Origin of the sequence: Segatella copri (assembly GCF_019249765.2) — a bacterium.
In the GTDB taxonomy this organism is placed as follows: Bacteria; Bacteroidota; Bacteroidia; order Bacteroidales; family Bacteroidaceae; genus Prevotella; species Prevotella copri_K.
The window spans coordinates 1,550,001-1,780,686 of record NZ_CP152484.1 but is presented as its reverse complement, the minus strand read 5'-3'; the positions used below and the strand labels follow the sequence as shown (position 1 = coordinate 1,780,686).

179 protein-coding genes, 2 tRNA genes, 2 rRNA genes, 1 other RNA gene and 3 pseudogenes (2 of these 187 only partly in view) are annotated in these 230,686 nt (G+C 46.4%); 121 read left to right on the top strand and 66 right to left on the bottom strand.

Annotated features, from left to right (window positions below):
* Positions 1-1,282: the 3' portion of a C10 family peptidase gene (locus KUA46_RS07960; protein ID WP_217745685.1), read on the top strand. The gene continues 1,172 nt to the left of window position 1, outside the view; only the last 1,282 of its 2,454 coding nucleotides appear in the window; its start codon lies off the left edge, out of view; its stop codon occupies positions 1,280-1,282.
* A 122-nt stretch (positions 1,283-1,404) separates the two neighbouring features.
* Here KUA46_RS07960 and KUA46_RS07955 read toward each other — a convergent pair whose 3' ends face one another.
* The 3 genes from KUA46_RS07955 to KUA46_RS07945 all read right to left on the bottom strand — a co-directional run bounded on the left by KUA46_RS07955 (position 1,405) and on the right by KUA46_RS07945 (position 4,429).
* The gene (locus tag KUA46_RS07955; protein ID WP_218487388.1) at positions 1,405-2,313 is read right to left on the bottom strand and encodes an AEC family transporter; all 909 of its coding nucleotides are present in this window, start codon (positions 2,311-2,313) and stop codon (positions 1,405-1,407) included.
* Positions 2,314-2,391: 78 nt separating this feature from the next.
* On the bottom strand, positions 2,392-3,267 hold the full coding sequence (locus KUA46_RS07950; RefSeq protein ID WP_217745683.1) for a carbon-nitrogen hydrolase: 876 nt from the start codon (positions 3,265-3,267) through the stop codon (positions 2,392-2,394).
* Between the two features lie 37 nt (positions 3,268-3,304).
* The gene (locus KUA46_RS07945) at positions 3,305-4,429 is read right to left on the bottom strand and encodes an agmatine deiminase family protein (protein ID WP_118065247.1); all 1,125 of its coding nucleotides are present in this window, start codon (positions 4,427-4,429) and stop codon (positions 3,305-3,307) included.
* Between the two features lie 276 nt (positions 4,430-4,705).
* On the opposite strand from KUA46_RS07945, the gene KUA46_RS07940 reads away from it, so the two are divergent.
* Positions 4,706-5,497, top strand: coding sequence for a Nif3-like dinuclear metal center hexameric protein (locus tag KUA46_RS07940; RefSeq protein WP_006847350.1), 792 nt, complete (start codon positions 4,706-4,708; stop codon positions 5,495-5,497).
* A gap of 66 nt (positions 5,498-5,563) precedes the next feature.
* Positions 5,564-6,391: a zinc ribbon domain-containing protein gene (locus KUA46_RS07935; RefSeq protein WP_118152094.1), complete on the top strand. Its 828-nt coding sequence runs from the start codon at positions 5,564-5,566 to the stop codon at positions 6,389-6,391.
* A 180-nt stretch (positions 6,392-6,571) separates the two neighbouring features.
* On the opposite strand, the gene KUA46_RS07930 is transcribed toward KUA46_RS07935, so the two are convergent.
* The 4 genes from KUA46_RS07930 to KUA46_RS07915 form a co-directional block, all read right to left on the bottom strand.
* Positions 6,572-7,423, bottom strand: a complete 852-nt coding sequence (locus tag KUA46_RS07930) for a TerB family tellurite resistance protein (RefSeq protein WP_218487387.1) — start codon at positions 7,421-7,423, stop codon at positions 6,572-6,574.
* Positions 7,424-7,426: 3 nt separating this feature from the next.
* On the bottom strand, positions 7,427-7,894 hold the full coding sequence (locus tag KUA46_RS07925; RefSeq protein ID WP_006847353.1) for a MaoC family dehydratase: 468 nt from the start codon (positions 7,892-7,894) through the stop codon (positions 7,427-7,429).
* Positions 7,895-7,990: 96 nt separating this feature from the next.
* Positions 7,991-9,244, bottom strand: a complete 1,254-nt coding sequence (locus KUA46_RS07920) for a nucleotide sugar dehydrogenase (RefSeq protein WP_256625062.1) — start codon at positions 9,242-9,244, stop codon at positions 7,991-7,993.
* 286 nt (positions 9,245-9,530) lie between these two features.
* Positions 9,531-9,989: a type I restriction enzyme HsdR N-terminal domain-containing protein gene (locus KUA46_RS07915; protein ID WP_022120899.1), complete on the bottom strand. Its 459-nt coding sequence runs from the start codon at positions 9,987-9,989 to the stop codon at positions 9,531-9,533.
* A gap of 257 nt (positions 9,990-10,246) precedes the next feature.
* Between KUA46_RS07915 and holA the strand changes: the two genes are divergently transcribed.
* The 20 genes from holA (at position 10,247) to ilvC (ending at position 35,933) form a co-directional block, all read left to right on the top strand.
* The gene (holA, locus tag KUA46_RS07910) at positions 10,247-11,275 is read left to right on the top strand and encodes a DNA polymerase III subunit delta (protein ID WP_022120898.1); all 1,029 of its coding nucleotides are present in this window, start codon (positions 10,247-10,249) and stop codon (positions 11,273-11,275) included.
* Positions 11,276-12,296: 1,021 nt separating this feature from the next.
* Positions 12,297-12,842 carry a helix-turn-helix transcriptional regulator gene (locus KUA46_RS07905; RefSeq protein ID WP_022120896.1) on the top strand — a complete coding sequence of 182 codons (546 nt, stop codon included), beginning with the start codon at positions 12,297-12,299 and terminating at the stop codon, positions 12,840-12,842.
* Between the two features lie 197 nt (positions 12,843-13,039).
* Positions 13,040-13,816 (top strand): dihydroorotate dehydrogenase electron transfer subunit, encoded by a 777-nt coding sequence (locus tag KUA46_RS07900; RefSeq protein ID WP_006847362.1) that lies wholly within the window; start codon positions 13,040-13,042, stop codon positions 13,814-13,816.
* A gap of 142 nt (positions 13,817-13,958) precedes the next feature.
* Positions 13,959-14,867, top strand: a complete 909-nt coding sequence (locus KUA46_RS07895) for a dihydroorotate dehydrogenase (RefSeq protein WP_117692223.1) — start codon at positions 13,959-13,961, stop codon at positions 14,865-14,867.
* A gap of 113 nt (positions 14,868-14,980) precedes the next feature.
* Positions 14,981-15,262 carry a hypothetical protein gene (locus tag KUA46_RS07890; protein ID WP_022120894.1) on the top strand — a complete coding sequence of 94 codons (282 nt, stop codon included), beginning with the start codon at positions 14,981-14,983 and terminating at the stop codon, positions 15,260-15,262.
* 492 nt (positions 15,263-15,754) lie between these two features.
* Positions 15,755-16,588: a prephenate dehydratase gene (locus KUA46_RS07885; protein ID WP_006847366.1), complete on the top strand. Its 834-nt coding sequence runs from the start codon at positions 15,755-15,757 to the stop codon at positions 16,586-16,588.
* 36 nt (positions 16,589-16,624) lie between these two features.
* A complete protein-coding gene (locus KUA46_RS07880) occupies positions 16,625-17,794 on the top strand; it encodes a pyridoxal phosphate-dependent aminotransferase (RefSeq protein WP_022120892.1) in 1,170 nt (389 codons plus the stop codon).
* A 27-nt stretch (positions 17,795-17,821) separates the two neighbouring features.
* Positions 17,822-18,889, top strand: coding sequence for a bifunctional 3-deoxy-7-phosphoheptulonate synthase/chorismate mutase type II (locus KUA46_RS07875; RefSeq protein ID WP_117728074.1), 1,068 nt, complete (start codon positions 17,822-17,824; stop codon positions 18,887-18,889).
* Positions 18,890-18,901: 12 nt separating this feature from the next.
* Positions 18,902-19,699 carry a prephenate dehydrogenase/arogenate dehydrogenase family protein gene (locus tag KUA46_RS07870; RefSeq protein WP_022120890.1) on the top strand — a complete coding sequence of 266 codons (798 nt, stop codon included), beginning with the start codon at positions 18,902-18,904 and terminating at the stop codon, positions 19,697-19,699.
* 306 nt (positions 19,700-20,005) lie between these two features.
* Positions 20,006-21,376 (top strand): FAD-dependent oxidoreductase, encoded by a 1,371-nt coding sequence (locus KUA46_RS07865; RefSeq protein ID WP_153081255.1) that lies wholly within the window; start codon positions 20,006-20,008, stop codon positions 21,374-21,376.
* A gap of 448 nt (positions 21,377-21,824) precedes the next feature.
* Positions 21,825-22,484: a hypothetical protein gene (locus tag KUA46_RS07860; RefSeq protein ID WP_151201998.1), complete on the top strand. Its 660-nt coding sequence runs from the start codon at positions 21,825-21,827 to the stop codon at positions 22,482-22,484.
* Between the two features lie 142 nt (positions 22,485-22,626).
* Positions 22,627-23,979 (top strand): signal recognition particle protein, encoded by a 1,353-nt coding sequence (gene ffh, locus KUA46_RS07855; protein WP_006847372.1) that lies wholly within the window; start codon positions 22,627-22,629, stop codon positions 23,977-23,979.
* Positions 23,980-24,103: 124 nt separating this feature from the next.
* Positions 24,104-24,982 (top strand): bifunctional methylenetetrahydrofolate dehydrogenase/methenyltetrahydrofolate cyclohydrolase FolD, encoded by an 879-nt coding sequence (folD, locus tag KUA46_RS07850; protein ID WP_022121927.1) that lies wholly within the window; start codon positions 24,104-24,106, stop codon positions 24,980-24,982.
* Positions 24,983-25,151: 169 nt separating this feature from the next.
* The gene (locus tag KUA46_RS07845) at positions 25,152-27,752 is read left to right on the top strand and encodes an alpha-L-arabinofuranosidase C-terminal domain-containing protein (protein ID WP_153138553.1); all 2,601 of its coding nucleotides are present in this window, start codon (positions 25,152-25,154) and stop codon (positions 27,750-27,752) included.
* 238 nt (positions 27,753-27,990) lie between these two features.
* Positions 27,991-29,136 (top strand): OmpA family protein, encoded by a 1,146-nt coding sequence (locus KUA46_RS07840; protein WP_117587126.1) that lies wholly within the window; start codon positions 27,991-27,993, stop codon positions 29,134-29,136.
* 383 nt (positions 29,137-29,519) lie between these two features.
* Complete coding sequence (gene ilvD / locus KUA46_RS07835) at positions 29,520-31,322, top strand: dihydroxy-acid dehydratase (RefSeq protein WP_040552905.1); 1,803 nt, start codon at positions 29,520-29,522, stop codon at positions 31,320-31,322.
* Positions 31,323-31,405: 83 nt separating this feature from the next.
* A complete protein-coding gene (ilvB, locus tag KUA46_RS07830; protein ID WP_118152122.1) occupies positions 31,406-33,121 on the top strand; it encodes a biosynthetic-type acetolactate synthase large subunit in 1,716 nt (571 codons plus the stop codon).
* Positions 33,122-33,227: 106 nt separating this feature from the next.
* Entirely contained in the window at positions 33,228-33,773 is a 546-nt protein-coding gene (gene ilvN / locus KUA46_RS07825) for an acetolactate synthase small subunit (protein ID WP_117692246.1), read from the top strand.
* 116 nt (positions 33,774-33,889) lie between these two features.
* Entirely contained in the window at positions 33,890-34,693 is an 804-nt protein-coding gene (locus tag KUA46_RS07820) for an acyl-[acyl-carrier-protein] thioesterase (RefSeq protein WP_218487386.1), read from the top strand.
* 196 nt (positions 34,694-34,889) lie between these two features.
* Complete coding sequence (gene ilvC / locus KUA46_RS07815) at positions 34,890-35,933, top strand: ketol-acid reductoisomerase (RefSeq protein WP_089543564.1); 1,044 nt, start codon at positions 34,890-34,892, stop codon at positions 35,931-35,933.
* Between the two features lie 210 nt (positions 35,934-36,143).
* On the opposite strand, the gene KUA46_RS07810 is transcribed toward ilvC, so the two are convergent.
* From KUA46_RS07810 to KUA46_RS07795, 4 genes are all read right to left on the bottom strand, one after another.
* On the bottom strand, positions 36,144-38,057 hold the full coding sequence (locus KUA46_RS07810; protein WP_117727886.1) for a RecQ family ATP-dependent DNA helicase: 1,914 nt from the start codon (positions 38,055-38,057) through the stop codon (positions 36,144-36,146).
* Between the two features lie 115 nt (positions 38,058-38,172).
* Positions 38,173-39,894 (bottom strand): single-stranded-DNA-specific exonuclease RecJ, encoded by a 1,722-nt coding sequence (recJ, locus tag KUA46_RS07805; protein WP_006847382.1) that lies wholly within the window; start codon positions 39,892-39,894, stop codon positions 38,173-38,175.
* Between the two features lie 266 nt (positions 39,895-40,160).
* Entirely contained in the window at positions 40,161-41,372 is a 1,212-nt protein-coding gene (locus tag KUA46_RS07800) for an aminopeptidase C (protein WP_022121917.1), read from the bottom strand.
* An 84-nt stretch (positions 41,373-41,456) separates the two neighbouring features.
* Complete coding sequence (locus KUA46_RS07795) at positions 41,457-42,863, bottom strand: aminopeptidase P family protein (protein WP_118065211.1); 1,407 nt, start codon at positions 42,861-42,863, stop codon at positions 41,457-41,459.
* 208 nt (positions 42,864-43,071) lie between these two features.
* On the opposite strand from KUA46_RS07795, the gene KUA46_RS07790 reads away from it, so the two are divergent.
* Positions 43,072-43,923, top strand: coding sequence for a patatin-like phospholipase family protein (locus KUA46_RS07790; protein ID WP_117727884.1), 852 nt, complete (start codon positions 43,072-43,074; stop codon positions 43,921-43,923).
* A gap of 145 nt (positions 43,924-44,068) precedes the next feature.
* Here KUA46_RS07790 and trmD read toward each other — a convergent pair whose 3' ends face one another.
* Positions 44,069-44,743, bottom strand: a complete 675-nt coding sequence (gene trmD / locus KUA46_RS07785; RefSeq protein ID WP_006847387.1) for a tRNA (guanosine(37)-N1)-methyltransferase TrmD — start codon at positions 44,741-44,743, stop codon at positions 44,069-44,071.
* Between the two features lie 331 nt (positions 44,744-45,074).
* Here trmD and KUA46_RS07780 point away from each other — a divergent pair, with 331 nt between their 5' ends.
* The 3 genes from KUA46_RS07780 (at position 45,075) to KUA46_RS07770 (ending at position 49,348) form a co-directional block, all read left to right on the top strand.
* Positions 45,075-47,333, top strand: a complete 2,259-nt coding sequence (locus KUA46_RS07780) for an aconitate hydratase (RefSeq protein WP_119237764.1) — start codon at positions 45,075-45,077, stop codon at positions 47,331-47,333.
* 34 nt (positions 47,334-47,367) lie between these two features.
* Positions 47,368-48,714 (top strand): citrate/2-methylcitrate synthase, encoded by a 1,347-nt coding sequence (locus KUA46_RS07775; protein WP_117727882.1) that lies wholly within the window; start codon positions 47,368-47,370, stop codon positions 48,712-48,714.
* Positions 48,715-48,985: 271 nt separating this feature from the next.
* On the top strand, positions 48,986-49,348 hold the full coding sequence (locus KUA46_RS07770) for a hypothetical protein (RefSeq protein WP_147330125.1): 363 nt from the start codon (positions 48,986-48,988) through the stop codon (positions 49,346-49,348).
* A 30-nt stretch (positions 49,349-49,378) separates the two neighbouring features.
* Here the strand turns inward: KUA46_RS07770 and hemW are convergent, their stop codons facing one another.
* Complete coding sequence (gene hemW / locus KUA46_RS07765) at positions 49,379-50,515, bottom strand: radical SAM family heme chaperone HemW (RefSeq protein WP_218487385.1); 1,137 nt, start codon at positions 50,513-50,515, stop codon at positions 49,379-49,381.
* 228 nt (positions 50,516-50,743) lie between these two features.
* Here hemW and KUA46_RS07760 point away from each other — a divergent pair, with 228 nt between their 5' ends.
* From KUA46_RS07760 to KUA46_RS07750, 3 genes are all read left to right on the top strand, one after another.
* Positions 50,744-52,906, top strand: coding sequence for an elongation factor G (locus tag KUA46_RS07760; protein WP_118254846.1), 2,163 nt, complete (start codon positions 50,744-50,746; stop codon positions 52,904-52,906).
* A gap of 237 nt (positions 52,907-53,143) precedes the next feature.
* The gene (locus KUA46_RS07755) at positions 53,144-54,637 is read left to right on the top strand and encodes a sensor histidine kinase (protein ID WP_006847395.1); all 1,494 of its coding nucleotides are present in this window, start codon (positions 53,144-53,146) and stop codon (positions 54,635-54,637) included.
* A 59-nt stretch (positions 54,638-54,696) separates the two neighbouring features.
* The gene (locus KUA46_RS07750; protein WP_006847396.1) at positions 54,697-55,395 is read left to right on the top strand and encodes a response regulator transcription factor; all 699 of its coding nucleotides are present in this window, start codon (positions 54,697-54,699) and stop codon (positions 55,393-55,395) included.
* Positions 55,396-55,455: 60 nt separating this feature from the next.
* Here the strand turns inward: KUA46_RS07750 and KUA46_RS07745 are convergent, their stop codons facing one another.
* A complete protein-coding gene (locus KUA46_RS07745; RefSeq protein WP_218487384.1) occupies positions 55,456-55,653 on the bottom strand; it encodes a hypothetical protein in 198 nt (65 codons plus the stop codon).
* Positions 55,654-55,842: 189 nt separating this feature from the next.
* On the opposite strand from KUA46_RS07745, the gene rpsF reads away from it, so the two are divergent.
* The 5 genes from rpsF (at position 55,843) to KUA46_RS07720 (ending at position 60,464) form a co-directional block, all read left to right on the top strand.
* Positions 55,843-56,187 carry a 30S ribosomal protein S6 gene (rpsF, locus tag KUA46_RS07740; protein ID WP_006847398.1) on the top strand — a complete coding sequence of 115 codons (345 nt, stop codon included), beginning with the start codon at positions 55,843-55,845 and terminating at the stop codon, positions 56,185-56,187.
* 2 nt (positions 56,188-56,189) lie between these two features.
* On the top strand, positions 56,190-56,459 hold the full coding sequence (gene rpsR, locus KUA46_RS07735; protein WP_006847399.1) for a 30S ribosomal protein S18: 270 nt from the start codon (positions 56,190-56,192) through the stop codon (positions 56,457-56,459).
* A 20-nt stretch (positions 56,460-56,479) separates the two neighbouring features.
* Positions 56,480-57,010, top strand: a complete 531-nt coding sequence (gene rplI / locus KUA46_RS07730) for a 50S ribosomal protein L9 (protein WP_218487383.1) — start codon at positions 56,480-56,482, stop codon at positions 57,008-57,010.
* 283 nt (positions 57,011-57,293) lie between these two features.
* Complete coding sequence (gene fabD / locus KUA46_RS07725) at positions 57,294-58,181, top strand: ACP S-malonyltransferase (RefSeq protein WP_218487382.1); 888 nt, start codon at positions 57,294-57,296, stop codon at positions 58,179-58,181.
* 90 nt (positions 58,182-58,271) lie between these two features.
* Complete coding sequence (locus tag KUA46_RS07720) at positions 58,272-60,464, top strand: alpha-amylase family glycosyl hydrolase (RefSeq protein ID WP_218487381.1); 2,193 nt, start codon at positions 58,272-58,274, stop codon at positions 60,462-60,464.
* A gap of 304 nt (positions 60,465-60,768) precedes the next feature.
* Here the strand turns inward: KUA46_RS07720 and tnpC (KUA46_RS07715) are convergent, their stop codons facing one another.
* From tnpC (KUA46_RS07715) to KUA46_RS07705, 3 genes are all read right to left on the bottom strand, one after another.
* Positions 60,769-62,328, bottom strand: a complete 1,560-nt coding sequence (gene tnpC, locus KUA46_RS07715; RefSeq protein ID WP_218487973.1) for an IS66 family transposase — start codon at positions 62,326-62,328, stop codon at positions 60,769-60,771.
* A 101-nt stretch (positions 62,329-62,429) separates the two neighbouring features.
* Complete coding sequence (tnpB, locus tag KUA46_RS07710) at positions 62,430-62,777, bottom strand: IS66 family insertion sequence element accessory protein TnpB (protein ID WP_118189835.1); 348 nt, start codon at positions 62,775-62,777, stop codon at positions 62,430-62,432.
* Complete coding sequence (locus tag KUA46_RS07705; protein ID WP_119237662.1) at positions 62,765-63,175, bottom strand: hypothetical protein; 411 nt, start codon at positions 63,173-63,175, stop codon at positions 62,765-62,767. Before KUA46_RS07705 ends, tnpB begins: the two co-directional genes overlap by 13 nt.
* 741 nt (positions 63,176-63,916) lie before the next feature.
* On the opposite strand from KUA46_RS07705, the pseudogene KUA46_RS07700 reads away from it, so the two are divergent.
* The 3 genes and pseudogenes from KUA46_RS07700 to KUA46_RS07690 all read left to right on the top strand — a co-directional run.
* Positions 63,917-64,141: pseudogene (locus KUA46_RS07700) on the top strand (helix-turn-helix domain-containing protein); the annotation flags it as partial.
* A 585-nt stretch (positions 64,142-64,726) separates the two neighbouring features.
* Positions 64,727-66,958 (top strand): RagB/SusD family nutrient uptake outer membrane protein, encoded by a 2,232-nt coding sequence (locus tag KUA46_RS07695; RefSeq protein WP_218487673.1) that lies wholly within the window; start codon positions 64,727-64,729, stop codon positions 66,956-66,958.
* A 340-nt stretch (positions 66,959-67,298) separates the two neighbouring features.
* Positions 67,299-68,861 (top strand): ATP-binding protein, encoded by a 1,563-nt coding sequence (locus KUA46_RS07690; RefSeq protein WP_022121470.1) that lies wholly within the window; start codon positions 67,299-67,301, stop codon positions 68,859-68,861.
* Between the two features lie 152 nt (positions 68,862-69,013).
* On the opposite strand, the gene KUA46_RS07685 is transcribed toward KUA46_RS07690, so the two are convergent.
* Complete coding sequence (locus KUA46_RS07685) at positions 69,014-69,331, bottom strand: heavy metal-binding domain-containing protein (protein WP_006847412.1); 318 nt, start codon at positions 69,329-69,331, stop codon at positions 69,014-69,016.
* Positions 69,332-69,465: 134 nt separating this feature from the next.
* Here KUA46_RS07685 and KUA46_RS07680 point away from each other — a divergent pair, with 134 nt between their 5' ends.
* Positions 69,466-71,553 carry a S9 family peptidase gene (locus KUA46_RS07680; protein WP_218487674.1) on the top strand — a complete coding sequence of 696 codons (2,088 nt, stop codon included), beginning with the start codon at positions 69,466-69,468 and terminating at the stop codon, positions 71,551-71,553.
* 94 nt (positions 71,554-71,647) lie between these two features.
* Here KUA46_RS07680 and KUA46_RS07675 read toward each other — a convergent pair whose 3' ends face one another.
* Together KUA46_RS07675 and KUA46_RS07670 are read right to left on the bottom strand one after the other, a co-directional pair.
* Positions 71,648-73,219, bottom strand: coding sequence for an Rne/Rng family ribonuclease (locus tag KUA46_RS07675; protein ID WP_117692278.1), 1,572 nt, complete (start codon positions 73,217-73,219; stop codon positions 71,648-71,650).
* A gap of 280 nt (positions 73,220-73,499) precedes the next feature.
* Positions 73,500-73,796, bottom strand: a pseudogene (locus tag KUA46_RS07670) (HU family DNA-binding protein); the annotation flags it as partial.
* A 155-nt stretch (positions 73,797-73,951) separates the two neighbouring features.
* Between KUA46_RS07670 and KUA46_RS07665 the strand changes: the two are divergent.
* The 17 genes and pseudogenes from KUA46_RS07665 (at position 73,952) to KUA46_RS07585 (ending at position 101,923) form a co-directional block, all read left to right on the top strand.
* Positions 73,952-74,776: a TPM domain-containing protein gene (locus KUA46_RS07665; protein ID WP_117587378.1), complete on the top strand. Its 825-nt coding sequence runs from the start codon at positions 73,952-73,954 to the stop codon at positions 74,774-74,776.
* A gap of 67 nt (positions 74,777-74,843) precedes the next feature.
* Positions 74,844-75,467 (top strand): LemA family protein, encoded by a 624-nt coding sequence (locus KUA46_RS07660; protein WP_256625088.1) that lies wholly within the window; start codon positions 74,844-74,846, stop codon positions 75,465-75,467.
* Positions 75,468-75,725: 258 nt separating this feature from the next.
* The gene (gene pyk / locus KUA46_RS07655) at positions 75,726-77,180 is read left to right on the top strand and encodes a pyruvate kinase (RefSeq protein ID WP_006847420.1); all 1,455 of its coding nucleotides are present in this window, start codon (positions 75,726-75,728) and stop codon (positions 77,178-77,180) included.
* Between the two features lie 118 nt (positions 77,181-77,298).
* A complete protein-coding gene (locus KUA46_RS07650; RefSeq protein WP_022121476.1) occupies positions 77,299-78,099 on the top strand; it encodes a polysaccharide biosynthesis/export family protein in 801 nt (266 codons plus the stop codon).
* 52 nt (positions 78,100-78,151) lie between these two features.
* A complete protein-coding gene (gene glmS, locus KUA46_RS07645) occupies positions 78,152-80,056 on the top strand; it encodes a glutamine--fructose-6-phosphate transaminase (isomerizing) (protein ID WP_006847422.1) in 1,905 nt (634 codons plus the stop codon).
* Between the two features lie 105 nt (positions 80,057-80,161).
* Positions 80,162-82,045, top strand: coding sequence for an amidophosphoribosyltransferase (locus KUA46_RS07640; protein WP_006847423.1), 1,884 nt, complete (start codon positions 80,162-80,164; stop codon positions 82,043-82,045).
* A gap of 75 nt (positions 82,046-82,120) precedes the next feature.
* Positions 82,121-83,197, top strand: a complete 1,077-nt coding sequence (gene carA, locus KUA46_RS07635; protein WP_040553026.1) for a glutamine-hydrolyzing carbamoyl-phosphate synthase small subunit — start codon at positions 82,121-82,123, stop codon at positions 83,195-83,197.
* Positions 83,198-83,208: 11 nt separating this feature from the next.
* Positions 83,209-86,442 carry a carbamoyl-phosphate synthase (glutamine-hydrolyzing) large subunit gene (carB, locus tag KUA46_RS07630; protein WP_218434669.1) on the top strand — a complete coding sequence of 1,078 codons (3,234 nt, stop codon included), beginning with the start codon at positions 83,209-83,211 and terminating at the stop codon, positions 86,440-86,442.
* Between the two features lie 138 nt (positions 86,443-86,580).
* Positions 86,581-86,889: a hypothetical protein gene (locus KUA46_RS07625; protein WP_194253582.1), complete on the top strand. Its 309-nt coding sequence runs from the start codon at positions 86,581-86,583 to the stop codon at positions 86,887-86,889.
* Positions 86,877-87,905, top strand: coding sequence for a PDDEXK nuclease domain-containing protein (locus tag KUA46_RS07620; RefSeq protein ID WP_218487675.1), 1,029 nt, complete (start codon positions 86,877-86,879; stop codon positions 87,903-87,905). The genes KUA46_RS07625 and KUA46_RS07620 overlap by 13 nt, the downstream gene beginning before the upstream one ends.
* A complete protein-coding gene (locus KUA46_RS07615) occupies positions 87,871-88,116 on the top strand; it encodes a hypothetical protein (RefSeq protein ID WP_434725813.1) in 246 nt (81 codons plus the stop codon). The genes KUA46_RS07620 and KUA46_RS07615 overlap by 35 nt, the downstream gene beginning before the upstream one ends.
* Positions 88,117-88,196: 80 nt before the next feature.
* Positions 88,197-91,415 carry a hypothetical protein gene (locus tag KUA46_RS07610; RefSeq protein ID WP_218487677.1) on the top strand — a complete coding sequence of 1,073 codons (3,219 nt, stop codon included), beginning with the start codon at positions 88,197-88,199 and terminating at the stop codon, positions 91,413-91,415.
* A 3-nt stretch (positions 91,416-91,418) separates the two neighbouring features.
* Positions 91,419-97,514 carry a DEAD/DEAH box helicase gene (locus tag KUA46_RS07605; RefSeq protein WP_218487678.1) on the top strand — a complete coding sequence of 2,032 codons (6,096 nt, stop codon included), beginning with the start codon at positions 91,419-91,421 and terminating at the stop codon, positions 97,512-97,514.
* Between the two features lie 659 nt (positions 97,515-98,173).
* Entirely contained in the window at positions 98,174-99,649 is a 1,476-nt protein-coding gene (gene tnpC / locus KUA46_RS07600; protein WP_434725783.1) for an IS66 family transposase, read from the top strand.
* A gap of 239 nt (positions 99,650-99,888) precedes the next feature.
* Positions 99,889-100,175 (top strand): annotated as a pseudogene (locus KUA46_RS07595) (AAA family ATPase); the annotation flags it as partial.
* Between the two features lie 437 nt (positions 100,176-100,612).
* Positions 100,613-100,957, top strand: a complete 345-nt coding sequence (locus KUA46_RS07590; protein ID WP_218486934.1) for a HigA family addiction module antitoxin — start codon at positions 100,613-100,615, stop codon at positions 100,955-100,957.
* A gap of 303 nt (positions 100,958-101,260) precedes the next feature.
* Complete coding sequence (locus tag KUA46_RS07585; protein ID WP_117727869.1) at positions 101,261-101,923, top strand: hypothetical protein; 663 nt, start codon at positions 101,261-101,263, stop codon at positions 101,921-101,923.
* A 503-nt stretch (positions 101,924-102,426) separates the two neighbouring features.
* On the opposite strand, the gene KUA46_RS07580 is transcribed toward KUA46_RS07585, so the two are convergent.
* Positions 102,427-103,179 carry a YaaA family protein gene (locus KUA46_RS07580; protein ID WP_153139588.1) on the bottom strand — a complete coding sequence of 251 codons (753 nt, stop codon included), beginning with the start codon at positions 103,177-103,179 and terminating at the stop codon, positions 102,427-102,429.
* Between the two features lie 160 nt (positions 103,180-103,339).
* Between KUA46_RS07580 and KUA46_RS07575 the strand changes: the two genes are divergently transcribed.
* Both KUA46_RS07575 and KUA46_RS07570 read left to right on the top strand, forming a co-directional pair.
* Positions 103,340-104,062 carry a phosphatase gene (locus KUA46_RS07575; RefSeq protein ID WP_153139586.1) on the top strand — a complete coding sequence of 241 codons (723 nt, stop codon included), beginning with the start codon at positions 103,340-103,342 and terminating at the stop codon, positions 104,060-104,062.
* Between the two features lie 37 nt (positions 104,063-104,099).
* Entirely contained in the window at positions 104,100-104,642 is a 543-nt protein-coding gene (locus KUA46_RS07570; RefSeq protein WP_117587733.1) for a beta-class carbonic anhydrase, read from the top strand.
* Positions 104,643-104,735: 93 nt separating this feature from the next.
* Here the strand turns inward: KUA46_RS07570 and KUA46_RS07565 are convergent, their stop codons facing one another.
* The 4 genes from KUA46_RS07565 to KUA46_RS07550 are packed head-to-tail and all read right to left on the bottom strand — an operon-like array spanning position 104,736 to position 106,584.
* A complete protein-coding gene (locus KUA46_RS07565) occupies positions 104,736-105,245 on the bottom strand; it encodes an HD domain-containing protein (RefSeq protein ID WP_254364729.1) in 510 nt (169 codons plus the stop codon).
* A 27-nt stretch (positions 105,246-105,272) separates the two neighbouring features.
* On the bottom strand, positions 105,273-105,536 hold the full coding sequence (locus KUA46_RS07560; RefSeq protein ID WP_006847444.1) for a GlsB/YeaQ/YmgE family stress response membrane protein: 264 nt from the start codon (positions 105,534-105,536) through the stop codon (positions 105,273-105,275).
* A gap of 25 nt (positions 105,537-105,561) precedes the next feature.
* On the bottom strand, positions 105,562-106,113 hold the full coding sequence (locus KUA46_RS07555) for a sugar O-acetyltransferase (protein WP_218486935.1): 552 nt from the start codon (positions 106,111-106,113) through the stop codon (positions 105,562-105,564).
* 9 nt (positions 106,114-106,122) lie between these two features.
* Positions 106,123-106,584, bottom strand: coding sequence for a peroxiredoxin (locus KUA46_RS07550; protein ID WP_217326839.1), 462 nt, complete (start codon positions 106,582-106,584; stop codon positions 106,123-106,125).
* Positions 106,585-106,850: 266 nt separating this feature from the next.
* Between KUA46_RS07550 and KUA46_RS07545 the strand changes: the two genes are divergently transcribed.
* Entirely contained in the window at positions 106,851-107,690 is an 840-nt protein-coding gene (locus KUA46_RS07545) for a phospholipase/carboxylesterase (protein ID WP_022120867.1), read from the top strand.
* A 4-nt stretch (positions 107,691-107,694) separates the two neighbouring features.
* Here the strand turns inward: KUA46_RS07545 and KUA46_RS07540 are convergent, their stop codons facing one another.
* Positions 107,695-108,165, bottom strand: a complete 471-nt coding sequence (locus tag KUA46_RS07540) for a GAF domain-containing protein (RefSeq protein WP_218486936.1) — start codon at positions 108,163-108,165, stop codon at positions 107,695-107,697.
* Positions 108,166-108,421: 256 nt separating this feature from the next.
* Between KUA46_RS07540 and KUA46_RS07535 the strand changes: the two genes are divergently transcribed.
* The 3 genes from KUA46_RS07535 (at position 108,422) to KUA46_RS07525 (ending at position 110,885) form a co-directional block, all read left to right on the top strand.
* Entirely contained in the window at positions 108,422-109,855 is a 1,434-nt protein-coding gene (locus KUA46_RS07535) for a glycoside hydrolase family 28 protein (RefSeq protein ID WP_228114973.1), read from the top strand.
* An 84-nt stretch (positions 109,856-109,939) separates the two neighbouring features.
* Positions 109,940-110,488: an NUDIX hydrolase gene (locus KUA46_RS07530; RefSeq protein ID WP_153092099.1), complete on the top strand. Its 549-nt coding sequence runs from the start codon at positions 109,940-109,942 to the stop codon at positions 110,486-110,488.
* A 64-nt stretch (positions 110,489-110,552) separates the two neighbouring features.
* Complete coding sequence (locus tag KUA46_RS07525; protein ID WP_006847452.1) at positions 110,553-110,885, top strand: cupin domain-containing protein; 333 nt, start codon at positions 110,553-110,555, stop codon at positions 110,883-110,885.
* A gap of 178 nt (positions 110,886-111,063) precedes the next feature.
* Here KUA46_RS07525 and KUA46_RS07520 read toward each other — a convergent pair whose 3' ends face one another.
* The 5 genes from KUA46_RS07520 to KUA46_RS07500 all read right to left on the bottom strand — a co-directional run bounded on the left by KUA46_RS07520 (position 111,064) and on the right by KUA46_RS07500 (position 115,969).
* Positions 111,064-111,453, bottom strand: a complete 390-nt coding sequence (locus KUA46_RS07520) for a VOC family protein (protein WP_153090545.1) — start codon at positions 111,451-111,453, stop codon at positions 111,064-111,066.
* Positions 111,454-111,510: 57 nt separating this feature from the next.
* Positions 111,511-112,245, bottom strand: coding sequence for a hypothetical protein (locus tag KUA46_RS07515; protein WP_218486937.1), 735 nt, complete (start codon positions 112,243-112,245; stop codon positions 111,511-111,513).
* A gap of 123 nt (positions 112,246-112,368) precedes the next feature.
* The gene (locus tag KUA46_RS07510; RefSeq protein ID WP_218486938.1) at positions 112,369-113,253 is read right to left on the bottom strand and encodes a carbohydrate kinase family protein; all 885 of its coding nucleotides are present in this window, start codon (positions 113,251-113,253) and stop codon (positions 112,369-112,371) included.
* 169 nt (positions 113,254-113,422) lie between these two features.
* The gene (locus KUA46_RS07505) at positions 113,423-114,472 is read right to left on the bottom strand and encodes a zinc-dependent alcohol dehydrogenase (protein ID WP_117692312.1); all 1,050 of its coding nucleotides are present in this window, start codon (positions 114,470-114,472) and stop codon (positions 113,423-113,425) included.
* A gap of 102 nt (positions 114,473-114,574) precedes the next feature.
* On the bottom strand, positions 114,575-115,969 hold the full coding sequence (locus KUA46_RS07500) for an MFS transporter (protein ID WP_217326842.1): 1,395 nt from the start codon (positions 115,967-115,969) through the stop codon (positions 114,575-114,577).
* A 279-nt stretch (positions 115,970-116,248) separates the two neighbouring features.
* Here KUA46_RS07500 and KUA46_RS07495 point away from each other — a divergent pair, with 279 nt between their 5' ends.
* The gene (locus KUA46_RS07495) at positions 116,249-117,256 is read left to right on the top strand and encodes a LacI family DNA-binding transcriptional regulator (RefSeq protein WP_117692317.1); all 1,008 of its coding nucleotides are present in this window, start codon (positions 116,249-116,251) and stop codon (positions 117,254-117,256) included.
* A 149-nt stretch (positions 117,257-117,405) separates the two neighbouring features.
* Here the strand turns inward: KUA46_RS07495 and KUA46_RS07490 are convergent, their stop codons facing one another.
* Complete coding sequence (locus KUA46_RS07490; protein ID WP_218486939.1) at positions 117,406-118,779, bottom strand: NAD(P)/FAD-dependent oxidoreductase; 1,374 nt, start codon at positions 118,777-118,779, stop codon at positions 117,406-117,408.
* A gap of 326 nt (positions 118,780-119,105) precedes the next feature.
* On the opposite strand from KUA46_RS07490, the gene KUA46_RS07485 reads away from it, so the two are divergent.
* The 3 genes from KUA46_RS07485 to KUA46_RS07475 all read left to right on the top strand — a co-directional run bounded on the left by KUA46_RS07485 (position 119,106) and on the right by KUA46_RS07475 (position 123,283).
* Complete coding sequence (locus tag KUA46_RS07485; protein ID WP_022122046.1) at positions 119,106-120,110, top strand: LacI family DNA-binding transcriptional regulator; 1,005 nt, start codon at positions 119,106-119,108, stop codon at positions 120,108-120,110.
* A 260-nt stretch (positions 120,111-120,370) separates the two neighbouring features.
* Positions 120,371-121,867 carry a mannitol dehydrogenase family protein gene (locus tag KUA46_RS07480; protein ID WP_218486940.1) on the top strand — a complete coding sequence of 499 codons (1,497 nt, stop codon included), beginning with the start codon at positions 120,371-120,373 and terminating at the stop codon, positions 121,865-121,867.
* Positions 121,868-121,975: 108 nt separating this feature from the next.
* A complete protein-coding gene (locus KUA46_RS07475) occupies positions 121,976-123,283 on the top strand; it encodes an MFS transporter (RefSeq protein WP_256625024.1) in 1,308 nt (435 codons plus the stop codon).
* A 109-nt stretch (positions 123,284-123,392) separates the two neighbouring features.
* Here KUA46_RS07475 and KUA46_RS07470 read toward each other — a convergent pair whose 3' ends face one another.
* Together KUA46_RS07470 and KUA46_RS07465 are read right to left on the bottom strand one after the other, a co-directional pair.
* Positions 123,393-123,851, bottom strand: coding sequence for a LexA family protein (locus KUA46_RS07470; protein WP_022122043.1), 459 nt, complete (start codon positions 123,849-123,851; stop codon positions 123,393-123,395).
* Positions 123,848-125,233: a Y-family DNA polymerase gene (locus KUA46_RS07465; protein ID WP_218486941.1), complete on the bottom strand. Its 1,386-nt coding sequence runs from the start codon at positions 125,231-125,233 to the stop codon at positions 123,848-123,850. Before KUA46_RS07465 ends, KUA46_RS07470 begins: the two co-directional genes overlap by 4 nt.
* 170 nt (positions 125,234-125,403) lie before the next feature.
* Here KUA46_RS07465 and KUA46_RS07460 point away from each other — a divergent pair, with 170 nt between their 5' ends.
* The gene (locus tag KUA46_RS07460) at positions 125,404-125,925 is read left to right on the top strand and encodes a nitroreductase family protein (protein ID WP_153119284.1); all 522 of its coding nucleotides are present in this window, start codon (positions 125,404-125,406) and stop codon (positions 125,923-125,925) included.
* A gap of 57 nt (positions 125,926-125,982) precedes the next feature.
* Positions 125,983-128,169: a helix-turn-helix domain-containing protein gene (locus tag KUA46_RS07455; protein ID WP_218486942.1), complete on the top strand. Its 2,187-nt coding sequence runs from the start codon at positions 125,983-125,985 to the stop codon at positions 128,167-128,169.
* A gap of 75 nt (positions 128,170-128,244) precedes the next feature.
* Here the strand turns inward: KUA46_RS07455 and KUA46_RS07450 are convergent, their stop codons facing one another.
* Positions 128,245-129,417, bottom strand: a complete 1,173-nt coding sequence (locus KUA46_RS07450; protein ID WP_022122039.1) for a MalY/PatB family protein — start codon at positions 129,415-129,417, stop codon at positions 128,245-128,247.
* A gap of 81 nt (positions 129,418-129,498) precedes the next feature.
* On the bottom strand, positions 129,499-130,683 hold the full coding sequence (locus KUA46_RS07445; protein WP_022122038.1) for a trans-sulfuration enzyme family protein: 1,185 nt from the start codon (positions 130,681-130,683) through the stop codon (positions 129,499-129,501).
* Between the two features lie 281 nt (positions 130,684-130,964).
* Here KUA46_RS07445 and KUA46_RS07440 point away from each other — a divergent pair, with 281 nt between their 5' ends.
* Positions 130,965-133,514 (top strand): S9 family peptidase, encoded by a 2,550-nt coding sequence (locus tag KUA46_RS07440; RefSeq protein WP_218486943.1) that lies wholly within the window; start codon positions 130,965-130,967, stop codon positions 133,512-133,514.
* Between the two features lie 101 nt (positions 133,515-133,615).
* Here KUA46_RS07440 and KUA46_RS07435 read toward each other — a convergent pair whose 3' ends face one another.
* Positions 133,616-134,788, bottom strand: a complete 1,173-nt coding sequence (locus KUA46_RS07435) for an MFS transporter (RefSeq protein WP_119229485.1) — start codon at positions 134,786-134,788, stop codon at positions 133,616-133,618.
* Positions 134,789-135,190: 402 nt separating this feature from the next.
* On the opposite strand from KUA46_RS07435, the gene KUA46_RS07430 reads away from it, so the two are divergent.
* The 7 genes from KUA46_RS07430 to KUA46_RS07400 all read left to right on the top strand — a co-directional run bounded on the left by KUA46_RS07430 (position 135,191) and on the right by KUA46_RS07400 (position 143,454).
* Complete coding sequence (locus KUA46_RS07430) at positions 135,191-135,361, top strand: PG1828 family lipoprotein (protein ID WP_218486944.1); 171 nt, start codon at positions 135,191-135,193, stop codon at positions 135,359-135,361.
* A gap of 217 nt (positions 135,362-135,578) precedes the next feature.
* Positions 135,579-136,985 (top strand): tRNA (N(6)-L-threonylcarbamoyladenosine(37)-C(2))-methylthiotransferase MtaB, encoded by a 1,407-nt coding sequence (mtaB, locus tag KUA46_RS07425; RefSeq protein WP_218486945.1) that lies wholly within the window; start codon positions 135,579-135,581, stop codon positions 136,983-136,985.
* 53 nt (positions 136,986-137,038) lie between these two features.
* The gene (locus KUA46_RS07420; RefSeq protein WP_022122033.1) at positions 137,039-137,923 is read left to right on the top strand and encodes a TIGR01212 family radical SAM protein; all 885 of its coding nucleotides are present in this window, start codon (positions 137,039-137,041) and stop codon (positions 137,921-137,923) included.
* 2 nt (positions 137,924-137,925) lie between these two features.
* Positions 137,926-138,942 carry a glycosyltransferase family 2 protein gene (locus KUA46_RS07415; RefSeq protein WP_218486946.1) on the top strand — a complete coding sequence of 339 codons (1,017 nt, stop codon included), beginning with the start codon at positions 137,926-137,928 and terminating at the stop codon, positions 138,940-138,942.
* Between the two features lie 32 nt (positions 138,943-138,974).
* Entirely contained in the window at positions 138,975-140,222 is a 1,248-nt protein-coding gene (locus KUA46_RS07410) for a DUF4861 domain-containing protein (protein WP_118152878.1), read from the top strand.
* A 259-nt stretch (positions 140,223-140,481) separates the two neighbouring features.
* Positions 140,482-141,261, top strand: a complete 780-nt coding sequence (locus tag KUA46_RS07405) for a gliding motility protein GldB (protein WP_288719024.1) — start codon at positions 140,482-140,484, stop codon at positions 141,259-141,261.
* 3 nt (positions 141,262-141,264) lie between these two features.
* The gene (locus KUA46_RS07400) at positions 141,265-143,454 is read left to right on the top strand and encodes a S9 family peptidase (RefSeq protein ID WP_218486947.1); all 2,190 of its coding nucleotides are present in this window, start codon (positions 141,265-141,267) and stop codon (positions 143,452-143,454) included.
* A 108-nt stretch (positions 143,455-143,562) separates the two neighbouring features.
* Here KUA46_RS07400 and KUA46_RS07395 read toward each other — a convergent pair whose 3' ends face one another.
* The 3 genes from KUA46_RS07395 to KUA46_RS07385 all read right to left on the bottom strand — a co-directional run bounded on the left by KUA46_RS07395 (position 143,563) and on the right by KUA46_RS07385 (position 146,675).
* On the bottom strand, positions 143,563-144,096 hold the full coding sequence (locus KUA46_RS07395) for a hypothetical protein (RefSeq protein WP_147347167.1): 534 nt from the start codon (positions 144,094-144,096) through the stop codon (positions 143,563-143,565).
* Between the two features lie 61 nt (positions 144,097-144,157).
* Positions 144,158-145,021 carry a sigma-70 family RNA polymerase sigma factor gene (locus KUA46_RS07390; protein WP_022122021.1) on the bottom strand — a complete coding sequence of 288 codons (864 nt, stop codon included), beginning with the start codon at positions 145,019-145,021 and terminating at the stop codon, positions 144,158-144,160.
* 184 nt (positions 145,022-145,205) lie between these two features.
* The gene (locus KUA46_RS07385; protein ID WP_217326852.1) at positions 145,206-146,675 is read right to left on the bottom strand and encodes a Do family serine endopeptidase; all 1,470 of its coding nucleotides are present in this window, start codon (positions 146,673-146,675) and stop codon (positions 145,206-145,208) included.
* 425 nt (positions 146,676-147,100) lie between these two features.
* On the opposite strand from KUA46_RS07385, the gene rnpB reads away from it, so the two are divergent.
* The 3 genes from rnpB (at position 147,101) to KUA46_RS07370 (ending at position 148,500) form a co-directional block, all read left to right on the top strand.
* An RNA gene (gene rnpB, locus KUA46_RS07380) (RNase P RNA component class A) lies at positions 147,101-147,531 on the top strand.
* 84 nt (positions 147,532-147,615) lie between these two features.
* Positions 147,616-148,053: a hypothetical protein gene (locus tag KUA46_RS07375; RefSeq protein ID WP_218434647.1), complete on the top strand. Its 438-nt coding sequence runs from the start codon at positions 147,616-147,618 to the stop codon at positions 148,051-148,053.
* 39 nt (positions 148,054-148,092) lie between these two features.
* On the top strand, positions 148,093-148,500 hold the full coding sequence (locus KUA46_RS07370) for a YkvA family protein (protein WP_118080795.1): 408 nt from the start codon (positions 148,093-148,095) through the stop codon (positions 148,498-148,500).
* Positions 148,501-148,894: 394 nt separating this feature from the next.
* Here KUA46_RS07370 and KUA46_RS07365 read toward each other — a convergent pair whose 3' ends face one another.
* Complete coding sequence (locus tag KUA46_RS07365; RefSeq protein WP_153072405.1) at positions 148,895-148,990, bottom strand: smalltalk protein; 96 nt, start codon at positions 148,988-148,990, stop codon at positions 148,895-148,897.
* 97 nt (positions 148,991-149,087) lie between these two features.
* Entirely contained in the window at positions 149,088-149,762 is a 675-nt protein-coding gene (locus KUA46_RS07360) for an HU family DNA-binding protein (RefSeq protein ID WP_218486948.1), read from the bottom strand.
* A 1,046-nt stretch (positions 149,763-150,808) separates the two neighbouring features.
* Between KUA46_RS07360 and KUA46_RS07355 the strand changes: the two genes are divergently transcribed.
* The 8 genes from KUA46_RS07355 to KUA46_RS07320 all read left to right on the top strand — a co-directional run bounded on the left by KUA46_RS07355 (position 150,809) and on the right by KUA46_RS07320 (position 163,056).
* Positions 150,809-151,219, top strand: coding sequence for a hypothetical protein (locus KUA46_RS07355; RefSeq protein WP_218486949.1), 411 nt, complete (start codon positions 150,809-150,811; stop codon positions 151,217-151,219).
* A 7-nt stretch (positions 151,220-151,226) separates the two neighbouring features.
* The gene (locus KUA46_RS07350) at positions 151,227-152,735 is read left to right on the top strand and encodes a type I restriction-modification system subunit M (RefSeq protein WP_218486950.1); all 1,509 of its coding nucleotides are present in this window, start codon (positions 151,227-151,229) and stop codon (positions 152,733-152,735) included.
* 3 nt (positions 152,736-152,738) lie between these two features.
* Positions 152,739-153,863 (top strand): restriction endonuclease subunit S, encoded by a 1,125-nt coding sequence (locus KUA46_RS07345; protein ID WP_218486951.1) that lies wholly within the window; start codon positions 152,739-152,741, stop codon positions 153,861-153,863.
* A gap of 51 nt (positions 153,864-153,914) precedes the next feature.
* On the top strand, positions 153,915-156,959 hold the full coding sequence (locus KUA46_RS07340) for a type I restriction endonuclease subunit R (RefSeq protein ID WP_218486952.1): 3,045 nt from the start codon (positions 153,915-153,917) through the stop codon (positions 156,957-156,959).
* A 275-nt stretch (positions 156,960-157,234) separates the two neighbouring features.
* Positions 157,235-158,599, top strand: a complete 1,365-nt coding sequence (locus KUA46_RS07335) for a hypothetical protein (RefSeq protein ID WP_218486953.1) — start codon at positions 157,235-157,237, stop codon at positions 158,597-158,599.
* Between the two features lie 175 nt (positions 158,600-158,774).
* Complete coding sequence (locus KUA46_RS07330) at positions 158,775-159,356, top strand: type IV toxin-antitoxin system AbiEi family antitoxin domain-containing protein (protein ID WP_218486954.1); 582 nt, start codon at positions 158,775-158,777, stop codon at positions 159,354-159,356.
* Between the two features lie 42 nt (positions 159,357-159,398).
* Positions 159,399-159,788, top strand: a complete 390-nt coding sequence (locus KUA46_RS07325; RefSeq protein WP_434725812.1) for a nucleotidyl transferase AbiEii/AbiGii toxin family protein — start codon at positions 159,399-159,401, stop codon at positions 159,786-159,788.
* Between the two features lie 253 nt (positions 159,789-160,041).
* Complete coding sequence (locus KUA46_RS07320) at positions 160,042-163,056, top strand: leucine-rich repeat domain-containing protein (RefSeq protein ID WP_218486955.1); 3,015 nt, start codon at positions 160,042-160,044, stop codon at positions 163,054-163,056.
* Positions 163,057-163,246: 190 nt separating this feature from the next.
* Here KUA46_RS07320 and KUA46_RS07315 read toward each other — a convergent pair whose 3' ends face one another.
* On the bottom strand, positions 163,247-163,417 hold the full coding sequence (locus KUA46_RS07315; protein ID WP_218486956.1) for a hypothetical protein: 171 nt from the start codon (positions 163,415-163,417) through the stop codon (positions 163,247-163,249).
* 202 nt (positions 163,418-163,619) lie between these two features.
* On the opposite strand from KUA46_RS07315, the gene KUA46_RS07310 reads away from it, so the two are divergent.
* The 5 genes from KUA46_RS07310 to KUA46_RS07290 all read left to right on the top strand — a co-directional run bounded on the left by KUA46_RS07310 (position 163,620) and on the right by KUA46_RS07290 (position 168,150).
* Positions 163,620-163,898: a DUF3127 domain-containing protein gene (locus KUA46_RS07310; RefSeq protein WP_117695255.1), complete on the top strand. Its 279-nt coding sequence runs from the start codon at positions 163,620-163,622 to the stop codon at positions 163,896-163,898.
* 161 nt (positions 163,899-164,059) lie between these two features.
* On the top strand, positions 164,060-164,479 hold the full coding sequence (locus KUA46_RS07305; RefSeq protein ID WP_153113415.1) for a hypothetical protein: 420 nt from the start codon (positions 164,060-164,062) through the stop codon (positions 164,477-164,479).
* A gap of 43 nt (positions 164,480-164,522) precedes the next feature.
* Complete coding sequence (locus tag KUA46_RS07300; protein ID WP_218486957.1) at positions 164,523-167,099, top strand: DUF3987 domain-containing protein; 2,577 nt, start codon at positions 164,523-164,525, stop codon at positions 167,097-167,099.
* A gap of 118 nt (positions 167,100-167,217) precedes the next feature.
* Positions 167,218-167,727 (top strand): DUF5675 family protein, encoded by a 510-nt coding sequence (locus KUA46_RS07295; RefSeq protein WP_153139320.1) that lies wholly within the window; start codon positions 167,218-167,220, stop codon positions 167,725-167,727.
* Positions 167,728-167,742: 15 nt separating this feature from the next.
* Complete coding sequence (locus KUA46_RS07290) at positions 167,743-168,150, top strand: N-acetylmuramoyl-L-alanine amidase (RefSeq protein WP_153092939.1); 408 nt, start codon at positions 167,743-167,745, stop codon at positions 168,148-168,150.
* A 94-nt stretch (positions 168,151-168,244) separates the two neighbouring features.
* Here the strand turns inward: KUA46_RS07290 and KUA46_RS07285 are convergent, their stop codons facing one another.
* The 6 genes from KUA46_RS07285 to lon all read right to left on the bottom strand — a co-directional run bounded on the left by KUA46_RS07285 (position 168,245) and on the right by lon (position 177,716).
* Entirely contained in the window at positions 168,245-169,579 is a 1,335-nt protein-coding gene (locus tag KUA46_RS07285; protein WP_006847509.1) for an NADP-specific glutamate dehydrogenase, read from the bottom strand.
* 220 nt (positions 169,580-169,799) lie between these two features.
* Positions 169,800-171,101: a ComEC/Rec2 family competence protein gene (locus KUA46_RS07280; RefSeq protein WP_218486958.1), complete on the bottom strand. Its 1,302-nt coding sequence runs from the start codon at positions 171,099-171,101 to the stop codon at positions 169,800-169,802.
* Positions 171,102-171,134: 33 nt separating this feature from the next.
* On the bottom strand, positions 171,135-172,817 hold the full coding sequence (locus tag KUA46_RS07275; RefSeq protein ID WP_218486959.1) for a DEAD/DEAH box helicase: 1,683 nt from the start codon (positions 172,815-172,817) through the stop codon (positions 171,135-171,137).
* 48 nt (positions 172,818-172,865) lie between these two features.
* On the bottom strand, positions 172,866-174,107 hold the full coding sequence (locus KUA46_RS07270) for an LptF/LptG family permease (RefSeq protein WP_218486960.1): 1,242 nt from the start codon (positions 174,105-174,107) through the stop codon (positions 172,866-172,868).
* 13 nt (positions 174,108-174,120) lie between these two features.
* Entirely contained in the window at positions 174,121-175,248 is a 1,128-nt protein-coding gene (gene tgt, locus KUA46_RS07265; RefSeq protein ID WP_022121351.1) for a tRNA guanosine(34) transglycosylase Tgt, read from the bottom strand.
* A gap of 2 nt (positions 175,249-175,250) precedes the next feature.
* Positions 175,251-177,716, bottom strand: coding sequence for an endopeptidase La (gene lon / locus KUA46_RS07260; protein WP_218486961.1), 2,466 nt, complete (start codon positions 177,714-177,716; stop codon positions 175,251-175,253).
* Between the two features lie 223 nt (positions 177,717-177,939).
* Between lon and KUA46_RS07255 the strand changes: the two genes are divergently transcribed.
* Positions 177,940-178,683, top strand: a complete 744-nt coding sequence (locus KUA46_RS07255; RefSeq protein WP_218486962.1) for a tRNA1(Val) (adenine(37)-N6)-methyltransferase — start codon at positions 177,940-177,942, stop codon at positions 178,681-178,683.
* Positions 178,684-178,856: 173 nt separating this feature from the next.
* Here the strand turns inward: KUA46_RS07255 and KUA46_RS07250 are convergent, their stop codons facing one another.
* Positions 178,857-179,897 (bottom strand): diacylglycerol/lipid kinase family protein, encoded by a 1,041-nt coding sequence (locus tag KUA46_RS07250; RefSeq protein WP_218486963.1) that lies wholly within the window; start codon positions 179,895-179,897, stop codon positions 178,857-178,859.
* Between the two features lie 195 nt (positions 179,898-180,092).
* Here KUA46_RS07250 and spt point away from each other — a divergent pair, with 195 nt between their 5' ends.
* From spt to KUA46_RS07215, 7 genes are all read left to right on the top strand, one after another.
* Entirely contained in the window at positions 180,093-181,283 is a 1,191-nt protein-coding gene (gene spt, locus KUA46_RS07245) for a serine palmitoyltransferase (protein ID WP_006849118.1), read from the top strand.
* 304 nt (positions 181,284-181,587) lie between these two features.
* Positions 181,588-181,661: transfer RNA gene (locus KUA46_RS07240), tRNA-Pro, on the top strand.
* 37 nt (positions 181,662-181,698) lie between these two features.
* A tRNA-Pro gene (locus KUA46_RS07235) sits at positions 181,699-181,772 on the top strand.
* 126 nt (positions 181,773-181,898) lie between these two features.
* The gene (locus KUA46_RS07230) at positions 181,899-182,465 is read left to right on the top strand and encodes a cytidylate kinase family protein (RefSeq protein WP_153113424.1); all 567 of its coding nucleotides are present in this window, start codon (positions 181,899-181,901) and stop codon (positions 182,463-182,465) included.
* 71 nt (positions 182,466-182,536) lie between these two features.
* On the top strand, positions 182,537-182,842 hold the full coding sequence (locus tag KUA46_RS07225) for a CidA/LrgA family protein (RefSeq protein WP_229775070.1): 306 nt from the start codon (positions 182,537-182,539) through the stop codon (positions 182,840-182,842).
* Positions 182,839-183,531, top strand: a complete 693-nt coding sequence (locus KUA46_RS07220; protein ID WP_153092949.1) for an LrgB family protein — start codon at positions 182,839-182,841, stop codon at positions 183,529-183,531. Before KUA46_RS07225 ends, KUA46_RS07220 begins: the two co-directional genes overlap by 4 nt.
* A 42-nt stretch (positions 183,532-183,573) precedes the next feature.
* Positions 183,574-185,016 (top strand): right-handed parallel beta-helix repeat-containing protein, encoded by a 1,443-nt coding sequence (locus tag KUA46_RS07215; RefSeq protein ID WP_218486964.1) that lies wholly within the window; start codon positions 183,574-183,576, stop codon positions 185,014-185,016.
* Between the two features lie 304 nt (positions 185,017-185,320).
* Here KUA46_RS07215 and KUA46_RS07210 read toward each other — a convergent pair whose 3' ends face one another.
* From KUA46_RS07210 to KUA46_RS07200, 3 genes are all read right to left on the bottom strand, one after another.
* A complete protein-coding gene (locus KUA46_RS07210; RefSeq protein ID WP_153138430.1) occupies positions 185,321-185,803 on the bottom strand; it encodes a cytidine deaminase in 483 nt (160 codons plus the stop codon).
* 24 nt (positions 185,804-185,827) lie between these two features.
* Positions 185,828-187,117, bottom strand: coding sequence for a M64 family metallopeptidase (locus KUA46_RS07205; RefSeq protein WP_218486965.1), 1,290 nt, complete (start codon positions 187,115-187,117; stop codon positions 185,828-185,830).
* A gap of 85 nt (positions 187,118-187,202) precedes the next feature.
* Positions 187,203-188,126 (bottom strand): glucosaminidase domain-containing protein, encoded by a 924-nt coding sequence (locus tag KUA46_RS07200; RefSeq protein ID WP_022121340.1) that lies wholly within the window; start codon positions 188,124-188,126, stop codon positions 187,203-187,205.
* A gap of 147 nt (positions 188,127-188,273) precedes the next feature.
* Here KUA46_RS07200 and KUA46_RS07195 point away from each other — a divergent pair, with 147 nt between their 5' ends.
* Positions 188,274-188,690 (top strand): 2-amino-4-hydroxy-6-hydroxymethyldihydropteridine diphosphokinase, encoded by a 417-nt coding sequence (locus KUA46_RS07195; RefSeq protein ID WP_153083548.1) that lies wholly within the window; start codon positions 188,274-188,276, stop codon positions 188,688-188,690.
* 61 nt (positions 188,691-188,751) lie between these two features.
* Here KUA46_RS07195 and nrdG read toward each other — a convergent pair whose 3' ends face one another.
* The 4 genes from nrdG to KUA46_RS07175 form a co-directional block, all read right to left on the bottom strand.
* Positions 188,752-189,267, bottom strand: coding sequence for an anaerobic ribonucleoside-triphosphate reductase activating protein (nrdG, locus tag KUA46_RS07190; RefSeq protein ID WP_022121338.1), 516 nt, complete (start codon positions 189,265-189,267; stop codon positions 188,752-188,754).
* A gap of 1 nt (position 189,268) precedes the next feature.
* Positions 189,269-191,488: an anaerobic ribonucleoside triphosphate reductase gene (locus KUA46_RS07185; protein ID WP_218486966.1), complete on the bottom strand. Its 2,220-nt coding sequence runs from the start codon at positions 191,486-191,488 to the stop codon at positions 189,269-189,271.
* Between the two features lie 368 nt (positions 191,489-191,856).
* Positions 191,857-192,690: a type II pantothenate kinase gene (coaW, locus tag KUA46_RS07180; RefSeq protein WP_022121336.1), complete on the bottom strand. Its 834-nt coding sequence runs from the start codon at positions 192,688-192,690 to the stop codon at positions 191,857-191,859.
* A gap of 45 nt (positions 192,691-192,735) precedes the next feature.
* Entirely contained in the window at positions 192,736-194,202 is a 1,467-nt protein-coding gene (locus KUA46_RS07175) for an SLC13 family permease (RefSeq protein ID WP_218486967.1), read from the bottom strand.
* Between the two features lie 237 nt (positions 194,203-194,439).
* On the opposite strand from KUA46_RS07175, the gene KUA46_RS07170 reads away from it, so the two are divergent.
* A complete protein-coding gene (locus tag KUA46_RS07170; protein WP_118254120.1) occupies positions 194,440-194,727 on the top strand; it encodes a hypothetical protein in 288 nt (95 codons plus the stop codon).
* Between the two features lie 260 nt (positions 194,728-194,987).
* Here KUA46_RS07170 and KUA46_RS07165 read toward each other — a convergent pair whose 3' ends face one another.
* Positions 194,988-195,548, bottom strand: a complete 561-nt coding sequence (locus tag KUA46_RS07165; RefSeq protein WP_218486968.1) for a DNA-binding protein — start codon at positions 195,546-195,548, stop codon at positions 194,988-194,990.
* Between the two features lie 38 nt (positions 195,549-195,586).
* On the bottom strand, positions 195,587-195,679 hold the full coding sequence (locus tag KUA46_RS07160) for a smalltalk protein (protein WP_022121332.1): 93 nt from the start codon (positions 195,677-195,679) through the stop codon (positions 195,587-195,589).
* Between the two features lie 1,018 nt (positions 195,680-196,697).
* On the opposite strand from KUA46_RS07160, the gene KUA46_RS07155 reads away from it, so the two are divergent.
* The 9 genes from KUA46_RS07155 to KUA46_RS07115 all read left to right on the top strand — a co-directional run bounded on the left by KUA46_RS07155 (position 196,698) and on the right by KUA46_RS07115 (position 207,759).
* Positions 196,698-197,705: a hypothetical protein gene (locus KUA46_RS07155; protein WP_218486969.1), complete on the top strand. Its 1,008-nt coding sequence runs from the start codon at positions 196,698-196,700 to the stop codon at positions 197,703-197,705.
* Positions 197,692-198,714: a hypothetical protein gene (locus KUA46_RS07150; protein WP_218486970.1), complete on the top strand. Its 1,023-nt coding sequence runs from the start codon at positions 197,692-197,694 to the stop codon at positions 198,712-198,714. The genes KUA46_RS07155 and KUA46_RS07150 overlap by 14 nt, the downstream gene beginning before the upstream one ends.
* Before the next feature lie 131 nt (positions 198,715-198,845).
* Positions 198,846-199,454: a hypothetical protein gene (locus tag KUA46_RS07145; protein ID WP_218486971.1), complete on the top strand. Its 609-nt coding sequence runs from the start codon at positions 198,846-198,848 to the stop codon at positions 199,452-199,454.
* A gap of 320 nt (positions 199,455-199,774) precedes the next feature.
* The gene (locus KUA46_RS07140) at positions 199,775-200,539 is read left to right on the top strand and encodes a type IV toxin-antitoxin system AbiEi family antitoxin domain-containing protein (RefSeq protein ID WP_218486972.1); all 765 of its coding nucleotides are present in this window, start codon (positions 199,775-199,777) and stop codon (positions 200,537-200,539) included.
* Complete coding sequence (locus KUA46_RS07135; RefSeq protein ID WP_106812674.1) at positions 200,526-201,488, top strand: nucleotidyl transferase AbiEii/AbiGii toxin family protein; 963 nt, start codon at positions 200,526-200,528, stop codon at positions 201,486-201,488. The genes KUA46_RS07140 and KUA46_RS07135 overlap by 14 nt, the downstream gene beginning before the upstream one ends.
* A 102-nt stretch (positions 201,489-201,590) precedes the next feature.
* Positions 201,591-204,143, top strand: a complete 2,553-nt coding sequence (locus KUA46_RS07130; protein ID WP_218486973.1) for an outer membrane beta-barrel protein — start codon at positions 201,591-201,593, stop codon at positions 204,141-204,143.
* 500 nt (positions 204,144-204,643) lie between these two features.
* A complete protein-coding gene (locus KUA46_RS07125; RefSeq protein ID WP_218486974.1) occupies positions 204,644-206,176 on the top strand; it encodes a hypothetical protein in 1,533 nt (510 codons plus the stop codon).
* Positions 206,177-206,179: 3 nt separating this feature from the next.
* A complete protein-coding gene (locus KUA46_RS07120) occupies positions 206,180-207,193 on the top strand; it encodes a CHC2 zinc finger domain-containing protein (RefSeq protein ID WP_218486975.1) in 1,014 nt (337 codons plus the stop codon).
* 56 nt (positions 207,194-207,249) lie between these two features.
* Positions 207,250-207,759, top strand: coding sequence for a hypothetical protein (locus KUA46_RS07115; RefSeq protein ID WP_218486976.1), 510 nt, complete (start codon positions 207,250-207,252; stop codon positions 207,757-207,759).
* Between the two features lie 341 nt (positions 207,760-208,100).
* Here KUA46_RS07115 and KUA46_RS07110 read toward each other — a convergent pair whose 3' ends face one another.
* Positions 208,101-208,826, bottom strand: coding sequence for a hypothetical protein (locus tag KUA46_RS07110; protein ID WP_218486977.1), 726 nt, complete (start codon positions 208,824-208,826; stop codon positions 208,101-208,103).
* Between the two features lie 17 nt (positions 208,827-208,843).
* A complete protein-coding gene (locus KUA46_RS07105) occupies positions 208,844-209,518 on the bottom strand; it encodes a YhcH/YjgK/YiaL family protein (protein WP_218486978.1) in 675 nt (224 codons plus the stop codon).
* Positions 209,519-209,637: 119 nt separating this feature from the next.
* Here KUA46_RS07105 and KUA46_RS07100 point away from each other — a divergent pair, with 119 nt between their 5' ends.
* The 3 genes from KUA46_RS07100 (at position 209,638) to KUA46_RS07090 (ending at position 213,473) form a co-directional block, all read left to right on the top strand.
* Positions 209,638-210,861, top strand: coding sequence for an ABC transporter substrate-binding protein (locus KUA46_RS07100; RefSeq protein WP_218486979.1), 1,224 nt, complete (start codon positions 209,638-209,640; stop codon positions 210,859-210,861).
* Positions 210,861-211,943 (top strand): iron chelate uptake ABC transporter family permease subunit, encoded by a 1,083-nt coding sequence (locus tag KUA46_RS07095; protein WP_218486980.1) that lies wholly within the window; start codon positions 210,861-210,863, stop codon positions 211,941-211,943. Before KUA46_RS07100 ends, KUA46_RS07095 begins: the two co-directional genes overlap by 1 nt.
* Positions 211,944-212,279: 336 nt before the next feature.
* A complete protein-coding gene (locus KUA46_RS07090) occupies positions 212,280-213,473 on the top strand; it encodes an ATP-binding protein (RefSeq protein ID WP_256625026.1) in 1,194 nt (397 codons plus the stop codon).
* Positions 213,474-213,676: 203 nt separating this feature from the next.
* Here KUA46_RS07090 and KUA46_RS07085 read toward each other — a convergent pair whose 3' ends face one another.
* The 4 genes from KUA46_RS07085 to thrA form a co-directional block, all read right to left on the bottom strand.
* Positions 213,677-214,633, bottom strand: a complete 957-nt coding sequence (locus tag KUA46_RS07085; RefSeq protein WP_117729195.1) for a D-2-hydroxyacid dehydrogenase — start codon at positions 214,631-214,633, stop codon at positions 213,677-213,679.
* A 128-nt stretch (positions 214,634-214,761) separates the two neighbouring features.
* On the bottom strand, positions 214,762-216,063 hold the full coding sequence (gene thrC, locus KUA46_RS07080; RefSeq protein WP_006848737.1) for a threonine synthase: 1,302 nt from the start codon (positions 216,061-216,063) through the stop codon (positions 214,762-214,764).
* A 75-nt stretch (positions 216,064-216,138) separates the two neighbouring features.
* Positions 216,139-217,389, bottom strand: a complete 1,251-nt coding sequence (locus tag KUA46_RS07075; protein ID WP_006848736.1) for a cofactor-independent phosphoglycerate mutase — start codon at positions 217,387-217,389, stop codon at positions 216,139-216,141.
* Between the two features lie 21 nt (positions 217,390-217,410).
* Positions 217,411-219,852, bottom strand: coding sequence for a bifunctional aspartate kinase/homoserine dehydrogenase I (gene thrA / locus KUA46_RS07070; RefSeq protein ID WP_022120317.1), 2,442 nt, complete (start codon positions 219,850-219,852; stop codon positions 217,411-217,413).
* A 272-nt stretch (positions 219,853-220,124) separates the two neighbouring features.
* Between thrA and KUA46_RS07065 the strand changes: the two genes are divergently transcribed.
* The 5 genes from KUA46_RS07065 to KUA46_RS07045 all read left to right on the top strand — a co-directional run bounded on the left by KUA46_RS07065 (position 220,125) and on the right by KUA46_RS07045 (position 225,190).
* Complete coding sequence (locus tag KUA46_RS07065) at positions 220,125-220,379, top strand: hypothetical protein (RefSeq protein WP_006848733.1); 255 nt, start codon at positions 220,125-220,127, stop codon at positions 220,377-220,379.
* Positions 220,380-220,510: 131 nt separating this feature from the next.
* Positions 220,511-221,056, top strand: coding sequence for a phosphodiesterase (gene yfcE / locus KUA46_RS07060; protein ID WP_006848732.1), 546 nt, complete (start codon positions 220,511-220,513; stop codon positions 221,054-221,056).
* A gap of 109 nt (positions 221,057-221,165) precedes the next feature.
* Positions 221,166-222,845 (top strand): NAD(P)/FAD-dependent oxidoreductase, encoded by a 1,680-nt coding sequence (locus tag KUA46_RS07055; protein WP_154483335.1) that lies wholly within the window; start codon positions 221,166-221,168, stop codon positions 222,843-222,845.
* 13 nt (positions 222,846-222,858) lie between these two features.
* Positions 222,859-224,418 (top strand): ABC transporter substrate-binding protein/permease, encoded by a 1,560-nt coding sequence (locus KUA46_RS07050; protein WP_256625027.1) that lies wholly within the window; start codon positions 222,859-222,861, stop codon positions 224,416-224,418.
* A 40-nt stretch (positions 224,419-224,458) separates the two neighbouring features.
* Complete coding sequence (locus tag KUA46_RS07045) at positions 224,459-225,190, top strand: amino acid ABC transporter ATP-binding protein (RefSeq protein ID WP_254364781.1); 732 nt, start codon at positions 224,459-224,461, stop codon at positions 225,188-225,190.
* A 170-nt stretch (positions 225,191-225,360) separates the two neighbouring features.
* Here the strand turns inward: KUA46_RS07045 and KUA46_RS07040 are convergent, their stop codons facing one another.
* Positions 225,361-227,058, bottom strand: coding sequence for a SulP family inorganic anion transporter (locus KUA46_RS07040; protein ID WP_218486982.1), 1,698 nt, complete (start codon positions 227,056-227,058; stop codon positions 225,361-225,363).
* Positions 227,059-227,722: 664 nt separating this feature from the next.
* On the opposite strand from KUA46_RS07040, the gene KUA46_RS07035 reads away from it, so the two are divergent.
* Both KUA46_RS07035 and KUA46_RS07030 read left to right on the top strand, forming a co-directional pair.
* Positions 227,723-229,254 (top strand): 16S ribosomal RNA (locus tag KUA46_RS07035).
* Between the two features lie 396 nt (positions 229,255-229,650).
* Positions 229,651-230,686 (top strand): 23S ribosomal RNA (locus tag KUA46_RS07030) (it continues 1,862 nt past the right edge of the window).
* The 16S and 23S rRNA genes sit together here, the layout of an rRNA operon.

Genomic DNA, 230,686 nt, shown 5'->3' with positions numbered 1-230,686 from the left:
AGGTACCATCTTTTCTGCGCCAATCGGCAATACGGGAGACCACAACTTTAACGGAGAGATTGCGGTAGCTCTGATGAATGCGAAGGGCGAGATACGGGAAACCGTGACACGTCAGCCTTTTAAACTTACAGATTTTGCCCCTGGTTATTATTATACTTCTTTGTCTTTTAGTATTGAGAGTACTGTAGATGCAGAACCGGGTGATTATCTGGCTATGGTGGCAAAGGAAGGCTCAGAAGAGTATATAGAGCTGTATGATCCGGACTTTGAGAGAAAGCGTCTGCCGGCAACCGGATATAAGCCTCTTACATACGAGATCAGAACGAAAGTGGGAGAAGGTGCAACTATTAAGCAAGCAGAAACGTGGTATAATCCTTCCACCAATTTCTATAATGGCAAACCTGTTATCGGTGCCAATTACTGTTATTATCTGACGTTAGATGCAGGCATTGCGAACTGTTGCGTTGAATTGAATGGCAAACTGGTTAATGATATCAATTTGGGTACTGAGAGCCCAAATTCTTTCAGAGGTATTGAACCGGTTTATACCCTTGAGGTTAAGACTTATCGCAACTATCAGGAAAAGGATATCACGATCAACCTGACGGGGGCTGGAACGCTGAAGCAAGCACTTGCCAAAGAAAATCCTGACTATTTTGTATACCGAAATATCAAAGTGAACGGTGAGATTGACAAGCGCGATTTTGATGAGCTGGCGAGTCATTATTTCAAGAGCATCGACCTGAGCGGAGCAAAGGTGGTGGCTTATGACGGCTACAAGGCTGATATGGTTCCTGACTATGCATTCGAAGCCAATGAATATCTGGAGAGTTTCAAAATGCCTGCCTGTGTCAAGGAGTTGGGCTTCAATGCTTTCAGAGCAACCATGTTGAAGGAGATTGATTTGCCTGAGACGATAGAGGAATTCGGCCGCAATACATTCAATGCCTGCTTCTATCTGACGGATGTATATATGCGTCATAAGGAGCCTCCTTACTGGATCAGCTGGTGTGTATTCGCGAGCAAGTTCGATGATTTGTACCGTACGCTGCATCTCTATCCTGGCAGCAAGGCGAAGTATAATGCTCATCGATACACCAAGAACTGGATTAAGTACTTCGATAATGTGGTAGAGGATCTGGAGCCTACCGGCATCCATTCTGTAACATTGGATAAGAAGCCAGGCAATGCTGCCATTTACGACCTGAACGGCCGCCGCATAACAGAGGCTATGAAGAAGGGCGTATACATCAAGAATGGCAAGAAAATAAGCGTTAGGTAATGTTGAATGTTGAGTGTTGATTATTACAATTAAAAGATAAGAATCCCCTGGTGCTCTCTGTAGCATCAGGGGATTTTTGCAGTAAGATACGCAAGTACGCCAGGCATTTCACCCTTCCTGCATTACGAAAAGAGGAGGGTGGTGAGCGGGATGGTGATGATGCTGCCAACCGTGGTGATGAACGTCATCTCGGTGATGAGCGAAGGATTGCGGCCGTATTTCAGACAGAACATCGTGCCGAAACTCGCTACGGGCATCGCAATGACAACCGTATTGATGTCGTTGACCTGATTGCTTACACCACATACCTTGAACAGGAAATAAATGCTCAGAGGTACTACCACAAGACGCAAGAACGAGGAGAGGTATACCTTAGGACTGCCGATAATCTCCTTCACCGGCAACTTAGCCATCGAGGAACCTATAATCATCAGGGCTGCCGGAACCGTAATGTTGCCCACCATCGTTACCGGACGCGCAATGATATCAGGCGTATGAACCCCGAAAGCTACCAGAAGGGCGGCAACAAAGGCACCCAAAAGAGCCGGAGAAAACAGCACCTTAGGATTGAACTGCTTGATGCTGTACTCGCCCTTGATGAGCATTACACCTGCCGTAAAAATAAAAAAGGTGTTCGGCATGTTGAGCAGCGCGGCATAAAAAATGGCCTTCGGACCGAATATGCTTGAAACAATAGGGTAGCCGATGAAACCTACGTTGGCAAACATCAGCGCAAAACCTATCATGCCCTGGTCATCATGATTGCGAGTGATGAGACGCGGCACCCAGAAACCGAATACCAGCAAAAGGATGTAGGTAAGAAAACCTACGCCCAGGAGGGGAAGAATGAGCGTGCGGTCGGGCAGCTCATCGCCCATTACTGACGAGAGCACCAGTAGGGGACAGGTGATATCTACCACCATGCTGGATAACTTCTTGTCAAACTTGTCGCCCATATATCCTAACTTGCAGGCGACGTAACCTAAAATCACGATGATGAAAAGTATCACCATCACTTCCAAATTCTCCATTTATCCTGAAAATCTATACCTTATATATATGTATGCCGGAATCCCGATATTCTCTCGGAATTTCCGGCAAAAAATGGGTTAATCGATAAATCGCTTGGTAATATCTCCGTAGTTCTCGATGCGGCGGTCGCGGAGGAATGGCCACCAGCGGCGCACATTCTCGCTGTGCTTCAGGTCGATATCTACTACCAGGCTCTCTTCTTCCTGATCGCTGGCACGGTAGTAGAGCTCTCCCTGAGGACCGGCTACGAAACTGCTGCCCCAGAACTGGATGCCCTCGGTCTGACCGCTTGGATCAGGCTCGAAACCTACGCGGTTTACGGCGATGACCGGCAATCCGTTGGCTACGGCATGGCCTCGCATCACGGTAGTCCACGCCTCGCGCTGGCGCTGCTGCTCCTCCTCGGTATCATAGGTGGCATAGCCGATGGCGGTAGGATAGATGAGCATTTCGGCTCCCTGCAGCGCCATCAGACGGGCTGCTTCGGGATACCACTGGTCCCAGCAAACCAGCACGCCGAGCTTGCCTATGGAAGTCTGGATAGGGTGAAAACCGAGGTCGCCCGGAGTGAAATAGAACTTCTCGTAGTAGGCAGGATCGTCGGGGATGTGCATCTTGCGGTATTTTCCGGCTATGCTTCCATCCTTCTCCATCACTACCGCCGTATTGTGGTAGAGCCCCGGAGCGCGGCGCTCGAAGAGGGAGGTGACGATGACAACGCCGAGATCCTTGGCAAGCTTGCCGTAGAAATCGGTCGAAGGGCCCGGTATAGGCTCTGCCAGGTCGAAGAGGTCAACATCCTCTACCTGACAGAAATAGAGGGAGTTATGAAGCTCCTGAAGCACGATGAGCTCTGCGCCGCGATGGGCGAGGTCGATGATGCCTTCTGCCAGGCGCTGCTTGTTGTTGGCGATATCTGCCGTATTATGAAGTTGTAATAAACCGACGTTCATAGTTTAATGTTGAGTGTTGAATGTTGAGTGTTGAATGTTAAATGTGAAATGTTGAGTCTCTGAGGGCTCCCTCGGGCAGCTGCATGGTGATGCAGTGGATGCTGCCATGCTGGCGGATGATGGTCTGCGAATCTACACCGATGATTTCGCGGTCGGGGAAGGCGAGCTGAATCTGCTTGCGTGCCTCCTCGTCCTTTTCTGGCTGATTGTAGGTGGGATAAATCACCGCCTTGTTCAGTATCAGGAAGTTGGCATAGGTGGCAGGCAGGCGGTCGCCCTCGCTCTCCGGGTTGGTGGTGAGGCAGTCGCCCTCATCATAGATAGGGTCGGGCATCGGCAGTTTGAGCAAGCGGTAAGGGTATCCCTCCCAGGTGAAGAGGCCCTTGAGCTGCTTCTCCAGCGCTTGGAAGTCTTCATACTGCTCATCTTCCGGATTATCGCAGCCTACATATAATAAGGTGTCGTGTGGAGCCACTCTCACGATGGTGTCGATGTGGCCGTCGGTATCATCGCCTATCAGATTGCCGTGATCCAGCCAGACGACTCTCTTGAGCTGGAAGAAAGTCTGCAGCAGATGGTCGATGCTGTCGTGGTCGAGCGGCTGGTTGCGGTGAGGCGCCAGCAGGCACTGTGAGGTGGTGAAGAGTGTACCCTTTCCGTCACTCTCGATGCTGCCTCCTTCGAGCACGAAGCCCTGGTGGTTCTCTATATCGGCATTGAAGGCTGCCTGATAGTATAGTTGCAGGGTGATGGCATTATCCTTCTCCCATCTGAACTTTTCGCCCCAGCCGTTGAACTTGAAGTCGAGTATGCGGTAAGGCACCATCCAGGTGTTCTGCTTTTTGCGCAGCACCATGGTGAGGGGTCCGTGGTCGCGCACCCAGGTATCATTGCTTTCTACCTCGTAGAGCAGCACGCGGCTCATCTGTTCGGCAGAGAGCTTTTTCTTGAGCTGGTATCGGGTGGCAGGCACATCGGGTGTAGCCACAAGCAGCTGCTCGTAGCGCGTGATGATATCTGCCAGTTCGAGATAAGTATCTGTAATTTCAGGCAGATACGGCTTCCAGTCGGTGCCGGCATGTGGCCAGGTGAGCATGATGGCGCTCTGTGGCTCCCATTCGGCAGGGAGTGCGAAATCGCAGGGTAATGTAGATTGATGCATAAGCTATACTATTTTTATGATACGATGTTCTAAACCAATTTATTATACTCTGTTCTTCAGCGGGAACCTTTCCTTGGGGGACGGGCTCCGTTCTGCTTTTATGAAGTATGCTTGCAAAATTAATAAAAAATCTACAACTATCGGCTGTTTTTGTGAAATATTTTGCGCAAAAGCGAAACTTTGTATTAAAAAAGTTTAAACGGAGGGCTGTATGGAGATAAAATCGGGGAAAAATGAGTAACTTTGCAGTCTAAAAATAAAATATTGAATAGGAGCGTGAAAATAAAACAGGTAGTTGATGCCCTTGAACATTACGCGCCTCTGCCCTTGCAGGAAGGATATGATAATGCCGGCCTGCAAGTTGGATTGACAGAGGCGGTAGAAATGTCAGGGGCATTGTTGTGTCTTGACGTTACTGAAGCCGTGGTAGACGAGGCCATCCGGAAGGGATGTAACCTCATCGTGAGCCATCATCCGCTGATATTCCGCAAACTGGCGAGAATCTCGGACGAGAACTACGTGCAGCGTACCGTGCGCAAGGCGATTAAGAATGATATTACCATCGTGGCGATGCATACCAACATGGATGCGGCTGCGGGCGGCGTGAACTTCAAGATTGCCGAGAAACTGGGGCTGCGAAACGTGCAGTTCTTTGCTGGCGAGAAGGAAGTGGACGGCGTGAAGGGCGGCGAGGGCGTCATCGGAGAGGTGGCTGAGGACCTGGCAGCCGACGACTTGGTGCTGATGCTCAAGGAACGGTTTGGCGTGGAGTGCGTGCAGTGCAACCAGTTGCTTCGACGTCCTATCAGGAAGGTGGCACTCTGCGGTGGAGCAGGTGCTTTCTTGCTCGACGCAGCCATCAAGGCAGGTGCCGATGCCTTCATCACGGGCGAGATGAGCTATCACGAGTATTTCGGCCACGAACAGGAGATTCAGATCTGCGTCATCGGCCACTATCAGAGTGAGCAGTTTACGGGCGAAATCTTCCGCAGCATCATCCAGGAGAATTTCCCTGATGCCAAATGCTGCATCTCGGAGATAAATACGAATCCGATATTGTATTTATAGGTTGGAAGGGCGCAAGCCTCATTCAACATTCAACATTTAACATTCAACATTAAAAAAAATAAAGTTATGGCAAAGAAAGATCCTACAGATTTGACAGTGGAAGAGAAGTTGAAGGCTCTCTATCAGCTTCAGACCACCTTGTCTGCAATTGATGAAAAGCGTGCGTTGAGAGGTGAGTTGCCTCTCGAAGTTCAGGATTTGGAAGACGATATTGCTGGTCTTACCACTCGTATCGAGAAAATCCAGACCGATATTGAGCAGTTTGACCGCGCCATCGATCAGAAGCAGCACGAGATTGAGGAGGCTCAGGCTAGCGTGGAGCGTTATAAGAAGCAGCTCGAAATGGTTAGCAACAACCGCGAGTATGATACTTTGAGCAAGGAAATCGAGTTCCAGGAGCTGGAAATCGAACTTTGCAGCAAGAAGATCCGCGAGGCGCAGCAGACAATCAACGAGCGCCTGTACGACCTTCACAAGGCTGAGGACCAGAAGGCAGACCGCGAGAAGGGCTTGGTAATGAAGCGTTCTGAGCTCGAGTCAATCATGGCTGAAACCCGTGAGGAAGAGGAGAATTTGAAGGAGAAGGCATTCGAGCTCGAGAAGAAGATTGAACCACGTTTGCTCCAGAGCTTCAAGCGCATCCGTAATGGTGCCCGCAACGGTTTGGGTATCGTTTACGTGCAGCGTGATGCATGTGGCGGTTGCTTCAACAAGATTCCACCTCAGCGCCAGCTCGATATCAAGATGCACAAGAAGATTATCCCTTGTGAGTATTGCGGCCGTATCCTCATCGACCCAGAATTGGCTGGTGTTAAGATTGAGGCTCCTAAGACAGAGGAGAAGCCAAAGCGCAAGCGCGCTATCCGCAGAAGAAAGACTGAGGATGAGGATTAATCTTACTCCTCTCTCCGCTCTTTTCGGATGATAATCTTCTGATAAAGATACGATAAGATACAATGAAGGCTCGCCAAAATTGCTTGGCGAGCCTTTATTTTTTTTCGTTTTCAGGCAGCTAGGACAATCTGTCTTAATTCCTTTAATCCTAATCTGGAACTTTTAATCCTAATCTGGAACCTAGAGTCCTCTAGCCTTGTAAATGCGGTCTTTGGCGTCGTTGATTTCCTGGAATTTCTTCTCGGCTGCACGGCGCACATCTTCGCCCAGTGCTGCTACCTTGTCAGGATGATGCTTGAGCGCCATCTTGCGGTATGCGGCCTTCACCTCATCGTTTGAGGCGTCAGGACTGATACCCAGAACACGATAGGCATCATCCAGACTGCCTGCTGAAGAAGCCCCGCTCTCCAGGTTCAGCATCTGGTCTACATCCTCGGCAGAAAGACCCATGTGGATGGCCATCTCCTTGAGTGCCTGAATCTCCTGAGAATTCACAACTCCATCGGCCTGGGCTATCATGACGAGGAAATTGAGCAACTGCAGGCGCTGCTCATACATCATGTTGGCACGTATCTGATGACAGCTGTCCTGTATCACCGAACGGTACTGCTGCATGCCCATCTGCTTCTGCTGTTCGAAGAGTTTGAGGAGGATTTCCTCGCCCTGCTGCTTGGCTGCCTCGCCGAAATTCTGACGCAGGAAGCGGCGCACCAGCTCCATCTCGGAATGCATGATCTTGCCATCTGCATTGATGATGTAGGAGCTGAGCACCAGCAGCGAAAACATGAAGGAGTTTCGCTCTCCTTCATAGCTCTGCTGGCGGCTGTAGCCCTGGTTGCCGAAGCCCTGGCGGCCGCTGTGCTGCTGGCCGCTGTAGGCATCGTAGGCGTTGTTGTAATGGTGGTCGCCGTCGCGGTTTACCGCATCCAGTCCGTGCTCAAAGAGGGAACCGAGGGCATAGCCTGCCAGGGCTCCCAGCGGACCGGCTGTGATGAAACCTAGCACACCACCAATCCATTTACCTGCTGCCATCTTTTAGTTGTTGAAATAGTAGAGGAAAGAAGCGATGCCTGAGAGGGCTGGCTTGCGCTGACCTTCTATTTCGATGTCAAACTTGATGCTGGTCTTGCAGATGCCACGGATGTTCTGGATGTCGTGGAGAGTGGCTACCAGACGCACGCGTGAACCGGTGATGACTGGCTGACCGAACTTCATCTTGTCCATGCCGTAGTTTACGAGCATCTTGAGGTTGTTTACCTCGATAATCTGCTGCCAGAGGTATGGGAGTACTGAGAGGGTGAGATAACCGTGAGCGATGGTGCTGTGGTAAGGGCTCTCTACCTTGGCGCGCTCTACGTCTACGTGGATCCACTGTGGGTCGAGTGTAGCGTCTGCGAACTTGTTGATACGGTCCTGGTCAATCTGCAACCAGTCTGATTCTCCTAACTTCTCACCGAGGTGAGATGCAAATTCCTCGTAGGAATTGATTACTAATTTTGCCATTTCTTATTTTTCTCTTTATTATAAATATTATTGTTTTCCTATATTCCGTCTTCAGCTTTCAACTGTTAACTATTAACTATTAACTTTCAGTTCAGATCAGTCTCTTCTGAAAATATCGCGGGTGTAAACCTTTTCTTCCACATCATCCAGACACTTGTCATACCGGTTGGCGATGATGGCCTGGCTCTGCTGCTTGAAGGCATCCAGGTTGTTTACGATGCGGCTTCCGAAGAAGGTGGTTCCGTCTTTCAGCGTAGGTTCGTAAATGATAACCTGCGCGCCCTTTGCCTTGATGCGCTTCATCACGCCCTGTATGCTGCTCTGGCGGAAGTTGTCGCTGTTGCTCTTCATTGTGAGGCGGTATACGCCGATGGTGCAAGGCTTCTCTTCCTCCTCGCTGAAGTTGTTCTGGTTGGCATAATCGTAGTAGCCAGCCATGTTCAGCACGCGGTCGGCGATGAAATCCTTGCGGGTGCGGTTGCTCTCCACAATCGCCTGAATCAGGTTCTCAGGCACATCGGCATAGTTGGCGAGCAGCTGCTTGGTATCTTTCGGCAGACAGTAGCCGCCGTATCCGAAGGAAGGATTGTTGTAGAAGGTGCCGATGCGAGGGTCCAGACCCACTCCGTCGATAATCGCCTTGGTGTCGAGGCCCTTCATTTCGGCGTAGGTATCCAGCTCGTTGAAGTAGCTCACGCGCAGGGCGAGGTAGGTATTGGCGAAGAGTTTCACTGCCTCTGCCTCGGTAAGTCCCATGAATAGGGTTTCTATGTCTTGCTTGATGGCTCCCTCTTTCAGCAGTTCTGCAAAGGTGTGGGCTGCCTGCTCCAGTCGCTCGTCACCATTCGGTCTGCCCACGATGATGCGGCTCGGGTAGAGGTTGTCGTAGAGTGCCTTGCTCTCGCGCAGGAATTCAGGAGCGAAGATGATGTTCTTGCTGCCCGTCTTCTGGCGGATGCTTTCAGTGTAGCCTACCGGAATGGTGCTCTTGATGACCATGATGGCATCGGGATTCACCTGCATCACCAGACGGATGACTTCTTCTACGTGCGAGGTGTCGAAGTAGTTTTTCACCGGATCATAGTTGGTTGGTGTGGCAATCACTACGAAGTCGGCATCCTTATAGGCTTCTTCTCCATCGGTTGTGGCTTTGAGGTTGAGTTCCTTTTCAGCCAGATATTTCTCTATGTATTCGTCCTGGATAGGCGAGCGGCGCGAGTTGATGAGCTCCACCTTTTCGGGTATCACGTCTACTGCCACCACCTCATTATGCTGGCTCAGCAGGGTAGCGATGCTCAGGCCTACATATCCTGTTCCGGCTACGGCGATTTTTATCTTTTTATTCTCCATTTCTTTCTGTTCTTTTAGGCAGTCTATACCTTAATATATATATTAGTTGCAAAGATAATGCAAAAGGAGGAGACTACAAAATGAAAATGGGTTTTTTATTAAAAAATAACGCGAGAAAGGGGATGGGGAGAGGAAAAGGAGGCAGAAAAAGGGAGAGGAAAAGAAGGCAGAAAAAGGCCTCCAAAATTCGCGAATTCTAAAACGGATGGCCGGTTGGGCGGAAATTCGCAAATTTTGAAGGCTGGGGAAACTCTGTTTAAAAACTTCCGGACTGGCCCCGATACTCTCATAATGTCAATAAATCGGAATAATCGGGAATGGTCTCTAAAAATACATATTTTTTACTTTCATAATCCATCTTGCAGATGTAATGCTCCAGCCCGTTACTCACCACCAGAAAGTCGACATGGAGCAGAAGATTGTAGACTGAAATCTGGTCGAACACTTTCTGCGTGATGGGGATGTGAGGGGCTTTGTACTCGATGATCATGCGGGGCTGAAGCTCACGGGAGTAGAGCACACTGTCGGCGCGCAGCACCTTGTCGCCACATTTCAGCTGGATTTCGTTGGCGAGCAGAGAGGCAGGATACCCCTTGTGCTCGATGAGAAAATGAACGAAATGCTGGCGCACCCACTCTTCGGGAGTGAGCGTGATGAACTTCCGGCGCAGCACATCCAGTATCTGGGGATGCTGTTTTGAGCCCGAAACCTTGATGTCGAAAGATGGCAAATTTAAGCGAATCATTTTTTCTATACCTTATTATATATAGGGGTTATATTTCTTTCTTTTCTGTTTTCGATATGGTTTCTTTTCTTCTTTTAACCATACCTCATTTTCAAAAACTACCTCTTTTATATAGGCAGTTCAATTTATTTTTTGTAACTTTGCAGTCGAAGTGCAGCTGAAAACTGCACCTCAGAAAACTGCGAACCTGGAGGCGGAGCAAATGCTTGTCCGCACCCCCGGAGTTTGCTGGGTGCAAAGTTACAAAAAATAATCCAATGGTAGAAAAGAAAAGTGCAATAAGTTACGAGTCAATCATGAAAGATTTGAAGGCTCGGAAGTATTCTCCCGTCTATGTTCTGATGGGCGAGGAACCTTTTTATATAGATAAGATCTGCGACTACATTTCGGAAAATGTGCTCCAGCCCGAGGAGCGTGACTTCAATCAGACGGTGGTTTTCGGAGCTGATGTTACGGGTGCGCAAGTGGCAGATTTGTGCAAGGGTTACCCGATGATGGCGGAGTATAGAGTGGTGGTTGTGAAAGAGGCTCAGAATTTGCGGAATTTGGAAGCGCTCGAGAAGTACCTCGAAAATCCGGTAAAAACAACCATCCTTGTTTTCTGTCATAAAAACGGCAAGCTCGACAGTCGTAAAAAGTTTTCTGCCCTCGCTGCCAAGGCGGGTGTGGTTTTTGAAAGCAAGAAGCTCTACGACCGAAATCTGCCGGGCTTCATCGAGACTTATCTCAAGACCCGTAAGGCAACCATTGAACCCAAGGCTACCCAGATGGTGGCAGATCATGTGGGGGCAGATTTGCACCGACTCACTTCCGAGCTCGACAAACTGCTCATTTCTCTTCCTGAGAACGACCGGCGTGTTACTCCGGAGATTGTGGAGCGAGAAATAGGGGTGAGCAAAGACTTCAATGCCTTCGAGCTGAGAAGTGCCATCGTCAACCGCGATGTGTTCAAGGCAAATCAGATAATAAATTATTTTGACAGCAATCCGAAGAGTGGTTCTCTCTTCACGCTTCTCCCGATGCTCTTTACTTATTTCCAAAACCTGATGATTGCTTATTATGCACCCAACAGGCAGAACGAAAATGAGCTCGCAAAATTCCTGGATTTGCGCGGAGCTTGGGCGGCGCGCGAATATATTACAGGAATGAGGAACTATACGGGCGTGAAAGTGATGGCGATTATTGAGAAGTTTAAGGAGGTGGATGCGAAGATAAAGGGACTGGATAATCCATCCACTCCGGTGGGTGAACTGATGAAAGAACTCATCTTTTTTATCCTTCACTGATGCTGAAGAGCGAGGTGGGGGAGAGTAGGCGAGCTCCTGCTGAGAGTTTTCTCTTGGCAGGAGCTCGTTTCCGTTTTCGGCCTTCTTTGCCGCCTGTTTCCAGAAAGCAGCCAACTAGCGTTTAGCATTATAAATTTGCCCAAAATAGGGGATTTTCAGCTCTTTTTGGAGCGTTTATCTGGGCTCATTTTGGGCGATTTTTGGGCAAAAATGGGGGATTTAAGCGATTTTTCGAGCTAGATGCCCATTTTTCGTTTTCGCCTGAAAATAGACTTAACTTTATTGGTTATCAGTAACTTACATAAATTAACCCTCTTCATTACTCGCGAATTTGCCCGTTTCCTTTCCGATGGGCTGGAATACGCTAGAAATGGAAAAATTTGCCATTTCCCATTGTCTGAAATCGGTCGTTTGCATTTGTTAAGGTTTACGTTTCCTAAGTTTATGTTTTTAAATTTATAAATCAAAACGGGTAGTTTTGATTTATAAACATAAATGCAAGAAAACTAAATACACGAATTTATGTTTTGTATTTATAAAAATAAAGATAAAACAGGGTGTTTATGGTTATGAATGAATAAATATTCATGCTATATTTTAAATTTATAAGTAGCGGAAACTCAGTTAGTTATGTATTTTAGTTGTTTTATAAACCATAGATTTTTACATAGGTGTGGTGAAAATATTGCATAAACCGCTCTATATGCCTTTATTTAGGTGGTTTATGGTATGAATAACCAGTGATTTAGCCAAAATTTATAAAGAAAAGGTTCGTCATATATTTTGATTGATAGGTTTATATTTATAAAGCTAAACCTAAAAACCGAACACTGGAGCAAGTAGAATTTAAATTTATAAACAGAAATATAAAGTTTAAAAATCTAAATTTATTCAGAAATGTTTGGTTATTCTAAATTTTTGCTTTATCTTTGTAAAATCAACCGAAAAAGGGCCCAAAAGTGGCTTGTTCGGAAATAAAACATCGTATCAGTAGAAAAATGAACGCTAAAATTTTTAGAGCATGAAAGATAGAATCAGACAGCTGATGGAGGACCAGCACCTCACTCAGCAAAACTTCGCTCAGATGATCGGAATCTCGACCGCTACGCTGAGCAATATTTTCAACGGGAAGACCAATCCATCGCTCAGTATTGTGGATGGCATCCATAAGAGTTTTCCTCAGGTAAACGTTTATTGGGTACTCTACGGTACTCCTCCTATGTATCAGAACCAGGCTTCCCAGGGTGGCAGCGAAGAGGGTGCTGCTGACATGTATCAGAGCATTACGGATGGAGCAGCCGGTGGTGCTGAGGGGATGAAGCAGGGTAGTCTGCCTTCTGGAGCCGCCTCTGCCGAGCCTATGCTCGATTTTGGAGCCGAAGGAGCCACAGCCTCCCCTACTTCTCCCTCGCTCTTTGACCAGCCTCAAATGCAGGGTGTAAATCGTACACCTAAAAATATCGCCCAAACGGCGGTAAAATATGTAGACAAACCGCAAAGAAAAATTACCGAAATCCGTATTTTCTACGATGATCAGACCTGGGAAACCTTCGTTCCTAAGAAATAAAGTAGGGATTGGAGAACCCTAAAACAAACACATAGGAGCGGCGATAAAGAAAAAATATCTCTTTTCTTTTCGTAAATTCGGATTTTTGATGTACCTTTGCATCGTAGAAACGTAGGTGGGCGTAACCGGAAGCTACGCGTACCTATTTTATAATATACGTACATTATATAATAAGCATATTAAAAATTAGCAATAAGATGAAAAAATATGTTCTCGACCTGAAGGTGGTTTCTGTAGAGGCGCTTAGCGATAAGCACGTTTTGATTAAGCTTACCGATGAGAAACCTTTGCCTGAAATCTTGCCTGGCCAATTCGTTGAAGTAAGAGTAGACCATTCGCCTACTACCATGCTTCGTCGTCCTATCTCCATCAATTTCGTGGATCGTGAAAATAATCAGCTCTGGTTGCTCGTAGCAATGGTGGGCGACGGTACCCGTCAGCTCGGACAGCTCAAGGAGGGCGACGTGCTTAACTGTATGCTGCCTCTCGGCAACGGCTTCACCATGCCTACCGGGAAGAGCCAGAAATATCTGCTCGTAGGTGGTGGCGTAGGTGTGGCTCCGCTCCTCTATTTCGGAAAACTCATTAAGGATTTCGGGGCTGAAGTTACCTTCCTGCTGGGTGCACGCAAGGCTACAGATCTGCTCGAACTGGATGAGTTTGCCAAGATTGGTAAGGTATGCATCACTACCGAGGATGGCTCGGCTGGCGAGGTAGGTTTCGTTACCAACCACTCTGTTTTGGAGAATGAGAAGTTTGATATGATTTCTACCTGCGGTCCTAAGCCGATGATGGTGAGCGTGGCTCGCTTTGCCAAGAAGGCTGGCGTGGAGTGTGAGGTTTCTCTCGAGAACAAGATGGCGTGCGGCGTGGGGGCCTGCCTCTGCTGCGTAGAGAAAACTACCGAGGGTAACCAGTGCGTCTGCAAGGATGGACCTGTCATCAACATCAAGAAACTTACTTGGGAAATTTAAGTGAAGAGTGAAGAACGAAGAGTGAAGAATTCGTTTGGAAGCGAAGAGTGAAGAATTCGTTGGAAACGAAGAACGAAGAGTGAAGAACGAAGAATTCTTTTGCCTTTGTTTGTAAAAACATTTTTAAGTAAAACAGAAGATTATGGCTGATTTAAGTGTAAAGATAAAGGATTTGGAGTTGAAGAACCCTGTGATGACTGCATCGGGTACTTTCGGCTACGGATTAGAATTTGCCGATTTCGTTCCTCTGGAGGAGATTGGCGGTATTATCGTGAAGGGCACTACCCTGGAACCGCGCGAGGGAAACGACTATCCGCGTATGGCTGAAACGCCTCAGGGCATGCTCAACTGCGTAGGTTTGCAGAACAAGGGTGTGGAGTATTTCTGCTCTCATATTTATCCTCAGATCAAGGACATTGATACCAATATGATTGTCAACGTGAGCGGACATTCGCCTGAGAGCTATGCTGAGTGTGCGGCGCGCATCAACGAGCTGGATAAGATTCCGGCTATAGAGCTGAATATCTCCTGTCCTAACGTGAAGGATGGCGGCATGGCCTTCGGTGTAACCTGCGAGGGTGCAGCCAGCGTGGTGAAGGCGGTGAGAAAGGTTTATAAGAAGACCCTCATCGTGAAGCTTTCGCCTAATGTTACCAGCATTGCCGACATCGCCCGTGCCGTGGAAGCTGAGGGTGCCGATTCTGTTTCTCTCATCAACACGCTGATGGGTATGGCGGTGGATATTGAGAAGCGCCAGCCTCTCTTGAGCATCCGTACGGGTGGTTTGAGCGGTCCTTGCGTTAAGCCTGTTGCCCTGCGCATGGTTTGGGATGTGGCTCATGCCGTAAACATTCCGGTTGTTGGTCTGGGCGGCATTTCTTCTGCCAAGGATGCCATTGAGTTCCTGATGTGCGGTGCTACGGCCATTGAGATTGGTACAGCCAACTTCATAGATCCTGCGGTTACGAAGAAGGTGAAGGATGGAATCAACGAGTGGCTTGATGCTCACGGATGCAAGAGTGTGACTGAGATTATCGGGGCCATCAAGTAAATTCACCTTATTATAATAAGGAGTGGCTCATACCTTGACACCCTGTTTTAGGGTGTCAAGTGGGTTAACTCATTGATATACAATAGAATAACTTTTCGTAAAAATATAAGGTTATGGATTTGAACCAGATAAACCCTGTTCTGTTGCTTGCTACGCTGACGCAGCAGATTGTAGAGCAGGAGAAAGAATTGGCAGAACAGAAGGATTCTGCGGAACACTCGTCTGTAAAAGCCTCTCTGAGCGAGAACCTCCTGAAGCGCGGCAATCTGCTGATGCAGATGGGCGACAAGGATGGTGCCGGAAAGGACATGAAGCGCTACCTGGAGCTGAACCCGGAGAAAGTAGGGGAGCTGACAGGAGAATTCAAGGCTGAAGGCAGAGAACATTGCAGATAAAGGAAGGGGCTTGCCTCACGGAATCCGGCGTTGCGTCTCTCCCTAGCGCCTGGCTTTTGAGTACATTTTTCTGCATTTTCCGTATTCTGATGATAAAAATCGGGCGAAAATATGTTTTTTAGCATAAAATATAAGGAAAATGAAGAAAAATATATCAAATTGTTTGGCAATATCAAAGAAAAATGTTACTTTTGCAGTCGAGTTGAGATTTTTGCAAGTCGAGACTCGAAATCTGAGCACTACCTGCTCCTTATATAATAAAGGAGAAACGGGCTCGGAAAGAACAAAAGTGAGTAACATATAAAATGTAAAGACAATGAAGAAGTTTAACGCATTCTTTTTTAGCTATTACTTTTACTTTGCAAATAATTGTAAAGCGGGAAGTTGCGTGTAAATTTCAACTTAGGATATTAGATTCTTGAAATCATCGAAACGGTCCCGCTCTTATTGAGTAGGACCGTTTTTCGTAACATTAGACAAGATAAAAGAAACATGAAGAGAATAGCAATTCAAGGAGAGCTGGGATCTTTCCACGACATTACCGCCCACCAGTATTTCGAGGGCGAACAGATTGAAATCATCTGTTGTGCTACCTTTGAAGAGGTGTTCGAAAACATCAAGCGCGACCCTACTGTAGTAGGCATCTGCGCCATTGAAAACACCATTGCGGGCAGCCTGCTCCACAATTACGAACTGCTCCGGCAGAGCGGAACCACCGTGGTAGGCGAACACAAGCTCCATATAGAGCACAGCATCTGCTGTCTGCCAGAAGACGACTGGAGCACCCTGCAGGAGGTTCACTCCCATCCGGTAGCCCTCATGCAGTGCGGCAAGTTCCTAGCCAACCATCCCGACCTCAAGGCGGTGGAGGCAGAAGATACCGCAGGCTCGGCAGCCTACATCGCCCAGCACAAGGTAAGGGGATGGGCAGCCATCTGCTCTTCTTACGCCGCCCACATGTACGGCATGAAGGTGCTGCAGGAAGACATCCACGACAATCCGCACAACTACACCCGGTTTCTCGTGGTCTGCAATCCCCAGAAGGCAGCCCTGCTCCGTCCCATCGAAAAGGCCAACAAGGCGAGCATCGTCTTCAGTCTGGCTCACGATAAGGGATCGCTCTCCAAGGTGCTCACCATCCTGAGTTTCTACGACATCAATCTCACCAAGATCCAGTCGCTGCCAAACATCGGACATGAGTGGGAATACCTCTTCTACGTAGACCTCACCTTCGACAACCTGACCCGATACCGTCAGAGCATCGACGCCATTACGCCGCTCGTGAAGAAAATAAAGGTGTTGGGAGAATATGAGGAGAAGGAATAGTTGATAGTTAACAGTTAATAGTTAAAAATAAGAATTATGATACAACCAGCCAATAGAGTAACGGAAATACAGGAATACTACTTCAGCCGCAAGCTGAAGGAAGTGGCTAAGCTTAATGCCGAGGGCAAAGACATCATCAGTCTGGCCATCGGAAGTCCAGACATGCCGCCTTCTAAGCAGACCATTGACAAGCTCTGCGAGGTAGCCAACAATCCAAACGCACACGGATATCAGCCTACGGTGGGCATACCAGAGTTGCGCAAAGCAATGGCTGGTTTCTATAAGCGCTGGTACGATGTAGACCTCGACTGGGCTACAGAAATCCAGCCCCTCATAGGTAGCAAGGAAGGCATTCTGCACGTAACGCTCGCCTTCTGCAACCCTGGCGATGAGGTGCTTATCCCGAACCCGGGATACCCTACCTATACCGCCATCAACAAGATTCTGGGTACCAAGATTACCTACTACGATCTGAGAGAGGATAACGGATGGCAGCCCGATTTCGACGCCCTGGAGAAGATGGACCTGAGTCACGTAAAACTGATGTGGACCAACTATCCTAACATGCCGACAGGTGGTGTGGCAAAGCGCGAAACCTACGAAAAACTGGTGGCATTCGCCCAGAAGCACAACATCGTGGTGGTGAACGACAACCCATATTCGCTCATCCTCAACGAGCACCCAATGAGCATCATGCAGGTGCCGGGAGCTAAGGACTGCTGCATCGAGTTCAATTCTCTGAGCAAGAGCCACAACATGCCAGGCTGGCGTGTGGCGATGATTTCGAGCAACAAGACTTTCATCTCATGGATTCTGAAGGTGAAGAGCAACATCGACAACGGAAGCTTCCGAGGCATACAGCTGGCAGCTGCCGAAGCGATGCTTAACAACACGGATGAATGGCACCGCGAGAACAACATCCAGAACTACCGCCGCCGCCGCGACATTGCTGAGGAGATCATGAAGGTGCTCGACTGCCAGTTTGACCCTAACCAGGTAGGCATGTTCCTCTGGGGCAAGATACCTGAGAAATATGCTGATGTAGAAGACCTGACAGAGAAGATTCTGCATGAGGCTCGCGTCTTTATCACCCCTGGCTTCATCTTCGGAACCAACGGTAAGCGTTACATCCGTATCAGCCTCTGTGCCAAGGATGAGAAGATGAAAGAGGCCCTGGAGAGAATCAAGAAGGTTTTTGAAAAGTAAAAAAGTAAAAAATAAAAATATACGACTATGGAATTAGAATTAGAACCATTGAATTTTCCTAGTGATCAGGAACGCCCTTGCGTCATTGCCGGCCCTTGCTCGGCAGAGACAGAAGAGCAGGTTATGACTACCGCTAAGCAGTTGGCTGCCAAAGGTTGCCACATGTTCCGCGCAGGTGTGTGGAAACCACGCACCAAACCGGGAGGCTTCGAGGGTAATGGTGAAACAGCCTTGCCTTGGATGAAGCAGGTGAAGGAAGAAACAGGCATGCTGACAGCTACTGAGGTGGCTACCCCAGAGCATGTAGAGCTCGCACTGAAATATGGAATCGACATTCTGTGGGTAGGCGCACGTACATCTGCCAACCCATTCGCCATGCAGGCACTTGCCGACAGTCTTCAGGGCGTAGACGTGCCTGTGCTCGTTAAGAACCCAGTAAACCCAGACCTCGAGCTTTGGATCGGTGCCCTGCAGCGCATCAACCAGGCAGGCATCAAGAAACTCGGTGCCATCCACCGCGGATTCTCCAGCTTCGACAAGAAGATTTACCGCAACCTTCCTATGTGGCAGATTCCTATCGAGTTGCACCGCCGCATACCACAGTTGCCAATCATCTGCGACCCTAGCCACATCGGCGGCCGACGCGACCTCATCGCCCCTCTCTGCCAGCAGGCAATGGACTTAGGTTTCGACGGCCTCATCGTTGAGAGCCACTGCAGCCCAGACGATGCATGGAGCGATGCCAAGCAGCAGGTTACCCCAGAGGTGCTGGATTACATCCTCAGCCTCCTCGTAGTGCGCGATGAGCATTATTCTACAGAGGGTCTGCACCAGCTGCGCGGTCAGATTGACGAGTGCGACAACCAGCTGATGGATCTCCTGGCTAAGCGTATGCGCGTTTGCCGCGAGATTGGTACCTACAAGAAGGAGCACAACATGACCATCGTTCAGACCAGCCGTTACAACGAGATTCTCGACAAGCGTGGAGCCCAGGCAGCCCTCTGCGGCATGAGCCCTGAGTTTGCCGCTCAGATTTTCGAGCACATCCATGAGGAGAGTGTCCGCCAGCAGTTGGAAATCCTGAACCAGAAGTAAAGGATACTGGCGATGAGAATATTAATTATGGGAGCAGGTAAGATGGGAAGTTTCTTCATCGACCTGCTCAGTTTCGACCACGAGGTGGCGGTTTACGAGAAGGATGCCAAGCGACTGCGCTTCACCTACAACTGTTACCGCTTCACCAAGATGGAAGAGATAGAGATGTTCCGCCCCGAACTGGTTATCAATGCGGTGACGGTAAAATATACGCTGCCAGCCTTCGAAGAGGTGTTGCCACATCTCTCTCACGACTGCATCATCAGCGATATTGCTTCGGTAAAGACCGGGCTGCAGGAGTTTTACGAGAAGAGCGGTTTCCGCTTCGTGAGCACGCACCCTATGTTCGGCCCGACCTTTGCCAATCTGAACCAGCTTTCAGAGGAGAATGCAGTCATCATCAAGGAGGGTGACTACATGGGCAAGATATTCTTCAAGGACCTCTACCAGAAGTTGGGGTTGAGTCTGCATGAGTATACATTTGATGAGCACGACCAGACGGTGGCCTACTCGCTGAGTATTCCTTTCGTGAGCACCTTTGCCTTTGCGGCAGTGATGAAGCACCAGGATGCTCCGGGCACCACCTTCAAGCGCCACATGCAGATAGCCAAGGGCGTGCTCAACGAAGATGATTACCTGTTGCAGGAAATCCTCTTCAACCCATACACATCGGGTCAGGTGGCACAGATCAGAGAGGAGCTTGCTGAGCTCATCGACATCATTGACCACAAGGATGCGAAGCGTATGAAACTCTTCCTTACCAAGATACGGAATCATGTGAAGGAAGATATTGAGATTAAAGAAAAATAATTAATATGTTTTTAGAGGGGGGAGCACTTATATGATTTCCCCCCATCCGTAAATTTGCAGGTTTTGCATGTGAATGTAGAACTTTCGAGAATTATATTAACACTCAAAAAGCCTTGCATGTGAATGTAGGGCTTTATTTTTGTAGATAATAAGGAAAAAAACGGGAAAAATGAAAATATGTAAGGAGGATGGGCGATTTATGAAATATTATTTGTACCTTTGCACCCACAAATCAAAGGATAGATTGTAGAATCAATAAAACAGGAGAGCAGTTCTATTATGAGTGAACAGAAAGAAATGAAAAATATGAAGAATGATGCAGCTGAACAGCAGACAGATGCTGCTGCCTTCCAGGTAGTGAACGAGGGTTTTTCAACCCACGAAGCCATTGAAGAGGCAAAACGCTGCCTCCACTGCAAGATTCCGCAGTGCAAGAAGGGATGCCCGATAGGCAACGATATACCTGATTTCGTACACGAACTCTCTATGGGTAACATGGGTGCGGCGATGAGCATCATCAATGCCAAGAGCAACCTGCCGGCCATCTGCGGCCGTGTATGCCCTCATGAGAAACAGTGTCAGGGCAACTGCGTGCTCGGAAAGAAAGGCAAACCGGTACAGATCGGCAAACTGGAGCAGTTTATTGCCGATTTTGATACCAAAATGAACCTTTCGCGCGAGATGTTGCCACAGAAAACACGTGGCCGTGTGGCAGTCATCGGTTCGGGTCCAGCGGGCTTGACCGTAGCCGGCGATCTGGCGCGTCAGGGCTTCAACGTCACCATTTTCGAGGGCCAGGCTGAGCCGGGAGGCGTGTTGATGTATGGTATTCCTGAGTATCGCTTGCCTAAGTCGGTAGTGCGCGATGAGGTGGCTAAGATTGCTGCCCTCGGCGTGCAGTTTATCACCAACTGCATGGTGGGCGAGAACAATGTAACCATCGACAGTCTGTTCCGTGCAGGCTACGACGCCATCTTTATGGGCACAGGTACCAGCGTGCCTCAGAACATGGACTCTACACCGGGTTCAAAGCTCCACGGTGTGAGCCAGAGTACATACTTTCTGCATAACGTGAATGCCTATAACGAAGGCGCTTTGACCCGCGACATGGTTCCGCTGCGCGACGGCGAGAAGGTGGGTGTCATTGGCGGCGGAAACGTGGCCATGGATGCTGCCCGTACTGCTATCCGACTGGGTGCCGATGTTACCGTGCTGTATCGTAAGACCCAGGAAGAGATGCCTGCCATCCGGAGCGAATATGAAGATGCTGTGAAGGAAGGCGTGAAATTTGAGTGGAAAACTACCGTCGAGGCCTTTCTGAAGGGCAAAAACGGCCGTCTGGGAAGCTGTGTTCTGAACACTCCTGAGGGTGAAAGGGTAGAAAAATTCGACAGAATCTATCTCGCCATCGGTTCAAGACCAGCCAACCGTATCGTTTCTACCACTGCCGGAATCGAGGTGGATGAGAAGGGATATGTAAAAGTTGTTGAACGTCCGTTCGGTATGACCACCCGTCGCGGTGTGTTTGCCGGAGGTGATGTGGTACACCGTCCGCAGACTGTAGTCCTGGCAATGAAGGCTGCCAAGGAGGTGGCTCAGGGCATCGCTCAGTATGTAGATGCCATCAAGCTTCTTGAAGAGGCTAAGAGAATCGAGCAACGTGGAATAGTCGAATAATCAAATGAATTCAATAGAATTAAGTGAATTATTTCTGCAGTAACGGTACTGCTTTTACTGGGATTTGTCACTAGGCTCGGCAGATGTGCTGACTGCAGTCGGCAGACCTGCTGACTAGGCTCGGCAGAGCTGCTGAGCCTAGTGGTAATATCTAGGAAGCTATGTGTTTTGACTAAAAAGACTATATGCAAGAACTCTAAAAACTATATGCTTTTACTTATAAAAATATTTCTTAGTGTTGAAAACACCATATCTTTCCTTTGAATGATACTATATAAATAGACCAACTGTTATAGACGCTTAATTTTTTTACATTACTCTTTAAATGAACTTAAACTTCTTGGGGAATTTAATGAAATATCAGATTTAATCATTACTTTTGTATCAGATTCATATTAAGAAGAAGTAATTTGTCTGGTACAAAGAAAAGATATAAAAGAGAAAAAGCATGAAGCGTATCATATTGATTTTAACAGTATTGCTTGCCATGTTAGGGCAGGTTGCCTATGCGCAGAAAACGTGTGTCATCGCATCGGCAGAAAATCATGTGCCTATTCGTGAAGCACTTATTCATACCAATAACAATCATTGGGCAAGAACAGATTATCGGGGCTATTGGACGATGCGCTATCAGTTTGATTCAGCAACCGTATCGAAACCTGGTTTTATGAAGGCAACTATCCGGTACAAGGAACTGCCGGATACTCTGTTTCTCTTGCCGGATGCCAAACAATTAGGCGAAGTGACAGTTTGGGGCAAGAATCAGGAAGGCATCAAAAACATGGAAGAGGATATTCAGGAGAAGATAAACTCTTTGCCAACTTCATCTGCTGGCATCGGGTTTGATGCTTTCGGCTGGATGGATAAACAGGGAAAACGTGATAAGAAGCATCTACAACAGGCTAAAAAGGTATTTGAAAAAATGGAACATAAGGATCCTGTGGTAGCTGCTTATGAAAAAGCAACGGGGAAAAAGTATGAATTGACTAATCCGTATGATGTCTCGGCTTTTAAGAAAGATCCTCCTTCTGAAATGGCTACAGAAGAGAAAAAAGCAACTTCTGATGCTGAATCAAAATCGAAAAAGAAGGAGAATCCTGAAAAATAAGCACAAGAGTAAACTGAAGAAATGAACTCGGGAAAGGCAGAGCGACAGCTATTTTAGCCGACGGGATAAAAAAAAGCATAAACAAGTTGGCTTTCTCGAAAAAAAGTCGTATCTTTGTAGCCAAAAAAATAAAGAAAGAAAAATGTTTGAAAATTTAAGTGATAGATTGGAACGCTCGTTCAAAATCTTGAAGGGCGAGGGAAAAATTACAGAAATTAACGTGGCGGAAACCATGAAGGATGTGCGCCGTGCACTCCTCGACGCCGACGTAAACTATAAAGTGGCTAAGGAATTCACCAACAAGGTGAAGGAGAAAGCACTCGGCATGAATGTACTTACTGCCGTAAAGCCGGGACAGTTGATGATCAAGTTGGTGCACGATGAACTGGAAGAACTCATGGGCGGCGAAGAAGCCCCATTGAAGCTCGAAAGCCATCCGGCCGTCATCCTCATGAGCGGTCTGCAGGGTTCGGGTAAGACTACCTTCAGCGGAAAGCTTGCCAATATGCTCAAGACCAAGAAAGGCAAGAAGCCATTGCTCGTGGCCTGCGACGTTTACCGTCCGGCAGCTATCCAGCAGCTCCATGTAGTGGGTGAGCAGGTGGGTGTTCCGGTATACAGCGAGCCAGAGAACAAGGATGTGCTCAGTATCGCCGACCATGCTATCCAGCAGGCCAAGACTAACGGCAACGATGTGGTAATCGTCGATACAGCCGGACGTCTTGCCATTGATGAGCAGATGATGAACGAGATCAGCAATCTCAAGAATCATCTCCGTCCAGACGAAACCCTCTTCGTGGTTGACTCCATGACCGGTCAGGATGCCGTAAACACAGCCAAGGAATTCAACGACCGCCTCGACTTTAACGGCGTTGTTCTCACCAAGCTCGACGGTGATACCCGTGGTGGTGCTGCCCTCAGTATCCGTACCGTGGTAACCAAGCCAATCAAGTTCATAGGTACCGGCGAGAAGATGGACGCCATTGACGTGTTCCACCCAGCTCGTATGGCAGACCGAATCCTCGGCATGGGTGACGTGGTATCCCTCGTAGAGCGCGCACAGGAGCAGTTCGACCTGGAAGAGGCCAAGAAACTGGAGAAGAAGATCAGAAAGAACCAGTTCGACTTCAACGATTTCTACAACCAGATCCAGCAGATCAAGAAGATGGGTAACATCAAGGATCTGGCAGCGATGATTCCGGGTGTTGGCAAGGCCATCCGCGACGTAGATATCCCAGAGGATGCATTCAAGGGCGTAGAGGCCATCATCCAGAGTATGACTCCTAAGGAGCGCACCAATCCAGCCATCCTCAACACATCACGCCGCCAGCGCATCGCCAAGGGTTCGGGCACCAACATCCAGGAGGTGAACAAACTCATCAAGCAGTTTGACCAGACCCGCAAGATGATGCAGATGATGACCGGCAACAAAATGGCGCAGATGATGAGCCGCATGAAGGGTATGCCAGGCATGCCTAAGATGCCGGGAATGTAAATCAGTTGATAGTTAATAGTTTATAGCGGCTTTGCCGTATAGCAAACTTGCGATAGGCAAAAATGCCCTATAAAGCAAGAATGCCCTATAAACTATAAATTATAAATTATAAACTAAAGAAAGAATGACGTTAATCGACGGAAAGGCGACGGCAGCCGCCATCAAGGAACAGATAGCCCAGGAGGTGGCACAGATTGTAGCCGCCGGTGGCAAGCAGCCACACTTGGCAGCCGTGCTCGTAGGGCACGACGGAGGCAGTGAAACCTATGTGAAGAACAAGGTGCTGGCCTGCGAGAAGTGTGGATTCAAGTCGACCCTCATCCGTTATGAGGAGGATGTTACCGAAGAAGAGCTTCTGCAGTGTGTAGACAAGCTGAACCAGGATGATGATGTTGACGGATTCATCGTTCAGCTTCCTCTGCCTAAGCACATCGATGAGCAGAAGGTGACTATGGCAATAGATTACCGCAAGGATGTAGACGGATTCCACCCAGTAAACGTGGGCAGAATGTCGCTCGGCATGCCTTGTTTCATCTCTGCCACTCCGCTCGGTATCCTCACCCTGCTGCAGCATTACAATATTGAGACCAGTGGCAAGAAATGCGTCATTCTGGGCAGAAGCAACATCGTAGGCAAGCCAATGGCTCAGCTGATGATGCAGAAGCAGTATGGCGATGCTACTGTCACCGTATGCCACTCCCATTCCAAGAATTTGAAGAAAGAGTGTCAGGAGGCAGATATCATCATCGCAGCCATAGGCCGTCCTGATTTCGTGACAGCCGATATGGTGAAGCCGGGAGCCGTAGTCATTGATGTGGGTACCACCCGCGTGCCTGATGCTACGAAGAAAAGTGGTTTCCGCCTGAACGGTGATGTGAAATTCGACGAGGTGGCAGAGAAGTGCTCCTTCATCACTCCTGTTCCGGGAGGCGTTGGTCCGATGACCATCTGTTCGCTGATGAAGAATACGCTGGCTGCCGGCAAGAAGGAATATTACAGCTAAAAAGAAGATAATTATTTCAGAAAGAAGCAGTGCTTAAGTCACTGCATACTTGATTTTTTATAACTCTCTAATTTGTGGGGCAGGGTGCAGTGATGCACTCTGCCTTTTTATCAAGCCGAGAGAAAGAGTGTAAAATGAACAAACAATATTAATCTAAAAATATAGAAACATGATAATACTAAAGTACATATTTACATCAGCGCTGCTCGTGGCAGCTGCAAGTGCCAGTCAGGCTTTCAGCAGGCAGCAGATGCAGAAGCAAACAGACAAGGATGCCCCTGCATACACCATACAGGGCAAGGACTCCATCTGCCAGATATTCATCTATTCGCCAGCACCCAACCAGGGCTTGCATCTGGCTTATTTCACCGACGATGAGCGTTGGGTGGATGTAGGACAGCTTTGCGCCAGCGACTACGGTCCGTGGGGAGCTGAAAAGAAGATGTATAACCCCTTCGTGGTAAAAGCCAACGACGGCACATGGCGCGCACTCTGGAGCGTGAACCAGCATGCACCGCAGTTTGCCGTAGCCTATTCAGAAGACCTCATCACCTGGCGCCCGCAGGATTATCCCATCATCCGCGAAAAGGGCGTGAAGGATGTGGCTGCCTATCAGATGGATGACGGCAACTTCGACATCTATCTCAAGACATCCAAGGGCAAGCGATACGTACAGGCAAGCAACGATTTCCGTACCTTTAAGGAAGATACGCTGGAGGCTTCAGCTGATGAGATACTCTGGCAGCGCGACACTGCAACCATAGGCGGAAAACTTTTCCAGGGCTGCGATTTCGAGGTGCCGGCCGTACATCTCAACTACATTCGCTCCTGGTTCCACGCCCTTTCTGAAGAGGCAAAACTCAACGCCCAGCCGATACCGAAGACCGATTCCGACCTCGCAGCTTATGCCAAGGACAACCACATCGACCTGCCGATAGATTCGGAAATCCCTGCCAACCTCAGCATCAATCCACAGAAATCCCACCGCATCTCCAACAAACTGATGGGTATCTTCTTCGAAGACATCAGCCGCGCTGCCGACGGAGGACTCTCTGCAGAAATGTTGCAGAACGGCGACTTTGAGTATAACAAGGAAGACCACCGCCACCAGTGGAATGCCACCACGGCATGGGTGGGGGTAGAGAAAGAGAGCATCGCCACCGAAAACGGGGTGAGCCAGAACAATGCCCATTATGCCGTTCTGGGCGCTACACCTATTTATAATATAGGTTGGGACGGCATCGCCATACGTCGCGGAGCTGCCGTTGAGGGCAAGGAGGGTAAGCATCAGCCGGCCATCTACGAGGTGAGCCTGCACGCCCGCTGCATCGATGCCAAGAAGAAAGACCTCACCCTGGCGCTCGTAAACCAGGAGGGATTGCCGGTATGCCAGACCAAGATCAAGGTGCAGGGCGCAGACTGGAAGGAATATAAGGCGCAGCTCATCGTGACCGATAAATATGAGGGCGAACTCGCCAGCGAAGCCACCACCAAGGAGGGCAAACTGGGTAAGAACATCCGGTTCGCCATCCTGCCTAAGGGCGAGCAGAAAGTGGCGGTAGACTTGGTAAGTCTCAAACCACAAGATACTTACAAGGGTCATGGACTGCGTAAAGACCTTGCCGAAGCCATTGCCGACCTGAAGCCTCGCTTCGTGCGCTTCCCGGGCGGCTGCATGCTCCACGGTCAGGGGATCAAGAACATTTACCACTGGAAGGAGAGCGTGGGTCCGCAGAAAGATCGCAAGCCAGCCTACAACATCTGGGGATACCATCAGACCCGCCAGCTGGGTTTCTATGAGTATTTCCAGTGGTGCGAGGATATGGGAGCCGAGCCGCTGCCTGTATTGGCGGCAGGTGTTCCCTGTCAGAACTCTGTGGCAGATGAGCGCGGAGTGGCTGGTCAGCAGGGCGGAATCCCGATGAGCGAGATGCCGCAGTATATTCAGGACGTGCTAGACCTGGTAGAATGGGCGAATGGCGACCCTGCCACCTCTAAGTGGGCTAAGATGAGAGCCGATGCGGGTCATCCGGCTCCGTTCAACCTCAAGATGATAGGTATCGGCAACGAAGACCTCATCTCTACCGATTTCGAGCAGCGCTACCTGATGATCTGCAAGGCAGTGAAGAAGAAGTATCCTCAGATAGAGGTGGTGGGTACCGTAGGTCCGTTCCACTTCCCGTCTTCCGATTATATTGAGGGTTGGAAGATTGCCCGCGAAAACAAGCGCTGGATTGATGCCGTAGACGAGCATTATTACGAGCAGCCGGGCTGGTTCCTGAACCATCAGGATTATTACGACCATTACGACCGCAAGGCTCCTAAGGTTTATCTGGGCGAATATGCATCTCGCGGCGCCAATGCGGTAGACAATGCGCTGGCTGAGGGCATATACCTCTGCAATGTGGAGCGCAACGGCGATGTGGTTGAAATGACATCCTATGCTCCTCTCTTGTGTAAGGACGGATACAGCAACTGGCAGCCGGACATGATTTACTTTGATAATAATAATGTACGCGCGAGCGAGAGCTACAAGATGCAGAAGATGTTCGGGCAGCATGCCGGTGACCTCTACATCTCATCCGTGCTCAGCCTGCCGGATGCGCTGAAGAAATATGTGGGCACCAGTGTGGTGAAGGATTCTAAATCGGGCAAAACCTGGCTTAAAGTGGTGAATGCCTTGCCTCGCACGCTGAAACTCTCGGTTTCTGGCTTGGGCAACAAGCAGGTAACCATCACAGGCAGAAGCGCTCAGGTTTTCGAACTTTAGCTTTCTTCAGAAGATGTTTTCTGATAGAAACGGATAGAACCAATAATGGTTCAGATTATTCATTTTGAGTAAAATAGAATGGAGAAATAGGATATTAAAATGTTCTTTTTCTCCATTTTTTATGTTTTACAGCATAAAATATGGCTAAAAATTTGGTAGTTAATAATTTTTTTTATTATTTTGCACCCTGAAAATGAAGTTTTAAGTAATTTATATAAAATCAAATTTTAGAGAGAAAATGAAAAAGTTAGTATTAATGTTTGCTGCTGCCGTAATGGCAGTATCTGCATCTGCTCAGACTACACAGGAGAGCAAGTTCTTTGACAATTGGTATCTTGGTGTAAACGTTGGAGCTGCTACAAAGACTACTCACAATGCATGGTTCAAGAACGTAAATCCTTCAGTAGGTGTACGTCTCGGAAAGTGGTTTACTCCAGTTTGGGGTGCTGCTGTAGAGGCTGACCTCTATGCTCGTAACCGCAACCTGCCTTTTACACATAAGACTTTGGTTCGTGGTGCAAGCGGTAAGTTCATCGGTACTATCAATGCAACAAACCTCTTCTTGGGTTACAAGGGTGAGCCACGTAAATTCGAAATCATCCCATTGGCAGGCATCGGCGCTTACCACTCTTTCAACCTTCATAATGGCAACCTCAATGCCCTCACAGCTAACGCAGGTGTTGACTTCGCATTCAACCTTGGCGCAAACAAGGCTTGGCAGGTATATGTAGAGCCATCTATGAATTGGTTCCTTCACGACAACAAGAGTGCTTGCAATGGTTGCCAGTTTGATGTTAACAAGTCTGCTTTCCAGGTTAAGGTGGGTGTTAACTACAAGTTCAAGGGTTCTAACAACTCTCACAACTTCACTATCGTAACTCCACGCGACCAGAACGAGATTGATGGTTTGAATGGTCAGATCAACAACCTCCGCAACGACTTGAATAGCAAGGATTCTGAACTCGCAGCTAAGGACAAGCAGATCAAGGATCTCCAGAATGCGCTCAATGAGTGCCAGAAGGCTCCTAAGTATGTAAAGCCAGCTACTGCTACCAATTTGCAGCCAACAGTATTGTTTACTGTAGGTAAGTCAAAAGTAGAGCGTAGCCAGATGCCAAACATCGAGATGATTGCTCAGTATATGAAGAATCATCCAAATGCTAAGGTTGAAATTAAGGGTTATGCATCTCCAGAGGGTTCTAAGGAACTTAACCAGAAACTTTCTGAGGCTCGTGCCAATGCTGTAAAGAACATTCTCGTTAAGACTTACAAGATTAGCGCAAATCGTCTTCAGGCTAAGGGTATGGGTGCTACTGACAAGCTCTTCAAGCAGGTTGAGTTCAACCGTGTTGCTACATTCAATGATAACAATGCAGCTGAATAAAGAAATAAGTAGTTTCAGATATTTGGTCTTGTGACCAGGTCCTCCTAAACTTCGGTTTAGGAGGATTTTTTTTTCTTCTTACCTTTCTTACATGTCTGGCCGCCTCGCTTTATACTTTTTCGTCAGGTAATCTTAATAAGATAAGAGTTCAGTGTGGTTAATAAGCTCTTTCTTGTTTTTTTGCACAAAATCAGCAGAAATGAGTATCTATCGTGATAAATTGTAAGCATTTTATTTATTTTTCTAACAAAAAAACGAAGTTTTCTGAAATTTTATACGAAATTAGTTGGCTATTACATAAATTCTCTGTATCTTTGCAGGCAAATTATAACAAATGGGCTCGAGAGAGCCCTTTTAAGCAAGGAAATAAAAGAAAAAAAGATATGAAACATCCATTAAGAAGTAGCGTCTGCACTGAAGGCAGAAGAATGGCAGGTGCCCGAGCACTCTGGGTAGCTGCAGGTATGAAACACGAGCAGTTTGGTAAACCAATCATTGCTATCGTGAACAGCTTTACTCAGTTTGTGCCAGGTCATACCCATCTTCATGAAATCGGTCAGATCGTCAAGAAGGAAATCGAAGCTATGGGGTGCTACGCAGCCGAATTCAATACTATTGCCGTTGACGACGGTATCGCAATGGGACACGACGGAATGCTCTATTCCCTCCCAAGCCGTGACATCATTGCCGACTCTGTAGAATACATGGTCAATGCTCACAAGGCCGACGCCATGATCTGTATCTCAAACTGCGACAAGGTAACCCCAGGTATGCTCATGGCATCTATGCGACTGAACATTCCTACCGTGTTCTGCTCAGGTGGACCTATGGAAGCCGGACGCTGGAAGGGTGAGAACGCCGACTTGATTACAGCTATGATTAAGGGTGCTGATACAAGCGTTTCTGACGAGGAGATGACGCAGATTGAGCAGTGCGCCTGCCCAGGTTGCGGTAGCTGCTCAGGTATGTTTACCGCCAACTCTATGAACTCTCTCACCGAGGCCATCGGTCTGAGCTTGCCAGGTAACGGAACCATTCTTGCTACCCACAAAAACCGCATCCAACTTTTTAAAGATGCAGCACGCCAGATAGTTAAGAACGCTTATGCATATTATGAGGACGGCGACGAGAGCGTATTGCCACGCAATATAGCTACCCGAGACGCATTCCTCAACGCCATGACCCTGGACATCGCCATGGGCGGAAGCACCAACACTGTGCTCCACTTGCTGGCAGTAGCTCAGGAAGCTGGCGCAGACTTCAAGATGGAAGACATCGACCAATTGAGTCGCAAGGTGCCTTGCCTCTGCAAGTTGAGCCCTAACACCCAGAAATACAGTGTACAGGAGTGCAACCGCGCAGGTGGTATCCTCGGTATCCTGAACGAGCTGAATAAGGGCGGTCTGATCAACGGCGCCGTAAAGCGTGTTGACGGCAAGACACTCGATGAGCAGATGAAGAAATACGATATTACCGGCACAGAGATTGATGCCGAGGCTGACAGAATCTACCATTCAGCACCAGGCAGAAAGTTCTCTACCCAGATGGGTAGTCAGGACGCTCAGTGGGAGAGTCTCGACACCGACCGCGCCGAGGGTTGTATCCGCGACCTCGAGCATGCCTACACCAAGGATGGCGGACTGGCAGTGCTCTTCGGTAACATCGCCCAGAATGGTTGCGTAGTGAAGACAGCTGGAGTAGACCCAGTGCTCTGGCATTTTGAGGGTCCAGCCGTATGCTTTGATTCTCAGGAAGATGCATGCGAAGGCATCCTTGGCGGCAAGGTTAACTCAGGCGACTGCGTAGTCATCACCCACGAGGGTCCGAAGGGTGGCCCTGGCATGCAGGAGATGCTCTACCCAACCTCTTACATCAAGAGCCGTCACCTGGGCAAGGAATGTGCCCTCATCACCGATGGCCGCTTCTCAGGCGGTACATCAGGCTTGAGCATCGGTCACATCAGTCCAGAGGCTGCAGCAGGTGGTAACATCGGCAAGATTAAGGATGGCGACATCATCGTCATTGATATCCCTAGCCGCTCCATCAATGTGAAGCTCTCTGACGAGGAACTCGCAGCACGCCCACAGCAGCCGCTGAAGCGCAACCGCGTGGTTAGCAAGGCACTGCGCGCTTATGCCCAAAGCGTAAGTTCGGCAGATAAGGGCGGTGTGAGAATCATCGACTAGTCTTCGAGAGTCTTTGAAAAGACAGTTTTTAGAGTCTTTGAGAAAAGAAAAGTTTTTGAATTATTCAGAATAATAACATATAAATGGCAAAAGAAGTAATAACAGGAGCCGAAGCACTGATGCGCTCCCTGAAAAACGAGGATGTTAAAACCATCTTCGGATATCCGGGCGGCAGCATCATGCCAGTGTTTGATGCACTGTACGGTTACACGAGAGGTGAAAAGAAGATGTTTGACCACATATTGGTACGTCACGAGCAGGCTGCTGCTCACGCTGCACAGGGTTATGCCCGAGTCAGCGGCGAAGTGGGCGTCGCTCTTGTCACTAGTGGTCCTGGAGCTACTAATACATTGACCGGCATCGCTGATGCCATGATGGATTCTACACCAATCGTAGTCATCGCCGGACAGGTAGGCGTAGGTGCCCTGGGTACCGATGCTTTCCAGGAGGTAGACCTCGTGGGTGTTACCCAGCCAATCTCCAAGTGGTCTTACCAGATACGCCGTGCCGAGGATGTGGCATGGGCTGTGAGCCGTGCTTTCTACATCGCCCGCAGCGGACGTCCGGGACCTGTGGTGCTCGACTTTACAAAGAATGCGCAGGTGGCTACATGCGAGTGGGAACCAGTGAAATGTGAGAAGGTTACATCTTACAACCCTTATCCTACGATAGATGAAAAGGCGGTGGCTGAAGCTGCCGAACTCATCAACAATGCCAAGAAACCATTCGCCCTCGTGGGTCATGGAGTAGAGCTTGGCGGTGCACATAATGAACTCATCGAATTCCTCGAGAAGGCAGATATCCCTGCCGGCAGAACCCTGCTCGGCCTTTCTGCCCTGCCTAGCAACCACCCGCTCAACATGGGTATGCTCGGCATGCACGGTTCTTATGCTACCAACATGAAGACCCAGGAGTGTGATGTGCTCATCGCCATCGGTATGCGTTTCAGCGACCGTATCACAGGCGTGCCTTCTAAGTATGCTCCTCAGGCAAAGATTATCCACCTGGACATTGACAAGGCTGAGATTGATAAGGTTATCAAGACCGATGTGGCTGTTGTGGGCGACTGCAAGCAGAGTCTGCCAGCCATTACCCGTCTGCTGAACAAGAATGTTCACCGCGAGTGGAGAGATTCCTTCGAGGAATACCGCCAGCAGGAACAGGAAAAGGTAATAGAGAAGGATATCCATCCTACAGAGGGACCGCTGCTCATGGGCGAGGTGACCAACGTGGTAACGGAAGCTACTCATAATGAGGCTGTTCTCGTAAACGACGTAGGCCAGAACCAGATGATCAGTAGCCGCTACTTCAAGTTTACCAAGAAGCTGAGCATCGTAACCAGTGGTGGTTTCGGAACCATGGGCTTTGGTCTTCCGGCAGCCATCGGTGCCACCTTCGGAGCTCCCGACCGCACCATCTGCTGTTTCTTCGGCGACGGCGGTTTCCAGATGAACATCCAGGAACTGGGCACCATCATGGAGCAACAGGCACCGGTAAAGATGATTCTGCTGAACAACAACTATCTGGGCAACGTGCGCCAGTGGCAAGACCTGATGTTCGGCGGCCGTCACTCCTTCACCCACATGATGAATCCTCATTATGCAGAGATTGCCAAGGCCTACGGCATACCATACGATGTGGTAATAGACCGCAAGGACCTTCAGGCTAAGGTGGAGAAGATGATCAGCACCAAGGGTCCTTACCTGCTGGAGTGCGCCATCAAGGAGAATGAAGACATCGTTCCGATGACGCTGCCGGGCAAGAGTGTAGATGAGATGCAACTCGAGTTGAATTATTAAAAGTTCTCGGCTATATATATAATAAGGTGTAAATTCCTTCAAGAGGGAGCATCCTCCGAAAAGGAAAGACTCCGAAAAGTAACCGATTATTTTAAAATTTGGAAAAATGGAGAATAACAACGAAAAGAAATTATATACATTGCTTGTTTACTCAGAAAACATTGCCGGTATCCTGAATCAGATTACTGCCGTGTTTACTCGCAGACAGGTAAATATCGAGAGCTTGAATGTTTCGGCCAGCAGTATCAAGAATATACACAAGTATACCATCACGGTTTGGAGTGATGAAGAGCAGATTGAGAAAATCAACAAGGCAATAGAGAAGAAGATTGACGTGGTGAAGAGCGATTACTACTCCGACGACCAGATCTTCATCCATGAAGTGGCTCTCTTCAAGATTTCCACTCCGGTATTGCTCGAAAATCCAGAGGTTTCGCGCACCATCCGCAAGCATGATGCCCGCATGATGGAGGTGAATCCTACCTACAGCACCGTGCTTCTGGCAGGACTTACCGAAGACATAGCTGACCTTTTCCAGCAGCTCAACAGTTACAACTGCCTCCTTCAGTATACCCGAAGCGGCAGAATCGCTGTTACGAGAAGTTTTGACGAACCCATCTCTGATTATCTCAAGCAGAATTCAGAAGATTAGATTTCTTTCATATTTTGATGCCCTTTGTTCCCCTGGCTTCAAACTAGCGGAGCAGGGGGCTTTTTCGGTTTAAAACAACAAGACAAACAACAAGATAAAAGGACGAGACAGATATTATGGAACAGAAAATATTAGATAAGGTAGGGTGTTACGAATTTCTTTCGGAGCCTTTCCACTGCGATTTCAGCAGCCACCTCTTTATGGGGCATCTCGGAAATCATCTGCTCAATGCTGCCGATTTTCACAGCAACGACCGCGGGTTCGGTATGAACTACCTCATGCCCCGACACAAGACATGGGTTCTCAGCCGACTGGCCATTGAGATGACAGAGATGCCGAAGTCTTACGACCGCTTTGTGGTAGAAACCTGGTGCGAGAGTGCCATGAAATATTTCACATCCCGAGATTTCAAAATCTGCGGCAAGACATCATCATCAGAAGAAGCCAAGGTTTACGGTTACGGCAAGAGCGTGTGGGCAATGATTGATACAGAAACCCGACAGCCTGTTGATATTTTTGAAATTCACGACGGGCTTATCAAAGAATATATTGATTCGGAAAAACCTTGTCCTATCCAGGCAAGTTCGAGAGTGAAAATGGGCAAGGATGCCAAGCTGGTGAGAACCATTGACACCTATTATCATGATGTAGATGTTAACGGACACATCAACTCGGTAAAATACATCGAACATATCCTCGACCTCTTTGATCTGGATTATTACAAAAATCACTTTTTGCAAAGATTTGAGATAGCTTACGTAGCAGAAAGTCACCAGGGAGACCAACTTCATTTCTATTTGGAAGAAACAAGTGAGGCAGAAAAAATGCAAGAATACTGCATAAAGATAACGAAAACCGGCAAAAATGGCGTAAATGAGGTGGAAGTTGTAAGAAGTAAGGCTAAATTTATTAAAAATTGAAAGAAAAATTTGGTAGTTTCATTTTATTTGCTTATCTTTGCACTCAGAAAATAAAAATAAACCCAGAGCCGCCTTCTTGGATAGGGGGTGGACGGATCAAACAGGCTATCTTTGGATAAGAATACAGCTCGCATCCGTATGGACAAGTATAACCCGCGGCTCCACAAACGGCAAGCCGCACAAAAAATTAAAAATTATGGCAGAAATGAATTTCGGTGGCGTAATGGAAACTGTTGTCACCAGTCATGAATTTTCATTGGAGAAAGCACGTGAAGTATTGAAGAACGAAACTATCGCAGTTATCGGTTATGGTATCCAGGGTCCTGGTCAGGCTTGTAACCTTCGCGATAATGGTTTCAACGTCATCGTCGGACAGCGTCAGGGTAAGACCTACGAGAAGTGTCTGAAGGATGGTTGGGTTCCTGGTAAGACTCTGTTCTCTATCGAGGAAGCTGCTGAAAAAGGTACTATCATCTGCATGTTGCTTTCTGATGCCGGTCAGATTGCATGCTGGCCAAAGATTAAGCCACACCTCACAGCAGGTAAGACTTTGTATTATTCACATGGTTTCGCTATCAACTGGAGCGACCGCACAGGCGTTGTTCCACCAAAGGATATTGATGTAATCATGGTTGCTCCTAAGGGTTCTGGTACTTCTCTCCGCACTATGTTCTGTGAGGGTCGTGGTTTGAACTGCTCTTACGCTGTATACCAGGATGCATCTGGTAAGGCAGAGGAGAAGACTATTGCCTTCGGTATCGGTATCGGTGCCGGTTATTTGTTCAAGACAACATTCCAGCGTGAGGCTACTTCTGACCTCACAGGTGAGCGTGGCTCATTGATGGGTGCAATTGAGGGATTGTTGGAGGCACAGTATGACGTGCTCCGCGAGAATGGTCACTCACCATCTGAGGCTTTCAACGAGACTGTTGAGGAGCTCACACAGAGCCTTGGCCCTCTCTTCGGTGCTAAGGGTATGGATTGGATGTATGCTAACTGTTCAACAACAGCTCAGCGTGGTGCTCTTGACTGGGCTCCTCGTTTCCGTGAGGCTATCAAGCCTGTAATGGAGTGGTTGTACTACTCTGTAAAGACTGGTAACGAGGCTCAGATTTCTATCGACAAGAACTCTCAGGCTGATTACCGTGAGAAGTTGAACGCTGAACTCGAGGCTATGCGCAACAAGGAAATGTGGCAGGCTGGTGTTACAGTTCGTAAACTTCGCCCTGAGAATAACTAATTTTTTTCTCGTACATAATGTTGAAAAGGGAATGGCCCGAGAGGTGTCGTTCCCTTTTTTCATGTTTATATGTGGGTATAAGTTGCTGGCATATACAAATCTCGCTGCTGGCGTATGCGAAATCCCAATGCTGGCATATACAAAAAGCCCTGAAAAGGCAAAAGCATCTCTCTTCTGAAAAGCTTTTACTCCTTCAGGACTTATAAGATATTAGGGTTTCATTTCCGGTTTCGGTTCAAGCCGGATTTCATCTTCCTCAACATTCATCATATTCTCCACAACCATTTCTTCAAGAACTGCAGCCATATCTTCTGAATCATATTTCAGTTGGTTTAATTCTGTAATGTCATGTGGCTTTCCGTCTTTCAGCAAGTCTAGAATTTCTGATATAATAGTTTGCTTCTGGGGTATTTTGTGGTCTATGCAGACATCACATATCCCGCAGTCGTCCTTCATTTTCGTTTTTTCGCCAAAATAACTCAGAAGCTGGCGTGAACGGCAGATGCTGTCGTTCTTTGCATAACTGATAATGCTCTTGATGTGGGCAGTAAACTGTTTCTTGCGTACTTCCCATACCTCCTCAGGGATGATAACTCTGAAGCCATCTTCCCTAGGACGCGTATAGCTGATATAAGGTGTCTTGCGGCGGGGAATGAAGTCGATGATGTGGCGGGCACTCAGATTTTTCAGAATCATGTATACCTGCTGACGGTTTAGTTCGCTTACACGCTCTATCAGCGACTCATCAATGTAAACATAGTCGGTAAACAGACCGCCGTAATTACGCAGAAGCCCCGTAATAACAGACTCTTCCTTCTCCGAAACATTCTCTAGCAGATAGAGATCATTTCGGCTGATGTTAAATCTGATTCTTGCTTTTCCGTCAGGATTGTCCTCGTAGTGGATATAGCCTGAGCGCTCCAGAATGCGCAGAGCCGAGTCTACGCGAGTAGGGAAGTACTTGTAGGTGAAGCAGAACTTCTCTATCTCGAACATGAAAGTCTGTCCCATTCCGCTTCCAACTGCCACCTGGAAAAAGTAAGCAAGATGCTCGTAAACGTCTTTGATGAATTCTTTGTCTGGGAAGGTTTCGTCTATGCGTTTCATGAGTTTGTTTTCATCGCTCTGGTTGTAGAGCAGCACAGCATAAGCCTTTTCGCCGTCTCTTCCGCCTCTACCCGCCTCTTGAAAATAGGCTTCCAGTGAGTCTGGACAATCTATATGAATTACCATTCTCACATCTGACTTGTCTATTCCCATGCCGAAAGCATTGGTTGCTACCATTACCCTTATCTCGTCATTTTGCCAGTTTTTCTGTCGGATATCCTTCACGTCGGAATCCAGTCCGGCATGGTAAAATGTAGCAGAAATACCTTGTTTGTTCAGAAGTTCTGCCATCTCCTTGGTTCGTTTTCGGCTTCTCGCATAAATGATTGCCGAGCCTTGGGTACACTGCAGGATATGAACCATTTCGGTCAACTTGTCGTTGGTGGTGCGCACCACATAGGCAAGATTCTTGCGGGCAAAACTCATTTTAAATACGTTTTGCTTCTTGAAGTGAAGCTGGTTCTGGATATCTTCTACTACATCGGGAGTGGCCGTAGCCGTAAGAGCAAGGACTGGTACACCGGGCTTCATATCTCTTATTTTTGCAATTTCGAGATAAGACGGGCGGAAATCGTAACCCCACTGGCTGATGCAGTGAGCTTCATCTACCGTGATGAAACTCACCGGAATGTGGCGCAGTTTAGTTTGGAACAATTCTGAAGAAAGACGTTCTGGTGAAACATACAGAAACTTGATTTCACCGAAAATACAATTTTCCAATATTCGGAGAATCTCTTGGCGCGACAATCCTGTGTAGATGGCTTCAGCCAGGATGTTGCGGGCCTTGAGATGCTGTACCTGATCCTTCATCAGCGCAATGAGTGGAGTTACCACAATGCAGACGCCCTTTTGGGCAAGGGCTGGAACCTGGAAGGTGATGGATTTACCGCCACCTGTAGGCATAAGACCGAGGGTATCCTCACCTCGGGCTATACTCTCGATGATGTCTCGTTGTATGCCGCGAAAGTCAGGATACCCCCAATATGTACGTAGTATTTCTTGATATTTATCTGCCATTTTTTGAAACTTTTGCCCTTGCAGATTTCGATGCTTTTGCGTCCTGACGGATTTGCTCTACAAATCCGTGTAATCCGAGTAATCAGTGCCTAATCCATGCATAGGGCTAAGTACCTCATCCTTCGTTTGGACGGATGTCTTCTATCTGAAGTTGAACTTGGTTTTTCTTAAAAATATTCTCTTCTATGGTGAAGGCTATGTCGAAACTTCGCTTACTCTTGATGTAGCGGGCAGCTGCACTCTGACCGAAAGCGATGCCGTTTAAGACCGTGCTCGATTTTGAGTCTACCAGTTCCAACTTGATGTGTTCCTGTTCTCTGCCCACCACCTTGCTGGTACCATAATCATATACCCGGTTGGTGCAGAAAATAGGTTTCTGGTTACATGGACCGAAAGGAGAGAAGCGCTTCAAGTCGGCCTGCAGATGCTTGGTAATGTCTTTAAAGTCAATTTCAGCATCTATGTTGAGCATCGGTTCTGTCTGTTGAGGCGAAATATGCTCTTCTACATAATGCTGGAACCTGTCTCTGAACTCTCTAACCTTATCCCACTTCAAGGTAAGTCCGGCAGCATAGGTATGACCACCGAAATTGAGCAGGAGGTCGCGGCAACTCTTGATGGCTGAGTAGATGTCAAATCCCGTTACGCTACGTGCTGAACCTGTAGCCATATCACCATCCCGGGTCAGAACAATGGTAGGGCGGAAGTAGATTTCGGTGAGTCGGGAAGCAACAATGCCAATGACTCCCTTTTTCCAACCTTCATCATAGAGCACAATGCTGGAGTTGTGTTTCATGCTTTCCAGACGCGATACGATGCCGTTGGCTTCTTCAGTCATCTGCTTGTCTATGTCTTTGCGCTGCTCATTGTACTCATTGATGTGTCTGGCCATGCGCAGGGCTGAGGAATAGTCTCTTTCTACCAGCAGATCTACGCTCAGCTTGCCGTTCTCCATTCTGCCTGAAGCATTGATGCGGGGACCAATCTTGAACACAATATCGCTCATAGAGAGCTCGCGTCCGTTCAGTCCGCAGATGTCGATGATGGATTTCAGACCGATACTTGGATTGGTATTCAGCAACTTAAGACCATGGAAGGCGAGTATTCTGTTCTCATCTACCACCGGCACAATGTCGGCAGCAATACTCACGGCGCAGAAGTCGAGCAGAGGAATGAGCCTGGAGAACGGAATGTTGTTGTTCTTGGCAAAAGCCTGCATAAACTTGAATCCTACACCGCATCCGCAGAGATGCTTGAATGGGAATGGATCGTCAGGACGCTTCGGATTGAGTATGGCCACAGCAGGTGGCATCACATCGTCAGGAACGTGATGGTCGCAGATGATGAAGTCTATTCCCAGACTCTTGGCATATTCTATCTCCTGAATAGCCTTGATTCCGCAGTCTAGAATAATAATCAGTTTTACACCAGTCTGATGAGCAAAATCAATTCCTTTCTTACTCACTCCGTAACCTTCGTCGTAGCGGTCGGGAATGTAGTAGTCGATGTTTGAATAGAATTGCTGCAAGAATTTGTACACCAGGGCAACGGCGGTGCATCCGTCTACGTCATAGTCTCCGTAAACAAGGATACGTTCCTTTCTACCCATAGCATCGTTCAGGCGGTCTACGGCAATATCCATGTCTTTCATCAGGAATGGATTGATGAGATCTGAGAGTTGTGGACGGAAGAACCGTTTGGCTGCAGACTCTGTCGTAATCTCGCGCTTGATGAGCAAATGGGCAAGAACTGGGCTCATATTTAGCTTGGCGCCTAATTCTTCAGCTGCTTTTTGCTGTTCAGGTGTTGGTGATTCGTAATTCCATTTAAAATGCATTTTAATTATTTTTTATTTCTGCCCCCAAAGTTACGAAAATAAAATGACAAAAGGAAATGTTTAGGGAGGAATTTTACTAAATTACCTAGAAATAAGTAAAAATAAGACTTGTTGGCAACCCAAAATAAGTAAATAAGAGATTTTCTTGGCAACAAAAAAGGCAGCAAACTCATCGGTTTGCTGCCCCTTGAATATTTTTGTTTAGGAGAATGTCCATAGAAAACCTATAGACTGTTAACTATAAACTTTTAACTATTAAAACTCTCCTAGATTCCGAGCTTCTTGCGGATGTCCTTAGGAAGGGCGTTCTTGTTAACCATGAAGTCCATAGTCTTGTAAGCTACGAAAGCCTTGGTCATGTACCAGGTTCCCTTGTAGTCACCATACTCGCCCCAAGAGTTCTTAACCATGTAGTACTCCTTGCCGTTCTGATCCTTAGCGATACCGTAGATGTGCATACCGTGGTCGTCAGTTGTCTCCCAATTGTCGAATGCTTCCTGACGCATAGCCTGTGTAGGAACAATCTCAGGAGCATTTACGCCGAGAGAATCAAACTTCTCCTTCTTCTCGTCCTTTGAGAGCTTGAACCAATGGTCAGCATCTGTACCGGCCATAGAGCGAACCTTCTTTACGTCGTAAGCGATGCCGAGACCCTTGCGAGTGAAACCATCTTCTGTTACGTCACCTCCCCATGCTACTGTATAACCATTGTTTACAGCGTTGTCGATAATCTTGCAGATGTCTTCCATAGGAACGTTGTAGCTCAAAGGCCAGCGCCAGTTATCCTGTACCTCAACAGCAAACTTGCTCCACATTGGGTGATGGGTGTAGCTGGTAATGGTTACATAATCATCAAGATTCAAACCGAGGCTCTGGCAGAAGCTCTGTGGAGTATACTGCTTGCCCTCGTATGTAAACTTCTCAGGAGCCTTACCGATGTAAGAGTCGATGATGCCCTGAAGACCGCTCTTCCAGGCTGGAGAAAGCTTCTTAGCTGTGCTCTTTGCTACTGCCTCTACGTATGGAGTCATTACATTGAAGAACTCACCGAAGTTAGCCAAAGAGTCACCTGTCAATGAACCTGGTGCAGGCATGGCAGACTCAGGTACAATACCATAGTGCTGCAAAGCATAGAGTACATCGTAGGCGCTACCACCCTCAGAGAAGCTCACGTCGCCGTGCATTCTTACAGCCACTGTGGCGCGGTCCATATAAGTCTTGTTGGCTACGAACATTTCGCTGAGGTCGTAGGTCTTGCCTGTCTTCTTCAAAATTTCGCTCTCGAAGTAGCTGAGGGTAGAGTAAGCCCAGCACGTACCACTGCGGTTCTGGTCCTTGATGCTAGTGATAGGATTCTGCTTTACTACAGTAAATACAGGTTTGTTCTTTGCTACTTCTGCAGAGTCTGCAGCTTTCTTCGCATTTGCTCCTGTGGCTACCAAAGCCATCAAGGCTGCAACAATCATAGTTTTCTTCATGAATTCTTTTCTCTTTATATTAATGTTCTTGTTATATCTTCTCTCTGATTCCTTATTCCTGAAATGATTTCTCTTTCAGAAATTTTATTCCTTGTTGGCTGCCATGAACTCCTCAACATCTTTTGGATGATAAGGTATGCGGTCTTTGCCCAGGAATCTGCAACCATCTTTGGTGATGAGTACATCGTCCTCAATTCGGATACCACCGAAATCTTTATAGGTCTCAATCTTGTCGAAGTTGAGGAATTCTGCACAGTGACCGGATGCCTTCCAATCGTCGATGAGGGCAGGGATGAAGTAAACTCCCGGCTCGTCGGTTACCACGAAACCTTCCTGCAGACGGCGACCCATACGCAGGCAGTTGGTACCGAATTGCTCCAGATTAGGGCGTACCTCTTCGTCGAAACCAACGTTAATCTGGTCGAGGTTCTCCATGTCGTGAACATCCATTCCCATCATGTGGCCCAAACCATGAGGCAGGAACATGGCGTGTGCTCCAGCCTTTACAGCCTCTTCTGTATCACCCTTTGCAAGTCCGAGCTCCTTCATGCGGTCGAAGAGCAGGCGGCAAACAGAGAAGTGTACGTCTGCCCATTTTACGCCTGGCTTGGCTACATCCAGTGCATGGTCGTGGCATTCTTCTACAATAGAGTAGATTTCCAACTGGCGCTGGCTGAACTTTCCGCTCACCGGCATGGTGCGGGTGTTGTCAGAACAGTAGTTGTTCATAGTTTCTGCACCTGCATCACAGAGTGCCAGTCTGCCTTCTTCCAGTACGTTCATAGATGGATAACCATGCTGAATTTCACCGTGCTGACTGAAGATGGTTGGGAAACTGACCATGGCTCCGTAAGAGTGGGCAATGCCGCTTACCTGACCTGCAACATATTTTTCTGTCACACCCGGACGTACGAGCTTCATCGCTGTGGTATGCATCTTGTATCCGATGACAGCAGCACGCTCCAATTCCTCGATTTCTTCCTGGGTCTTAGTTGAACGCATCTTCACAACAGCCTTAATGAGGTCCATGCTGGCCTCTTCTTTCTGCTGGTTAGGATGGATGCCCAGAAGGTCGAATACCTGCAGCTTGATGTCGTAGCGGTAAGGTGGCAGGAAATGAATCTTGCGCTTCTTCGACATGGCGTCGTTGCAGATAGTCTTGAGCGTTTTCATAGGTGCTGAGTTATGAACGCCTACCTGTGCTGCAAGATCATGAACACTGTCAACGCTTCCGTACCATACGATGTCTACGAGGTCGATGTCGTCGCCAATCAGGGTTTCAATATCGTTGTCTATATCTATCACACCTACCAGACCGTCGCGCTGCAATCCGAAATAATAGAGGAATGTCGAGTCCTGACGGAAAGGGTAATATCCGTTATTAGGGAAATTACATGGTGAATTGTTGTTTCCGAAAAGTATAATTACGCCGCTTTTCACAAGCTTCTTCAGCTCCTGTCTGCGGCTGATGTAAGTCTCTTTGCTGAACATATTTTTAGTTTTTTACATTATTTTGCTTGCAAAGTTAGCAATTATTTCCCAAAAAATACGTATCTTTGCAAGCAAAATTGAATAAAACGCGTAAATTTATAAATAATTAATATAAAAACGGCTTTTTGCTAGACAAAATGTAAGAAAATTGTCTATGCTGCGAGCAAAATATAATTATTTTCAGAATTTTAAAAGCAGAGAGTGTGTTATGAAATTGAATTTGAAAACAACAGGTTTGGTTCTTGAGGGAGGAGGCATGCGAGGGGTCTTCACTAGTGGGGTACTGGATGCCTTCATGAAGCATGATGTTCATTTCCCTTATACGGTGGCTGTATCGGCTGGGGCATGTAATGGCATGTCGTATATGAGCCGCCAACCTCGGCGTGCCCGTATCTCTAACATCGATTATCTGGCCCGATACCAGTATATCGGTATTCGCCATCTGGTGACTCAGGGGTGTATCTTCGACCGCAAATTGCTCTACGATAAGTTTCCGAACCAGCTCTTGCCTTTCGATTTTGATACCTATTTTAAGTATGCCGATGGTTTCGAGATGGTTACTACCAATTGTCTTACGGGCAAGGCTATGTATCTTTCCGAGAATCATGACAGGCAGCGTGCACTGGATGTTGTGCGTGCTTCCAGCAGTTTGCCATATGTGAGCAAGATTGTGGAAGTGGATGGCATTCCGATGTTGGATGGTGGTATTGCGGACAGTATTCCGGTACAGCACGCCATTGACATGGGGTGGCAACACAATGTGGTTGTCCTGACTCGCAACAAAGGATGGCGTGATATGGGCAAAGACCATAAGATACCTTATTTATATAAGAACTATCCTCGCCTGCGTGTGGCTCTGAGTCACCGTCATCGGGCTTATAACGAACAGATCCAGCTTGTAGATGATCTGGAGGCTGCGGGTAAGATTACCTGTATCCGTCCAATCCGTCCGTTGGAAGTTGGCAGAATAGAGAAGGATACCGATAAACTGGAACGCCTCTACGAAGAAGGTTTCATGCTGGGTGAGGCTTTCTGCGAAAAATGCGTAGAAAAAGAATAATATTAATAAGGTGTAGTTGATAAATAAGGTGTAGAGTTTTAGTATATGGCTTGAGAATGAGTAGAACGGTGATTTTTAGGAACGGATTACACCGTGCCTAAAAATCACCGTTCTGGGTATGATAGCAATCAGCAATGATTTCTTCTTATTTCAGCAGGTCAGGGCGCAGGCGCTTGGTTCTTTCCATGGCCTGGTCGAATTCCCACTGGCGAATCTTGGCTTCGTTGCCACTGAGCAGAATCTCCGGCACCTTCCATCCCTTGTAGTCGGCAGGACGGGTGTAGATAGGGGCGGCAAGAATGTCGTCCTGGAAACAGTCGGAAAGTGCACTCTGTTCGTCGCTGATAACACCCGGAACCAGTCGGATGACGGCATCTGAGATGATGGCTGCAGCAAGTTCGCCACCCGTCAGCACATAATCACCTACACTGATTTCTCGGGTAATGAGATGGTCGCGCACACGCTGGTCAATACCCTTGTAGTGACCGCAGAGGATGATGAGGTTACCCTGCATCGACATTTCGTTGGCTATCTTTTGGTTGAAGGTTTCACCATCTGGCGAAACATAAATCACGTCATCATACTCGCGCTCTGCCTTCAGCGCAGCAATGCAGCGGTCTATTGGTTCACATTGCATCACCATGCCGGCACTTCCGCCGTATGGATAGTCGTCCACACGCTTCCATTTATCTAATGTGTAGTCACGCAGATTGTGCAGATGAATCTCCGCTAGACCCTTCTTCTGCGCACGTGCCAGAATGGACTCATTGAAGAATCCCTCCAGCATCTCTGGTAATACTGTAATAATGTCTATTCTCATAACATCTGCAAAAATAATAAATAATGCGGAGAGTACCAAAAATTTTTGCTTTTTCTTTCATTTTAACTCCTCTTTTCTTCACTTTCCTTTCTTTTTTCTCTGTTTTCCTGCCTTTCCGTAGCCATTCTTGTCTTTTCATATCATAATCCTGTTTTTCCGGAAAAAGAGAGTGATTAACGTATAAATATGCAACAAAATTATCAAAAAAATAGAAAAATCATATCAAAATGATAAATTTTCGATAAAACATGCTACTATTTGTAGAAAAAGTTGTATTTTTGCAAACAGAATTGCTCGAAAGAGTGTATAATTAATTAAAATTGTGAACAAGATGATATTGGACATTGAAATGCTGAGAAGCTTTTACGCTTCGTATTCGGAAAGTGTAGCCCAGGCTAAGGCTACGGTGAAACGACCTCTTACTTATGCCGAGAAGGTGCTCTTTGCACATCTTTTCGACCCAACACAGTTGCGACCATATAAAAGAGGTGTAGAATATGTTGACTTCCGTCCTAATCGCGTGGCGATGCAGGATGCGACTGCGCAAATGGCACTCTTGCAGTTCATGAATGCGGGTAAGGACAAGGTGGCCGTACCTGCTTCCGTACATTGTGATCACTTGATTCGTGCCGATGTGGGCGCAACACAAGATCTTCCTGAGGCTTGCAAGACTAATAAAGAGGTATATGACTTCCTGAAGTCTGTTTCTCAGAAATACCATATCGGTTTCTGGGGACCAGGTGCCGGAATCATCCATCAGGTAGTGCTCGAAAACTATGCATTCCCTGGAGGTATGATGGTGGGTACCGATTCTCATACTCCTAATGCCGGCGGTCTCGGCATGGTGGCAGTAGGTGTAGGTGGTGCTGATGCCGTAGATGTGTTGACCGGTCAGCCTTGGGAACTCAAGATGCCACGTCTCATTGGTGTGCATCTCACAGGTAAACTCTCTGGCTGGGCCACTCCTAAGGATGTGATTCTCGAAATCCTCGGCATCCTTACCGTAAAGGGCGGAACCAATGCCATCCTCGAATACTTCGGCGAGGGATTGGACAGCATCTCTACTACCGGCAAGGCTACCATCTGTAACATGGGAGCCGAATTGGGTGCCACATGCTCTATCTTCCCATTCGACCAGAATGCCAGCGAGTATCTCCGCAAGACAGGCCGTGAAGAAATTGCATCTCTCGCACAGATGAATGCAGCCGAACTCCGTGCTGATGATGAGGTGTTGGCAGATCCGTCTGCTTTCTACGACCAGATTGTTGAAATCGACCTTTCTAAGGTTGAACCTCATCTTAACGGTCCGTTCACTCCAGATGCAGCCACACCAATCTCTCACATGAAGGCAAAAGGTCCTGCCAACGATTATCCGATGGTAGTAGAAGTAGGATTGGTAGGTAGCTGTACCAACTCTTCTTATCAGGACTTGGCCCGTGCTGCCAGCATTGCCCGTCAGGCTTATGAGAAAGGTATTGAGGTGAAGGGACAGCTTATCATCAACCCGGGTTCAGAGCAGATTCGCTATACTGCCGAGCGTGATGGTATCCTCGATGATTTCAAGAAGATTGGAGCCCTCATCATGACCAATGCCTGCGGTCCTTGCATCGGACAGTGGAAGCGTCATACAGACGATAATACGCGCAAGAATGCCATCGTCACTTCTTTCAACCGAAACTTCCGCCGCCGTGCTGATGGTAACCCTAATACGTTTGCCTTCATCGGCAGTCCAGAGCTCACCGTGGCTCTCACCATTGCGGGCCGTCTCGACTTCAATCCGGCTACAGATACCTTGCTGGATAAGGAGGGCAACAGCGTGATGCTCGATGCGCCTACAGGTTTCACCTTCCCACCTAAGGGTTTTGCCGTAGAGGATAAGGGATTCATTGCCCCAAGCGAAGAAAATGCCAATGTAGAGGTAGTCATTGCGCCTGACAGCAACCGACTCCAGAAACTTGCTCCGTTTGCTCCATGGGATGGAAAAGACCTGACAGATATGCCGCTTCTTATCAAAACCGAGGGCAAATGTACCACCGACCACATCTCTATGGCGGGTCCTTGGCTGAAGTTCCGTGGACATTTGCAGAACATATCCGACAACCTTTTAATGGGTGCCGTTAATGCCTTTAACGGTGAGAGCAATAAGGTGAAGAACCAGTTGGATGGTGCTTATGTCGAGGTTTCTACCGCTGCCAAGGCTTACAAGGCAAAAGGCATCAGCAGCATCGTGGTGGCAGAGGATAACTATGGTGAAGGTTCTTCCCGTGAGCATGCAGCTATGGAGCCTCGTTTCCTCAACGTGAAGGTGATTCTCGCCAAGAGTTTCGCCCGCATCCACGAAACCAACCTGAAGAAGCAGGGTATGCTTGCCCTCACATTCTGCAACAAGGATGATTATAATAAGGTGCAGGAGGACGACCGCATCTCTTTGACAGGTTTGAAGGAGTTTGCTCCAGGTTCTAAACTCACCGTCACCCTGAAGCACAAGGATGGTTCTGAGGATAGTTTCGAGGTTGAGCATACTTATAATGATACACAGATTGCATGGTTTAAGGCTGGTTCTGCATTGAACTTTGCTGCAAAGAAATAATAGTTGTAGCCATGCAGCTAAAAAAGTAACAGTTATGAATAAAGAATATTTAATATATAAATTAAGCGATGAGGTAAAAAACTCATGCAAGATTGATAAGGATGCATTCAAGAAGTTCAATGTGAAGCGTGGACTTCGTAATGAGGATGGCTCTGGTGTGTTGGTCGGACTGACCAATATCGGTAATGTAGTGGGTTATGAGCGCGATGCAGAAGGTAAGTTGACCCCTACAGAAGGTAAACTTTATTATCGTGGTTATGAACTTGATGACCTGGTAACTCCTCTCTTGAAGGAGAAGCGCTTCGGATTCGAGGAAGTAGCCTTCCTGCTGCTCTCGGGCCAGTTGCCTGATAAGGAGGAATTGGATGCTTTCAGAGAACTCCTGAACGATAATATGCCGCTTGATCATCGTACGATTACCCATATCATCGAGCTGGAAGGCAGCAATATCATGAACATCCTGGCCCGTTGTGTGCTCGAAATGTACACCTTCGATCCGAATCCGGATGACATCAGCCGTGACAATCTGATGCGCCAGAGCATTGAGTTGATTGCCAAGTTCCCAACCATCATTGCTTATGCATACAATATCTACCGTCACTCTGTTCAGGGTAGAAGTCTACATATTCGTCATCCTCGTGAGAATCTCTCTATTGCAGAAAACTTTCTTTATATGATGAAGCATGAAAACTATTCCGAACTGGATGCCCGTATGCTCGACCTTCTCCTGATTATCCAGGCAGAACATGGTGGTGGTAACAACTCAACCTTTACAGTACGTGTAACATCTTCTACCCGTACAGATACTTACAGTTCTATTGCTGCTGGTATCGGTAGTTTAAAGGGTCCTTTGCATGGTGGTGCCAATATCAAGGTTATCAATATGTTCCACCACTTGAAAGAAGCTATCAAGGATTGGGGTAATGTAACTGAACTTGATACTTACCTTAAGCGAATGCTCAACAAGGAGGCTTATGACAAGACAGGTCTCATTTATGGTATCGGTCATGCGGTCTATACTTTGAGTGACCCACGTGCCGTTGAACTGAAGCGCCTGGCAGGTGAACTTGCCAAGGAAAAGGGTAGAGAAGACGAGTATAATTTCCTGAAGCTGATAGAGCAGGAAGGTATCAAATGTCTGCAGGAACACCGTGGAGGCAGCAAGCCAGCGTGTGCAAATCTTGATTTCTACAGTGGCTTTATCTATGAAATGATTGGTTTGCCACAGGAAATCTATACACCTATTTTCGCCATGGCACGTATCGTGGGTTGGACAGCCCATCGTATTGAAGAACTCAATTTCGAAGGCCGTCGTATTATCCGTCCTGCATATAAGAATATTCTTGGCGAACTGGAGTATAAGCCACTTAATGAGAGATAAAATTCCTCTTTGTTATTATACAAGAAAGGCAATGCCCGTCGTTGGGTGTTGCCTTTTCCTGTCTATATACAAGCAGGCTATTGTCAAGTGATGCAGTGAAGTTTTTGTTTTGACCATTAGAATTAATATACGTTAAATATTCAAAGTAGTATGTTGTAATTTTGGAGAAATGAATAATTATTCTTATCTTTGTAGCCGAAAAGTATAAAGAAAAGTATAAGTATTGAAGTTTTAACCGTCTAGTTTTAAGACAAAACAGTAAATGGATTGCATGGAAAAAGAATTTGAAGATTACTGGAATAAGCACCAGAAAAGATTAATCTTGAATGCTCCAAAAGCACTACGCGATGAATATTTCGAATCAACCAAGCTTGACAGCCCGATAGATTGGGTCTGTTTTATCCTGCCTGTGGCTTTGGGCATTGGCCTCCAGCCAATTTTGGATATTCAGAGTGAGATTCTCTCTTGGGCAGTAGTATTGCTTATTGTGGTAGTTTGTTTTGCTGTGATGCAGCTGGTTAAGCCTATGTTGCAGAAAAAGAAATCTACCATACAAGTGGTCAAGAGCATTAAAGCTTTTTATTATGAAGTATACAAGAAAAATGGTTTAAAGAAATTAGAGCCTTGGAATTAGATTCCAAGGCTTTTTTGTTTATTGAAACCATTATATAATCATGAAATCACTCATCACATCATCCGATATGTAAAGACCTTCCCGAGTGAGGGAGAGCTTGCCGTTCTTTATTTTCATCAGCCCCCGGCTGATATGCGACTGGGCTTCCTGGAGCAGTCTGTCTGCCAGTTCTTTTCCGAATTCCTGCTCCATCTTCATGAGGTTTATTCCGTCGCTTGTTCGCAAGGCGGTTGTTATCAGATCGTTGTATCGGGTGGAAATATCTAGCTGTTCACTCTCAGAAGGCAGAATGCCATCGCCGATGCTTCGAATATAAGTCTGGATATTTTCGATATTCCAGCTGCGCTGCTTCCTATTGTAGGAGTGGGCGGCTGCTCCTATTCCGATATATGGTACCTCGTGCCAGTAACTGCTGTTGTGACGTGAACGGAAGCCCGGACGGGCAAAATTGCTGATTTCATAATGTTCGTAGCCTGCTCCAGTAAGCTGGTCTATCAGAGTTTCATACATCTTGCGACTGTTTTCTTCATCTATTTCGCTAATCTTTCCCTGTTTCAGCATATGGTAGAGGGGCGTTCCCTCTTCGTACATCAGACTGTAGGCAGATATGTGTTCCACATCCAGCTGTATGGCGTGCCTGATATCGCTCATCCATTGGGAAAGAGATTCTTCAGGGAATCCGAACATCAGGTCGATACTGATATTGCGGATGCCGATGTTACGGAGTCGGGTGACGGCTTCTTCTACCTCTCCGGCATTATGACGGCGATGCAGAAAGCGTAAACGCTCGTTATAGAAGGTCTGTGCCCCCATGCTGATGCGGTTGATGGGGAGTTTCTTCAGCGTTTCACAGAAATCGCCGGTTACATCGTCTGGATTGCATTCCATCGTGATCTCCATATTCTCTGCCAGCGTATAGTTTTTTCTGATAGCAGAGAAAATCTGGTTGAGTTGGGAGCCGTTGAGCTGACTCGGGGTTCCACCGCCCAGATAGATGGTTTCGATAGTTTCATTGCTTCCGAGAGCGGCTTTTGCCGGGCGCATCTGCATCTCCCGGCAGAGAGCATCAGTGTAATCATCCCTTAACTTGAGGGAGGTGGTACTGTAAAAACCGCAGTAGATGCACCGGCTTTCACAAAAGGGGATATGTATGTATAGTCCTGCCATATTTCTGAACTTCTTTTTCTATATATAATAAGGTGTAAAGACAAAAACATGTCTAAACAAAGTGCAAAAGTACTAATATGTTTTAAAAAACAGAAGTTTTTTGCCCAAAACTTTTGGCAATGTGCGATTTTTTTTGTACTTTAGTAGCATGAAACAGAAAAACCGGTAGTTTGACTGTGGATTGCAACTAGCAAATTTAAGTATAACCCTTAAAAATCTATAAGCGTCATGAGAGTTTATCAGACAAATGAGATTAAAAACATTGCGCTGTTGGGCAGTGCGGGTAGCGGCAAGACTACACTTGCCGAGAGTATGTTATTTGAAGCAGGCGTTATCAAGCGTAAAGGCTCTGTAGAAGCGAAAAATACGGTGAGCGACTACTTCCCAGTTGAGTTGGAATACGGCTACTCTGTGTTCCCTACAGTTTTTCATGTAGAGTGGAACAACAAGAAGCTTAACATTATAGATTGCCCAGGTAGCGATGATTTTGTGGGAGGCGCCATTACTTCACTCAATGTTACCGATCAGGCAGTTATCCTTATTAATGGTCAGTATGGTCCAGAAGTAGGTACACAGAACAACTTCCGTTATACAGAGAAGTTGGGTAAACCTGTCATCTTCCTGGTAAACCAGCTCGACTCAGACAAGTGCGACTTTGATAATATCATAGCCACCATGAAGGACATTTACGGCTCTAAGTGTGTGCAGATACAATATCCTATCGAGACCGGTTCAGGCTTCAATGCTCTCATTGACGTCTTATTGATGAAAAAATATTCCTGGAAGCCTGAGGGCGGTGCTCCTATTATTGAAGATATTCCAGAAGAGGAAATGGAGAAAGCCATGGAACTTCATACGGCTCTTGTTGAGGCTGCAGCCGAGAACGATGAGGGACTGATGGAGAAGTTCTTCGAGAGCGAGAGTCTGACAGAAGATGAACTTCGCGAGGGCATCCGCAAGGGATTGGTTACCCGTAGCATCTTCCCTGTATTCTGCGTTTGTGCAGGTAAGTCGATGGGCGTTCACCGCCTGATGGAGTTCCTGGGCAATGTGGTTCCTTTCGTAAGCGAGATGCCGAAACTGCATAATACACGTGGTGAGGAAATTACGCCAGACAGCAATGGTCCTGAGAGTGTTTACTTCTTCAAGACTGGTATGGAACCTCATATCGGTGAGGTTAGCTACTTCAAGGTGATGAGCGGCTCTATCAAGAATGGTGACGATCTGACTAATGCAGATCGTGGCTCCAAGGAGCGTATCGGACAGATTTATGCCTGTGCGGGTGCCAACCGTGTGCCTGTAGAGCAGTTGAATGCTGGTGATATTGGCTGTACCGTGAAGATGAAGGACGTGAAGACCGGCAATACCCTTAATGGTAAGGGGGCTGAGTGGCGTTTCGACTTCATTAAATATCCTAATCCTAAGTATTCACGTGCTATCAAGGCTGCCAATGTTCAGGATACTGAGAAGCTGATGGCTGCACTCCTGAAGATGCGACAGGAAGACCCTACATGGATTGTAGACCAGAGCAAGGAATTGCGTCAGGTAATCGTAAGAGGTCAGGGTGAGTTCCATCTCCGCACGCTGAAGTGGCGTCTGGAAAACAACGAGAAACTCAATGTGACTTTCGAAGAGCCACGTATTCCATATCGTGAGACTATTACCAAGAAGGCTCGTGCCGACTACCGTCATAAGAAACAGAGTGGTGGCTCTGGTCAGTTTGGTGAGGTTCATCTCATTGTTGAACCATACGCAGAAGGTATGCCTGATCCTACATCATTCACCTTCAACGGCCAGGAATTCAAGATGAATATCAAGAGCCGTGAAGAGGTTAGTTTGCCATGGGGTGGTAAACTGGTATTCCTCAACTCTGTGGTTGGTGGTGCCATTGATGCCCGCTTCATGCCAGCTATTCTGAAGGGTATTATGGACTGTATGGAACATGGTCCGTTGACGGGCAGTTATGCACGTGATGTACGTGTCATCGTTTATGATGGTAAGATGCACCCAGTAGATAGTAATGAACTTTCGTTCATGCTTGCTGCCCGCCATGCGTTCAGCGATGCCTTCAAACAGGCTGGTCCGAAGATTCTGGAGCCTATCTATGATCTTGAGGTTTATGTGCCTGCTGATTTCATGGGTGATGTGATGAGTGATCTCCAGGGACGTCGTGCTCTCATTATGGGTATGGACAGCGAGGCCGGTTACCAGAAGCTGAGTGCCAAGATTCCTCTGAAGGAACTTGCCAGCTATTCCATCTCTCTGAGTTCATTGACAGGTGGACGTGCTTCATTCACTACCAAGTTTGCCAGCTACGAGTTAGTTCCTTCCGACATTCAGAGTAAGCTGATTGCGGATCATGAGGCTGAATTGGAGAAGGATGCTGAATAGCAATTGTTAGGTTAGAGAAAAATCTCTCTTATATAAATTAAAATTTTATGTTGATATGACCAATATGGGGAAGTGTGCATGTGATATGTATACTTCCTCTCTTTTTTTTATGAAAAACGGAAGTTTAGTTTTATATACGAAACTAAAAATACAGAAAAATGTTAAAAATCAGAAAGGATGAATAATTAATTAACGATTTTAAGTTAACTGATTAAGAAATTTCTTATCTTTGCCCCCATGAAGAAGAAAACGATTTGGACCATAGCCATTATCATGGGCTTTTCGTTCCTTGCGCTGCTGTACTTGCAGCTCAGTTACATCCAGGAGATGGTAAACATGAAGAAGGAACAGTTTGACGAGTCGGTCAACAGAGCCCTGTATCAAGCTTCAAGAAATTTGGAGCTTAATGAAACTCTGCGCTATCTCGAAAAGAATGTCAACGAGACAGAACGTAAGGCCAATAAAGATAAGAACAAGGGAACGGCAGTTTATTCAACTTTCGAGCTGAAAACAAATGCCACACATCCTGGCAATATGCCGAAGGCGATGATACTGCGTAGCGATAAGAATTCGCTGACAGAAACACAGAAGTCGCTTCAGGAAATCGTGAAGAACCGCTATGTCTATCAGAAAGCGTTGCTGGATGAGGTGGTATATTCTATCCTTTATTCGGCATCAGACAAGCCGCTGAAGGAGAGAATCAACTTCAAGCAGCTCGATCAGGACCTCAAGGCTGAGATGATGAATAATGGTATCAACATACCTTATCATTTCACCGTGACTACCCAGGATGGACGAGAGGTTTACCGCTGTCCTGACTATACGGACGAGGGTGAGGAATACAGCTACTCACAGGTGCTCTTCCGCAACGACCCACAGTCGAAGATGGGCGTAGTAAGGGTGCATTTCCCGGATATGAACAGCTATATCTTCTCCAGTGTGCGCTTCATGATTCCTAGTGTCATCTTCACGCTGGTACTGCTGATTACCTTCATCTTTACCATTGTGGTTATCTTCAGACAAAAGAGATATACTGAGATAAAGAACGACTTCATCAATAATATGACCCACGAACTGAAGACGCCGATTGCCAGTATCAGTCTGGCAGCGCAGATGCTCAATGATACCTCGGTAGCAAAGAGCGAACAGATGCAGAAACATCTGGGTAACGTGATCAACGATGAATCGAAGCGCCTGCGCTTCCTGGTTGAAAAGGTATTGCAGATGAGTATGTTCGACCGCAAGAAGGCGGTGTTCAAGAAGAAAGAACTCGATCTGAACGAGATGGTTGAGAATATTGCCAATTCCTTCTCGCTCCGCGTTGAGCATACTGGCGGAAAGGTCTATACCGATATTGAGGCTATCGATTCGGGACTCTATGTTGATGAGGTACATTTCCAGAATGTCATCTTCAATCTGATGGACAATGCCGTGAAATACCGCAAGCCAGACGAGCCGCTTAACATTACGATGAAGACCTGGAATGATGAAGAGCATCTGTATCTCTCAATCACGGATACCGGTCTGGGTATGAAGAAGGAGAATCTGAAGAAGATATTCGACAAGTTCTACCGCGTACATACGGGCAATGTCCATGATGTGAAGGGATTCGGACTGGGACTGGCTTATGTCAAGAAGATAGTAGATCTTCATGATGGTGAAATCAAGGTAGATAGCGAATTGGGAAAGGGCACAACCTTTACCATCAAGTTGCCGGTGATTCACAGTTAAAACTTGAAGAAACAGAATAAAGAATTAAAAGAATATTAATAATTTTAAAGAATAAAGATATGGAAGAGAAAATTAAAATCTTGCTTTGCGAGGACGATGAAAATTTAGGTATGTTGCTTCGCGAATATTTGCAGGCAAAGGGATTTACTACAGTTCTGTGCCCTGATGGCGAGGTAGGTTATAAGGAATTCAATAAGAATAAGTTTGATATTGCAGTACTCGACGTGATGATGCCAAAGAAGGACGGCTTTACCCTGGCACAGGAAATTCGTCAGACCAATGCCGACCTCCCAATCATCTTCCTTACTGCCAAGACATTGAAGGAAGATATCCTTGAAGGTTTCAAGATTGGTGCTGATGATTATATCACCAAGCCATTCTCTATGGAAGAATTGGTATTCCGTGTAGAGGCTATTCTCCGCCGCGTACGTGGCAAGAAGAGCAAGGAGTCTACCATGTATCACATTGGTGACTTTACCTTCGATACACAGAAGCAGCTTCTTACCATTGGTGAAAAGCAGACCAAGCTTACCACCAAGGAGAATGAACTTCTTGCTTTGCTCTGTGCTCACTCTAATGAAATTCTGCAGCGCGATTTTGCTCTGAAGACCATCTGGATTGATGACAATTACTTCAATGCACGCTCAATGGATGTTTATATCACCAAACTCCGTAAGCATTTGAAGGACGATCCTCAGATTGAAATCATCAATATCCATGGTAAGGGATACAAACTGATAGTTCCTAACGAAGATTAAATGATTCTGTAATTGGGAAAAGATTCCCAAAGATATAAAAAGGATAAGTCGATGATCGGCTTATCCTTTTTTTAATGAATATACAAATCCGGCTACTCCCGCCAGAATGAAAAAGAGGCCAGCGAAGAGTACGCTGTTTCCCTGAATGGAAAACGCAAAACTGGCTGCCATCAGCAGGACGCCTAAAACGATGAAAGCCATGCCCATAGATGGTAGGGTATAGAGCAGAGTAATCAGTTTCTTGTTCATTTTTGCCATATTCTTTACAATTTAGAGGTTGTTTTTATACTATTAACAATTATTTTGTGCAAAAGTACGAAAAATATTTGGTTAATTCAAGAAAAAGTCGTAATTTTGCACCGCAATTCGTGAAAAGGCTGTGTTTCCGCACACATTTTCCGGTTTGTATGAGAATTTTTATATTAATATTTAATCATTTAAAGTAGTATGAATCAATACGAAACCGTTTTCATTTTGACTCCCGTTTTGTCTGATGAACAGATGAAGGAAACGGTCGCTAAGTTCGAGAAGGTACTCACCGATAATGGTGCTGAGATTCTGAACAAAGAGGCTTGGGGTTTGAAGAAGTTGGCTTACAACATCGAGAAGAAGACATCAGGCTTCTACAGCTTGGTTGAGTTCAAGGCTGAGCCAACTGTTATCGCTAAGCTCGAAACAGCTTATCGCCGCGACGAGAAAGTAATTCGTTACATGACTGTTAAACTTGACAAGTATGCTGCCGCTTACGCAGAGAAGCGTCGTGCAAAGCTTGGTAAAAAAGAGGAGGCTTAATCATGGCAGATCAGAAATCAGAAATCCGTTATTTGACTGCTCCTTCTATCGACACAAAGAAGAAGAAGTATTGCCGTTTCAAGAAGAGCGGTATTAAGTACATCGACTACAAGGATCCAGAGTTCTTGAAGAAGTTCTTGAACGAGCAGGGTAAAATCCTTCCACGTCGTATCACAGGTACATCTTTGAAGTATCAGCGCCGTGTAGCACAGGCTGTAAAGCGTGCTCGCCAGATCGCTTTGCTTCCTTACGTAACCGATTTGATGAAGTAATTTAAGGAGGATAAAGAAGAATGGAAATTATTTTGAAGCAAGATATTATCGGTCTTGGATATAAGAACGATATCGTAAATGTAAAGAGTGGTTATGGTCGTAACTTCCTTATCCCTACAGGTAAGGCTGTTATCGCATCTCCATCTGCTAAGAAGCAGTTGGCTGAGGATTTGAAGCAGCAGGCTCACAAGCTTGAGGCTATCAAGGCTGAGGCTGTTAAGAAGGGCGAGGCTCTCGAGGGCATTGTTCTTACTATCGCTGCTAAGGTGAGCGCTACTGGTCAGCTCTATGGCTCAGTTAACGCTGCAACTGTTGCTGAGGAACTCGCTAAGAAGGGCATCGAGGTTGATCGCAAGATCATCACTATGAAGGATGCTAAGAAGGTTGGTGAGTACGAGGCTACTGTACACTACCACAAGGAGGTTGAGGTTAAGGTTCCTGTTAATGTTGTTGCTGAGAACGCTCCTGTTGCAGCTCCTGCTGCTGAGGAGGCTCCAGTTGAGGCACCTACTGAGGCTGCAGCTGAGGAAGAGGCTCCAGCAGCTGAATAATCCTAGCTCAATCAATTTGTATGAAGTACGATATTTTTCGCACTGTAAAGCAAATTAATATAAAGATCCCTTTTGCCGCAAGGCATTAGGGATTTTTTTGTATCTTTTCCCAGTTCTGAAAAGAAAGTTTTTACCATTCTTGTAGTAATTTAGAATATATAACTTTATTTTTTAATATTCTCTGCTGATTCTCAGAATTTTATTGTACCTTTGCAGTCGGATTCAAAGAATTCATGTATATTGCAGGAATATTTATTATAAATTTAAAAAATAATAGGATAAAATGAAAGCATTTGTTTTCCCTGGACAGGGTTCTCAGTTCGTAGGTATGGGTAAGGATCTCTACGATAACAACGCATTGGCAAAAGAACTTTTTGATAAGGCCGACGAGATTCTCGGCTTCAAGATTACTGATATCATGTTCGCCGGAACCGACGATCAGTTGAAGGAAACCAAGGTTACCCAGCCTGCTGTATTCCTCCATTCTGTTATCTCTGCTCTTTGCCTGGGTGAGGAGTTCAAGCCAGCTATGGTTGCAGGTCACTCTCTCGGTGAGTTCTCTGCATTGGTTGCTGCCGGTGCTATGGCTTTCGAGGATGGTTTGAAACTCGTTGCTGCCCGTGCCAATGCTATGCAGAAGGCTTGCGAGGCTAACCCTGGTACTATGGCTGCCATCATCGGTTTGCCAGATGAGAAGGTTGAGGAAATCTGCGCTGAGGTAAGCACAGAAGGCAACGTGGTAGTTGCTGCTAACTACAACTGCCCTGGTCAGCTCGTTATCTCAGGTAACGTAGATGCTATCAATGCTGCTTGCGAGAAGTTGAAGGCTGCCGGTGCTAAGCGTGCATTGCCTTTGAAGGTTGGTGGTGCTTTCCACTCTCCATTGATGCAGCCAGCTAAGGATGAACTTCAGGCTGCTATCGAGAAGACTACATTCTCTGCTCCTAAGTGCCCGGTTTACCAGAATGTAGACGGTAAGCCTCATACTGATCCAACTGAGATTCAGCAGAACCTCATCGCACAGCTTACAAGCTCTGTACGTTGGACTTCATCTGTACAGGCTATGATTGCTGATGGTGCTGATGACTTCACAGAGTGTGGTCCTGGCAAGGCATTGCAGGGTATGATTGGCCGCATCGACAAGAATGTTGCCGCTCATGGTATTGCTTAATCAACAATAACACTATTCAACGTTTTATCTTTTCAGCAAAGGCGTTGTTGGAAAGGTAAAACGTTTCATTTTTTTTAGTAAAGCCGCTAAATGAAGGAAAAAGTTATTATATACCAGGTTCTCCCACGACTCTTCGGAAACCAGAATACAACCTGTAAGGAAAATGGTACCATCGAAGAGAATGGTTGCGGAAAGCTGAATAATTTCTCAGATGAAGTTCTGGCACGCATCCACGATATGGGATTTACACATATTTGGTATACGGGTGTGATTCGTCATGCCACTCAGACAAACTACTCTTCTTATGGAATTCCTACTCAGCATGCAGAGGTAGTGAAGGGAAAAGCAGGTTCGCCATATGCTATTACCGACTACTATGACATCGATCCAGACTTGGCTGTGAATGTCAGTATGAGAATGAAAGAGTGGGAGCAGCTGATAGAGCGTACTCACAAGGCAGGTATGAAAGTAATCATGGATTTCGTTCCGAACCATGTAGCCCGAGAGTATCATTCCATTTGCAAACCAACAGGTGTACGGGATTTGGGAGAAGATGATGATCCGAACATGCACTTCTCTACCAGGAATAATTTCTATTATGCATGGGGCGATTTGGATTTGAATGAAATCCGTCAATCCAAACCAGAGTTCAAGGCTTTTTCTTTGAAAGATGCCAAGATTTATGAACCTTATACCGAGAGCCCAGCCAGAGCTACAGGAAACGACCGGTTTGATAACCGTCCTGGCTGTAACGACTGGTATGAGACCGTGAAACTCAATTACGGTGTAGATTACTGTGATGCAGGAGGCAGAAGCTATCATTATGAACCAGTTCCAAACACATGGGGCAAGATGACAGATATCCTCCTCTTCTGGGCAAGCAAGGGTGTAGATGGCTTCCGCTGTGATATGGCAGAAATGGTGCCAACGGCATTCTGGTCATACGCTACCGGAATATTGAAGGCGAAGTATCCTCACATCGTGGTTATCGGCGAGGTTTATGATCCTAACCAGTACCGCAACTATGTAAAGGCTGGTTTCGATTATCTTTATGACAAGGTAGGAATGTATGATTGCCTGCGTGGCGTGGTTCGTGGTGAGCGTCCGGCAGCCAGTATCACTCACGAGTGGCAGGTAGTGGATGATATCCGCGATCACATGCTCTATTTCCTTGAGAATCATGATGAGCAGCGCATCGCCAGCGATTTCTTCTGTGGCTCAGCCATGAAGGCGATTCCTGCTGCAGCCATGAGTCTCTTCTTCCAGAAGAATCCTTTCATGCTTTACAGCGGTCAGGAATTCGGCGAGAAGGGAATGGATAAGGAAGGATTCAGCGGCACGGATGGCCGTACCACGATATTCGACTATTGGAGTCCGGAAACTCTGGCGCATGCCTATCAGGATTCATCTGACTCGGCATTGAGTCAGGAGCAGAAATATCTGGCAGCCACTTATCGCCAGCTTCTTCGCTTCGCCAATGAAGAGAAAGCCATCCGCGAGGGTGAGACCTTCGATTTGATGTATGTGAATCCGGGTTCTGAGAATTTCGATCCCCGTACCAATTTCGCCTTCCTTCGCAAGAAGGATGATGAAGCCATGCTGATAGTGCTCAATTTTGCTCAGGAGGCGCGCCAGTTGCAGGTTTGCATCCCTGGTCATGCTTTCGATTTCTTCCATATTGCTGAAGAGGAGGTGCTGGTAACAGAACTGTTCTCGGGTGGCAAGAAGAAGGTTGAATTGAAGAAGGATGGCGTGTTCCCGATATCAATGGATGCTAACGGAGTAAGAATCTATAAATTCAATGTCAAGATGGAGGAAAGTGATATCATATTGAATGAGCATCATAAGGAGGAGTTCCCTCCTGCTCATACGGCTGAGCATCTGCTCAATCAGTTGATGGTTCGCCTGTTTGGCTGTGAGCGCAGCCGTAATGCACATATTGAGCGCAAGAAGAGTAAGATGACCTTCGTAGTCGATCACAAGCCTACCCGCCAGGAGGAGAAGGAGATTGAGACGGAGATGAATCGCCTGATAGAGCTTGATATGCCTGTTACTTACGAGTTTGTGGATCGTGACCATATTCCGGCTAACGTCAAGTTAGACCGTCTGCCGGATGATGCGAGCGAGACCTTGCGTCTGGTTCGTATCGGTGATTATGATGTTTGTCCATGTATCGGCAAGCATGTCCGCTCAACAGCTCAGATTGGCAAGTTCGTATTGCTTGGTACCAATTGGGATGAACATGCGCATTCTTTGCGTATCCGCTTCAAGATTGTTCAGTAAAATATAAAATAAGCAGCAATGGAGTAGTAGCCATTGCTGCTTTTTTCTTGTATCATCATCGCTTCCTTTCTTCTTTCTTTCGCGTACATAAAAAGTTTTTTTTTCTCGAAAAAAGTCTCAAAGTCTCATCATTTGTGGCTAAAACCGATGTATATGATTGATATGTAATGGTTTATAAAAATGAGACTTTCCTGTTTATTTTACAAAGAAGTATCATAGAAGTATCATAAATTCGTAAGCGGCTCCGCGTTTATACCTTGCATAATTCAAAAAAAAGCAGTAACAGCTGATTAAACTAATGCTGTTACTGCTTTTTCCATCGGTCAGGAAGTAAGTTTCTATATTTTTCCAATGGGGTATTGGGTTGCCATTCTACAGTCTTTTCTATTACGTCGCATATGTATTCAAACAGATTAATGCCATTCAGCCTGCATGAGATGGCTATAGAATATAGGATAGCCGCCCGGCTTGCTCCTTCGTGCGAACCAAAGAACATTGAGTTTCTTCTTGATAGTGATATGTACCTCTGGATTCTCTCAATATAGTTGTTATCGAGAGCCGTATCACCTCTTTTGAAGATGTCACAAATGGCATTATATTCATTAAGGGCATAACCGACCGCCTGCGCCAAGGTAGACTTGGGCAGCAAATCTTTCCTGGAAGATATTTCCTCCAGTTTCTCCAATAAATCCTGTAAAATGTCCGGTGCATATGACTGCCGATAGGCAAGATGGTCTTCAACGGTCCATCCATTTACCCCAACCTTATGTTTTTTGTCTTCTCGATAAAATCTGTTGAGGATATCTACGACTTCCTGAGCATCCTTGTCTTCCTTGCCGCAGTCGACGAAATCTCTCTTGACATGCTGTAGGCAGGCGATTCTCATGATGTCCGGATAAGCATCCGACTCCAGTTTCCGGTAAGGAGCATACGCATCACTCTGTATGGTACCTTTATAATCAGAGAATACGTTAAGTATGACCTGCTCAGAGCGTGATCCATCCTCATATACGAAGAAGACAAGTCCCAGTTTAGGCGCACTTACAGCCCAGAAGTAGCCTTTCTTCGAACCCTTGTCTGTAGGCTTTGTCTTGGTTAACAGCACTTTATGGTATGTCTCGTCTGCCGAGACATAATCCTGCTGCAACACTACTTGGCAGATAGCCTTATAGAAGTTTTCCAGTACATCGGCACTTCTGGCAATCAGTTTGTTTGCCGTGGCTTTCCTTAACGTAAACCCATTGTCGGCAAAGTATTTGATAATTCGCTCTACCGGCATGGAATAGATGTATCGCATCTGCAGGAGTCCTGCTGCAAAGGAAGGTGAATAGGAAGAATTCAACAACAGAGCCGGCGGAGTTTTCCCCGGATACATGATACTTCCATCAGTATAAGTGTTGATGTGATACACGGTCTTGATGAATTTGATGGGTTCCATGCTGTAACGTATACAGGTACGAGTTCCGAAGAGACGCAACGTCTTCAAAAACTCTGCATCCATGACTGGATCTATCGTAACATGCACCTCTTTCATCTCGTAATGCATGTCACGCCTGGCACCGTTGTTTTTGCGTGCCTTTCTCTTTTCGGCCTGCTCTTTTTCCTTCTTGTCAAATTCCTCCTGCGTCATCGAGGCTTGTGGATTCTTTTCCTGACGTTCGGACTTCTTGCCTGAAACGAGCTTGCCGAGTGCCTTGTTCTGACGATTCGCTTTGTCAATGGCGATTCCTTTCTGGACGAGTAGTTCTTCAAGTGACTTTATACGTTCAATGAGTTCGTTGACCTGTGCAGTCAACGAACTCACTGTATCATTAGCAACTTTTAGTTGCTCCTTTAGAAGCTCTATAATTTCGTCCTTTTTCATAGTGCAAAGGTACGAAAAAATATCGAGATATGCAAATGTTCTTATATATTATTTTTAGTTATTTTATTGATACACAACATATTAGGGTTATCTTACTACTACTATAGATTGAGTCTCTTTCTATATTTCATGCTTTTTAGGCAAATTCCGCTCATGATGGCCGATAGTGTCCTGTACGGCATTTTGCATTGTTTGTTCTTGGGGTCAAAGAATGGTAATTCAAAGGTTCCTCGCTCCAATCGCTTCTGGTACAGCAAGAAACCATCGCCATCCCACTTGAGCATTTTTACCTGCTGGCGGTTCTTGGAGAAGAAGATGAATACCGCACCACCAAGTGGCGGAAGTTCCATCTCGGTTCTCACTATCTGATACAAGCCATTTATGCCCATGTTCATTCGTACGTATCTCTGGCAGACATAGTACTGGGTACTCTCATTCAATCCAAACATCCTGCATCCTCCTTCTCATAAAGTTTCATCAACGCCATAACAGACTTAGCACATCCTTTTTTAACGGAAACCAAAGTTCCATTTGGAAAGGTTATGTTTATGCCATAAAGGAGGTCTTCCATAGGCAGATCTATGGTAGGAGGTTCCATAGGCACGAACATCATGCCTGTACTTGATGCAGATGCTTCTGCTTTTTCTCTGCGGGCTGCCTCCTGGGCTTGGCGGATTTCCTTTTTGGCACGCAAAACAGAATATCCTTTTTCGCACATCCAGTTCATCATGGTGCGATGATTTACATGTCTTTCCTTCAAGAAAGGAGTAAGTTGGGCCTTGGGGTTTCGATTCAGATAGACTAAGAAGGAATCCCAAGCCTTCTCAAAACGTTCGTTTGCTGTCATAATTTGTTTGATTTTAAAATGATGGTGCAAAGGTACGAATAAATGAGAAGACTACAATGGTATAAACGCGGAGCCGCTTACATAAATTCAATAGAAGTATCATAAAATTCAGGTAAGTTGCTTGCAAAAAAGCCTTTTTTGAGGATTTATGTCTAGAAATACAGGCACAAAAACTAAGAAATGTCTAGTATTTCAGTTTTATAGAATTGATAATGTCTACTATTTCCGTTTTATAAAATTGATAGTGTCTACCTTTCTAGTTTATAAAGTATGCCAATATTAACTAGGAATAAGATGGAAAACACAGACAACTGTAGTTAGGAATAAGCACATAGGTTGGTCTCTTAGTGCCCGTCACACGGTCACTAAGGGATCAAGTGACGGGTATCGATAGACCAAGTGTTGGGTACTCATTGCCCGTACTGCGGGCATTGAGTGCCCATTTCGTGTGGTGATTTTTGGGCACTATTTTGAGCAAGCAAATTGTAGTTTTTTTATATTTAGTTGACTATAATTTCGTGTTTTTTTATGATGCATCATGGTGATTTAATGATACTTCTATGGAATTCATGATACTTCTATGATACTTCTTTGTAAATATATTTGGAAGTATCATTTTGCAACTCATTATGTATCAGTGATATATTTGCAAATAATGATACTTTGAGACTTTTTTCAAGAAAAAAACATTTATGTGCGAGGATAAAGGGATGGGCGAATCTGCGTCATTTGTAAGCGGCTCTCACCCAGAAGAAGGTTGCCGAGTTTACTGGGCTTGGCTTGACCACCATCCACAAGTTTGAGAATGGTACAGCGGGCAATCTTTCGCTTTCCACTTTTCTCCTCTTGCTGAAGGTGGTGGGTCAGATTGATGCCATCAATGATGTGCTTCCCGAACTTCCTCCATCACCTTATCTGATGAGAAAGGATGAGAAGAAGGCACAGAGAATACGTCATACAAAATGATGATACTATTCTGTTTGCCAAGGACAATGGTTTTCTGCGTACTGATGTTCGTAGCAGGCTTACAAAAGCAACTTCTATTTGCATGCGCGCATTGATGGGAGAGAGTGTAAGTTTGTTATCTGAAAGAACAAGCCAGAATATGCTTTGATTCAAGAGTTGGGAGTATCCGATCTTTCAGAGTCGATGCTCATTGATTTGGTAGCGAAATATCTGGTGAAATAGAAGAAAAGTGATTAAAAATAGAAAAAGCAACGAAAAATAAAGAAAAGTGAGGCTTATATGCAAATTTTCCCCTAAAACTTGTGGCTATGTCGGGAAAGTTTTGTAATTTTGAAGCGGATTTGGTGTATGCCATCTCCAAGACATATTAGAATATAAAGAGGCGTTATGCTTATCTTGTAACTTTGGAAACCTGAGAAATTTTCAAAAAGAGATACAATGGTAGCATAGTGGTTCTCACGCATAGCGTGGGCTACTATTACTATATCTGTATCTCAGGGTTTTCTCAGGACCTCCAAAGTTAGGTGTGGTATATGTAGACCACGCTTCTTGTATATGAAAGTTTAACTAATAAATAATGAGATTATGAAAGTAATTTTAAAGAAAGCCGTTGTGGTTGTTACCATAGGAATGATGGCAATGCTACAGTCTTGTTCTAGTAATGACGACCTGGATGGTTACACTCCTACTAATTTTAATGTAGGTGGTAAAGTAGAAAAAGGTCCTTTTGTTAGAGGTACAGCTATTCAAATGCAGCCTTTAGATGCTGACCTAGATGAAACAGGTGAATCTTTTACTTCTACGATTACAGATAATGAGGGTACTTTTACTTTTGGATCTAAATTGTTAAAGTCTCCATATGTAAAACTGTCTGCTTCTGGATATTATTTTAATGAAGTAACTGGCGAACTTTCTAAAGGAACCTTGGCTTTAAATGCTGTTGCTAATCTTCAAAATGCAGCTGATGTGAATTTGAATATTCTTTCACATCTTAAGTATCAGAGAGTTATGGATTTGGTAGCTAAGGATGGTAAGTCATTTAAGGAAGCAAACAATCAGGCACAAGAAGAAGTTCTCAAGACTTTTGGTCTCGAAAAGTATGCCAAGACTGATGTTAATCATTTCTCGATTACTTCTGGTACTGATGAAGCAGCAGCTCTTATTGCCGTGTCATCTTTAATTCTGTACAATCGTTCTGAAGCACAAATTACTGAATATTTATCTCAACTTTCAGAAGAGTTTGCTGAGGATGGTAATTTCTCAGAAACTACCAAACTACAAATTCGTAAAGATATGTTCTCTTTGGAAAGCAAATTGCCTCAAATAGCAGAGAATATCAAGAAACGCTATCAAGAGATGGGTAAAGAGGTTGCCGTTAAGAATCTTATCTATTATTTCGATTGGGATGGAGATGGAACCGCAGGAAATGAAATTGCGCCTGAAAATCATCCTGTCAGTTTGGAAGAAAATAATATCAATGTACCTATGGAAGGTGGAAGCTATGAGGTAAAGGTGAATACAACTGTACCTGTTTACTTAGAGCGACCAAGTATTCCTGGTGATGATATATACGATAATTCGACTTCTGTTTCGGGAATGGGAATTTATGAAACCGGAAGTGGAAGTGTACCTAGTATCAACTATACTAAAGAATTGAAAAATAATATCTTAAAGGTGGTTGTAAAGGCTGCCTCTTTTAGAAAGGAACAAGCAGTTTCAATTCCTTTATATGATGGTATGGGTAATGTAGTGGCTCGCTTGAACTTAACTCAGCAAGCTAATCCTAATGCAGAAATCATAGTACCTCGACTCGGAAGTGAAGGCCTCAGTTGTGTTTATGGATTTTTGATAAGTTTGGCAAATGCTGTAACCCTTGAGGCTCAGATGAATTATCGTTATACAAAGATAATAAATGATCCTAATTTTGTTGCTCCTATTCGTAGCAGTGAACCGAATATCCGTAAGTGTTGGAATGATTCATACCAAGCGCTGAATATGATTGCATGGCTGTATAGAGCAGATGCCATGTATAGGGCAGTATATTCTCCTTATCTGAATGTTTATCGAGATTTGTGCTACTATCAAATGTTGATTTGGTGGGGTGGTGTAGTTGTGATGCCTAATGCAGGTTTTGAAGGTTATGCAGATTCTTATGTTTCAAAAACATCTGAATCTAGTATTCTGCAAATGCTGGAAGAAGAACTGGTAGATGCAATAAAAAATTTGGATGAAAAGAAATGTGTAGCTTTTGCAACCAACGCCAATGATGCTCTGTTCGTATCGAAGGATGTGGCTCGTATTCTTTTGGCGAAAGTATATATGTATCAGCAAAAATGGGCTGCAGCTAGTAATCTTCTCCAACAAGTTGTTGACAAAAATATATACTCTATGGAAAAAGTTCCAACAAAATATACATCTGAAAACAAAGATTTAATATTGGCATTGGAGTTTGGTAATGGGTCAAGAGCCTCTAGAGTAAATGTAGACGGAAGTCCTGAAAAGGTAGTACCTATCATGACTACTACAGATGTCAAGCTTTTATATGCTGAATGCGAAATTCACTTGGGTAACAATGCAAAGGCTTCAAAATATATTTCAGAAGTGGGTAATATAAATGGTATTTCCGGAACAAATGTTTCAGTTGAGGGAATTAAGCAACTGAGGAAGTCTCTTAAATTGCAAGACTATTTTGCTTTCTTGAAAAGGAATGGTTTGGCGATAAAAGAACTCGGATTAGAAAAATATCAGTTGCTTTTACCTATTCCTGAAAATGCAATAGATATGAATCCAAATTTGACTCAAAACCCAGGGTATTGATATACAAAAATAGGGAGCGTTGATATTTCATAACGTTCCCTATTTTCTTGAAATAGACTCTGGTAGTTTAGTCTGTAAAGTCTTATTTTATGATAACAATTAGCCCTAAGGCTCTGATAATTGGCTACAAAGATATTGAATACCGCAAAGGATTTTAGATAAAAATATGCTTGAACAGAGACGGTAACTCGTTTTTTAAGGCCGTTACCGCCCCGTTTCAAGCATGTTTTGTTGAATTGCGGTTCTATTTTTGCAGTGATATATTGTTAATAATCAGAAAAATGCTTGTTTTCTGAAATATTATCTGTATCTTTGTACATTAATTATTAAGAGTAAGATTATGGCTTCAAAGAGATATCCTTTGGGAATACAAACGTTCTCCGAAATCGTGAAGGGGAATTACTTCTATGCTGACAAGACGGCTATCGTCTATCAGTTGGCTCATTATGCCAAATTTCATTTTCTGAGTCGCCCACGTCGATTCGGAAAATCCTTGTTTGTATCTACCCTCCAGGCTTATTTCGAGGGTAAGAAAGAACTGTTTAAGGGCCTTGCCATCGAACAGATGGAGAAGGAATGGACGGCATATCCTGTCATCCACTTGGATTTGAGCTGTGGTAAGTATTATAGTTTGGAGAATACATATTCAATTCTAAACGGAATACTAGAAGTAGAAGAGAAAAAATATGGTTTAAAGGTTAATCCGATAGATGAGAAGTCTTTTGGCTCACGTCTCAAGAACATATTGCTTGCAGCAGCTGCTCAAACAGGTAAACAAGTTGTCGTTCTCATCGACGAATATGACGCACCTATGCATGATTCTGTAAGTGACGAAGAGTTGCAGAAGACTATCCGCAACATCATGAGAGATTTCTTTAGCCCCTTGAAGCAGCAAGAGGGAAACATCCGCTTTGTATTCATCACAGGCATTTCCAAGTTTAGTCAGCTCAGCATCTTTAGTGAATTGAACAATCTCAAGATTCTCACGTTGAAGGATGAATACAGTAGCTGTTGTGGTATTACCAAGAGTGAATTGACTCAGTATTTCCGTGAGGGAATCGAGGAGATGGCTGAGCATAATGGACTCACTTATGAGGAGACCTTGCAGCAACTCAAGCAGCATTATGATGGCTACCACTTCAGTATTAATAGCGAGGATATCTTCAATCCTTACAGCATTATCAATGCTTTGGATGATAAGGAGTTTAATAGCTATTGGTTTACATCTGGTACGCCTACGTTCCTGATAGAACTGATGCAGCAGAAGAATTTGGATATGATGGACTTAAATGATATCTGGGCTAGAGCTAAACGCTTCGATGTTCCTACTGAGACGATTACTGACCCTGTGCCAGTCCTTTTCCAAAGTGGGTATCTTACGATTAAGGGATATGACAGGCAGTTAGGTATGTATTACCTTAGTTTTCCTAATCAAGAAGTTAGACAAGGTTTTTCGGAAAGCCTTTGCCAATATTATACCCCTTCAGAGGTAGGCGAACTTGATGCTATCGTATATGCTTATAAAAAGAATGTGCTCATCAATGACGACATGGGTGCCTTTATGCCTCACTTGAAGGCATTCTATGATAAGTTCCCATATACGATTATCAACAATAATGAGCGTCACTATCAAGCCGTGATATTCACCATCTTCACCATGCTTGGCGAAGATGTGAAGGTGGAGCATACCACTTCGGATGGAAGAATAGACCTTGTTCTCAAGACGGATAAGAGTATCTTTATCTTTGAGTTGAAATATAAGAAGTCTGCCGACATCGCCATAGCGCAAATTAGCGACAAGGACTATGCCAAGGCTTTTGCCGATGATGGCCGAAAGGTTGTGAAAGTGGGTATTAACTTCTCGGAAAACCAGCGAAGTATAGAGGATTGGGTGATAGAATAAATGAAATAGAAGAAAGTTGGTGACCTTCATCAGGTGTATATCACCACACTATTATAGATAAAAATATAACTGAACAGGGGCGGTAACTCGATTTCTTAGGTAGTTACCGCCCCATTTCATGCATATTTTGTTCTTTTGTACAGTTGCAGAACTTAGATAATCACTGCCGTTCCGCTGCATGTTACCATCAGCATGGAACCGCTGTTGCCTACGGTTTCGTAATCCAGGTCGATGCCCACGATGGCGTTGCAGCCCAGGGATGCGGCACGGTCGGCCATCTCTCTGAGGGCTGTATCCTTAGCCTCGCGGAGGGTGCTTTCGTAAGAACCGCTTCTGCCGCCGATTACATCACGGACACTGGCAAAGAAATCCTTTACAAAGTTGGTACCGATGATGGTTTCGCCGGTTACTACGCCACGGTATTCACGGATAGGGTGGCCTTCTATGGTTGGAGTGGTACTTAAAATCATAATCTTTTCCTTTCTTTTTTTATGTTATTATCAATGTTATTTATGGCTTAGACGATAAAAGTAGTGAAAAGGTTGCAGAAAATCCAAAAATAATTGTTACTTTTGCATCTGAAAAATAAATATTTATAGGTTATATGAACAAGAGATTGATGTTTTCGGCAGCACTCGTGATGGCGCTGCTTTCGGCAAACGCTCAGAAAAGGGCGTTTACCATCGAGGATTTGTACAGGGTGAAGGGCGTTTCTTCGGTGAGCCTTTCGCCTGATGGTAAGACGGTTTGCTATACCGCCAGTTCTTCTGACCTGAAGAACCAGAAGTCTGGCTCCGATATCTACATCATGAATGCGGATGGCTCTCACACCAAGGCTCTTACCGAGGATGGAAAGAGCAGTTCTGCCGTATGGAGCAAGGATGGAAAGAGTATCTTCTTTACTAATTATGAGAAAGGGACGGCTCAGATCTTTCGCATGGATCTGACTACCTGCGAGACGGAACAGGTAACTGATTATGAGTTGGGTATCGGTAGTCCTGTCATCTCTCCGGATGAGCGATACATTGCCTTTACCGCAGAAGTATATCCCGACCTGGGAGCTGATGCCAAGGCTAACAAGGCCCGGATGGAGAAAAAGGAGCAGGGACCTGTACAGGCGCATATCGCCGACAAGTTGCTCTACCGTCATTGGACGAGCTATAATGATGGCAGATGCAATCACCTTATCCTTTTCGATACACAGACGAAGACTTACAAGGATCTGACTCCGGGCAATTATTCGCTGATATTCGTAGTTGGGGGTGGAATCACCTATCAATTCTCTCCTGACAGCAAGGAGATCTGTTTCGTATCCAATTATGATGAGCATCAGGAGGCTAGCACCAATGCCGACCTGTGGACGGTATCTGTGAATGGGGGAGAACCGGTCTGCATCACGAAGGAGAACAAGGCTTGGGATGGTACTCCAGCCTATTCGCCTGACGGCAAGTATATCGCTTATCGCTTGCAGCAAGTACCTGGTTATGAGTCTGATCGCTTCCGTCTTGCTATCTACGACCGGGCTGCAAAGAAGTCTACCGTCCTGACAGAGAAGTTTGACAACTGGGTAGATGATTACAAATGGGCTCCCGACAGCAAGAGTATCTTCTTCCTCGGTCAGGTACAGGGCGCTGAGCCGCTCTACAAGCTCGATATAGCCAGAAAAACCATCTCGCCGGTATTGACGGGCAAGGCCATCTCGGAGTTTGATTTCGACAATAAGGGTATGGTATATTATACCTATAGCACGACAGGCAAGCCATCGGCTCTCTATCGCCAGCAGATGAAAAAGTGGAATGGAACTCCTGTAGCAAGCGGCAAGGAACAGCAGATTACCTTCCTCAACCAGCAGTTGGAGGATGAGGTGGATATCCGTCCATCTGAGAGTATCTGGGTAGATGGCGCTGGTGGCGACAAGGTACAGGTATTCATCGTGAAGCCACACAACTTTGATGCCAGCAAGAAATATCCGCTTATCATCAATGTGCATGGCGGACCACAGATGCAGTGGATGAATTCCTTCCGTGGCGACTGGCAGGTTTATCCTGCTGCCGGTTATGTGGTGGCTTATCCTAATCCTCACGGTTCTACGGGATATGGTCAGGCCTTTACCCGTGCCATTTCCGGTGACTGGGGCGGAAAGGTATTCGAGGATGTAATGAAGGTTACCGATAAATTGGCAACCCTGGAATATGTTGATTCTACCAGGATGGGAGCGATGGGATGGTCGTATGGCGGTTACATGATGAACTGGCTGCAGGGACATACCAAGCGATTCAAGTGTCTGGCTTCCATGATGGGCGTATATGACTTGCGCTCTATGTGGGGCAGTACTGAGGAAGTATGGTTTCCTAACTTTGAGTTAGAGGGACAGCCTTATAATTCCGATCTCTACAAGAAGTGGTCACCATCCTCATACATCAAGAACTTCTCAACACCAACCCTCGTGATGACAGGTGAGCTGGACTATCGTGTACCGTATACCCAGAGTTTGCAGTATTTCACAGCTTTGCAGACCCTGAACATTCCTTCTCGACTGATAGTCTTGAAGTATGATGGTCACTGGCCAAGCAACCTGAAGTCGATGCCGCTCTATTACAACGCGCACCTCGACTGGTTCCATCGTTATCTCGGCGGTGCTCCTGCACCTTGGGATACAGAGAAGATGGTGAATAATGAGATAGAGTACTAAAATGCCCTATATATAATAAGGTGTAGAAAAACAAAATAAAAAAGCTCCATTCGCAAGCAGATGCGAATGGAGCTTTTTTCTGATAATTAAAAACTTACTTTGTTTCCTGTTCTTCCTGCATGTCCAGATACTGGTTGTCCTTGTCGTAGAATTCGTACTGGAGGAATGCCAGTTTCTGTGAAGGAATCACATTGAAGCCGAAACCATACTTAAACTGCCATCTGCGCTTCAAGGAAATGAAACCCTTGTTGATGAAGGCAGCCACGTAAGGATTCACATACAAAGTGAATTTCTTGACGCCGATCTTGTTGACTAGGCGGTCGATTTTTCTTTCCAACTGGTCGGTGAAGAGGATGCTCGACTTAATCTTGCCCGTACCGAAACAGGTAGGGCAGGTTTCATCTACATTCACATCCATAGCCGGACGTACACGCTGGCGTGTAATCTGCATCAGTCCGAACTTGCTCAATGGCAGGATGTTGTGCTTGGCACGGTCCTTCTGCATGTTCTTGCACATGCGTTCATAGAGCAACTGTCGGTCTTCGGCAAGATTCATGTCGATGAAGTCGACAACAATGATACCTCCCATATCTCGGAGGCGCAATTGTCTAGCCAACTCATCAGCAGCGCCGAGGTTAACATCCAGTGCATTTGCTTCCTGACCTTTCTCACGAGTTCTGTTACCACTGTTTACATCGACAACGTGCAAGGCCTCGGTGTGCTCGATGATGAGATAAGCACCATGCTTGTAGTTAACAACACGACCAAAGCCAGCTTTAATCTGCTTGGTAATGCTGAAATTGTCGAAGATAGGCACCTTGCCGGTGTAGAGCTTAACTATGCCCGCCTTTTCAGGGGCTATTAGAGAAACATAGTTCTTCACCTCGTTCATTACATCTTCGTTGTTCACGTAGATGTTCTCGTAAGATGGGTTAAACAAGTCACGCAAGAGAGCAACGGCTCTTCCGGTCTCCTCGAATGCAAGTTGCGGGCGCTGCTGGGTCTTCTGTACCTTGGCGATAGCATCCTCCCATCGCTTCACCAGGACTTTCAGCTCAGCATCGAGCTCAGCGACCTTCTTACCCTCAGCCACAGTGCGGACGATAACGCCGCAATTCTTTGGTTTGATGCTGTGAATGAGTTGTTTGAGTCGGGAGCGTTCTTCACCGCTTTTAATTTTCGACGAGACAGAAACTTTATCACCGAATGGCATGAGTACCAGGTATCGGCCCGCGAATGAGATTTCGCCTGTGAGTCGAGGTCCCTTGGTAGAGATTGGTTCCTTTACGATTTGTACCAGCACTTCCTGTCCTGCTTTGAGTACATTCTGTATGCTGCCGTCCTTTTCCAATTCAGGCATTTTGCTGGCTTTAGAGAATGGGAAAAGTTTCTTTCTGTCGCTCTGTACTTGTTTAAGGTACTTCTGGTAGGAATTAAAATGACTTCCTAGGTCAAGATAATGAAGAAAGGCGTCGCGTTCATAACCTACATCCACGAAGCAGGCGTTAAGACCCGGCATCAGTTTTTTTACCTTTGCGATGTAGATGTTGCCCACAGAGAACGATGCCTCACGAGGTTCGTTCTGGTATTCCACCAGCTGCTTGTCCTCCATGAGTGCGATAGAGATGTCTTTCTGTTGGACATCAATTACAACTTCGCTTGTCATATCTTCAATAATCTTTTAACTTTAAATTAATACAAAAAAAGGGTATGTCATTCTATATCAGAACTGACACACCCCCTCAGTCACGAACTGACCGAGAGCTATAGTAGACTAGCTACAATGCTAGCTTACTTGCTCTTATGTCTGTTCTTACGTAATCTTTTTTTACGCTTGTGAGTAGCCATCTTGTGGCCCTTCTTTTTCTTTCCGTTTGGCATGATTTTAAAATTTTAAAATATTGTTATTATAAAAAATGATATTTCTCTCTTCCTGTCCAGCAGTATTACTGAGCGTTCTGCATCTCCTCGATGAAGCTCTTTGATGGCTTGAAGCTTGGTAAGTCGTGAGCTGGAATGGTGATGGTTGTATTCTTAGAGATGTTACGGGCAGTCTTAGCAGCACGATGCTTGATGTTGAAGCTGCCGAAGCCACGCAAGTATACATTGTCCTTCTTTTCGATGAGGCACTTCTTAACCTCTTCCATAAAAGCCTCTACTACAGTACCTACTTCTTTCTTAGGCATACCAGTAGCGATAGCTACCTCATTAATGATATCTGCTTTGGTCATTTCTTTATTTTTTACTAATTTTACTTGTTAATCTTTATTTCGGTGTGCAAAGATACAAGTTTTTTATGATATAACAAAATACTTAAGGCTTTTTTTGCAAAAATAATGCTCTAAGTATTTGCATATAAGGTTTTTATTGCGTATTTTTGCACCAAAATAGAGAAATTATGAGATTTAAGAGATATTTTTTTGCATTGATGATGGTTGCCTTTCATGCATTGGCGTTGACGGCTGGGGAGGTCTGGACGGCGAAAAATGTACCGATTCCTTTCCTCAGGGATTCTACGCAATATGTTTCCGACCCGGATGGATATGTTGATAAGGCTCAGAAGGATTCTGCCAATTTCTATCTTCAGAAACTGAAGTTGGAGTGTGGCGTACAGAATGTGCTCATCATTGTGGGAAAGGTTGACAACCAGGATGCCTTTCGGATGGCGCAGGATGTGGGCAATCAATATGGTATCGGTTACAAGAAGAGCCGGAGAGGACTGGTTATCGTCATCGCGGTGGAGGACCATAAGTACTTTATTGCTCCAGGAAGTGGACTGGAGGGTGAGTTGACTGATGTGGACTGTGATGATATTGCCCGGGCTTGCATCGTGAAGTATATGCGCGAAGGCAATCCGGGCGAGGCGGTAGCATCTGTGAGCCGTGCTATATATAATAAGGTGAAAAGTGGACGGACGGGAATTGCGGATGTTGATGAAGGTTCGGTTAATGACGAAGAGGACTGGTTCCTGGTCATTATCCTGTTCCTTATCTTCTTCGGTATTCCTATCTATCTGTTTATCAGGTATATTCTGGAGATGCTCGGTATTGTGAAGCCAAGACCGAAGAGCAATCAGAGAAATCAGTCTCGTAGGAGAAACAACGACGATGACTGGATACCTCCTTTCTTTATGGGAGGTGGCGGTTCTTCCGGCGGCGGTTTCTCGGGCGGTTCTTTTGGCGGAGGTACCTTTAGCGGAGGTGGCTCTGGCGGAGGATGGTGATGATTGATTATAGTTAATAGTTTATAGTTAATAGTTTATAGTAAATAATTAATTAATAATAATGACAATGGAACAGACAATGAATTCAAACATGCAACCGGCAAAGAGAGGTATAAAGAAAAGCTGGATTATTCTGGGCATCGTAGTTGTGCTGGTACTATGGATGTTCAGTGGTTATAACGGATTGGTAGAGAAACAGGAGTTGGCTACCACAGAGTTGGCTAATGTTCAGACTCAGTATCAGCGTCGTGCTGATATGATGCCACAGTTGGCAAAGATAGTAAAGGCTTATGCCAAGCATGAGAAAGAAACCTTCGCCGAGGTAACCAAGGCTCGTGCTGCTGTTGGTCAGGTAAAGCTGGATGCCAATAATCTTACTGAGGCTAGCCTGAAGAAATATGCTGCTGCACAGGGTGAGTTGGCGAATGCATTCTCCAAACTGATGGTAGTGGCCGAGAAATATCCTGAGTTGAAAGCCAACGAGAACTTCAAGGCTCTTCAGGTTCAGGAAGAGGGTACGGAAAACCGTATCAGCGAGGCACGCCGCAAGTATAATGAAGCCGTTCAGAACTATAACCAGACGGTTAGAAAAATGCCAAGTGCCCTTATCGCCGGCCTCTTCAATTTCAATGTGATGCCTAAGTTTGAGGCAGCAGCAGGAACTGAGAAGGCGCCAGACTTGGATATCTAATTTAGAATTGATCATTAAAAATCCTGTTTTTCAACGGGATTAATAGATTTGTTATCTAGTCAATGGGAACGAGAAGTGTCCCATTGGCTAGATTTTCTGTTTTATGCGCTTTCAATTTGAAAGTAACTCAATATTTTATATATATTTTGTATTTCAGATGTTTTTTATTTCAGAAATTCTTTGTATCTTTGCACGCAATTTAAGAAATATGGTAGAAATACCGCAAACATTGAAATTTCAATAAGGTTAATTACAAATATGAAACAAACAAAGATTGTCGCTTCCATCAGTGATCGTAGATGTGATCAGGATTTTATCCGAAAACTGTTTTTCGCCGGTATGAACGTTGTTCGTATGAATACTGCTCATGCCACAGAAGAAGGTATACGCACCATCGTAAAGAATGTAAGAGCCGTGTCTCCACATATTGGTATTATGATTGATACCAAAGGTCCTGAGGTGCGAACTACAGGTGTGAAGGAACCTATCCACTACAATGTTGGTGATGTAGTGAAAATCTTTGGACGTCCGGAAATGGAGTCTTCTCATGATATTGTGAATGTGAGCTATCCTGACATCGCAGCCGATGTTAAGGTAGGTGATGATTTGCTCTTCGATGATGGTGAACTCGATATGAAGATTATCGACAACCAGGGCCCTATGCTGGTTGCCGAGGTTCAGAACGAGGGAGTGCTCGGGGCTCACAAGAGCGTGAATGTGCCGGGAGAGCATATCGACCTGCCTGCACTGACAGAGAAAGACCGCCGAAATATTGAACTCGCTATCGAGTTGGATATTGATTTCATCGCTCACTCTTTTGTGCGCAATGCAGCCGATGTGAAGGCAGTTCAGGATATCTTGGACGCTCACAACAGTGATATCAAGATTATCTCTAAGATTGAAAATCAGGAAGGTGTTGATAATATTGACGAGATTATTGATGCCTGCTATGGCATCATGGTTGCCCGTGGTGACCTGGGTATCGAGGTGCCAATCGAGAGAATTCCAGGCATCCAGCGCCGCATCATCTCTAAGTGTGTGAAGGCGCAGAAACCGGTAATCGTAGCAACACAGATGTTGCATACCATGATTAAGAATCCACGTCCTACTCGTGCTGAGGTAACTGATATTGCCAATGCTATCTTCTATCGCACCGATGCGCTGATGCTTTCTGGTGAGACAGCAAGCGGTAAGTATCCTGTAGAAGCTGTGCAGACCATGGCCCGTATTGCTGAGCAGGCAGAGAAGGATAAGTCTCCACTGAATGATATTGATCCAATGGAAGATGGTAAGATTGACCAGAAGCTCTTCCTGGCTCATGCTGCCATTGAAGCTACTAAGAAGTTGGGTGTTGCTGGTATTATTACCGATGGCGAGACCGGTCAGACTGCACGCGACCTGGCAGCCTTCCGTGGTCCAAATCCGGTATTGGCAATCTGCTATAAGGAAAAACTCCAGCGCTGGTTGAATCTGAGCTATGGTATTATTCCAATTCATCAGAAGGATCAGGTTTCTACCAAGGCTATGTTTACCGCTGCGGTACGTATGCTTCGCCAGAAAGGCTACTTATGTGAGGAGGATAAGATTGCTTATCTGAGCGGTAGCTTTGGAGAGGGTGGAGGCACAACCTTCGTTGAGATTAATAAAGTGAAGAAGATTTTCGATAACAGTTATAGCTTTAATTTGCCATCAAATGGCATCGAAGATAAGTAAAAAAGGCTATTATTTCAAAAAAAAATAGACGTAAATAGAATTATTGGTGCAAAAATTTGCAGTATTCAAAAAAATACCGTAATTTTGCACCAATATTTTAAAACGAAAATTTTAGAAAATGAAGAAACTCGTTAGTTCAGTTTTAGTCGCTTTGACTATGCTCTTAGTACTTGGCAGTTGTGGAAGTACTAAGAATGTAGCTTATTTCCAAAATGCAGATTCTATCAGCTTGGCTGCTTCAAGAATGCTTTATGAAGCCAAGATTATGCCTAAGGACGAACTTACAATTACAGTAATTACAACAGATCCAAAGGCTGCCATGCCTTTCAACCTCTCTGTCTCTCAAACATTGGGTACAGGCGGACAGCTGAGTTATGGTAGTGGTTCCCTGCAAGGATATCTGGTTGATAATGATGGTAATATTGAGTTTCCTGTTGTTGGAACCTTGCATGTCGGTGGTTTGACCAAGAAGCAGGCTGAAGATCTCATCAAGAATAAGGTGAAGCCTTATCTGGCAGAAAAAGAAAATCCTATTGTTACGGTTCGCATGGGCAGTTACCATGTATCTGTTTTAGGTGAAGTAGAAAAGCCAGGAATTATTTATGCTCCACAGGAGAAGATGAGTATTCTTGAAGCTTTGGCACAGTGTGGCGACTTAACTATCTATGGTAAGCGTGACAATGTATTATTGATTCGTCAGGATGCAGCAGGAGAGAAGCATACTTATCGTATGAACTTGAATGATGCAAATATTATTAATTCACCATTCTATTATCTGCAGCAGAATGATATTATCTATGTAGAACCAAATAAGGTGAAAGCTCAAAACTCATCTATCGGTTCATCTACTACATTGTGGTTCTCTGCCGTTGGTACATTGATTTCTATCGCATCATTGATTGTCAATATCTTGCGATAGCAGGTAATAGGTGGGAGTAAAATCAGGATACTACAAAAATAATAATATATATATGTGTGGCATTGTAGGATATTTAGGTAAGGGTGACGCTTATCCAGCCCTCATCAAGGGCTTGAAGCGTCTGGAGTACCGCGGATACGATTCTGCGGGAGTTGCCCTTATTGGCAATGACGGCTCTTTGAATGTATATAAGGCAAAGGGTAAGGTGGCAGATCTTGAAGCGTTCTGCTCTGATAAGGATATTTCGGGACATGTGGGTATTGCTCATACTCGTTGGGCTACCCATGGAGAGCCTTCAGCTGTAAATGCTCACCCGCATTATTCCTCTAGCAAGAACCTTGCCATGATTCATAATGGAATCATAGAAAACTATGCCGATATCAAGAAGAATCTCATTGCTAAGGGAGTAGAGTTTAAGAGCGAGACGGATACTGAAGTTCTCGTTCAGCTGATTGAATATATTCAGATAAAGAAAAATCTCGACTTGCTGACTGCCGTTCAGGTGGCTCTCCGTCAGGTAATCGGAGCCTACGCTATCGCTATTCTTGATAAGCGTAACCCTAATCAGATCATTGCTGCCCGTAAGCAGAGTCCGTTGGTTGTAGGTATCGGAAAGGATGGTGAGTTTTATCTCGGTTCTGATGCCAGTCCTATCATCGAATATACAGATAAGGTGGTTTATCTGGAGGATGGTAACATCGCTGTGATGCGCCTCGGTGAGGAATTGCAGGTGGTGAACATCCAGAACGTTAAACTCAACCCTGAGGTACAGACCGTAGACATTGATCTCGGTCAGATAGAGAAGGGCGGTTTCCCTCACTTTATGTTGAAGGAAATTTTTGAGCAGCCAGAGTGCCTTCGTAACTGTATGCGTGGCCGTGTAGTTAGCCGCACAGTGGAAACTCGCGTAATGACTGATGGCGACGATACAACCAGCAAGAAGGAGACTGAGATGGGTGTCGTGCTCAGTTCCATTACCGACCATCGCCAGCAGCTTCTCAATGCCAAGCGAATCATCATCGTGGCTTGTGGTACATCATGGCATGCCGGACTTATCGGCAAGCAGATGATAGAGAACTATTGCCGCATCCCTGTGGAAGTGGAATATGCATCTGAATTCCGTTACCGTAATCCTGTGGTAACGAAGGATGATGTCGTCATCGCCATTTCCCAAAGTGGTGAAACCGCTGATACCCTGGCTGCCATCAAGCTTGCCAAGGAGAGCGGTGCGTTTATCTATGGTATCTGTAACTCCATCGGTTCTTCCATCGCACGAGAGACAGATACAGGTACCTATATTCACGTAGGTCCGGAGATTGGTGTTGCCTCTACCAAGGCGTTCACTGGTCAGGTTACCGTCCTTATCCTCCTGGCACTTGCCATCGGTAAGGAGAGGGGAACCATCAGCGAAAATGAATATCAGAAGATTACAGAACAGCTTTGGAACATTCCTGCCAAGATGAAGGAAGTGTTGAAGCTCAACAATAAGATAGCTGACTTGAGCCGTACGTTTACATACGCTCGCAATTTCATCTATCTGGGCCGTGGATTCCAGTATCCTGTGGCCCTTGAGGGTGCATTGAAGTTGAAGGAGATTAGCTACATCCACGCTGAGGGTTATCCTGCAGCGGAGATGAAACATGGCCCTATCGCATTGATTGACAGCGATATGCCAGTGGTAGTTATTGCTACCCACAACTTCATGTACGAGAAGGTCTTGTCTAATATCCAGGAGATTAAAGCCCGTCAGGGTCGTGTTATTGCTATTGTCAGCAATGGCGATGAAACCATTTCCAAGATTGCCGACGAAGTGATTGAACTCCCTGAGACCTTGGAGTGCCTGGAGCCATTATTGGCTACCATTCCTTTGCAGCTTCTGGCTTACCATGTAGCTGTATGTAAGGGCAAGGACGTTGACCAACCTAGAAACTTGGCCAAGTCAGTTACTGTAGAATAATATATAAAGGGATTCGTCATTTCTTGACGTTTCCCTTTTTTTGGAGGGGGAACCCTCGGATAGGTATATTCAAATTTAACTAAATAAGATAAGGATAATAGAGAGATGGAACCATTGAAACATGAGTGTGGTGTAGCAATGATCAGATTGCTCAAGCCACTGGAGTATTACCAGCAGAAGTATGGTACTTGGATGTACGCACTCAACAAACTCTATCTGATGATGGAGAAGCAGCACAACCGTGGCCAGGAGGGTGCTGGTATGGCTTGTGTCAAACTGGGCGGTAAGCCTGGTCATGAGTATATGTTCCGTGAGCGTGCAGAGGGCAAGAATGCCGTGACCGAAATCTTCGGCAAGGCGAATGCCAACTTCAAGAGCCTGACTCCCGAGCAGCTTGCTGATGCAAAGTTCGCTAAAGAGGAACTGCCTTTTGCAGGCGAACTTTATATGGGACACCTGCGCTACAGTACCACCGGAAAGAGTGGTATTCAGTATGTGCACCCATTCCTGCGACGTAACAACTGGAAGGCGAAGAACCTCTGCCTTTGTGGTAACTTCAACATGACCAACGTAGATGAAATCTTCGAGGAACTTACCAAGCAGGGCCAGAGTCCTCGCATCTACAGCGACACCTACATCATGCTTGAACTGATGGGCCACCGTCTGGACAGAGAGGTGGAGCGCAACTTCGTAGCTGCAAAGGCGATGGAGATGCAGAATACCGATATCACCAACTATATAGAAGACCACGTGAAGATGAGCAATGTACTCAAGACCACGATGAAGAACTTTGATGGCGGTTATGTGGTTTGCGGTATCACCGGTTCGGGCGAGATGTTCTCTATGCGCGACCCTTGGGGCATCCGTCCTGCGTTCTATTACAAGAACGATGAAATCGTGGTAGTAGCCAGCGAGCGCCCTGTACTCCAGACCACCTTCGACCTGGAGGCAGAGGAAGTGCAGGAACTGATGCCGGGCACGGCGCTTCTCGTGAAGAAGAATGGCGAGTGCAGCATCGAGCGCATCATGGAGCAGAAGGGCGATTCAGCCTGCTCATTCGAGCGCATCTACTTCAGTCGTGGTTCCGACAAGGATATCTATAAGGAACGTAAGCAGTTGGGCGAGCAGTTGACCCAGCCTATCCTGAAGGCTGTGGATTATGATGTAGACCACACCGTGTTCAGCTATATCCCGAACACTGCCGAGGTGGCTTACTATGGCATGTTGAGCGGTTTCAAGAAGTATCTTAATGAGACCAAGATTGAGCAGATTGCCAACCTCGACCATGTTCCATCAAAAGAAGAATTATACGAAATCCTCGGCGACTTTGTCCGCTCAGAGAAGATAGCATGGAAGGATATCAAACTCCGTACCTTCATCACCGAGGGCAACAGTCGTAACGACCTGGCGAGCCATGTGTATGATGTAACCTACGGAAGCATCGAGCCGAATGTGGATAATCTTGTCATTATCGATGATAGTATCGTGCGTGGTACTACCCTGAAGGAGAGTATTCTCCGCATCCTCGACCGTCTGCATCCTAAGAAGATTGTAGTGGTTTCCAGTGCCCCTCAGATCCGATATCCGGATTACTACGGCATCGATATGGCAAGACTGGAAGAGTTCTGCGTGTTCCGTGCTGCCATCCAGCTTTTGAAAGAGCGCAAGATGGAAGACCTTATCGAGCAGACCTATGAGGCTTGCAAGGCAGAATTGGCAAAGCCAAAGGAGGAGCAGATCAATCCGGTACGCTCCATCTACAAGCCATTCAGCACCGAGGAAATCAACGAGAAGATTGTTGAGATGCTTCGCCCAGAGGGCATGACCACTCCTATCCAGCTCGTATTCCAGAGCATCGAGGGCTTGCGCGAGGCGATTCCAAACCACAAGGGCGACTGGTATTTCACCGGTCATTATCCAACCCCAGGCGGCACGAAGCTCTGCAACCAGTCGTTTGTAAACTACATCGAAAACGTTTATCATAAATAAGTGAATAGAGAAGAACGAAGAGTGAAGAATTCATTTGCTCTTATAAGTATGAAATAAAAGAATCAAATGTCAGATATGAAAAAAGTAACCTTAGTTTTGAGCGATGGAACCAAGTTCCATGGCAAATCTTTTGGATATGACGCTCCTGTAGCGGGCGAGGTTGTGTTCAACACAGCCATGATGGGATATCCAGAGAGTTTGACCGACCCTTCTTATGCCGGTCAGTTGATGACACTTACATTCCCTCTCGTGGGCAACTATGGTGTGCCACCATTTACTTTCGAGGAGAATGGTTTGCCAACCTTCATGGAGAGTGACAAGATTTATGCTTCTGCCATCATCGTGAATGATTACAGCGAGCAGTACAGCCACTGGAATGCAGTGGAGAGTCTTGCCGACTGGTTGAAGCGCGAAAAGGTGCCAGGAATCACAGGCATCGATACCCGTGAGTTGACTAAGGTGCTTCGTGAGCATGGTGTGATGATGGGTAAGATTCTCTTTGATGATGAACCAGACAACATCCCTGAGGCTAACTATGAGGGTGTAAACTTTGTTGACCAGGTAAGCTGCAAGGAGATTATCCGTTATAACGAGGGTGCCGGCAAGAAGGTGGTACTCGTTGACTGCGGTGTGAAGGCAAACATCATCCGTTGCCTTATCAACAGAGGCGTTGAGGTAATCCGTGTGCCATGGAATTACGATTACACCGATATGGACTTCGACGGATTGTTCCTGGCCAATGGTCCTGGTGACCCAGATATGTGCGAGGATGCAGTAAACATTATTCGCAAGCAGATCAGCCAGAGCCGCAAGCCTATCTGCGGTATCTGTATGGGTAACCAGTTGCTTTCTAAGGCAGCCGGTGCTACTATCTACAAGTTGAAGTATGGTCACCGTTCACACAACCAGCCAGTGCGCATGGTAGGAACCAACAATTGCTACATCACCTCTCAGAACCACGGTTATGCCGTTGATGCCAAGACATTGGGCAACGATTGGGAGGAACTCTTTGTAAATATGAATGATGGCTCTAACGAGGGTATTCGCCACAAGGTGAACCCTTGGTTCTCAAGCCAGTTCCACCCAGAGGCTTGCTCAGGCCCTGTGGATACAGAGTTCATGTTTGATAAGTTTGTAGAAACACTTAAATAATTAGGAAAATAATGAAAGACGAAAATATAAAGAAGGTGCTCCTCTTAGGTTCTGGAGCCTTGAAGATCGGTGAAGCAGGTGAGTTCGACTACTCAGGTTCGCAGGCCCTGAAGGCATTGCGCGAGGAAGGTATCGAGACTGTGCTCATCAACCCGAATATCGCAACCGTACAGACATCAGAAGGTGTTGCCGACCAGATTTACTTCCTGCCAGTGCAGCCATACTTCGTAGAGCGTGTTATCCAGAAGGAGAATCCAGACGGTATCCTCCTCAGCTTCGGTGGTCAGACAGCCCTCAACTGTGGTGTGGAACTCTATCGCCAGGGCATCCTGGAGAAATATAATGTCAAGGTATTGGGTACTCCAGTTCAGGCTATCATGGATACAGAGGACCGTGAGCTTTTCGTAGAGAAACTGGATGAAATCAACGTGAAGACCATCAAGAGCGAGGCTTGCGAGAACATCGAGCAGGCCCGCAAGGCTGCTGCTGAGCTCGGCTATCCTGTCATCATCCGTGCTGCTTACGCCTTGGGTGGTCTCGGTTCTGGTTTCGCAGACAACGAGGAGGAGCTGAACAAGCTCGCTGAGAAAGCTTTCTCTTTCTCTCCACAGGTATTGGTAGAGAAGAGTTTGAAGGGCTGGAAAGAGATTGAGTATGAGGTAGTTCGCGACCGTTACGACAACTGTATCACAGTTTGTAACATGGAGAACTTCGACCCACTGGGAATCCATACTGGTGAGAGTATCGTCATCGCTCCATCTCAGACCCTGAGCAATGCTGAGTATCATAAGCTCCGTGCCCTCGCCATCAAGATTATCCGTCACATCGGAATCGTGGGTGAGTGTAACGTGCAGTATGCCTTCGACCCTAAGAGCGAGGATTATCGTGTAATCGAGGTGAATGCCCGTTTGAGTCGTTCTTCAGCCTTGGCATCTAAGGCTACTGGTTATCCTCTTGCCTTCGTTGCAGCCAAGCTCGGTATGGGCTACGGTCTGTTCGAGTTGAAGAACTCTGTAACCAAGACCACATCTGCCTTCTTTGAGCCAGCATTGGACTACGTGGTATGTAAGATTCCACGTTGGGACTTGTCTAAGTTCCGTGGTGTAGATAAGGAGTTGGGTTCATCTATGAAGTCAGTAGGTGAGGTAATGGCTATCGGCCGCAACTTCGAGGAGGCTATCCAGAAGGGTCTTCGTATGATTGGTCAGGGCATGCACGGTTTCGTAGAGAACAAGGAACTTGAAATCGATGATATCGATGCAGCTTTGCGCGAGCCAACAGATAAGCGTGTGTTCGTGATTTCAAAGGCAATGCACAAGGGCTATACCGTAGATCAGATTCACGACTTGACCAAGATTGACAAGTGGTTCCTTGAGAAGTTGAAGCACATCATCGACATCGACGAGGCGATGAAGAAGTGCAACATCAATACTCTTGACCAGGATTTGCTCCGCACCGCTAAGGTTTACGGTTTTACCGACTTCCAGGTAGCCCGTGCCGTGGGCTTGGAGCAGGAGTTGGGCAACATGCACAAGGCTGCCCTCTTGGTTCGCAACAAGCGCAAGAGCTATGGCATCCTGCCTGTAGTGAAGCAGATTGATACCCTGGCAGCAGAGTATCCTGCTCAGACCAACTACCTCTATGTAACTTACGCTGGCGTGAAGAGCGACATCACCTTCGAGAACGATCACCGTTCTATCATCGTACTCGGTTCGGGTGCTTACCGCATCGGTTCTTCTGTAGAGTTCGACTGGTGTGGCGTTCAGGCATTGAACACCATCCGCAAGGAAGGCTGGCGCTCAGTGATGATCAACTACAACCCAGAGACCGTATCTACCGACTACGATATGTGCGACCGTCTCTACTTCGACGAGTTGACCTTTGAGCGTGTGATGGATATCATCGAGATGGAGCAGCCTCATGGCGTCATCGTATCTACCGGTGGTCAGATTCCAAACAACCTGGCTATGCACCTCGATGCACAGAACGTGCCAATCCTGGGTACTGCTGCCAAGGACATTGATAACGCTGAGGACCGTGCCAAGTTCTCTCAGATGTTGACCAACAACGGCATCAACCAGCCAGAGTGGAGCGCCCTGACCTCTATGGAGGATATCGACAACTTCATCGAGCGTGTAGGTTTCCCAGTATTGGTTCGTCCTAGCTACGTGCTTTCTGGTGCTGCGATGAACGTATGTTCTAACGAGGATGAGCTGAAGCGATTCCTGCAGTTAGCTGCCAACGTGAGTGAGGATCACCCAGTGGTAGTAAGTAAGTTTATCGAACATGCCAAGGAGATTGAGATGGATGCAGTGGCAAAGAATGGCGAGGTGATTGCCTATGCGATTTCCGAGCACATCGAGTTTGCTGGTGTTCACTCAGGCGATGCAACCATCCAGTTCCCTCCTCAGAAGTTGTATGTTGAGACAGTTCGTCGTGTAAAACGAGTTGGTCGTCAGATTGCCAAGGAGTTGCACATCAACGGTCCGTTCAACATCCAGTTCATGGCTCGTGACAATGATATTCTCGTTATCGAGTGTAACCTTCGTGCCAGCCGTTCGTTCCCATTCGTGAGCAAGGTATTGAAGATCAACCTCATCGAGTTGGCTACCCGCGTAATGCTCGGTTTGCCAGTAGAGAAGCCACACAAGAACCTCTTTGATCTCGACTATGTAGGTATCAAGGCATCTCAGTTCAGCTTCAACCGTCTGCAGAAGGCGGACCCAGTATTGGGTGTGGATATGAGCAGTACGGGTGAGGTAGGTTGCTTGGGCGACGATACATCTACCGCACTTCTGAAGAGTATGCTTTCTGTGGGTCATCGTATTCCAGCCAAGAACATCCTGCTTTCTACAGGTTCTGCCAAGCAGAAGGTAGATTTGCTTGATGCTGCCCAGATGCTGGTTAAGCATGGTTACAAGCTGTATGCAACCGGTGGTAGTAGCAAGTTCCTCACCGAGAATGGCATTGAGAACACCCGTGTGCTCTGGCCATCAGAGGAGGCAGAAGGCGGTGCGCCTAAGGCTTTGGAGATGCTCCACAACCATGAGATTGATATGGTAGTGAATATTCCGAAGAACTTGACCAGCAGCGAGTTGAGCAATGGTTACAAGATTCGCCGTGCAGCCATCGACCTGAACGTGCCATTGATTACCAACAGCCGTCTGGCGAGTGCTTTCATCTATGCATTCTGCACCACCAAGCTGGAGGATATCGACATCAAGGCTTGGGGCGAGTATAAATAGTTGATAGTTAATAGTTAAGAATTGATAGTTAGTAGTTAAGAATTGACAGTTAAGTCATTCTTGATGATTCCCAATAGAAAAATCCCTGCTGTAGGAAAGGCTTCCTATGGCAGGGATTTTTTATTTGAATAAAAAGAAGTGAAAACTTTGGTTGTTTCACAATTAAATCGTAAATTTGCAGCAAAAACTATAATAATGAAGAGTTATGGAAGAAAAATTATCGACTATATATTTAAGAGATGGGCGGAACGCCCTGCAATATGTTATGAGCCTGAGCGAAAAGTACAGGCAGATAGCGACCGAAGCGATATTCGAGTGTTTGAGACTGGGCTATCCACTCAACAATATGGAGATAACAGGCAAAGCACGAGAACTGCAGAGAAAGAGGAATGCCTACGTTTGATAAAAATCGCCAAAGAACAAGACTTTAAGTTATGGATGAATTGACAAATACAAGATTATATACCGATGTCTGCTCCATCATAGAGCAAGGCAGGAAGGAAGCTTATGCCTCCGTCAATCATAAGATGATAGAGACCTATTGGAACATAGGGCGACGCATCGTGGAAGAAGAACAGAATGGTGAGGCACGTGCTGAGTATGGGGCTCAGATCATTGCGCAATTATCTGAGCTATTGACACATCAATATGGTAAAGGATTTAGCAAAAGAAATTTGGCTTATTTCCGCCAATTCTACTTGACAATCAGTGATATACGAATTTTGCAATCGCGATTGCAAAATCTTACTTGGACACATATAACAAAAGTTCTTCGTGTGGAAGACTCTACTGCAATTCGTTGGTATCTCGAAATGGCTTCAAAGGAAATGTGGAGCGTGCGTACGCTCGACCGCAATATTTCCACTCAATACTTTGAACGTCATTTTGTGCAGCCTTCGCTTCCTATGACAGAGACTGAACCACATCAGTTTGAACTATTGAAAAGCCCTGTTGTGGCAGAGTTCTTAGGCTTCAAGCAGGATGATTCTTATTCTGAGGAAGAGTTGGAGTCTGCCATCATCACCCACCTGCAGGAGTTTATGATGGAGATGGGACGAGGCTTTGCTTTCATGGGACGCCAGCAGTTGGTACGCACAGATACACAGGATTATTTCATAGACCTTGTGTTCTATAATGTCGTGCTGAAATGTTATGTCCTCATAGACTTGAAACTTGGTGCTATCACCCATCAGGATGTGGGACAGATGGATATGTACGTCCGTATGTATGATGAGTTCAAGCTTACGGAAGGTGACAATCCAACCATCGGCATCGTGCTTTGTTCAGAGACGAGCAAGGATATTGCACGTTATTCCATCCTCAAAGATAATGACCATCTCTTTGCAACAAAGTACAAGACTTATCTGCCGACAGAAGAACAGCTTCGCACGGAGATAGAACGCCAGAAGCAATTGTTCTATTTGCAGCATGAAGGTAAGGCAAAACATAACAATAATAAATGACAAGGAGAAACAAGATATGAATGAACCAAAAATAAGATTTCAAGGATTTGAGAGGGAATGGAAAAGTGGAAAAATAGAAGAAGTTGCGGCTTTGCAAGGAGGCTATGCTTTTCAGTGTTCCTCGTTTTGTAAAGATAGAGTCCCTATTGTTAGAATTGCAAATATTTTACATTCTGGAGAGATTGAGGGAAGCCATATAAGTTACCTATAGATGAAGGACAGGTCAGATTTGCTGCGGAAGATGCGCACAAAGATTGATCGGTTAAGGTTCAACATTAAAATGAGTTGACAATGAACAATGAGAATTTAGTATATAGCCATACAGCATATTTTAATATTTTGAAGACTCGTGGAATGCAAGGACTTCAAAAGAATATGCCGTTGTGGAAGTTCAAGCTATCAGAAGAAGAGTATGAAGCTTTGAAACAAACGCTAAGATGTCATACAAGCGACCTCGCCAGATATGGTGAGGAAGCCGCTTTGTGCTATGCTGAATGGTGGCGAAGAGACTATCGGGGGTCTATCCCATCCAAAGAGGATGTTGCTATGGGTATAGGCTTGCATAGGCGTTTGGGGGATGACTTGTATATGGCTGCCAGAAAAGCTTTGCAGAAGCATGGGTACGCATTCCTGCATTCTTTGAAAGGTACAGAGTATTTCCGTACTCTATTGAATCAAGGTGGACTTCCTGTCAACTATATTAAGAACAGTGGCAATATTGGCTATTTCTCTAAATTCTTGAAAGAGTTGGTGAGCGAGTTGTCTTCAATCAATCTTGACTGGAATGAGGTGGATAGTTCTATCATACAGCAGTTTAACTGTATTTCATATTTGGGTAAGGCTTTTAGAAATGAAAACATATATGATGTTTCCATGCAGATAGCCCATGCCATCATCGTGGGAGAAAAAGAACTTCTCCCTTATGATGATACAGATGTCTCGCTCGCAGAGCTTACCAAGTCTTTGGAAACCGCATATAGTCGAGCTAAAGCTCAGCGCAAAACACGCCCTCTGTCCTTGCATTGGAAGCTCAGAACTTTTGGACAGGGACAAGGAAAACTTTACGTCAATATGGAAGTTGTCAAGGATATTTCGTCTGATTCCATACCAGGTTTAAATATAACTACGTGCTATTCCTTCGATGTGTTTGTTGCAGGAACGCTTGTAGGTAAGTATGTGAGAAAAGATAATGTTAGAGACGAAGAAGGTAATGTCCTGTATGCTGTGTATACTCGCATTACAGTGGGTATGCAGAGCGATATCTTGTGGACTGGTGAGCCTGTAGTAGAGGTGAAGGTAAGATGTGACAACGATGATCGACTATTCTTGACTATTGCAGGTTGCTATCCTCCAAACTTTTACTATCCGCAGGTATTCCAGATGTTGGATGACAATCTCTATAGTATGTCAGAAACTGCCAATGCAGAGAATAACGTAGCAATATTTTCTCATGAGTGGAAAAATGGCAAATCCTTGCCTATAACCATTTGTGACAAAGAACTCTATTATAACGCATTTACGGATGAGTTGGATTTACAAAACTCTGAAACAGGTGAAGATGTTAAGTTGACCAATAACTTTACGCCATATACCGTAGAGTTTTCTGGCAATTATATTTCTTGGGTTGAAAAGTCAAACTATAAATTGCTTTCAACTATACCTTTTGTTCGTGTGTATGACCAAGAGAAAAATCGTGTTCACAACTCCACAGTAAAATATAGATTCAGAAACGACATCTATATAAAATGGCGTAGCTTGAAATCTTCCTGTGTCTTCCCTTGCGGATTGGTTGATATTCGTGTGGAATTACCCGATGGGCATATTGTTACGGAAACTTTCTATTCAATAGGAAAATTGAAGTTTACTTCTGATAATGAAAGTGTCTTCTCGACGAACATCATTTGCTCGTGTGGTGCGGATATGCTTCCTAAAATTAATACGCCAGAGGGAGTTGGTATTACGAAATTAGGAACCAACAAATGGATGGTTAAGCGAAGTAAGGACAGTAAGTTTACACCATCTGTATGTGATTTCAGTCTTTACTGTGCTGGAAATCCAACTTTGCGTTTGTCCATAGCTATTCCTTTTGATGGAGTAACCGTTACGGATATAAAAGGAAATATCGTACCAAATGGAAAGATTGTTTCATTGGCTAACTTGACAAACTTTTGTGTTGTAAGCCATGGTTGTTATGGTAAAAAACGCAATATAGATGTGTCATATGTTTCTGATAAGGTTGAAGATTATAGCTTATTGAAACATTTACGTAGTAAGGTGATAGATGGGTTGGTATCTCTCGCTGACTATAATGACCTTATTGTTCGCATGTTTAATCTGTATGGCGCTAATAGTTTTGACCGTTCCAGTTCCGTAGCCATGAATATTTATGGTACAGAGATATTCATTAGAAAATTCGTATTGGAGTCAACCATTGAAGACGGAAAAATAAGGGTCATCGACAGCACAGAAGAAGATACTGATGATTTTCTCTATGATGGCGAAGTTTATGCGTTTCCTGTTGGAGATGAACTTTCATCAGAAGACTTCTTTGTTGTAAAATTGGAGCGATTAGATAATTCTGAGAATCTGTTCACATTCCCAGATGACTTTAATCAACAAGAGGTCGTTGTATTTTCGGGTCCAGAGGCAAAGCGTAGGATGATTCCAAAATATTACAATAGGGAGGCTTATGATTTTGATAAACAAGAAAGAACAGAACGTTCTTCAAGCAATACAAAAGATTGGTATGAGGCTTTGAAAAATGAGGATGTCATGATGGGCAAACATTGGAAAGGTGTATGTAAGGCATTTGACATCTGTAGTCGATATAATTTGCCTTTCCCAACGTATAATGGATTAAAGCCACTTGGGCGCAACTCCAAATTGTTGGCAAAGTTTGTCATTGCCATGTGGCTTAACGAGTACAAGGATGTCTTGTTGCAAGATATTGACAGGTTTGAGCAAGAGATGATTGTTGCAATTCATTGGATTCCTGCCAAAATTTGGGAGGAATGTATTGATGAATTTTTGGCAAGTGTTCCTGAAGCAATACAGCCTATAATGTTTGGAAAAATGCAGTCTTTGGTGGAACTGTTGCAAGAATTGTTTAATTCGACAGTGTCTACAGACATAGCGCAAGCTTTTGCGGCTTTCCTTGTTTCTGGTAATATTGATGCAGAAAGAGCGTTTAACATTGCAGATATCAATGCTTATTGTGCAAAAATACATGGTTTGTCTGATACGAATAAAGACTTGCCGATTGCTAAATTTTCATTGAGCAATGCTTATTACAATCAGGGTCAAAAATTGTTGCCTTCATATAGGGTTATGATGGAGGCTGCTATGTGTGCTGCAGAAAATACTTGTCTTCAAGAGAATCGCATAGATTTGTTCGCTTGGGAAAATAGGGAGTTTGCTCGTATTGTCAATTTCTACAGAAAGTATTTCAAAGAGACATATAGCGACATTTTCTTCAAAACGGTTAAATATATTAATACATTAAATAGATAAGATATGAATTACGCAGATTTCTATACATCCGCAGAAAAAGTGCTTATAGACTCCTTGGTATCTCTCTGGCTCGGAGGTAAAGCCAAGGAACAGGCATATATGCGCCATATTTTATCAAAGGAAGAACCTTTGATGGCGGAACCTGTGTTTCAATCTATATTTCCTTGGGAAAGTAGCAAGGAAACCTTTGGTGAGCATGCAACAAAATTGCATATACTATCCCCTTCTTTCGTGGAGGCTTTGGGTAGTGACAAGGTTGATGAGGAAATGAGATTTCCTATGAGTCGTTGCCCTTATAAGCATCAGACAAAGAGTTGGAAAACAATGCTGTCTGGTGAGGGCAAGACGATAGTTGTAACCTCTGGTACTGGTTCAGGTAAAACGGAGTGTTTTATGATACCAGTTCTTCAAGATATTGCAAATAGAAATGAGAAGGATTGTGTACAGGCAATTTTTCTTTATCCTCTTAATGCCTTGATGAAGAGCCAGCAAAAGCGTATTCATGCTTGGTGCAATGCTCTTCCCAACAAAATCACCTATGCCATTTATAATGGTGATACGGAAAAGGATAGAAGAACAGTAAACTTTACTTCTAAATTCTTCCCTCAATTAGTAACTCGACCACAGATTCGTGAAACTCCTCCACAGGTGTTATTTACGAATCCGACGATGCTTAATTATATGTTGGTTCGTGCCGAGGATAAGGCTATTTTAGAGAAGTCAAAAGGCAAGCTAAAATGGATATTGCTTGATGAAGCTCATACCTATACTGGTTCTTCTGCTGCGGAATTGTCATTGCAGTTGAGACGTGTCCTTGATGCTTTTGGGGTAACGATTGACCAGGTGAACTTTGCTGTAACATCTGCTACGATTGGTGATGAAGATGATCCTGCGGCAGAACAGAAACTAAAGACTTTTGTTTCACAATTAACAGGAAAGCCTGCTGAAAGTATTGTTGTTATCGGGGGAAAGCGAATCATCCCAGAAATGGATGAGACTAAAGCTTCCCAAGCGATAGAGAACGTTAATGCTAAATATGGAACTCATATTTCACTTGCTGATATAGAAAGACTTCGTAAGAAGTTGAATGCCAATCCTGTGCTTTCTACAAAGCAGATTGCTAAACAACTGGATACCCTTGTAAGTAAAGATACTTTGAAATCGCTTGAAGTAATAAACGTTTTGGGTGATAAAGTGGATGGATTGAATAAGGCTGATGGTGGAAAGACGGCATTGTTGCCTTCAAGAATCCATTATTTTATACGTTCAATCAACGGCGTATATGTTTGCGTAAATCCAGAATGTAGTCGACATAAGAAGATAAGATTGGGGATAGGTAGCTTAACTACTTATCAGAACACGAATTGTCCAGTATGTAAGTCAAAAATGCTGGAAGTAGCAACCTGTCCTTCATGTGGAGGCTTGATTGTCGTAGGAGAAAACAGCACCTCTGATGGATTCAGAATGCATGTAAATACAGTGGACTTGGATAATGGAGTGTTCTTTGATACGGATGAGGACCTTGTTGAGAGCGAAGGTCTCATAGAAGAGGACAGTAGAGTTAGACAGGAAGCGGCAGGATATACGTCATTCTATTTTGCCAAGCCGTCTAAACCATGTTTGCGACACCACACCCATGTGGAAAAACATATCTTTAATCTTGAGAAGAACAAGATAGAGATAGCACCAGATGATGCAGACAAAGCCGCTGTGTTTGAATCTTTACGTCATTCAGAAAACAATAAGGACTTATGCCCTTATTGTGGTAATTCCTTAGGGCATGTTAATTATCTTAGAGCAAGTGCTACCCAAATGGGACGTGCATTGGCAACCACAATCTTGGACAATGCAGAAGGATTGAAAAATACAGATTCAGAAATCCTGTATAAAGGTAAAAAGTATATTGCTTTTACAGATAATAGACAAGGTTCTGCTCGAACAGCTATGGGGTTAAACCAAGATGTAGAACGCACTTGGATTCGTTCCAGTATTTTCCATAAGATGGCTGATATGAGACTTGAAAATATTGACCCATCAGGCTTGACGGCTGATGAGGAAAAAACATATCAATTTTTGAAAGGTCAGCCAAAGGAACTACTTCCACCTGCGTTTGTAACTGAGTTGTCACGTCTGGAAGCTAAGAAAAGTGGAAAAAAGGTTATCCCTGCTCCACCAGAAGTTTCATGGGATGAAATTAGTAGAACGTTAGAAAATAATACTGACTTTAGAAAACTTTATAAGCATATTAATGAGGCACGTGGAGGAAAAGGTGCAGAAAACTCGACAGTCTATCTGAGAGCGTTATTGATAGACCAATTTGGGTGGATTCCAAAGCGAGCAAATTCTATGGAAACCATGGGATTTGTAAGACTGGTATATCCTGACTTGAAGAAGGCAAAATGCCCAGAAATTCTTTTGTCAAAGGGATGTAAAGATGAAGATTGGCAAGACTTTTTGAAAATTTGCATCGATTATGTTATTCGTGGCGGCAGACATTACATGATGGCTGGTGAAGTCAAAACCTATTTGACGCAGAATGTCTATATGTCTGAAATCTATCCAAAGGATTCTGATAAGCGTATAAAAAGTAAACCTGTTAGCAAATGGCCTGTTGTGAAACAGAGAATGGATGGAACAGTACAGGATGATCAAAATAGATTGGTACTTCTTATTTGTGCTGTTTTAGGTTATAATGATGCAGAACAGATTGATGATGGCAAAGTTGCAATTATCAATAGTCTCTTGGATAAAGCATGGGGATTCCTGACATCTAACATTCTGGAACCTGTAGATACAGAAAGTAAGGGATATATGTTGGATTTGATAGGAAATAAGGTCAAATTGCAATTAATAGAAAAAGGTTACCTTTGCCCTGTGGATAATGTCGTCGTAGATGTGACCTTCCATGGCTACAGCCCTCGAATGAACGGCTATATAGGGAAAGAAAACTTTGATAGATTCAAGGTTGTAACAACATTTGAATATCCATATTTCCCATTCAAGTCGGCTGAGCTGGACGACAAGAAGATTGCTGCATGGATTGATGAAAATTTGGTCTCTCAAAAAGAACATGGTGTCTATACAGGTTTGCATGAGAGAGTTTATTCCCAGAAGCCAATCTTTATTTCTGCAGAACATTCTGCACAGCAATCTCGTGAAGATTTGGATAAATATGAAAAGGAATTTAATGAGGGACATCTTAATGTGTTGTCATGCTCGACAACAATGGAGATGGGTGTAGATATAGGTGGTATAAGTGAGGTGGTTATGAATAATGTACCACCAAAATCTGCCAATTATCTACAACGTGCAGGTCGTGCAGGTCGTAGAAGCGAGTCAAAGGCTTTGGCTCTGACTTTCTGTGCTCCTAATCCAATAGGTGCAAACACGTGGAAGCATCCTGATTATCCAATTACGCATTTAACGGAGACACCTTTGTTGAAGTTGGAAAGTCGACAACTGATTCAACGTCATGTTAATGCTATGGTGTTTGCTGATTTCGTGTCTTTGCAGGGTGGAATAAGGGTTACTGCCAATATAGGAGATTTCTTTGTTGCTATCGATGGACTATGCTATTTGGATAAGTTCCTGAATCATATTGATAATATTATTGGTGGTAACAGAACTGACCTTGAAGTATCATATAAGTCTTTGGTAAAAGGTACGGCATTGGATAACGTACCTTTGTCAGATGCTATTTTCTCTACGAAAAAAGATATTTCAACTGTTCGAGGACTTTACCAAGCACGCATAGACAGTTTGGATAAAACGATAAAAATGTTAGAAGAAGAAGGTGATAATGGTATTGCACTAAAATCAGTGTCACATCAAAAGGATAACTTCCTTTCAACTTCTCTCTTGACTTATATGGCAGAACATTCATTCTTGCCAAGTGCTGGCATTCCGACAGGTTTGGTGCAATGTATGTTGGGTAAGGGTTATGATGAGAATTCTCCTACCATGCATTTAAGCCAAGCTATTTCTGCCTATGCTCCTGGCAAGCAAGTAGTGAAGAATGAATGGATATATCAGCCTGCTGGAATTTTAATGAAAACGAAGTATGATGATAATACGACAAGATACGTACTGCAAAATTGTACGCATTGTGGTTATACTGTTATTCGACAAGGTAATGTCCTGAACGATTGCCCAAAATGTGGCAAGGAAAATTCAATGCATGGAATTAAGGACATGAGTATTTCGACAGAGCAACGTTTTACAGAAGTGGTTGAGCCTGTGGCATTCAGTGTGGCATTTGGTTCAAAGCCAACTCGAAAAATGAATGCACAAGGAGAGATGAGCTTTGTTCAACCTGTACTTTTAAAAATGGATCCATGGCAGGAAAAGACTTCTGCTGCCAAAATGGTTGTGCGGTGCTCTACAAACGAGTCTGAAATATTGTTCTTTAATAGAGGTAGAAGTACCTTTGGTTTTGCTTTTTGTCCTTATTGTGGTAGGATGGAATATGAACAAAGTCCTGATTACTCGGATAATATCCTTGTAGGTCATAAACATTTATCTACAGGTCTTCCATGTCCTGGAGGTGAGGCAAATGGCAGAAATATTAGAAGACATGTTCTGCTTGTAGGTCGTTATCAGACAGATTTCGTAGAAGTTAAATTCTATGATGCAGCAAATGTCTTGGTGAGAGATAGTGAAACGCTATATTCATTGGGTGTCGTCTTGAGTAGAAAACTAACAGAATTGTTGGGCGTAAATGATAGAGAGATTGATTTTGGTTATAATGAGGCTAGTCATTCTATCTTCATTTATGATACGGCTCTCGGGGGAGCTGGCTATTCTCCACTTTTCCGTGAGTATAAAGACAAGGTGTTGGAAAAAGCTTATGAAGCATTAGCGAAGTGTGATTGTGAGCGTTCTTGCACCAAGTGCTTGATTGACCGCAGATCTCAGTGGTATATCAATTACTTGAACCGTCAAAAGGCTTTAGAGTGGTTAGAAATGGAGCGCAATTCAAGAGTAGCTCCAGAGTCAATCGTGTCTGATATTCCTGATGCTTCCGCAGTAACAACTGATTTTGCGACGGAATTCTACCAACTTACTCGCAATGATAACGTGAAGTCTTTAAAAGTCTTTGTGGATAATGAGTATGATAGTTGGCAACTTGATGATTTTTCTTATGGAAAATTGTTGAGTGAACTTTCTCTTTCTGGTGTTGATGTGGCTTATGTTTTGAACAAGAACATACAGTTATCGTCATGTTCCGCTTCCTCAAAAGCTATTTTAATGGCAGCACTTTTTAAGAACAGGTTCGAGTATGTCAAGGTTGGGCTGAAAGAATCATTGAAACCATTACTTGCCGTAACGTTCAGTGATGGAACGAGCAAGATGTATTTTGGTGAAAATGTCGATGTCTCTTTGAATGCTAATTGGGGTGATGGAGATGTGTTCTCTTCTTTAAGTGATATTCGGATGGAATATGTTCCGATTAATCCGTCCGATATTTTGTCAGAAATGAATGCAGATGATGGCTCTATTATGTTTGACGCTCGTATCTTGGAAGATTGCAGAGTTAACAATTTGTGCGAAAAGTTGCTGAAATACAAATCTGAGAAATGGGATAGAATTATTCTAAGTATGAGAGGAAAGAATGTTTCAGTGACCTATTCTGACCGTTATTTGGTCACTCCGTTGGGTTGCATCCTTTTGGCCCATTTCATTGCGGATGTTCAGCAAAAACTTCAACTCAATATAGTTTCGTTGAATATCTATGTTAAGAAGCCTAACGGTGATGCCTATGGTAATCAAAGGATTGGCTTGGAAAGAGAATACGGAGACAATGTTGCCAGAAACAGTTTCATGGAAGATGCAATCAGGGAGATAGCTGGCATAACTCCTGAAATTGTGGATTACGGCTATATAGAGCATGAACGCTGTATGTCCATAAAAACAGCAGACGAGGAACTTTGTATTCGTCCTGACGCAGGTATTGCTCATGGATGGAATTTGTTTGGAAGAAGCAACTCTGACTGTACGGACGATGACTTTAGATACGATTGGGATATGGATGTTCCATTGTATAATAAAAAGAAAAATTACTCTGGAATCTTGTATACGATTTCATATAATAAGCTATAATAAATGAATTGATGCAGAAAGACTGCACAGAGTTAAATTAATTTTGCAATTAAAATAGTGCGATATGGAGAAAATTGCAATAATATGTTGGAATACCCATGACAGGAAATGACCTTCGGGAAGCGAAGGAAAGTCTCAGTATGGGGATTCCTATGAAAACAAGATAGGGTTTGGGCATGAGGATTGGCTTTTGGATGACTCACGTATTTATGAGTCTGATAGTTATCATTATGCCTTTTTGAAACCAATGAATGTTGATAGTGGTAAGCATATAGGTATGGAGTATGACATTCATTTGTTTACCAATATCTCCTTGCAAGCAGAAAGTTCGCGATTGATAGAACTGATGTAACTACTCAGCACCCCTATAGAAAACTTCTCGTTAATAAAGCATAAACTTGATTTTGCTTATTTTCTTCATCATTACAAACTTTTTAATGATTGAGTCGATGAGGACGTAGGCTGTTTAAAACAGTTCATTTAACGAGTTCTTTTCCGATGATGCCTCCAACATGTCTCCTTTGTCTATTATCGCCTTTCAACAGATTATCTGCCAGGAGATGCGTTTTTGCATTCCCCGTAAGTCAAAAGTCTGCGTTAATGGATGTAAATCGTGATTTTGCCATGTGGAGAAAAATGCTTATCTTTGCACCAAAAAAATGGCAAGCGACTGTACTGACATAGATGTTGTTTTGCGCCAGATAAACCAGCGTCTGCGCAAACTTGAGAAGTCCGACTCCGAGAAGACTGAGGAGATCGGACGCCTCAACCGTGTCATTAACCAGAAGGACGTGGAGATACATAATCTAAAGACAGAACTTGCTTCCACAAAGGCAGAACTTGCCGTTGCTAAAGAGCGCATCAAGGAACTCGAGGGAGCTGATGACGATACATCAAGTACACCAGGAAAGCCCGAGAAAAACAGCAGTAACAGCAGTATCCCTCCATCCCAAGAAAGTATCGCTTCCCGTGAGCTGCGCAGGACAAAGTCTCTTCGCAAGCCAAGCGGAAAGCCGAGCGGTGGACAGCCTGGCCACAAGGGTCACACACTGCAGACTATAGCAGAACCAGACGTAATTGTAAAGCACGAACCAGTCTATTGTAAATGCTGTGGTCGGCTCTTGATTGATATACCATGCCAGAAGATCCGTAAGACACAAATTGTTGATATCAAGGTGGTCGTAGAGACCTGCGAGGAACAGTATTACGAGAAGGTCTGTGAATGCGGTTGCGTAAACAACTGCGAAGCTCCCAACTGTCGTATCAAGTATGGTGACAACCTCCGTGCACTGGTGACATACCTTAATGTAGTGCAGTGTATTCCGTTCAAAAGGATTGCAGAACTTATATCCGACCTGTCCGGCCAGAATATAAGTGAGGGTACAGTGCAGAACATACTCAAAGAGAATAGCGGCAAGGCAGACTGTGCATATGAGGAAATACGCAAGAGGCTGGAAACAGCGTCTGTCGTAGGAGCCGATGAAACTGGTGCTACGGTAGGAAAGCATCTGCATTGGAACTGGATATTCCAGAACGACCTGCTTACATACGTGTTCCAGTCAGAATCGCGAGGTCAGAAGGCCATAGATTCCAGGTTTCCAAAGGGACTTCCCTATTCGACACTTGTGACTGACAGACATCAGAGCTACTTCAAGATGAATGTTAAGGACCATCAGGTCTGCCTGGCTCATCTTCTTAGGAATGCAGAGTATCTGAACGAACTGGATCCAAACCAGAACTGGTCACGGAGATTCATCCATCTGATAGAACACTCTATAAATCTCAGAAGAGAGGACAACATTACCTCTAGAAAGATAAAGGTACTGAAGACAAAGATGAAGAACCTCTTGGGTGAAAGCCTCACGCATTTAGATAACGAGTTTGAGAAATTCAAGAGGGGTATCCTTAAAGTCAAAGACTACCTATTTACCTTTCTCTCCAATCCAAGTGTGCCTTACGAGAACAATGCCAGTGAGCGGGGAGTTAGGAAAATCAAGATAAAGCAGAAAGTCAGCGGTTGCTTCCGAACAGACAGCGGTGCCGATGATTTTGCCAAGTTGCACTCCATTGCTGAAACTGCTATGAAGAACGGAAATTCTAAATTCAATGCAATTCTTGCTGTAGTACAACAGTAAGACGATTACTCATGCCCATAGGGGTGCTGAGTAGTTACGAACTGATAATTGATAGTTAATAATAGTTAAGGATTGATGGCTTCGTCATTCTTGATGATTCCCAATAGAAAAATCCCTGCTGTAGGAAAGGCTTCCTATGGCAGGGATTTTTATTTGAACAAAAAAGCAGTGAAAACTTTGGTCGTTTCAAAATAAAGCCGTAACTTTACACATGTAAACTGGTTAAATTTCATTGCATGATGAAACAGCAAGTAAAACAAGTACCATACGGAGTATCTGATTTTGCCACGGTGATGAGTCAGAATCTATATTATGTCGATAAGACGATGTTTTTGCAGAGCTGGAGAAGCAGCCTCGCAATCTCTTCTTCGTCCGTCCCCGTCGTTTTAGAAAAAGCCTGTTTCTCAGTATGCTCTACTCTTACTATGACTGTAATCAGAAGGAGAGTTTCGAAAAACTCTTCGGTAGTTTGTGGATAGGGCAGCATCCTACATCCCTGCAAGGAATTTACCAGGTATTGTTCTTGGGTGATCTACCAGTTCATGATAGATTTTTTTGTATTTTTTGAATAGCTTTGGATTGGATTTCTTCCATTTCTTGATGACATCTTCTGCACTCCTGGAAGTAATGATTGTATAAATCATAAACTCGCAAAATAATTGTCAATATCATCATGCGACTTCAATGTGATACATTGTCCACTATGAATTTCTTCTCTCGCTTTGTCAAGCTTCGCTTGCAAATCGGGAGTAATCGCATTAGTTGATGTGCTCATATCCTTTGTTTTAAATTGTTATATGGAGCAAAGGTAATAAAAAATAATGAGAAATGAGGTGTTCTTATGATTTTTAACATAGACAATCACAATTATAGTTGTTTAGCAAAAGTTTCCTTCACAAAATTTGTGAATATCGAATTTAAATATTATCTTTGCAACATCCAACCATTATAAATAATATAGTTATGAGCAACGATAATAAAACAACAAAGGAAATGCGAGCAAACGAGATGACTCCAGCTTTTCCTACGCATCCAGGGGATGTTCTGAAGGATGAGATAGAATACCGTGGAATCTCTCAGCGCCAGTTGGCGGAGGAAATGGGGATTGCTTATTCTGCCCTGAACGAAATTCTGAATGCTCGTCGCCCAGTAACGGAAAAAACGGCCCTGCTCTTTGAGGCTGCACTTGGAGTGAATGCTGAGCCTTTGTTGAAAATGCAGATGAGATATAATCTGCAATCTACTAAAAATGATTCTACTTTTATGGCGAGATTGGCAAAAGTAAGAAGGGTGGCTGCAGCCTTGTAAAAACAGAAGATATGAATAGTGATAATATAGATTTTGTAACTTGTTGCATTGGCTACTTGTCTCGTTGCTTGGGATAATATAATCAGCAAGTATATCAACGTCTTAAGACTTCTGGTATACTTGCTGATTTGATTTTTTACACAGATAATCATAATGTAAAGAGTCTGATAACTCTATCTTTTATCACAAAACACCCATTTATAACTCTATCTTTTAACAAAGTTAACATAAAATAATTGCTTATCTCACTAATAATCAGTATTTTTGCGCATAATCTTTTAAAGGATCAAAAAAACTAAGAATATGGCTAGAGCAACAGGTTCAATCAATTATTTGGAGCATCGCACGCCCTTGAAGGACGAAAGCGGTAAGTATCAGATACATCCGATGTTCGTGAAACAGGATGTCGTTGACAGGGAGAAGATGGAAAAGCGTGTTCGCGATCATTGTGCGATGAACGTTTCGTCCTTTATCTCCGCATTGGAAACGCTGGAGGATGAAACGCTTTACGCCCTGGCGGATGGCAACGAGGTGAGGGTAGGCGATATGTTTATCGTCAAGCCTAAGCTGGGGATGGTGAAGCATAAGGACAAGAATGGAATCGAATGGAAAAGGACCTATCATGAGGGGGATCTGATTCCAGCCAATGAGGTGGATATCTGCGGCTTGGAAATTCAGCCCACGAAGGAGTTTTTGGAGAGGCTGAAGCGCCACTCTAATGGTTGCAGCCGACAGTATTGGAGTGTGAAATCTACTCCAAAAGAGGCGGATAAGGAGTTTGCTGATATTGTAGAGATTTGTCAGCAGCAGGGTTATATCACGGTGAAGGATATGATTCGTGAATTCGGTGTCACCCGCTATCATGCCAATAAGGTGTTGAATGATCTCTGTGAGGAACCGGCTGCCAGAATGTATGCTACCAAGGAAGGTCCTATAACGCTCTATCGTTTGTGGAAGAAGGAGTAACTATGACGTAGTTGTTGAAACGGCTCTTTAGGTTGACGGAATCGTTTCCTTAACTTGAATGAAGCGTCTCTTCTCGTTGAATGAAGCGTCTCCTTAACTTGAATGAAGCGTCTCTTCTCGTTGAAGGATGCGTATCCGAGAGTTAAAAGAAGCGTTTCCTGGAGTCAGAACAAGCGTCTTTTAGAGTACAAGCATATACCTTCTCAGACATTGCCACTAGGCTCAGCAGCTCTGCCGAGCCTAGTCAGCAGGTCTGCTGACTGCAGTCAGCACCTCTGCTGAGCCTAGTGACAACACCTTTTAGTCGTACAGCTATAACCTGTTTAGTTGTACAACTGTATACCCTATAGTTGTACAGCTATAACCTCTTTAGTCGTACAACTATACACTTTTTAGTTGTACAATCGTAAAATGATGATACTTCTATGATATATTGGGTGCTCTTATTCAATCCAAACATACAGTATCTTCCTTTTATAACGTTCGTTTGCTTTTGTTCTATTTCAACGAACGAAATGAGGAAAAGCAGCTTCTCCTAATTCTGGCGCATATTCAAAACCTTCGTAACTGAAGCCTGCCAGTTCCTCTGGAGTAAGAAGCTGATTATTCAAGATATATCTCACCATGGCTCCACGGCAAGATTTAGCCCATACAGCCTGCATCTTCAATCTGCCGTCTTTCTGGCGGACATAAAAGAGTGGCTGAATGACCTTTATCTCCTGACAGACTCTCTTCCAATCGAACAGATGTTCATATTCCTCTGTAGAAAGATGGATGAGTATACCATCATCAGCTTTCACACTATCGATGAGAACATCTGTCAGTTTGTCTTTCCAGAACTGATTGATAGGCTTGTCGTTTGTAGCTTCGAGCGATACGCAATGCTCCATACGATAAGGTACAATGCCATCCAACGGTCGAAGCAATCCATAAAGGAAGCAGGTAATCCAGAGATGTTTCTGGGCATACTCTAACGACTCCTCGCTCAAAGAACTGGCACGCAAATGTTTGTATGCCTGACCATTGTAAGCCAGGATAGCAGGCATCTTTTCGGTTGCCATAAAATCATGATATCGCTTCCAGTTCGTCATTGCAATCTTGCTGCTGCAATCCAGTTGCTTAGCCAATTCCTCTACATTCATCATTGCCATTTCTTTGGCCAAGTCATTGGCAACTGATTGGAATAGTGGCACGGAGATAGGCTTCCTGTCTGCCTTCTCAAACATGATTTTGGCATTTGCCAATAATATCTGCATAATAATCAATCTTTTGAATTGTACTTGCAAAGATAAAAAAAAATCAATATACAATGCTAAATAGCCAAGAAAAATCCCATAAAATTAAAATTTTTTATAAAACGAGTATTATATAGTACTTTTTCTTGTGTAATCTATAAATATTTGTTACCTTTGCCCCATGAAAACATTATTAGACGTTCATACACATACAATAGCATCAGGTCATGCCTTCAGCAGTTTGCAGGAAATGACCTTGACAGCAAAGGAGAAAGGGTTGGATATCTTGGGAATCACAGAGCACGGTCCCAATATCCCGGGTACCTGTGATCCTATCTATTTCAGAAACCTTCATTGTGTTCCACGCCAGCTCTATGGAATCAAATTGATGCTTGGAGCAGAACTCAACATCCTCAATACGAAGGGAGATATCGATCTCGACGAGGATTACTGGCGTATGCTGGATATCCGAATAGCAGGCATCCATAGCCTTTGTTGGCAGGGAGGAAGTAAGGAGGAGAATACGCAGGGTGTCATCAATGCCATGCGCAATCCCTTCGTGCAGATTATCTCTCATCCCGGCGATGGTACGGCAGAACTGGATTTCGAGGAACTCATGAAAGTTTCCAGGGAGACGCATACCTTGCTTGAAATCAACAACCATTCCATGGCTCCCATCCGCCACAAGACGGTGGCTGCTCCCAATAATCTGGAACTGCTGGAACTTGCCAAGAAGTATGAAACTCCAGTCATCTTCGGAAGTGATGCCCACTTCTCTACGATGATTGCCGACTACAGCAACATTATGCCACTGGTAGAAAAAGCAGAGTTCCCGGATGAGCTGGTTCTCAACTATCAGCCAGAGAAATTCATGGCTTACCTCAAGCCAACCCCTGAGAAATAGGAAAATTTAGTTTCACATTTCAATTTACATGACTATGATTATAGAAGAAATCATCAAGTATAATGAAAACTTTGTAGCCAGTAAGGCTTACGAAAAGTATCTTACGAGTAAATATCCAGACAAGAAACTTGCCATTCTTTCCTGTATGGACACCCGCCTCACTGAGCTTCTGCCAGCAGCTTTGGGCCTGAAGAACGGGGATGCCAAGCTCATCAAGAACGCCGGTGGACTGGTTATCAGTCCTTTCGACTCAGCCATGCGTAGTCTCCTTGTAGCCATCTACGAATTGGGTGTAGAGGAAATCATGGTCATTGCCCACTCCAACTGCGGTGCATGCCACATGAACGGACAGCAGATGAAGAAATTGATGCTCAAACGTGGCATCCATCAGAATGTTATCGATACCATCGGGCTTTGCGGTATTGACCTCGACCATTGGCTGGAGGGATTCCACGACACAGAGGATTCTGTAAGGAATACCATCAATACGATCCGTACACACCCTCTCGTACCAAAAGACGTCAATCTTCATGGCTATATTATTGACTCACAGACGGGCAAACTGACAGAAGTAAAATAGAATAAAGGTATTATTTTAATTAAAATACATAACAGCAGTTTGTTGTACTTTCACCTTCCCTCTATGATGCTCTTTCCAAGAAAGTAGCTTTCGTTACAGCCCCCACATATCATTCAGCATACTGATTGCTGATTCCGAGCGGAAGACATGATTGCGGAAGGTGATGATGCCTTCAAGAGCAAGATGGTCTTCGAAGGAATTCACCAGGAAATCTGCTTCGAGCAGAATGCGGTGGTCGAGGCTGGTTACATCCTTATAAGTATGATGATGGGCAATGAGCCAGCAGATTCTTTCTATCTGTGCGGCTGTGAATCCATCTACTTCTGACAGTACTTTTCTTGCCTCGTCAGGACCCAGTTCTTCCTGGTGCTTGCCATCGCAGTTGCCGTATCTGGCTTCTGAAACGTGAATGCCTACATCGTGAAGAATGGCTGCTGCTTCGAGCACGAAGAGGTCTTCCTCGTTCATTCCCTCTGCTATCGCAATCATACGGGCAAAGTCGTGCACCTTTACGAAATGCTGGATGCGAGGCGCATCGCCACCATCATATTTTATCATCGCCCTCATCAGTTGGGCGAGTATCAATTCCTTGTTTGTCATCATTTTATGTTTTAACCAATAAAAAGAATACTAATCGAAGAGTTTCTTCCAAATCCACAATACCGCTATGGCACCAATGACACAGAAGATGAAATTGGTAAGATAACCCTTGCCAAACAACTCAATGTTCAGCAGACTGCTGATGATGGCACCGGCATAACTGCCTACAATACCTATGAAGAGATTCATACAACATCCTTTGCCTTCGCCGCTCATGATGCGGTTGGCAATATAGCCAATGAAAATTCCCGTAAGGATTGGCCACGCTGTGAAATCTGCAATGTGTTCTAACATACTCTTTTGATTTTATTTTTTCTTGTTATCTGAACTTTCTGATAACTCTTGCCGGATTTCCCACAGCCATGGAGTCATCAGGAATATCCTTGACCACTACGCTGCCGGCACCGATTACGCAGCGGTTGCCGATGGTTACTCCAGGGCAGACGATGACTCCTGCGCCCAGCCAGCAATCCTCGCCAATGGTGATGGGGAAGCCTGTTTCTTCTGGCTTGCGTCGTTCCATATAATTGATGGGGTGGTTAGGGGTTACCAGCTGGCAGTTCGGACCTATCAGGGTGCGGTTGCCGATGGTAATCCAGCCTTCATCGAGCATCGTGGCGCCATAGTTGATGAATACATTCTCACCCACCTTGATGCCGTGACCATGGTCGCAGTGGAAGGGTGGACAGATGGTGGCTGAAGCTGGAATGCCAGGAATCAGTTCTTCGATAATGGTTCGATAGTCTTCATCAAACAGGGTTAGCGTCTGCAGGCGGCAGCAGAGACGGTTGGCGTGCTCTATGCTTTTCATGCCTTCCTTGTTGCTGAAATCATAGAGCTCGCTGTTTCTCATTTTTTCAAATTCTGTCATCTTTGTTCTCTATTGATGGATATAATCCAGAATCTGCTCTGCATGAATCTTGGTTTTGATCTCTTTAGGAGTGAAGATCTTCTCAATGACGCCTTCTTCGTTGACAAGATAGGTGGTGCGGAGGATTCCGATGGTCTTTCTGCCGCAGGTTACCTTCTCGCCCCAGCAGCCGAGTTCCTGCAAAAGGGTGGTCTCGGTATCGGCAATAAGAGGGAACTGTAAACCCTTGGCTTCGGCAAACTTCTTCTGCAAAGCCTGTTTGTCCTTGCTCACGCCGATAATCTCGTAACCGGCTGCAGCCAGTTCCTCCTTATGTGCTTGCAGGGAGCAAGCCTCGGCAGTGCATCCGCTGGTGTTAGCCTTCGGATAACTGTAGAGCACTATCTTGCGACCACGGTAGTCGCTTGCCTTTATCTCACGTCCGTCCTGGTCAATGCCAAGAATCTCTGGTATTTTATCTCCTATATTCATAATTCTATATTTATTAATTATATGTCTTGTTATGATGCAAAGATAATAAAAATAATGCGAACCGATGTGATTCTTATGATTTTTAACACAAATAATCGTTGTTTATCTTTCTACCTGGAAGTTTAAACGAATCTTTCTTTTGGATAAAAAAAGAAAAATATAGGGAGGATATTTGGTAATATGCTGATATTTACTTACTTTTGTGTGATGAACGTTCATGGTATGAAACAGGGAACGTGATACTAAACAGGTAAAAAAGGAAGAAAATGAAGAAGATATTTTTGTTTATATTATTCTGTCTTTCCGTATGCAGCATGTCGGCTTACGACTTTCTGCGAGCTGTGAAAGATGAGATTCCGGGAGGTTACAACTTCTGGGTTTATACGCCAGTAGATTATTTTTATTCGCAAGAGCAGACACCGGTCATCATCTTTCTGCATGGTGCCAGTCTTTGCGGCAAGAATCTGAATAAGGTGAGAAGATACGGACCGCTTGATGCCATCGTCAAGGGGCGCGATATCGATGCGCTGACCATCGTTCCGCAGAATCCGGGAGGAGCTTGGAATCCGAAGAAAATCATGGATATGCTAGACTGGGTGAAGAAGAATTACCCATGCGATTCTAATAGGGTTTATGTCTTGGGCATGAGCTTGGGCGGTTATGGTACCATGGATGTCTGCGCCACTTATCCCGACAGGATAGCTGCCGGCATGGCGCTGTGTGGCGGCTGTTCGTATAAGGATGTGAGTGGATTGGGCGATTTGCCTTTCTGGATTATCCATGGCACAGCAGATAGGGCAGTACCGGTAAAGCAATCGAAGGTGGTGGTAGATAAACTTGTGAAGGATGGCAAGGATACCCGATTGATATACGACTGGTGGAAGGGTGCCAATCACGGTACCCCTGCCCGCGTGTTTTATCTGAAGAAAACCTATCAGTGGCTCTTTTCGCACAGTCTATTAAATAAAGACAGACCCGTGAACCGCAACATCAGTATTACGATGAGCGATCTGGGCAGAGCATATGGTGATGTGAACCGAAATGCCCCTCAGCCAGAACTCATCGATGGTCCGAGTGTGATCAAGCAAGAGGGAAATGAATATTAAGGAATCAGGTGAACAGTTCTGCTACCTTCCCCAGCCAATTCTTATCAATATCATCGAAGGTGCTGAGGTGTTCGCTGTCAATATCCAGTACGGCGATTACCTCACCATTCCTGATAACAGGCACTACAATCTCCGAACGGGAGGCGCTGCTGCAGGCAATATGCCCCGGAAATTTCTCTACATCTTCTACCACGATGGTTTCCGCCTTGTTCCAAGCTGTGCCGCAAACTCCCTTGCCCCTTTTGATGCGGGTGCAGGCCAGCGGTCCCTGGAAAGGACCCAGCACAAGAGTTCCGTCGATGACCCGGTAGAAGCCCACCCACCAGAAGTGGAAGGTGTCCATGATGCATGCTGAAATATTCGCCATATTGGCGATGATGTCGCTTTCGCCCTCTATGAGCGACTTGAGCTGAGGGAGGAGCGTGGCGTAAAGTTCCTCCTTCGTTTCTCCTTTTATAATAAGATGTTCTGCCATGATGTCTTTTTATTTGATTAAATCCCTTTATGCGAATGATTTTTATGCCTTGCAAAGATACTGTTTTTTCTAAAATTAGGGACTTAGAATGGGTTAAATCTTCTAAAATTAGGGGCTAAGAATGAATCAAACCTTCTAAAATTAGGGGCTAAGAATAGGTTAGCCTGACTTAAACAAGATATTTTTCAGGTCTTTTTCTATGTTATCTGGCGTTTTTTTATTAATTTTGCAATCGAAATCATAAAAACAAACTATAATGAATACAAAAACTATTTTAATGGCTATGACTTGCCTTTGTACATTCAACAGCCTTCAGGGAAATGCTCAGGTAGCAGGAGGGAATACTTTGGTTGCTACTGCCATTGAGCAGCGAAGAGTCACTCTTCGTGACAGTATCTTGAACCATATTTCTGGTGCAAAGATTGCAGCGAAATCATTACAGATTAAGAACTTTGGAGCCAAGAACGATGGTAAGACCGATTGTCGCGCAGCTTTTGCCAAGGCCATCAAGAAGGCTTCGGCGATGAAGGGTGCCAAGATTGTGGTGCCTGCGGGTACCTATTATATTAAGGGACCTATCGTACTGGCAAGCAATATCTGTCTGGAACTGCAGAAGGGAGCTACCCTGAAGTTTGCGCCAGAAGAGAAGTACTATCCTATCGTTAATACCAGTTGGGAGGGAACTTTCCTCTACAACTATTCTCCTCTCATCTATGCCTATGGCTGTAAGAATGTTTCTATCATTGGCGAGGGAACCATCGACGGCAACGCCATGACTACCTTTGCCAAGTGGAAGCCTAATCAGAAGAAAGCGCAGCAGTTGAGCCGCAAGATGAATCACGAGGAAGTGCCTGTAAGTGAGCGCAAGTTTGGAGATGGCTACTGGCTTCGTCCTCAGCTCGTTCAGCTCTACAACTGCCAGGGAATTACCCTGGAAGGCGTGAAGATCACCAATTCTCCATTCTGGTGCATCCATCTCTTGAAAAGTGAGAATATCATCTGTCGTAATTTGCGATATGATGCCAAGCTTATCAATAACGACGGTCTTGATCCAGAGTGTTCCCGAAACATCCTGATAGAGGGCATTGCTTTTAATAATGGTGACGACAACGTGGCAATTAAGAGCGGACGTGACAATGATGGCTGGAATGCCAAGATGCCATCAGAGAACATCATCATCCGCAACTGTCATTTCAAGGGCTTGCATGCGGTGGTTATCGGCAGCGAAATGTCTTCTGGTGTAAGAAACGTAATCGTAGAGAACTGTGATTATGCTGGCTATTGCAAGCGTGGAATCTTTATCAAGACCAATCCTGATCGTGGCGGTTTTGTGGAGAATGTATTTGTAAAAAACTGTACGTTTGGTGATGTGGAGGATCTCTTCTACGTAACCAGCCGTTATGCAGGTGAGGGACAGACAAACCATCATTTCTCTACCGTGAAGAATATCTTCGTGGATGGTTTGAAGTGTAACAACGTGAGTGCTGCAGCCTTGGTTTTGCAGGGTACAGAGGCTAAGCCTGTTACTAATGTTTCATTCGACAAGATTGAAGTAAAAAATGCTAAGACAGGCATCAGCTTCGAGAATGTGCTGGGTGTGAACATGGGTGAATGCAGCATAGGCGGCAAGGTGGGAACTCCTACCCAGGATACTCCAAAGGATAAAGTTTTCGAAAGAAATAACAAGTAAGTTATTTGTTTTTCAATCTTTTTTCGTACTTTTGCACCATCAATTAAAATAAAGAAAATCCAGTTTTTTAAATGAAGTAAGAAAATGGCTGATAAAGATATGAAATGGAAGACGCTCTCGCAGAAATATCTGATAGAGAAGCCATGGCTCACGGCACGAGTGGATAAGGTGGAATTGCCTACGGGAGCCATTATCGATGAATATTACGTGCTGGAATATCCCGATTGGGTGAACACCATCGCCATTACGAAGGAGGGAGAGTTCGTCTTCGTTCGCCAGTATCGCTATGCGATAGGTAAGACGGTGAATGAACTCTGCGCAGGAGTGATAGAGAAGGGCGAGGACCCGATGGTGGCTGCCAAGCGAGAGCTGATGGAAGAGACTGGGTTCGGTGGCGGAAACTGGCAGAAGTGGATGACGATTTCAGCCAACCCAAGTACGCATACCAATCTTACCCATTGCTATCTGGCTACGGATGTGGAGCGCATGGATGTTCAGCATCTTGACCAGGCTGAGGATATCGAGGTTCGCCTCTTCTCCAGGGATGAAGTGATGGAAATGCTGGAGAAGGGAGAAATCTGGCAAAGCCTGATGGCGGCTCCGCTATGGAAGTATTTTGCGAAAGCAAAGTAAGCTGCAGGGCTTCATTTATAAAAGCCAAGTAAATATTAGACATTAAACAATAAACATTATAAAGATGGTAATAGATTTCGAAAAGATTGCTGAGGCTCACTTGGAGGGCTTCAAGGGTGGACAGGGTAAACTCGATACTCGTAACTATGTGGATGACAAGGTGAAGATTATGTATTCTACCTTGCGTCCGGGTGCATCAACTGGTCTTCATACTCATGAGGGCAACTGCGAGATTATCTATGTGGTAAGCGGCACTGCTACTTTCCATTATGATGATGCCGTAGAAGAGGTTCGCCAGGGACAGGTGCATTATTGTCCTATGAACCATGCTCATTATATGGAGAATCTCACAGATCATGATCTGGTGTATCTCGCCATTGTGCCTGAGCATCATTAATATCCCTGGAGTATCAGGGAAAATCACATCATGTTCCTCCTGAGGAAAATGAAAAAAGAAAGTCCAACTCGGATGCCTCTTATAAAAAGGCTCCAAGCTGGACTTTCGTCATTCTTATCTCTCTCTCTCTTATGTTGCTATAGTCATCTGTTTTTTATCTAAAAGAATATGCTGCTGATTATAGTTTCTCGCAGAACTCGATTTTCTCCTTGTTTGGACCTTCGATGGTGAAGAACTTTACGCCGTTCTCCCAGAATGGAAGACCATTTACCTGCTGATCCAGCATCTTGAAGGTGCCAGCTTCCTTCACTACCAGGAAGAGATCGTCTATGTTCTTTACATCGATGGCGATGTGGTCGATGGCTCCATATTCCATCTTTGCCTGGTGGTTCTGATAGGTCTCGATGATGAGATTGTGGAGCTGGAGGAAGGCTACTTCCTCGGTGCCGTTCACTGTGCGGAGGGCTGTTTCGAAGCCCAGGGCATGATAAAACTCAATGGTCTTGTTGATGTCGTTGGTAGGAATGCCGATATGCTGCACGCCTGTTGTAAAATCTTTAATCTTCATAATGAATTTGTGTTTAGATGATTGTTATGATAAAACTTTCTGTGTTTTTTTGAAGATTTAGAAGCGGATGATTTCTGCTCCAATCTGGAAATAACTCTCGTTGCTCTGCGGATTCCACATGCCCTTGGCATAAACCGGAACGGTGTAGTTGCCGAGCTTGAGGTCGTGGGTGGCTTGCAGCGATACGTGAACGATGCCTGCCGTGGTTCCGAAGAAGTGGGCATCCTCGCCAGCTCTGTTCAGGGCAAAGGCTCCACCTACTCCTGCATCAACCTTCCAGCCATCCTTCTGGTAGATAGGGTATTCCGCATAGGCGAAGGTGGAATATTTCTGCTTGGTATTATCGCTGTTGCGGTCGCGTCCGAAGACTACCGTTGACCAGCTCAGGAGCAGTGGAAACTTCTCGTCCTGAAACCGGTAGCTCAATGTAGCATCGAGAAATCGGCCCGTGGTATGGGCAGAGTAGTTCCAGTATTCCTTATTATTATAGGTGGCACCAGGGGAGAAGTTGTAGGTGTCCCACAGGGCGAATCCCCAACCGCCAGCCTTCAGATTCAGATAATGGTTAAACTCCTTGTAGGAGCCTTCCGAGTTACAGCCACCCCAAAGTCCCACGGTAACGTGGTCATTTGCCATCGTATAGCTCAGGTCGGTGAGGAGGACGATGCCGTCGGAAACTTCCATGCCACGCCACAGATGATTGTTCTGCACGTTGGCTTTCAGATGGAGCTGTGCCTGGGCATTTCCCAGGCAAGCAGCCATCATCAAAACAATAACTACAATTCTTTTCATGGTTTTACTACAAAATAAACTTTTTGAACCTAACTAACTATGAACCTTATAAACGTTAACTAATTACTTAAACCATATATTACAGATAATTATAATTTGCATATAATTTGGGCAAATAAGGGCTTATCTTGTAAATTCCTTAGGCAAGACCGGCATGGCTCCATTCTGTGTACAGACGAATGCCGAAACCTTTACTGCCAATTCATGAGCTTCCTTTACGCTCTTACCCTTCAAGATGCTTGCCACGAATGCGCCTGTGAATGAATCACCGGCACCCACTGTGTCTGCCACTTCCACATTCGGTGTCTCGATAAACGAAACCTCGCCAGGGGTGAATACATAGCTGCCGTTTACGCCGCAGGTAAGAATGAGCATCTTCAGATTGTACTTGCCCAAGAGGAGCCAGCATTTATTCTCCAAGTCGATGCCCGGATAGCCGAAGATGCGGCTTACGGTGATCAATTCCTCGTCGTTGATCTTGAGGATGTTACATCGCTTGATGCTCTCGGTGATAATCTCCTTGGTATAGAAGCCTTGACGGAGATTGATATCGAAGATTTTGAGGATTCCTTCTCCCTCAGGCATGTGGTCGAGGAAGCGGTAGATAGTGTTACGGGAAACCTCATTGCGCTGAGCCAGTGAACCGAAGCAGGCTGCGGTGCAGTTCTTTGCCAAATCCTCCAGGGCTGGGGTGTAAGGAATGTTGTCCCAGGCTGCTCCCTCCTTGATGTCGTAGCAAGGAATGCCGTTGGCATCGAGTGAAACCTGGACGGTGCCTGTAGGGTAGGCTACCTTGTCTATCTGATAGTTGAGATGGTGATCGTTGAGTTCCTTCTCCAGTTCCTTGCCCAACTCATCATCGCCCATTGCGCTGACCGCACAGCTATTGAGTCCGAACTGCGAAACATGGTAAGCAAAGTTGGCTGGAGCGCCACCTAGCTTCTTTCCTTCAGGAAGCACATCGAAGAGTGCCTCGCCGATACCTATCACTGATTGTTTCTTTTCCATTGTCATTTTTACTTTAAGAATGTTAGAGATGTTACTTGATTTCTGTTGCAAAGGTAGCATTTTTCAGCTACCTTCACAAAGAAAAATCATCTAAACTTTCTGCAAACGTTCCCGCAATCGTTTCCAATTTCTGCAATCGTTTGCAGTATGTTTCTTCTCTTCTATCTCTTTACTTCTTCTCTCCAGGTTTCTGTTCGAAATCGATGAGAACCTTCATGCTGGTTTCGCGATGAGTGTCGATAAACTTGTAGGCATCATCGTATTCTTCGAAGGCGAAGCGGTTGCTTACGAGTGGCTTGAGGTTGACGATGCCCTTGCTTACGTAATCGATGGCTGTGAGATAATCTTCGTGGCGATACATCATTGAACCGATGAGTCTCAACTCATGCTCGCCCAGATAGAACATGCTGAGGGCTGGGTCCTTGGCAAAGACTGCCACAACCACGATGTCGCTACCTTTCTCGATGGTCTCCATCAGCGAACGGATGGAAACTTCTACACCTGCTACCTCGAAACCTACTTGATAGCCTTCCTCACCGAAAAGTTCCTGGGCAGCCTCCTTCAAGGTCTTCTTGGTGATGTTGAGGGTGTGCTTGATGCCGCATTCGCGAGCCTTAGCCAGGCGAAGGTCGCTTACATCGGTAATGAGTACATTCTTGGCGCCACGGGCAATGCAGAACTGGGCTATGAGGTTGCCGATGGTTCCTGCACCGCTCACTACTACATTCTTACCCTTCACATCGGTGCGGTTGCTGGCATGGGCACCAACGGCTGAAGGCTCAATCATGGCACCATAGTCGAGGCTCATGCCTTCCGGCAACTTAGCCACACGGTCGTCATCTACTACAAAGAAATCCTGTGCTGCACCATCTGCCTGGAAAGCCTGAACACGCAGGTGCTCACAAACATTATACTGTCCGCGCTTGCAAGGGTTGCACTTGCCGCAAACCAACTGTGGGCGAGCGGTGATGTGGTCGCCAGGTTTGCAGACGGTAACTTCGCTGCCTACAGCCATAACCACTCCTGAGTACTCATGTCCCTGAACCACTGGGTAGAAGGTAGCTGGGTGAAGACCGTGGTACGAGTGAATCTCGCTACCGCAGATGCCGATGCGCTTGATGTTGACGAGAACCTGATGAGCAGTTAAGTCTGCTGCCTTTGGTTCTGCTACTTCCTTGAATTCGATATGCTTTGGTTCTACCAATATTGCCTGTCTCATAATTATAATGTTTTGAAATTGTTATTGTTATGTTGGTGGGATAAAAGATCCCGTTTTATCTTTGTATTCTTTTCTGAACCCACTTTTTAAGTGGGCTCTTTTTTATTTCTTCTTATTCTCCAGATCGGTCATGATCTGCTTGTATTGCTTCTTGTTGAGCTTGTAGAAGCAGAGACATCCTGCGGTGATAATCCACAATACTCCAGGAATGGTGCTGAAGGCGTGGTGCATGATGCTCAATACTTCTGGATTCTGCATGGCGTTGCTTACGTATCCTGCATTGCCCAGAGCAATGGCGAGGAGCGATGTGCCGAGTGCCATTCCTATCTTGTTGCCCAGCGAGATGAAGGCGTATTGGAATCCGTCGTTTCTGATGCCCGTCTTCCACTCGCCATACTCCACACAGTCGGGGATGATGGCATAGATGGCTGTATTGAAGCCTGAGAAGAAGAACCATGACAAAGCAGAGAACAGATAGAACATGATGGCGCTGCCGTTAGGGCTGAAGAAGTACAGACCTATCATCGTAATACCGGTGAGGAAAGCGAAGATGGCTGCCGTGAAACCCTTGTTGCCCGTTTTTCTGAATACCAGAGGGAAGCAGGCTGCACCTATGATGCTTGGCACGATGATGGCCATGGAATAGTAGGAGAAGAGCGTTGCCGAACCTTCTACATAAGTGAAATAGTAGAGCATGTCGGCGTTGCGTCCGTAGTGGATGAAACCGAAGAGCAACTGCCCTAAGAGGGCGAGCAGATAGGGCTTGTTCTTCATCACGGAGCGAAGCTGCACCTTTAATGGGAGCTTCTGTCCCACAGGAACTTCTACCACTTCCTTGGTCTTGTGGAAGCAGAACAGATGGCAGGCAGCGAAGATGATGCCGTAGAGTACAGCCACAGCCAGATAACCATATTTGGTATCGCCTGCGCCAAACCAGCTGATGAGCGGAACGGTTACGATGTTGATTACTCCGATGGCCATCATGGCACTCACCGAACGGCTGGTGTTGAGCTTGGCTCTCTCATCAATGTCTTGTGTCATGGCTCCGCAGAGTGTGCCGTAAGGCAGGTTCACGCAGGTATATCCCAGCACCAGGATGCAGTAGGTTACTGCCATATAGATAATTTTGGCGGTCTGGCTCCATTCCGGATGTGCCCAGAAGGTGAGTATCAGTACCAGTGCCGTGATAGGAGCTCCGAAGAGCAGCCATGGGCGGAATCGTCCCCATCGGGTGTGGGTCTTGTCGGTAAGTGTGCCGATGATGGGGTCGTTGATGGCATCCCAGAATCGGGAAACAAGCATCAGGGTTGCTACGGCACTCATGCTGATTCCGAACACATCGGTGTAGAAAATCATGAGGAAGTTGCCCACGAACATCCAACTGAAGTTGCAGCCCACATCGCCCATGCCATAGGCGAGCTTACTGATGAAGGGAACCTTTCCCTGTGAATTGTTCTCTAGCGAACAGTTCGCTTGAAATTTAGAATCTTGTTCCATATCCTTTTTTTAGGTTTGATTGTGATACTTAATGTTGTTTATTCTTTTTCTTGCGAAGGAATGGAGCGATTTGAAATATCGTTTTTCCTTTTCACGTTGCAAAGATAGAACGATTTTGCTGGAAAAACAAGAAAAAAATCGACTCTTTTTTCGCAACCGTTCCCGCAACCGTTCCCATTTTCCGCAACCGTTCCCAAAAAGATTTCTCAGTTTTTTGTTGTTGCTTTCATGGAAAATAAGTATCTTTGCGGACGCATTTAACAAGAAAGAAAAAGAGATATGGCAAAATATGTAACCATCATGGATATTGCAAGGGAACTGGGGATTTCCAAGTCCACCGTTTCGCGTGCTCTTTCGGGAGATACGGGTAATGTGAAGGCGGAAACCTTGCAGAAGATATTGGCAACTGCCGAGCGGATGGGCTATCATCGCAACGAACTGGCTGTGAACTTTCGCCAGCAGAGTACTCATAACATCGGCATCATCATTCCCGAAATCGTCACCACTTTCTATATGACCTTTATCAATGAAGCTCAAGCCATCTTGCGCAAGCAGGGGTATAAGGTGATGATTGCCATCTCTAACGAGAATCCTGAGCAGGAGAGAGAGAACATTCTGATGATGGAGCAGCTGCGTGTGGATGGCATCCTGATGAGTGCATGCGATAAGGAGCATAATGTGGACCTATATAATAAGGTGATAGAGAGGGGCATTCCCATCGTGTTTTTCGATAGAACGGTGGAGAAGGTAAAGGCTTCACAGGTGCACATGGACGATTACATCATGTCGTTTTTCATGGTGGAGGCTTTGTTGCGCAAGGGGTATAAGCATATTATTCATATCCCGGGACCTGCTTATATCCGAAACAGCTATGAACGATTGAGGGGCTATCGGGATGCGCTGGAAAAGTTTCATATAGAGTATCAGGCGCAGGATGTCTTGTCGCCAGCCTTGTCGGCTGAAGAGGGTAGTTGGGTGATGGAGCGTTTCCTGGAGAAGAATGTGCCCTTTGATGCGGTCTTTGGCTTTACGGAGACTGCCGTATTGGGAGCCAAGAGTGCTATCCAGAAGCGTGGCTTGCGCATTCCGGAGGATGTGGCACTTTGCTGCATGTCGGGCACAGCCTTGGCTACCTTGGTTCATCCTCAGTTGACGGTAGTGGAGCAGCCTATTGAGAAAATGGCGCAGGAAAGTTGCCGACTGCTGCTGGAGCATATTGCCGATGGTTATAGAAGGATAGAGGAAATTGCATTGAGAGGTGAAACCGTGATAAGGGAATCTACTTAATAAAGATATCGCCTTCAGGAATCTGCATAAAAGAAGCTGTTTCAGAAAACAGTAATAAAAGAAACGGGTGTATCATTCAATAATATAGATGATACACCCGTTTTCTATCTCTTTATCTTAAGCTTTTAAACTTAATCTATCGCCTTATCTTAAGCTTCCTCTTCCTCTTCTTCATTCTCCAGCAAGTCGGTGCCGAGGTGAGTGGTCTGTTCACGCTTCAAACGGTCGCGCACCTCCTTAGGTTTGGTGGCGTAGGTAATCATTCGGATAGAATCGTTGTAGCTCACGTACTTCCAGAGCCAGTTGAGCATTACCATTACCTTGTTCTTTACGCCAAGGATAGAGCGGAGGTGAACTACCAGCCACAATACCCAGGCAAAGAAGCCCTGGCTGTGGAACTTGCCAAGCTCTACCACAGCCTTGTGTCTTCCGATGGTAGCCATAGAACCCAGGTTCTTGTAGCGGAAAGGCTTGAGCTGGGAATCAGTGGCTCCCTCGGCAATCTTCTGGATATTCTTAGCCAGGAGTGCTGCCTGCTGAATGGCTACCTGAGCCAACTGTGGATGACCGCCAGGATAAGCTGGGTCTGTGGTCTGGATACACTGGTCGCCGATGGCAAAGAGACCGTCCATGCCAGGGATGCGGTTGAATTCATCTACTACGATTCGGAAACCACGGCCCAGATGGTCGCCATCAATACCCGTGATAGGCTGTGCCTTTACACCTGATACCCAGAGGAAGGTACGGGTAGGAATCTCCTGACCGTCCTTCATCAGAACCTTGTGGTCCTTGTAGTCGGTTACCATCTTGCCAAACTGTACATCCACACCCATACTGGTAAGGAATTCGTATGCTTTCTTAGAAGAGTCCTTTGACATACCGGCGAGCAGTCTGTCGCCCGCTTCCAGAAGATAGATGTGCATCAGAGATGAGTCCATATCAGGATAATCATAAGGAATCACGTAGCGCTTCATTTCAGAGAGGGCTCCGGCTATCTCCACACCTGTAGCACCACCGCCTACAATGACCACGTTCAGCAGTTCCTGTCGCTCTGCTTCCGTAGCACAGGTCAATGCACGCTCCAGGTTACTCAGCACAGCGTTGCGCAATCCCATTGCCTCAGAAACGGTCTTCATCGGAATCGCCCATTTCTCGATGTTGGCATTGCCATAGAAATTGGTGGTGGTTCCTGCTGCGAATACCAGGTAATCGTACTCGATCTTACCGATGGAAGTCTGCAGAATCTTCTTGTCTGGGAACACGGCTCTTGCTTCTGCCATGCGGAAGTAGAAGTTCTTGCGCTTGCGGAAAATCTGGCGGAAAGGGAAGGAGATGGAACTTGGGTCGATACCTGCCGAAGCTATCTGATAGATAAGCGGAGGGAACTGATGGAAGTTGTTCTTGTCAATCAACACCACCTGCAGGTTTGAATTGCAGAGGTCTTCTGCCAAACGAAGACCACCGAGTCCACCACCTACAATCACAACTCTCTTCAACTGATTTCTCTTGATATTAATGCTCATAACTACTGCTGTTTTTACATATTAATTACATATATTTGCTGAAAATTCTGTTCTCTATAAGGCGTAATGCCTGGTTCTTGCTGAAAATTCGATTGCAAAGGTACAACATTTTGATGATGTGGCAAAGGAAGATGGGTAGAAATATGGGATTGAAGATTGTTGCAATCGTTCTCTTTTTAGATTCAGGAAAATGAAGTTGTAAAATGTAATATTCAGATAGCATTTTATGAGCACTTTTTTTGAGAAATGTTGTCGGTTTAAAGGAAAAGTTGTATATTTGCATCGACAATTTTAAAAGACGAACGAATTTTTATAAAAACATCATGATGAAACATGTAACAATTAAGGATATAGCCCGTTCGCTCTGCATCTCGGTTTCTACCGTTTCCAGGGCGTTGACGGATGACAAGAACATTCGCAAGGAGACGCGCGAGATGGTGATTGAGGAGGCAAAACGACTCGGCTACAAGCGCAATCCGGTGGCGATGAACCTGAAGATGGGGCGTACGAACACCATTGGTGTCATCGTGCCGGAGATGCATACTCCTTATGCTTCGCAGGTGATTAACGGAATACAGGAGGTACTTTACAAGAAGAACCAGAAGGTGATGATTGCCGAGAGCGATGAGAAACCGGAGCGGGAGTTGGAGAACCTGAAGATGATGGAGCAGTTTATGGTGGATGGTCTGATTGTGAGCCTCTGCAGCTACCGCAAGAATATCGAAATGTATCAGCAGTTGGCAGCAGATGGTATGGCGATAGTCTTCTACGACCGCATTCCATACGGATTGAAAATGCCGCAGGTGATGGTGGATGATAATGTAGATTCTTATTTCATGGTGGAGCATCTGATTCGCCTGGGCAGGAAGCGCATCGTCTATCTGCAGGGACCCGACGACATTTATAATGCCTATCAGCGAGGCTTGGGTTATCGTGAGGCGATGGAGAAATTTCATCTTTTCGACCCGGAGCTGATTGTAAAGACGGGAATGACCTTCAAGAATGGAGCTGATGCCATCGACCGTCTTATATATAATAAGGTGGAATTTGATGCCGTCTTCGCCTTTACTGATACTTTGGCGATAGGTGCGCAGAATCGACTCCGTGCCTTGGGTAGACGGGTGCCGGAAGAGATTTTCGTGGCTGGTTTTTCGGGTACCGAACTATCTACCATCGTATCTCCTCAGATTACTACTATGGAGCCTCCGTTGGAGGAGATGGGCAGAAAGGCGGCAGAACTGGTGATGGAGAAAATCAATAATCCGGAGATGGAAGATAGACAGGTGGTGCTGAAGACCACGATGAAATGTAGAGAATCTACGGGAGAATAATCAAACTTCGTGGTTTCCGGTAATCCCTAGAAAGTGGTTCCCGGTAATCGCCTGAAAGTATTTAAAACGTTTGCAGAAATTGGGAACGTTTGCGGGAACGTTTGCAAGTTTTTTTCGAAAAAAACATCTTTTTATCTCGAAAAAACGCAATATCTTTGCCATCGGAAACGGGAGATAAGATAGCTGAGGAAACTCCTCGGCTACTTGCTTCCCCAAAAATGAATAAACAATTAATATTTACAGCTAACAATAAAAGAATTATGGCAAATTTAGTGAATGCAAACGCAGCAAATGCAGCTCAGGTAGTAAAAGGTTATGCTTATAACCGCAGTTTGGTAAAGGCAGGTATCCTGCACTTCGGAGTAGGTAACTTCCATCGTGCTCACCTGGAGTTTATGACCAATAAGCTCCTCGAGAACAATACCCAGCAGAACTGGGGCATCTGTGGAGCAATGATACTCCCTGGTGATGAACGTCTCTACCATGCCCTGAAGAAGCAGGACGGTGAATACACCCTTACCGTATGTGGACGTGATGACAGCATCCAGGTTTATCAGTTGGGTGCGCTCGTTGAACTCTATTGGGGCATTGAGGAGCAGGAACAGATTCTGAACAAGATTGCGTCTAAGGATATCAAAATCATCACCCTCACTATCACCGAGGGCGGATACAACATTTCACGTCAGAGTGGCGAATTCATGCTCGACAATGCGCAGGTGGCTCACGATATCGAGAATCCAGCCAAGCCGGTTACAGCCTTCGGATATGTAGCCGAGGGATTGCGCCGCCGCAAGGCAGCAGGCAATGGTCCTATCACTATCCTTTCCTGCGATAATCTGCAGCACAATGGCAATACAGCCCGCAAGGCTTTCATGACTTTCGTGGGAGCTCAGGACAAGGAACTCGCTGCCTGGATGGAGGAGAACGTTACCTTCCCTAACTCAATGGTTGACCGCATTACTCCAGCTACCCGTCCTGCCGACATCGAGCGACTGAATGCTCAGAACGGCACTTGCGATGAGGCTCCTGTTTATTGCGAGGATTTCATCCAGTGGGTAGTAGAGGATAATTTTGCAGCCGGTCGCCCAGCATGGGAAACCGTGGGCGCTCAGATGACCGACGATGTGACTGCCTTCGAGAATATGAAGCTTTCTCTCTTGAATGCTTCACATACATTGCTCTCTTATCCATCTTTCCTCGGCGGTTACCGCAAGGTAGATGCAGCCATGCACGATGAGAGAATCCGTAAGTTTGTACGTGCCTTCATGGACGATGACATTACTCCTTACGTGCCAGCTCCAAAGGATACTGATCTCGAGGCATACAAGCAGTGCCTGGTTGAGCGCTTCGGCAACCGCATGGTCAGCGACCAGGTGGCTCGTCTCTGCTTCGATGGTGCCAGCAAGTTCCCGGTTTACGTAATGCCGAACCTGGAGAAGATGATTGCTGATGATGCTTCTGGCAAGCGCCAGAATGTGGAGTTCAAGCGTGTGGCTTACCTCTTTGCTGCTTACCGTCATTATCTGAAGTATCAGGTAGATGACAATGGTGATGCATTCGAAGTGGCAGATCCATGGCTTACCGTTGATGACCATAAGGCCATCGATAGCGATGATGCGCTCGATTTTCTCGGCATTTCAGCCTTTACAAGTACTGATCTCAAGGCAGCTCCTCATTTCGTAGAGCTTTACTTGAAGATGGTAGAAGACATCAAGGCAAAGGGTGCCATGAAGGTTTTGGAAGATGAAATCTTGTAATATAGAGAGAAACTCTTGAAAATAAGAGTCAGGTGTTTTTATGGATTGTTTAATTCGTCGAAACACCTGACGATAGCGTAACTTTCTCTCATTTAAACCTAGATAAACATGAAACAATCGATAACGCTTAGGAGTGCAGGACCATTTCTACTCCTGACATTCATCTATTTTATAGTGGGCTTCCTTACTACCGTCAACGGTCAGTGTCAGGGCCCCTTGAAGATAGCTTTCCTCTCGGAGGTTACCACTACCAAGAACTCCCTGGCAACGCTCATCTCCTTCGCTTTCTTCCTGGGCTATCTGCTCAATAGTGCGCAGACGGGACGCTTGCTCAACAAAGTGGGCTATAAGAAGACGCTCATCCGTTCGATGCTGGTAATGGTGCTGGGTCTCGCTTTCTATCTTGCTTCGGCGCTGATTGCTGAATATTGGGGTGGGGCAGGCGTGCATCTCTCGCAGGATTTCGTACCATTCGGATATTTCGTTTTCCTTTTCGGATCTTATCTGATGGGTACGTCAGCGGCAATGCTTCAGGTGGTGATCAATCCTTACATTGCTGCCTATCCTTTGCCGGGAACCCAACCGGTGCAGCGCATGAACTTCACCTGTGCGGTGAATTCTTTCGGAACTACCATCGCTCCATTCTTCGTAACGGGCGTGATGTTTGCAGGTGTGTCCCTGGATTGTGTTTCTGCCGACCAGCTCACCATTCCATTCCTGGTAATGATGCTCATCATTGCCTTTACAACATGGAGCACTTCCAAGGCGAATCTTCCAGACATTGAGGGTACGAGAGAGGAGACTCAAAATGTGGAATCTGAAGGAAAGACAACTCCTTCTGATGATTCCAGAAATGCGAAGAAACGCAGCATCTGGTCGTTCCGCCATTTGAAATATGGTGTGATTACCATCTTCTTCTATGTGGGAACCGAGGTGGGAATCGGCAACAATATGAATCTCCATGCAATGGATTTGATGGGGCATGGTTACGATTTTTCTCTAGCCCTTCTTGCCACACTCTATTGGGGTGGATTCATGATTGGCAGAATGGTTTCTGCCGGTTTGAAGAACGTGGCACCTCGCCCTATGCTCATCACCGTTACGGTGGTGGCAATCGTATTGATGTCTGTTTCCATGTTTACCGAGAATCTCTGGCTGATGGCTGCTGTGGGATTGTTCCATAGTGTGATGTGGAGTTGCATCTTTACACTGGCTGTTGATGGCTTGAAGGAATATACTTCCAAGGCTTCGGGCGTGTTTATGATGGGTGTTTTCGGTGGTGCAGTATTCCCTGTGCTTCAGGGTTTGCTTGCCGATTATATCGGTTCGTGGCAGTTCACCTGGTTCGTTCCTCTCTTCTGCGAGTTCGTTATCCTCTGGTACGGACTTGTGGGGTATAAGAAGCAGGAGGCATAAAAGGCAATAGTAAGACATAAATTAAGAAGAATATCAAAAACTCGGGATGTTTCAGGTTAGAAGCATCCCGAGTTTTTTATTTTTAAGAGTTATTCCGCAATCAGATGAATCATTCCGCAATCTGATGAATCACATAGGTAACCACGCCCCAAATCATGAAGCGGTTGGTTTCATCTACCCGGATAGGGGAGAAGTTCTTGTTCCATGGGATGAGCCAGCCGAAGGTGCCGCTCTCATCCATCTTGAATTGCTTGATGGTGAATTCGCCATCTACGAAGGCTATTACGAAATTGCCGTTTGAGGGTTCTATCTGACGGTCAACTACAGCGAGATCACCGTCCAGAATGCCTGCATCCTGCATACTGTCGCCAGATATGCGCACGTAGAAGGTGGCCTCACGATGGCGAACCAGAATATCGTTGAGGTCTATCTCTCCCTCCATATAGTCTTGTGCCGGCGAAGGGAAGCCTGCTTTTACGCTTTGCTCTGCCAGCGGAATAGGCATCTTGGCTCCGAATTCCGCAGGGTGAAATGTCAGTTTTATCTTGTTATCGTTATTCTTATTCATCTTGTTTTTACTTTCAGAATATCATGGATGTTCGTGGTAAACTGCTTCGACATGTACTCGCGTTTCAGGTCGAATCGGCAGTCTGTGCCTTGTATGGCCTGGCGTATGGTGCCATAACCATTCTTCCGGTTGATGGCGTCGATAGCCTCCATCAGCTTTTTTTGCTTGCTCCGGTCGATGGTGTCGAAGAGGTCTTGCTGGCGAGGATGGTCGGGTGAGATTTGCCACAGGATAACGCCAGCTTTCTTGAAGTGAAACGACATGTCGGAGCGATCGGGCCTGCTGTCTGCCATCGGTTTCGGGTATTTAGCCCGGAGAATACTGAGGGCGGCACCTACTATCTCTTCCTGCGCATTGGTGGCGATGGGCAGGGTGAGGGAATCGTGGATGGTGTATTCAGGCACATGCTCGTTAAAACGGGAAGTCCATGCGAACACCGTGATGCCCTGACATACGCTACCTTGTCTCCTTAATTTTTCTGTACAACGTACAGCGAAATTAGCCACGGCTTCTTCTATCACATTTTTGTCGGTAATGCCCTCGTTGGCAAAACTTCTGCTGGTGCAGATGCTCTTCTTCTGCGGCAATTCCTCGATGCTGATGCAGCTTTCGCCATTCAGTTCTTTCCATGTTCTTAGGGTGGTGATATTGAAATGGCTGCGGACCCAACTTTCTTTCTTGTCGGCAAACTGAGCGGCGGTCCTAATGCCCATATAATCGAGCTTTCGGGCTATCTGTCTGCCTATTCCCCATACATCTTCTACGGGGAAGAGAGACAGCGCCTTGTGTCTCCGTTCATCCGTGTCGATGAGGCAGCAGCCTTGGAAGCCCTTGTATTTCTTGGCGAATTTAGAGCCGATTTTCGCCAATGTCTTCGTTTCTGCAATGCCTACGGATATCGGGATCCCAACAGCCCGAAGTACATCTGCCGATATTTTGGAGCCATAGCGATGGAGCAGGCTATCGGGCTTTTCTGATAGCTCGTCTATTGTCATTTTATTGAACAAAGTAGGATGGTCTTCCGCATGCTCCCGAAAGAAAACTTTCGCCATTGATTCGTCTGCCTCGAAGAAACTCTCATCGATAGAGTATTGGTCGATGCGTGGGGAATAATGGGATAGCATCGACATCACGCGGTTGGAGAGCGAACCGTAGAGCGTATAGTTGCTCGAGAAGATAGCCACTCCTTCAGCCTCCAGTTTTTCCTTCACCTGATAGAAGGGGTCGCCCATCTTATAGCCCAATGCCTTGGCTTCTTCAGAGCGTGCGATGACGCACCCGTCGTTGTTGCTCAATACAACCACGGGCTTTCCTGTCAGGTCGGGGCGAAACACTCGCTCGCACGAACAGTAGAAGTTGTTGCAGTCTGCCAGTCCTATCATATCTTATCATTAACACCTCTTGTTCTCACCAGAAATCCTGGTTTGATGTGCAAAAATACAAAAAATAATCCGAAACGATAGTTTTTCATTCAAGTTTTTTTGCCGTTTCGTGATTTATTCTTACCTTTGTGGTCATAAGCTAGTATTGAAACATCATAAAACTGAACGATATGAATCATAAGAATAACATGTTGGCATTGAGCCAGGAGCGTTTTTCGGCTCGCAAGTTTACTCCGGAGGCGGTGAGCCAGGAGGATCTGGACTATATCATGGAGTGTGTACGCCTGGCACCATCGGCAGTGAACAGGCAGCCTTGGCGCTGGCTCATCGTGCGCTCAGAAGAGGCGAAGAAGAAACTGCAGGATTGCTACGACCGCGAATGGTTCAAGACGGCTCCTATATATATTATAGGTATGAAAAACGTGAATGAGAACTGGGTGCGCAGATATGATGAGAAACCGCATGGCGATATTGATGTGGCGATAGCGGCAGAGCATCTCTGTCTGGCTGCCACCGAAAAGGGACTGGGCACCTGCTGGGTCTGCAATTACGATACGGCGAAGATGCAGCAGTTCTTTTCGCGCGAGGGCTATGAGGCGGTGGTAATTATCCCTGTAGGTCATATTGCTGAAGACTGTCCACGCGCTGAGAAGAAGCGTAAGGAGATGAGCGAAATCACGGAAGAAATCTAGTTCTGATATAAGAAGAAATCTAGAGCTGTTATAAAAACTGGTATAAAAAGAAGCTGTATGGAAATGAACGAAGAATCCATCCTGGCATGGAATATCATAGAAAAGACAAATGCCAACCTCTTCCTTACTGGAAAGGCGGGCACAGGTAAGACGACCTTCCTCAAGCGATTGAAAGAACTGTCGCCAAAACGAATGATTGTGCTTGCTCCTACGGGCATTGCTGCCATCAACGCCGGAGGAATGACCATCCATTCGTTCTTCCAGCTTCCCTTCTCGCCATACGTGCCGGGCACGACCTTTGGCAGCGGCGAACAGAAACGCTATCAGTTCAGCAAGCTCAAGCGCAATATCATCCGCAGTATCGACCTGCTCGTTATCGACGAAATCAGTATGGTGCGCAGCGATCTGCTCGATGCTGTAGATTCTGTGCTTCGCCAGTATCGCAAGCGCCACGATTTGCCTTTCGGTGGTGTGCAGCTCCTGATGATAGGCGATTTGCAGCAGTTGGCACCCGTGGTTACGCCACAGGAAGAGCATCTGCTGGGGCAGCATTATGATACTCCTTTCTTCTTCAGCAGCAACGCTCTGAAGCAGGTGGGTTATCTCACCATCGAACTTAAAAAAGTGTACAGGCAGCAGGATGAACAGTTTATCTCGCTGCTCAACCAGATTAGGGAGAACAAGGCTTCTGAAGCTACGCTGCAGGCTCTGAACCAGCGCTATATTCCAAATTTTGTACCACCAAAGGAGGGCAATTATATCCGGCTTACCACCCATAATGCGCCTGCCCAGTATATCAACGAACAGCAGCTTGCTGCCTTGCCTGCGCAGTCATTTTCTTTTACAGCAGATATAGAGGGCGATTTCCCGGAAACATCTTATCCGGCCGATTTCAAGCTCACATTGAAGCCGGGAGCACAGGTGATGTTCATCAAGAACGACCCGCAGCACCGTTTTTATAATGGTATGATAGGCGAGGTGATAGGGGTTAGGACCGATGATGATGGCAGCAAGATTACCGTTCGCAGTAAGGATTCGGGCGAGGAGTTTGACCTGGAGAAAATGGAGTGGACCAATGCGAAATATACGCTGAACGAGAAAACCAAGGAGATAGAGGAGACGGTGGAAGGAAAATTCATGCAGTATCCTCTGCGTCTGGCGTGGGCGATAACTATCCACAAGAGTCAGGGGCTTACTTTCGAACATGCCATCATCGATGCTTCTCATTCTTTTACCCATGGTCAGACCTATGTGGCGCTGAGCCGCTGCAAGACTTTGGAGGGCATGGTGCTCAGTCAACCGCTTTCTCGCGGAGCCATTATCAGCAGTCAGACGGTGGATGCATTCACCAGCCAGCTTGCTGCGCCTAGTCAGGAGCAAATCAGCAGCCTGGAGCTGCAATACATCATTTATTGCATCAGCGAACTCTTCGATTTTTATTCCATCAGAGCCAGCTATGAGCATCTGATGCGCTGCCTGGTAGAGTTTTTTAATGGTAAATATCCGCGCGTGGTAAGCGAGTATCAGAAGCTGCGGGTGGTGCTGAAGAGTCTGATAGCCGTATCGGATAAATTCCGTGTGCAGTATACGGGTATGCTTGCCCGGAATCCTGATGTAAGACAGGCTGAGCTGCAAGACCGTATTCATAAGGGAGCTATGTATTTTCTTGACAAAATCGGCATTCTGAGTGATTTAATCAGAAAGTCGAATCTTGATACAGACAACAAGGTAGCTAGGAAACAGTTTGAAGACCGCTTCTCTGTTTTCTCAGAGGATGTAAAATTAAAAGAACGGCTTTTGAAGTATGAATGTAGTGCAGAATTCACGGTAACAGATTATCTGAAAAAGAAGGCGCAGTTCTTGCTGTTGGATGCAGATGCCTCATCAGATAGCGGTTCGGGCAGAAAGTCAAGGAGACAGAAGAAACCGAATGAACCGAAGGTGCCGAAAGTCGCTTCGAAGGAGGTAAGTTATGATTTCTATATGCAGGGAATGACGGTAGATCAGATTGCTGCTAAGCGGGGCTATACAAAAGGCACCATTATTGGTCATCTTACTCCTTATGTGAAAGAAGGAAAGATTGGACTGCGGGCGCTGATTTCAAGTGCCCATGAAAAGAAAATCCGTGATTTCATGAAGGCTCATCCAGAATTGGAGCTTTTTAGTGAAATAAAGGAAGCCCTGGGAGCCGGTATTGAGTATTACGAAATCAAACTGGTTCATGATTTGATGGAGGGGGAATAAAGCATTCTTCCGCCATATTATGATAATAGCCGTAACTATATTTGCAGTAGTTACGGCTATTTTTTTAAAAATTATCTAGAGTTGGCTCACAGCCTCTTCCAGCTGCTGCAAAGCCTGTTTGATAATACTTCTTGGTGCAGCTACATTCAATCGCATGAATCCTTCTCCGCCAGGACCGAACATCTCTCCATCATTCAATGCCAGATGCGCCTTGTCGATGAATAGGTCGAGAAGTGCATCGTGAGAAAGATGCAGATCACGGCAGTTGAGCCATACGAGGAAGGAAGCCTGTGGACGCAAAGGGCGAATGCCCGGAATATGTTCACGGCAGTAATCTTCTACGAACCGGATATTGTCCTCAATATAGGCAAGCATCGCCTTGCGCCATTCTTCTCCCTTGCGGAAGGCTGCGATAGTGGCGATAGGAGCAAAGAGGGTTGGCTCATCCAACTCGTTTGCGCTTAACCATTTATAAAACTTATTCCGAATATCTTCGTTTGGAATAATGGCGTAGCTGTTCACAATTCCAGCTATATTGAAGGTTTTGGAAGGAGCCTGGAAGGTGATGCTGATGTTGCGTGCCTTGTCTGAAACCGAAGCAAACGGGATGTGCTTGTGACCGAAGAGCGCCATATCCGCATGAATCTCATCGCTGATAACGAGCAGATGGTGCTCATAGCAGAAGTCGGCAAGCTGCTGCAGGGTTTCCTTGCTCCAGGTAATACCGCCCGGATTATGAGGATTGCAGAGGATGAGAATCTTGCATTTCTCATCGCAAACCTTCTCGAGATTTTCGAAATCCATCTCGTAATATCCGTCTTCCCTCATCTTCAGCGGATTGAAGACCACCTCTCTGCCATTACCCTCTGGGGTGAGGCGGAATGGGTGATAAACGGGTGGCTGGATGATGACTTTTTCGTCAGGCTGGGTGAAGACATTCACCACGAGTCCGATGCCTTTAACAATACCAGGAATGAATCTTATCCACTCTCGCTTCACATCCCACTGGTGGTGGTCGCGAACCCAGTCGATGATGCTAGGAAGGTAATCTTCCGGCTCCATCGTGTAGCCGAAAAGAGAGTGTTCCAGACGTGCCTTGAGGGCATCTGTAATGAAAGATGGGGTCTCGAAATCCATATCAGCTACCCAGAGTGGCAGCAAATCATCTCGCCCCCAACGAGGCAACAGGGCGCCATGCTTCAGGTCGTCGCTGCCCGAACGGTCTATGACTTTATCGAAATTGTACATTTTACTTTGAACTTTGAGCTTTGAACATTGAACTTTATGATTAGCCCTTTTTACTCAGCCCTATTAACTATAAACTATCAATTATAAACTATCAACCGCCTGCTTGATGTCTTCGAAGAGATCATCCACATCTTCCAAGCCGATGCTCAATCGGATAGTGGTGTCTTTCACGTCCATCGACTTGCGCATGCTCTCAGAGAATGCTCCGAAGATGGTGCTTGCCGGATGGATGGCGAGCGAACGGTTGTCGAAGAGGTTGGTGGCGCGATGGATGAGCTTCAGATTGTTCAGAAAACTGAAGCAGGCTTCCTTGCTCTCCAGGTCGATGCAGATCATGGCTCCCGCAGTTTTTCCAAACTGGCGCTGCGCCAACTCGTGATAAGGATTATCCTCCAGACCCACATAGTTTACTAATTTTATCTGAGGCAGAGAGCGCAGCTTCTTGGCAAGCTCCAAGGCATTGCTGCTCTGTACACGATAGCGAGCATCGAGCGTTTCAAGTCCGATGGTCTGCATATAAGCCACCTGTGGGGTCATATAGGCACCGAAATTGAAGAGCATTTCTCCATAAAGACGCTTGGCGAAATCGCCGTTGTAAGGAGTACCGTAGTCGATAACCAGACCGCCGAGCGAAGTAGCACCGCCGCTTACATATTTAGAACTGGAAACCACCTCAATATCTACTCCCAGACTCTTAGCCGAGAATTGTGTGAAAGGAATTACGGTAGAATCCACCACCAAAGGTACATTTTTTTCATGTGCCACTTCAGAGATGGCTTTCAAGTCAGCAACTTCCAGCTGCGGGTTGGTCAGGATTTCGAGAAATACGCAGCAGGTGTCATCATCAATGGCTTCGCGCACGGCTTCGATATTGGTCAAATCGCGCAAACGCACCTTTACACCAAAACGGCGCAGAGTGGCTACGAGCAGGGCATAAGTATTGCCGAAGAGATGCTTGGATGTAACAATATTTTTGCCTTGTGCTGCCAGCGCCATGAGGGTGTTGCTGATGGCTGCCATTCCTGAGTTGAAGGCGGTGGCATGAGCAGCATCGGTGAGGGCTGCCACACGGCGCTCCAGGTTGGTTACCGTAGGGTTCTCTACGCGCGAATAATCTGGAGCCTTGATCTTGTCGGTGAATGCTTCAGCCATGACGGCAGCATTGTCGAATTCGTAGGCAAGGGTGTTATATACTGGCACGCTCAGCGAGTCGTATGCATCGCGGCGCTCATATTCCAAATGAATAGCTTGAGTCTGTTTCTTCATCATTCTGTTATTTTATGTGATATTTTTCGTGCAAAAGTACAAAAAAGAAATCAAATAGACAATAAATTGCATAAAAAAAAACGAGTTGCGAATGCTTTTTATGCATTGCAACTCGTTGGAGAGGGGTTTAACCCAACAATAACCTATTGGCTCATCCGATTAACTTAAAGATAACATTTGTATGGCAAAAATGCAGCAAAAAGAGCAAATTGTAACAGAAATATTCGTTTATCTCGAATTTTATTTGTAATTTCGCACCAAAAACAAAAATAAGGATATTTATGAATAAACTGATTCTGAAAACAACAAAAAGTGGACTGCTGGCAGCTGCCCTGATGGCTTCAATCTCTGCCAGTGCCGAAACCATAGAGGTGAAAACGCTGAAATATGCAGGCCCCTATGCCGTAGCACAGCCTTGGATGGCTGACAGTGTGAACATCAAAGGCGAAGTGTTCGACCTTAAGCAGTTGCTCGATTCGCCGCTGTCTTTCACCTTATTAAATAAAGGCAAGGAGGTGACTGCAGCCCAACTCCTTGCCGACAAGCAGGATGCGCTCCATCTGGCTTCTTTCTGCGTTTCTAACACCCAGCGCACCAAAGCAACCATCGCGATAGAAGGATTGGAGCAATACCGCCTGTTTGTAGACGGCGAACAGGTAGCGGTGAACGGCGATAAGGCTGAAACCATCCTGACTCCTTCGCAGCATACGGTTGTCATCAAATATCTTACCCGGAAGAATGCATCTTCTGATAAGAAATCTATCAAGTTGACCGTAACCGCAGCCAACGGTGCTCCGCTTTCTGTAGGCGATGCGGCAGCCAAGCGCGCCTATAACATCTATGATGTGATTTGTGCGCCCAACTATCCGAGTGTTTCTATCTCACCAAACGGAAAGTTTATCGTAGTTCGGAAAACCTGGGTAGATAGAAAAGGTAATAACCATAGCATTAGCGAATTGCGCAACTCTCAGACTAACAGAGTGATGGCTACATTTGAGGAGAACGTAAAATGGATGCCTTCAAGCAATAAACTGTATTTCACGCAGAAGGCGAGCGACAGCAGTATTGCCGGAGAAGAAAAGCAGGATGGCACATTGCAGCTCATCACCATCAATCCGCTGACGATGGAGCGCGAAGTGCTGGCTAGCCATCTTCCTGAAGGCTGGTTCCAGTTTACACCCGATGAAAAAACGCTCATCTATACGCTCACTACTGAAGGCAGAAAAAAAGATCCGCAAGTTTATGATGTAAAAGAACCGGAAGACAGACAGCCTGGTTGGCGCGAGCGCAGCAATCTCGCCAAATATGATCTTGCATCGGGCATTCTCCAGCCGCTCACCTTCGGTTACCACAACATCTATCTGATGGATATTTCTGCCGATTCGCGTTATCTGCTGATAGGAAAGGGAGAGGAACGACTCACCAAGCGTCCTACAACCCTGACATCATTCTACCGCCTGGATTTGGGCAGTATGAATACTTCTTCAGCCACAACGCCAAAGGTAGAAACCCTGATAGAGAAGGGTGAATTTCTGAACAGCGCCCAGTTCTCGCCAGATGGCAAGAGCATTCTCGTGAGCGCTTCGCCAGAAGCTTTCAACGGCATTGGAAAGAATGTGGAAGAAGGACAGACGCCTAGCATGATCGACACCCAGCTCTATCTGATGACCTTGTCGGATAAGAAGGTTCGTCCGCTGACCAGGGATTTCAATCCGAACGTGCAGAGTGTGGAATGGAGCAAGGCTGATGGAAACATCTATTTTACAGCTGAAGATAAAGACTGCGTGCACCTCTTCCAACTCAATCCAAAATCGGGCAAGTTTACGCTTCTCAAGACTCCTGAAGAGTACATCAAGAGTTTCTCGCTTGCATCTTCTGCAGCAGAAATGGCTTTCTCCGGTCAGAGTGCATCCAATGCCGACCGACTCTATAAGATGAATACGAAGGTGCTGAAATCGCAATTGGTTGACGATTTGAGTGCGCGCGAACTGAAGGATGTTGAACTGGGCGAATGCAAGGCTTGGAATTTTGTCAATTCAAGAGGCGACACCCTTTGCTGCCGTTACTATCTGCCACCTCATTTTGATGCTGCCAAGAAGTATCCGATGATAGTGAACTATTATGGCGGATGCAGTCCTACGAGCCGCATGTTCCAGAGCCGTTATCCTCATCATGTTTATGCAGCGATGGGCTATGTAGTGCTGGTTGTGAATCCTAGTGGAGCCACCGGATTCGGTCAGAAATTCTCAGCCCGCCATGTAGATACGGCAGGCGAGGGAGTGGCTGAAGATATCATCTCCAGCACCCAGGCTTTCTGCGATGAGCATGCTTTCGTAAACCGCAAGAAGATTGGTTGCATCGGTGCCAGCTACGGCGGATTCATGACCCAGTATCTTCAGACCAAGACCGACCTCTTTGCAGCTGCCATCTCGCATGCAGGCATCAGCGACCATACCAGCTATTGGGGTGAGGGCTATTGGGGCTACAGCTACAGCGAAGTTTCTATGGCGAACGAATATCCTTGGACCAACAAGCATCTCTTTGTAGATCAGAGTCCGCTCTATAATGCCGACAAGATTCATACTCCGCTGCTGTTTGTTCACGGCACGGCAGATAATAATGTGCCTGTGGGCGAGAGTATCCAGCTCTATACAGCGCTGAAACTCCTTGGCCGTCCTACGGCGATGGTATTGGTAGATGGTCAGGATCATCACATCATCGACTACGAGAAGCGACTGAAATGGCAGAACACCATCTTTGCCTGGTTTGCCAAATGGCTTCAGGATGATGCTTCCTGGTGGACAGAAATGTACGGAGATGAAAAGATGTAGTTGAAGCTTCGGCAAAAATGCCAACTTCAGTCTCTATCAAATAAAAAAGAGATTATATTCCCTAAAAACAAGGCGAATATAATCTCTTTTCTTTTATATGTTTATTTCTTGCAGTTTAGCGTGATAAGCAGGGAAATCATGGCGAAAGCAATTCCTACGATGCAGACACCGAGCCAGTCGGCTTGCGTCCAGACGTAACCGGCACAGAAAGTGCCTAGCGAACCACCGATGAAATAGCTGGTCATGAAGATGGTGTTGGCGCGGTTGGAAGCCTGCGGAACCTCCTGCAGACAACCACTCTGATTGCTGAGCTGCTGACATTGCAGACCGATGTCAACCAGGATAATGGCTGCGATGAGTCCGGCGTAAGTGTCGCCGAAAAGCAAGGCTATTGCCCAGGCAATGATCTGCATTCCTGCTCCGAACAGATTGAATTTTCGAATGCCAAACCTAGGAATCAGTTTTCCCACACCACTGGCAGCAACGGCTCCCATGATTCCGCAAAGTCCGAGCATTCCTACCATATCACTTCCTGCGCTGAAAGGTGGCTGCGCCAGATGGAACGCCAGACAAGACCATATTGCCATCATACTGCCGAACCCGAAGGCTGCACGGGTGGAATAGATGCGGATAGAAGAATGGAAAAAGAAAATTTCTGCTATCGTGGTCATCAGCCCTCTGTAGGTTCCTACATAGTTGCGCTTCATTTCAGGCATCATCAGCAGCATGATTCCCATGCAAAACACCATCACGAAAGCAGCTATGATAAACATCTCCCGCCATCCCAGCCATTCGCCGATGTAACCGCTGATGACTCGTGAGGCGAGAATGCCCGTCAGCAGTCCGGAGAGTACAATGCCCATATTCCTGCTCTTGTTCTTGGGTTCCGAAAACTGTCCGGCTATCGGAATGAAGAACTGCGGAATCACCGAACAGGCGCCAATCAGCAGTGAAGCTCCCCAGAGCATCCAAACGTTTTGCGCTGCAGCCATCACGATAGCCATCAATGCAGCAATGGTCATATTGACAAGGATGAGTTTCTTGCGCGAAAGCATGTCGCCCAAGGGAATGAGGAAGAATAAGCCCAGCGCATAACCTATCTGGGTAATGACGGTGATGAGGTTAGCCTTCTGCTCGGTAATATCCAGGTCGTGGCGGATGAGTTCGAGAAGCGGCTGATTGTAGTAGCAGTTGGCTACGGTGAGTCCTGCGACGATAGCCATCATCAGGAGAATGCTGCGGGGAATGCCCTGATTTTCTTTTAGCTGTATCATTTTCTGTCTGTTTGTTTCTTTGTTTTGAGTGCAAAGTTACGAAAAAATTCTCGGCAATCAAAGTTTTTGGGGACGATTTCTTGGGAAAATCTTCTGTTCTTTCCCTCGCGCGCGTACCTTATTATATGTATATAGTGCTGCTCTGAAGAGGTGTTGGCGCGCACCCTTGTTACGCTAAAAAACACCGAAAAGTGTTAAAATTAGGCTGTTTCCGAGCACACTAAAAACTTTAACCTTTGTTAGCACTTTGTAAGTATCTGATTTATAGCGATTTGTAATTTTGTTACAAAATCACCTAAAAAAAAATCGCAAAAAAAAGAACAACGTATCAAAAAAATGCTTACCTTTGCATCGTTCAAAAGAACAAATGATTGTTTTACAGATTTTAAAAAAGCAAAGAAAATGAAGAAATTAGTTTTTATGTTCGTAGCTATCGCAGCTATCTCTTTCGCATCATGTGGTAACAAAACAGCTCAGAACACAGCTTCTGTTGATTCTGACACAGCTCAGGTAGATACAACTGCTGCTGACACTGCTGCTGCTGATACAGCTGCTGCTGATTCTGCTAAGTAATTTGAAATTACTTGCGAACGAAAAAATGAGAGAAACAACCGCTGGACTTCGGTCTAGCGGCTTTTTTCGTTTTATAGACCCTAAGGTCTTTTTGGGGGAGAACGCCCTGAAGGGGCAGAAGCTCCTAGCCCAGGGCAACACCCTGGGGATGAAAGCAATCATCAATGCGCCCTGTAAGGGCAAAAGCTTAAAAGAAACCAAAGAAAAAGATAAATATATGATAGATTCAAGTGCCTTCCAAGGTAAAAAGGCAGCTTACTATACGCTAGGCTGCAAACTCAACTTCTCTGAAACTTCCACTTTTGGCAAAATGCTCGAAGACATGGGCGTCATTACTGCTAAAAAGGGGGAGAAAGCTGATATTTGTCTGATTAACACCTGCTCGGTAACAGAAGTTGCCGATCATAAATGCCGTCAGGCTATCCACCGGATGGTGAGAAACAATCCGGGCGCATTTGTTATCGTGACGGGCTGTTATGCGCAGCTCGAATCTGAGAATGTCAGCAAGATAGAGGGTGTAGACCTCGTGTTGGGTGCTAACGAGAAGGCGAACTTGATTCAATATCTCAGCGATGCATGGGCGCAGAAATTTGCCCAGGAAAACGGATTGGCTGCTCAGACTCCTCAGAACGTCAATGAGGAAAGTTCTCAGAACGGCGATGCTGCGGCTCTTCATCAGCATTATAGCGTGAAGACAAAGGAAATCAAGACTTTCCAGCCTTCTTGCTCGCGTGGCAACCGTACCCGTTATTTCCTGAAGGTGCAGGATGGCTGCAATTATTATTGCACCTATTGCACCATTCCTTTTGCCCGAGGCAATTCGCGCAACCCGAGTATCCAGTCGCTTGTGGCTCAATGTGAGCAGGCGGCTGCTGAAGGCGGTAAGGAAATCGTCATTACCGGTGTGAATATCGGCGATTTCGGTCAGACTACCCACGAGCGATTCATCGACCTTGTCAAGGCGATGGATCAGGTAGAAGGAATCAAGCGTTACCGCATCTCGAGTCTGGAGCCTGATCTCTGTGATGATGATCTCATAGAGTATTGTGCCCAGAGCCGTGCTTTTATGCCCCATTTCCACATTCCTCTGCAGAGCGGAAGCGATGAGGTGCTCAAGCTGATGCATCGCCGTTACGACAAGGCGCTCTTCGCCCACAAAGTGAATCTTATCAAGGAGAAGATGCCTGATGCGTTTATCGGTGTCGATGTGATGGTGGGCTGTCGCGGCGAAACTCCGGAGTGTTTTGAAGAATGCTATGAGTTCCTGAAGAGTCTGCCTGTTACCCAGCTCCATGTCTTCCCTTATTCTGAGCGTCCGGGCACGGCTGCCTTGAAGATTCCGTATGTGGTTGACGAGAAGGAGAAGAAGAAGCGCTCCAAGCGACTATTGGAGTTGAGCGATCAGAAGACGCAGGAATTCTATGCCCAATACATCGGTACTGAGGCTGAGGTTCTCTTTGAAAAGGCGCCAAGAGGCAAGGCAATGCATGGGTTCACCAAAAACTATATCCGTGTAGAACTTTCGCCGGCTCTCGCCAAGGAAGAATACGACAACCAGCTTATCAAGGTTCGTCTGGGTGATTTCAATCACGATAAGACGGCGCTGAAGGCAGAGCTTCTTTAGTTGATAGTTAATAGTTTATAGTTAATAGGGCTAATCATAAAGTTCAAAGTCCAATGTATTACAACGATTTTGGAACATGGATCCGGAAGCAGTTTCCTGATTTTCGTGTTCAGAAGATTTCGATAGATGCGGGATTCTCATGTCCTAACAGAGATGGGAGGATTTCGAGTGGCGGATGTACGTATTGCGACAACCGCACCTTCAATCCGAGCTATTGCGACCGGAAAAAGTCGATTACTGAACAGCTGGAGGAGGGAAAGGCTTTCTTCAGCAGGAAGTATCCTGATATGAAATATCTGGCTTATTTTCAGGCTTATACCAATACATACGCCAGGGTGGAGCAACTGAGGCAGATGTATGAAGAGGCTCTTGAGGTGGAAGATGTGGTGGGAATCGTTATCGGAACCCGTCCGGATTGTGTGAGCGATGAATTGCTCGATTATCTGGAAGAACTGAACCGCCGAACCTTCGTGCTGGTGGAATATGGCATTGAGAGTGCCAATGATGAAACCTTGAAACGCATCAACCGTGGACATGATTTTGCCTGTTGCCGTAGTGCTGTAGAGCGTACTCATGCCAGGGGAATCCTTACGGGCGGCCACATCATCATCGGTTTGCCGGGAGAAGATGCGGAAGAAAGTCTGCGCCAGGCTCCTCTCATCTCTTCCTTGCCGCTTGATATTCTCAAGATTCATCAGATGCAGATTATCAGGGGCACCCGGCTGGCACAGGAATATGCTGAGCATCCCTTTCATGTTTACACGGTAGAGGAGTATATTGATGTCATCGTGAAATACATCCGTCTGCTCAGAAAGGATTTGGTGCTGGAGCGCTTCGTCAGTCAGTCGCCCAAAGAACTGCTGATTGCTCCCAAATGGGGACTCAAGAACTATGAGTTTACCAATCTCCTGAATAACAGATTAAAGAGTTTACAATAAATATGGGAAAAGTAGCAATCGTTATATTAAACTGGAATGGTCAGAAGATGCTGGCAAAGTATCTTCCGAATGTCATCGAATATTCCCGTCAGGATGCTGAAATCTGGGTGGCAGACAATTCTTCTTCTGATGGTTCGATGCACCTTCTGGAGACTCAGTTTCCTCAGGTGAAGACCATCGTGCTGGAGCAGAATTTCGGCTTTGCTGAAGGCTATAACCGTGCCTTGAAGCAGATAGATGCAGAATATTACGTGCTCCTGAATAGCGATGTGGAGGTTTCGCATCATTGGCTTACACCGCTCATCGAGTTTATGGATTCGCATCAGCAGGTGGCTGCCTGCCAGCCTAAGCTGCTTGCGGAATACGATAAGGACAGTTTTGAGTATGCTGGCGCTTGCGGCGGATTCCTCGACAAATACGGCTATCCGTTCTGTCGCGGCCGCATCTTTGATACGGTAGAGCGCGATAACGGGCAGTATGATTACCAGCAGGAAATCTTGTGGGCTACGGGTGCCTGTATGATGATCCGCTCAAAGGATTATTGGACTGCCGGCGGTTTAGACGGCCGTTTCTTTGCCCATAATGAAGAGATAGATCTTTGCTGGCGCTTGCGTCTGATGGGCAGAAAAATCTACTGCATTCCTGAGAGTGAGGTTTATCATGTGGGTGGTGGAACCCTGCCGAAAAGCAATCCGATGAAGACTTATCTGAATTTCAGAAATAATTTAACCATGCTTTATAAGAATCTGAGTGATACGGAGTTGACTCATGTGATGCGTATGCGTAGATTCCTGGATTACCTTGCTGCTTTCGAGACATTGGTTCTGAATCGCAACTGGGGTGACTTCAAGGCTATCTTCAAGGCGCGCAGGGCTTTCAAGGCATGGAAACATGAGTTTGACGAAGATCGCAGAAAGATACAGGCGAGTAGGGTGAAGGAGGAGATTCCGCAGGTTTACAATCTCTCTATCATCTGGCAATATTACGCCAAGGGCAAGAAACTCTTCTCGCAGTTGTAGACTATTCATAAACAAACTTAAAAATAAAATCTATGATGAAAAAACAAATGATGATGGCACTGGTTTCGCTGATGGTTCTGTCAGCCCAGGCGCAGGCTAATTTCCAGGTGTCGGTTTCCAATCCTTCCAAGGTGGCAAGAACCGATGCTCCGGTGGTTGTAGATCTCAGCAAGTTGGGCGCTATCGGCGACATTCAGCGCGCTGTAGTAACCGTTGACGGTAAGGAGATTCCTTCACAGCTCGACGACACCAACCGCGATTGTACCAACGATGAACTCTGTTTCCTTGCCGATTTGGGCAAGAAAGAAACCAAGACCTATCAGGTGCATCTCTATCGTGAGGGCGAGCAGGCACAGTATCCGGCTCGTACCTTTGCCGAACTCTGTCTGCCAAGCAGAAACAGGAAACTGGCTAAGAACAGGCAGGATATTTATCTGCGCAGCATCTCGTTTGATAAGAAAACCAAGGACCCTTATCACTACGTCCATTCTCATGGCATCTGCTTCGAAAGTGAACTGATTGCCATGCGTGTTTATTTCGACCATCGTCAGACCATCGACCTTTATGGCAAAATCAACAAGGGATTGGTGGTTCAGGATACGCAGTTCTATCCTTCAGAAGAGCAGATTCAGGCTGGTTCGGGCGATGATTGCCTCTGGGTAGGCAATACCTACGGACTGGGTGCGCTCCGTGGCTGGGACGGTAAAGACCAGGTGCTGTTCAACAACGTGAAATACCAGGAGCAGCGCGTCATTTCAGAAGGTCCGCTCCGTGCCATCGTCGAGGTAGTGGATAAGGGTTGGGTTCCGGCTCCGGGCTTGCAGCCTGTCAATGCCACCATCCGTTACACCATCTATGCCGGTCATCGCGATTTCGATGTAGATGTATTCTTCAACAAGGATGTTTCTGATTATCAGTTTGCTACAGGACTCATCAACGTAAAGGGTTCCAGCGAATTTGCTGATGGCAAGGGATTGCGAGGCTGTTACGGCAGCGATTGGCCAACAGGCAAGGACGATGGGAAGCACAAGCTGGAGACCGTAGGCTTGGGCATTTATGTGCCACAGTCAGCCCTGGTAAGTCAGCAGCCAGCCAATAAGGATTGCTATACTCAGGTAGTGAAACCTGCAGGCAGCCAGCTCAGTTATAAGCTTGCTTATACCAGTGCCAACGAAACCTATGGTTTCAAGGGCGAGAAGGAGTGGTATGAGTGGTTGAAAGCCTGGAAGAAGCAGATAGAAGAGCCGGTTCAGGTTTCAGTTTCTGTCATCATTCGATAAGCTGTTTCTTTTATCATCCGATAAGCAGAAAAACTGCGCAAATAGCCAGCAATGAGCAAAAAAGCCTTACGTTTTGCTCATTGCTGGCTATTTTGCAAACAATTTTAAGAGAAAAACCCATTTTTTTTGCGAATGCGTATGATTTTTTAGCAAAAAAGCTTGGTAATTTAAATAATTTTTAGTATTTTTGCAGACGTAACTCGAAGATTTGTAAATTATCGTGAAAAGGTTTTTTAATTATATAGTCATATTAGCAATCGTGCTTCTCAGTTCGGCCTGCGAGTTTAAGTTCAAGCCGAACGAGGAAGGAGAGGCTGTGCCCCTGTCGGTACAGCGTTACGACCGATTGGAAAGCAGATATCTTACTACCGGTGATTTCTCAGCCCTGCAGCAGATGAACACCGATTACCCGATAGAAACCCGTACGCTGATAGAGAAAATGCTCCAGCTTGGCACCATTACCGACGCCAATATCAGCAACCGTTTCCTCATGTTCTATCAGGATTCTACCCTGCAGGCACTTATCGCCGATGCTGAGGCAGAATTTGCCAATATGGAAGACATCAACGAGCAGTTGAAAACAGCCTTCTCACGTCTGAACAGTTGGATTCCGGAGCTCCAGCAGCCTTGTTTCTATGCCCAGATTGGTGCTCTCGACCAGAGCATCGTAGTAGGACAGCACTCAGTAGGAATTTCGCTCGATAAATACATGGGCGAAAACTATCCGCTCTACAAGAAATTCTATACACCACAGCAGCGCAGCACCATGTCGCGCCAGTATATTGTGCCAGATTGCCTTACCTTCTATCTGCTGAGCATCTATCCGATGGATCAGTTCGACACCCGTCCGCAGCTCGACCGCGATCTGCACATGGGCAAGATTATGTGGGCTGTCAACAAGGCGATGGGCAAGGAGATTTTCAAGACCAAGTATGTGAAGACAATCTGCGCTTATGTAAAGCGCAACCCTAAAGTAACAGTAGAACAACTGCTCAAGGATGAAGATTATTCGCCTATTGAGGCATTACATAAAGATTAACACATGAAAAAATTTCCAGTTTTTATTGCAACTGTCATGATGGTTTCAGCAATGCAAGCTGCAGATAAACTCGACCTGAAGGCCATTACCTCCGGCGAGTTTGCTGCCTCTTATGTTACCGGTATTAACCCTATTGATGGCACCGATTTGTACGCTTCTATCAGCAATGATGGCAAGCAGGTTATCAGTTATTCGTTCAAGACGGGTAAGCAGATGAGCATCCTCTTCGATGTGAACGCAGTCAAGGCTCCCTTCGAACAGATTGAGGGTTATGTAATCAGTCCTGATGGCAAGAAATTGCTTATCATGACCCATCGCGAGGCTATTTACCGCCGCTCGTTCAAGGCAGAGTATTTCGTATACGATATTGCTAAGAAGAGTTTGAAGAAACTTTCCCAGGGCGTTAACCAGCAGGTGGCTACCTGGTCGCCTGATTCACGCCACATCGCCTTCGTAAAGGATAACAATCTCTTTGTTACCGATGGAGATAAGGAAACCCAGATTACCCGCGACGGTAAGTTCAACGAGGTAATCAATGGTATTCCTGATTGGGTTTACGAAGAGGAGTTCAGCTTCAACCGCGCCTTTGCATGGAATGCGGATGGAACTGCCATCGGATGGATACGCTTCGACGAATCGCACGTAAAGACTTATTCTCTGCAGCTGTTCGAAGGTTCTCATCCTACCCATAGCGAGTATCACGACTATCCGGGAGAATATTCCTATAAATATCCTAAGGCTGGACAGGACAACTCTAAGGTGAGCCTCTGGAGTTATGATATGAAGAACGGCAAGACCGTGGCGCTCGATGTGCCTGTAGATTCCGACGGCTATTATCCACGCGTCAAGACATCGCCAGACGCCAACAGTCTGATTGTCTATACGATGAACCGCCATCAGGACGACATGCGCCTCTATGCAGTCAATCCTTTCACCGGCAAGAGCAGGATGCTCATCAAGGAGAGCGTGCCTAAGTTTGTAAAGGAAGAGGTGATTGAAAACAGCATCGTGGGCAAGAAGAATATCCTGCTGCCTAGCGACCGCGACGGCTTCATGCATCTCTATCTCTATGATATGAACGGCAAGCTCCTGCGCCAGGTAGAGAAGGGCAACTATGATGTTACCTCTATCTACGGAATGGATGAGAAGACGGGCGATGTTTATTTCCAGGCTGCCAAGCTCAATGCGCACGACCGCCAGGTTTACGTGGCTCATAAGAACGGAAAGGTGGAGCGCCTTACTGATGCAGCTGGTTCCAACTCGGCTTACTTCTCGGGCGATTACCGCTATTTCGTCAATACCTGGAGCAGCTACAGCCATCCTTATGTCTTCACCGTACGCAGCAACAAGGGCAAGCTTATCAAGACATTGGAAGACAACAAGCAGCTGCTCGAAAAGACCCGGAAGTATAATTGGGGCAAGCGCGAGACTTTCTCTTTCACCACTTCCGAAGGTGTGAAACTGGACGGCTGGATGGTGAAGCCTGTAGATTTCGACGCCAGCAAGAAGTATCCTGTCATCCTCTTCCAGTATTCCGGTCCGGGCAACCAGCAGGTGCTCGATTCATGGAGCACGGGCAGTATGGGCAATGGCGGTGCTTTCGATTATTATCTTGCTCAGGAAGGTTTCATCATTGCCTGCGTAGATGGTCGTGGAACAGGCGGTAGAGGAGCTGAGTTTGAGAAGTCTACTTATCTCCGTCTGGGCGATTTAGAGTCGAAAGATCAGGTTGAGACAGCTCTCTACATGGGTTCTCTGCCTTATGTAGACAAGGATAATATCGGCATTTGGGGTTGGAGCTATGGTGGTTTCAATACGCTGATGAGTATGAGCGAGGGCCGTCCTGTGTTCAAGGCAGGTGTGGCTGTGGCTCCTCCTACCTGCTACCGCTTCTATGATTCGGTTTATACAGAGCGCTACATGCGCACTCCTAAGGAGAACGAAGAGGGTTACAAGGTGAACCCTATCGAGCGTGTAAAGCAGCAGCATGGTGCGTTGCTTATCTGTCACGGATTGGCAGATGACAATGTGCATCCGCAGAATACCTTCGAATATGCTGAGGCTTTGGTTCAGGCAGACAAGGACTTCAAGACCCTGTGGTACACGAACCGTAATCACGGCATTTCGGGTGGCAATACCCGTAACCATCTGCTTCGCCAGATAGCTAACTGGTTCAAGCAGAATCTGAAGTAGAAAATGATATGATATAAAAAAAGTGAAGCCATTCCCGGCTGAAAGGGAATGGCTTCTTAATTTAATGTTCTCCTTTTTACTTTGCAGAGTAAGGATAAGTTTGATTTCTTATTCATTTTTAGCGCCTTTTCTGCGCTTTTCTTTCTTGGCTTTTTTAGCCTTCTTCACTTTTACCTCTTCAACCTCTTCATCGTTTGGCTGAACAGATGAAAAATGAAAATCTGTAGAGTTGATGGTCTTCACCTGATAAGGGCTAGGCGCATCGTTCATCTGCTGTCCGTTCTTTGCCTTCTTAGCCTTTGGCTTCTGAATGTATCTTGCATAGAGCTTGTTCCATTTCTTTTCAGCCTTCTTCTGGTTGAAGTCAAACATCACGATACACGTGCGGTTGCCGGCACCTTTCTGCTCCAGATAGTCGCGCAACTGGTATGAATAGTTCTCGCGGCTAACCAGAAACTTGTTCTTGCGGGTGAAATAGGCAGAATCAACCTTCTGAACGTCTGTGAAATAGACTGTAGAGTCATTAAACGACGAGGCAAATCCAAAGATGTATGCAGTCTTAACTTCGTTCTTGGCTGATGCAGAGAGCGAGCTGAAACATGCTAATGCAATAGATGCTAATGCAATTTTTGTAATTTTCATTTCTTTTTCTGTCTTATTTTGTTTTGTGCTGTCTGCCCCATCAGTCATGCAGGATCTTTCCTTATCCCAGATAGGACTTCAGCAGTTTATCTGTCGTTTTGTTCCGGAGTCGCCTGATCGTTTTTTCCTTAATCTGGCGTACTCTTTCCCTGGTGAGATGATACTTGGTTCCGATTTCTTCGAGCGTCAGTTCAGGTGTTCCTATGCCATAGAAGGCAGCAATGATTTTCTGGTCTTTGTCCGGCAGCGTGCCGAGCAGTCTTTCTATTTCTGCTCTCAGCGACTCTGCCAGCAGTTCATTGTCGGTCGGATCATCCGAATTGGCCATCAGGTCGAGCATGCTGCCATCTTCATCATCAGAAAAAGGCGCATCCACGCTCAGGTGGCGACTTGTCGATGTAGCCTTCATGGCGTCCTCTATCTTGTCTTCCGGCAAGTCTATGCGGTCAGCTATTTCGTCTACACTCGGTTTGCGTTCAAATTCCTGTTCGAACTTACTCATCTCTCTGTTAATCTTGTTAACGCTTCCCACCTGGTTGAGCGGAAGGCGCACAAGTCTGCTCTGCTCGGCTATGGCCTGCAGAATGCTCTGGCGAATCCACCATACGGCGTAAGAGATAAACTTAAAGCCTCGGGTTTCATCAAACTTCTGTGCGGCTTTGATAAGCCCCACATTTCCTTCGTTGATAAGATCAGACAAGCTGAGCCCTTGGTTCTGGTACTGTTTGGCAACAGACACCACGAAACGGAGATTGGCTTTTGTTAATCTCTCCAATGCCCTACGGTCACCTTTTCTTATACGCTGAGCGAGCTCCACCTCTTCATCTGTAGAGAGCAGCTCCTCATGAGCAATATCTTGAAGATATTTTTCTAACGATGCGCTTGCGCGATTCGTAATTGACTGAGTAATTTTTAATTGTCTCATGCTGGCATCAAATTTTAAGTAGTTGCAAAAATACACTTTTTTGTTTAAATACCAAAAAAAATAGTAGATATTTTTCAGAAATACCTACTATTTTATTGTTTTTTGTCTGTTTCTTGAGTTTTTTGGCAGTAAAAATGCCTTTTCACTACTCAATCATGAGACGTTTCTCTTCAAACGCTTACCCTTAGTCTTTCTGCAGCGGAACAGCGAAGTAAGCCTTCTTGCCTGTTGGCCATATACCCTGGATGTAGAGCACTGGGTCCTTGCTGGTAGAAGCACTCTTTACAACCTTCTGCAGGTCATCAATCGTATTGATGTTGTTGTCGTTGATGCGCTGGATGATGAAACCGCGTGAAATGCCACCATCCTTCAGGGCGCCGCTGTTCACCTTCATTACCTCTACACCATACTTGATGTTGAGCTGGTTCTTCTGGCTCTCAGTAATAGGGCGGAAGCTGCCACCGAGCACGTCAAGGTCGGCACTCTTGATAACCGAAGTATTACCCTGGGCATTCTTCAGCGTGATGGTCTTGGTGCTTGCCTTCTTGTTGCGCAGATAGGTGATGCTCATCTTGTCGCCAGGGCGCTTGCCGTTCAGGATTTCCTGCAGCTCAGCCATCTTGGTCACCTTCTTGCCGTCAACCTTGGTAATCACGTCACCTTCTTTCAGTCCTGCCTCAGCACCGTTGCCGTCTTCATCAACCTTGGCAATGTAAACACCCTCGTTGGTTCCCAGGTTCACTTCCTTGCCGTTCTCCTTCTGGGCGTTGATATAGTTCAGCACATCGCTTCCCTGTATGCTCAGCATCACGCGCTGTACGCTGCCGTATTTCTTCAGGTCGTCTACCACCTTGTTCATGATAGAGGTAGGGATGGCGAAACCGTAGCCGGAGTAAGAACCGGTCTGAGAATAGAGCATGGCGTTGATGCCTACCAGTTCGCCCTGGGTGTTGACGAGTGCACCGCCCGAGTTACCTGCGTTGATGGCAGCATCGGTCTGGATGAAACTCTCTACACCGTTGGCACCGAGTGAACGTGCCTTGGCAGAGATAATACCGGCTGTAACCGTATTGTTCAGTCCGAATGGGTTGCCCACGGCGATGACCCATTCACCCACCTTCACCTTGTCGCTGTCGGCGATAGGCAGGGTAGGCAGGTTCTTGCCGTCTACCTTGATGAGGGCGAGGTCGGTAGTCTTGTCGGTTCCGATGATGCGTGCAGAGAATTCACGGTTGTCGTTCAGTGTTACGGTCAGCTCGTCAGCACCTTCTACCACGTGGTTGTTGGTAACAATGTAACCGTCCTGACTGATGATGACGCCCGAACCGGTAGCCTCTCTCTTCGGAGTCTGCACTTTCTGCTTGCGTGTTCCTCCGTTGCCCTGTTCCGGGTTGCCGAAGAAGCCGAACGGGTCGAAGAATCCTCCGAATGGGTCGTCCTGCACATCTACCGTCTTCACCTTCGAGTTCTGTACGTATTTAATATGTACTACAGCAGGCAGCGCCTTCTCGGCAGCATAGGTTAAGTCTACAGGCTGACCTGCTGGCGCAGCGGTAACTGCAGGTGAAGCATTTACTTTCATGAAAGCACCGGCTGAAAATGCGAGCGAACCAACGCAGAGCACAGCCACAACATAATTACTTAATTTTTTCATGTTTCTTATTTTTTATTGTTTACTTTTCTTTTCCTTGGAACTGCAGCAGCTAATATCATGCCAAAAGTCAGCTTGTCATGCATCGCTCTGTTTTCCGGTTGCAAATATAGGGTCATTTTTTGAGATACGCTTCATTCTCTGCATAAATTTATTCCGTTTTAACATTTCAAATTAACACTTTAACGGCTATTAAACAAGAAATGCCCTAAATTCACAAATATTTGAATGTAAGTATGAAAATCTTAGTTTTGTATACAGAACTATCTTTTGCTAATCATTGAATATCTGTTAAAAGGAAGCGGCTCGGAAACTCGGTTTAACCGGGGGGAAGAGTGAAAATAGCCTTGCGAATAACTAATGATGCATAAAAAAGTGAGGAATCGTGCGATAGTATCAAAAGTTTTTTGTACTTTTGCATGTCGAAAGCAGTGCTCCGGTCTGTCGCTGGCATCTTTCAGGTGCGAGAGGAAAGTCCGGGCAGCATAGAGCATCCCACTTCCGAAACTAGAAGCTATTGGTGACAGTAGGTGTCGGTAGAAGAAAATAACCGCTTTCACTTATCCCGTTTGTCCAGTCTGGGGTGGTGAGAGTAAGGGTGAGAAGGTGGTGTAAGAGACCACCAGCTGGCGGGTGATCGTCAGGCTGTGCCATCTGGGAGCTGTAAGCTCATGTATACCGCAGATTGAGGGCGGCTCGTCCGATTGCCTTAGGGCTGCTGCGGAGGGTAGAGTGCTTGAGCCCAAGGGTGACTTTGGGACTAGATAAATGACAGACGTTCTTATATCTGGTATGAACACAGCATAACAGCATATCTGATATAGAAACACAGAACTCGGCTTACAGGGGCACTGCTTTTCTTTTTTTTCAGCATCGCAGCCTTTATATATAATAAGGTATAAGATGCATTCATTTTTAAACGATTTTAAAAACTAGCAAGATTATGAAACTCAGAGAACCGGAAAAGCAGATATTAGATGATTTCGAACATAAGGTAACGGGCAAGATAGCGAAATATGGCAATGAACCCGATTTCCCGAAGTTTGAGAACTATGGCATTACCCGCATGGAGCTGGATGATTATCTTTTCGATAAGCAGTCGATGCTCGACATGGGCGGTTCCAAGCGCAGCCAGCTCACCATCGGCGGTTTCATCACCGTCCTCCCCGTACTGGTGCTGTCCTGTTTCCCGGATCAGTCACCCGTCTACGACAACGGCAAGATGCTCGCCACGGTCATAGCCGTCATCATCGGTCTGCTGCTGGCGTGTTTTGTCAAGGCACTTCTCCAGATGATCATCGCCTATCGCGTGAACCATCATAAGGAGCCTAAGATGGAGACCTTCATCAAGGCAGTCCTCTTCTACGAGAAGCGGTCGTAACTGTAAACTATAAATAATAAACTATAAACTATAAGTAGTATGACATTACCAGACTTTATGGACTATAAGGACAAGTTCACCCAGCGTGCATTTGTCGAGAAGATTTCGCATGTTGCCAAACGTGCCGGTGCCAAGATGGTTTATACAGCGCTCATTCTCTATTATACGTTAGAGAGTGACAAGGTTTCGCTGAAGGACAAGGCTCTGATTGTAGGAGCATTGGGCTACCTCATCAGTCCGCTCGATGTCATTCCAGATGCCATTCCTATTGCCGGTTTGGGCGATGACCTGGCCGTGCTGCTGTTTGTGCTCAAGAAAGTTTGGGGCGAGGTTTCAGAAGATGTAAAGGCAAAGGCTCAGGACAAGTTAAAGAAATGGTTTGATGAAGACGAGATTCCATCAGCCGATGACCTCTTCAAGGATTCAGCCACCGATACACCGGTTTGATTTTTCTCTAGGGGGCAAGGCATAAGGAAATGAAAATGACCGGAAATGACCATGACCGGAAATGACCGAACTTTAGGGGTTTGAAAATGATAATGACCCTTAATGACTTTGACCCTTCATGACCGGCTTCAGTAGTAGCTAAACTTTAACATGTTTTGCCCCACACGCCCTGAAGGGGCAGAAGCTCCTAGCCCAGGGTAACACCCTGGGTAAATACGGACGCAAACAAGTCGCCCTGTAAGGGCAAAAGCTTTTAAATATCAGGTAATTTATAAAGCTTTTGCCCCTACAGGGCGACCTTTTGTATTTATCCTAAAACCCAGGGCGATTGCCCTGGGCTAGGAGCTTTTGGGCCTTCAGCCCGTTCTTGAACCACATTCGTAGTTCCCTTTCTTTATCCCATGCAGCTCGTTACTCCGAGCGTAGTAGCGATAGCGGTCAGTATGCTGATGGCTATCTGAAGAATTGTTTTCCAAGTGTTCGCTTTCATCTTTTTTTAATGTTGAATGTTGAGTGTTGAATGTTGAATTTTTTGTGGGCGGATAGGCTGGGCTAGGGGCTAGCACCCTAGCCAGTCTATCCTTGGGCTATTCAAGGCCGTCGCCAGTATCGTCCTTGCCGGTAGTACCGCCGGTTGATTCAGAGCCTTGGCCATCGCTGCCGGTCTGACCGGTGTTTGAACCGCCTGGGGTAGAACCGCCTGGCGTATTATCCGGAGTAGTTGGGGCGTTGAGGTCAACGTTGGTCTTACCCTCCTTAATCGCCTTGATAACGGCTGCCTGAGCGCTGCGGCTGGCTACGAGGTTGAACTCGGCGTCATCGCGAAGGTTCTTGAACTCCTGACCAGGCTCCCACTGAACCTTCACACCGGTGATGTTCTGTGCGGTGAACTTGTCGGCATCCTCGGCACCCTTTGAGGTGAGAAGGAGAGAGAAATCACCAAGATCGCCCAGACGAATCTTCTTGCCCTCAAGCAACATCTCACGCATGCAGTCTACGGCGATGTAGAGGATGGCGCTGATGTCAGCTCTCGAATAGACACTTCCATGAGAGGTGATGTGCTTGGCAAACTTCTCAATGGTCATGATGTCAGTGTACTGTGAGATGGCGAAAGCATTCTGCTTCTCGGTCTTCACGAGTTCCAGGTCCTTTGGGTCAGGATTCTTACCCTCCTTCTTCGCCTGGTTGATGCGTGACTTCGCCTGGTTGATTTCCAGAAGATTTGCGTTCACGCTACGCATTACGATGCTGTAATTAATCATAGTCGTTTGTAGTATGTTTAGAGTCCTTTGTTTTGCAACTCCCCAGAACGCCCCGTTCCTGCTGTTTTCGGGGTCTTCATTGATGACCGGCGCCTGCCATCATTTATGACCCGTGTTGGTCTTAATAGAAGACCCGAGCAAGGCACAAAAGGCTGTTCTTTCGATTGCCGGTGCAAAGATACAACATTTTCGGGCAGAATGCAAGCTTTCACCCTAACTTTCTATGTGAGAAAGGCTATAAGTAGCTGTAATACAATAAGTTCTATTGATTTTCTGTCTGAACTTTGTTGCAAATAACAGAAAAACGCAGAAAAAGCACAATGGAGAACAAAGAAAGGCAAAAGCGGTCATTTCCGGTCATGGTCATTTTCGGTCATTTTCAAAATGAGTTGGGTCATTTTGAGCTATAGTAAATATAAATAATATTTATATTATACTATAGATGACCTTTTCTCCCCCGAAACGAAAATGACCGGAAATGACCATGACCGAAAATGACCGGAATATAATCTTCATAGTGATGGGAGATAATAAATTGTTAGATACGCTAAAGTGTTGGCTATTAATGTTATATATGATTTGTATGTAGTCTTGCTATAATTGTGTACGTATAAAATAATCTACATTCATCAGGCTCATATTTGTACCTTATTGTTCTTCTTTTGCCCTTTTTCTACCTGTCATTTCTTCTATTTTTGTCAAAAATACCTACCTTTAGAGCATGATTTAGAGTCCGAGGAGGGGCATTTTACACCCTTAGGAGAGGGGGTAAAACATCTTCCTATCCCCCATATTTTGCATTTTTCCGTTAAATAACGTGATAAAATTCTTGGGTTTGCCAACTTTTTATTATCTTTGCTAGCAATTAACAAATTATTGACGTAGCAATAGTCTGGAAAGCTAGAAACTACATAATAACAGTACTAAGATGAAAAGGTGTAACTTCTTGACGTACAAAGCTTTAGGGGGGGGGTAATTTTGCTCAGGCAAAGTTAGCCCAACATCATCATGTTCTTATCCGCAGGCGAATATTATCTTATTTTTATATGATAATAGTCGCTTTTTTTATGCTTTCTTCCACCGCCTGTTCTAGCGACGAAGAAACAGAAAAAACAGAGGTTTTTCATTACGAAACCACATTTTTAGCCCACGAATGGCAGATTTCAGCCCTTTATCAGCGCGTTGGAAGTATCTTTATCGACGTAAAAGAGGCTCCTTTGTTCTGCAGTTTCACCTCAGATGCTATTTCTTTCTCCGAAACGACGGAAGTGAACCACTTCGACGAAGGCGGTAAAATAACCCAAACTACCACCGAAAACGTTGCTTGCGGTCAGTACACCTATTTAATAAAGGAGAACAAAATACAGATAGATAATCAGATATTCACCATTACGGACAACAACGGAACCCTCGTTCTGCAGAATGAGGACTGGAAGCTTGTGCTCGTAGAAAAATAAACATATTATGGCTAAGAAACAAGATACAATCAGCATTGGTTTTGAAGAGAAAATATGGAAGGCTGCCGATATTCTGAGAGGCAACCTCAGCGCTTCGCAATACGAGGGTGTGGTGCTCGGACTCATTTTTCTGAAATACATCAGCGACCGCTTCGAACAGAAGTTTCAGGAGCTGCAGGGCGACGAATACGCCGACCCGGAAGATAAGGACGAATACACTGCCGAGAACATCTTCTTCGTGCCTGCTGAAGCCCGATGGAGCAAGATTAGTGCTGCTGCCCACACACCGGAAATAGGCGTGGTGATAGATGAAGCGCTTACTGCCATTGAGCGAGAAAACGAAAGACTGAAGGGCATTCTGCCTAAGAATTTCGCCCGTCCGGAGCTGGACAAGCGCCGTTTGGGTGATGTGGTAGATCTCTTTACGAACATAGAAATGCACGATGCTGGCGAGGAGAAAGACCTGCTGGGCAGAACCTACGAATACTGTCTGCAGCAGTTTGCCAGCCTGGAGGGCAAGAATGGTGGCGAGTTCTATACGCCTTCCTGCATTGTCCGCACGCTGGTAGAGATTCTGGAGCCTTACGAGGGCAGAGTCTATGACCCTTGCTGCGGAAGCGGTGGTATGTTTGTGCAGAGCGCCAAGTTTATAGAGCGCCACAAGGGAAACCTGCGCAAAATCAGTATCTACGGTCAGGAGGCAAACCCTGATACGTGGAAGATGGCGCACATGAACCTTGCCATCCGTGGCTTGGATGCGAACTTAGGAAAAGTCTTTGCCGACACTTTCTATGATGACCAGCACCCTACGCTGAAGGCACATTACATTCTTGCCAATCCTCCTTTCAATCTCAGCGACTGGGGGCAGAGTGCGCTCCAGGAAGATGTGCGCTGGCAGTATGGTTTGCCACCAGCTGGCAACGCCAACTTTGCATGGATGCAGCACATGATTCACCATCTGGCACCTAACGGAAAGATTGGTTTGGTGCTGGCGAATGGTGCGCTTTCGAGTCAGAGTGGTGGCGAGGGACAGATTCGCCAAGCCATCATCGAAGCCGACCTGGTAGAGGGAATCGTGGCATTGCCTTCGCAGCTGTTCTACAGTACGGGTATTCCTGTAAGTCTTTGGTTTATCAGCCGCAACAAGGCGCAGAAGGGCAAGACCGTGTTTATCGACGCCCGCAATCTGGGCACGATGGTTACCCGCAAGCTTCGTGAGTTGATGCCTGATACGGATATTAAGAAGATTACCGACACCTTCCATGCGTTCCAGCAGGGAACTCTGGAGGATAAGAAGGGCTTCTGTGCCGTATGCACCACCGAGCAGATAGCTGCTCAGGACTTCATCCTGACTCCTGGCAGATACGTAGGAATCGCCGAAGACGAAGGCGACGGAGTGCCTTTCGAGGAGAAAATGACGAATCTTACCGGAGAGCTGAAGCAGCTGTTTGAGGAAAGCAAGAAGCAGGAAGAAGAGATCAGATTGCAGTTGAAGAAAATAGGATGGGAGGTGTAAAGTATGGAGCTTCAAGATATATGTTCATACGTAAAGACAAAAGTGGAGACATCCAACTATTCCATAGAAGACTATATTTCAACTGAAAATATGTTACCTGAAAAGGGTGGAATAACAGTCGCATCTTCTTTTCCAAGTGGTAAAGTAACTGAATTTCAAGAAAATGATATCTTGATTTCAAATATTAGACCATACTTTAAAAAGATATGGAAGGCAGACAGAAGGGGATGTTGCAGTAATGATGTCTTATGTATTAGAGCTAATAATAATGTAGATGCAGAATTTCTATATTATTTATTAAGCCAAGATTTATTTTTTGCTTATGTTATGTCGGGTGCAAATGGAAGTAAAATGCCAAGAGGTGACAAACAGCAAATTATGAATTGGGAAATAGAAATCCCATCAGAGAAAGAAGACCAGCGCCGCATAGCCTCCATCCTTTCTTCTCTCGACCGGAAGATAGAGTTGAACAACAAGATCAATGCTGATTTGGAGGAGATGGCGCAGGCTATTTTCAAGAATTGGTTCGTTGACTTTGAGCCTTTCAAGGATGGTAAGTTCGTGGATAGTGAATTGGGAATGATTCCGGAAGGATGGAAAGTTGGAAGCTTGGGTGATTTTTGCAATGTTTTTACAGGCAAGAAAAATACTAATCAAGCGATAGAAAAGGGCTTATATCCGTTCTTTTCATGTGCTCCAGAACCATTAGCTTCTAACGATGCAATATTTAATGGTAAAGCCATTATTATAGCAGGAAATGGGAGTTATACAGGAAGAACTTCGTTCTATAATGGAGGATTTGATTTGTACCAGCGTACATACGCTTGTACAATTAGAGAACAAGATAAAGAAAATCTTATGATATTCTTTTATCACATGATGAAACAGTTCTTTGAACCTACAAAAATGGGAGGAACAAGAGGGTCATCTATTCCTTATATTGTTATGGGTGACATTACTCAACAAAAATTCCCATATTCTAAGGATTGGTTAATACGATTCTCTAATATTGCAAATTCTATGATGGATAGGAAATTACGTATAGACAAGGAGAACTCCCGCCTCTCCCTTCTCCGAGACACCCTTCTCCCTCGCTTAATGTCAGGCGAGCTGGAAGTTCCGGAATAAGAAGAGCAACGAAAGAAAATAACGAGAAAGAAAATATAAAATATTAACATTATGGCAGACGACAAGAAATTCACCGAAGACGCATACGAGCAAACGCTCATTGCCCTGTTCCGCGACGAACTCGGCTATGCGTACGAATGTGGCTACGAGGTGGAGCGCGACTATAAGGAGCCTTTCTATCGTGCCGATTTGGTCGCCTCGATGCGACGGCTTAATCCTCAACTGCCAGCCGATGCAATGGATGAAGGAATCAAGCAAATCGCCAACATCAGCATCGGTACTTTAGAACAGAACAACGAGCAGTTTACACTCTGGATGCAAAACGGTCTGGAGGTGGGATTCCTGCAAGATGGCGAAGAACGAACAGCCCTGATGAGGCTCTTCGACTTCGACCACCCCGAAAGAAACCTCTTCAAGGTGGTGAACCAGTGGCGGGTAGAAGAGTATAAGAACAAGCGCTGCGATATGGTGGTGATGGTCAACGGATTGCCCCTCGTGGTGGTGGAGCTGAAAAGCGCCATTTCCGAAGATGCAACCGTAGAAGATGCCTACAAGCAGATCAAGAACTATCAGCAGAGCATTCCAAGCCTCTTCTGCTACAACGCCTTCAACGTAATCAGCGACATGAGCGAAACACGTGCCGGAACCATCACCGCCAAGCTGGAACGCTACATGGAATGGAAGACCGTAGACGGTTCATACGAGTCAACCCTCTTTGCCGACTATCGCACCTTCTTTCTCGGCATGTTCCAGCAGCAGCGACTGCTCGACATTCTGCAGAACTTCATCTGCTTCGACAAGAACCAGGGCAAATACGCCAAGATTCTTACCGCCTACCATCAGTACTACGCCGTGGGCAAAGCCCTGCAGCGCACCCGTACCGCCGTGGAAGGCAACGGAAAAATCGGCGTGTTCTGGCACACGCAGGGTTCGGGCAAGAGCCTCTCCATGGTGTTCTACGCCCACCAGCTGGTGCAGCGGTTGCCCGAAGTAACCATCGTGGTAGTAACCGACCGCAAGGACCTCGACAACCAGCTCTTCGGTCAGTTCTGCCGCTGCCAGGACTTCCTTCGTCAGGAACCACAGAACGCCCAGAGCCGTGAAGACCTGGGTAATCTGCTGCGTAACCGAAAGAGTGGGGGAATCATCTTCACCACCATTCAGAAGTTTGAAGAAGGCGACTCGGCACTCTCCACCCGCCGCAACATCATCGTAATGACCGATGAGGCGCACCGCTCGCAATACGGCGAGGAGCACTGGGACAACAAGAGCCTGACGATGAAGAAGGGATTCAGCCAGAAGATGAGAGAAGCCCTGCCAGGCGCCTCGTTTATCGGTTTCACCGGAACGCCTATCAGCGACCGCGACAGAGACACGGAGGAAGTGTTCGGCAACTACATCGACGTTTACGACATGAGTCAGGCGGTAGATGATGGAGCCACCCGTCCGGTTTATTACGAGAGCCGTGTGGTGAACCTGAACCTCGACGAAGACACGATGAAGCTGCTGAACGATGAGTTCGACAACCTAGCCGAAGAGGGAGCCACCGAGGAGCAGATCAGGCAGGCAAAGCAGGAGCACAGCCGACTGGAAGTGCTCCTGGGCGAAGACGCCACCATCGACACGCTGGTAAGGGACATCATCCAGCACTACGAGCAGAACCGTGCGCAGGAACTCACCGGCAAGGCAATGATCGTGGCGCTGACCCGAAGCATCGCCATCAAAATCTACCGCAAGATGCTGGAGCTTCGCCCCGGGTGGACGGAGAAGGTTAAGGTAGTGATGAGCGGTTCGAACCAGGACCCCGAAGACTGGCAGCCGATTATCGGCAACGAAGCCTACAAGAAGGAACTGGCAAGAAAATTCAAGGACAACGACGATGAGATGAAAATCGCCATCGTAAGAGATATGTGGCTCACGGGCTTCGATGTTCCGTCGCTCGCCACCATGTACGTATATAAGCCGATGAGCGGTCATAACCTGATGCAGGCAATAGCCCGTGTAAACCGTGTGTTTCCGGGCAAGGAAGGCGGACTGATAGTGGATTACGTAGGCATTGCGCAGGCGCTGAAGAGTGCCATGCAGCAGTACACCAACCGTGACCGCCGCCGCTTCGGAGACCCCGACATCGCCAAGACCGCCCTGGTGAAATGGAAGGAAGAGATGGAAATCTGCCGTGACCAGCTTCATGGTTTCGACTATTCCGGCTTCTTCGAACAGGACAACTCGAAGCGGGCACTCGCCATTACGAGCGGAGCCAACTTCCTGAGTTCTCCAGCCATGGTTCAGCGCAAGAAGAATTTCATGGAGCACAGCAATCTGCTTCACAACGCCACCACGCTCTGCCGTTCGCTTCTGAATGAGCAGCAGAAGGCAGAGGTGTGCTATATGGATGCGTTGCGCGTGATGATGCTCAAACTCTCGCAGAAGGGCAAGATCAGCCGCCATGAAATCAACGAGCGCATCGGTGAGCTGCTCCGTCAGAGTGTGAAGACCGACGGAGTGATCAATCTCTTTGGTGACCGCCAGATAGAGTTCTCGCTCTTCGACGACGCCTTCATCCAGGAGGTGAAGAACATGAAGGAGCGCAACCTGGCGGTGGAACTGCTCACCAAACTGATGAAAGAAAAAATCAAGCAGCAGCAGAAGACCAACGTGGTTCAGAGCGACCTCTTCTCCGACATGCTCAGCCAGAGTCTCTCCAACTATCTGAAGGGCTTGCTCACCAACGAGGAAGTGATAGAGGAGCTGTTGAAGATGGCTCAGCAGATGAAGCAGGCAGAGGCAGAGGGCAACGACCTGGGACTTTCGCCCGAGGAGAAGGCATTCTATGATGCGCTCTCCACGCCCGAAGGTGTGCGGCAGGCTTACTCCGACGAGGAGTTTGTGGCGCTGACCCGGGAACTGACAGAAGTCTTGCACCGCAACCGCACCATCGACTGGAACCGGAAGGAATCAGCCAGGGCGAAGATGCGAGTGATGGTGAAGCGACTGCTCAAGAAGTATAAGTATCCACCAGAGGGTGCAGAAAAGGCGCTGGAAACTGTGATGCGCCAATGCGACCACTGGGCGGATGATGAAGAAAACGTAGTATAAACCCTTTAAAATTTGAAGTAAGAAACAGAAAGTAAACAAGAAAAATAACATATAGATATTGACGCTGATTATCTGCACTTCTACAGTATTTAGAACCTGCAAAATTCAAAAACGACAAGAAGAAGGTGACAGCAAGGCGTCCACTCCTCTACGGCGTGGGCAGTACTTGTTTGTACCTTGTCGTAGGTTCTTGCAGGTACCTTAATACTGGTACTTACAGGGAACCCCATGCCGCTTATTTAAACAACATAACAAATCAAACCTAGAAAAAGAATATGCAGACAGAGGAAATACCAAATACTGACAATAACTACAATTCTCTTCTGAAGATTTCATCAGAAGAAGATCTTTTTGTGGAAGATGAAGTAACAGGAGTCAAGAAATACACTCCAGTAACAACTACTGATGTGGGTCAGTTTAAGAGAGAGGCAGAACATTTGTATAAGGAGATTCAGCATGCTAAAGATGAATTTAAATGGAATGCAGGAAAGCATAAAGGTCTTACCTGTTATTTTCATATTTACCAGAACCTTGCCGAACAGTTGACAGATTTTCTTAAATATATTCATACGCTCCATAAGAAAGTCTACATTTCCATCTACAAGAGCTACGATGATGAATTCATGGGGATTTATACTGATGTATTAGAGCAGGTGCTCCAGGATATTCAGACCATCGCCCGGAAGCATTCAGACTATTTGCTCGATAAGGAAGAGGAGTATGGTCAGATTCCCTATGCCAAGGCTATTTTCGAGCAATGCGAGAAGCTTAAAGTTCCTGCCGGAGACGATTTTCCCCGTTTTGATTCCCATTTCAAGAACTTTGTCTCTACCGGTTTGCAGATGGCTTTGGCTGAAACCATCTCCACAGTTACCGCTATTTGTGCTGATTTCCTAGCCTTATACAGAACCCGCCTTTTCCGCACCGACCATGAGGCTGTTATTATTTACCATTATATCAAGCGAATTTTCGACGAGGGCACGCTACCTGACCATCTGAAACATGAGGTAAAGGTAAAGAAGCACCGCATGGAAAGCAGGAGAATAGCCATTACCAACGACAGCTTACAGAAAGTGATGGATGAGGTTGAGGATAAATACAACAATTATACGCTTTGTTCTGACTGGTTTGAGCGAGAGGAGGATGAGGAAGAAGAACTTGTCCGTACGCTAGTCAGGGAGCAGGCTTCGCCCGAGGATTTTGAAACGCTATTCAAGTATCAGGGTGAGCATAAAATGTGGGAGGCTGAAATAGCCAGGGCTGATGATTTTGAGCGTAACAGCGACTCTTTCTTTGTGAACTGGGTAGATTCTATAAAATTGGAGGAGAAGTTGAAGTTCTGGATAAAAGGCAACATTACGTCTCAGCAAAGCTGGTACATAGTCTGGTGCCTGATGAAATATACGTTCCACATGGTGCGTGATAATCAGGACAAGGCAGCCTTTGCCGCCCGCATGAACCTGATGTTTCCGGATGCAGAAAAGAAATGTGTGGTGGAGTCGTTCCGCAAGCAGGAAACGCAGAAGAACCACAACCACCATTTCTCGGAGTGGCTTGAAGGCTCCGATCCCGATTATCATACCGCCCAGGATCTGTATTATAAGCTGGCGAAAAGGGATGGTTATATGAGAAGTATTTGAGTTGGTATAGGAAAGTAGAGAGGAAGATTTAGAGATAACTATCGTCCCTGGGTATAAAACAAGGATAATTCCGGTAATATTCTACGGCTTTTTTGAAAATATTCCGTAGAATATTACCGCTTTTCAAAAAAATATTGTATTTTTGCAGCGACAATGATATTAATATAAATGTGATATGGACAATATAGTTTGTAAAGTGGAAGCACTAGGAGGCACAATCTCTACTACTGATATTCCTCATATAGCAGAGTATAAGCGATTGTTGAGAGCTAAGGAACGTGGCGACTTGATCAAGTTGCGCCAGGGCATTTATGCTGTTCCGGAAGCCCTGCTGAATACAATGATAGATGTGGAGCGGATTGTACCTAAAGGTGTTGTGTGTCTATACAATGCCTGGGCTTATCATCAGCTTTCGACAACTGTTCCACCAGCTTTTTGCATTGCCATCGCCAATAAACGGAAAGTAGAGATTCCTGAAACGCTTCCGATAGAATTGTATTATTGGAAGAAGGAAAATCTGGAGTTTGGCATTATGGAAGCAGAAATATCCGGTTTCCATGTTCGCATAACCGACTTGGAGCGAAGTGTTTGTGATGCAGTGAAATACAGAAACAAATTGGGGCTGGATGTTTGTGCGGAAGTGATTCGTTCTTATTTGAGAAAGCCCAATCGCAATCTCACTCGTTTGCAGGATTACGCCCAACGCCTCAGAGTATTCAATACATTGAAAAATTATGTTGAAATAGCTATAGAATAAGATGGGAAAGAAAAACTACGGTAAGTCTGTTAAGACCCGCCATTGCTTTTGCCTGACATTCCATCTGTGAACATACAGGCGTATTCCTTGGAGACAGTTGTTGCCGAGAAATTCCATACGATGATAGACCGAGATGTGCTCAACAGTCGCATGAAAGATTTCTTCGACTGTTACCAACTCCTGACAAAGAGAGACTTGTCTGATGACACATTATATGATGCGATTAAGGCGGCTTTCGATAATAGAGGGCTTACATACAATCCCGAATTGCAGTTGTTTACAGAAAGTTTTGCGACAGACGCAGCACGTATAGTTCGCTGGAAAGCATTTCTGAAAAAGATTCAATGGAAAGAAGCTCTTGATTTCAAGACTGTTATGGAAGTAATAAAGGAAAGGTTGCAGCCTATGGCAGAAAGATATTGGGGAAAGTAGTGCGTTGTGGAGTCGTCTCGCAAGCAGGAAACGTAGCTGATGATTAGCCCCAACACGCCCTGAAAGGGCAGAAGCTCCTAGCCCAGGGCAATCGCCCTGGGTTATTACGGTCGCAACCCTGCCGCCCTGAAAGGGCAAAAGCTTTAAAATACCTTGTAATTTTCATATTTTCTTTGTTGTTTTTCAATATAATGTGTATCTTTGCAATGTCGAATGAAAATACGACTAAAAACAATTAATAAAAGAACATAGTATGCAATATCCAACAATATTAGAATATGTAAAGGCCATTCAAGATGCTGGTAACAATCTTGACAAGTTGGCTCACCTGACTCCCGTATTAGATAATCACGGAGAGCCATATCATATTTGTGATGCTTTTGCCGTTGTATTTAAGATGCAGGACAAGAGTACTGGGAAGTATTATACCCTCAAGTGTTTCTTGAAAAATCAGAAGGAACGTGACGATGATTCGTGTTGTCAGATTACTAATGAACAGAATATGGTTAGGGCTTCATACAGTACTTCTGTGAAGTATCTAGAGAAGGAACTTTTAGTTCATAGTCAAGACAAAGTGGGAAAATTTCCGGTACTGTTGGCAGATTGGATAGACGAGAAATCGATGATAACTTTTCTGTCAGTGAATGAAGATATGACTACATCAACAATACATGAAAATTTTAATGAGGCTATTACAGATGAATATGGAGTGACATATAGCAAAGACGGGAGAAAATTGTTAAGATCACCCAAAGAACTTGATGGAAACTATTCAATTAAAAAAGATACAAAGATTATTTGTGATTGGGCATTTGAAGGTTGCACTTCTTTGCGTAGTCTTGTTGTTCCTGAGAGTGTTATAAGCATTGGAGAGAGTGCATTTGATGGGTGCACTTCTCTGAGTAGTCTTGTTATTCCTAATAGGGTAGTGAGCATTAAAGGCAATCTCTTTTGCGGTTGGTATGGCGACTTGATATGCTTGTCGCCGTACTTTATTTATGAAAATAATGTATTATTTGATAAAGACAAAAGTACAATTATCTCTTTTAGAGACCAAGACACAACATCTTATGTCATCCCAGCTGGAGTAACTAGCATTGGTGATTGTGCCTTTGAAGGTTGCGAATCTTTGAACAGTCTTGTTATTCCTAATAGTGTAACTAGCATTGGGGAGAGTGCTTTTTCCTTTTCATCTTTGAGCAGCCTTGTTATTCCAGATAGCATTACCCGTATTGAGGATTGTGCATTTGAATATTGTGAATCTTTGAGCAGTCTTGTTATTCCTAATAGCGTTACCAGCATTGGCGATAGGGCATTTGTATATTGTAAGTCTCTGCGTAGTCTTGTTATTCCTGATAGTGTAACTCGCATTGGGGATAGGGCATTTGAATATTGCGAATCTTTGCGTAGTCTTGTTATTCCCGACAGTGTTACTAGCATAGGGGCTTGGGCATTTCGAAGTTGTCGTTCCTTGACAGATATTGTTATTCCTGATAGCATAAATAGCATTGTGACTGGTGCGTTTAGTGATTGCGAGTCTTTGAAAAGTTTTGTTATTCCCAATAGTGTAACTAGCATTGAAAATTGTGCATTTAGTGGGTGCAAATCTTTGCGTAGTCTTGTTATTCCTGATAGTGTTACTTGCTTATTTTGGGATGCATTTCATGGCTGTGAATCTTTGAGCAGTCTTGTTATTCCTGACAGCGTTACTAGCATTGGGAATAGTGTATTTTATGGGTGCAAATCTTTGACAGATATAGCTATTCCTGATAGTGTTACTAGCATTGGGAATAGTGCATTTGAAGATTGCTCTTCTTTGAGTAGCCTTGTTATTCCCGATAGTGTTACTAGCATTGGAAATAGAGCGTTTTATGGCTGCAAATCTCTGTGTAGTCTTGTTATTCCTGATGGTGTAACTAGTATAGGGTATGAGGCGTTTAAGGATTGCTCTTCTTTGAGTAGCCTTATTATTCCTGATAGTGTTGCTAGTATTGTGGATAGAGAATTTACATATTCATCTTTGAGCAGTCTTGTTATTCGTGCTACTGGATCGAGTATTGTGGATAGAGCCTTTAAAGGTTGTATTTCTTTATGTTATCTCGCTATTCATGCTAAAATTGTGATCCCTGATGGTGTAACCAGCATAGGAGACAGCGCATTTCGTGGTTGCACTTCTTTGACTAGCCTTGTTATTCCTGACAGTGTTACCAGCATTGGGATTGGTGCTTTTGGGGGTTGTAAATCTTTGGCAGACATTGTTATTCCTGATAGTGTTACCTGTATTGAGAATAGTGCATTTGAAGGTTGCTCTTCTTTGAATAACGTTGTTATTCCTGATGGTATAACTCGCATTGGGAAAAGTGCATTTAGGGGTTGCAAATCTTTGAGTAGCCTTGTTATTCCTGGTGGTGTGACTCGCATTGGGGATGGTGCATTTAGGGATTGCGAATCTTTGAGTAGCCTTGTTATTCCTGGTGGTGTGACTCGCATTGGGGCGAGGACATTTTTTGGTTGTAGTTCTTTGAGTAACATAGTCATTCCTGACAGTGTAACTAGTATTGGGGATGAAGCATTTGGATATTGCAAATCTTTGAGTAGTCTTGTTATTCCTGATAGTGTTACTAACATTGGTGATTATGCTTTTTATTGTTGCTATTCTTTGGAAAGTCTTATTCTCCCGGATGGTGTTACGAGCATTGGGGAATATGCATTTAGGGGTTGCTCTTCTTTGAGCAACCTCGTTATTCCTAATAGTGTTACTAGTGTTGGAAAGTGTGCATTTTATGATTGCTCTTCTCTGAGTAGTATTGTTATTTCTGATAGTGTAACCAGCATTGGGGAGAGGGCGTTTTGGGGGTGCTCTTCTTTGAGTAGTATTGTTATTCCTAATAGTGTTACTAGTGTTGGAAAGTGTGCATTTTATGATTGCTCTTCTTTGAGTAGTATTATTATTCCTGATAGCGTTACTAGCATTGGGGATAGTACTTTTTGGGGTTGCTCTTCTTTGAGCAGTCTTGTTATTCCTGATAGCGTTACTAGCATTGGTGTGTGTGCATTTAGGCATTGCTCTTCTTTGAGTAACGTTGTTATTCCAGATAGTATTACAAGCATTGAGTGTTATGCATTTAGTGATTGCTCTTCTTTGAGCAGTATTGTTATTCCAGTGAGTGTTACTTACATTGGGCATCATGCTTTTGCAAATTGCAATCTCTCAAATACTCTTAGACAAGAATTAAGTTCCCGTTTTGGTGATAAAATATTTTGGTAACTAAGGTTGAACTTGTTAAAGGCATCTTTTTCATGGAATTGTGAAGGAGGTGCCTTTAATGTTTGAATTTTAAAGCTTTTGCCCTTACAGGGCGCAAGGTTGATTGCTGGTTTACCCAGGGCGAGTGCCCTGGGCTAGGAGCTTCTGCCCCTTCAGGGCGTGTGGGGCATGGACTATATTTTTTACTAAATTACCATTTTCCCAAGAAACATGGGATTTTTCCCAATAATGCCTTGATTTTTCCCAAGAAAGCCCCGATTTTTCCCAAATACAGCAGTTTATCGGGAAAAGTGTGGGGGAAGGCTTGCAGGAAAATGAGAGTATTTTCTTGCCTTTTTGTTAATATTATACGATTTTTCATTGTTTTTTCCCTACTGAGCGAGTAGGCCATTTGTTTTTCCCAAGAAATGCCCGATTTTTCCCAAATACGTGGGTTTTTCGGGGGAGTTGTGGGAAAAGCATTGTTTTGCCTTATTTTCTGCAGTACTTTTGCAGCGTCGAAGAAACAAGACAACGCTGAAATGGTTTGGTGCTCTTGAAAACCTCTTCGTACATTATATAATATGTATACTCAGATTATGAGAGTGGTGCAGCAGGGCGAGACCTTCGCTGTGCAGAGTCAGAAAAGTGAGAACGGACAGATGATGAAATGCAACATCGTTCTCCAGGAGATGGGCGGCAAGTATGAGAACCAGTACGCTGCGGCAATGCTCGGCAATATGGCGCAATGTAAGTATGCTCCGGGTGAGCTGGTGGCTGTTACGCTCCGCTTTACTACCCATGAGCACAATGGTCAGGTTTATCAGGATATTCTGGTTACGGACATTGAAAAGGCTTTTTAAAGGTAAAAAGGTAAAAAAGTAAAAAGGTAAAAAGGGAGGCTTCGCTTGGAGACTTATTGCGGAGATTCTTAGTTATTAACTGAGTTGAAACAGAGGAGGATTTTCCATGGTAAAGCGCGCAACAATCCGGATGTTTCTTCTCCTAAAATTCAATTCAGATTATGGTTAAGAAAGTAAACAAGGTTCAGAACAATGCTCAGAATAATGTTCAGAACCAGCAGGTGAATAATAATGACTGCCAGCATGTGCAGTTGGGTGGAATGGCTTACTATGATGCTAAGCAGTATTTCCTTTTCAGTCCCCAGGAATCGGGGGTGAACAAGGTTCCTCGATTCCGTTCGATGGGCGTGGCTCAGCAAATGCCTGACGGAACATTTGATTTCGTGGTTCAGCACCGCCTCAGAACTCAGTCGGAACTGATTAAGAAACTGGCGCATGGTCGTGTGAGCAAGACCAAGGACGGTGCTGTTCAGCTTACCTTGAAGGTGTTCTGCCATGAGGGAATCAACATCGCCCGAACGCTGGCTGTTGAGGCTGAAGAAGGGGCTGAGGCGGTAGTGGATTACCAACTGAAACATTAGGATTTTTGTATTCAACTTAAAAACGATAAGTAGAAACAGATAGATGAGTTGTTATTTAATAAAGGTGGAGAATGGGCACAAGGTTGCCCGCTCCATCACCTCGGAAGAGGAGTATAAGCAGTTGCGTGGAAGCAATGAGCAGAAGGCGAATCTTCGCCTGGCTCGTGCCGGAAACGATGCTGCGAAACGGAGACTGGTGCAGTTTAACTACTCCGGCCATTATCCGCAAGGCGTGGTGAAGGGAATGAAACTGCCAAGCGGTGCTTTCGGGTTTGATATGGATGAGCCGGAGGCTTTCGCCAAGGCTGCCAAGCTGCTGCTGAAAGAACCGGACAAGTACGGACTTCTGATGCTGGAACGCAGCGCACGACAAGGCGGTCATGCGGTGTTTGAGCGCGAAAAGGGTAAGACGGTTCTGGAGAATCAGGTACGAATTGCTACGATGCTGAAATGCGAAATGGATACTTCGGCTCACGACATTAACCGGGTTTATTTCACTACTACATCGGATGGAGAAGACCTGCTCTTTCTTTCGCCACGGCTCTTCAAGGATACTTATGATGAGGCTGCAGTTGCAGCTGAGGGGAAAGTGCTGGAAGAGCGTGAAAGGTACGGACAAGAGGAACTGCCGGAAGGGGCGCACAAGGCAAACAAGCACTTTATGCCTTGGTTGGAAGAAATCAAGAAGAATCCTCAAGGGGTTTTAAAGAGTCAAGAATTTAAGGATTCTCAGAAAGCTTCTCAAGGGGTTTTTAAGGGTCAGGAATTTAAGAATTCGAGATTTTCTACTTCTGCTGCTTCTGCCTCTGCTGCGTCAACTTCTTCTACCGCGTCAACTGCTGCTGCTTCAACTACTTCTGCTGCTCAGGACAATTATCTCGGGATTCCTTATGGGGAAATCATTAAGAAGTGGTGGCAGATGTATAATGATGGGCAGGAGCCGATGCGCTCCAACCGCAATACGCTGACCTTTGAGCTGGCTGTGAACCTGCGCCACATCTGTGGTTTTGACCGCAATCTGCTGGCTCAGATTATTCCCTGCTACGATGGGTTTCCCGAACAGGAAAAGATGGCTTGCATCAACTCGGCATTGAACGAGAAAATCACGCAAATGCCTAAGCGGCTGAAGGATGTGCTCTCTGCCATCCGTCAGGAACGAATGAAGCAGGGAAATGTGGGTAGTGGTTCGGCGGCTGACAATGAGGCACTGGTAAATGCGCTGGACGAGGCTAACGCCAAGGATGATCTGTTCTATTATAATGCGCTGCCTAAGTTGCCGCAAGGCATTCGGGATTCCATCAGCGCAGTGGGTCCGGCACTGGCTCTGCCTGTAATCACAGCCATCTGTCCTGCCATCGGAATGCTCGCAACGGGCGTGAAGGTTTCCGTTCACGGTAAGATGAACTCGCTGAACCTCATCTCCTACATCGCCGGTGATTTTGCATCTGGTAAGGGAAGTATTGACCCCGTGATTGACGCATGGACTTCGGAAGTGAAGGAAATGGACAAAATGTATCAGCAGAAGGAGGATGAATGGCGAGCCAAGAAACGTGCAGCCAAGAACAAGAAGGAGCAGCCGGAAGAGCCGAAACTGCCTGTAAGATGCTTGACACTGAACAATACGGTGGCGAATCTGGCTGAACGACTGGCGAACACGGAAGGCAAGCACGCCTTCTCGTTTACTCCGGAAGCTGACACCGTAGCGCAGAAGTGGAAATCGGCGATGAGCGACTTTTCAGTCATGTTGAGACAGGCTTACGACGGAACAAGCTATGAGCGTGAAGCAAGAAGTGCGGATGCAGTGAATGTTCATATAGACAGACTGTTATGGAACGTGGTGATGTGCGGCACTCCTGATGCGCTCTATCGAGTAGTAAGCAATTATACGGATGGTTTCCAGAGCCGTATCATCGTGGCAAAAACGCCCGATAATACCTTCACTCCACTTTCTGACAACATGTATGTTATGAACGAACGTCAGCGCGACCGCATTATTCAGATAGCTCATCTTCTGCCTTTGCTGACCGGTGAGGTGGTTCTGCCCAAGCTGGAGGATAAGGGTAGGGAATGGCTGGAACAGATAAGACTGGAAACGATGAAAAATGACGACAAGGTGAAAGCCCGCCAGCGTTTCCGTATCTGTCCAACCACGATGAGAATGATGACCTGCATCATGCTTTGCAAGGTTCTGGAAACGCTGATTCAGAAGCATGGATTCAATGGAGCCGAGAAACAGCTGAAGGAGTCGCCTGATTTGTGGAAGGGAATGCTCGTAAAGACGCAGACATCAACCATGCTGAATGTCTTTGATGTACTGGCTGACTATCAGCTGGATAATGCGCTCTACTTCTTCCGTAGTCGCATAGAGGATGCGTTCTCATCCAAGAATTATTGCAGTCAGTCGCCCTACGATCGTACACATAGAGGTAAGAATGATTCCATCTTCGAACGTCTTGACGTAACTTTCACCTTTGAGCAGGCAGAGCAGCAGAGTGTTGCCGTAAAGGGCGCAACTGCTACCCATGAGACGGTAAGGCAGATGCTGAAGAATTGGAAGCGTCAAGGTTTGATCAGTATTTTACCAGACAAGCGTTATCAGAAAGTTACTTCTATCATATAAAATCCGGTCATTTCCGGTCATGGTCATTTCCGGTCATTTTGGTTTTCGGTTCTTAAATCAGCCTTAATGACCGGCCTTGATCCAATTATTCATTATCAATTATTAATTGTAAATTATCATGAACATCAATATATTCCGCCGTCGCTTCACTCCATGGAGTGTGGATGGCACAATGGTTATAGGTGGCAAGATTTTCTGCGACACCTTAGAACGTCCTAACCGTCATTTGCCAGCAGGACGTTATAAGATTTCTCTCATTCCTACCAAGCAAAAGAAGGTGTCGGAGACAAAGAAGAAAAATAAGTATGAAAGAGGAAAATATGAAATTGTTATCAAGCCTGTTATTCTGTTAAGATCCAATTACGTGCCTCGTACTGTTAGGCGCAGAGCTCGCTTCGTGCCTGGCAACGGTCCGCTACGTCTGAGAAACAAGAGTATCATTCTGGGCAAGTCTCATTATACCGGAATCGTTACGCAATCAGAAGAATGCTATAATGAATTTTGCCAGTTGTTGGATGAGGAATTCAAGAGGATGAAGAAAAAGCATCTACCGTGCAGAATCAATCTGTGTATCAGGGATTGGGGTGTTGACGAAATCCCCCTTAATTATCTGCTTATTTTTCAATAATTAATATTCAATATCATGCGTAAGATAAAGGAAATCATCATTCATTGCAGTGCGACCAAGGAAGGTCGCAACTTCACCGTAGCGGATATTGACCGCTGGCACCGGGAGCGCGGAATGCGCTGCATAGGTTATCATTTCGTGATTTATCGTGACGGCAGCATTCATGTAGGCCGTGCGATAGAGGAGGTTGGCGCCCATTGCAAGGGCCATAATTCCATCAGTATAGGCATTTGCTACATCGGCGGCTTATCAAAGAAAGGCAAGCCGAAGGATACAAGAACCCGAGACCAGAAAGCGGCAATGCGCTCGCTCATCGAGCAGCTGAAGGAGGAATATCCATTAGCCACGATTCATGGTCATAATGAATTTGCCAACAAAGCCTGCCCCTGCTTTAATGTAAAGAAGGAGTGGGGGAAGGAGTAAACACAAAAATAGCGGATCTTTCACAGACCCGCTATTTGATATTTAATAAATACTCTGGAATGAATTTTAATCATCACCAAAAATAAAAGATGCCTTATACAATGCCCTGAGCCATCATAGCCTTAGCTACCTTCAGGAAGCCGGCTACGTTTGCACCCTTTACGTAATTTACGTAACCGTCTGGCTCAGTACCATACTTCACGCAGTTAGCGTGAATATCGTTCATGATGTCGTGGAGCTTAGCATCAACCTCCTCACGAGACCACTTCAGACGCTCTGAGTTCTGGCTCATCTCAAGACCTGATACTGCAACACCACCTGCGTTGGCTGCCTTACCTGGAGAGTAGAGAATCTTAGCATCCTGGAATACCTTGATAGCCTCTGGAGTAGAAGGCATGTTAGCACCCTCGCTTACTGCGATTACGCCGTTGGCGATGAGAGCCTTAGCTGCCTCCTCGTTGATTTCGTTCTGAGTAGCTGATGGGAGAGCGATGTCTGCCTTCTCAAACCAAGGCTTAGCACCTGCAACATATTTTACACCATACTTCTCTGCATACTCCTTGATACGGCCACGCTCTACGTTCTTGAGCTCCATGATGTAATCGAGCTTCTCGCGGTCGATTCCGTCTGGGTCGTAGATGTAACCGTCTGAATCTGAACATGTAACTGGCTTAGCACCCAACTGGAGCAACTTCTCCATAGTGTACTGGGCTACATTACCTGAACCTGAAACCAAAACAGTCTTGCCCTTGATGTCAATACCCTTGGTAGCGAGCATGTTGCAGAGGAAGTATACGTTACCGTAACCTGTAGCCTCAGGACGGATCAATGAACCGCCGAACTCCTGACCCTTACCGGTCAAGACGCCCTGGAACTGGTGTGTCAACTTCTTGTACATTCCGAAGAGGTAACCTACCTCACGGCCACCTACACCGATGTCACCAGCTGGAACATCCTCGTCTGGACCCATGTGACGATAAAGCTCTGTCATGAAAGCCTGGCAGAAACGCATTACCTCGTTGTTGCTCTTGCCACGTGGAGAGAAGTCAGAACCACCCTTAGCACCACCCATTGGGAGAGTAGTAAGAGAGTTCTTGAATGTCTGCTCGAAAGCCAAGAACTTCAAAATACCCAAGTTTACTGACTTGTGGTAGCGAAGACCTCCCTTGTAAGGGCCAATCGCGTTGTTGTGCTGTACGCGGTAACCCATGTTAGTCTGTACGTTGCCCTTATCATCTACCCAAGATACGCGGAACTGGATGATGCGGTCTGGAATGCAGAGACGCTCGATGAGGTTTGCCTTCTCAAACTCTGGGTGCTTGTTGTACTCTTCCTCGATAGTACCGAGAACCTGACTAACTGCCTGAATGTACTCAGGCTCGTTTGGGAATCTTCTTTGGAGATTCGCGATTACTTCTGATGCTTTCATAATCTTTAATCTTTTATTGTGTTTAAATTCTTACTTCTTTATTTCTGCTTGCAAAGATACATGTTTTTCTTGAAAACACCAACAAAAAGAAAGAAAAAATGCAGAAAAAGTAGAAAAAAGATATTTTTTAACATTCTTAATCACGATTTGTAGCGCTTTTGTGTACGCACACCTTATTATATAAGAGACGTTTTTCGGGGTTTAAGCCTTTATCTCCGTTTTAGGGAATCTTGCATTCTGAGGACTTCTGTTTATCTATCCTGCGCCATAGGGCATAAATGAGCAGGATGATAGCGTAGAGACCGATTACCTGAGGCAGACTGATTCTTACGTTTTCGATGCTTGCTCCAGGCAGCATGCTGATCAGTTTTATGGCTGTATTCAAAAACTGGGTGATGCTGGTCAGGGCGCCTGATGTAAGGCTGATGAGTGGGGCGACAACCGGTGCTATGGGCGCCCATAACGTGAGTGGGGAGAACAGGATTAATGCTGCTCCAAGATATAGGATGAGGGTTGCTGCGGGAATGGCGATGTAATTGGTGAGAAGTGAATAGCACGATATTCTGCCGAAGGTGTAGACGATGACCGGAAGGGTTCCTATCTGGGCTGCCAGTGAAACGCAAAGGAGTCCCCATGCCCAACGGATGAAACGGCTGCGGATGGAGAGGAGGGTGTAAAGGGGTGTGAAGAACAGCAGAATGGAGGCTACGGCCAGGAACGAAAGCTGGAAACTCAACTCGAAAAGGTAGAGCGGACTGATGAAGAGCATAAATATATAAGCTGAGGCTAAGGTGTTGAGCGGCAGACCGGTACGATGGAAAGCTAAACTTAAGCTGTAGGCTGAAAGCATGATGGCTGCACGGACTGCACTTGCCGGCAATCCTATGAGGAAAACGTAGGTCCAGATGGAGATGAGGGACAGGATGATGGTGTAAACTGAGTACTTTCTGCCGCCTAGCAGAAAGATGAAAAGCTGGAAGATAATGCCTATATGAAGTCCGCTTACTGCCAGGATGTGACTGGCTCCGGAAATGGAGTAACTGTTTCGGGTGTTCGAGTCGAGTGCGCTCTTGTCGCCCAGCGCCATGGCTGCGATGACTGCATAGTCTTGCTGTTTTACGTGAAGGGAAACCAGTTTGCTTTCAATATTGCTTTTATAGCGTTCGGTATTGATTTTTGCCCGTGTGAGGTAAGACAGTTCCTGCCAGTTTTTCAGTTGTGTAGAGGTTTGAGAATCAGTTATTTGCTTACAGGTAAGAAAAGCCCCAAGGCTCAGGATGCATAAATGAATCATCACGCATTGGGAGAAGATGAGAAACTGGTGGCTCCTGCAGAAGTAAGCTTTTTGGTTTAAGAACTCAGTAAGGAAAAAGATGATGCTGCCAAGGGCGCATGAAATGATGGAGATGATGAGCCAGAAGCGCATGTTGAAATCATCATAGCCCCATTTGGCTATGATGATTCCGATCGTCAGTGTGAGGCTGATGGTCATGAGCGGGGTGAGGGGTAGCTCTTTCATCATTCCTCTTTCCTTTTTTAAAAGATAATTTATTTCCTATTTCTTGAATCCGAAGATGCGCTTGATGAATTTCTTCACAGCGTTTTCTTGCTTCTGTGGATTTACGATAGGAGTGTGCTTGCGTGCAGCCGGCTTGTCGCCCTTTTTCTGGGCTACGCCTCTGCCACGGCCGTTGCTGCCTGGGCGAACATTGTTCTCGTTGCCTGGGCGCTGCTGGTTGCTGTTATTGCTGTTATTGCGGCGCTTCTGGCTGTTGCTGTTCTTTGGCTGCTCGCCTGGCTGGGCTGGCTTTCTGTTCTGCTGCTTTGCGTTCTGCTGCCTGTTGCCCTGCTGAGGCTGCTGCTTTGCGTTCTGCTGCCTGTTGCCCTGCTGTGGCTGCTGCTCGTTGCTGCGTGGCGCTTTTTCCTGACGCTCGTTTGGCTTGTTTGGCTTGCGCTTGTGAGAAGTCTGGTCGCGGTCTTTCTGTCGGCGGTTCTTGGCGCTGTTCTTTCCGGCCTCGCCGTTTCCGCCGTTACCGCGTCTGTTGTTTCTTCCGTTTGCGCCTTTCTTCTTCGGCTTGTTGAGCTTGATGTATTCAGGACCTTCGCCGCATCCCTCAGGGAGAGGCATCTTGTCTACCACCTTCTCCAGGAACTTCTCTATCTGCTGGAACCAGTACTGGTCTTCTTCGCTCACGAAGGTGATGGCTCTACCATCGCGGTTGGCACGGGCTGTACGGCCGATGCGGTGAACGTAATCTTCTGTATCGTGAGGAACATCGTAATTGATGACCATCTCAATATCATCGATGTCGATTCCGCGCGCCACAATATCGGTAGCTACGAGAACATCATACTGTCCGCTCTTGAACTTGAACATCACATCATCGCGCTCAGCCTGTTCCAGGTCGCTGTGCATGGCTCCGCAGTTTACTCCAATCTGCTGGAGGGAAGCTGCGAGTTGCTTCACCTTGAATTTGCTGCCGCTGAAGACGATGACGCGCTTCAGGTCGCCTGCCTTGAAGATGTCCTTGATGATGGTCATCTTCTGGGTTTCGTAGCATACGTATGCTTCCTGCTTGATTTTCTCGGCTGGCTTGCTGACTGCAAGTTTGATTTCTACCGGATTCTTGAGCAGGGTCTTAGCCAGTTCTTCTATCTTCTCAGGCATGGTTGCCGAGAACATGATGGTCTGGCAGGTCTTTGGCAGTTTTGCCGCGATGGTCTTGATGTCTTCTGAGAAACCCATGTCGAGCATGCGGTCGGCCTCGTCGAGAATGAAGAAGCTTACCTTGCTGAGGTCTACATTGCCCAGAGAGATATGGGAGATGAGGCGGCCCGGGGTGGCGATGACTACATCGGCGCCCATGCGGAGGCTGCGCAACTCCTGATCGTAACGGTTGCCGTCGTTGCCGCCGTATACGGCTACGCTGCTCACGCCCTGCAGGTAATAGCCGAAGCCTTGCATCGCCTGGTCTATCTGCTGGGCGAGCTCGCGGGTTGGTGACATGATGACGCAGTTGATGGCGTCTTTAGGATAACCGCCGTCATCGAGCTTGCTCAATACTGGCAGCAGATAGGCTGCGGTTTTGCCGGTTCCGGTCTGGGCTACGCCCAATACATCGTGACCTTCTAATATCTCTGGAATGCACTTTTCCTGTACTGGAGTGCATGTGTCGAAACGCATGTCATATAATGCGTCGAGCACGTTGTCGTTTAAATCTAATTCGTCGAAATACATTTTTTTTTAATGTTGAATGTTGAATGTTGAATGTTGAATGTTGACTTTTTACCTCGGTGCCTTGCGGTAGCAGAAGTAGGCTACGATGGCGAAGAGGAAGTTTGGAAGCCACGCTGCCAGAACAGACGGGAAATTGGCCTGGATGGCGAAGGTGGCAGAAACCGTCTGCAGCATGATGTAGCCGAAACTCAGCGCAAGACCAACGCCCAATGCTGCTCCCATGCCGCCCTTGCGCTTGCGGGCTGAGAGGGAGACACCGATGATGGTGAGGATGAACGAGGCGAAGGAAGAGGCGATGCGCTTGTGGTATTCTACCTCGTACTGCACCACGTTGCCCGAACCGCGGTTAATCTGCTTGGAGATGTAATCACGGAGCTCAGGACTGGTGAAGGTTTCCTGCTGACCTTTGGAATAGACCAGGTCGGTAGGTTCCATCATGATGATGGTGTCCTTCTGGGCTCCGCTCGTAATATGCTCCTTCATGCCCTGGAGCTTGCGGATTTTCCAGTTGCTCAGTTGCCAGTGATACTTGCTGTCGGAAATGGTGTCGTACTGGATGTCCATCGCTGTAAGGTGGCTTACGAGTTTCTTGTCCTGGAACTTGTCGAGACAGAATCCGTAGCCGCGTTTCATGCTGTTGTCGTAATGCTGCATATAGGCAATCACTCCCTTGTCTACCTGCAGCTGTACATTCTCGGCACTGGTATTCTTCTTCTTGTTCTTGTACATCGTCTCGAAGTTCTGCCTGATGACGGTTCCGTGGGGAATGACGTAGGCTGAGAGCCCGAAGGAGAGGGCTGAGAGCAGCACGCAGGTAATCATGTATGGGCGGAGGAGACGCTTGAAGGATACTCCCGACGCCAGGATGGCGATGATTTCGGAATTGCTTGCCAGCTTGGTGGTGAAGAGAATGACCGCCACGAACACGAACAGCGCACTGAAGAGGTTGGCAAAATAGGGCACGAAGTTGGCGTAGTAATCGAAGATGATTGCGCGCGCCGGTGCATGGTGCTCTGTGAATTTTGACAGGTTCTCGTTGAAGTCGAAGACGATGGCGATGGAGATGATCAGGGCGATGGAGAAGAAATAGTAGCCCAGAAACTTCTTGATAATGTACCAGTCGAGCTTCTTGATGTACCTGAACGGGTTGAGAAACCTGAAAATGCGCAGGAACCGGAGCTTGTGAGCCAGCCAGCGCACAGCCCTGATGAGCCACCCGAACTTGCGGGAAGCCCATCGGCCGGTGCGGTAGAGCCGGCGGTGTTTTCTTATTTTCTTAAAATCTTTCATGATGCTTGCTTACTTAAATTCTTCGGCCAAGCTGGTCGATGATGGAATTCTTCCATGCCACGAAATCGCCCTGCTCGATATGATGGCGGGCATCGGTCACGAGGCGCAGATAGAAAGAGAGGTTGTGGATGCTGGCTATCTGCATCGCCAGCAGCTCCTGTGCCTTGAAGAGGTGGTGGAGGTAGGCCTTCGTGGTTACGAGGTCGATGTCGCAGCCGTCTGGATCTACCGGACTGAAGTCTTTCTCCCACTTCTTGTTGCGCATGTTCATCGTGCCCTGATAGGTGAAGAGCATGGCGTTGCGGCCGTTGCGGGTCGGCATTACGCAGTCGAACATGTCTACGCCGCGCTCGATGGCTTCGAGGATGTTCTGCGGGGTTCCTACGCCCATCAGATATCTCGGCTTGTCTTTCGGCAGGATTTCGTTCACTACTTCTATCATCTCATACATCACCTCGGTAGGCTCTCCTACGGCAAGTCCGCCGATGGCATTTCCGTCGGCTCCCTTGTCGGCAATGTATTTGGCAGCTTCGCGGCGCAGGTCCGGGAAGGTGCAGCCCTGAACGATAGGGAAGAGGCTCTGCTGATAGCCGTAGAGGGGCTCGGTTTCGTTGAACCGCTTGATGCAGCGGTCTAGCCAGCGCTGGGTGAGCATGAGGCTGTTCTTGGCGTACTGGTAATCGCTCTGTCCCGGTGGACATTCATCGAAGGCCATCATGATGTCGGCTCCGATGACGCGCTCGGTGTCCATCACGTTCTCCGGTGTGAAGAAGTGCTTGCTGCCATCGATGTGGGAGCGGAACTCGCAGCCTTCTTCCTTGAGCTTGCGGATGCCGGTGAGCGAGAAGACCTGGAAGCCGCCGCTGTCGGTGAGGATAGGACGGTCCCAGCCGTTGAACTTGTGCAGTCCGCCTGCTGCCCTGATGACGTCAAGACCTGGGCGCAGGTAGAGGTGATAGGTATTTCCGAGGATAATCTGTGCCATGACCTGCTTCTTGAGTTCCTCGAAGTGGACGCCCTTCACGCTTCCTACGGTTCCTACGGGCATGAAGATTGGGGTCTTGATCTGTCCGTGGTCGGTGGTGATGATGCCTGTACGCGCATCGCTTGCTTTATCTGTTACTTGTAATTCAAATTTCATTTCTATTCTTTTTTATCATTTTCCTCAATGCTGAAGTCTGTAGGGTTTTTCACCTTCTCGTCGGTCAGCGCGAACTGCCAGACGTCAGCCACATTCTCTACATAGTGGAAGTCTACGCCCTTGAGATATTTCTCCGGTATTTCCTCTACGTTTTTCTGGTTCTCCCTGCACATCACGATGTGCTTGATTCCTGCCCGCTTGGCTGCCAGAATCTTCTCCTTGATTCCGCCTACCGGGAGCACTTTGCCGCGGAGGGTTATCTCGCCGGTCATGGCTGTGTTGGCACGCACCTTGCGCTGGGTGATGGCTGAGGCGATGCTGGTGGCGATGGTGATTCCGGCAGAAGGACCGTCTTTCGGGGTGGCTCCCTCAGGCACGTGGATGTGGATGTTCCACTGCTCGAAGATGCGGTAGTCTACCTGCAGCAGGTCGATGTGCGACTTGACGTATTCCAGTGCGATAATGGCTGATTCCTTCATCACGTCGCCCAGGTTTCCGGTCAGGGTGAGCTTGCCTGCCTTGCCCTTGCTGAGCGAGGTTTCGATGTAGAGGATTTCGCCGCCCACTGAGGTCCAGGCCAGTCCGGTTACCACTCCTGCATAGTCGTTGCCCTGGTAGATGTCGCGGTTGAACGGCGGATTGCCCAGCAGGTCTTTTACTTCGGCAGGGGTGATGGTGTAGTTCTTCAGCTCCTGGTTGCAGGCAAGTTTGTAAGCCATCTTTCGCAGACTCTTGTCAATCTGCTTCTTCAACTGTCTTACGCCGCTCTCACGGGTATAGTGCTCGATGATGAACTCGAGGGCATTCTTGTTGAAGCTTACCTTCGGCGAAACCTTGTCGAGTCCGGTGCTTTCCAGCTCTTCCGGTACGAGATGGCGCTTGGCAATCTCTGTCTTCTCTTCGGTGATGTAGCCGCCTACTTCTATCAGCTCCATACGGTCGAGGAGCGGACGCGGAATGACGCTCAGGTCATTGGCTGTGGCGATGAAGAGCACCTTGGAGAGGTCGTAATCCATATCGAGATAGTTGTCGTGGAAGGCATTGTTCTGTTCCGGGTCCAGCACTTCGAGCAGGGCTGATGCAGGGTCGCCGTTGAAATTGCTCTGCGCCACCTTGTCAATCTCGTCGAGGATGAAGACCGGATTGCTGCTGCCTGCCTTCAGCATGTTCTTGATGATGCGGCCCGGCATGGCTCCCACATAGGTGCGGCGGTGACCGCGGATTTCGGCTTCATCGTGCAGACCGCCCAGCGACATGCGTACATACTTGCGCTTCATGGCTGCTGCGATGCTCTTGCCCAGACTGGTCTTTCCTACGCCCGGAGGACCGTAGAGGCAGAGGATAGGACTCTTGCCGCCGCCGTTCAGCGCTCTTACGGCGAGGAATTCCAGGATGCGCTCTTTCACATTCTCCATGCCGTAGTGGTCGTGGTTCAGAATGCGCTTGGCACGGGTCAGACTGAGGTCGTCCAGGGTGTAGGAGTTCCAAGGCAAATCTACCATGGTCTGCAGGAATCCTATCTGTATCGAATAGTCAGGGCTCTGCGGGTTCAGGGTGTCGAGCTTGGCAATTTCTTTCTTGAAGATTTTGGCAGTTTCTTCGCTCCAGTTCTTCGTTTTCGCCTTCTCCAGAATCTCCTTCTTCTCCGGACTGGCGTTGCCTTCTCCCAGTTCTTCCCTGATGTTCTTAATCTGCTGCTTGAGGAAGTATTCCTTCTGCTGTTCATCGAGGTCGTAGTGGGTTTTGTTCTCAATCTCAGTCTGGATGCGTAGCAGATGGCGCACCTTGTTCAGGGATCTGATGGCAATCATGATGCGCTCGCTGAGCTTTTCCTCTTTCAGCATCTTGATTTTATCCTCGATGCTGAAAGGAAGGAGGGAGCACATGAAGTTGCACTGCATGTGAATGCTCGACAGTTCATTGATTGCCTGGATAGCATCATCAGAATAGTTGGCGCTTGATTTGATATAGTCTGTCGCTTCGTAATGGAAGTTCTCGTAGAGCATTCTGAAGAGTTCATCGTTGTTCTCGTCAGGCCATTTCTCCGGAAGACTTTTTACGTCAATTACTGTGTAAGGCTCTTTTTGAACGAGATGTTTCATCTGACATCTGCCCAGACCCTGGATGATGATGCTCATCTGCTCTGTGCCAGGCATCTTGATCACCTTGATGAGTTTGGCGAAGACACCTACAGGGTAGAGGTCTTCTTCGTAGGGCGATTCTGTATCTTTGTTCTTCTGGCAGAATACGCAGAATATGGTGTCTGGTTTCTTTTCCAGCATCCGGACGAGATTCAGACTTTCCTTTCTGCCCACAACGATAGGGGTCATGTTGGTAGGGAAAACTACAATATCTCGCATGCAGAGGGTAGGGTACAAGCCTTCTTCCTGGTCTTCGATCAGGGTTTTCGGGTCGCCCTCGTAATCTGCAATCATTTGTATTCGGGTACTTGTTCTTCTATTATCCATTTTGTTATGATTTCTATTTTCCGTGCAAAGGTACTCATTTTTTATGAAATATCGTGGAAGATGATAGATTATTTAATAATAAAATTGCTTTTTCTATATATTAGTACCCGTTTTTATAGATGTGAGTAGCTGCTTTTGCAGGTGGAAGTGGCAATTTCTGCTGCTTGCGATAAAATAAATTGGCGGCGCATTCGTTTTCTTCTGTAAAGAGACAGAAGAATTTATGGGTAATTTTCGATTTAAACAGTTTGAGATAGAGCAAGACCGTTGTGCCATGAAAGTGGGAACTGACGGCGTTTTGCTGGGTGCATGGGCGCAAGGTGGCAGGCGGATTCTGGACATTGGTTCCGGAACGGGACTGATTTCGCTCATGATGGCGCAGCGTTTTCCTGAAGCTGAGGTAGTGGGGATTGATATGGATGCTGATGCCTGCGGACAGGCGAGGGAGAATGTGATGGCAAGTCCGTTTCGCGACAGGGTGGAAATAGAATGCTGCAGACTGCAGGATTTCGGGGGAACTTCGGAAGCTGCTGAGGCTTCTGGAACTGCTGAAGGTTTGAAGGCTGCCGGTGTTTTTGATGCGATAGTGAGCAATCCTCCGTTCTTTGTAGATAGCTTGAAAAATCCGGACAGTAAGAGGGCGATGGCGAGACATACGGACAGCCTTCCGTTCCGCGATTTGTTTGCGGGGGTAAAACGGCTGCTTTCTGATGACGGTGTTTTCTCTGCAATTGTTCCCGTAGAAGTAGTGGAGCAGTTTGTTGCAGAGTCTTGTATATTAGGCTTTTATCTTATACGGAAGTGTGGTGTAAAGACGGTAGAGCGCAAGCAGCCCAAGCGCTTTATGCTGAGTTTTGCCAAACATCGTATTTCGCCTTATGAAGAGTATGTTGAAACGATGATGGATTCGCAGGGAAACCGCTCGGAATGGTATAGGAAAATAACGGAAGAATTTTACCTTTTCTAGGAGTGTTGAATGGATAGGGGAATGTTGAGTGTTGAATGTTGAATGTTGAATTTAGAGGGAGTGTTGAGTGTTGAATGTTGAATGTTGAATGGATTGGGGGCAACACTCAACACTCAACACTCAACACTCAACATTCAACATTCAACATTCAACATTCAACACTCAACATTCCCTCAAAGGTTCAGCTTCTTCTGTACCAGTTTGCTGATAGCTTCTACTCTTTTGCTCTGGCGCTGGATGTCTTTATGAATATCATCGCGCACGGCATTGATGTCGTTGAAGAAATCGGCAAAGGCAGACTGAATCATGTTCGGCTTGCGGTCGTTCTTGTTGGCAAATGGGTTCACCACCATCTTGATTCCCTTTTCTTCCAGGTGAACATCAATCTCTGCACCCGTCATCACAGGGTCGCCATCATAATGGATTACGCCTGGCTGACTGCGGGTGATATGGAGCTTCTTGCAGCGGAACGACTTGATCTTCGAGTTCTTGTCCAACGTCTTGTTGAACATGTCGAAACTTACCTGAGGCGCCTCGATGACATCGAATGGTTCCATGATGACGACATCCATCAAACCATCGCTCATGGATGCTTGAGGGGCAATATAGGCATTGTTGCCATACTGAGATGCGTTGGCACAGGAAATGAGGAACGCCTTATACTGCTTGGTGCCCGTCTCGTCCTCCAGCGTGTACGTCTCAGGCTTATACTTCAATCCCTCGCGCAGGATATTTTCAGCATAAGTGATAGGACCACGCTTGCCGCTCTCGGCAAACTTCATGCTGACGAAAGCGTCAAAGCCCATGCCGCAGGTGCAGAAGAACGGGTGGTCGTTGATGACACCATAATCCAAATCTCTAATCTGGCATTGGTTGATGACCTCTATGCATTTCTTCAGGTTCATCGGGAGCAGCAGATGTCTTGCCAGTCCGTTGCCCGAACCGCAAGGCAGAATGCCGAGGGCAGTATCGGAGTGAACCAGTGAGCGGGCCACCTCGTTGACGGTTCCGTCACCACCAACCGCCACAACCACATCTACATGGTTGTCCTTCGCTTCGGTAGCAATTTCCGAAGCGTGCCCAGCTCTTTCAGTCATTCTTATCTCGTACTCAAAAAGCTCTTTGTCCAAAACAGAATCTATCAGACTGGGAACTGCCGCCTTGCTGGCTGTTCCTGAAATCGGATTCATGATGAAAAGTATCTTTTTCTTCATTATATAGTCAAGAGTTTGTAAAATTTAGGCTACAAAAGTAATAAAAATACCCAAAATAACAAGAAATATCGATTAAAAAAACTATAAAAGTAAACTTTCTTATAAAAAAAGCCGTTTATTGAGTTCTTTTTTGTATCTTTGCACCCTGAAAGTTAGAAAAGTATAAAAAAAGAAAATAAAGTACACCTATTAATAATGGGACAATTACAAGAAAGATACAAGAATTATCGTGAACCTCAGAAGTATATGGCTGCCGGTGTGTATCCATATTTCCGTGAGATCACAAGTAAGCAGATGACAGAGGTAACCGACATCGATGGTCATAAGATTCTGATGTTCGGTTCTAATGCTTATCAGGGTTTGACTAACGACCAGCGTGTTATTGATGCTGCAAAGGCTGCGCTCGACAAGTATGGTTCTGGTTGTGCAGGAAGCCGTTTCCTCAATGGTACGCTCGATTTGCACGTGCAGCTCGAAAAGGAGCTTGCTGAGTTTATGGGCAAGGATGAAACTTTGTGTTTCTCTACAGGATTCTCTGTAAACCAGGGTGTCTTGGCTTGCGTAGTAGGTCGTAACGACTATATTATCTGCGATGACCGCGACCACGCAAGTATCGTAGATGGCCGCCGCCTCTCATTCGCTACCCAGCTTCACTACAAGCACAACGATATGGAAGATTTGGAGCGCGTGCTCTCTAAGCTCCCTGAGGAGGCTATCAAGCTCATCGTTGTTGACGGTGTGTTCTCTATGGAGGGCGACCTGGCTAATTTGCCTGAAATCGTTAAGCTCAAGCATAAGTACAACTGCTCTATCATGGTAGATGAGGCTCATGGTCTTGGCGTATTCGGCAAGCAGGGTCGTGGTGTATGCGACCACTTCGGTCTGACCGACGAGGTAGACCTCATCATGGGTACATTCTCTAAGAGTCTGGCTTCTATCGGCGGTTTCATCGCATCAGACAAGGATACTATCAACTTCCTCCGTCACAACTGCCGTACTTACATCTTCAGCGCTTCTAACACTCCAGCTGCCACAGCAGCAGCTCTCGAGGCTCTCCACATCATTCAGAATGAGCCAGAGCGTTTCGAGAATCTCTGGGATGTAACCAACTATGCCTTGAAGCGTTTCCGCGAGGAAGGTTTCGAGATTGGCGAGACAGAGAGTCCTATCATTCCTCTCTATGTACGCGATGCTGAGAAGACATTCGTTGTTACCAAGATGGCTTACGATGCAGGTGTGTTCATCAACCCTGTTATTCCTCCAGCTTGTGCTCCTCAGGATACATTGGTACGTTTCGCACTCATGGCTACTCATACAAGAGAGCAGGTTGAGCAGGCTGTCCAGATCTTGAAGAAGATTTTCGTAGAAGAGGGAATCATCAAGTAAAATCAGATTTGCCGGTCTTCTCGGTTTTTACGGATTCGGGCAGCCGGTTTCTGATTTAAAAGTTTAGCAAGTATGGTTGCGGTTCTTTGCCGCTACTATATATAATAAGGTATAAGGGCAATTCCGGATAGGGGTTGCCCTTATTTTTTGCCTGTTTCCCAGCCATTTTGCATTTAAATGCATATTTTTTTGAAAAAAGTTAGGGAAAAATTTGGTGGAATCGAAAAAATGTAGTACCTTTGCACTCGCAATTCAGAAATGATGCTTAAAGCAATGCTTAAGAGGTATCGTAGAGATGAGTAAGCGGGGTGTAGCGCAGCCCGGTAGCGCTCCTGTTTTGGGAACAGGTGGTCGCAGGTTCGAATCCTGTCGCCCCGACTATTTTCTCTCACTCAAACCTTTAGCAAAGCACAAGCGGGGTGTAGCGCAGCCCGGTAGCGCTCCTGTTTTGGGAACAGGTGGTCGCAGGTTCGAATCCTGTCGCCCCGACACAAGAAAGCTAAGAAGAGTCAAATCTTCTTAGCTTTTTTGCTATATAAAACTCCCGCCCAGAATGGGCTGGAGGGGGATAACGCAACAGAGTAATTATTATATACGTTTTAATTTTATAGATTTATGATTATTACGATAGCGCGCCAGTGTGGATGTGGCGCTATTCGCGTGGGCAAGCTGCTCGCCGAAAAGTATGGTATTCCTTTTTATACCCGTAAGAATTTGATGGAAATGGCTGAACAGAGAGGAGTGCTCGACGAGATGGAGGCTTTCTTCGATGAGCGGCCGGTAGATGAACTGCTCTTCTCGATGTCGTCGCTTGGCGAAACGCAGAGGTCGCTGACAGAAAAACCGCTCCGTACACTTGCCGATATGATAGGCGATGAAGACTGTATCATCATCGGCCGTTGCGGCAACTATATCTTTCGCGAGCGCAAAGACCTGATTTCTGTTTTCCTGAGCGGCAATCTGGAGGCTCGCATCAAGGGAATTCAGGAGGAGAAGGGCTTTTCGTATGAGGAGGCTGAGGAGTTTGTGGAGCACACCGAGGATTGCAGAGTGGCTTATCATAAGTATTATACAGACCTTACCTGGGGAAATGCCGATGATTACGACATCTGCCTGGATACTGTGCGCCTGGGCGTAGAAGAGACGGCAAGCCTCATTGAGCAGTACGTTAGCTTGATATAAATTCAAAGTAATTCAACATGAAGTTTTTAATTCAATTTTTGATAATCATAGCGTTCTCCTTTGCTGGGGAATTGCTCCATTTTTTGCTGCCATTGCCTATTCCGGCAAGCATCTATGGCATCATCCTGCTCTTCCTTGCGCTGGAAACAAAACTGATCAAGGTGAAGCATATCCGCGAAACCAGCAGTTTCCTCATTGCTATCATGCCCGTGATGTTTATTCCGGCTGCCGTAGGACTGATTGATTCCTGGCAGGATATCGGTAATGCATGGTTCCAGTATATCGTAGTTACGGTGGTCAGCACCTTCGTCGTGATGGGTGCTTCGGGCTGGATTACGCAGTTGGTAATCAGAAAAGGAAAGGAGGCGAAGAAATGAACCAGTTGTTCCAGGATTCGGTTTTCTTCGGCGTTCTCATCAGTCTGGCTGCCTACGGCATAGGCATGCTGCTGAAGCTGAAGACGGGATGGTCGCTGATGAACCCGCTGCTCATCTCCATCATCCTTGTCATCATCACGCTCCTGCTGACGGGCGTAGATTACAAGACCTATTCGGCGGGCGCCAACAGCATCAGCTATCTGCTCACACCAGCCACCATCTGTCTGGCTGTGCCGCTTTATCAGCAGGTTGAGCTTCTGAAGAAGAATTATCGGGCTGTGCTGATAGGTATTGTTTCGGGCGTGCTGGCGAGTCTCTGCTCCGTGCTCATTCTCGCCCTCATCTTCCATTTCGACCATGCGTCCTACGTTACCTTCCTGCCTAAGAGCATCACTACCGCCATCGGTATCGGCGTTTCTGAGGAATTGGGCGGTCATGTTTCGGTTTCGGTGGTTGTCATCATCGTAACGGGTGTGCTGGGCAACATCTTCGCCGAGAAATTCCTGAAGCTTCTCTCCATCAAGGAGCCTATTGCCAAAGGTATTGCCATCGGCTGTTCTTCCCATGCGCTGGGTACGGCAAAGGCGATGGAAATGGGTACCATAGAGGGAGCCATGAGCAGTCTGAGCATCGTGGTTTGCGGTGTGATGACGGTTGTAGGCTCATCCATCTTTGCTCTGTTTATGTAGAGACAGATACAATAATATTTCCCTTTTTCCGTTTTTATAGATATGAAACGGAAAAAGGGATTTTTGTATATAATGGGTGTAGGGATGGCGATGAGCGCCTTGCTTGCCAGTTGTGCCGACGATGAGAGTTTCTCAACGTCGAGGGGAGATGTGCTCTCGTTTTCGGTAGATACGCTGAAGATGGACACCACCTTCTCGAATGTGCCTACGCCTACCCGAAGCTTCTGGGTTTACAACCGTACGGGCAAGGCTCTGCGCTGCCAGTCGGTGCGGCTGGAAAATGGTAACCAGAAGGGCTACCGGGTGAATGTTGACGGCTCTTATCTGGGCACCGAAGCGGGATTCCAGACGCAGAATGTGGAGATCAGGAAGGGTGACAGCATACGTGTGTTCGTAGAACTGACTTCGGCGATGCAAAACAGCGAAGAGCCGCAGCTGGTGAGCGACAACCTGGTGTTTGCGCTGGAAAGTGGCGTGGAGCAGAAGGTGAACCTGAGGGCGTTTTCATGGGATGCGATGAAACTCAATTCGCTTGAGGTGAAGCAGGACCAGCTGCTGGAGAGCACGCTGCCGGTAGTGGTTTATGGGGGCATCAGGGTTGATGAGGCGGCTACGCTGACCATTGCTCCGGGCACCCAACTCTATTTCCACGAGAATGCGGGTTTGCAGGTGTTCGGGTCGCTGAAGATTGAGGGCGAAAAGAACAGGGAAGTGGTGATGCGGGGCGACCGACTGGACCACATGTTCGATTATCTGCCTTATGACCGCACACCGGGACAATGGCAGGGAATCAGACTGATGTCTTCGGCTCATGACTGCAGGATTTCGTTTGCTGATATTCATAGTACCTATGATGCAGTGATGATAGAACCGGGCGATGCTACGAAGCAGAAACTGCTTATCGAGAACGCTACGATTCATAACAGTCAGGGCTACGGTGTGAGGGTTGATTCTGCCAAGGTGCAGATTTATAACTCGCAGATAACCAACTGTCTGAACCATCCGCTCTATGTAGAGGGTGGCGATGTTGAGGTAAACGGCTGCACCATAGCCCAGTTCTATCCGTTTGACGGGCGCCGCGAGTCTGCCATCGGTTTTGCCTCTCCGCTGCCTCGTTTCGAGGTGAGAAATTCGCTCGTAACGGGCTATCATGATGATGAGGTGGTCTGGGAGGCTCCGAAAAAGGAGGATGCCTTCAATTTCCTCTTCGACCATTGTGTGTTGCGCACGGAGAAGCTGGAGACCGACGACAGTCTGAAGTTCACCCATGTGGTTTATGAGGACATCAAGGATACGACGGTGTTTGCCGAGAAGCATTTCCGCCTTTTCGACACCGACAATCTGAAGTATGATTTCCATCTGCGCAAGGAGTCGGCAGCAATAGGTAAGGCAGATGCCGAAACCCTGCCTGCAACCGACCGTGATGGTTTGCCGAGAAAGAAAGAGCAGCCTGCCGCAGGATGCTTTGAGTATAAGGAGGAATAATGATTATAAGGCGAAATAATGACTGAACTTTCGAATTTTTTCGCCACACGCCCTGAAAGGGCAGAAGCTCCTAGCCCAGGGCATCGCCCTGGGTAATTACGGACGCAAACCTGTCGCCCTGTAAGGGCAAAAGCTTTAAAATACCGGAATTAATAAAGCTTTTGCCCTTACAGGGCGACTTGCTGATTGCTATTACACCCAGGGCGCTGCCCTGGGCTAGGAGCTTCTGCCCTTTCAGGGCGTGCTGCTTCTTGAACTTTGGTTCTTTACCTTTCTTATTCCTTCATGTTCGAATCTACGAATCTTATTCCTTCATGTTCGAATCTACGAAGCAGAAGGGGAGAAGGTCTTTGATGCTGTCGAAGCAGTAGATGCCGTTCTCGCCATAGAGCAGGATGCGAACGGGGCGCTGGTAGCGGTCTTCCATCTCCAGTATCACCTGGCGGCAGGCTCCGCATGGCGAGATAGGCGACTTGAGGAAACCATTCCCGTTTCTCGCAGCGATGGCGAGCGTCAGGATAGGCTGGTCGGGATAGTTGCTCTGGGCACCGAAGATGGCGCTGCGCTCGGCACAGAGTCCCGACGGGAAGGCGGCGTTCTCCTGGTTGGCTCCAATCACTATTCTGCCGTCGCCCAAGAGCAGGGCTGCTCCCACATAGAAGTGGCTGTAGTTAGCATACGCATTGCTGGTGGCAGCCTTTGCCCTGTTTACGAGCTCCTGCTCCTGCTGGCTCAACTCTGAGAGCTGAGCCACCATGTATCTGATGTTTAGGGTTTGCTCTTTCATAGAGATAATGTTTTTATGATTTCTTTATTTCGTATAGAAGTCGATGATGTCCTGCAGCGCCTTCTTGCATACAGCACAGAATTCCGGCGTTTCGTTGATGCGCATACGGCAGTCCTGCACACCGCGGTAAACGCCCTTCACGCTGTATCCGGCACCTTCGAAGACACCCACCTTGCTCACCGCCTCCTTCTCTTTCTTTGAGAGCGGAGTAGGAATCTTGGTCTTCTTGTCTATCATGTTCTCCCATTTTCCGTGGAAATCGGCAAGGGTAGTGATGTTCTTCTCCCAAGGCTCTACATCGTGAGGATACATCGGTATCTGCTCCTGCTCGTAGGCGTATTCATCGGCAAGTCCGGCAAAGGAATGGCCAAACTCATGCACCACTACCGGCTTGAACCATTTCTGGTGGCAGGTGGTGAGATTGTATGAATTGAGGATGCCGCCACCGCCATACTTATCCGAATTTACCAGCACGATGATGTGCTCGTAAGGGGTACCTGCCAGCCAGTTGTGCAGGTCTTTGAGATGCAGGGTGGTAAGGTAGCGGTCGCTGTAGAAGGTGTCGAAATGAGAGCTGAGGGCGGTCTCGTGCCAGATGCCCTGGGCTGGGATGCTAGGTCCGCTCTGCTTGGATGGCGATTTTACGGCTACGATGTTGAAGCGATCTCTCATGCTCTTGAAGGGTTCGTGGGCGAAGATGGCCTCTGTAGCCTCCTGCGCATCTTTCAGAAAGACAGGCATCTCTGCATCGGTATAGCCTTCAGCCACGTATGCGATGTGGATGCATCGGGTGGTGTCGGCAGCCTGCTGCAGGGTGACGTATGGTGTAGGCTTGTTGCCTTTCTGATGAATCAGAATGTCTTTCGGCGCTACCTGGTGGGTGAGCGTGGTGGTTATCTCGCGGCGGTTGTTGCGCAGGTCGAGGGTGATGTCTACGGTATCTTTCGGCATCGGAACGAGGAATACGTTCTCGAAACTCTGCGTGTTCTTCTCTGCCTCAGGATAGGAGAGCCATTCCTGGAAGAGGGTGGAGAAGGAGTTGCGGTAGATGATTTTGCCCGAGCGGTGGTCGCGTACGGTTATCTGTCCGTTGCCCTCTACCGGGAGTTCGGCCAGTCGCTGCCGTTTGCCGTACCAGCGTGGCATTACGTTGAGTTCGTCTACGGCTATCATCTGCTGCTTCTGGTTGCCGGCAAAGGTATAGTCTACCCGCAGCGTCTTGTCTGTGAAATAGTCGTCAAAGTTTTGCGCCTTTATTGTGCCGGGCGCCATCAGTATCGCCATGGTGGCGAGGGATAATATCATTCTCTTCATTGTATTTTCATTTAAAATTCACATTCACATTCACATTTTATTCACATTTCTCACCGAATCACCAAGTGACCGAATCACTCATCACTTATCTTACCCTCAGTCGTGTTCCTACGCTTACCGGGATGTTAGGGTCGAGATGGTTCATCTTGTAGAGTTTCTCCAGTCGGATGCCATACTTCTGCGAGATGGCGTACATGCTTTCGCCCGGCTGTATCACGTGAGGGCGCTTCTTATACTGCTTAGGTGCCTTGGAGCGTTTCTTCTTCAGATAGATGATGTCGCCCTTGTGCAGCACGGCGTGCTTGTTGCGCTCGTTGTAGCGAGCCAGTTTGCGCCAGCTGATGCCCACCTCCTTGCCTATGCTCTTGAAGGTGTCGCCTTCGCGGGCATAGAGATAGTAATTCTTGTTGAAGATATGGATTGGGTGCAGCAATCCTTCGGCGTTTACAGGCTGGTCGGTACCGCTGTGGGTAGCCATGAAGCGGTCGTAGCGCTTGGCCTTGTCATACTGGTTGAGCTTGTAGAGCTCTATGATCTGTATCAGCTTGCTGGCATACTGCGGGTTGGTGGCGTAGCCGCAGGCTTTCAGTCCGCGAGCCCATCCCTTGTAGTCGTGCTGCGAGAGTTCGAAGAGGCGTGCGTAGCGTGGCTGGCGCGCCAGGAACTTGCTGTGGTCTTCGTAGCTGTCTCTTGCGTCCTGGTATACGCGGAAGCATTCGCCACGGGCATCATCGTCGTGGTACTGGGTTGGTCCCGTCCAGTTGTGACATTTTATGCCGAAGTGGTTGTTGCCCTGGCGTACGAGGTCGCTCCTTCCTGCCGCACTCTCAAACAGTCCCTGTGCTAGGGTGATGCTGGCTGGAATGCGGTAACGGAGCATCTGCTCGATGGCAAGATCCTTATACTGGTTGATATATGTCTGATAGGCCTGGTTCCACTTCAGCTGTGCGCCCATCGGGAGGCAGCAGAGCAGAGCGAGCCCTAAAATGTTTGCTTTTAGATGATTCATTCTGCAAAAATATAAAAAAAAACGGATAAATCGCGGTTTATTACAAAATTTTTAATATCTTTGCACAAAATATGACATACAAATGCAGGGGCTATCTGTCTCTTCTGAGAGAAACTGACTTGTTTTGTAGAAATAATGATTTTAATAATGAAAACTCGTACAAAAGTAATTATAGCTATCGGCTCTAACAGAAATCAGGAGGAGAATGTGTTGAAGGCGCATGAACATCTGAGTTGTATGTTCAAGAACAGCCTTTTTGGTCCGCGCATGTGGACTGAGCCTATCGGACTGGAGAATTCTGACAAGTTTCTGAATCAGGTGATGTTGGGGGAGACTATCTGCTCTAAGAAGTCTGTGCTTGCCGCGCTGCGGAGTGTGGAGCAGAGATGCGGACGCAGAATCCGTGGTCCTTATCGTAAGGTAGATGTTCCGCTGGATCTCGACCTTCTGCTCTATGGCGATGAGAAATTGCACGAGAGCGAGTGGGAGCGTGATTATATTCAGAGTTCTATCAGTTACCTCGAAGAGAAGGATGCTAAGAGGGATAGGAAATATTTAAGATAAGAAAATCCGTGTAATCCGTGCCCGAAAAAATAAACGGGAAACCCGAATCTGGTATGTAGATTTACAATACCGGATTCGGGTTTTCTGTTGTAAGATTGAGTTCTATCACTCTTCCTTCTTTCAGCGACTTCTGCACGTTGATGATGCGCTGGTTGCTGCTGCCCCTGAAGAAGAGGTCTTCATCGCGCAATGCCTGTACGAAGGGGCCGTCTACCAATACATCGATTTGGCGGAGGAGTTCCAGCTGCTCGGGATTCTTCACGAGGTTTTCGAAGAGATAACCCGTAAAGCACCAGATGCTCTTGCTGCTCTGCTCCCTGATGGCGCGCGCCAGCTCGGCAAAGCCCTTTGCCTGAAACATAGGGTCGCCGCCCGAGAAGGTGACGTTGGCGAAGGGGTCGCTCATGATTTCCTTCATCAGCTCGTCGGTAGAGGTCATCGTGCCGTGGCTGATGTCCCACGACTGCGGATTATGGCAGCCCGGACAATGGTTGGGGCATCCCGCACAATAAATGGATGTGCGGAAGCCCGGACCGTCTACCATCGTATCATGTACGATGCTTAATACGCTGATCATTTTACTTTTCCCCTCCGATATGGGTTACTCGGTCGTGGAGCTCGGCAAGCTTGCCGCTGTTCCAGCGGTCTGTAGTACCTACCAGATAACCGGTGATGCGCTGCAGCTTGTCGATGTGGTGGCTGCCGCACTTAGGACAAACCTCGAGGTGGGCGTCAGCATTCTCGTAGCCGCAGTCGAGACAGCGGTTGCGGTTGTGGTTTACTGAGCCGTAACCCATGTTGTACTTATCCATCATGTCTACCACGCTCTCGATAACAGAAGGGTTGTGGGTAGCATCGCCGTCAATCTCTACATAGAAGATGTGGCCGCCACGGGTCAGATCGTGGTATGGAGCCTCGACCTGTGCCTTCTTCAGGGCTGTACACTTATAGTATACAGGCACGTGGTTAGAGTTGGTATAATAGTCGCGGTCTGTAACGCCAGGGATGACGCCAAACTGCTTTCTGTCCTTCTTAGTGAACTTACCGCTCAATCCCTCGGCTGGAGTAGCCAGGATAGAGTAGTTGTGATGATACTGCTCGCTGAACTCGTTGGCACGGTCGCGCATGTAGGTAACAATCTTCAGTCCCAGCTCCTGTGCCTTCTCGCTCTCGCCGTGGTGCTTGCCGATGAGGGCAACCAGGCATTCTGCCAATCCGATGAAGCCGATACCCAGGGTTCCGTGGTTGATGACGCTCTCGATGGTCTCTTCCGGCTTCAGGTTTTCTGCGCCTACCCAGAGATACTTCATGAGCAGAGGGAACTGCTTGGCCATCGCCGTCTTCTGGAACTGGAAGCGCTCGTCGAGCTGCTTGGCTGTGATGTCGAGGATATTGTCGAGCTTGGCAAAGAACATGTCGATGCGCTGCTTTTCGTTTTCGATGCCCATGCACTCGATGGCGAGCTTCACGATGTTGATGGTAGAGAAGCTCAGGTTACCGCGGGCGATGCTGGTCTTCTCGCCCCAGCGGTCTTCGAACACGCGGGTACGGCAGCCCATGGTTGCAATCTCCCACTTGTAGCGCTCAGGATCATCAGCACGCCACTTCTCGTTCTGGTTGAAGGTGGCGTCGAGGTTCAGGAAGTTAGGGAAGAAACGGCGGGCTGTTACCTTGCACGCCAGCTTGTAGAGGTCGTAGTTTCTGTCCTCAGGCAGATAGTTTACGCCTCTCTTCTTCTTCCATATCTGGATAGGGAAGATGGCTGTTTCGCCATTGCCTACGCCCTGATAGGTGCTCTGCAGGATTTCGCGCATGATGCAGCGACCCTCGGCACTTGTATCGGTACCGTAGTTGATGCTTGAGAATACTACCTGGTTACCGCCGCGGCTGTGGATGGTGTTCATGTTGTGGATGAATGCCTCCATCGCCTGATGCACACGGTTCACGGTCTTGTTGATGGCGTGCTGCTCCAGGCGCTCGCGGCCCTGCAGCTCGTCGAGTGGCTTCTCTATGTAGTCGTCGATTGGCGCATCATAGAGGTTGCTCAGGTCTTCGCCTGTCAGCTTCTCCAGGTTCTTCACCTCTTCCTGGTACGACATGCGTACGTATGGAGCCAGATAGAAGTCGAAGGCTGGGATAGCCTGACCGCCGTGCATTTCGTTCTGGCAGGTCTCGAGAGAGATACAAGCCAGCACGGCTGCGGTCTCGATGCGCTTGGCAGGACGGCTTGAACCGTGACCGGCTGTGAAACCGTGGTTCAGAATCACGTCGAGCGGATGCTGCACGCAGGTGAGACTCTTGGTTGGGTAATAGTCCTTATCGTGAATATGTATATAGTTGTGCATGACGGCGTCGCGTACATCCTCTGAGAGGAGGTAGTCGTCGACGAATGGTTTAGTGGTTTCTGAAGCGAACTTCATCATCATGCCGGCTGGTGTGTCGGCATTCATGTTGGCGTTTTCACGGGTGATGTCGTTGTTCTTGGCATTGACGATGCTCATGAACACGTCGCGTGTCTTCGCCTTGCGGGCGATGTTACGCTGGTTACGGTATGCGATATACTTCTGGGCAACATCTTTGCGGGCACTCTTCATGAGCTCCATCTCGATGGCGTCCTGAATGGCCTCAACGCTCATCTGGCTCTTGCCGCGATAAGAGATGTGGTCGGTTATCTGCTCGATGAGAGTGGTATCTTCACCCTTGTCGGTATGTAACATGGCCTTGCGAATGGCTGCCATGATTTTCTGTTCGTTGAATCCAACGATGCGTCCGTCACGCTTTACTACTGTCTGGATCATTTTAGTATTACTTTTACGATTGATGTTTAAATTACTTAGTATTAAGTCCTTATGACTTGAAGAGGTAGATATGTACCTCCTTTTGACATTGCAAAGATATAAATAATTTCTGAAAGTAATTACTTTTGGACAACTTTTTTATCGTTAAAAAATATTAAGTCGCTGATAATCAGGAGGAAACGAAAAGTTTTGGAAAACTTTGATAAATTTCTGTTTTCCGAAACGTTTAAGTTGTTATCTATCAGCGTGTTGCGCATTTTGTGCGCTTGTGTGCGTTTTTCCCTTGTTGTCTGTGTGCCGTGGCAGGGGGTGGAAATGAAAATCGCCGCAACGCCCGTGTATAGGGCATTGCGGCGATTCGGGGGTGATTATTTTGCTTGTCGCTTATAGTCGAGCGCAGCTCCGATGGCTGTGCAGAATTCCGAGTATTTCGGTATTCTGAACCTCACTCCGTAGAGTTTCTCCATGGCTGGGAACACCTCGCGGCATTGCGGCAGCAGGGTGAGGTTGCCGATGAGCACGAAATCCTTGATGCCCGATTCGAGCGATGAGAGGATGGTAGCCGAACCTATCGACTGCAGCACCATCCAGATGAGTCCCATGGCGATGTCTTCGCGCGAAGCGTTGGCCTTGGCGTTGCTGAAGAGCGATGCGGTGGCGTTCATCGGGAGTCCGGGCAGAGGCTTGGCGCTGATGTCGCCTATCAGCAGGTTTATCTTGCTCACGTCGCCGTCCTTGGCGAGGTTGATAATCTGTTTGATGTCGTCGGTCTTGAGCATGATGCGGCTCAGTCCTGCCAGGGTTCCGCCGCCTATGCCGATGCCTCCGATGTGCCTTATCTCGTTGTCATCGCATTTTACGAGCGATGTACCGGTTCCCATGCTCACCACGATCATGCGGTCGAGCTTGCTCTCATATCGGGCGCCCAGTCCGTCGGCCACGAACTCCTCGCTCTTCGAGGTAGGCAGTCCGTAGATGGGCTCGTCGATATAGGCAGAACCTACGCCTGTGAGCATCACCTGTTCTACATCGCTCAGCGCAATCTTGTTGTCGTGAAGATACTTGCCGAAGGCTCCGTAGAGCGAGGTGATAGGGTCGGTGGCCTTGATGCGGATGGGGCTTACCACCACGCCGCTTTCATCGATACCCACAATCTTGGTCGTAGAGATGCCTACGTCGATTCCTATAACAATCTTTTTCATTCCTTTATATATATAATAATGTGTATTTTCGCAGATGATGCCCCTCTAGAGCACGCCCATCTTGCAGAAGGTGATGAGCACGGCGTAGCCCACTATCATGCTCAGGATGCCCACCGTGAGTCCTGCCTTCACCATGTCGGTCTGCTGGATGAGGCCGGTAGAGTAGGCGATGGCGTTAGGAGGGGTTGAGATAGGCAGCGACATGGCGCAGCTGGCCGATACCGCTACTCCGATGAGGATGGTAGAGGTGCCGCCGATGGTGTTGAGCTTGTCGCCCATGCCGGCGCATACCACCGTGAGGATAGGGATGAGCAGGGCGGCGGTGGCGGTGTTGGAGATGAAGTTACTCAGGATGAAGCATACCAGTCCGGATACAATCATGATGACCAGCGGATTGAATTCTGCAAACGGAATGCTCTTTACGGCTGCCTCGGCAAGACCGGTGCCGTTCATCGCCAATCCGAGGGCGAATCCGCCTGCCACCATCCAGATGACAGCCCAGTCAATCTCCTTCAGGTCCTTGGCTGTAACCACTCCCGTAAGGGCGAATATGGCGATAGGGAGCATGGCCACGGTGTTGGCGTTGATGCCCAGCTGCTTGCCGAATACCCAGAGCACGATGGTTGCAAGGAAGGTGACGGCCACCACCGTGGTGCGCCAGTTGTGCTGCATGTTGCCCTCGATGTTGAGCTCGATGGTCGGGGCAGAGAACGGGAACATCTTGCGTATGATGATCCATGCCATCACGAGCATGATGAGCACCATAGGGGCCATGATCATCATCCAGTCGCCGAAGCTGAGACCCAGGTTGAGTCCTGCAGGGTCGTTCAAAACCTTGAAGGCGAAGGCGTTAGGCGGGGTTCCGATAGGGGTTCCCATACCGCCCAGGTTGGCTCCGATAGGTATGGCCATGGTGAGCGCCACGCGGCCCTTGCCCGAAGGCGGCAATGATTTGAACACCGGTGTGAGGAAGGTGAGCATCATGGCGGCGGTGGCTGTATTTGAAATGAACATCGAGAAGATGCCGGTGATGAGCATGAAACCCAGCAGCACGTTCTCAGAACGCTTGCCGAATGGCGCAATCAGGGCCTTCGCCATCATCACGTCGAGTCCGCTCTTGGTAGCGGCTATGGCGAGTACGAAACCGCCCAGGAAGAGGATGATGGTAGGGTCGGCGAAGCACGCCATCACACCCTGATAGTCGAGCAGCTTGCCCATCTCTGCCTCCGAGCCTTGCATGATCTTAAAGGCGGAGTCGCTGACGAAGAACAGCAGCACGAAGATGATCACTACGCTGGTAGCCCATGCCGGTATGGCCTCGGTGAGCCAGAGCATCACGGCCATGACAAAGATGGCGATGACGCGCTGCTGCACAATGGTGAGCCCGTCGATGCCGAAGCTGTCGATGGGCAGGTTCCAGACGATAACGGTAAGCAGAGCCGTTATGAGAAACAGCAATGCTTTCTTGCGATTAAAATCGCCATTCAATACTTTCTTTACAGTTTCTTGCATTATCTTTCTGTCTTAAGGATTATTTTCTTGCAAAAATAAGTGTTTTTTTTGTATTTTGCAAGTTTTTTTGCAGAAATAGTGAAAAAAATGCCGAAAAATATTGTTGTTTCAAGAAAAAATGCTATATTTGCAGAGGATTTACCGATAACGGCTATCGGTGATGCCGAAAACTTGGAGCACCCGGAAGGGTGATTCAGCGAACCTGATATGTCTAATCAATTAAAAGGAGATAAGGAAATGAACAAGTCTGTAGTATTTATTATCATCCTGCTCGTGATAGTTCTCTCTATCATCGTATCGCAGTACTTCCACAAGCGCCACCATGAATATAAGATGGCAGATATCGAGAAGGCTATCCGCAAGGCTTATCCTAAGGGTATAGGCTCGATAAGCAAGGAAGAACTGGTAACAGCTGTGAAGAAATACTTCCACTGTTCGGCGAAGGAGGCTCATTATATAATAGGTGTAGCCCGCCGCAAGAAGCTGGTTGATATCGCTGCAGAATATGTTACCATCATGTTTTGAAATAAGGTAAGAACATTATATACGTTTTAGCCGTGAGGCTAGGCTGTTGATTTGGTTTGAAAAAAAGTATTTTTTTTTTTGAGGCACAAAGGATTGTTAGCGACATGCTGATTCCGTAAGGGGAAAGGTGGGTTAGCATGTTGTATTCGGGCGTCTGGTATGGTACATTGCGTAAACAATTTAACTGCCAGACAAAGTTTACCCTCCCTAGGACTTTTTAAGACCTGGGGAGGGTTTTACTTTTTCAGGCTCAGCACCTTTTATTCAAGTCCATCGCCGCCGGTTTCGCTTCCGGTTCCACCAGTAGAATCGCCGCCCGATGGGGTGTCGCCTCCGGATGGATTATCGCCTCCGGATGGATTATCGCCGTCGGATGGGGTAGTAGGAGGCGTATCGGTAGAGGTAACCTGCTTCACCACCTTGCCGTTTCGGTCGTAGCAGGTGATGTTGACGGAAGTCTCTTCGAGTTCCTTCTTGATGTCGGTGTTAGGCACGAAGATGATGTATCGGCGGGTGATGAGGTTGGCGCTCACCTTGTTCACATCCTCTACGGCGGTAGAGTTAAGACCGAATCGGAGGCTGCCCAGTCCTGGCACAGCCACGCTGTGGCCCTCGGTGGCCCATGCAGCAATCACTTCGCCGATGGCGGACCATCCGGCGTTGATCACCGCCTTAGGCAATCCGCTGCGCACGGCAGCTTCTTCTATCACCTTCGCGGCGTTGAGCTGGCTATAGAGTTCAGCCTGCATCACGAATGCCCACTTTTGCTTACCTTTTTCGAACGCTACGTTGCGCTCAATAGCTTTTACTTTAATACCCATAATTCAAATCGTTTTTTTTAATGGTTAAACAAATCAGTTTACATGCAGCTGGTAACGCCGAGCGTAGTGCCTACGGCAGTAAGTACAGCGATAATCACCTGCAAGATAGTTTTCCAAACTTCCTTTTTCATTTTCTTTTTCCTTTCTTTTTTTAATGGTTCAACAATCAGTTTCTTTTTCTGTGGTTCATCGGTCAGCTTCCTTAAGTTACTCATCGGCATCGGTGTGCACTCCCCGGTAGCCTCTCAGTTTTTTAGTGGTTAATTCAGCCTATCTTTGAATGACAATGCAAAGATACAACATTTTTCTCTGAAAAACAATAGTTGTCCCGAATCACGTGCATCCTTGTCCCGAATCACGTGCATTCCTTCCTCATTAATCATGTATTTGCTTGACGCCACACGCCCTGAAAGGGCAGAAGCTCCTAGCCCAGGGCAACGCCCTGGGTTTTAAGGATGTAGCCAATACGCCCTGTAAGGGCAAAAGCTTTATATTTTTTGCTTGAGGTTTTAAAGCTTTTGCCCTTACAGGGCGCCGGGATTGCGTCAATAGCTACCCAGGGCGTTGCCCTGGGCTAGGAGCTTCTGCCCTTTCAGGGCGTGTCCCAACGTACCCCCAACTGCGTCCCGATGTACCGCCAACTGCGTCCCGATGCAGTCGGCGCTACGTCCCGACGTATCGCCATCTGTGTCGGGACGTGGCTGGCGGCGCGTCGGGACGCAGTTTTGGGGGCATCGGGCGCACAGTTACTTGCTATGTGGGTTAGCTGGTGGATAGAAGGAAAGGCAAAAATGTGAATGTGAATGTGAATTTGAAATGTTTTTCAATGTTACCTGAAGGAGAAGCGGATAATCGTGTTTAAGTAATAGTAGCCATTATAATAGGTTCATATTATATATATAATAAGGTACGCGCGCGAGGACTGAATTTCATTCACAATATCCAATAAAAGGAATGGATGGAACAACCCGATACATTGATTTACATTTCAAATTCACATTCACATTCACATTTTGTTTTGATGGTTTTATGAAAAAAGACAATTTGGTAAAAATAATTTAGAATTTATTTGTTTATTCGGGGAAAAAGTGTTACTTTTGTAGTTGCTATGGAAAATAACTTTCATGGTATAATTTAAACCAGAAGCTAATGACTGGACGAACTAAAAACAGCACAGAAAAGACTTCTTTTGTTGTCTTCAAGTATGATTTCTGCAAAAGCCGGAATCTTTCAAGTATCGAGGGTACTCTACCCTTGGATTTTCTCGAAATGTCATCGCCTGAAAAATATCAGGAATGTCAGACTGGTTTCGAGAAGGTAATGGACAGTTTGCTGAAAAGCAAGAAAATGACTTTGGTGGAATCACGGAAGAATGAGGAAGACGTTATTCACGACAACCGAATATTGGGATTTCGCGAAGGTGTGGCTGTGCTGGATGTATGCGCAGACAAAAAAGAATTTTATTGGAGTAACTTTAAGGAGAATGAAATTCATAACCAGCCTTTCTGTAAGGTAATCATTGATAATCGCCCCAACAGAGGTTTCCTTTTTGTGGAAGAATCTAGAATCTTCGGCGGCAAAAGGGGACAGGACAAGGTGGTGGCTCTTCTGCGTGATAATATCAACAGGGTGGCGAATCAATATGGCTGGAATATGGTGATTTCTGCCAAGTTGCCACCTGGTGATTTCTTTGATGCCGTGGCTGAAAGAATCAAGGCTGGCTGCAGGCCAAGGGCTGTGGTGTTTTCTTTTCCTCGCCATCAGTCTCTCAGCGATGCGCCATATTCCTTTGTCATGCAATTACAGATGCAGCAGTCATTAATGGAGTGTCTCAATGCCAGTATGTATGAGGTAAAATTTGGTACAGATAAAGGTAAGCAGTTGCACTTAGACAAGGCAAACCGAGACATAGCCTTGATGGTGAACCTGTGCAGCAAGGAAGATTACGGCATCAAGGTATATTATAGGAAAGGTCCGTGCACCTCTTCCCGTTCGCTGAAACGAACCAAGGTGAAAATCTCCGATGTTGAGATTGTTGCTCTGGTTAATGGAGATGCTGTCTGTTGCGATTGTCATGGAGATTCTCAGTTTGCTTTGATCAATTCTCTTGATGTGATTCTTGATGATTTAAATGGTTACGACGATGAGGTTATTTAAGATGAAGACCAGACAGATGGTAGATAAATCTTTTTCGCAACACATGATTTATCAGGTTTTCAGAGCCATCACCCATGATATCTTCAATGATAAGACGTGGTTTCCTACGTCCAGATGTTCATGCGAGGATGTTTTTTATGAGGTATTCTGCATCGTAGACAAAATGATGTTTTCGCATACCGATACCGAGAGCCGCCTTGCCTTTGTGGAAGGAATAGGGCAATATGAGAAAAACTATGTTGACGAGGATGAGTATGCTACAGCTCAGGAAGAGCGGCAGAGAATCGTATTTGTCATCCTGTATATGGCAGCTGTGATACTTCAGATGATGCCTTTGGAGTCGAAAGTGTTTCAATTTTGCTCAATGATTATGGGGCAATGGAGAGGCTACGTAACTCAGGAGTTTTCTCAGCGGTGTCTCGGAGCAGTCGTGAAGAACCGGGATGTGGTTGAGCGGCTGGCAGCCAATATCGGTTATTATGGCGAGGATGGTTTCTTCGTTTCATCTCAGATTAATGAACTGATGCGCCAGAACAATGATGAAGATTATCTGCACGGATTCGAGCCTGAACAGAAGAGGACATTGGAATTGGAAGTGACAGACGATGAGCATCAGGAAAACGGCGGGCAGGAAAAAACGGAAGAAGATAATGAGAAGAAATGGGGCGACTTGAGCCAGGGAGAAAGAGTTAAGAGGGCTTTGCAGAAGATGATAGACGAGAAGGCTATTCCTTTGAAGAAAGACTATGCCCTGATTATGGAGGCGCTCTCTGAAATCAAAGATTTTGAAGGCAAATTTGATAATGGCGCATCTTTCTGCAAGTATCTTACGGAGCAGTTGGGGCTGCCTTCCGACCTGACCAATGGCGGTGCCATCTCCAAGCGTTTCTCCAAAATGCGTGGCGAATTTCCCAACTGGAGTTTTGATGATGTAAGAGATCCTAACGCCCGGGAGGAACTCAACAATATCGCTAAACGTTTTGTCGCCATCTACCGTAAGGGACAGTAGGAAGCGGGGAAATGATTGCTTCTTGTGAGTGTTGGCAAGTTTTAGATGGAATGTTAAAAACGTAAAATAGAGCAAGTTTTAGGCATATTCTACGTTTAACAATAGAATAGGTTTAATAAACAAATTAGGATATGAAGTATTTAGTAAAAAAATCAGTCTTACTATTGTTGGTAGTCTTGGCTTTTTGTGCGTGTGACAACAGCAATGACAATGGTGAAGTTATTCCGCCCAATCCACAATCATCGAAAACTGTCGTCAATTATACTGGCGAAGTAGAGTATGTGGTGGATGCGCCACAAATTCGTGAGGATATAGAGCAGGATTTGAAGGCAAACCCTCCTTTTGGAGGAAGCAAGAAATATCAGTTTATCATAAGTCACTCGACGCTTATGCTATATGCGGTGAATCCTGAGGACGATAAGTCTGCTGACGGATATATACTGGACATCGCTGGTAAAGTGGAGAGTAATGACAATTATAGATTGTTCCCTGCCGCATCTGCAAATGCTTGGTATAAGATGGATATTGTGCCTGTCGACACAAAGGATGGCAAGCCTGTTGCAACATACGATGTGTTTATAAAGCAAAATATTCCTGCTTCTGTGGTTCATAGCAAGATGTATTTCTGCGAAGACCTTACGGAGAAATATCGCCAGAAGTTCCCTAATGAAGACATTCATGCCGTGGTTCGCCGTTTGGTTCTTTCTTATGTCAGTGGGGGTGATAATATAAAAGAATAGGTGCTGTGGTATAAGTCCGTAATACTGGTTTGCAAGTCCGCTAGGCGTTAGGGAGATACGCAAGTCCGCTAGGCGTTCCTGCGGATTTGCAATCCGCAGACAAAAAAGGCTCGACCTATTTGATGCGGATTTGAAATCCGCCTCAAGCGAGAACGCAGCATCACAAATTTGGAGATATGAAAAGCCTACGGCTGCGGATTGCAAATCCGCTTCCGTAGTCGAACAATTAAGATGGAAAGAACATATAAAAAAGCATAAAAAGTTTCTGATTTTTCTCATAAATAAATTAGATTTTATATTTTTGCGCAAAATTAGAAACGATGACGGAACTATTGAGTATATTATACAAGCTGCGGATATTCACTTTGGATGAACTTTCTGAGGCTCTGAAAGGCAAGGTGAAGGCGGTGGAAGCGTTGCTTGCTCGGTACAAGCAACAAGGGTGGATTGTAGCTATACGGCGTAATACCTATTGCATGAAGGATATTGCGTCGGGTTTACCTGTTTGCGACAAGTATGAGATAGGAAGCCACTTGTCACCTACAGCTTGCATCAGTTATCATACAGCATTGGAGTTTCATGGATTGGCTCATCAACCCTTCAATGAGGTTTTTGTGAAAAGCATGACTCGCTTCAATCCCTTTTCTTTCGACGATGTAGATTATACCTATTGCCGACAAACAAAGGAAATCGTTGGTATGATGACTCCCAAGGGAAACCCTTATGTACGAGTAACGGATATGGAGAGTACGTTGTTGGATTGCTTTGACCGTATCGACCGAGCTGGGGGTATTGAGGAATTGCTGCATTGCATGGAGGGTATCGTCTTGCTCAATGAGGAAAGGCTCATCGATTATCTCGCAAGGTACGACAAGGCATTCCTGTACCAGAAGACAGGCTATCTGTTGGAGCGAATCAAGGAACAAGCCAACATCTCAGAATCCCTCTTGGAGCTGTGCCGAGCCAAGGGAACCAAAAGCGTCAAGTGGTTGACTAACAACGAAGAGTCGGATACATTTGTAAATAAATGGCGCATGTATGTGCCGCAAGAACTAACATCAAAGGAAGAATATGAACTCATATAACAAACAAGCTCTTGACATCATCGCCAAGGAGCAAGGCTTTATTCGCGACAACCTCGAAAAGGTGATGCGACTGGTGGAGATACTCAACTATTTCCATGACAGTCCTTTGCTGTCTAAATCTCTTGTGCTGAAAGGTGGTACAGCCATCAATCTCACCGTTTTCCAACTGCCAAGACTCTCGGTAGATATAGACCTTGACTTTACGGTGGATTGCGACCGAGAATCCATGCTCTCCATTCGCCAAGAAGTGAATAACGAGATTCTACGCTATATGGAGTCGGATGGTTATCATCTTGCGCCTGGCTCCAAGACACCGCATACGCTTGACTCATGGGTGTTTCATTATACCAATGCCGCAGGCAACAACGATGGCATCAAGATAGAAATCAACTATTCCGACCGTTGCCATATCCTGCCTGCCATAGAGACTCATGTGTCCATTCCGTTTCTGAGCGATGTGAAGGTACGTTCTCTTTCACCTGTCGAATTGTTTGCCACCAAGATAAACGCCTTGATAGGTAGAAGTGCTGCACGTGACATTTATGATGTCTATAACATGGTGAAGCATCAGCTATTCGTGAGCGATGAAGAGAAAACGTTGCTGAGAAAAGCGACTGTCTTTTATCTGACTGTTGGCTCAAGCAGAAAAGACAACGCTACGCCTACGGAATATACTGACTTTCCGCAGATAGACAAAATCCGTTTTCCGCAGATTCGTTCGCAACTCTTGCCTGTGCTTAGGCGCAGTGAGCATTTTGACTTTGAAAAAGCCAAGACAGAAGTGAAAGACTTTCTCTCAAAGCTATTGGTTCTGACAGAATCAGAGAAAGAATACGTGCGGGAATTCAATGACAAGAAGTATATTCCAGAATTGCTGTTCGAGGATAAAGAGATGGTCAATAGAATCAAATTTCATCCTATGGCTTTGTGGAAGACAAGGAGTCGTTGAATGTTTTTTCTGTAAATTTTGAAAAAAGTTGTTGTTTTGCTTAGTTTTTTGATTCCCTCAACTGTATATACAGTATATGGACTATAAAACAGAGAATAGGCTATGAGTAAATATCTGATAAGTTTGATTTTGCTTTCGGTGATAAGTATGGGCGTTTCTGCCCAACGCATTACCCGACAATATAATAATGTGTCATTCTCTGCGGCATTGAAGGATTTGAATGCTCGACAGGATAAGTATGTCATCAACTTTGTGTATGACGAGTTGGAGGATTTCAGAGTAACCAAGAGCATCAGAAACCAGAGTGTTCCCGATGCCATCATGCAGCTGATAGGCTTTTACCCCATCAAGATGACGCAGATGGATAACATCATTGTAGTGGAATGCACTCAGAAGGCTTCCGCCAAGATGATTGGTCGTATCGTGGATAAGCATTCTCGCCCAGTTGATTTCGCCAATGTCGCTTTGCTCAATGTTAGTGATTCCAGTTTAGTCACGGGTGGTGTGACAAATGAGAATGGTCAGTTCGTAATTCCTTGCGAGGTGAAAAAGGCGATTGTGAAAGTGAGTTGTGTGGGCTACAAAACTTATTGTAATGCATATCGTACCGGTGAAGTTGGTGCCATAACCTTGGAGGATGCTACAATTAATCTGCAAAAAATTGTGATTAAAGGGCATCGTAAATACATATTAAGAGAAAACGGTAAACTTACGCTTGACGTTCAAAATTCCAATTTGAAAAATATTGGCAAGGCAACAGATGTTATCAAATATATTCCTGGGATGCTCTATACAAATGGAAAGTATGAGGTGTTTGGTAAGGGTGAGCCTGTCATCTATATAGATGGAAGAAAGCAGACTAATACTTCAGGGTTGTCACTCCTTTCTTCTACCAATGTGAAGTCTGTACAGCTCATAACAAACCCTGGGGCAGAATACGATGCAGAAACAAGGAGTGTCATAAACATCACTACCGTACACCATTCCTTGGATGGACTTTCTGGTATTGTGGGTGCGGAAATCTCCAAACATAAGAATTTGTCTAACAACGAGGAGGTCAACCTCAACATCCACAAGGGAGCTTTGGATGTATTCCTCGCATATCAATATGACAATACGAGAAGTGACATCAGATATGATGTTAACCAGTTCAATTACGAGCAAGATACATTTCATGAGATTTCTGCTTCTGAATATTCCGACCGCTCTCACTCTCATGACTATAATGTTGGTATGAATTATGCCATAAACAAGAATCACACTATCGGCGGAAGATATTTGGGAAGCATCTCCAACTACAAGATGCTCGACTCTCCTTTCGACTATATGCAGACGTACAAGAATGATGAACTGCTGACATCTACAGACAACAAGACTGAAGAATCTGAAAAGGAAAGGTTTCACAATGTCAATCTGTATTATATCGGCAAACTAACAGACAACCTACAGCTCAACTTGGATGCCGACTATGTTTATGCTCAACTGAAACATAAGCAACAAGTGAGCGAGACAAGTAGAATAGATGCTGTCTCAGAAATCACACATATGCAAAACGACCAGCGAAATCGTGCGACTGCACTCAAAGGGGTGTTTGCTTGGAACATGAATAAGAATAATAGGCTTGATTTCGGAACGGATTTCAGTAAAATCAGTTCATGGGGTATGTCTGTAAACGAAGAAGGGAAGATAGCCGATGACCAATTCAAGAATAAGGAAACCAAGTATGCAGGATTTGCCACTTTTCGTTTGTCTGCCTCCAAATGGAAAGGAAGCATCGGGCTTCGCTATGAGTACATTCATGCCATCAACACAGACCAAGGAGAAGTAAAGAACAAGACCAATTATTCGGACATACTTCCATCCCTTTCTCTTTCCACTATGTTTGGGAGAGTGGGGATGAATCTTGATTTCAGTAGCAGGGTCAACCGTCCTTCGTTTCGTCAGTTGAATAACAGTGTGAGCTACAACAATCAATACCATTATGAGCAAGGCAACATTTATCTGAAACCGCAATACGTGTATGATACAGAACTTAGTGTGAATTATAGCATATTCGACTTCAAGTTGGATTATCAGTATATCAAGGATTACATCCATCCGACTGTCGTTGCTGTATCCGGCAAACCTGGAACGGTAACTTGGATGTCAACCAACGCCAAGGATTTCCTGCAACTAGGAGCGCAATGTGTTGTTTCACCTGTTTTTGGTTGTTGGCGACCTACTTTGACGATGGGTGTCTATAAACCTTATTTCACGCTATCATATAATGGAGAGCAATTAGACTACAATCATCCATACGGTCTCTTCGCTTTCCAAAATGTAGTGGAACTAAGAAGCGATTGGCTTTTTCGATGTGATTTCTTTTGGAACATTAAGGGACATCATGGAATCTACGAGCAAAACGGTTATTCGTCATTCAATATGATGGTACAGAAACAGTTACTTAAAAAGAAATTGACGATAACATTGAAAGCAGAGGACTTGTTTGATAGCTCGAAGTTGAACGATGTAAAGAGGGTGAATTTTGTGGTGCAGAATAGAAAGGTGAATAACTTCAATCGCTGCATCATAGCTTCCATTAGTTACAACTTCAATAGTTTCAAAGATAAATACAACGGAAGCGGTTCTGCTGAGGATGAGATTAATCGTTTTTAGAAAAGCATTGGTTTTCAAATTAACCTCTAAAATGCAATACCCAAATTCTGTGTGATGAATATCTCAGGATTTATTAACCGAGATGTTCATCCACAGAATTCTCACTTATCAATATCAATCGTTAAAAAACATACATTTTATTGTGTATCCAATAAATTGTTATATTTTTGCAAACGAAAAGAGTTGTTTGACAGCAAACGTATGCATATTGCAGAAATTGAAACTGTTGCCAAATCATTACCTCTATTGAGGTAAAACACTCATAAATCGCTCATTTTAAGCTATTCTGCAGATTGTAGCGTATTTTTTAGAAATAATACAGTATCAGCACTTTTTGCTTCGTTTGCAAGCAAAGAGTGCTTTTTTTTATGCCTTCAGATGAGCTGGAGGCTTAGTTGCCGGCGATGAGGCTTAGTAGGAGGCGAACCGGCAGGACGCCTATTGCCGGGGAGGCTTTTTTTCCTTACTTTTGCATACAGAAATAATCAATGATTGGGATTATGGAAAAAGGAAAGAAAATACCTCCACAGGAAGCGTCTCGGACTAATCCAGTGGCAAAGCCTGAGGATACCAAGGGCGGAATCAATAACAAGGTATCATCTGGGTTGATAGGAAAAAAGCTGGCTGAACAGGCTGAAGAGAATGAAGAGATGCCCCTGCATCACCTGATTGCCGATAAGGATTATCCGTCGGGCATCAGAGAATGGATGATCACTTCGCCTTCTGACCTCAAGTATCCTACGCTGGTGGTGGCTGCTGCCATGCTCAGCGTTTATCTTACACGTGTCAGAATACAGTATGTGTATGATAATCAGGGAGAAAAATCGGCCATCGTGTTGCAGGTCATCGTAGAGGGCGAGCAGTCGAGCGGAAAGTCGTTTGCCAGATACATCATGCGTACCCTGATGAAACCTTTCATCGAGCGCGACAGCGAAATGAGAGCCAAGGAGCAGGAGTATGCTGCCCTGAAGCGACGCCAGGGAAAGAAGGATGGCAAGCTGCCACCCGAACCGAAGACCGACATCACCATCCTGCCCGAAACCGTATCGCTCACCATGTTTATCAAGCGATGCGATGCAGCCGTCAAGCTCTATGGTGCTCCGAAGACGCTCTTCGAATTTGCCGATGAGATTTCTGCCATCGTGCATTCTGCCAAGCGCCAGTTTGCCGACCTATCGCAGGTTATCAAGACGGCATACGATCTGGGTAGCGTCTATGGTCAGGATTTCATGAGCGAATCCAGCTATAGTGCCATGGTAGATGCCTTGCTGTCGTTCGTATTCTGCGGCACTCAGAGTGCGGTGAGCAGATATATGAACAAAGCTGCCATTGAGGGCGGTGCTGTAACCCGAACCATCTTATGCCCGCTCATCAGTCATCTGGGCGACAATCCACCTCAGTTTCAGGCGTTGACCGATATGCAGCGTAATGAGATGGAGAATACATTGGATAAGCTCTTCGGGTTGTGCTACGAGGAAGATGGAAAATTCCATCAGGAGATAGAGGAAGATATGAGCTGGCTCTACAAGACGGTGGTAAAATGGTGTAACGACTGCCGCCAGCAGGTGGTGAAAACCATGTCCAAGTCGATGGATGTCTTCTACAAGCGCAGTTCGGTTTCAGCCTTCCGCATCGCTGCCCTCATGCAAGTGCTTTACAAAGTGGAAGGGAAGAAGAGCGAGAAGGAAATCCGGAAACTGGTTAGGCAGACCTATTTGGCTTGTGCCGACCGCATCTTGCAGAATATGTTGCAGCGGTGGGGCAAGGCTTTCGAGCAGATATCTGCCGAGGGCGAAGGAGAGCCTTATCATACTGTAGACTATTTCAGCGAGTTGCCGCAGGAATTCTCTTATCAGTTCCTGGAGGAATTTCTGAAGCAGAAAGAGCTCAAGACGCCTGCCCGCAACATGGTATGCAACTGGCGCAGATGGGGATGGCTCGAAAAACCAGCAAAGGGCGAGGATAGAAAGGTGCTTAGAAAGACGCAGCAGAAAGGTACTATTGGTGATGGTAATATTAAAAAAGACAATTAGAAGATGGCAGAATATATTGATTCAAATACGCTCTCTAAACTTAGAGCTATCAGCATCCTGGAGGTTGCTGATGAATTGGGAATGGGTTTGCGGTATCATAATGCCCTTTGTATCAGTCATAATGATACCCATCCGAGTTTGCATTTCTGGACTTCCACCAACACTTGTCATTGCTTTGCATGCGGGTGGGGTGGAGATAATATCGACCTGGTGATGAAACGGGAGAATCTCTCTTTTTCGGAGGCTTGCCAATGGCTGTGCAGAAGATTCAATATCAGCACCGGTAATCATTCTGCGGGAAACCGTAAGGAGGTGCTTCATCGGGATAAAGCTGTTGCTGGGCATAGAAAATCTGAATGTGATACGGACAGACTCAATCTCAGAGGCGAGTTTCAGCATAAGCCTGACGTAGATTATCTGATGCGTATGCTCATGGGTGAGAAACTGACAGATAAAGCCAAGGATTTCCTGTTCTTTCAGAGAAAGTTGCGCCCGGAATATATCTATTGGTGTAGAGTGGTGAGCACAGATTTCTCCATTGCTGGCTATCGCTTTGGTGGAAAGTTTTTTGATGGTCCTTCCCTGTTGATTCCCTATTATGACGTTCATGGCAATCTGCTGACGGTTCAGAGCAGATATCTGGGAGATAAGACTGAAGAAAAACCGCGGTTTAAGTTTGCACCAGGTAGCAAGCCGATGGTATATGGGATGCAGATCTTGCCGCAGGTGACAGAAAAAGAGCCATTGGTTATTACCGAGGGATGTACCGACTGCTGGAGCGCTATGTCTATGGGTTACAAGGCAATAGCCATCCCGAGTGCTACGCTTTGTAATGAAGAATGTCGCAATCTTTTAGCGGGAAGGAATCTTCACATGTGGCCTGATCAGGACAAGCCGGGCATCGGTCTTTATATGAAACTGAAGGAAATGTTCCCTCAGCTGGTGTACCATCAGTTGCCGGAAGGTTGCAAGGATTTGTCTGATTATTACCAGTCGTTTTACGTTCAGAAAATGTGAAAGTGAATGTGAATTTCAAATGTTTTTCTATTGTTGTTTTTAAGTTGTTGCGTGTTATGATGAAGTTGTTTTTAAATCGTTTTCGTAGAGATCATGGCGCTATTGTTGGTCGCCTTAGTCAGGAAGTAGTTAATCGCCAGGGTATCGTTGTAGGCCATCAGTACATTTGTGATACGATGGAGCGCGAGGGTGGCTGTCTGGAGCCGGGTGAATATCACATCATGGTGGCTAAATGCAAATGCTTCGCCCGCCAGATGCTTTTCCTCGAACCGATAAGGGATGATTCTTCATCATCTTCCTCTCTTCCTCTCCCCGAAACCTGCAAGCTTTGCCGCATGGAGCGCAAGAGTCATGAGTTCGGGTGTCTGCAAGAACTTTATGCCCTTCCTTGTCCCATGATGCAGCCGGGCAATGGCCCGTTCCGTCTGCGCCAGGGTGGCATCCTCATCGGCGAGGCCCATGCTCCCGGGTTCGTACTCAAGAGTCAGGAACGCTTCCTCCAGCTCTACGACCGCATCAAGAAGGCGATGGTCAGGGGCAGCGAGGTAGTAGTGGAAGTGGGGTAAGGGATATCTTGAATACCACCTTGAGACTCACCTTGAGTAACATCTTGAGTAACATCATCTTCTTCGATATAATTCACTTTAATATCATGGTGTTGTATTTTAGCATGTGGTTCAAGAACGGGCTGAAGGCCCAAAAGCTCCTAGCCCAGGGCATCGCCCTGGGTAAATACGGACGCAAACCTGTCGCCCTGTAAGGGCAAAAGCTTTATTATTACTAAGTATTTAAAGCTTTTGCCCTTACAGGGCGCCTTGCTGTTTGCCATTATACCCAGGGCGATGCCCTGGGCTAGGAGCTTCTGCCCTTTCAGGGCGTGTGGGGTAAACTTGGGGAAGTTCTGTTTTTATTTCTCCTTCAGCTTACTTTGCTCAATCAAATGATCCAGTTGGAGGATTTCGGTATCCTTCTTTTCAAGTAAGGAGATATACTCATCTTCGATATTCATCTGGTATTGCATATCTGGGTCGGATGCCATTGAAAGAAGCATTTTAATCATATACTCCATATCCGTATCTCCATCATAGGGTGTATAATCTACTTTCAAGAGGTGTTTGTCTTCCCTGCAAGTTCTTGCTTGGTCAAAAATGCTTAATACCTTCTTTTGACTCGAGTTTTGAGTCTTGCTGATTATTGGCAATTGGATAATAATGTTGCCGGGGGCAGGGCATGCAACTGGAGTTTCGAAATCTCCTATACGGTGGGCTAGGAGAAAAACCGAAATCGTTGGGAGAGATTCATCTCCCATACCATCCGAGTTTTTCTCTTCTATATAGCGCTGCCATGCCAGATGCTGGCGAGGTTCCAAGACGTCCGTGTCAACCCATGTTTTATACAGCCTTATGTTTATAAGTTCGTTGCTGTTCTCGTTATTCTTTATGCTGGCAACAAATCCCATCTTAAATATCGAAATGCTATTGCTTTTGATATTGCGGAATCCATCTTGGCATATCTTGATACTGACGACTTCTCTTTGCAAAATCGTAGACAAGAACGTTTTTGCGATGCGCTCTTCTTCCATGATGCGCTTGAACGCAGCATCATATAATGGATTGGCTATATAAACTTTCATATGCTCTTTAATTATTCTTAATCCTTATAATCTACCTTGATTACGATAACGCGGATGGTCTGGTCTTCACCATCTGTTGCCAACTTGGCGATGTGCCAGTCTCTAGGGAAGAAGATGAAGAATTCGCCGGGGGTACTGTTGAAGAAACGGGCCTTCCGGCGGTCGTAATCATAATGAATCACGTCGGGACGGTACTTGCAGTTGGGGGTACTGGTGTAATGGTCGATGACGCCAAAACGCTCTGTGCCTTTTACTACATACTGAAAATCGATGTGCTTGTTATGACTCTCGCTGCGGCGCTTTTCCAGCGGCTCGTTCCTGCTGTCCTCTACACTTACCACGAGGTCGGAACCCGGAATCTTGTGCTTTCCCTTCGGAATGCTCAGCAGATCGGTCTTGGCAAGATAATCGAAGAGCGCCTGCCATTGCTGCGGATTCTTCTGATACTGCAGATAGAAATCTATGAGGTTTACGCTGGAATGTGGCTTCGCCTTATCGAAACCATTGCGCCAGATGCCGCTCTCTGCCCAAGCCTTTGCCTCTTTTATGAGTTCGGGCTTATCGCTGTAATACTGTGTGTAATAACCTCTCTTACAGCAGCTTTTCTGTGCAGAATTCTTACAGCCGTTCTGCGCATTTGCAGTCAGCGATGTACAGAATAATAGGGCTATGCCCCAGATAATTTTCTTCATTTTGACTTATTAAATTGTAGCATTAGTTAAATTTGAGGGCAAAAGTACAAAGAATATTCGAGAAAACAAACGGAAAATGGAGATTTCTTCGTATCTTTGCACACATATTTTGTAAGATTATGAAGAAACTGTATATTCTTTTGTGTGGGGCTACGGCGGCCCTGCTGATGGCGGCATGCCAGGGAGGAAAGACGGCTGCTGCTGATGCGGAGGCTGGCGATACCCTGGAGATGAAGTACGCCAAGTTGCTTACCATCGTGAAACATGGCGATGGGGAAGAAACTTCCGACGCTGCAGAAGGCATTGATTATCAGTATGCTGAGGCTCTCGTTGCCAACCCCTGGAAGGCGGGAACGATGCTGCATCGCTACATCCTGATTCCGAAGGGAGAGGAGGGGGATAAGACGGTGGCGATGCTTGCCAGAAGGCGCAGCACGGGAGCGAGATGCACTACCGATACCGTGCGCACACCGCTGGAGAGCAACCTCGTATTCACCGCCCCTCACTGCCAGCTCCTCACCGAGCTGGGCTGCCAGAATGCCATCACGGGCGTGTGCGACAAGGACTATATCAATATCCCTGACATCAAGAGTAGGGCGCAGGCTGATGCCAAGGTAGCCCATCCTATCATGGACTGCGGCTCCAGCATGCAGCCGGATATCGAGCGCATCATCGCCCTCCATCCTGAGGCTCTGCTCATCTCGCCCTTCGAGAACAGCGGCGGATATGGCAAGCTAGACAAGCTCCGCATCCCTGTCATCGAGACAGCCGACTATATGGAGACCTCGCCTCTGGGCAGGGCGGAATGGATCAAGCTATATGGCTTGCTATTGGGTAGTTCGAAGGCAGATTCCTTGTTCTCTGCCATCGAGAAGGAGTATCTCCAGCTGAAGGCGGAGGCTGCGAAGTTGCCACTGGGTCTCTCCATCCTCACCGAGCGCAAGACGGGCAATGTATGGTATGTGCCGGGCGGCAAGAGCACCATGGGCATCCTGCTGCGTGATGCCCATGCCCGCTACATCTTCGCCGACGACACCCACAGCGGCAGCCTCTCCATGAGCCCCGAACAGATCATCGCCAAGGGCAACCAGGTGGATGTCTGGGCTTTCAAATACTTCGGCGGAAATGCTTTAACCAAGCAGGATCTTCTAGCTGAATATCAGGGTTATCAGGCTCTGAAAGCATTCCAGACGGGCACCGTCTACGAGACCGATACCAGCTGTGAGCCATACTTCGAACTCACCAGTTTCCATCCCGAGATATTGCTCCGAGAGTTCATCGTCCTCTCGCATCCAGAAGCAGGAGATAAGTTTGGCAAACTCAGATTCTATAAGAAATATTAATGAAGAAGACAACGATTATATCCATTACGTTGGTGCTAGCGATAGTAGCCTTGTTCTTTGCCAACCTGGCGTGGGGTAGCGTGAGCATTCCATTGAGGGAGGTGCTGAGCATATTGGCGCACCCAGGGGTAGATATGACCCCGGCAGACTCCTATTATCCCAATGAGACCATCGAGTCGATGAGTCATTACATCGTGATGGAATCCCGTTTGCCCAATGCCATCACAGCCCTCTTGGCAGGCGCAGCCCTCGCCACGAGCGGACTCTTGCTGCAAACTGCCTTCCGCAATCCCCTGGCGGGGCCTGACGTGTTCGGCATCAGCAGCGGAGCAGCACTGGCTGTGGCGGTGGTGATGCTCGCCTTCGGCGGCAATATCTCTATCGCAGGCTTCAGCATCGGCGGCTTCTTGTCATTGGACGGACTCACCATCGGTGGCTTCCTAGCCATCCTCATCTCCGCCTTCGCTGGAGCCATGCTGGTGATGGGCATCATCACTCTCTTCTCGGCGATGGTGCGCAATCAAGTGGTGCTCCTCATCATCGGTATCATGGTGGGCTATTTGGCGAGCAGCGGCATCTCCCTGCTCAATTTCTTCAGCTCGGCAGAGGGCATGAAGTCGTACATGATATGGGGCATGGGCAACATGGGCAACGTGTCGATGGCAGAAGTGCCTTACTTCGCCACGGTCACCCTCATCGGCCTGCTGCTCTCGCTCCTGCTGGTAAAGCCTCTCAATGCCCTGCTCTTGGGCGAGCAATACGCCGAGAACCTGGGTTTCAACATTCGCCGATTGCGCATCCTGCTCCTAGTGGTTACAGGTCTCCTGACAGCCGTGGTCACCGCCTTCTGCGGTCCCATCGCCTTCATCGGCCTGGCCACGCCCCACATCGTGCGCCTCCTGATCCGTACTGACAATCATCGTCAGCTCCTGCCTCTCACCATGCTCATGGGCTCCGCCATCGCCCTGCTCTGCAATGCCCTCTGCGTATTGCCAGCAGGAGGTGGCATCATCCCCCTGAATGCCGTCACCCCGCTGTTCGGTGCTCCCGTCATCATCTATGTTTTGGTGAAGAGGAGATAGGGAAAAAGTCTGAGTTTTGCTTAGTTTTTTGCTGGGCTCAACTGTATAGATAGTGTATAAAACAGGAAAAGAATATAGAACGAATGTTTCGTCAGCATTATGAGAAGATGTATATCTGGCCAGGTGCATCCTAAGCGCGTGAAGGAGAGGGCAAAGCTGTATGATGAGTTAAGAATGCTAAAAAATAATCATGGGTAATGTGTTTACTCATCTATTCTTTGTATCTTTGCAAAGTAGAATTGAGTAATTCGTGACGAAGAATTGAGTAATTCGTGATAAAGAATTGAGTAATTCGTTATAAAGAATAGAGTTGTTTAATATTACAAATTAAAGAATATGGGTGAGTATAGAAGACCACATTACAACTTGATGTTGAGTAGGTTGAGCGAAAGACGTAAGTGTATATTTGTTTTGGCAGGACCAAGACAGGTTGGCAAATCAACAGTTATGGCGCAAATAGCAGAGACTATTGATAAGGTAGTATTTCAATTTAATGCTGATTCTGTAAATGAAGACGATTCGGATTGGATTCGACGTTCTTGGGAGTCTGTTCGAAGCCGAATGGATATTCAGCATTTGCAAGAAGCTGTTCTTGTAATAGACGAGATACAGAAAATACGCAGATGGAGTGAATATGTGAAGAGAGAGTGGGATGCCGATACCCTAAATCATGTAAACCTGAAAGTCGTATTGCTTGGTTCGTCTCGCTTGCTTTTGCGCAAAGGGCTAACCGAGTCTTTAGCTGGTAGATTCGAGTTGATTCGTATGGGGCATTGGACTTTTCCGGAAATGAAAGCTGCCTTCGGGTTATCACTCCAACAATGGATTTATTTTGGAGGTTATCCAGGCTCGGTGGATTATATCGGGGATTTTAGGCGTTGGAGGAAATATGTCAAGGATTCTCTTGTGGCACCTGCCATTGAAAAGGATGTTCTCTTGACTTCGAATATTTACAAGCCTTCACTCATGTCACAGCTTTTTGAGGTAGGTTGTTCTTATTCTGGTGAGTTGTTGTCACTCACCAAAATGCTTGGACAATTGCAAGATGCAGGCAATGTCACGACTTTGTCTTCTTATCTCGAAATATTGAAGCAAGCCAACTTGCTTTGCGGACTTCAAAAGTTTGCATGCGATGAGGCTCGTAAGAGACAGTCTATCCCAAAGTTTACAGTGTTTAACAATGCTTTGTTCACGGCATATCGCGGTAAGGGGTTTGACAAAGATTATGTTGACCCAATGATTTGGGGCAGATGGGTGGAATCGGCAGTGGGTACTTGTCTTCTCGATTTTGTGGAGGACAATGACTGTCATCTCTATTATTGGCGAGATCATAATAATGAGGTGGATTATATCCTGGAGTCACAAGGAGATTTCGTTGCCATAGAGGTTAAGAGTGGAAAGAGAGGCATGAATAGTGGTATTCCTATGTTTCAAGAGAAATTCCATCCTCTGAAATCAATCGTTGTTGGCACCGATGGTATTCCATTTGAAGAATTCTTCTGTATGGATATCATGCAATTGTTTGAATAAAAATTGGAAAATCATCTATCGATATGATGCGGAATACGATAGAATTATTCTTGTTGACTTATGGAATATGAGACGAAATCCCAAGTACCTGATTAGGCAGTTCATAAGAAAACTATAAGAAAAAGTAAACAGCCAACTTTCAATTGGGATATTGAAGGTTGGCTGTCTTCATTTAAGAAATGCAGATTTTTAAAGTAGCATTCTTACTTATTCACGACATTAATCGGATTGCCCTCGAGAAATGCCTTTACGTTGGCGGCTACCTGCTTGTTCAGGCGCTCGCGAGCCTCGTAGGTGGCCCAGGCAATATGAGGGGTGAGGTAGGCATTAGGCTCGCCGAAGAGCGGATTCTCCTTTGATGGCGGCTCCTGAGCCATTACGTCGGCACAGTAGGCACCCAGACTGCCTTCGTGAAGGGCGGCAGCTACGGCCTCCTCATCTACCAGCGGACCGCGACCCGTATTAACCAGGATGGCGGTATCCTTCATCTTCTCCAGACTCTCCTTATTGATGAAATGATAGGTGTCATCAGAAAGCGGACAATGGAGCGAGAGAATATCGCTCGTGGCAAGCAAACCCTCCTTGCTCACCTTCTGGATCCACTCAGGCAGATTGCTCGAATTCTTGCTGGTGCAGGCACAGATGTTCATGCCAAACTGGCGGGCGATGTTGGCAACCTTCATGCCGATATTGCCCAGTCCCATGATACCCAGGGTCTTGCCGGCAAGCTCCATCAGTGGGGTATCCCAATAACAGAAATCCTTATTGTAAGCCCAGCGCTCGTTGCGGTTCTCCTGGGTATAATGCTCTACGCGGTTGGTTACGGCAAGGATGAGGGCGAAGGTCATCTGCGCCACGCTGTCGGTGCTGTAGGCAGGAATATTGGTTACGATGATGCCCTGTTTCTTGGCAGCCTCGATGTCTACCACGTTGAAACCGGTAGCCTGTATACCGATGTATTTCAGTTTAGGAAGCTGCGCCAGCGTCTCTGCATCTATCTGCACCTTGTTCAGAAGGATGATGTCGGCATCCTTGGCACGTTCCACTTTCTCTGCATCTGATGTGCGAGGATAAACTACCACCTCGCCCAGTTTCTCCAGAAGATGATAATCCAAATCTCCCGGGTTTGCGGCATAGCCGTCTAGAATAACAATCTTCATAAATTTTTCCCGTTTTCTGTTGTTATAAAATTCAAGACCCATCTGTCCTGACAAATCTGAGTCTGAGTTTATTTTAATGGGAAAAGCCTTCCCCTTGAGAAAGAGAAAGGCTTTTCCGTATGTATGGTTTATTCGTTCATCAAGTAGTTCTTGAATGATGCGAAATCCTTGGTCATCTGGATGCTCTTCTTCTCACCCTTCATGAATTCTGCGAGGCGTGCAGGAATCTCAATGTCGCTGTCAAGGATGCTGTCTACCTTCTCCTTGAACTTGGCTGGATGAGCGGTCTCGAGGAACACGCCAACCTCACCTGGCTTCAACTGCTCCTTCAGGGCGCGATAGCCGCAAGCTCCGTGAGGGTCAAGCACATACTTGGTTTCATTGTAGCACTGCTTCATGGTTTCTGCAATCTGCTCGTCCTTGTATGTAGCACCACCGATGTAGGCAGCGATGGCATCATGATCGCCCTTGTAGAGGTCGTAGATGCGGGCAAAGTTTGATGGGTCGCCTACGTCCATGGCATTGGCGATGGTCTGCTTGCTAGGCTGTGGATTGTACTTGCCTGTCTGCAGATACTCGTAGAAGATATCGTTGGCGTTGTTGGCTGCGATGAAGCGGTGGATAGGCAATCCCATCTCATGACCGAAGAGTCCGGCTGTGATGTTGCCGAAGTTGCCGCTAGGTACGCAGATAACCAGCTTGTCGGCGAGGCCCTTCTCCTTCATGCGGGCATAGGCATTGAAATAATAGAATGCCTGAGGCAGGAAGCGGGCTACGTTGATAGAGTTGGCTGAGGTGAGCTTCATGTGCTTGTTGAGCTCCTCGTCCATGAACGCAGACTTCACCAGCGCCTGGCAGTCGTCGAATACGCCGTCTACCTCGAGGGCTGTGATGTTCTGGCCGAGGGTAGTGAACTGGCTCTCCTGAATCTTACTCACCTTGCCCTTAGGATAGAGCACGTAAACATGGATGCCGTCAACGCCGAGGAAACCGTTGGCAACAGCCGAACCGGTATCGCCCGATGTAGCTACGAGCACATTCACCTCTTCCTTGCCCTCCTGACGTACGAAGTACTGCAGGAGACGGGCCATGAAGCGCGCACCCACATCCTTGAAGGCGAGGGTAGGACCATGGAACAGCTCGAGAGAGTAGATGTTTGGCTCTACCTCGACTACAGGGCAGTCGAATGCCAGGGTATCGTATACAATCTTCTTCAATGACTCGGCATCAACGTCCTCGCCAAAGAAGGCATCTGCTACCTTGTAGGCAATCTCCTGGAAGGAAAGTTTCTCGATGTTGTCGAAGAAATCCTGTGGCAACTTCTTGATGATTTCTGGCATATAGAGACCACGGTCTTCTGCCAGACCTTTAACTACCGCCTTGTGAAGGTCGGCGATGGGTGCTTTCTTATTTGTTGAATAATATTTCATTTTTTACTTTGAACTTTGAGATTTGAACATTGAACTTTATGATTAGCTTTGGGGGCTATCATGAAGCCGTTGGTTTTAATTGATCGCCATGAAGGCATTCATGAATTCCTGCAGCTGCAGCATGCCGTAACCGCCACTCACGCAGCTTACCTCATCATACTTCTCTACGCTATCCGGCTCAATGCCAGGGTAATAGATGATGAAAGGCACAGGCTCCTTTACGTGGGTACGGATCTCTACCGGAGTAGGATGGTCGGGGAGAACAGCGATACATACCGGCTCGTCCCAGGTGCTTACCTCATCGAAGATAGGCTTGATGAGTCGTTGGTCGAGGTTTTCGATAGTCTTCAGCTTCAGTTCCAGATCGCCATCATGACCTGCCTCGTCGCTCGCCTCTACGTGAACATAAACGAAGTCGTCGCCGTCCTTCAATGCCTGGATAGCTGCGGCTGCCTTGCCCTCGTAGTTGGTATTGGCAAGACCGGTAGCGCCCTCAACGATGATGTTGCGCAGACCGGCGTAATGGCCGATGCCTCGAATCAGGTCTACGGCAGAAATCACAGAACCCTTCTTGATCTGTGGATACATCTGGGAGAGGGTGAGCATGTGTGGACGGTAACCGCCGCCCCAAGGCCAGATAAGATTGGCCATTCGTTCGCCACGCTCCTTGCGCGCCACATTGAAAGGATGGTTCTCCAGGAGTTCCTGACTCTCGAGAATCAGCTGGTTCAGAAGGTCGGCTGTATCACGACGGCTGATGTGACCCTCATCGCCTCCAATCTCCGGCAAGATAGGTTTCACCATCAGCTTATGCCATTCCTCGTTGGGATGATCATGAGGTGGGGCACAGTCGATATGCTTGTTTCCGTGCTTCACCACCAGAAGATGGCGATACTGGATGCCGGTAACAAACTTGACGTCAGGATATTTCTTGCCGAGGGTATCGTTGAGATACTTGATGAGCACATCCGCATCTTCCGTTTCCAGGTTACCACCGTTGTGGGTGATAATCTTGCCGTCCTGCACATTGATGATGTTGCAGCGCAGGGCAAGGTCGGTAGGCTCCAGTTCATAGCCGATGCTGGCAGCCTCGAGCGGTCCGCGTCCTTCGTAAACCTCGTTCTGGTCGTAGCCCATGATAGAGCTGTTGGCTACCTCAGAACCCGGATGGAATCCATCTGGCACGGTAACGAGTCTTCCTGTCTTGCCCTTCTTGGCAAGCATATCCATATAGGGTTTGTTGGCGTATTGCAGGAGAGTCTTTCCACCCAGTCTTTCTACCGGGTGGTCAGCCATTCCGTCGCCAAGAATGATAATATGTTTCATTTCTTCTTTTAATGTTAAGTGTTAAATGTTAGCGATACTCATGATGTTGGCGAATACACCGGCAGCAGTTACGCTGGCTCCGGCACCATAGCCCTGAATCATCATAGGGTATTCCTTATAGCGCTCGGTGGTGAGCAGTACGATGTTGTTGGAACCTTCCAGATTGTAGAACGGATGCTCAGGACCGACAGCCTGCAAACCTACGCTTGTCTTGCCGCCATCCAGGGTAGCAACGAAGCGCCAGCGTTTGTGCTCTACATCGAGCGCTTTGCGCTTAGCCTCGAAATCGGCATCGAGCTCAGGAAGTTTCTTCCAGAAGTTGTCGAGTGAACCCTTGAAGTATTTGTCTGGCACGAAGAGGTTCTTCTCTACATCTTCCTGCTCTACGCGGTAACCTGCCTCGCGGGAGAGAATCACCAGCTTGCGAATCACGTCCATACCGCTCAGGTCAATACGTGGATCAGGCTCGCTGTAGCCCTTCTCCTTAGCCAGTCTCACGGTCTCAGAGAATGGAACGACGCTGGAGATGGCGTTAAAGATAAAGTTGAGCGTACCCGAGAGAACTGCCTCAATCTTAAGGATTTTATCTCCGGAGTTGCGGAGGTCGTTGATGGTTCCGATGATAGGAAGACCGGCACCTACGTTGGTCTCGAAACGGAATACTACACCACGCTGGATGGCTGTCTTCTTCAGTTTCTCGTAGTTCTCATATTCGCTTGATGCAGCTATCTTGTTGGCTGCGATAATGCTTACGTTGTGCTCCAGCAGACTCTGGTAGAGAGCGGCTACATCCTTGCTGGCTGTACAGTCTACAAACACGCTGTTGAAGATGTTCATCGCCAGGATGGTATCGCGCAGAACCTCTGGAGTGCTTGGGTCTGATTTCTTCAGTTCCTCGCTGTAGTTCTCGAGATCAATACCATCGCGGTTGAAGATGGCGTTCTTGGAAGAAGCGATACCCACCACGTTGAGCTTCAGTTTGCTGCGCTCCATGAGGTCGGCATACTGGTTCTTGATCTGCTCGATGAGCTTTCCGCCCACGGTACCCACACCGCAGATGAAGAGGTTCAGCACCTTGTATTCTGAAAGGAAGAAACTGTCGTGGAGCACGTTGAGTGACTTTCTCAGATAATCGCTCTTCACTACGAACGAGATGTTGGTTTCTGAAGCACCCTGTGCACAGGCAATGACGGAAACACCGCTACGGCCGAGGGTTCCGAAGAGCTTACCGGCGATACCGGCAGCATGCTTCATGTTTTCACCCACGATGGCGATAGTAGCCAAGCCCTTCTCTGCGTGCATTGGGAACATGGCACCATCGGCAATCTCGTTGTGGAACTCATTGTTCAATACCTTTACAGCCTCTTCTACATCCTGCTCGCGCACACCGATAGAGGTAGAGTTCTCAGATGATGCCTGTGACACCATGAACACAGAGATGCCCTCGTTGGCAAGAGCGGTGAAGATACGGCGGTTTACACCAATCACACCGACCATGGAAAGACCGGTTACGGTGATGAGCGCTGTACCGTTGATAGAAGAGATACCCTTGATAGGCTTCTGGTCGCCATCTATCTTGTTCTTGATGATGGTGCCCGGAGCATCTGGGTTGAAGGTGTTCTTAACCTTGATAGGAATATTCTTGACACAAACCGGGTAGATGGTTGGAGGGTAGATGACCTTTGCACCAAAGTTGCAAAGCTCCATCGCCTCAACGTAACTCAGTTCGTTGATGGTATAAGCTGATTTGATGACACGTGGGTCGGCGGTCATGAAACCGTCTACATCAGTCCAGATTTCGAGCACTTCTGCATCGAGGGCAGCTGCTATGATGGCTGCTGTGTAGTCGCTACCGCCACGGCCAAGGTTGGTGGTGCGGTCTGTGTTCTTGTCACGACTGATAAAACCCGGAACGAGAGATATGCGTGGAATTTCTGCAAAGGCTTCTTTTACCAGTTTGTTGGTCAGCTCGCTGTCGAGTACATGCTTGCCTTTGCCGTTCTTGCGCTCAGTCTTGATGAAGTTGCGGGAGTCGAACCATTTGGCTCCACGAATCAATGTGGCAACAATCTTGGAACTGAGTCTTTCACCATAACTCACGATGGCATCCTGCGTTTTCTCGCTGAGGTCGTGGATGAGGTACACACCAAAATAGATGCTCTTCAACTGCTCGAAGAGGGCATCAACCGATTTGAATAAGTTTTCTCTGTCTGTAGTGTCGGTGATGATGGTATCTATCATCTTGTGGTGGCGATCAACCATGGCTTCGAATTCTACTTTCCACTGTTCATCACCCTGGAGGGCAAGTTGAGAGGTTTGCAAGAGTTTGTCCGTGATACCGCCAAGCGCGCTCACGACAACCACTACACTCTGTTTCTTAGCCTCGTTTTCAACGATACGTTTCAAGCTGAGGATGCTTTTTACGGAACCAACCGATGTTCCGCCGAATTTTAATACTTTCATATGTTCTTGAATTTTACGTTGGTAATGTAATGCCTCCCCCGAAACGACCGGGGCCGAAGCAGAACTTGAGGGCAAAAGTACGAATAATATATCAAACTGCCAAGGATTTTAACAAAAAAGTAGCATATTGTAGATGAAAAAGCTATTTCAGTAGATAATTACAGGCTTTTCCTCTCCCTTATACCTTATTATATATATAAAAAACGTTGAAATGTTTGGGTGTTTCGGATTATTTGCTTAATTTTGCCGATGTAATTCAAAGCATTAGCAATATGGTTACAGAAGTAAATAGTAAAAATCAACTCGTTGAACGCAATTTCAAACGAAATGAGATGCTGGCTGAGTATTTCTTTGGTCTGTCAAAGATGGTATGCAGCGGTATTGGAATTGGTGCATTGTCGCCACTGTTTACAGGTGAGGCAATGGGAGTAACTAACTATGTTTGCATGGGATGCGCAGTAATCGCTGCTGCATGTTTTGCTTATGCAGGCAATTATTTATTAAAAGTAGAATTAAAAAAGAAATAATTATGGAAATGTTGACAATACTTTTTGCAATAGCAGCAATCATTGGTGTCGGTTTGGTTATTTGGATGAAATATACTGAATCAGGTAAAAAATGGGTTGAGGGTGAGTATTAATACTTTTTGAATCAAGTAATGAAATATCTTTTATTCTCAGATATCCACGGCTGTTTGCCAGCCCTGGAAAAGGTCCTCGATTTCTTCGAGGCTGAACATTGTGACATGATGTGCATCATGGGGGATATCATCAACTACGGTCCCCGCAACCGCATTCCGGAAGGAATCGATCCTAAGGGTATCGTAGAAAGACTGAATGCGCTGGCAGATAAGATTATCGCTGTGCGTGGCAACTGCGATGCGGAAGTAGACCAGATGCTTCTCGATTTCCCTATCATGGAGACCTATGCCTTGCTGGTAGACGGAGGCAAGCGCTATCTTCTGACCCATGGACATGTATACAATAAGGAAAACATGCCGAAGGGTCCTTACGAGGCTATGATCTATGGCCACTCCCATCTCTGGGAACTCTCTCATAACGAGAAGGGGCAGGCCATCGTAAATACCGGCAGCATCACCTTCCCGAAGGGTGGCAATCCGCCAACCTTTGCAACATTGGAAGATGGTAAGTTCACCATGTATCAGCTGGATACGCTCGAAGTGCTGGCTACAATGGAAGCATGAAAAAGTGAAAGTGAAAAGTGAATTGTGAATGTAATGCGAAATCCGTAATAGGGAATCGGTCACTTGTCACTCGTCACTTTTATAAAACTAATCATAAAGTTCAAAGTAAATGATTCAAGAATACCAGATAAGAATTCTGCCCGAACAGGCAGCAAGCGAGGAAGGCATCAAGCGTTATCTCGCCAAAGAAAAGGGATTGGATGTAAGAACGCTCAACCAGGTGAGGGTTTTGAAGAGAAGCATCGATGCCCGTCAGCGCACCATCTTCGTCAATCTGAAGGTGCGTGCTTATATCAACGAATTTCCGCAGGACGACCAGTATGTCCATACCGAATATCCGGATGTGAGCAGCAGACCTCGTGTTATCGTTGTGGGTGAGGGACCTGGCGGTCTCTTCGCTTCCCTGCGCCTGATAGAACTGGGATACCGTCCTATCGTGCTGGAGCGAGGCAAGGATGTGCGCGAACGCAAGAAGGACCTCTCTAACATTACCAAGACTCAGAAGGTAGATGGTGAGAGCAACTACTGTTTCGGTGAAGGTGGAGCCGGTGCTTATAGTGACGGCAAACTCTATACACGAAGCAAGAAAAGGGGAAGTGTAGACAAGATTCTGAACGTATTCTGCCAGCATGGTGCCAATACCAATATCCTGGCAGATGCCCATCCGCATATCGGTACCGACAAGTTGCCACGCGTTATTGAAAACATGCGCAACACCATCATCAAGTGTGGCGGCGAAGTGCATTTCCAGACCAAGATGATTCGTCTGATCCTTGAGAGTGAAGGTAAACTGACGGCACCTGATGCCGCAGCTGGCGATAGGGTGATAGGTGTAGAAGCCGTAAATCTGGCTACAGGTGCTGAGGAAACTTATCGCGGACCGGTTATCCTGGCAACAGGCCATAGTGCCCGCGATGTATACCGTTATCTCGCTTCGGCAAAGATAGATATCGAGGCAAAAGGCATCGCCGTAGGTGTGCGTCTGGAACATCCTTCCCAACTCATCGACCAGATTCAGTATCACAATAAGAGTGGTAGAGGAAAATATCTGCCTGCTGCCGAATATAGCTTTGTTACTCAGGTAGATGGCAGAGGTGTCTATAGCTTCTGTATGTGTCCGGGCGGTTTTGTGATTCCGGCTGCCACAGGACCGGAACAGTTAGTGGTGAACGGTATGAGTCCGAGCAACCGCGGTACTGCCTGGAGCAACTCGGGCATGGTGGTGGAAACTCATCCCGAGGATGTGGCGCAGTTTGTGAAGGAACATCAGTCTGTCATCGAACAGCAGGAAATGAAGGCGCAGGAGAATTCTTCTGCCTTTACTCCTCATGATTCACTCCAGATGATGTACTTCCAGGAAATCGTGGAAAAGCAATGCTGGCAGCAGGGCAACATGAAGCAGACTGCACCGGCACAGCGCATGGCTGACTTCGTGAACAATCGCTTGAGTTATGATCTGCCAAAGAGCAGCTATGCACCAGGCTTGATTTCGAGTCCGTTGCATTTCTGGATGCCGTCTTTCGTGAGCAAGCGACTGCAGGAAGGCTTCAAGACCTTCGGCAAGAATGCCCATGGTTTCCTGACCAACGAGGCTACGCTGATAGCGATGGAGACGAGAACCTCATCGCCTGTCCGCATCGTCCGTGACCGCGAAACCCTGCAGCATGTCCGCATCCAGGGACTCTTCCCATGTGGCGAAGGTGCTGGTTATGCAGGCGGAATCGTATCGGCTGGTGTAGACGGAGAAAGATGTGCAGAGATGTGTGCTGAGTATTTGAAACAACAATAAACGAATGCCTGGAATGATGAAATACAGAAAAACGGGAAAGTTTAAGCTGGGCTTCTTGACTTTACTCCTGAGTGTGCTCTTCGTGGCGTGTGGCTCGGGAGCGTCAGATGCTGACAGACAAATCAAGAGCAAGACTGATTTGAAGGGGGCTGTGATTGGTGTGCAGCTCGGTACCACTAGCGACGGACTAGCTACGGAGCTGGAAAAGGAAGGTGGCGGTACCAAGGTAGAACGGTACAACAAGGGTGCCGATGCCATCCAGGCACTCCTGCAGGGTAAGATAGACTGCATGGTGACCGATGAGGCGCCAGCCAAGGCATTCCAACGGGTGAACCCATCGCTCCGTATCCTGCCCGAAACCTTCGATGCGTCCTCTTTCGCCATCTGTGTGGCTAAGGATCATGCTGAGTTGCAGCAGTCCATCAATCATGCCATCCGTATCCTGAAAGAGAATGGCGTCATCGATTCCATCGTCAACCGCCATCTGGAACGGGGCATAGCCGTGGCTTATACGCCAAAGACTTCTGACGTGAAGAAGGTGGGGCCGGAAGCGCTGCAGAAACTCGGCTTGAAGTCGAGTCTCCGTTTTGCCACCAATGCTACCTTCGAGCCTTTCGAATATTACCAGAATGGCAAGATTGTGGGCATCGACGTGGATGTGGCGAATGCCATCGGCGATGTGATGGGCGTGGATGTCGAGATTCTCGATATGGAGTTTGATGCCATCATCACCTCTGTACAGGCTGGTAAGGCGGATGCGGGTATTGCCGGCATCACGGTTACTCCTGAACGGAAGAAGAATATCGGATTTACAGATTCCTATGCCGATGTGCGACAGGTTATCATGGTGAATTCCAATGAAGTGAAAGCAGCTGGTAACCAGCCGGGAGTGATAGATAAGTTTAAATCCTGCTTCATAGATGACAACCGTTATCAGTATCTGTTGCAGGGTTTGGGCAATACGCTCATCATCACCTTCTTCGCCATCATCCTTTCCGTGATACTCGGAACGCTGATAGCTATTGTCAGAGCACGTCATGAACGTAAGGGCGACTGGAAGATTCCGAACATGCTCTGCCAGCTGTACCTTACCATCATGCGAGGCACGCCAACCATGGTGCAGTTGCTCATCATCTATTATGTGGTGTTTGCATCAGCAGATGTCAATAAGATACTGGTGGCTGTCATCGCCTTCGGCTTGAACTCGGCAGCTTATATTGCCGAGGTAATCCGCTCGGGCATCATGTCGGTGGATAATGGTCAGATGGAGGCGGGTAGAAGTCTCGGTCTTTCGTATGGCAAGACGATGCGTCTCATCATCCTTCCGCAAGCCTTCAAGAATGTGCTTCCGGCTATGGGTAACGAGCTTATCACTCTGCTCAAGGAAACCTCTATCAGCGGTTATATCGGACTGGTAGACTTGACCAAGGGTTCCGACATCATCCGAAGCATTACTTACGAAGCGATGATGCCGTTGGGCGTAGTAGCCTGCCTCTATCTCGTTCTTGTTCTCGGACTGAACGCAGGAGTGAGAAGGCTGGAGAAGAGACTGAGAAAGAGCGAAAGGAAATGAGGAATCCTGAAAGGGCAAAAGCTTTAAAACAATGGATAAAATGAACGAAATAATCAAGATAGAAGGACTTCGTAAACGCTTCGGCGACAACGAGGTGCTGAAAGGCATTACCACCTCGGTGAGGAAAGGTGAGGTGGTTGCCATCATCGGTCCGTCGGGTTGTGGCAAGAGTACCTTCCTGCGTTCCATCAACCTTCTGGAAGAACCTACCGAGGGTAAAATCTTTATCGATGATATGGATATCACATCAAGCGATGTTGATATCAACCGAATGCGCCAGAGGGTGGGTATGGTATTCCAGCAGTTCAATCTCTTCCCTAATATGACCATACGCCGCAACATCATGCTGGCTCCGGTAGAATTGGGTAAGATGACAAAGGAAGAAGCTGATGAGAAAGCAACGGAACTCCTGACCCGTATCGGATTGCTGGATAAGGCCGACAGTTATCCCGACAGTCTGTCGGGCGGACAGAAACAGCGCGTAGCTATCGCCCGTGCCTTAGCGATGAATCCTGAGGTAATCCTCTTTGATGAGCCGACTTCGGCTCTCGATCCGGAAATGGTGGGAGAGGTGCTGCAGCTGATGAAAGATGTTGCTGCTGAGGGAATGACGATGGTGGTGGTGACCCACGAGATGGGATTTGCAAGAGAAGTGGCCAACCGTGTTCTCTTCTTCAGCGACGGCTATATCACGGAAGACGGAACTCCTGAGCAAATATTCAACCATCCAAAATCGCCAAGACTACAGGAGTTTCTGGGAAAAGTTTTGTAATAGTGGATAGTTAATAGTTTATAGTTAACAGTTCTGTAATAGTTGATAGTTTACAGTTTATAGTTAACAGTTACTTAATGACAATAAAAAAAGATGCATTACTGGTATATTCAGCAATGCATCTTTTTTATTTGATGGTCTACAATCAGTAAAATGTTAACTGTAAACTATTAACTATTAACAGTTTTCTTCTCAATAATCTCTTCAGCACGTTTCAGAGCCTTGCTGATGTGATCTGTGATATTATCCTTGCCAAGAATATTGTAGAAACCAGCCTTTTCCAACTGGGCGTTTACCTTCTCGCAAACACCGGAGAGTACAACCTGAATGTCCTCCTTCTGACTCATCTCGCAGAGGTTGGTGAGGTTGTGGATACCGGTTGAATCAACAAATGGAACCTTGCGCATACGGATGACGCGTACCAGTGGACGGTCACCGAAAGCTGCCATCACTTCCTCAAACTTGTTACCGGCTCCGAAGAAGAAAGGACCATTGATTTCGTATACCTCTACGCCCTTCGGAATCGTATAGTGCTCCAGGTTGGTAGAGAGGAAGTCAAACTCCTTGTTCAAGTCAATCTCATCATCGGTAATAGCTGTCACGTCGGTGGTTTCGCTCATTCGTTTCATGAAGAGCAGACAGGCGATAATCAGACCCACCTCAATGGCTACTGTCAAATCGAAGATGATGGTGAGGAAGAAGGTAATCAGAAGTACGGTTACATCGCTCTTCGGATTCTTCATCAATGCCAGGAAACTTCTCCATCCGCTCATTCCGTAAGATACAACTACCAATACACCGGCAAGACAAGCCATTGGTATGTACTGGGCAAGAGGCATCAGGAAGAGGAAGATGAGCAGCAGAACTATGGCGTGGATGATACCTGCAATAGGAGTCTTACCGCCATTATTGATATTGGTCATTGTGCGGGCAATGGCACCTGTTGCAGGAATACCGCCAAAGAGGGGAGAGGCGATATTGGCCAAACCCTGAGCTACCAACTCGGTGTTACTGTCGTGATGATCGCTGATTACACCATCGGCAACAGTTGCTGAAAGCAAACTCTCAATGGCTCCCAGGATGGCGATGGTAATAGCTGGTGATACAAGACTCTTGATGGTCTCCCAATTCATGGCTGGTACCTGAGCTGCAGGCAGTTCGTTGCTGATAGAAAAGCGGTCACCAATGGTCTCGATACTCTCTACACCGGCAAACTGCTTGAGCAGTAAGGCTACAACGGTCATCAGGATGATGGCAATAAGAGAGCCCGGAATCTTCTTGCTGAACTTAGGGGTGATGGCGATAACCACTACGCTTACTACTCCGATAAGGGCACACCAAGGATCTATGGTGTCAAAACTTTGGAAGTAGACGCCCCATTTCTCCAGAAAATCAGAAGGATTTGAAGTCAACGTCAATCCAAAGAGATCCTTGATCTGGGTCGTGAAGATGGTTACGGCGATACCACTGGTAAATCCCACAACGATAGGGTAAGGGATGTACTTGATGATGGTTCCAAGACGGAGAAGTCCGAAGAGAACCAGGAACAGACCAGCCATCAGTGTCGCTATCGTCAAACCTTCCATGCCATATTTCTGGATAATGCCATAGATGATAATGATGAATGCTCCCGTAGGACCACCAATCTGCACTTTGCTTCCACCGAAGATGGAGATGATGAGACCTGCTACAATGGCGGTGATGATACCCTTTTCAGGGGTCACGCCAGAGGCGATACCGAATGCGATGGCCAGAGGCAGGGCTACGATACCAACGATGATACCTGCCATGAGGTCAGACATGAATGTTTTCTTGTTGTATGTCTTTAAACAGGAAAACAAACTCGACTTAATTGCTAATGCCTTCATTTGAAAGTTTTAAAATATATGTAATTAATCTTGTTATCCGTTAAAACGTGTGCAAAGGTACTATATTTTTTTTAATTGGCAAAATGTTTTTCTGAGTTTCTCCCTTTTCTTCGATAATATTCTTCTTCGTATAGTAATATTCTTCTTTGATAGATATATTCTCCGGATAATACTTTTCTAGTTGAATCCTGATTTCTTTTCGGTCTTGGAATATGAGTACAATATTATTAATGCGCTTGCGGGTGTGCGCCCGCACATGCAGGCAGGCGTGTGCATGTATAAAATAAAGTGTAGTGGTAAGAAAAACTCTAGAAAGTCTTTATAAGTGTTAAAAACGCACTAAAATCTCAACTTTTTTGCGAAAAGATTTGGTGGAATGGAAAATAGTTAGTACTTTTGCACTCGCTTTTGAGAAATACACTTTCTCTTAGCGATTAAAGAAAGAGTTCTTTGAAAGATTTTACATAAACAGACAAGTAGTACAAGAAGCGGTTTTGGATTACCCCCTATTATATAGGGAGTATAAAGAAACTGGGTAAAAGAAACGAACCGTCAAGCAATTGACAAGTCAGGTTTACTAAGCTTCAATAAACGAAAAGGATATTCGTCCTAAGTACAGACAACAAACAAACCAAGCCGCAAGGCTAGGTAAAAATGATATTTTACAATGGAGAGTTTGATCCTGGCTCAGGATGAACGCTAGCTACAGGCTTAACACATGCAAGTCGAGGGGAAACGACATCGAAAGCTTGCTTTTGATGGGCGTCGACCGGCGCACGGGTGAGTAACGCGTATCCAACCTGCCCATCACTTGGGGATAACCTTGCGAAAGTAAGACTAATACCCAATGACGTCTCTAGAAGACATCTGAAAGAGATTAAAGATTTATCGGTGATGGATGGGGATGCGTCTGATTAGCTTGTTGGCGGGGTAACGGCCCACCAAGGCGACGATCAGTAGGGGTTCTGAGAGGAAGGTCCCCCACATTGGAACTGAGACACGGTCCAAACTCCTACGGGAGGCAGCAGTGAGGAATATTGGTCAATGGACGAGAGTCTGAACCAGCCAAGTAGCGTGCAGGATGACGGCCCTATGGGTTGTAAACTGCTTTTATAAGGGAATAAAGTGAGTCTCGTGAGACTTTTTGCATGTACCTTATGAATAAGGACCGGCTAATTCCGTGCCAGCAGCCGCGGTAATACGGAAGGTCCGGGCGTTATCCGGATTTATTGGGTTTAAAGGGAGCGTAGGCCGGAGATTAAGCGTGTTGTGAAATGTAGACGCTCAACGTCTGCACTGCAGCGCGAACTGGTTTCCTTGAGTACGCACAAAGTGGGCGGAATTCGTGGTGTAGCGGTGAAATGCTTAGATATCACGAAGAACTCCGATTGCGAAGGCAGCTCACTGGAGCGCAACTGACGCTGAAGCTCGAAAGTGCGGGTATCGAACAGGATTAGATACCCTGGTAGTCCGCACGGTAAACGATGGATGCCCGCTGTTGGTCTGAATAGGTCAGCGGCCAAGCGAAAGCATTAAGCATCCCACCTGGGGAGTACGCCGGCAACGGTGAAACTCAAAGGAATTGACGGGGGCCCGCACAAGCGGAGGAACATGTGGTTTAATTCGATGATACGCGAGGAACCTTACCCGGGCTTGAATTGCAGAGGAAGGATTTGGAGACAATGACGCCCTTCGGGGCCTCTGTGAAGGTGCTGCATGGTTGTCGTCAGCTCGTGCCGTGAGGTGTCGGCTTAAGTGCCATAACGAGCGCAACCCCTCTCCTTAGTTGCCATCAGGTCAAGCTGGGCACTCTGGGGACACTGCCACCGTAAGGTGTGAGGAAGGTGGGGATGACGTCAAATCAGCACGGCCCTTACGTCCGGGGCTACACACGTGTTACAATGGCAGGTACAGAGAGATGGTCCTTTGCAAAACGGATCAAATCCTTAAAGCCTGTCTCAGTTCGGACTGGGGTCTGCAACCCGACCCCACGAAGCTGGATTCGCTAGTAATCGCGCATCAGCCATGGCGCGGTGAATACGTTCCCGGGCCTTGTACACACCGCCCGTCAAGCCATGAAAGCCGGGGGCGCCTAAAGTCCGTGACCGTAAGGAGCGGCCTAGGGCGAAACTGGTAATTGGGGCTAAGTCGTAACAAGGTAGCCGTACCGGAAGGTGCGGCTGGAACACCTCCTTTCTGGAGAGACGAATATTGAGAGAATGTTGAGTGTTGAATGTTGAGTTCTCATTCTTGCTTACTTCTATATTTGTTGAGATAGTGACTGATTAAAGTTCGCTTCTCTTCTTGTACGCACCATCTGTTTAGTTAAATACAGGAGACTGGGATTCCTTATACATTATATAATATATAGGGATGGCTCAATAAAAATGGTTCAACTCCACAATCTCCACCATGCCTTTTAAGGCAAGAAGATCTTTGACATATTGACACAAGCAAAACTGTAAGTAATGAACTTTAGTTCAGACTAAAGTAAATCAAATCGCAAGATGAGATTTCACTTTGTTAGAATACAGCTGAAAGTATGAGCTACTTATTCGTTATTCGGAAACGAGTAACAAGAATACAGTCGTAAAGAAAGTAAGAAAGGGCGTATGGCGGATGCCTAGGCTCACGGAGGCGATGAAGGACGTGATAAGCTGCGATAAGTTTCGGGTAGGTGCAAATAACCTTTGATCCGAAGATTTCCGAATGGGACAACCTAGCCGTCTGAAGGACGGTTACTCAATCTTCAAGATTGAGAGCTAACGCAGGGAACTGAAACATCTTAGTACCTGCAGGAAGAGAAAATAAATGAATGATTCCCCCAGTAGTGGCGAGCGAACGGGGAACAGCCCAAACCGTTGACGTCGCAAGGCGCCAGCGGGGTTGTAGGACCGCGACATTGTATGCAAATCGTGAACAGAACACTTTGGAAAATGTGACCATAGACGGTGATAGTCCAGTATGTGAAGCGAAATGCAGCATAGCGGTATCCTGAGTAACGCGGGACACGAGGAATCCTGCGCGAATCTGCCGGGACCATCCGGTAAGGCTAAATACTCCCGTGAGACCGATAGCGAACGAGTACTGTGAAGGAAAGGTGAAAAGAACCCCGAGCAGGGGAGTGAAATAGTTCCTGAAACCATACGCCTACAAGCGGTCGGAGCATCGCAAGATGTGACGGCGTGCCTTTTGCATAATGATCCTACGAGTTACCGTCACTGGCGAGGTTGAGTGTCACGAGACACGTAGCCGCAGTGAAAGCGAGCCTGAATAGGGCGCACAGTCAGTGGGGGTAGACGCGAAACCAAGTGATCTACACTTGGCCAGGATGAAGTCCCGGTAACACGGGATGGAGGTCCGCACCAATAAGCGTTGAAAAGCTTCTGGATGAGCCGAGTGTAGGAGTGAAAGGCCAATCAAACTTGGAGATAGCTCGTACTCCCCGAAAGGCATTTAGGTGCCGCGTCGGATGGTCACCGTGAGAGGTAGAGCGACCGATAGGACAAGAGGGCTTCACCGCCTATCGAGTCCTGACGAACTCCGAATGCTCACGGTCTGCAGTCCGGCAGTAAGGGGGCGGGTGCTAAGGTCCGTCCCCGAGAGGAGAAGAATCCAGACCGCCGTC

Coding starts and splice junctions, on each gene's coding strand:
- KUA46_RS07955 (WP_218487388.1), bottom strand. CDS start 2,313: ATGGAGAATTTGGAAGTGATGGTGATACTTTTCATCATCGTGATTTTA.
- KUA46_RS07950 (WP_217745683.1), bottom strand. CDS start 3,267: ATGAACGTCGGTTTATTACAACTTCATAATACGGCAGATATCGCCAAC.
- KUA46_RS07945 (WP_118065247.1), bottom strand. CDS start 4,429: ATGCATCAATCTACATTACCCTGCGATTTCGCACTCCCTGCCGAATGG.
- KUA46_RS07935 (WP_118152094.1), top strand. CDS start 5,564: ATGGCAAAGAAAGATCCTACAGATTTGACAGTGGAAGAGAAGTTGAAG.
- KUA46_RS07930 (WP_218487387.1), bottom strand. CDS start 7,423: ATGGCAGCAGGTAAATGGATTGGTGGTGTGCTAGGTTTCATCACAGCC.
- KUA46_RS07925 (WP_006847353.1), bottom strand. CDS start 7,894: ATGGCAAAATTAGTAATCAATTCCTACGAGGAATTTGCATCTCACCTC.
- KUA46_RS07920 (WP_256625062.1), bottom strand. CDS start 9,244: ATGGAGAATAAAAAGATAAAAATCGCCGTAGCCGGAACAGGATATGTA.
- KUA46_RS07915 (WP_022120899.1), bottom strand. CDS start 9,989: ATGATTCGCTTAAATTTGCCATCTTTCGACATCAAGGTTTCGGGCTCA.
- holA (WP_022120898.1), top strand. CDS start 10,247: ATGGTAGAAAAGAAAAGTGCAATAAGTTACGAGTCAATCATGAAAGAT.
- KUA46_RS07905 (WP_022120896.1), top strand. CDS start 12,297: ATGAAAGATAGAATCAGACAGCTGATGGAGGACCAGCACCTCACTCAG.
- KUA46_RS07900 (WP_006847362.1), top strand. CDS start 13,040: ATGAAAAAATATGTTCTCGACCTGAAGGTGGTTTCTGTAGAGGCGCTT.
- KUA46_RS07895 (WP_117692223.1), top strand. CDS start 13,959: ATGGCTGATTTAAGTGTAAAGATAAAGGATTTGGAGTTGAAGAACCCT.
- KUA46_RS07890 (WP_022120894.1), top strand. CDS start 14,981: ATGGATTTGAACCAGATAAACCCTGTTCTGTTGCTTGCTACGCTGACG.
- KUA46_RS07885 (WP_006847366.1), top strand. CDS start 15,755: ATGAAGAGAATAGCAATTCAAGGAGAGCTGGGATCTTTCCACGACATT.
- KUA46_RS07880 (WP_022120892.1), top strand. CDS start 16,625: ATGATACAACCAGCCAATAGAGTAACGGAAATACAGGAATACTACTTC.
- KUA46_RS07875 (WP_117728074.1), top strand. CDS start 17,822: ATGGAATTAGAATTAGAACCATTGAATTTTCCTAGTGATCAGGAACGC.
- KUA46_RS07870 (WP_022120890.1), top strand. CDS start 18,902: ATGAGAATATTAATTATGGGAGCAGGTAAGATGGGAAGTTTCTTCATC.
- KUA46_RS07865 (WP_153081255.1), top strand. CDS start 20,006: ATGAAGAATGATGCAGCTGAACAGCAGACAGATGCTGCTGCCTTCCAG.
- KUA46_RS07860 (WP_151201998.1), top strand. CDS start 21,825: ATGAAGCGTATCATATTGATTTTAACAGTATTGCTTGCCATGTTAGGG.
- ffh (WP_006847372.1), top strand. CDS start 22,627: ATGTTTGAAAATTTAAGTGATAGATTGGAACGCTCGTTCAAAATCTTG.
- folD (WP_022121927.1), top strand. CDS start 24,104: ATGACGTTAATCGACGGAAAGGCGACGGCAGCCGCCATCAAGGAACAG.
- KUA46_RS07845 (WP_153138553.1), top strand. CDS start 25,152: ATGATAATACTAAAGTACATATTTACATCAGCGCTGCTCGTGGCAGCT.
- KUA46_RS07840 (WP_117587126.1), top strand. CDS start 27,991: ATGAAAAAGTTAGTATTAATGTTTGCTGCTGCCGTAATGGCAGTATCT.
- ilvD (WP_040552905.1), top strand. CDS start 29,520: ATGAAACATCCATTAAGAAGTAGCGTCTGCACTGAAGGCAGAAGAATG.
- ilvB (WP_118152122.1), top strand. CDS start 31,406: ATGGCAAAAGAAGTAATAACAGGAGCCGAAGCACTGATGCGCTCCCTG.
- ilvN (WP_117692246.1), top strand. CDS start 33,228: ATGGAGAATAACAACGAAAAGAAATTATATACATTGCTTGTTTACTCA.
- KUA46_RS07820 (WP_218487386.1), top strand. CDS start 33,890: ATGGAACAGAAAATATTAGATAAGGTAGGGTGTTACGAATTTCTTTCG.
- ilvC (WP_089543564.1), top strand. CDS start 34,890: ATGGCAGAAATGAATTTCGGTGGCGTAATGGAAACTGTTGTCACCAGT.
- KUA46_RS07810 (WP_117727886.1), bottom strand. CDS start 38,057: ATGGCAGATAAATATCAAGAAATACTACGTACATATTGGGGGTATCCT.
- recJ (WP_006847382.1), bottom strand. CDS start 39,894: ATGCATTTTAAATGGAATTACGAATCACCAACACCTGAACAGCAAAAA.
- KUA46_RS07800 (WP_022121917.1), bottom strand. CDS start 41,372: ATGAAGAAAACTATGATTGTTGCAGCCTTGATGGCTTTGGTAGCCACA.
- KUA46_RS07795 (WP_118065211.1), bottom strand. CDS start 42,863: ATGTTCAGCAAAGAGACTTACATCAGCCGCAGACAGGAGCTGAAGAAG.
- KUA46_RS07790 (WP_117727884.1), top strand. CDS start 43,072: ATGAAATTGAATTTGAAAACAACAGGTTTGGTTCTTGAGGGAGGAGGC.
- trmD (WP_006847387.1), bottom strand. CDS start 44,743: ATGAGAATAGACATTATTACAGTATTACCAGAGATGCTGGAGGGATTC.
- KUA46_RS07780 (WP_119237764.1), top strand. CDS start 45,075: ATGATATTGGACATTGAAATGCTGAGAAGCTTTTACGCTTCGTATTCG.
- KUA46_RS07775 (WP_117727882.1), top strand. CDS start 47,368: ATGAATAAAGAATATTTAATATATAAATTAAGCGATGAGGTAAAAAAC.
- KUA46_RS07770 (WP_147330125.1), top strand. CDS start 48,986: ATGGAAAAAGAATTTGAAGATTACTGGAATAAGCACCAGAAAAGATTA.
- hemW (WP_218487385.1), bottom strand. CDS start 50,515: ATGGCAGGACTATACATACATATCCCCTTTTGTGAAAGCCGGTGCATC.
- KUA46_RS07760 (WP_118254846.1), top strand. CDS start 50,744: ATGAGAGTTTATCAGACAAATGAGATTAAAAACATTGCGCTGTTGGGC.
- KUA46_RS07755 (WP_006847395.1), top strand. CDS start 53,144: ATGAAGAAGAAAACGATTTGGACCATAGCCATTATCATGGGCTTTTCG.
- KUA46_RS07750 (WP_006847396.1), top strand. CDS start 54,697: ATGGAAGAGAAAATTAAAATCTTGCTTTGCGAGGACGATGAAAATTTA.
- KUA46_RS07745 (WP_218487384.1), bottom strand. CDS start 55,653: ATGGCAAAAATGAACAAGAAACTGATTACTCTGCTCTATACCCTACCA.
- rpsF (WP_006847398.1), top strand. CDS start 55,843: ATGAATCAATACGAAACCGTTTTCATTTTGACTCCCGTTTTGTCTGAT.
- rpsR (WP_006847399.1), top strand. CDS start 56,190: ATGGCAGATCAGAAATCAGAAATCCGTTATTTGACTGCTCCTTCTATC.
- rplI (WP_218487383.1), top strand. CDS start 56,480: ATGGAAATTATTTTGAAGCAAGATATTATCGGTCTTGGATATAAGAAC.
- fabD (WP_218487382.1), top strand. CDS start 57,294: ATGAAAGCATTTGTTTTCCCTGGACAGGGTTCTCAGTTCGTAGGTATG.
- KUA46_RS07720 (WP_218487381.1), top strand. CDS start 58,272: ATGAAGGAAAAAGTTATTATATACCAGGTTCTCCCACGACTCTTCGGA.
- tnpC (WP_218487973.1), bottom strand. CDS start 62,328: ATGAAAAAGGACGAAATTATAGAGCTTCTAAAGGAGCAACTAAAAGTT.
- tnpB (WP_118189835.1), bottom strand. CDS start 62,777: ATGTTTGGATTGAATGAGAGTACCCAGTACTATGTCTGCCAGAGATAC.
- KUA46_RS07705 (WP_119237662.1), bottom strand. CDS start 63,175: ATGACAGCAAACGAACGTTTTGAGAAGGCTTGGGATTCCTTCTTAGTC.
- KUA46_RS07695 (WP_218487673.1), top strand. CDS start 64,727: ATGAAAGTAATTTTAAAGAAAGCCGTTGTGGTTGTTACCATAGGAATG.
- KUA46_RS07690 (WP_022121470.1), top strand. CDS start 67,299: ATGGCTTCAAAGAGATATCCTTTGGGAATACAAACGTTCTCCGAAATC.
- KUA46_RS07685 (WP_006847412.1), bottom strand. CDS start 69,331: ATGATTTTAAGTACCACTCCAACCATAGAAGGCCACCCTATCCGTGAA.
- KUA46_RS07680 (WP_218487674.1), top strand. CDS start 69,466: ATGAACAAGAGATTGATGTTTTCGGCAGCACTCGTGATGGCGCTGCTT.
- KUA46_RS07675 (WP_117692278.1), bottom strand. CDS start 73,219: ATGACAAGCGAAGTTGTAATTGATGTCCAACAGAAAGACATCTCTATC.
- KUA46_RS07665 (WP_117587378.1), top strand. CDS start 73,952: ATGAGATTTAAGAGATATTTTTTTGCATTGATGATGGTTGCCTTTCAT.
- KUA46_RS07660 (WP_256625088.1), top strand. CDS start 74,844: ATGGAACAGACAATGAATTCAAACATGCAACCGGCAAAGAGAGGTATA.
- pyk (WP_006847420.1), top strand. CDS start 75,726: ATGAAACAAACAAAGATTGTCGCTTCCATCAGTGATCGTAGATGTGAT.
- KUA46_RS07650 (WP_022121476.1), top strand. CDS start 77,299: ATGAAGAAACTCGTTAGTTCAGTTTTAGTCGCTTTGACTATGCTCTTA.
- glmS (WP_006847422.1), top strand. CDS start 78,152: ATGTGTGGCATTGTAGGATATTTAGGTAAGGGTGACGCTTATCCAGCC.
- KUA46_RS07640 (WP_006847423.1), top strand. CDS start 80,162: ATGGAACCATTGAAACATGAGTGTGGTGTAGCAATGATCAGATTGCTC.
- carA (WP_040553026.1), top strand. CDS start 82,121: ATGAAAAAAGTAACCTTAGTTTTGAGCGATGGAACCAAGTTCCATGGC.
- carB (WP_218434669.1), top strand. CDS start 83,209: ATGAAAGACGAAAATATAAAGAAGGTGCTCCTCTTAGGTTCTGGAGCC.
- KUA46_RS07620 (WP_218487675.1), top strand. CDS start 86,877: ATGGATGAATTGACAAATACAAGATTATATACCGATGTCTGCTCCATC.
- KUA46_RS07615 (WP_434725813.1), top strand. CDS start 87,871: ATGAAGGTAAGGCAAAACATAACAATAATAAATGACAAGGAGAAACAA.
- KUA46_RS07610 (WP_218487677.1), top strand. CDS start 88,197: ATGAACAATGAGAATTTAGTATATAGCCATACAGCATATTTTAATATT.
- KUA46_RS07605 (WP_218487678.1), top strand. CDS start 91,419: ATGAATTACGCAGATTTCTATACATCCGCAGAAAAAGTGCTTATAGAC.
- tnpC (WP_434725783.1), top strand. CDS start 98,174: ATGGCAAGCGACTGTACTGACATAGATGTTGTTTTGCGCCAGATAAAC.
- KUA46_RS07590 (WP_218486934.1), top strand. CDS start 100,613: ATGAGCAACGATAATAAAACAACAAAGGAAATGCGAGCAAACGAGATG.
- KUA46_RS07585 (WP_117727869.1), top strand. CDS start 101,261: ATGGCTAGAGCAACAGGTTCAATCAATTATTTGGAGCATCGCACGCCC.
- KUA46_RS07580 (WP_153139588.1), bottom strand. CDS start 103,179: ATGCAGATATTATTGGCAAATGCCAAAATCATGTTTGAGAAGGCAGAC.
- KUA46_RS07575 (WP_153139586.1), top strand. CDS start 103,340: ATGAAAACATTATTAGACGTTCATACACATACAATAGCATCAGGTCAT.
- KUA46_RS07565 (WP_254364729.1), bottom strand. CDS start 105,245: ATGATGACAAACAAGGAATTGATACTCGCCCAACTGATGAGGGCGATG.
- KUA46_RS07560 (WP_006847444.1), bottom strand. CDS start 105,536: ATGTTAGAACACATTGCAGATTTCACAGCGTGGCCAATCCTTACGGGA.
- KUA46_RS07555 (WP_218486935.1), bottom strand. CDS start 106,113: ATGACAGAATTTGAAAAAATGAGAAACAGCGAGCTCTATGATTTCAGC.
- KUA46_RS07550 (WP_217326839.1), bottom strand. CDS start 106,584: ATGAATATAGGAGATAAAATACCAGAGATTCTTGGCATTGACCAGGAC.
- KUA46_RS07545 (WP_022120867.1), top strand. CDS start 106,851: ATGAAGAAGATATTTTTGTTTATATTATTCTGTCTTTCCGTATGCAGC.
- KUA46_RS07540 (WP_218486936.1), bottom strand. CDS start 108,165: ATGGCAGAACATCTTATTATAAAAGGAGAAACGAAGGAGGAACTTTAC.
- KUA46_RS07535 (WP_228114973.1), top strand. CDS start 108,422: ATGAATACAAAAACTATTTTAATGGCTATGACTTGCCTTTGTACATTC.
- KUA46_RS07530 (WP_153092099.1), top strand. CDS start 109,940: ATGGCTGATAAAGATATGAAATGGAAGACGCTCTCGCAGAAATATCTG.
- KUA46_RS07525 (WP_006847452.1), top strand. CDS start 110,553: ATGGTAATAGATTTCGAAAAGATTGCTGAGGCTCACTTGGAGGGCTTC.
- KUA46_RS07520 (WP_153090545.1), bottom strand. CDS start 111,453: ATGAAGATTAAAGATTTTACAACAGGCGTGCAGCATATCGGCATTCCT.
- KUA46_RS07515 (WP_218486937.1), bottom strand. CDS start 112,245: ATGAAAAGAATTGTAGTTATTGTTTTGATGATGGCTGCTTGCCTGGGA.
- KUA46_RS07510 (WP_218486938.1), bottom strand. CDS start 113,253: ATGGAAAAGAAACAATCAGTGATAGGTATCGGCGAGGCACTCTTCGAT.
- KUA46_RS07505 (WP_117692312.1), bottom strand. CDS start 114,472: ATGAGACAGGCAATATTGGTAGAACCAAAGCATATCGAATTCAAGGAA.
- KUA46_RS07500 (WP_217326842.1), bottom strand. CDS start 115,969: ATGGAACAAGATTCTAAATTTCAAGCGAACTGTTCGCTAGAGAACAAT.
- KUA46_RS07495 (WP_117692317.1), top strand. CDS start 116,249: ATGGCAAAATATGTAACCATCATGGATATTGCAAGGGAACTGGGGATT.
- KUA46_RS07490 (WP_218486939.1), bottom strand. CDS start 118,779: ATGAGCATTAATATCAAGAGAAATCAGTTGAAGAGAGTTGTGATTGTA.
- KUA46_RS07485 (WP_022122046.1), top strand. CDS start 119,106: ATGAAACATGTAACAATTAAGGATATAGCCCGTTCGCTCTGCATCTCG.
- KUA46_RS07480 (WP_218486940.1), top strand. CDS start 120,371: ATGGCAAATTTAGTGAATGCAAACGCAGCAAATGCAGCTCAGGTAGTA.
- KUA46_RS07475 (WP_256625024.1), top strand. CDS start 121,976: ATGAAACAATCGATAACGCTTAGGAGTGCAGGACCATTTCTACTCCTG.
- KUA46_RS07470 (WP_022122043.1), bottom strand. CDS start 123,851: ATGAATAAGAATAACGATAACAAGATAAAACTGACATTTCACCCTGCG.
- KUA46_RS07465 (WP_218486941.1), bottom strand. CDS start 125,233: ATGATAGGACTGGCAGACTGCAACAACTTCTACTGTTCGTGCGAGCGA.
- KUA46_RS07460 (WP_153119284.1), top strand. CDS start 125,404: ATGAATCATAAGAATAACATGTTGGCATTGAGCCAGGAGCGTTTTTCG.
- KUA46_RS07455 (WP_218486942.1), top strand. CDS start 125,983: ATGGAAATGAACGAAGAATCCATCCTGGCATGGAATATCATAGAAAAG.
- KUA46_RS07450 (WP_022122039.1), bottom strand. CDS start 129,417: ATGTACAATTTCGATAAAGTCATAGACCGTTCGGGCAGCGACGACCTG.
- KUA46_RS07445 (WP_022122038.1), bottom strand. CDS start 130,683: ATGAAGAAACAGACTCAAGCTATTCATTTGGAATATGAGCGCCGCGAT.
- KUA46_RS07440 (WP_218486943.1), top strand. CDS start 130,965: ATGAATAAACTGATTCTGAAAACAACAAAAAGTGGACTGCTGGCAGCT.
- KUA46_RS07435 (WP_119229485.1), bottom strand. CDS start 134,788: ATGATACAGCTAAAAGAAAATCAGGGCATTCCCCGCAGCATTCTCCTG.
- KUA46_RS07430 (WP_218486944.1), top strand. CDS start 135,191: ATGAAGAAATTAGTTTTTATGTTCGTAGCTATCGCAGCTATCTCTTTC.
- mtaB (WP_218486945.1), top strand. CDS start 135,579: ATGATAGATTCAAGTGCCTTCCAAGGTAAAAAGGCAGCTTACTATACG.
- KUA46_RS07420 (WP_022122033.1), top strand. CDS start 137,039: ATGTATTACAACGATTTTGGAACATGGATCCGGAAGCAGTTTCCTGAT.
- KUA46_RS07415 (WP_218486946.1), top strand. CDS start 137,926: ATGGGAAAAGTAGCAATCGTTATATTAAACTGGAATGGTCAGAAGATG.
- KUA46_RS07410 (WP_118152878.1), top strand. CDS start 138,975: ATGATGAAAAAACAAATGATGATGGCACTGGTTTCGCTGATGGTTCTG.
- KUA46_RS07400 (WP_218486947.1), top strand. CDS start 141,265: ATGAAAAAATTTCCAGTTTTTATTGCAACTGTCATGATGGTTTCAGCA.
- KUA46_RS07395 (WP_147347167.1), bottom strand. CDS start 144,096: ATGAAAATTACAAAAATTGCATTAGCATCTATTGCATTAGCATGTTTC.
- KUA46_RS07390 (WP_022122021.1), bottom strand. CDS start 145,021: ATGAGACAATTAAAAATTACTCAGTCAATTACGAATCGCGCAAGCGCA.
- KUA46_RS07385 (WP_217326852.1), bottom strand. CDS start 146,675: ATGAAAAAATTAAGTAATTATGTTGTGGCTGTGCTCTGCGTTGGTTCG.
- KUA46_RS07375 (WP_218434647.1), top strand. CDS start 147,616: ATGAAACTCAGAGAACCGGAAAAGCAGATATTAGATGATTTCGAACAT.
- KUA46_RS07370 (WP_118080795.1), top strand. CDS start 148,093: ATGACATTACCAGACTTTATGGACTATAAGGACAAGTTCACCCAGCGT.
- KUA46_RS07365 (WP_153072405.1), bottom strand. CDS start 148,990: ATGAAAGCGAACACTTGGAAAACAATTCTTCAGATAGCCATCAGCATA.
- KUA46_RS07360 (WP_218486948.1), bottom strand. CDS start 149,762: ATGATTAATTACAGCATCGTAATGCGTAGCGTGAACGCAAATCTTCTG.
- KUA46_RS07355 (WP_218486949.1), top strand. CDS start 150,809: ATGATAATAGTCGCTTTTTTTATGCTTTCTTCCACCGCCTGTTCTAGC.
- KUA46_RS07350 (WP_218486950.1), top strand. CDS start 151,227: ATGGCTAAGAAACAAGATACAATCAGCATTGGTTTTGAAGAGAAAATA.
- KUA46_RS07345 (WP_218486951.1), top strand. CDS start 152,739: ATGGAGCTTCAAGATATATGTTCATACGTAAAGACAAAAGTGGAGACA.
- KUA46_RS07340 (WP_218486952.1), top strand. CDS start 153,915: ATGGCAGACGACAAGAAATTCACCGAAGACGCATACGAGCAAACGCTC.
- KUA46_RS07335 (WP_218486953.1), top strand. CDS start 157,235: ATGCAGACAGAGGAAATACCAAATACTGACAATAACTACAATTCTCTT.
- KUA46_RS07330 (WP_218486954.1), top strand. CDS start 158,775: ATGGACAATATAGTTTGTAAAGTGGAAGCACTAGGAGGCACAATCTCT.
- KUA46_RS07320 (WP_218486955.1), top strand. CDS start 160,042: ATGCAATATCCAACAATATTAGAATATGTAAAGGCCATTCAAGATGCT.
- KUA46_RS07315 (WP_218486956.1), bottom strand. CDS start 163,417: ATGAAAAATCGTATAATATTAACAAAAAGGCAAGAAAATACTCTCATT.
- KUA46_RS07310 (WP_117695255.1), top strand. CDS start 163,620: ATGTATACTCAGATTATGAGAGTGGTGCAGCAGGGCGAGACCTTCGCT.
- KUA46_RS07305 (WP_153113415.1), top strand. CDS start 164,060: ATGGTTAAGAAAGTAAACAAGGTTCAGAACAATGCTCAGAATAATGTT.
- KUA46_RS07300 (WP_218486957.1), top strand. CDS start 164,523: ATGAGTTGTTATTTAATAAAGGTGGAGAATGGGCACAAGGTTGCCCGC.
- KUA46_RS07295 (WP_153139320.1), top strand. CDS start 167,218: ATGAACATCAATATATTCCGCCGTCGCTTCACTCCATGGAGTGTGGAT.
- KUA46_RS07290 (WP_153092939.1), top strand. CDS start 167,743: ATGCGTAAGATAAAGGAAATCATCATTCATTGCAGTGCGACCAAGGAA.
- KUA46_RS07285 (WP_006847509.1), bottom strand. CDS start 169,579: ATGAAAGCATCAGAAGTAATCGCGAATCTCCAAAGAAGATTCCCAAAC.
- KUA46_RS07280 (WP_218486958.1), bottom strand. CDS start 171,101: ATGATGAAAGAGCTACCCCTCACCCCGCTCATGACCATCAGCCTCACA.
- KUA46_RS07275 (WP_218486959.1), bottom strand. CDS start 172,817: ATGTATTTCGACGAATTAGATTTAAACGACAACGTGCTCGACGCATTA.
- KUA46_RS07270 (WP_218486960.1), bottom strand. CDS start 174,107: ATGAAAGATTTTAAGAAAATAAGAAAACACCGCCGGCTCTACCGCACC.
- tgt (WP_022121351.1), bottom strand. CDS start 175,248: ATGAAATTTGAATTACAAGTAACAGATAAAGCAAGCGATGCGCGTACA.
- lon (WP_218486961.1), bottom strand. CDS start 177,716: ATGGATAATAGAAGAACAAGTACCCGAATACAAATGATTGCAGATTAC.
- KUA46_RS07255 (WP_218486962.1), top strand. CDS start 177,940: ATGGGTAATTTTCGATTTAAACAGTTTGAGATAGAGCAAGACCGTTGT.
- KUA46_RS07250 (WP_218486963.1), bottom strand. CDS start 179,897: ATGAAGAAAAAGATACTTTTCATCATGAATCCGATTTCAGGAACAGCC.
- spt (WP_006849118.1), top strand. CDS start 180,093: ATGGGACAATTACAAGAAAGATACAAGAATTATCGTGAACCTCAGAAG.
- KUA46_RS07230 (WP_153113424.1), top strand. CDS start 181,899: ATGATTATTACGATAGCGCGCCAGTGTGGATGTGGCGCTATTCGCGTG.
- KUA46_RS07220 (WP_153092949.1), top strand. CDS start 182,839: ATGAACCAGTTGTTCCAGGATTCGGTTTTCTTCGGCGTTCTCATCAGT.
- KUA46_RS07215 (WP_218486964.1), top strand. CDS start 183,574: ATGAAACGGAAAAAGGGATTTTTGTATATAATGGGTGTAGGGATGGCG.
- KUA46_RS07210 (WP_153138430.1), bottom strand. CDS start 185,803: ATGAAAGAGCAAACCCTAAACATCAGATACATGGTGGCTCAGCTCTCA.
- KUA46_RS07205 (WP_218486965.1), bottom strand. CDS start 187,117: ATGAAGAGAATGATATTATCCCTCGCCACCATGGCGATACTGATGGCG.
- KUA46_RS07200 (WP_022121340.1), bottom strand. CDS start 188,126: ATGAATCATCTAAAAGCAAACATTTTAGGGCTCGCTCTGCTCTGCTGC.
- KUA46_RS07195 (WP_153083548.1), top strand. CDS start 188,274: ATGAAAACTCGTACAAAAGTAATTATAGCTATCGGCTCTAACAGAAAT.
- nrdG (WP_022121338.1), bottom strand. CDS start 189,267: ATGATCAGCGTATTAAGCATCGTACATGATACGATGGTAGACGGTCCG.
- KUA46_RS07185 (WP_218486966.1), bottom strand. CDS start 191,488: ATGATCCAGACAGTAGTAAAGCGTGACGGACGCATCGTTGGATTCAAC.
- coaW (WP_022121336.1), bottom strand. CDS start 192,690: ATGAAAAAGATTGTTATAGGAATCGACGTAGGCATCTCTACGACCAAG.
- KUA46_RS07175 (WP_218486967.1), bottom strand. CDS start 194,202: ATGCAAGAAACTGTAAAGAAAGTATTGAATGGCGATTTTAATCGCAAG.
- KUA46_RS07170 (WP_118254120.1), top strand. CDS start 194,440: ATGAACAAGTCTGTAGTATTTATTATCATCCTGCTCGTGATAGTTCTC.
- KUA46_RS07165 (WP_218486968.1), bottom strand. CDS start 195,548: ATGGGTATTAAAGTAAAAGCTATTGAGCGCAACGTAGCGTTCGAAAAA.
- KUA46_RS07160 (WP_022121332.1), bottom strand. CDS start 195,679: ATGAAAAAGGAAGTTTGGAAAACTATCTTGCAGGTGATTATCGCTGTA.
- KUA46_RS07155 (WP_218486969.1), top strand. CDS start 196,698: ATGACTGGACGAACTAAAAACAGCACAGAAAAGACTTCTTTTGTTGTC.
- KUA46_RS07150 (WP_218486970.1), top strand. CDS start 197,692: ATGAGGTTATTTAAGATGAAGACCAGACAGATGGTAGATAAATCTTTT.
- KUA46_RS07145 (WP_218486971.1), top strand. CDS start 198,846: ATGAAGTATTTAGTAAAAAAATCAGTCTTACTATTGTTGGTAGTCTTG.
- KUA46_RS07140 (WP_218486972.1), top strand. CDS start 199,775: ATGACGGAACTATTGAGTATATTATACAAGCTGCGGATATTCACTTTG.
- KUA46_RS07135 (WP_106812674.1), top strand. CDS start 200,526: ATGAACTCATATAACAAACAAGCTCTTGACATCATCGCCAAGGAGCAA.
- KUA46_RS07130 (WP_218486973.1), top strand. CDS start 201,591: ATGAGTAAATATCTGATAAGTTTGATTTTGCTTTCGGTGATAAGTATG.
- KUA46_RS07125 (WP_218486974.1), top strand. CDS start 204,644: ATGGAAAAAGGAAAGAAAATACCTCCACAGGAAGCGTCTCGGACTAAT.
- KUA46_RS07120 (WP_218486975.1), top strand. CDS start 206,180: ATGGCAGAATATATTGATTCAAATACGCTCTCTAAACTTAGAGCTATC.
- KUA46_RS07115 (WP_218486976.1), top strand. CDS start 207,250: ATGATGAAGTTGTTTTTAAATCGTTTTCGTAGAGATCATGGCGCTATT.
- KUA46_RS07110 (WP_218486977.1), bottom strand. CDS start 208,826: ATGAAAGTTTATATAGCCAATCCATTATATGATGCTGCGTTCAAGCGC.
- KUA46_RS07105 (WP_218486978.1), bottom strand. CDS start 209,518: ATGAAGAAAATTATCTGGGGCATAGCCCTATTATTCTGTACATCGCTG.
- KUA46_RS07100 (WP_218486979.1), top strand. CDS start 209,638: ATGAAGAAACTGTATATTCTTTTGTGTGGGGCTACGGCGGCCCTGCTG.
- KUA46_RS07095 (WP_218486980.1), top strand. CDS start 210,861: ATGAAGAAGACAACGATTATATCCATTACGTTGGTGCTAGCGATAGTA.
- KUA46_RS07090 (WP_256625026.1), top strand. CDS start 212,280: ATGGGTGAGTATAGAAGACCACATTACAACTTGATGTTGAGTAGGTTG.
- KUA46_RS07085 (WP_117729195.1), bottom strand. CDS start 214,633: ATGAAGATTGTTATTCTAGACGGCTATGCCGCAAACCCGGGAGATTTG.
- thrC (WP_006848737.1), bottom strand. CDS start 216,063: ATGAAATATTATTCAACAAATAAGAAAGCACCCATCGCCGACCTTCAC.
- KUA46_RS07075 (WP_006848736.1), bottom strand. CDS start 217,389: ATGAAACATATTATCATTCTTGGCGACGGAATGGCTGACCACCCGGTA.
- thrA (WP_022120317.1), bottom strand. CDS start 219,852: ATGAAAGTATTAAAATTCGGCGGAACATCGGTTGGTTCCGTAAAAAGC.
- KUA46_RS07065 (WP_006848733.1), top strand. CDS start 220,125: ATGGTTACAGAAGTAAATAGTAAAAATCAACTCGTTGAACGCAATTTC.
- yfcE (WP_006848732.1), top strand. CDS start 220,511: ATGAAATATCTTTTATTCTCAGATATCCACGGCTGTTTGCCAGCCCTG.
- KUA46_RS07055 (WP_154483335.1), top strand. CDS start 221,166: ATGATTCAAGAATACCAGATAAGAATTCTGCCCGAACAGGCAGCAAGC.
- KUA46_RS07050 (WP_256625027.1), top strand. CDS start 222,859: ATGATGAAATACAGAAAAACGGGAAAGTTTAAGCTGGGCTTCTTGACT.
- KUA46_RS07045 (WP_254364781.1), top strand. CDS start 224,459: ATGAACGAAATAATCAAGATAGAAGGACTTCGTAAACGCTTCGGCGAC.
- KUA46_RS07040 (WP_218486982.1), bottom strand. CDS start 227,058: ATGAAGGCATTAGCAATTAAGTCGAGTTTGTTTTCCTGTTTAAAGACA.